We start from the raw sequence: 222,047 nt of genomic DNA on the forward strand, positions 1-222,047 counted from the left end.
TGACGATGAGACCCTGGCAAAAGTACAGCAGATGGCCAACGAGGTCATCGTCGAGGTCGCGTGCGAGAACCCCAACTCGGCCAAGGTCTATGTGTCGATGCTGGAGTACCTGAACGACTACGCCCAGTGGCGCGACGCCTCGGCCCCGTTCAACCTGGGCCGGACGCCGAATGGCCCGGACGTGCAGAAGATCAAGGACTGCATGTAAGGCTTAACGCCTTCCGGTGAGAGATGGAGAGCCCCCGCGATGAGCGGGGGCTTTTTGCATGGGGGGCTGCGGTGAGTGTATCGGGGCTTTGTAGCCGCTTTCGTGGCCGGCCCGATGCCGTGCCTTGCAATTCGCCCGCCGAGTGAAGATCATGTCTAATCGGGCATGGCAGAGCGGAACCGGAACCAGTGGAAAACGCCAAGACACGGGCAAATAATGACGGGTCGATCTTTCGGCTTGGACAGAACTGTTGGCGCACGGCCCAGGCCGATAGGATCGCCCTTATCGTGGATGCGGCGGATTACTTCCGTGCCTTGCGCAAGGTTTTCCTCGCGGCGCGGCGCGAGTTGCTGCTCATCGGGTGGGATTTCGATTTCGAGATCGAAATGCTGCCGGGGGAAAGCGACGATGACGGTCTGGCGCCCGACGGGTTTCCGAACCAGCTTGGGGCGTTTCTCGAGGCGGTCGTGGATCGCTCACTGGATCTTCACGTCTACCTTCTGAAATGGAATGGCGCGGTTTTGGTGGCCCCCGGGCGGGTGGTGCCATCGGTTGCCCTCAGCGTCTTCGGAAGCGATCGTATTCACTTTGCGCTCGACGGGCACCACCCGTTCGGGGCCTGCCATCACCAGAAGATCGTCGTTGCCGATGACAGCATCGCCTTTTGCGGAGGCATCGACGCGACCGAGGACCGTTGGGACACGTCCGAGCATCTGCCGGACGATCCGCGCCGGGTGCGCAAGGATGGATCCCCGTCCGAGCCGTGGCATGACGCAACCTCTGCCCTCACCGGCCCGGTGGCGACCGCGCTGGCCGAGCTGTCGCGCCAACGCTGGCACCGCGCAACTGACGAGATGCTGGAGCGGCCGGAAGGCGCCGAGGCCGACATCTGGCCTGACGGTCTGGAGGTCGATGCCCGGGAGGTTGAGGTCGCCATTTCGCGGACCGAGCCGCCCTATGACGGCGAGGCGCTGATCAACGAGATCGAGCAGCTATATCTCACCGGGATCGAGGCGGCGACTAAGGCGATCTACATCGAGTCCCAGTACTTTGCCTGCGAGTCGATATTCGCCGCGCTCAGGAAGCGCCTGAGCGAGCCGGACGGCCCCGAGATCGTCGTGATCAACCCGAAATTCGCCGAGTCGCAGTTGGAAGATGACGCGATGCATGTGCTGCGCGGCCGGATGATAGAGGAGTTGCGCGACGCTGATCATCAGGACCGGTTTCGCATGTATTACCCCGTGACCACCGAGGGGCAGCCGATCTATGTCCATGCCAAGGTCATGATCGTCGATGCCGCCGTTTTGCGCCTTGGGTCCAGCAATCTCAACGATCGCTCGATGGGGTTCGATACCGAATGTGACGTGACGATCGAAGGGCCCGAGGATCTTATCGACGGGTTCCGCACGCGGCTCGTCTCCGAGCATCTCGGTGTCTCGCCTGAAATCCTCAAAAACACCTTGCAGGATGAAGGCTCGTTGATCGCGGCGATCGAAAAGCTGAACGCATCCGAAGGGCGCGGACTGCGCGAAATCGAAGGCCGGTCCGAGGGCACCGTGGGCGGCTTCCTTGCCGATACCCGTCTGCTGGATCCTCGTTATCGACCTGGCGAGGCATCGACGGCGGGTGAAGGCCTGCGCCCCCGGCATCTGGCCGTGGTCGCGGGTGTTGCTGTGCTGGCCTCTATGGGATGGATGGCGTGGCGGAAATGGAGTGGACGCAACTGACACGCAGATCGAGCGCCACGGTGATGGCCCTTGCAGATGCGCGATGTCGTAGGGCCATTGCCAACCGCGACGCGCGGGCCGTCATAGAGAGAGCATTGGCCACGCACATGGAACTGCTCAACGGTTGGTGGTCAGTCTGCTTCTCGCGCGCTCTTTGACTGCTTCGGATGATGCCGCGTGCCCCGCAGGTCCTGCAGGACACCGTAGAAGGCCGGCAGTACCACGAGGACCAGAACCGTGGCGGTCAAGAGGCCGAAAACGACGGCAATGACCAGCGGCTTCAGCGTCTGCGCCTGGGTCGAGGTTTCCAGCAACAGCGGAGCCATGCCCATGATGGTGGTCGAGACCGATACGAAGATGGGGCGAAAGCGGGCGCGGACGGCTTGCCCGGCGGCGTCAGCGGCTGACAGCCCGTCGGCGCGGCGGGCATTGATCGCACCGACGAGCAGGATCGCGTTGTTCACCACGATCCCGGCCAGCGACGCCGCCCCGACCAGCGATGGCATCGAGATGTTATAGCCCATCAGCGCATGGCCCCAGATCACACCGAGAAAGGCGAGCGGAATGGTCAGCATGACGATGAGCGGCTCGATATAGCTGCGGAACTGGAAGCTGAGCACGAGGTAGATGCCAACCAGTCCGATCAGGAACCCGCGGGCGATCGAGGCGATGGTTTCCGCCGAATTGGCGGCCTGCCCGTCGATCTGGAAGCCGAGGCCCGGGGTCGCGGTGACCAGATTACGCAGGAAGCTATCAGCCAGCCGCGCGGTGATCGCATCGGCATTGCCAGTCCGCCCGTCTACATCTGCCGAGACGGTCAGCGTGCGCAGCCCGTTGCGCCGCGCGATACTGCCCCAACCACGGGCCTCTGTGATCGTGGCGACACTGGACAGCGGCACCGTCCCACCGGAGGGAATGGCGATTTCGAAGGCGGTCAGGTCGGCGCGGGTGTCACGGTCGGCATCGCCCAGCCCGACCTCCAGATCCCAGGCCAGGTCGCCACGCCGGATTTCGGACAGTTGCGTGCCAAGAAAGGCGGCGCGCAGTTGCCCTGCGACATCGCCGGCCGTCAACCCCAGGGCCTCGGCCCCGGGCGCAAGGTTCAGGCGCAGCTCGGGTGCGCCTGGCCGCAGATCCAGGATCGCATTGCGAACGCCAGCGTAGCTTTCCAGCTCTGCCAAGGTCGCGCGACCCGCAGATGCCAGCGTTGTAAGGTCGGGATGGGTCAGGCGCAACTCCACTGCGATACCCTGCGGGCCGATGCCCGGCTCTGTCAGGATCAGGGATTCGACGCCGGGCAGCGCTCCGATCTCGTTGCGCCAGAGGGTGGCGATCTCATCGAGCGTGCTGGCGCGTGTCGCGGCCCCCAGCAGATCGACCGCGACCGTCGCGACATGGGCGCCGGACTCGCCTGCCGAAAGGTTGCGGCCCATGCGCGTGATCCGGCGGATCACCAGCGGCTGGGCGCCGGGCTGATCAGGCGTCAGGCGGGCATCGACGCGGTCAAGCGCGGTCTCGACCTGTGCGACGGCGTCGGTTGTCCGCGATAGCGGTGTCCCCGGAGGCAGAAGCAAACGCGCCTCCAGCACGTCTCCGTCAATCTCGGGCATTGCCTCGCGCTTGACCACGCCGCCCCCCATCGCACCGACGGTCAGGACAAGCGCGCCGATGGCCAACCCTGCAACCAGCCAGCGCCAGCGGATCGCGGCATCTGCCAAACGGCCAACCCCTTTTTCGCGCAGGGCGTCGAACCCCGCATCAAAGCGGATGCGAAAGCGCGAAGGCGCGCTTTCCTTCAGCCCGCCCTTCAGATGATGCGGCAGGATCAGGAAGGCCTCGATCAGCGAGGCCGCCAAAGCGGCCAGAAGGACGACCGGCAGAACCTCCAGCACGGCGCCAAGCTCTCCGGCAAGGAAGGCAAGCGGCAGAAAGACCGCCACCGTGGTCAGGAAGGAGGAGATGACACCGGGGGCCACCGCCGCGACGCCGGCGGACACGGTTTCGACTGTGGCGCTTTTGGCCGCGTGCACGGCAATTGAATCCGCGATCACGATGGAATCGTCCATCACGATCCCGATCGCCATCAATAATGCCACCAGCGTCATCATGTTCAGGCTGAGGCCGGTCAGCGTCATCCACGCGAAGGCACCGGCAAAGGCGACAGGAAGGCCCATGGCGGCCCAGATCGCAAAGCCGGGTCGAAAGAACAGGCTCATCACCGCGACCACCAGCACGAGGCCGATCACCCCGTTCTGCACCAGCATCAAGAGCCGGTCGCGAATGATTGAGGTGACATCCTGTACCACCTCGACCGAAATCGTTTCCGGCAGGTGCGCGGTCTCCTTGTCCACCAGTGCCGTGACGCCGTCCAGAACCCGCAGCGCATCCGCATCCAGGGCCTTGGCCACATCGATCAGGATCGCCGGTGTGCCGTTGACGAATGCCCGGTCATGGGGCGGCTCGAACCGTTCTTCGATCTCGGCGACGTCACCCAGTAGCAGGGTTGCGCCATTGGGCAGCACCAGCACCGGGATCGCGGCGAGGCTGCTGGCCGTGTCACGCTCGGCAATGAAGCGCAGGGTCAGGTCCGCCCCGCTGCCCTCCAAGGAGCCCGCGGGAAGATCAACATTCTGCGCGGCGACCGCGGCGGCCAATGCGGCCGGGGTCAGCCCGTGGCTGTCCAGAACGGCGCGCGTGGCCGTGATGCTGAACGTGCGAATACCCAGCCCGCTGCGCGCGGCGGTCGCGACGCCGGGCAGGGCGGTCAGGCGATCGGATAGCGCATCGGCATAGTGATCCAGTTCGGGCAGCGGCAGATCGCCGGAAATGGCAACGGACGTGACCGGGTCGGTGCGGTGCAGTTCGCGCACGATCGCGGGCTCGGCGCGGTCGGGAAAACTGTCGATCGCCGAAACCTCGGTGCGCAGCGAATTGACGAAACGCAGCCCTTCATTGCCCGGGGCCATGGTGGCCACGGCGCGGGCGTGGCCGGTTTGCGCGGTGCAGGTGAATGTCTCCAACCCCTCGACGCCCTGCACCCCGTCCCAGAGCGGGGCGCAGATCGCCCCTTCCACATCCTCGGCCGAGGCTCCGCGATAGGGCACGGTGACCTCGGCCTCGACCGCACGGAAATCGGGGAATGTCTCGCGCAGCAGGCCGGGCGCGGCAAAGACACCGGCCGCAAGAAACAGCAGAAGCAGCAGGTTTGCCGCCGTCGGGTGGGCGGTGAACCACCGGATCATTCGGTGATCTCGACGGGCGTCAGCGCGAGGCCCGGGATGGCAGGGACTATATCATCCAACACCACACGGTCGCCGGGCGCGAGGCCGTTAGTCAGGACAACGCGGCCGTCCTGGGCAAAGGCCGGAGTGACGGGGCGCAGCTCCAGCAAATTGCCTGGACCCACCAGACGCACCATCCCGGCATGGAGCGCGGATTCGGGGATGACGATGGCATCCGCCAATGGCGCGCCGGACAGGGTGAGTTGCACCTGCATGTTGGGCACCAGCGGCAGGCGGCGGGGGGGATCTGCCCCGGCATAGGGATCGTCGACCGTCACCACGACGGGCACGGTGCGGGCGCGCGCATCAAGCCTGCCCTCGATCCGGGTGACGCGGGCGGGCCATTCCTGCGCGGGGTCCGACAAGGGGCTGAGCGTGACCTCGATCCGTGTCGCCGGCACATCGCGCATCATGTCCGCAAGGGTTATGCCGCCCGGCTCATCGCCGATCAGCCGGCGAAAGGTGTTGATCGGCAGATGCACGACAACCTCGGCGGCCGCGATGCCGTCAGCGCGGATCAGCACCTGTCCGGGGGTGACGATTTGAAATCGTTCGGTGGCGACCTCGGTCACGCGCAGATCGAAAGGGGTCGCAAGCGTTGTGCGATTCAATGACCGGCGCGCACGGTCCAGCGCGGCTTGTGTGCGCGCAGTCTGCGCCTTGATCCGCGCTTCGCGGGACGGAATGAGGGCCAGCGCATTCTCCAACTCGGCCACCGTGCGGCGGGATTGCAGCGCGGCGCGCTCGGCCTCGTCGGCGCGGGCTTGCGACACGGTGCCTTGGTCGGCCAGAGCACGGGTTCGGGCGAAATCGCCCTCGGTCAGGGATAGCCTTTCACGCTCCAGATCCAGAATGCGGGCGGTGTTGGCGGCCTCGGCGGCCAACTGCGCGCCCTCGGCGGCGAGGGCGCCCAGATCCGCCTCGGCCTGCGCCAGCGTGAGTTCATAATCCGCAGGGTCAATGCGCAGCACCTCAGTGCCCTCGGGCATCAGGCGCCCTGCTTCCAGACCGGGATGCTGCCAGATCACCTCGCCTTGAACCTCGGCCACTGCAACCCAGGCATCGGCGGCACGCAGGTTGCCCCAGGCCGTCGCGGTGGGTCGGATCACTTCGGGTGTGACGGTCATGACTCGAACGGGATGGGCGGGGCTGCCGCCCTCGATCTGCGCAGGGCCGGGGGCCGATGCGACCATCCAGACCGCCGCGGCGATACCAAGCGCGATGGGAGGCAGGGCAAGAAGCGGGGCAAATCGCATGTCGGCTCAGCCCCGTGCCGAGCGCATGCGGGCCGGCGAGTTGCTGCGCGCGACCAGCGCGCGCGAATACCCGGTTGGGGCGGCGTTGGCGGACATGACGGACATCCCCTTGGTTGCGTATCTGCGAGTCGGAACCTGCGTTGCAGTCCGGGGCAATATAAGTTAGCAAGTTATAACTAACAATAGGGGCTTCCAATGGCCGGTCGTCAAAGCGCAGAGGATCGCAAAGCGCAGATCGTTGCCGAAATGCTGCGACTGGCGGACGAGATCGGGCCGGATCGGTTGAGCACGACGGATTTGGCCCGGGCCGTAGGGCTCAGCCAGCCTGCGATCTTTCGCCATTTTCCGACCAAGGGCGCGCTTTGGCTGGCTGTGGCCGAGGATATCGCGAAGAGACTGCAAGACGCCTGGGCCGCCGCCGATGCCAGTGCCAGCGCGCCACCTGAGCGGCTGAAAGCGCTGATCAAGGCGCAACTGACCGCGATCACGGAGACCCCGGCCTTGCCCTCGATTCTCTTTTCGCGCGAATTGCAGGTGGACAACCCGGCACTGCGCGATGTGTTTCGCGGGCTTCTTGCCAAGTTTCAGGCGTATCTTGTCGCCGCGATCCGGAATCAGCAAGCGGCTGGTGTCATATCTTTGCAAGTTGCGGCCGAGGATGTGGCGGCGCTGCTAGCATCACTGGTACAAGGCGTGGCGATCCGGTGGACGCTGGGTGAGCGCGGATTTCCCCTGGTGCAGGAAGGTCTTCGGCTATTCGACGTGCAGTTGGCACTTCTGCAACCGCAGAAGGACGTTTCCGGCGAATAGGCGGCGTCCGATCGGTGCATCCGCCCTTCACGGGGATTAACGCGACATCACTCGGTCACATCCTCGATCCACGTTTTCGAGGCCACCGCGCGCGGCAATCCCAGCGGGCCGATGGCGAGCATCGCAACCTGCATCAAGGCCGCGGCCTCAATCCCCTCGTCCTTCGCGCGGCGGGTATGCGAATGCACGGCACCCTCCGATCCGGCCCCGACGGCAAGCGCCAATTTGACGAGCCGTCTTTCGCGGGCTGTCAGCGGACCGCAGTCGGCGGTTGCCTTGCCGAGGGCGGAATAGGCTTTCCAGATATCGGGATGCTTTTCAGCGAGGTCGCCGGCGGCGCCGGGCATGGATTTGGTCATATGTCGCTCCTTCAGGTTGATGAATCGTCGATAAGGGGGTTGGGCTTGGCGAAACTCTCCAGATCCGCCTGATCGCCTATCGTGATCTGCGTGCCGTTCACGGTGACGCCGTAGGGCTGGAGGCCCTTGAAGGCACGGCTGAGGTTTTCGGGCGTCATGCCCAGAACCGAGGCAAGCCGGCGCTTTTCGAATTCGAGTCTGAACGTTGTGTCGCCGTCAACGCGTCTTTGCTGGCGCAGCAGGTAGTTTGCCAGACGCTCAAGCGAGGTTCTGAGCTTGAGATCCTTCTGCGCCTTGATGACCGAGCGATAGCATTGGGCAAGCTCCGTCACGATCGAGCGCGCAAAACTACTGTCGAGATCGAAAATCGCCCGCACGTTCTGGCTGGGAATGAGCGCGATCCGGCTTTTCTCCAGCGTTCGGGCCGACATGAGGTAGGCCGCGTCATTGATCGTCGCGGCAAGGATGAAGGTCGAGACGGGCCGCACGGTGGCCATGCTGGTCTCTCGGCCGTTCCACTCGGAAAAGAGATCCACCGACCCTGACAGCACGATATGCAGAAAGTCGCTCGGCTCGCCCTCGACGATCAGATCAACCTGCGCGGGAAAGGTCTGGACATAGGCGACGCGCATGAGCGAGGCAAAATGCTCCTCCGTCATTTGCGAAAAAGTGTCGAGTTTTCGAATATCGCGGAACTCCGAATCGGGCATGTCGTTCTCTCCGCTTCTGTTTGGGGTGCGAATTTTGGCTTGATAAATATCAAACTATGAATTGACGTGTGCGGCTCTGGAATTGATACATCACCTCCGCCGCACTGACAAATTTCTTTAAGTAATTTATTTCGCTGCGCTTTTCCCTGTTTAATGATCTAGATCAATTCGGCTTTGCGATCGATGCCGCAGGTCTGACGCCAATCTCCTCCTTCGGGGGAGCGTCACTCTTGCCGGAGACCCAGCCATGCAAACCGAAGCCACAGCCTCCCGCGCGGATCAAACCCGCGCCTTGAGCTTGAGCACGATCGCGTTCACCGCCTGTTTCGCGGTCTGGACGATCTTTTCAATTATTGGTGTCGCTATCAAGTCAGAGTTGGGCTTGACCGAAGCGCAGTTCGGCCTCCTGGTTGCAACGCCGATCCTGACTGGCTCCGTCACCCGCCTCTTCTTGGGTGTGTGGACCGAGAAATACGGAGGGCGGCTGGTTTTCGCAGCGCAGATGCTGCTAACGGCGCTGGCCACCTGGGCGCTGACACTGGCGGACACCTATGTCATGTACCTCGTTGCAGCACTTGGCATCGGCCTTGCTGGCGGCTCGTTCATCATCGGCGTGGCCTATGTCAGCCGCTGGTATGATGCAGGCCATCAAGGGACGGCGCTGGGCATCTTCGGCGCGGGCAACGTCGGTGCGGCGGTGACCAAGTTCGTCGCCCCCTTCGTTATGGTCGCCTATGGCTGGCACGGTGTGGCCTATGTCTGGGCGGCAGGTCTGGCCGTCATCGGCGTCTTGTTCTTCCTTTTCGCCAAGGACGACCCCGAGCTGGTCGAGCGCCGCAAGACCGGCACCAAGGCGCCCTCGCTGGCCGAGCAGTTCGCCCCGCTGAAGAACCTGCAGGTCTGGCGTTTCTCGCTCTACTACTTCTTCGTCTTCGGCGCCTTTGTCGCGCTGGCGCTCTGGATGCCCCACTACCTGATCGACGTCTATGGCGTCGACGTGAAGACGGCGGGCATGGCGGCGGCCTCGTTCAGCCTTTCGGCCTCGCTTTTCCGGGCCTATGGCGGCCATCTGAGCGACAAGTTCGGCGCGCGTCAGGTCATGTACTGGACCTTCGGATTTGCGATGGTTCTGCTGTTCATGCTGTCCTATCCACCCACCGATTACGTCATCCAGGGCAAGTCAGGCGCGATTGCCTTCTCGACCTCGATGGGATTCTGGCCGTTCATCGCCGTCCTTTTCGCGCTGGGCTTCTTCATGAGCCTCGGCAAGGCGGCGGTGTTCAAGCACATCCCGGTCTATTACCCCAAGCATGTCGGCGCAGTCGGCGGCCTGGTGGGCATGATCGGCGGTCTTGGCGGCTTCATCCTGCCGATCATCTTCGGCGCCGCGCTTGACCTGACCGGCATCTACACCTCATGCTTCGCGATCCTCTTTGCCATCGTCGCCGTTTCGCTGACATGGATGCACCTGTCGATCCGCAAGATGGAGCGCGCGGCCCATGGCGAGGCGCTGGACAAGCTGCCGGCGCTGCCCGAGATGCAGGAAATCCATAACCCCGAAACAACGGCCATGCCGCGCGTTCTGGAAGACTGGCGGCCCGAGGATGACACGTTCTGGGCCGACAAGGGACGCGCCGTGGCGCGGCGCAACCTCTGGATCTCGATCCCCGCGCTGCTTCTGGCATTCTCGGTCTGGATGGTGTGGTCCATGGTCGTGGCCAAGCTGCCCGCGATCGGGTTCAATTTCTCGACCGGACAGCTTTTCTGGCTGGCGGCCCTGCCGGGCCTCTCGGGCGCGACCTTGCGCATCTTCTACAGCTTCATGGTCCCGATCTTCGGCGGCCGGCTCTGGACCACGCTGTCGACGGCGTCACTGCTGCTGCCGGCGATGGGTATCGGCTATGCGGTGCAGAACCCCGATACGCCCTACCTGATCTTCCTGACGCTGGCGCTGCTCTGCGGCTTCGGTGGCGGCAACTTTGCCTCGTCCATGGCCAATATCGCCTATTTCTTCCCCAAGGCGGAAAAGGGTAACGCCCTGGCCCTCAACGCAGGTCTTGGCAATCTGGGCGTGTCGGTCATGCAGTTCCTCGTGCCGATCGTCATCACCGCCGGTGTCTTCGGTGCGATGGGCGGCGAGCCTGTGCAACTGACCGATGGTGGCCAGCTCTGGCTGCAGAACGCGGGCTTTGTCTGGGTGCCCTTCATCATGCTTGCCACGGCCGCGGCCTGGCTGGGAATGAACGACATCGCCGATGCCAAGGCCAGCTTCCGCGAGCAGGCCATCATCTTCAGCCGCAAGCAGAACTGGCTGATGTGCATCCTCTATACCGGCACCTTCGGCAGCTTCATCGGCTACTCGGCTGGCTTCCCGCTGCTGACGCGGATCGCCTTCCCCGATGTGAACGCGCTGCAATACGTGTTCCTCGGGCCGCTTGTCGGGGCGCTCAGTCGCGCTGCGACGGGCTGGGTCTCGGACAAGTGGGGCGGCGGGCGCGTGACCTTCTGGGTCTTCGGCGGGATGATCGTCGCGGTCTTCGGTGTCATCGCCTCGCTGGGTGCGGGCAGCTTCCTGGGCTTCTTCGTGGCCTTCATGGCGCTGTTCTTCCTGACCGGCGTGGGCAATGCGTCCACCTTCCAGATGATCCCGGCGATCATGGGCAAGGAAATCCGCCGCCTGATGCCGCATCTGGATGCCGCCGCAAGCCGCAAGCAGGGCGAGCGGGAAAGTGCCGCGATCATCGCCTTCACCAGCGCGATCGCCGCCTACGGCGCCTTCTTCATCCCGAAGGCCTACGGCACCTCGATCGCGATGACCGGCTCGCCAGTCGGCGCGCTCTGGGGCTTCCTGATCTTCTACGTGGTCTGCCTCGTGATCACCTGGGCCGTCTATACGCGCCCCGGTGGCCTGCTGCACGACATCGAAAAAGGCCGTGGCGCGGCGGGATCCGCCGCCCAGCCCGCACAATGACATCTTTGACTTCGCGGGCGGCGCAGGTCGCCGCCCCCGGCATCAACATCGAAAGGACAGCAAGATGAGCCATCTGCTCGACAGACTGAACTTCTTCCAGAGCAAGGAACTGGAGCAATTCTCGGATGGCTGGGGCCAGACCACCAGCGAGAGCCGCGACTGGGAGGATACCTACCGGAACCGCTGGCGGCACGACAAGGTCGTCCGCTCGACCCACGGGGTGAACTGCACCGGGTCCTGCTCGTGGAAGATTTACGTCAAATCCGGCATCGTCACTTGGGAGACGCAGCAGACTGACTATCCGCGCACCCGCGCCGGCCTGCCCAATCACGAGCCGCGCGGCTGCGCGCGGGGCGCCTCCTACAGCTGGTATCTCTACTCGGCCAACCGCGTGAAGAACCCGCTGATCCGCGGCAGCCTGATGCGCGCCTGGCGCAAGATGCGCGAGACGATGACGCCCGTGGCGGCTTGGGCGGCGATCCAGAACGATCCCAAGCTGCGCGAGTCGTACGTCAAGACGCGCGGCAAGGGCGGTTTTGTCCGCGCCACATGGGATGAGGCGACCGAGATCGTCGGCGCGGCGAACGCCCACACCGCCAAGGTCCACGGTCCTGACCGGGTCTTCGGCTTTTCGCCGATCCCGGCGATGTCGATGGTCAGCTATGCCGCAGGATCGCGCTATCTCAGCCTTTTGGGCGGCACCTGCATGTCCTTCTATGACTGGTATTGCGACCTGCCGCCGGCCTCGCCGCAGACCTGGGGCGAGCAGACCGACGTGCCGGAATCGGCGGATTGGTACAATGCGGGCTTCTTGATGCTCTGGGGCTCGAACGTGCCGCAGACCCGCACGCCGGATGCGCATTTCTATACCGAGGTCCGCTATCGCGGCACCAAATCCGCCGTGGTCAGCCCGGACTATTCCGAGGCCGCCAAGTTCGGTGATATCTGGCTGAACCCGCAGGCGGGCACCGATGCCGCGCTGGCTATAGCCATGGGCCATGTCATCCTGCGCGAGTATCACCTTGACCGGCAGGCCGAGTATTTCGAGGACTACGCCCGCAAATACACCGACATGCCGATGCTTGTCCGTCTCGACGAAAAGGACGGGCGCCTTGTCCCCGGCCGGATGCTGCGTGCCGACGATTTCGACGACAAGCTGGGCGAGGCCAACAATCCCGATTGGAAAACCGTCGCCTATGACACGGCCACCGGCAAGATCGTGGCACCCAACGGCTCCATCGGATTCCGCTGGGGCGAAGAGGGCAAATGGAACCTCGAGCAGCAGGCCAAGGGCGCCGAGGCACAACTGCGCCTGAGCCAGATCCTCGAAGAGGATCACGATGAGGTGGTCGGGGTCGATTTCCCCTATTTCGGCGGCGCCGCAACCGGCGATTTCGTCAAATGCGATCACCCCGAGGTGCTGACCCGCAACATCCCCGCGCAGCGCGTCACGCTGGCCGATGGCACCGAGGCGCTGGTCGCGACCGTCTTTGACCTCTTCTGCGCCAATTACGGTCTCGATCGGGGGCTGGGCGGTGACTGGGTGTCCAAGGACTTCAACGACGACAGCCCCTATACCCCCGCCTGGGCGGAAAAGATCACCGGTGTCGAGCGCGAGAAGATCATCGCGGTGGCCCGCGAGTTCGCATCCAACGCCGAAAAGACCGAAGGCAAATCGATGGTCATCCTCGGGGCCGGTGTGAACCACTGGTATCACATGGACATGAACTATCGGGGCATCATCAACATGCTGGTGATGTGCGGCTGCATCGGCAAGGAGGGCGGCGGCTGGTCGCATTACGTGGGCCAGGAAAAGCTGCGCCCGCAGACCGGTTGGCAGCCTCTGGCCTTCGCGCTGGACTGGAACCGCCCGCCGCGGCACATGAACTCGACCTCCGCTTGGTATGCCCACACCGATCAGTGGCGCTACGAGACGCTGCGCGCGGGCGAGATCCTGTCGCCCACCGCGCCCAAAGGCGATTGGGACATCAGCCTGATCGACTACAACATCCGGGCCGAGCGCATGGGCTGGCTGCCCTCTGCGCCGCAGCTGAAAACCAACCCGCTGGAGGTGTCGAAAGCGGCCAAGAAAGCTGGCAAGGAGATCAAGGACTACGTTGCCGAGCAACTTAAATCCGGTGATCTGCAGATGTCCTGCGAAGACCCGGACGCGCCGGAAAACTGGCCGCGCAACCTCTTTGTCTGGCGCTCGAACCTCTTGGGCTCGTCCGGCAAGGGGCATGAGTATTTCCTCAAGCATCTCTTGGGCACCGATCACGGCGTGATGGGCAAGGACTTGGGTGAGGAAGGCGGCCAGATGCCGAAGGAGGCCGTCTGGCATGACGAGGCGCCGAAGGGCAAGCTTGACCTTCTGGTGACCATCGACTTCCGCATGTCGACGACTTGCGTCTATTCAGACATCGTGCTGCCGACGGCCAGCTGGTATGAAAAGGACGATCTGAACACGTCCGACATGCACCCGTTCATCCACCCGCTGCAGGCGGCGGTGGACCCGGCCTATGAAAGCCGCTCGGACTGGGAGATCTTCAAGACGATCGCCAGGAAATTCAGCGAGGTGGCGCCCGAGGTGCTGGGCGTCGAGACGGATATTGTCCAGCTACCGCTGCTGCACGACACGCCCGGCGAACTGGCGCAGGCCCATGTGAAGGATTGGAAAAAGGGCGAGTGCGAGCTGATCCCCGGCAAGACCGCGCCGAATTACATCGCGGTAGAGCGGGATTATCCCAACCTCTACAAGAAGTTCACGTCGGTCGGCCCCCTGCTGGAGAAGCTGGGCAATGGCGGCAAGGGCATCACCTGGGATACCAAGGTCGAGGTCGGGCATCTGCGCGATCTGAACGGCGAGGTTCTGGACGAGGGCGTGTCGAAAGGCCAGCCCAAGCTGAACACCGCCATCGACGCGGCCGAGATGATCCTGATGCTGGCACCCGAGACCAATGGCGAAGTGGCGGTGAAGGCCTGGGAAGAGCTGGAGAAACCCACCGGCCGTCACCACGCACATCTGGCCGAAGGCGCGCATCACACCAAGATCCGGTTCCGCGATATCGCGGCCCAGCCACGCAAGATCATCTCGTCGCCCACATGGTCGGGCATTGAGAGCGAGGAGGTCTGCTATAACGCGGGCTATACCAACGTTCACGAGCTGATCCCATGGCGGACCCTGACGGGCCGGCAGCAACTCTATCAGGATCACCTTTGGATGCGGGCCTTTGGCGAGGGTTTCGTCAGCTATCGCCCGCCGGTGGACCTCAAGACCATCACCAAGGCCGTCAACAACGACGCGGCCGAGGGCAGCCCGCACGTCGTGCTGAACTTCATCACGCCCCACCAGAAATGGGGTATCCACAGCACCTATACCGACAACCTCTTGATGCTGACGCTGAACAGGGGCGGGCCGGTGGTCTGGATGTCCGAGGTGGACGCGCAGAAGGCCGGGCTGGTCGATAACGACTGGATTGAGGCCTATAACATCAACGGCGCGCTGACCGCGCGGGTGGTGGTGAGCCAGCGGATCAAGCAAGGCACGCTGTTCATGTATCACGCGCAGGAAAAGATCGTGAATACGCCCGGCTCTGAGAAGACCGGCAATCGCGGCGGCATCCACAACTCGGTCACGCGCACCACGCTGAAACCCACGCATATGATCGGCGGCTATGCGCAGCTGTCCTACGGCTTCAACTACTACGGAACCGTGGGCAGCAACCGCGACGAATTCGTGATCGTGCGCAAGATGAAGAAGATCGACTGGCTGGATACCCCCGCAGCCCAGTCCTCAACCGATAAAGTGGAGGCAGCAGAATGAGAGTTCGCGCACAAATCGGCAAGGTTCTGAACCTCGACAAATGCATCGGGTGCCACACCTGCTCAGTCACCTGCAAGAACGTGTGGACGAGCCGCGACGGCGTGGAATACGCCTGGTTCAACAACGTCGAGAGCAAACCCGGCACCGGCTATCCGACCGACTGGGAAAACCAGGCGCGCTGGAATGGCGGCTGGTCCCGCTCGGCCAGCGGTAAGCTGCACCCCAAGCAGGGCAGCAAGTGGCGGATCCTGGCGAATATCTTTGCCAACCCGTCCATGCCCGAGATCGACGACTATTACGAGCCGTTCGATTTCGACTATGACCATCTGAAATCCGCGCCCGACATGAATGCCTTTCCCAGCGCGCGCCCCCGATCCAGGATCACCGGCGAACGGATGGAAAAGATCGAGAAGGGCCCGAACTGGGAGGAGATCCTGGGCGGCGAATTCTCCAAGCGCTCGCAGGATTACAACTTCGAGAACGTGCAGAAGGAGATCTATGGAGAGTATGAAAATACCTTCATGATGTACCTGCCGCGCCTCTGCGAGCATTGCCTCAACCCCACCTGTTCCGCATCCTGCCCGTCGGGCGCGATCTACAAGCGCGAAGAGGACGGCATCGTCCTGATCGACCAGGAGAAATGCCGGGGCTGGCGGATGTGCATCTCGGGCTGCCCCTACAAGAAGGTCTATTACAACTGGGAAACCGGCAAATCCGAGAAATGCACCTTCTGCTATCCGCGCATCGAATCCGGCCAGCCCACGGTCTGCTCGGAAACCTGCGTCGGCCGTATCCGCTATCTGGGGGTCATCCTCTATGACGCGGACAAGATCGAGGCAGCGGCCAGTGCCGAGCGCGAGACGGATCTTTACGGCGCACAGCTTGACGTCTTCCTTGATCCGAACGATCCCGAAGTGATCGCCGCAGCGCGCCGCGACGGTGTGCCGGACGACTGGATCGAGGCGGCCAAGGTCAGCCCCGTCTGGAAGATGGCGATGGACTGGAAGGTCGCCTTCCCGCTGCATCCCGAATACCGGACGCTGCCGATGGTGTGGTATATCCCGCCGCTTTCGCCGATCCAGAATGCGGCGCAGGCCGGCCAGATCGCGATGAGCGACCAGATGCCCGACGTGCGCAGCCTGCGCATTCCGGTCAAATACCTCGCCAACATGCTGACCGCAGGCGACGAGGAGCCGATCGTGCACGCGCTGGAGCGGATGTCGGCCATGCGTCTCTACATGCGGGCGCTCAGCGTTGACGGCGTGCGCGACGAGGCGATTGCCGCCCGCGTCGGCATGTCGGGCCGCGTGATCGAGGACATGTACAAGATCATGGCCATCGCCGATTACGAGGATCGTTTCGCGATCCCCACGGCACACCGCGAACAGAACGAGGCGGGCGCCGATATTCGCGGCGGCTGCGGATTCACCGATGGCAATGGCTGCTCTTCCGGCAGCGCCGGCAAGACCACCTTGTTCGGCGGCAAGAAGAAATCCTTTGCCCTACCTACGGAGACATTCTGATGATGGACCGCACACTCAAGGCGCTGTCGCTGATCCTCAGCTATCCGACAGCCGAACATCAGGGCGCCATGCCCGAGATCGCGGGCGTTCTGGCCTCTGATCCCCGCCTCGGGTCTGCCGTGCAGGCAGAGCTTGACGCGCTGGCACGCCGATTGGCGCAGGGCGATCTTTTTGATCTGCAAGAGGGCTACGTCATGCTCTTTGACCGGTCGCGCACCCTGTCGCTAAACCTCTTCGAGCATGTTCACGGCGAAAGCCGTGACCGGGGCGGCGCGATGGTCAGCCTGCTCGAGACCTATCGCGAAAGCGGTTTTGAGCCCGCGACGACGGAGTTGCCGGATCACCTGCCCGTGCTCCTGGAATTCCTCGCCTCGCGGCCTTCGGCCGAGGCGCAGGAGATCCTGGCGGATGCCGCCCATATCCTCGACGCGCTCAGCACCCGGCTGGCCCGCCGCGAAAGCGGGTATGGAGCGGTGTTCGCTGCGCTCTTGCAGCTTTCGGGCGAGCAGGCCGATGCTGAGGCGGTGGCCGACATGCTGGCACAGCCCGACGACGATCCAAGCGATCTGGAAGCCCTCGATGCCGTCTGGGAGGAAACCGAAGTCACTTTCGGCCCCGATCCCAACGGCGGCTGCCCGCAGGTCCGTGACATGCTGGCATCGATGGACAGACCGACCACCCCCGCACCCGGTGCCTCGCGGCACCCGCATGCAGCCGAATAGGAGCGCAGATCATGTTTGGCAATTTCGATATCAATTTCCTGATCTTCGGCATCCTTCCCTATGCCGTGCTGGCCGTGGCGCTGATCGGCACCATCGCAAGGTATGAGCGCGACCCGTTCACGTGGAAGACCTCGTCGAGCCAGCTTTTGCGCCGCAAGCAGCTCATATGGGGGTCCATCCTGTTCCACGCGGGCATCATCGTGCTGTTCTTCGGCCACCTGATCGGGCTCTTCACCCCGGTCTGGGTGCTGGATGCGCTGATGATCCCCTATGCGGCCAAGCAGTGGCTGGCGGTGATCCTTGGCGGCGTGGCTGGGCTTTCAACTTTCGTCGGGGCCACGATGCTGCTGCATCGGCGCCTGTTCGACACGCGGATCCGGGTCAATTCCAGCTTTGCTGATATTGGCATCCTGGTGCTGCTCTGGCTTCAGGTCGTGGTGGGGCTGGGAACCATCATCATCACGCTCGAGCATATGGACGGCGTGGAAATGGTGCGCTTCATGACCTGGTCGCAAAGCGTCATGAGCCTTGAGCTGAACGCATGGACCGAAGTGATCAATGTCCATTGGCTCTTCAAGCTGCATATCTTCCTCGGCATGGTGATCCTGGTCCTGTTTCCATTCACCCGGCTGGTGCATATGCTGTCGGTGCCGATCCGCTACGTGACGCTGCGCCCGGGTTATCAGATGGTCCGCTCGCGTCGTCGCCGCCCTCTTGAGGAATCCCGCCGCGACTATGACGCCCGTCAGGCCAAGCGCGGCCCCTCGACCACCACCCCGGCGGAGTGACTGCGATGAACGTGGCCCTTTTTCCCGACGTCGTCGTCAACGGCGAAACCATTCCCTCGGCGGCAATCGCCGCCGAGGCCCAGAACCACGCGGCCCCCAAGGACAAGCCGGGCATCGCCTGGCGCAAGGCCGCGCAGGCCCTCGCCATCCGGGCGCTGCTCTTGCAAGAGGCGCAGCGCCGCGCGCTGGAGGCCGACCCCGAGGAATTGGCGCCGGGTCGGGTCGAGACCGAAGACGAGGCCCGCATCCGCGCCCTGCTGGACGAGGCGCTGGCCATCGACCCCGTGACCGAGGATGCAGTGCGCGCCGAGTGGGCCAAGGACCCCTCGCGCTACCGTTCCGCCCCGCTTTGGGATGTCTCGCATATCCTGTGTGCCTGCGATCCGCGCGACGAGGCCGCGCGCGACATGGCCGAGGCCCGCGCCAAAGTCATGCTGAAGCGGCTGGATGGCGACGCCAAGGCTTTTGCCCAGGCCGCGCGCGAGAGCGATTGCGACTCCAAGGCCTCCGGCGGGCAACTGGGCCAACTTGGCCCCGGCGACACGGTGCCCGAATTCGAGGCCGCGCTGCGCACCCTCGATGAGGGCGGCCTGACGCCCGCGCCGGTCCTGTCGCGCCACGGCTGGCACATCATACGCCTGAACGCCACGGCGCCGGGTCAGGTCCTTCCCTATGAGACGGTGCGGCCCAAGATCGCGCAGGCGCTTGAAAAAGCGGCCTGGGCGCGCGCCTCGAGAGAGTTCATCGAGGGGCTTGCAGAGGGGGCGGACATCAAGGGCGCCAGCCTCGCGCCGATCTGACCCGCGCGAAAGGGCATTCCATGAAACAGTCAGAGCCGATGCGGCGCCAGGGCGGTTTGTCACCGGCAGACCAGGCGCTGCTGCGCAGGCCGCTCGATTTCATCAGTGAAGATCACCTGCGCGAGCGGCAAATCTGCGCGGTGATTGACGAGCTTGCCGGAAGCGCGCGCGTTGACAGGCGGGCCGCCCTGACCGTGCTGCGCTTCGTCAACGAAGAGCTGAACATGCATATGCGCGACGAGGCTGAGGACCTCTTTCCCATCCTCTCGCGGCGCTGCAAGTCGGAGGATGAGATCGAGAAGACGATCTCTCGCATCCGGCATGATCTGGACGCGGCCACGCGCCTGCTTCCCAAGGTCCGGGCCACGCTCTGCCGATGCCTTGATACCGGGACTGATCTGGCGCCCAAGGATCGCGAGACGCTCTCGCAATTCGCGAGCCATGTGCGCGATCACCTCGTGGCCGAGAACGCGATCCTTCTGCCGATTGCCCGCGCGCGCCTGACGCCGGCCGATCTGAGGAAACTGTCGCAGCATATGCGTCAGCGGCGGGGGCTGCTTGGCGGTGCGGAGGATATTGATGCTGAATGACATTCTGTTGCGCAACCGCGACTGGGCGGCGCGGCGTCACGCCGAGGAGCCTGACTATTTCACCCGCCTCGCGGCCCAGCAGGCGCCCGAGTTCTTCTGGATCGGCTGCTCGGACAGCCGGGTGCCGGCAAACGTAGTCGCGGGGCTGGATCCGGGCGAGGTCTTCGTGCATCGCAATGTGGCCAATATCGTGCATTCCTCGGACATGAACCTGCTGTCGGCCCTCGAGTTCGCCGTCGATGCCCTGCGCGTGAGCGAGATCATCGTCTGCGGCCATTACGGCTGTGGCGGCGTCAGGGCCGCGACCGAGGATCTGCCCCACGGCTTGGCCGATCACTGGCTGGAGCCGATCCGCCGCCTCGCGCGCAGCTATGCGGTCGATCTGGGCCGAGAGCCCGATCTGGAGGCGCGGCGCGACAGGCTGGCCGAGCTGAACGTGGTCGAGGGTGTCCGGCGCGTCTGCGAATCCCCGATCCTGCAACGAGCATGGGGCCGCCGCGCCAATATCCGCGTGCACGGCCTGATCTACGGATTGAAGGACGGGCGCCTGCGCGATCTCGATTGCAGCACCGGGCCGGGCCATTTCAACCAGGAGACCGCAGAATGACCATCCACAAGGCGATCCTACCAACCGGGTGTGGCTGCGACGGACATGACATGCGCCGCCCCCTGATCAGCATCGACGAGGCGCTCAGCCGAATTGCCGCGCATGTCGCGCCGGTGGCGGGAACCGAGGCTGTTCCGCTGAGCGGGGCCGCGGGCCGCATCCTGGCGCAGCCGGTCCGGTCGCACGCGATGGTGCCCGCGTTCGACAATGCGGCGATGGATGGCTACGCGGTCATGCAATCTGCCCTGACCGGGGGCGGGCCTTGGGCGCTGCAGGTGGTCGCGCGTGTGCCGGCGGGGCAGGCGGCGACCGGAAACATCACCGGTGGATCGGCCGCCCGCATCTTTACCGGGGCCCCGATCCCCGACGGCGCGGACGCGGTCGTGATGCAGGAGGAGGTGACGCGCGACGCGGATGTCATTCATCTGCAGCGTCGCCCCGTGCCCGGCATGAATATCCGCCGCGCCGGAAGCGACATGGCCGCCGGCGCGACCGTCCTGAACCACGGTGCCCGTCTTGGCCCACGGGAAATTGCCGCCTGTGCGGCGGCGGGCGCCAGCACGGTTCATGTTCGCCAGCGGCTGCGCGTCGCGCTTCTGGTCACGGGCGACGAGGTACGCTCGGTCGGCGGGGCGCGCGGCGCGGCGCAGATATGGGACGTCAATACGCCCATGCTGAGTGCCGCGCTGAGCGCTGCGCATCTGGACCCCGTGGCCATCACGCATGGCGCCGACAGCCGCGCGGCCCTCGCGCGGCAGCTTGGCGATCTGGCGGGGCAGGCCGATCTGGTCATTACGACGGGCGGCATTTCCGTGGGCGAAGAGGATCACGTCAAGCCCGCCCTTGCCGATTTGGGCTCAAGCACGGTGTTCAGCGGTGTTGCGATCAAGCCCGGCAAGCCGGTCTCGTTTGGGCGGATCGGATCGGCCTTTTGGCTTGGCTTGCCGGGCAATCCCCTCTCGGCCTTTGTCACATGGCAGGTGTTTGGTGCAGCGCTGATTCGGGGCCTGACGGGCGAGACCGGTCATGACGCGTCCCGGCGCCACGTCGTGACCGGAGCCGCAATTCACCGCAAGCCCGGCCGCTGCGAGCTGCGCCCTGCCACCCTTGCCGGGTTCGATGCCCAGGGCCGCGAGACTGTTGACTTTGACGATGCGACCCATTCGGGGCGCGTCGGCCTCTTGCCGCAGGCGGACGGGCTGATATTCCTGCCTTCCGAGGCTGACCACCTGCCCGCCGGGGCGCTTGTCGAATTTCAACCCTTCTGCCAGATCTGAGGAGCAGGATCATGATGCTAGCCTACACGATGGCGCCGGGACGCGGTGATACGGACCTGATCCTCGAGCGATTGGCCAATGACCTCGCCGCGCAGGGCGTGCGGTGCTGCGGCACCGTCCAAATCAACACCGAGCGCTGTTATTCAGGTCCTTGCGATATGGATATACGGGTCTTGCCGGATGGCCCCATCCTGCGCATCAGTCAGGATCTTGGCCCCTCGGCGCGCGGATGCCGCCTGGACCCCGCCGCGCTGGAAACGGCGGTGGGGCTGGTCGGGGCGCGGCTGTCATCCGGGGCTGATCTGCTGATCATCAACAAGTTTGGCAAGCAAGAGGCCGACGGCCGCGGCTTTCGCGAGGTGATCGCGCAGGCGGTCGAACTGGACGTGCCCGTTCTTGTCGGCCTCAATGAGCTTAACCGCGCGGGGTTCGAGGCCTTCGCCGCGGGGATGGCCGTCCAGCTTCCTCCCGAGGGGGCGGCGCTGAGCGCATGGGCGCGAACCGCGACTGCGGCCGAGATTGCCTGACCTCAGCCGTGTCGCTCGCCCGCTGATCCGCGTTCAGTCGCTGCCGGTCACCGTCAGCCCCAACAGCCGCCAGGTCTGCATCCCGCCGCGGTAGTAGAAGATGCGGTCGGCGGGATACCCTTCCTCGATCATGTTGCGGATCGCGGTGGGCGACTGGCCGCACCACAGCCCGTTGCAGAAGAGGGCGACGGGCTTGGCCTCCTGACAGTCCCAGCCATCGAAATCCGGCTCGCAGCCCAGCCGTGCCAACTCGTCCACGATGTAGGTGTAGGGGATGTTGATTGCGCCGGGGATCGTTCCGCCGTCAAACCAGTCACGGGTGCGGCTATCGACCACGACAGCCTCAGGGTCCTGCAGCAGCTCCAGGAGTTCCAGCTCGCCAATTGTCTCTACGCCCTCGGCCGCGCTTTGCGGCTGAATGCAGAATTCAGGGCAGGGACGCGAGGTCAGCGCCCATTCGCCGCTGATTTCATGCGCGGTATCCTGAATGCGCTCGATCGTGACGGGGCCGGTATCGGTCTGCACGGTAACCGACGGCATGGACTTCGTTATGCCCACCGGGCTTTGCGCCGCCGCGGCGCCTCCGGCCAAACTCATGGCAATGGCTAAAAAGACGACTCTCATGACTCTATCCTCCCAGATGATCGGTCCTGTTCGGAGTCTAAACGCGTTTGGCGCCGTGATCAAAACGCGTGTCAGTGTCAGTCGCCTGCATCCGCTTCCAGCGTCAGGGGAACCGGCTTGGTGCGCAGATCGTCGATGCGCAGCGCGTGCTCGGGCTTGGACAGGCGATTGCGGACCACCCAGTGCAGACGCTCTTCGGCGCGGGTGATGGCCACATAGGCAAGACGCTTCCACAGGGGCTGGCCCGCCTCGCTGCGGCCCATCCGGGCGGCGGCATAGAGGTCAGGGGCAAAGACCTGCACGTCCTTCCACTGGCTGCCCTGCGCCTTGTGGATCGTGACCGCCGCGCCGTGCAGGAAGGTCGCGCCCATATTGGCGGCGAAGGGAATGAACGGCTCTTCCTCGTCCGGCTTCTCGATCTTGACGATGCTGGCGGCGCTCAGCTGCGGATCCTCGGCGCCTATGACATGGAGGCGCGAGAAACCGGGGCGGCGGCCCGGCCCGAGGTAAATCACCTGCGCGCCCTTGATCAGGCCGCGCGCCTCCAGATCGAGGCGCTTCTTGCGGTGCTTGAGCGGCAGTTCGATCCCGTCGCAGATGAGGGGCTCGCCTTCAAGCAGCGCGTCGAGCGGTGCGTCATGGACATTTCGGAAGGCATTGATCAGGCGGATGCGCGTGGCGTTGCGCCAGACCAAAACCGGGCTGCGCGCCATCAGGTCGACCTCGACGCGCTGCGCCCATTGCACACGGTCGTCGCGCTTGGCAGCCTCCTTGATCATCCGCTCGAAATCGTGGAACTCGAGCGCGGGGTCGGCCAGTGCGTGGGCCAGATCGAGAATGGGATTGTCGGCATCTTGCCGGTGGATGCGGTGCAGTTCCAGTTTGGACTTTTCCGGTAGCGCCTCAAACACCATGCCGCCGGTGCTGTTGACGGGCGCCAGCTGCGCGGGGTCGCCAAACAGCAGCAGCGTGGGGAAAATCTCTTTGAGGTCGTCCATCTGGCGCGTGTCCAGCATCGACGCCTCGTCGATGAAGCCGATATCCAACGGCTCCTCGCGGCGCTTCCAGCCAGTGATGAAGTCGCTGCCCTTGAGGCCCGCGGCGGCCAGCGCGCCGGGGATCGACTTGTTGGTCTGATAGAAGGCAAAGGCGCGGTCCAGCGCGGTCTCGGACATCTCCTCGACTTCGGGGCGCTCGCCATTGCCAGCCAGCCATTCGGCGATCTTTTCGTATTCCGGGTCGTAGACGGGCGTATAGAGAATGCGGTGGATCGTCGTCGCGGGCACGCCGCGCATCCGCAGCACGGAGGCCGCCTTGTTCGTGGGGGCAAGGATAGCCAGCGTGCGGCGGTCCTTGCGTTTCTTGCCCTCGTAATCGCCCGAAACGATATCGACGCCCGCCTCCTCCAGCGCATGATAGAGCGCGGCCAGAAGCAGCGTCTTGCCCGATCCGGCCTTGCCGATCACGGCCATCACGCTGTCCTTGCCCTCACGCGGGGGCGTGGTGGTGCCGTTGTCCAGGTCGACACCGGCAGCGCGCAGCGCCTCGGCGATGCGGTCATGCGCCTCGGCCTGGTCGGCGGAATAGGTGACGGTGGTCTGGGGCAATTCTGTCATGCGCGCGACCCTATAGCGGCGGCGCGGCAGGGGCCAGCGAAAGGGGCGCCGGATGGACGCCCCTCATGCCGTTTCAGATCGTCTGGTCATACTCCCCGACCGACGGCTCGGTGCGGATGACGGCGTCGATATCGGCGAAAATGGCGCGCATCTCGGCCTCGCTCTCGCTGCTTTCGCAGACGACCACCAGATTGGGCGTGTTGGACGAGGCGCGCACAAGGCCCCAGCTTCCGTTATCCAGGATGACCCGCGCGCCGTTCACCGTGACGACCTGCGCGATCTTGCGCCCGGCCAGCGGCATCCCCGCCTCATGATGTGCGACCAGTTTCGCAACCAGGCGATCCAGCACGTCGTATTTTTCCAGATCGCTGCAATAGGGCGACATGGTGGGCGTCGACCATGTGACGGGCAGGGCGCGGCGCAGGTTGGCCATGGACTTATCCGCATTGCGGTCCATCAGCTTGCAGATCTCGACCGCAACGCGCAGGCCGCAATCGTACCCGCGCCCGACAGGCTCGGCGAGGAAGTAATGGCCCGATTTCTCGAACCCGGCGAGCGCGCCAATTTCCTTGACGCGGCGCTTCATGTGGCTGTGGCCAGTCTTCCAGTAATCCGCCTTGGCGCCATGGGCCAGGAGTTCGGGGTCCGAGGCGAAAAGCCCGGTGGATTTCACGTCCGCCACAAAGGTGCTGCCCGGATAAAGCCGTGCAAAATCGCGGGCCATGATGACGCCCATCTTGTCGGCGAAAATCTCTTCGCCCTCGTTGTCCACGACGCCGCAGCGATCGCCATCCCCATCGAACCCCAGCGCGAAATCGGCGCCGGAGGCACGCACCGTATCGGCCATGTCGTGCAGCATCTCCATCGCCTCGGGGTTCGGGTTGTAGTGGGGGAATGTGTAGTCGAGCTCGTTATGCGACGGCACGACCTCGACCCCCATGCGCGCGAAGATCTCGGGCGCAAAGGCCGACGCGGTGCCGTTGCCCGTGGCGCAGACCACCTTGAGCGGGCGTGTCATGCGGAAATCGCCGACGAGGTCATCAAGATAGGCCTCGCGCACGCCCTCCACGAACTCGTAGCTGCCTCCGGGGCGCGCCTTTCCGCGCCCTTCCAGTACGATGGATTTCAATTCGGACATCTCATCGGGGCCGTGGGTGAGGGGCCGCTCAAAGCCCATTTTAACGCCCGTCCAGCCATTCGGGTTGTGCGAGGCCGTCACCATCGCGACGGCGGGCGCATCCAGATGGAACTGCGCGAAATAGGCCATCGGACTCAGCGCCGGGCCGATATCCAGCACCTTGATTCCGGCCTGCATCAGACCCAGCATCAGCGCGTTCTTGATGCCGAGCGAATAGTCGCGATAGTCGTTGCCGACGGCGATCACAGGCTCGATCCCGCGCGCGATCATCTGGGTGCCAAGGCCAAGGCCCAGGGCGGTGATGCCGGGCAGGTTGATTTCCTCGGGATATTTCCAGCGGGCATCGTATTCACGAAAGCCCGTGGGCGTGATCATGGCATCGCGCAGGAATTCCCACGTGTTCGGCGTGACGGTCTGGGCGGGCGTTTTCACGGGTGCGATACTCTCTTTGGCTTGGGCGCATGCGCGGCGGGGTTGCGCGATGCGTCAGATGACAGAAGCGCGCGACAATTTCAAATCAGGATGACACCTGTTCACGCAGGATCGACGCCGTCAGCGAGATCATCAGGTAGATGCCCGCAAAGACCAGGAATGCCAGGATCGTGTTCTCGAAGGCGCGCGGATATGAGGCATCCTGCGACGCGACGGGCCGCACGCTGACGGTGAGGTAGCGCACCTGCTTGTTGGCCTCGCTCGCGCTCATCCGCTGCGCTTCCAGCGCACCTTGCAGCACCATGTCGGCGGTCAGCAGATCGGCCTGCGCCATCTGGATGTCGGCTGTCTGCGAGGCGAGCGACGCGTTCTCTTCGGTCGCGTCGGTCAGGCGGGCGCGCTGCTTGTTCAATTCGGTTTGCAAGACCTTGATCTCGCTGGTCAGCGCCTCGACACGCGCCTCGTTGGGGCGCGCATTATTCAACTGCGTGTTCAGTGCCAGCTGTTTTTCCTGCAGCTGCAATTCGACATTGCCAATCAGCTGGCGAATATTGGCGATCTCGCCCTCGGGGTCGAGGACGGTGCCTTCCTGCATCGCGACCAGCTGGCGCTGCGCCTCGCGGCGGTCCTCCTTGGCCTGCTCGAGGCTCTCGGTCGAGGACTCGAGCGCGTCCTCGCGTTTGCGCTTGGACAGATCGTCGACACGCTCTTCGGCATAGGCGATCAGCTTCTCCGAGAACTCGGCGCTGACCTCGGGATCGGCGGTAGAGACCTCCATGCGCAGCACGCCTTCGGTCGGATCGTAGCCGATCTTCATGTATTTCTTGTAGAGCTTGTAGGCCTCTTCATTGCTCGCATCGGCGTCGAGCCGCTGAATGGGGTCGATCCAAGGCTGGCTGAAATGCTCGCGAAAGCCGACATCGCGATCGAGGCGCAGCATCGCGTCCTTGGACAGAAGGTAGGATTGCGTCGCGATGGCATCCTGCCCCGTGGCGAACTGGCTGGGCAGTTTGAACCCGCCCATACTACCGCCCCCGCCGCCGTCATTCGACAGGATCAGAAATTCGGACTTGGTCGAATACATGGGCGTCGCGACGCCGTAATAGTAATAACCCGCCAACAGGGTCGGCAGGAACACGAAGGCGGCCAGCCGCGTGAAAAGTAGCAGCAGCTTGCGCCGGCGCCGCTTGCCGATATCGCGCTGGATCCGGCTGATTTCCTCGCTGCGCCGCTCGGCAGGACTGAGGTGTGTCGAGGGCAGTGTTGTCTGATGCGGCATCGTCTGGGGCAGCTGAACGCGCTGCGCCTCGACCTCGCGGGTCTTGGCGGGCACCAGATCGCCGATATCGCCCTCATTCTGATCATTGGCTACCAGCTCCAGGATGCTGGAGCGCTGGAAGGGGTCGATCCCCCGCTCGCGCAGAAGGCGCACGGCATCGAAATCCGAGGTCGGGGCAAGGCCGTGCTTTTGTGCAACGCGCCGCGCCATGCGCAGCTGCCGGCCGGTCAGACCCTCGCGGCGGATCTCGTCTATGCTGGTGGCGCTGCCCATCTCGCGCGCGCTGGAGACCTCGCCCGAGCGGGGCGCATCCTCGGGCGCCGAGTGACCGGAGGCCACATCGTCATGCGGCGCCTCGGACGATTGCCCGGATGCATCGTGTGCCCCGCCCTCCTCGGAGAGGGGCGTGCGTCGGATGCGGAATTTTCTAGCCTTGGGTTTCGTAGTCATAAAGCTGCTTGGCCTCTTCCAAGGTGTCGAACATATGTAGCTGGCCGCCCATCAGGACGGCCGCGGATGCTGCGAATTTCTCCAGCACGGCGGGCTGGTGCGACACGATTACGACGGTGGTAGTCGCCAGCCGCTCGCGCAGTATCTCGCCCGCTTTCTTGTTGAACTCGACATCGGTCGAACTGGGCATGCCTTCGTCGATCAGGTAGATGTCAAAGTCCAGCGCCAGCATCAGGGCAAAGCTGAAACGCGATTTCATCCCGGCGCTGTAAGTGCCCAGCGGTTGGTCGAAATATTCGCCCAGATTGCACATCCAGCGGCAGAACGCCTCGACATAATCGGGATCGAGGCCATAGAGCCGCGCGATATAGCGGCTGTTCTCCATCGCGGAAATCTTGGAGATCACCCCGCCCATGAACCCCAAGGGGAAGCTGATGCGGCAGCCACGGCGGATCTCGCCCTCGTCAGGCTTCTCAAGGCCGGCCATCATATTGATCACGGTCGTCTTGCCGGTGCCGTTCGGCGCCAGAATACCCATGGAACGGCCCAATTCGACGCGAAAGCTGACCTTTTCCAGGATCACCTTGCGCTGGCTGCCGGTCCAGAAGGACTTGCTGACATTGTCGAACTCGAGCATGGAGGCTCCGAAAAACTGCTAGGGTCGCCCTCTTGTAATGGGGCTGTGCCGGGAAAGGCCGGTTCGACCCTATCCCGATTTGCGTCTTGGCTATCGGTTTATACAGGTATTCAAGGCAGAATTATGCCCAAACGGTAAAAATGTCCTCTTCGGAATAAGCTTTTTATGCGCGATTGGAAACAATTCGGTGCAGCCACGCGGCAATCTGGCGCGGCTGGTGGATTTTGGGCCCGCGCCATATTATTTGCGGGCGATGAGCGCACTTGTCAGCCAGATCGCCAGATGCCGCCTCTGCGCCGAGCGCTTTGCCGCGACGGCCACGCGCCATGCCCCGCGTCCCGTGCCGTGGTTCGACCCCGGCGCGCGCATGCTGATCGCGGGGCAGGCGCCGGGGGCACGGGTGCATGCCTCGGGCGTGCCCTTCGATGACGCGTCGGGCGACCGGCTGCGCGAGTGGCTGGGGCTGAACCGGGATGTCTTCTATGACCGTTCCCGCGTGGCGATCGTCCCGATGGCGTTCTGCTTTCCGGGCTATGACGCGCGCGGCTCTGATCTGCCGCCGCCGCCCATTTGCCGCGAGACGTGGCACGATACGGTGATGGAGGCGCTGGCGCCGATCCGGCTGCGGGTGGTGGTCGGCGCCCATGCGCAGCACTATCATCTGGGCACGCGCGGCAGCGTTACGCAGACGGTAGCCGATTGGCGCGCCCGCGCGCCCGGGACATTCGCGTTGCCTCACCCGTCATGGCGCAATACGGGGTGGCTCAGGAAAAATCCGTGGTTCGAGGACGAGGTTCTGCCCGCCCTGCGCGCCCGTGTAGCAGAGGTGATGACAGATGACTGAGACCGCACTGGACCGCGCCCATGCCGCGATGGAGGCGGCGCCCGAGGGGGGCGCCCCGCGCCTTGCCTTCTACCACTGCCTCGCCGACACGCAGCTGTTCGTCCTGCTGACCGAAGAGCCGGAGGGTGATCACGTCACCCCGCAGACCTTCGATCTGGAGGGCACCGGCTATGCGCTGGCCTTCGATACCGAGGAGCGACTGGCCGGGTTTGCCGGGGGCGCTGCGCCCTATGCGATGCTGCCGGGGCGCACACTGGCCAAGATGTTGTCGGATGCCGGGGCGGGGCTGGGCCTCAACCTCGATGCCGGGCCCTCGTCCATCCTCTTGCCGCCTGAGGCGCTGGGCTGGCTGGCCGAGACGCTGGGGCAGGGCGGCGGCGCCGAGGCGAACGCGCGTCCCGAAGCCGTCACCGCGCCCGAAGGTGTGCCGCAGGCCTTGCTGAGCGCGCTGGATGCCAAACTGGCCCGCGCCGAGGGGCTGGCCAGCCATGCCTGCCTTGCCGGTGCGCGTTATGCAGGTGGCGCCACGGGCCATGTGCTGATGTTCATTGGCGCAGCACCGGGCGCCGAGGGCGCGCTGACGCGGGCGGTTTCCGAGGCGCTGACATTTTCGGGGATCGAGGCGGGCGCGCTGGATGTCGGCTTTGCCACAGCCGAAAGCGCGTTGGCGGTGCGGCTGGAAAAGGTCGGCCTGCGCTTCGATCTGCCCCGCGCCTCTGCGCCGCTGGAACGGTCCGCTCCGGGGTCCGACCCGTCACGCCCACCCCGGCTGAAATAGCGGCCTAGTAGCCCAGTTTCGGGTCCACCAGATGCAAGAACGGTTCGCCCGCCTCGCCGCGCCGGACATTCTCGGCGATGACTTGGCTGGCCGTTTCGTCCCGCGTTTCGGAGGCGATATGCGGCGTCACGGTGACCGACGGATGCGCCCAGTAGGGATGCTCGGGCGGCAGCGGCTCCACCCGGAATACGTCTAGCGTGGCATGAGAGACACGCCCCGCATCCAGCGCCTCCAGCAGGGCCTGATCGTCGATCAGCGGGCCGCGTCCCGGATTGATGATGACCGCCCCGCGCGGCAATAGCGCAAGGCGCTGCTCGTTCAGCAGGTTTTCCGTCTCGGGCGTTTTCGGCAGAAGCAGGACAAGGATCTCGGCGGTGCTGAGCGCCTTGCGCAGGCCGCCCTCGCCATCAAGGCATCGGATGCCGTCGATGTTTTTTGGCGAACGGCTCCACCCGGTGACGTCAAAGCCCAGGTAAGCCAACGCATCGGCGCAGGCGCGCCCCAGCTCGCCAAGGCCCAGAATGGTGACACCGCGCTGCTCGGCCAGCGGGGGGATGTCCTTGCGCCACTCGCCGTCCTGCCCAAGGATATGCGTGTCCATGCCCAGGTGATGGCGCAGCACATGGCCCGTCACCCACTCGACCATTCCGCGCGTGAGGCCATGATCGACCATTCGGGCCAATGGCATGTGCAGCGTCGGGTTGCCGATGATATTCTCGACCCCGGCCCAGAGGTTCAGCGCCGCCTTGCAGTTGGTGTAGGGCGTGAAATCCTGCACCGGCCCGTTCGGGGCGACGACGATGTAATCCACCAACTCGGGCGCGATGTCGCGCGACAGGTTGAAATCGGTGATGCCTGCATCCGCCAGCGCCTTGCGCAGCGGTCCCTCATATTGTGGCCAGCGTTCTTCCCGCGCGGCAAAGAGGATCTGGATGGTCATGTGGTGCTACCTCGGCTTGTGGACATGCGCGCTTTGGACCATGCCGAAGCCCAGCATGAGGATCAACATCGCAGATCCCCCATAGCTGACCAGCGGCAACGGCACCCCCACAACCGGCGCCAGCCCCATGACCATCGACATGTTGACCGCGAAGAAGAGGAAGAACGTCGCCGCGATGCCCAAGGTCAGCAGGGATGAGAACCGGTCGCGGTTCGTGACCGCCGTGCTGATGCAGAACATGATGATGAGCGCGTAAAGACCCAGCAGCGAGATCGCCCCGACAAAGCCGAATTCCTCGGCCAGCGTGGTAAAGATGAAGTCGGTATGTTTCTCGGGCAGGAAGTTCAGCCGCGACTGTGTCCCCTGCATGAAGCCGCGCCCCGTCCAGCCACCCGAGCCGAGCGCGATCTTGGACTGGGTGATGTGATATCCCGCGCCGAGGGGGTCCTGGCTGGGATCCAGAAAAGTGTCGATCCGGCGAAACTGGTAATCGGCCAGCAATTGCCAATCGGTGCCCCGGCTTTTGAAAACGGCGGTGACAAGGCCGATCCCGGCGGCGATGACCCCGGCGAAATAGGCCCAATGCACGCCCGCCAGAAACATCATGCCCGCGCCCGCCGTGATCAGCAGAATCGACGTGCCAAGATCGGGCTGTTTCAGCACCAGATAGACCGGGATCAGGATCAGCACGACGGGCAGGATCACCCAGAGGGGGCGTGACGTCTTGTTCAGGGGCAACCAGTCGTAATAGGCGGCCAGCAGCATAACCAGCGTGATCTTCATCAGCTCGGAGGGTTGCAGCCGCATGAAGCCCAAATCGATCCAGCGCTGCGCGCCCATGCCGATTGTGCCGAAGAACTCGACCGCCACCAGCAGCGCCAGCGACACCGCATAGGCCAGCCCCGCGATGTTGCGCCAGAACCAGATCGGCACCATGGCGGCGATCAGCATGGCGGCAAAGCCAAGGCCGAACCTTTTCATCTGCGGATCCATCCAAGGGGTCCGCGCGCCCCCGGCAACGGAATAGAGCATCAAAAAGCCGACGCAGGCCACCGCCGCCAGCAGCACGGCCAGCGGCCAGTTGACATAGAGGATCTTGCGCAGGCCCGTCGGGACGCTCTTGACCGAGTATTCAAGGTAGCTCATGCGCGGTCGCTCGACTTTGGCCCGTGATGCGGACGGGCATTGCGAAGCTGTTCCTGCTGCGTCTCGATGCGGCCCCGGTCGGCTGCGGGATAGGCCTCGAGCGGCGGATCGCCATTGTAGAGCGCCTGCAGCGTGATGTCGCGGGCGATGGGCGCGGCCACGGCCGAGCCGCCGCCGCCATGCTCGACCACGACGCAGACCGCGACCTTGGGATTGTCGAATGGCGCGAAGTCCACGAAGAGTGCGTGATCGCGCCGTTCCCACGGCAGATCCTCGTTGCGGACCACGCCTTGCGCGCGTTCGGCTGCGGTAATGTTGCGGACCTGGCTGGTGCCGGTCTTGCCGGCCATGCGCATCCCCTCGGCCACGATGCGGCTACGGTAAGCGGTGCCGCGCTTGTTGTTGGACACGTCATACATCGCACGGCGCACGTTGCGCAGGTTGTTCTCGTTGATGCCCATGTCATCGCCATGGCCGGTCGGCGTTTCGACACCGCCCACGGATTTGATGAGGCGCGGCGTCACGGCGCGCCCGGTGGCCAGCCGCGCGGTCATCACCGCCAGTTGCAGCGGCGATGTCAGCACAAACCCCTGCCCGATGGACGAGTTGACGCTATCGCCGATCACCCATTCGGCGCCGCGCGACGACCGCTTCCATTCCTTGGTCGGGATCAGCCCCTCGGCCACGCTGGTCATCGGCAGATCATGCGCCACGCCAAGGCCGAGGCGGCGCGCCATCGCGCTGATCTTCTCGATGCCGGTGCGCAGGGCCATCTCGTAGAAATAGACGTCGCAGCTTTCGCGCAGGGCGCTAGCGAGGTCCATGTTGCCATGGCCCGCGCGCTTCCAGCAGTGAAACCGGCGCCCGCTGACCTCGAGATGGCCGGGGCAATAGACCGTATCCTCGGCGGTGGCGTTGCCATCCTCCAGCGCGGCGAGGGCCGTGACCATCTTGAAGGTCGAACCGGGCGGATAGATGCCCTGCACGGCCTTGTTGGGCAGGGGGCGATACTTGTTTTCCAGCAGCGCGTTGTAATCGCTGACGGAAATGCCGCGCACGAAAAGGTTGCTGTCAAAGCCGGGGGTCGAGACGGTGGCGAGGATATCACCGCTCTCGCAATCCATGACCACGGCGGCGGCGCTTTCGCCCGCGAGGCGCGCGTGGATGTAGGATTGCAGGTTGCTGTCGGTGGTGATCTGCACGTCGCGGCCCGGCTCGCCCTCGCGGCGGTCCAGCTCGCGCATAACGCGGCCGGCGGCGTTCTGCTCGATCCGCTTGGTTCCGGCCTTGCCGCGCAAGAGGTCCTCCTGCATCGCCTCGAGCCCGACTTTGCCGATCTGGAACCGCGGGATCAGCAACAGTTGGTCCGGCGCCTCGATCTTGCCAAGGTCATAATCGCTGACCGGGCCGACATAGCCCAGCACATGGGCGTATTCCTGCTCCATCGGATAGCGGCGCGACAGGCCCACTTCGGGGCGCACGCCGGGCAGGGCGGGGGCGTTGACGGCAACGCGGCTCAGCTCTTCCCAGCTGATGCGGTCGGCGATGGTGACGGGATGCACGCGCGAGCGGCGCATCTCCTCACGGGCGCGCTCCAGCTCTTCGGGGTCGAGATGGATCAGACGGCCCAGCCGCGCGATTGTATCCTCGACATCGCCCGCCTCCTCGCGCTCCAGCATGATGCGGTAGCTGGGCACGTTTTCCGCCACGACAATGCCGTTGCGGTCGAAGATCTGGCCGCGCGCCGGGGGAATCAGGCGGATCTTGATGCGGTTTTCCTCGGCCAGCAGGCGGAACTGATCCGCCTGATCGACCTGCAGATGCCGCATCCGCCACGCCAGAAGGCCCAGGAACCCGGCCTGTCCCGCGCCCAGAATCAGGCCCCGGCGCGTGATGCGCCGCTGACTGACTGCCGTGTCGCGCGTCTGACGTTTCATATGCGCCCCCTTCCGCCTTCGCTGGGCCTTGCCTTGCGCACCCCAAGAAGGAATGACGAGACCATGACCACCAAGGGATAACATAGCACCGTCATCGCCATTTGCATCAGGCTGAGACCCAATGGTGCCTGCGGAACCAGCAAAATGGCAAGGCTCAGCCGATAGAGCAGCGTGATCCCCAGCGCCGTGATCCCGACCATCAGCCATTCGGGGCCAAACCCCATGTCCCGCAGTCCGGGCGCGCGCGCCTTCAGAGTCTCGCAGCCCAGCACCACCAGCGCGGCCCAAAGGCCGGGCGGGCGTTGAAACATCAGGTCTGTCAGCAAGACGATCAAGGCGATCAATAGCGGTGGCACGAATTGCGGGCGGCGCAGCACCCAGGCAAAGGCCAGCGCGGTGATGATGTCAGGGCCGGCCCATCCGGCGGGCACGGTGCTGAGGGGCAGCACGCGCCAGAAGATGACCAACGCGCAAAGCGCGGTGAAAAGGGCGCGCATCGCCCAGATATGTGCGCGCGCATTCTCAGCCATCGGGGCCCGCCACAGGTGCGCCCGCGATCGGCGAGGCGGGCAAGGCTTCGGGCGCGCTCGGCGGCACATCCGGCGCGATCAGATCGCCGGTGTCGTCGATCCGCGTGCCGCCGTGATCGCGCAGCACCCGCAAGAACTCCAGCCGCTCGTAATCGGCGGCCAGACGCAGGCGCAGGCGTCCGCCCGGATCCTGCGCGACGCGGCCAACCAGCAAACCGGCGGGAAAGACGCCACCATCGCCCGAGGAGATCACGCGGTCGCCGGGGCGCACGCTGGCTGCATCCTCCAGAAAGTCGATGGGCGGCGCGACGGTATTATCTCCCAAAATCAGCGCACGCTGCCCCGAGGGCTGCACCGTGACGGGGATGCGGCTGGACGTGTCGGTCAGCAGGATCACGCGCGACGAATTCTCGCCCACGCCGGAAATGCGCCCGACAAGGCCAAGGCCATCCATCGCGGCCCATCCATCGACGATCCCGTCGCGCGCCCCCACGTTCAGCAGCACAGATTGCCGAAAGGGTGAGCCGCTATCGGCGGTGACGACGCCGGTGACATAGGTCAGGCGCGGGTCCAGCCGCACGTTGTTCAGGTCCAGAAGGCGGGCGTTCTCCTGCTCCAGCTGCAGCGCCGCCTCTTTCCACGCCTGCATTTGTTGCAACTCGCGCCGCAGCTCCTGATTCTGGCTGTAGATGCGCTGGTAGCTTTGGAAATCGCGAAAGAGGTTCACGGTGCCGGTGACCGGCGCCATCGCCCAGTCCAGATTGGGAACGACCTTGTCGATGACCGCCGCACGAAACCGCTCGACCCGCGGACTGTCGATCCGCCACAGCAGGAAAAGACCCAGCAGGCACACGATCAGGACGCCCAGAAGCAGCCGCTTGAGCGGGCCGGCATAATCGTCGGAGTTTTTGCGATCCTTGGCCAAAAAGGGGTCCCTGAGGTGAGAGGGGCCGCGCCCCGGCCCCTAGGCTATAGCGCGCCGTGCCGCCTCGCAATCTTGCGGGCGGCTGGGCGGCGCGGGCGCGTCAGCTGTCGTAATCTATCGCGTGACGCAGCTGTTTTTCGAATTCCAGCGCCTTGCCGGTTCCAAGAGCCACGCAGTTCAGGCTCTCATCCGCGATGCTGACCGCAAGGCCGGTCTGCTCGCGCAGGGCAAGATCCAGATCGCCCAGCAGCGCGCCGCCCCCGGTCAGCATGACGCCCCGGTCGACGATATCCGCCGCCAGATCGGGCGGCGTGGCTTCGAGCGCGGTCATCACCGCCTCGCAGATTTGTTGCACAGGCTCGGACAGCGCCTCGGCCACCTGGGCCTGGCTGATTTCGGTCTCCTTGGGCACGCCGTTCAGCAGGTCACGGCCCCGGATGCGCATCGTCTCACCGCGCCCGTCATCGGGCATGCGGGCGGTGCCGATCGAGGTCTTGATCCGCTCGGCCGTGGCGTCGCCGATCAGCAGGTTCTGCTGACGGCGAAGGTAGTTGATGATCGCCTCATCCATCCGGTCACCGCCGACGCGGACCGAGCGGGCATAGACGATGTCGCCAAGGCTGAGAACCGCGACCTCGGTGGTGCCGCCGCCGATATCGACCACCATGTTGCCGGTGGGATCGGTGATGGGCATGCCCGCGCCGATGGCCGCCGCGATAGGCTCGGCGATCAGACCGGCGCGGCGTGCGCCGGCGCTCAGCACCGACTGGCGGATCGCACGTTTTTCAACCGGCGTCGCGCCATGGGGCACGCAGACGATGATCTTGGGCTTGGAGAAGGTTGTGCGCTTGTGCACCTTGCGGATGAAATGCTTGATCATCGCCTCGGCGGTGTCGAAATCCGCAATGACGCCTTCGCGCATGGGGCGGATCGCCTCGATGCTGCCGGGCGTGCGGCCCAGCATCAGTTTGGCATCCTCGCCCACGGCCAGCACCTTCCGCACGCCATCCTTGACGTGATAGGCAACCACCGACGGCTCGGACAGGATGATGCCGCGGCCCTTGACGTAGACCAGCGTATTCGCCGTGCCGAGGTCGATGGCCATGTCCGAGGTGAACATCCCCGGAATTCTGCTCAGTATGGACATGAGAGGCGGTGTCCTGTCTTTGGGTGCAAACACAAAAGGGCGACTCTGGGCCGCTGATATCTGGCCCTTATAGAGAGGCGCAGGGCGCGATTAAAGGGGCTGTTTCGTGCCTTTCAGCGTCAATTCGCCGGTATCATTGGTGCCGTGCCGGGTTGAGCGGGGCATTGTGCCGCGCTATCCCTGAAAGGGGCGACGTGACCAAGGGAGGCCGCCGGTGTTTATCGTTGTCGGACTGGTGCTTGCCTTCGTGCTGATCGTGATATTCTCGAATGCGCGCACCCGCAACTGCCGCTGGCGCGAGGACAGGACGCGCGACCGGGACGGCCAGCGTTATTTTCGCTGTCTGCAATGCGGCCATGAGACCTATACAGAAACCGGCAAGCCGCCCAAGATCTGCCTGGCCGACACGCCCGGACCCTAAACGCGCAGGAGGACCCAGATGATAGAGCCACAAGATGCCGATTCGCGCCGCGACGCCGCGCCCGTGATCTGCTATCCGAACGAGACGCTGCCCGTGCCTGACCTTGCGCTTTACAAGGCCGCCCGCGCAGGTGCCGTCAAGACCGGCGAGGTTCTGGTCCCTCCGCGCGAGGCCATGGCGTTCCGCGTCGGGGCCGGTCAGTTCTTTCGCATCACTTCGGTGGACGGGCCGCAGGTGGGCGATCTAAACCTCTGGAATGCTGGCGATCTGACCGAGCGGTTCTATTCCGGCAAGACGCGCGCGCTGCATGGCACCCATATCACGCGGGGCGAGCGCATGTGGTCCAGCTTGCCCTATCTGCGCCCGATGGCGACGATCCTCAGCGATACGCTGGAATGGTATGGCATCGACCGCTTTGGCGGCTCTGTGCATGACGTGATCGGCACGCGCTGCGATCCCTATACGCATAATCTGCTGGCGGGCGGGCAGTATCACCATTGTTGCCATTCCAACCTGACACGCGCCTTGGCGGATGAGACGGGGCTCAGCCTGATGGACGCCGAGCGCCATGTGCATGACGTGCTCAATGTCTTCATGTGCACCGGATTTACCCGCGATACGGGGCAGTATTTCATGAAGGCCAGCCCCGTGCGCCCCGGCGACCATCTGGAGTTCTTTGCCGAGATCGATCTGATCGGTGCGCTCAGCGCCTGTCCTGGTGGCGATTGCTCGGCCCAGCATTCCAGCGACCGCGCCGCGTGCTACCCCTTGCTGGTCGAGACCTTTGCGCCCGCGCCCGGCGCGTTGGAGGGCTGGAGCGCGCCGTGCTTGAGCGGATACGACCGCAGCCACGGGCGCGGGCCGGTAGCGGGGCGCGCCGGATGATCAGTTATGCGCCCGGTTGCGATGTCGGCCCGCTGGAGGAATGGCCGCTGGACAATCCGGCCAGCGCGTACGTCATCCTGCGGGGCGCGCCGCGCACCTTCGGGCGGCTGGATGCGGGAGGGCCGGGGCATGTCACCCGCTTTGGCATCTGGCGGTGCACGTCCGGCGCCTTTCAATGCACCGAGCAGGGCGACGAGTTGATCACGGTCCTGTCCGGGCGCTGTCGGTTGACGGACCACGGCACCGGCGAGGTGCATGCGCTGCGCACGGGCGACAGCCTGTTCCTGCGTGATGGAAGCCACGTAACATGGGACGTGACCGAGGAAGTGACCAAGGTCTTTTTCGGGCACAAGCCGGGCGGGTACTGAACCCGCCTTATCAGGCAAGCGCACGATACGCGGGCAAGTCCGGCGGCCAGATCAGCGGCTTGCGGTTCTTGATCTGCCGCTTGATCAACCGGCGCCACCGGGTTCCACGGGCAGGGCAGGGCCGCGCCAGAACGTCCGAGGTGATCCGCATGCCCGGCCGCGCCTGCAACGCGTGGATATCGGCCATTGCCTGCGGGCCCAAGGCGAGTATGGCTTGTTCTCCAAGCCGCACGCTTTTCGCAGGGCAGGCCTTTGGCAAAGATCACTTTATGCCGTCAAAAAGCAGGTGGTAGTATTGCACGTCCACCGCCTCGCCCCACTGCCGGATGCCGCCGAGGGCCGTCAGCTTCTTGGCGGGCACGAAAATCTCGGGCTGGCCGAATATCCGCTCGGCAATGGGTGAGGCGATGCAGATGCGATGCTGTGGGGTACCCGCAAGGGGCGGGCCGGTAGCCCCGTGCCCCTTGCGCCCGCACCGATGCAGGCGCCTTTGCCGACGTTGAGGTTCATAAAGGTCGCGCGATCGCCGACGATGAGAATATTCTCGGCACCGCCCAGCTTGAATGCGCCATCGGTGGAAAACTCATCCCCCATTGTGATGGTGTTCGGTCCCATGGATGAGCCGGTGAAGGATCCTATGCGAAAGCCGTCTCTCGCATCCAGAATGAGGCCATCGGTGCTTTTGGCATTGATCTTGACATCAGAGAGGTCCGCGTCATTGGCGATAGTGAGGGTCGGGGGCAGGCCGGCATCGAACTTGATATCGAAGCCGTTGAACTTGGCGCTGTTGATCCGCAGCTCAAACTCGACAGAAGTGTCACTGGCCGAGGGGAAATCGACAGTATCCGCGACCGAAGGGGCGAGGACATAGATTTCCCCGTCCGAGACCTGAAACCGCCCGCCCGCCCGAATTTCGCCGGGGCCGAGCGTGGCGACATTCACGTCCACAATTGTATAGGATGGCATCTGATTCCCCGCGCGCGGGGGTGTTGATGCGAGGCGATACGGCAGCGAGTTATGAACCGGGTTTTAACCGATCAATTTGCTGGATTTTTTGTTGCTGTCCGTCGGAATTGGCGCGCTATGTCCGGACAGTGTCGACAACGAATTCCAGCGCGAGCCTCAGGCCCTCGGGCGACGATGTCACCTCCAGATCCGTGTTCAACTCGGCGGTGATGACCTGCGCGATCAGGGTGCCGAGGCCGCCCTCATCGGGGTTCGTCTCGGGCGGAAGGCCGACGCCCGTGTCGCTGCAGGAAACCCGCATGGTGCCGGGTGCAATGCCCGGCTCGGCACGGACGGTAATTCTGCCTCTCTTGCCGTTCGGGAAGGCGTGCTTGAAGGAGTTGGCGACGAATTCGTTGACCAGCGTACCAACGGCCACTGCCTGACCCGCCGGCGCCTGACATACGCTAGCCTCCAGATTCAGGGTCACGCCAACCGGTGCCATCGCACCCAGATGCCCGACCAGCTCGGTCAGGTAGGCCTGTAGATCCACGATCGAGCCGTTGTCGTTCAGGTAAAGCTGCCGATGCAGTTGCGAGACCGCCTCGATCCGCGACCGCACGGTGCGCAGTGCGCGGCGTGCCTCGCTGCCAACCGCGCGGCGCTCCTGGATCGAGACCAGCGAGGAGAGCGATTGCAGCGAATTCTTGACGCGGTGATCGACCTCCTGCCGCAGCAGCTTGTTCCCGTTCAGCGCGCGCCGCATGTCAAGCTGTGCCATCACTTGCCGGGCCAGAACGCGCAAGGTATCGCGCTGCAGCGGGGTCAGTTCGCGCGGCTGGTAATCCAGTACGCAGAGCGTTCCCAGCGGCAACCCATCATCTGATTTCAGTAGGGCACCCGCGTAGAATCGCAGGCCCGGAGTGCCGGTGCAGAGCGGATTGTCGACCATGCGCGGATCGCTCAGCGTGTCGGGGATCTCGACGAAATCGTCCTCGAGGATGACATGACTACAGATCGAGGTGGCAAGGGGCGTCTCGCGCACGCCAAGGCCCACCTCGGCCTTGAACCATTGCCGATCGGCGTCGATCAGGTTGACTACCGAAATGGCCGTGCCGCAAATTTGCGAGGCAAGCTGCGCGATGTCGTCGAAATCGGCCTCTCGGTCGGTGTCCAGAATTTCGTAGCTCTGCAAAAGCTCAAGCCGTTTGTCCTGCTGAGGGTGCTTGAGAGCTTCCAATTCGCCATCCTGTCTTGGGGCCGCCGCCGTGCAATCAGCGCTTATTGTTCAGGTTTCTACGGAATCGTCAATTCCCGTTTACCTTTTACCCCATTCGGAAGGGCAAACGAGAAAGGCCCCGGATATCTCCGGGGCCTTTTCAGTTCTGTGATCCGGCGACGCCTAGTGTGCGTGGCCCTTGTCCCAGTCTTCCCGCTGGGGAAGCTGCTCGAACGTATGCTCGGGCGGCGGGCTGGGCAGGGTCCATTCCAGCGTGTCGGCATATTCGTTCCAGGGATTCTTCTCGGTCGCCTTCTTGCCCTTGAACAGCGCATAAAGGATCACGACGAAGAAGAACACGAAGCTGGCGAAGCTGAGGAATGCACCGATCGAGGACCAGTAATTCCAGGTCGCGAATGCCTCAGGGTAGTCGATATAGCGGCGGGGCATACCCTGACGGCCCAGGAAGTGCTGCGGGAAGAACGTGAGGTTCGCACCGATGAACATCGCGTAGAAGTGCAGCTGACCGGCCCATTCGGGATACATGCGGCCCGTCATCTTGGGGAAGTAGAAGTAGATACCCGCGAAGATGGCAAAGACGGCGCCAAGGCTCATCACGTAGTGGAAATGCGCGACGACATAATAGGTGTCGTGATACGCGCGGTCGATCCCGGCCTGGCTGAGCACGATGCCCGTCACGCCGCCCACGGTGAAGAGGAAGAGGAAGCCGAACGCCCAGAGCATCGGGGTCTTGAACTCGATCGAGCCGCCCCACATCGTCGCGATCCAGCTGAACACCTTGACCCCTGTCGGGACCGCGATGACCATCGTCGCCAGCATGAAGTAGGACTGCTGCGTCAGCGACATGCCCACCGTGTACATGTGGTGCGCCCAGACGACAAAGCCCAGCGCGCCAATGGCGATCAGCGCCCAGACCATCGGCAGGTAGCCGAAGATCGGTTTGCGCGAGAAGGTCGCGATGACGTGGCTGATGATGCCGAAACCGGGCAGGATGATGATGTAGACTTCCGGATGGCCAAAGAACCACAGGATATGCTGGTAGAGGATCGGATCGCCGCCACCTGCGGGGTCAAAGAAGGTCGTCCCGAAGTTACGGTCCGTCAGCAGCATCGTGATCGCACCCGCCAGCACCGGCAGCGACAGCAGGATCAACCACGCGGTGACGAAGATGGACCAGGCGAACAGCGGCACCTTGAAGAGGGTCATGCCCGGCGCGCGCATGTTCAGGAATGTCGTGATCATGTTGATCGCGCCCAGGATCGAGCTGGCGCCCGACACGTGCACGGCAAAGATCGCGAGGTCCATCGAGATGCCCGGCGAGTTGGTCGAGAGCGGTGGATAGAGAACCCAGCCGACACCAGCGCCCAGCTCCCCGCCCAGGCCGCCCGGTGTGAGCAGCGAGGCGACACCCAGCGCGGTCCCGGCCACGTACATCCAGTAGCTGAGGTTGTTCATCCGCGGGAACGCCATGTCGGGCGCCCCGATCTGCAGCGGCATCAGGTAGTTGCCGAAGCCGCCGAAAAGGGCGGGAATCACCACGAAGAACATCATCAGGACGCCGTGATACGTGATCATCACGTTCCACAGATGCCCGTCCGGGGTACATGTGGCGGCAGAATCGGCAATGAAGCGCGCGCCTTCGAGGCACATGTACTGAACGCCGGGCTCCATGAGTTCGAGGCGCATATAGACGGTGAAAAGAACCGAGAGCAGGCCGACAATCGCCGACGTGATCAGGTAAAGGATACCGATATCCTTGTGGTTCGTGGACATGAACCACCGGGTGAAGAACCCTCGTTCGTCGTGGTGGTCTTGGCCATGAATGGCTGCATCTGCCATTGGGTGCCTCCTGCTGGTATGAGTCCGGACGCACTTTTACTGCCGTGCGCACGCGGTGTGCTGAAGGCTGTTTTAATCCGCCGGGCCGCGCCCGGCAACGCTGTAGTGGGCCGTTTGGCAAATAAAATTGTCGCACCCCCCTTAGCGTTTCGCGGCCCGTTCGCCCGACGTTGGCCCCCGACGCCGCGAAAAAATATCTGGCTGACCGGAACCGGATCGCGATGCGCCGTGTTGTGCACTCAAGCGACGCAAGACCCCGGCATGACGCAGGGAAGCGTTGTCTGAAAAGAACATAGGAGATTGAAATGACAAACTTTCGTAAACTGAGCACCGCCGCCGCCGCACTTGCCCTGACCACCGCAATGTCGACCGGCGCATTTGCCGCAAGCCACGGTGACCACGACATGACGTGTGGTGAGTACAATGCCATGAGCGCGGACGATCAGCTGTCGGCACGTTCGGAAATGGGCCGCGAAGGCGCGCGCGATGCGGCAACGGGCGAAGATTCCACGGAAGCTGGCGTCGCCACCGAGCAGGCAAACGATGATGGCACCCAGAACGACGATGCTGGCCGCGAAGGCGCGCGCGATGAGGCAATGGGCGATGACGAAGCCTATGCCGCATCGATCGTCGAGCACTGCAAAGGCGGCGATGACCTGATGGTCAAGGACGCCATGCACCCGACCGCCAAAGCCGAATAACGCTGCCTGCTCGCGCAACCGCCGGTCCCGTCCCTTCTGAACGGCGGCTTGCACGACAAAGCGTTGAGGCCCGCAACCCCCCAAAGGTTGCGGGCCGTTCTGTTTTCAAACGGATGCCTTGCTGGCTGAGCCGGTAGACGCCCGATCAGCCTTGGAAAACATCGTCAAAACGGCGTCGAAGTGCGACGTCGACATCCTCCATCGTGACCGGCAGGCCCAGATCGACGAGGCTCGTAACTCCGTGCTGGGCGATGCCACAAGGCACGATGCCGCTGAAATGCTCGAGGTCCGGCTCGACATTGATCGAGATGCCGTGAAAGCTGACCCACTTGCGCAGGCGCACGCCGATCGCGGCAATCTTCTCTTCGGGAGGGGCGCCATCCGGTCCCAACGGTTTGTCCTGCCGGGAGACCCAGACACCGACACGGCCCTCGCGCAATTCGCCGGTCACGTTGAATTCGTCCAGCACCGCGATCACCCACGCCTCGAGCTGGCGGACAAAGGCGCGTACGTCGCGCCCCCGCTTGCCGACATCGAGCATGACATAGACCACCCGTTGACCGGGGCCGTGATAGGTATACTGCCCGCCGCGCCGCGCGTCATGCACCGGGAATCGCGTGGGATCGATCAGATCCTCGGGGCGGGCGGAGGTGCCGGAGGTGTAAAGGGGCGGGTGTTCCAGCAGCCAGACCAGCTCGGGCGCCGTGCCGCCGGCGATCCCCGCCACACGAGCCTCCATCTCGGCCAGGGCCTCGTCATAGCCGGTCAGGCCGGGCGATATTTTCCATTCCACCATGAGGCGGTTGATACACCGCCCCTGACCGCAGGAAAAGCGCGCGTTGCACGTGATCCAGACAGATTTGTCATCAACAGAATTTGTTCTTCACAAAGCGATCCAGAGTCGCTAAACGCCGTGGCACACCATGACAGTGCGGTCGTGGCGGAATGGTAGACGCGCAGCGTTGAGGTCGCTGTGGGGTAAAACCCGTGGAAGTTCGAGTCTTCTCGACCGCACCAAATCACCCCCTTGAGGGGCCTGTTTTTCAAGTATATCAGGCACTTTGCGCCCATCCCGAGACACAAACCGGGACACATATGGGATACTTGCGATGGTGGTGATGATGAAGCTCAAATACGTTGATGACCTGCCCGGAGGCCGCAAGCGGTTCAGGCGGCGATTCAAAAAGGCCGTTGCTGAGGTCTTGGGCGAAGGATTTTTTCAGGTGCCCATGAAGGCCCGTGAAGGTGCCGCATTGGTCGCCGAACAGGAAGCCCTCCTAGCCGAATACGAGAAGATCGCCGCGAAGGCTATGCGCAAGGCAGCGGGGCAGGGCACGCTCTCTCCGCTTGAGCATTGGCGTGAAGCCGTTGCTGAGGTCACCGCGATGAGGGACGCGATAGTTGGCGACCTGAGCGATGATGATAGGCAAGAAGTCTTGGCGGATGACCTGCATCGCCGGGGCGCTGGCCCAATCTTGGTTAAGGCCGTGATGACGCCAGATGCCGAGGAACCCCCTGTCACCATGTTGGACGCCAAGCGCATGTATGAGCAGGAGAAGCTCGGAGCGAACCCCGGTCGCAACCAGAGGAACCGCTTGGAAAGGGTCTGCAAGCGCATAGAGGCTGCACTCGGGCCACTCGGCAAGCTGCCGATAGCGGGCCTTCGGTCTGCTCACGGGCGTAAGCTGAGAGACCATATGCAGACTGTCCCGGCGCTGGGCAAGAAGGGCAAGCTGTTAGCCCCTCGGACCATCCGAAGGGAACTCGACATGATCTCGACCATGACGAACTTGGCAATCAAGGAGTTCGATCTCGAAAAGGTCGCCAAGAACCCGTTTGAGGGTCTTACCGTAGACGCTCCGGACAAGGCCCCGGAAAGCGAATGGGAACTTCGCGACCCTCTTCCGGAACCCGTCCTAGCCACCATGAGGGTCCGCATGACCGGGAAGCTGCGGCGTCCTGAGCTTGGTCTTATCTGGCGCATCTTGGAGGGGACCGGATGCCGAGGCGCTGAGGTGGTCGGCCTTCGCGTCGAAGACGTGTTCATAGACCACCCGTATCCTCACATTTGGGTCAGGTGGCATGAAGACCGAAGCGTGAAGACCAAGACCAGCATCCGGGCGGTGCCCCTTGTGGGTGATGCCTTGGAGGCCATGAGGGAAGCCATGAAGCTACCCCGAGAGGGTTCCCACATGTTGTTCGCGCGATATGCCCGGGAGGCTGGCCCAGACGCTGTCTCTCAGGCTCTCATGAAGCACCTGCGGGCCGTGACCACCAACCCCCGCCATGTCGTCTACTCCCTGCGCCACAACATGAAGGACCGCTTGGTAACTGCGGGCGTCGATCAGCGCGATGAAAATCGCATCCTTGGTCATTCTCTCGGTGGCGTTGGGGACCGCGTATATGGAGGCGAGGAGGCTAGGTTGAGGGTGGCCTATGAAGCTATGCAGAAGGCTTGCGCTGTGGCCTCGTAGTTTCTCCTCAGTGGCACCGGGGTCATCCCTCATGGCCCGCAGACGTTCCACCTTGCGGAGGTCGTCTAGGGTTGCCGTGCGGTGGACCGGCTTGGGTTCCGGCTTGGGTTTCCCGAGGGCCAGCACGTCAGCGATGCTATCGCACCGGGCAAATTCGCATGGCTATGCGATTTTGGTCTTGGCGATCTTCATGTAGTTGTTCGCTGCTCGGTCCTTGAAAGAGCAGTTCGCCTCGACCCACGGCATGAACTCACCGTGGGCCAGCTTTTTTTCACCGCGATCAGTCCCTCGCCAATCTCGGCAGCGATTTCCTTGGCGGTGCGCCCCAGCCGCTGCACCTCAAGCGATCTGGTCAGGCCTCAGCATCCGCCCTTTGGGTTGCTCTTCCGGCGTCCCGCTATCGCGCCTCTCGGCGACCTCACGCCATGCCGCGACCATCAGGCAGGGGCCGGCGCCTCCATACCTTCGAGCCAGAGCGCGCGGTTGCGATAGCCGCCCCGGATGAGCCGACCCTGTTCGGCGATTTCAGGGTAATCGTCCGCCCAGTCGCGGTAGCGGTCATTGGTGACGATCGGCGCGTTGTAATCGCGCGCGACGGTCAGGAGGTAGCTATCGGCAATCGTCCCCTTGGGCACGACTAGCACACGATCCTCGGGCAGGCCGAGGCTCTTGGCCATGACGTAGTCGTCCTGATATTTGCCCGTCAGCAAGTAGCCCACGTTGGCGTCGAAGATGACGGCGGGGGTGTGACGTTGGACCCTGAGATGGGCGATCACCTCGCGCAGCGTCTCGATCTGCGGGCTGTTGTCCTTCCAGTGCATGACGTTCGACCCGTCGATCAGAATCCAGTTCGGTTTGTGCCTCTTGCGGGTAAAGGCCGCGCGCAGCCACAGTATCAGCGCCGCGACGGCACAGGGGCCAGCCAGCAGTAGGAGATCGCCATACTCGGGCAGCAGAAGCGCCACGGCGACGCCCGCGAGAGACAGGACCAAGATCAGGGCTGGAATAACCATGAGAGTGTTTACCGCGGTTGGCCCGGGGCGTGAAGCGGGTGAAGTGAGGCTATGCGAAATTTCCCAGCGGGGCTACTCACTGGACTGTATATTTCGTTCAAGGCTCAGATCGTCGTCTGGCTGATCGTCTCGCCACAGCTTCTTCATGCCTTCCATCCAGCCAGACGTTGTCTCTGTATGAAACGCCCCGGTTTCGTCGGAGACCTACAGCTTCATTTCACGCGACCATATCGAGCACGTCGCGCTGTGCATAGAAGTTCTCTTCTGCCTCGACTGGCGGGAAATTTCCGATGGGTCCAAGCAGCCGGCGATTGTTAACCAATCGACCCACCCGCCGACGAAGCGCGGTTCTGAGGGCGCTGAGGTGGGCAGGTCAGGGTTGTGTAGATTTGTAATCGCGTTCTCTTCTTCGCCATTGGCGTTGATCCATCCGGACATGGTGATGTTTCCTTGTGTTGTCTGGTGATTAGTTGATGGGGGTGTCAGCGTCGGCTGGACAGCCGCCGAAGTCTGCGTGGTTGATGATGCGGTCGAGACCCTCGGCCATGAGGGCAGCCAGAACCTCGGACCGAGAGATTTCCTTGCCGGTGGCCATGAGGTGCCGCGCTTGGAGCATCTCGATGATGGCCATCTGGTCGATGCGGATTTGGATAGATGCCCAGCGCGGGCGGTCAGCCCAAGGCCAGTGTCGCGGCGCTTTCGTCTGTCGCCGGATTGCGTCCAAAGTCGAGGCTTCCTCTGCGGCCATGAGTTCGATGGTCGGGACAACCGTGAAGAGCCTCTTGCGGAGGTGGCGGGTCCAGCGGGCGCGGTTGCGCTCCCCCAAGGCGGTGGCCTTAGTCTTGGCGGGGCGGGTGTATAGCTTGGTCATTGGGATTTCCTCCGAGTTTGTTTTGGCTGCGGCGCTGCAAGGAAGGCCGTTTTAAGGGGTGTTGGGATGAAGCAGAGGGTGTCCCCTCGGTAGACCTTTAACAGGCCCTCAAACTGGGGGTTTTCAGCACGCAGAACGGCTGCCAGCTTCCAGACTATAGGGCCATCGCCGGTGATCTCATGGCCAAGCGAAGACCTCGCCCTGGGTTTTGTCCGATACTCGTTCTTGCTGCGGTAGACCCGGACTGCGTCGAGGTCGATGCGGATGGTGTTGGTGGTCATGGTGTCTGCCTTTCGGGCATGAAAAAGCCCCCGCCGGTGAACCGACAGGGGCGCGTTAAGGTGATCTCTGGGGGTGGGCGGTCAGGGACGCGGCGGGATGCCTTCCGGCTCCTCTCCCTCGCGAACCGCCTTGATGTATCGCCGGATGGAAAGGCCGAAGAACTTCTGGGTGTAGGCGTTAGCGGCCTTGGCGATGTTCATCCGGTTGTCCGCTCGGGGCGGCGTCATGTGCAACTTGCGGTCGGTCAGGATATTTCTGAGACCGGCATCATTCGGGATGAACCCCAGAATGTGCTTCATCACCCCAAGGCGTTCTTGCGGGGCTGGCGTGTAGATCATCTCGGTCAGGCGGTGGGCACGGTCATAGTGTCGCCAAGAGCGTGTCCTGTTCTCGTCGCTACGGCTTCCCCTTGAGGCGTTCCTTGAGGTGCAGCGTTGGCATTCGGGGGAGCAATATCTCTGGTTGGACCGGTTGGGAATGAAGGCGGCATTGCATCCGGGGCAGTCTGCGGCGCTATCCTCGGGCATGACAATTGGATCGACGGCGTCGAACATAACGGATTCCTTTCGATGGTGATGGGGTGCTGCGAAGGCTGGAGGTCGTGACCGTCGAAGACGGACCTCCTCATTAGAGGTGCAGGTGAAGGCTGGCCTGACGCTCACCTGAGGAACTCAGGGTCGCTATCAGGGGCGCGTTCATGTGCAGCGTTCACACGGTGACTTTGTCCTTGGAGACCCAAGGAGGAGATGAAGACTGAACATGCCCGCTAAGTTGACTTAGGGGCTTGGTCTTCGCCGCGACCAGCGGCAATGGGTCTTCACCTGTGAGAGGCGATCTCAGGGGCAACCAGCCTAGCTGGGGCAATCTGAGGGTTCACCTTTAAGGTTCGGCTTCTTGTTCGCGAAGGCGAAGCCGTAGCACCTAGAGGGATACATTACATGTGCGGAGGGCGGATTACTGGGCAATGATGTGTGAAGTTACGAAAACCACTGTCACCACCCCCCCGAAGGCGTGCGCCAAAAAGAACCCGCCTCGGCAACCCGAAGGTCACCGAGGCGGGCACCAAGGAGAGAACCATGAAGTCAACATCATCTGTTGCGATGGAATACGCCCGTCATCGTCTAGCCAGCGTCGGCAGCGCCCGTTACAGACTGCCGGTTGTGACCGCTCAGGGTTTCTTACATCTAGTATGGGGGTAAATGTTCTTTATTTGTTCTAGTTCGCATCTGCCTGCCGCGAGATGCGATATACCGACTGTCTACTTATGCCCAGCCGTCTGGCGATTTCTGCTGGCCCTACGCCTTCGTCGCGGAGCTTGGTCACCTTCTCCGCATCAATGCTGGGAGGGCGTCCCTTGTAAGGGCTGGCCGCGCCTTTCGCCTTGGCTGCGGCGATACCCTCCCGTTGACGTTCCTTCCTGATCTCTGTTTCGAACTCCCCAAACGCCGACAACATCGTGAAGAAAAGCCGTCCCTCAGGCGATGCGGTGTTGATGGGCTGTTCGAGGGCAGTCAGGTCGGCTCCCATCTCTTCGATTTGGCTGGCGATGGTCAGCAAGTCTTGCGTGGAGCGGGCCAGACGGTCCAGCCGTGTGATGACCACGCAATCCCCTTTGCGAAGGCCGCGCAGAAGATGCGCCAATTGTTCCCGTCCTTCGCGCTTCGTCCCGCTGGCTTTCTCGGCATACAGGTGCCGCTTGGCCACGCCTGCGTTTTCCAACGCTGCGGTCTGAACCTCAAGAGATTGGCCCGCAGAGGACACCCTCGCGTAACCGACAAGGGCACCTCCACGGGCTTCAACGGTTTGCTTCAAGGTCACTAGGTTAGCTGTGGCTTCGGTCATTGCGGGTTCTCCGAGGTGTAACGAAAACGTGTCTACATTTTCGTTACTGTCATTTATACCTACGGTCAACCCTAATGTGACGCCATCAGCCTCTCTGCGCCATGTAACGTCAGCGTATACCCTTGTGAGCGCTTGAGGGTTGGTGTGCGTTCAAGCGAATATTTGACATTGGCTCCCCCACGGGGGAATGCGCGTGTTGTCTTATCTATCTCTGGGCCTTAGATTTTTGTGGTGAAATGAAATGAGGTTCACCGACAAGCGCGCTCAACAAGGCCACGGAGGTTGCAACCCATAGATGATTTGCGCAATCCTGCCCGGAACAACTCGCAGGGAAGTCAAAAAACACAATGAGCACTGCAGAAATTGAGTCGCTGGGGTCGCTCGTCTGGTCCATCTCAGAACTCCTCCGCGGCGACTTCAAGAAGTCCGAGTATGGCAACGTGATCGGGCCCTTCGTCGCACAGCGCCGTCTAGATCGCGTCCTAGAGGAGACCAAGCTAGCAATCCTCGATATGGCCCGGAGGCTGCCCGGGGATATGAGCAACAAGCGCCACCTTGACGTTGTTGAAGAGGAGGTCGGCACGTGAATCGGTATCTCATCAAGATCAACGGTGAAAAGCGGTGCCCCCAGCAGATTAGCCGCCCTGCAGGCAGTACCGATTGGGAAGGCGGTGAAGTATTGCTAGAAGCCAATTCTCCCGTTCTTGCGCGGCCCGGCTCCCGCCAAGAGGCACCAACCATTAGCGAGGGCGATGAGCTTTGGATATGGACCCATGAAGACGAAAACTTTGGCAAAGGATGGGGGCTGACGGCCAAAGCAAAAGCAGGAAGGTCGCAAATCTCCGAAGGCGAAGTTGCGCTGCAACTTAATAACGTGGAGCGCCTAGACCGACCATTCGGTTTTAAGGTCCTCGGCACCGAACCAACGGGTAGCCGATTGATCGACTACCTCCGGACCTATCGTCATCATCTCGTCTTTCTTATTGAAGACGACGACTACCCAGATTTCGTGGCGCTCGCTGAACGGCACGGCACTTTTCCCGCAGAATTTAAGCAGCCGTACGAAACAGAGTGGGGCAAATACATCAAAGAGAACAAAAGGGAAATTTTACAAGACCTTTCCGACCGCCGCTTGAGCTTCCAAAAGGCGCGACCGGGACAGGGACAGTTCCGAGCTGCGCTTTTCGAAGCGTATGGCGGACGATGTGCCTTGACCCGCTGTTCAGTTCCACAGGCCTTAGAGGCAGCGCACGTTCTTCCTCACAATGGTAATTCGGTTCGAGATCAGACCGACAACGGTCTACTTTTGCGCCGCGATCTGCATGCCATGTTTGATGACATGCTCTGGAGCATTGATCCAAAAACCAGCAAGGTCTGCCTGTCTCGCCAGTTAAATGACAAGTCTTACGCTGGGATGGATGGTTTACTAGTCAACCACCACGTTGCCCAAGAACCGTTGCGAGTTCACTTCATTCAATTTCAGAACACAAACAAGGATTTCTGATCAGGTAAATACCGCTGTCGGGTTGTCTAAGGAGAGGCGGCATCCAATGCTTCCGTTATGCCCTTGATCTTGAGGCTAGACCGCTGTCCTTCGTTCTTTCCTTTTAAACGAGGCTTTGCAACTGTGAGGCAATGACTGCGGCAGCGATGCTACTACGCAGAACCTTGCGCACAAAAAAAGCACTGGAGAAAGCCTATGTTCAAGCGTTTCACCTTAGGCTTCTATAGAGCCTACGCAGAGCCTCAAACGCTGGATTTTGCCATACCGGACGACGGTTGCATCGGACTGAACGTTATTGTCGGCCAGAACAACTCGGGCAAGTCAACTGCCCTGACTGTAATGAAAGAACTTTTTCACCAATCACAAGACTTTATACATGACAGCATGTCGCGCGTGGGGGACCATGCACCAATCGTCAAGCTTGATGTTCACTTTGATCAAGGCGACGAAAGTGTGTTTTGCGAAGAAAGAACTGCGGGCTTTTTCGTTAAAATTATCGAAGGAAAGGACGCCGCACAATCCGAAAACCGCAGGAATCAATTGCGTAGTCGAGTTCAGTTTTTACCGTCTCGGCGCTCTTGGTCGGACCGGTTCAATCGGGCCGCCAAGCAAAGCAAACAACAGATGGAAGATCAGCTCTTCAACCTTCAGCGAAATCAGGAAGCACAACTAGGCCTAATCTTGTCGACAATTATCCGAGATGGTCAAAAGCCTGAGTTTGATAAAATACTCATCCGAGTGATGCCTGACGTCGTTGATTGGGGTGTCAATAGATTTTTGGACCAAGACTATATTGAATACAAAAGCCCATCAGGGAACGTGCACGCACTGAGCCTTCTTGGTGAAGGTTTTTCAAGTGTATTCCGCATGACTTATACGCTCTTTTCGTCGAAGCCCGGCGATGTAGTGATTTTAGATGAGCCAGAACTCTCCCTTCATCCAGAAGCTCAGAAATCACTTTACAAGTTGCTTAGCGAACTTGCTGAAGATCGTCAGATAATCATCGCTACCCACTCGCCTTACATGGTCAACTGGGAGCATCTCAGTCGCGGCGCGCGTTTATTCCGAGTGGGAATAGGAACGGATGGAAGCGCCACAGTGACTAGTCTTTCCGATGCCGCGATCAAAGATGTTATGCCTGCTGTCGAAGGTGATATTCGCAACCGTAAGAACTTTGATGTTCTAGCGAAAGAGGTCTTCTTCCGCAGTCGCGTAGTTTTCTGTGAGGGTCAGGAAGACGTGCTTTTTATTGAGAATTACCTCAGAGCCGAGAACCGTGAACCTTTACCTCTATTCGGATACGGCTCGGGCGGTGACCGTTGGATTGCCAAATGGCTTGTGCTAGCAACAGATCTGGGAATTCGCGCTGCTGCCATTTACGATGGAAACGTGGTAGACGAAGCCGAGCGCGTCGCTGAACTCTTTAAGAGTAATCCTGATGTAAAGACTTGGATAATTCCGGCGAATGATATTCGTGATAAATGTCGCGGTGAAGCTCTTGAGCACGGCATATTCAATACAAAAGGAGAAATAAACGCAGAGTTCCGACCGGCTTTCAACGCAATGCTGGATGATGTTGAGAAATGGTTGAAAGCCTAGTTAGAACGCGACGTCACTGCAATGCTTTGCTCCCCCTAGCCGCTGATACGTTAGTAAACTGACACAACGAATAGACGTTTGCTCAGCATCACCGGCCTGAACTGGATCAAGTCAATGCTGGCTTAACCTTCTCTTCGCTGTCGTTTATGATGCGATAGACGATCGATTTCAAGACCAGCCTTCTGATCGAGTGTGGATGTGCGAGCGTAACCGACAAGCATGAGCATTCCTCCAATTTAGCCTTAAAGACTTAGCCAGAAATCATTCCCAATATGTCAATACAATTCCTATGGGAAGCACTCTTGGGCGCGCGAAGGGTTCCCGCACACCCAAGGTCTAGTAGGAATTCAGGACCTTTTATATCAAAGCATGGCCAATCCCGAATGGCCGCGATGCACCTAGAAGGCAGCAGTCGACTTCGGTGGGTCCATCCTTTCGTCTGGATGGCGTGTAAGTTCCATCAAAGTGTGTTGGCACTTATCGGCTTCCTCAATGCTGTCCACGGCAGAAGCAACGGCTTCGAGCGCCGTTCGTAAACCCTCTTCGGCGGCATGTGTTGCGCGTATCAAGTTGTCCATAAGGTTGTAGAGTGCGTTGTTCTTGGCATCGCATCCAAGATTCACCGTAAACTCCTCCTCGACCGCTTCGGACGACGCAAATGTTTTTATTCTGGCTGCCAATTCTGTGGCAACGTCAACGAGCTTGTTGCGGTTGACTGGCATATAAGTTTCGGTATCGAGCATGCTTTCCTCTTGTTTTCTGGGTTTAGTAGACTGGGTTAGATCTGGGGCAGACTCTCGATGAGTGACGCCTCCATCAATCACAATACTGGCCCCCATCAGCGGGGGCGTGATTATCTATAAATCTTTGGCTGCCAGATCTTTTCGATGAAACTGAAGGGCTTCTCCGCGCGAGATCGCTCTCATGCCGATACTGGGGCGATCTGGCACCATCCGGCAATCCTGTCAAAGACTTCTGCAGCGAGGGAACTGGTCCATTATTTCCGCAGCGCTGTTCACGCTTCAGCAGGAAAAGCGGTCACTTCACGAAAGCTCCAAACTGAACTATCCGCACCAAGTACCGCAGGTTCGGACCAATCTGCGACCATCCATCCCACCAGATTCTTCGAATCTAACTCGATCAAGGACAGGTCTGAGTCGGAAGCATAATATCTTGCGAGTTTCCTGCAGTCCTCATCGCTTGAGTGATCACCGTCGGGGTGGGATTTCAAGATCGCCATTCTAACAGGCGTACTCATTATATGTCTCACCTCGCGCATGAGCCTAAGAAGCAAGCGGCTTCCTCGGTGCTCAGGTGATACAAATCCTCTCTCCAACACAACGATTCCGGTGCATTCCAAATTGAAATCAGCTTGCCCGAGTCTTGTATCGATGAGTTTCAGATTGTCGGCGATGACGTCAAACGCCTCCGCAGCATGGCCTGAACGTGAATCAAAGACATCGAACGTAGCGTCATACCCTTCGGTGCCGGGCAGATAGCCGGGGTCGCAAACGAAACCGTTCAATTCTGCTACGATCTTGCCGTTACCGACAGCGTTATTGTGGGCGTCATGCTCTGTGCAGCGTACGGTGAACTCCAGCACCCAATTGAACTCAACATTCTTGGAAACTGTTGATTGGATTGTGTAATGGGTGTTTCGCTCTTCCTGCACTCCGACTTCCTCGTTCTTACGCTTTTCTTGCTTATTATCCCAGCCTACGCTCGCTTCAAGAGAAAAGCATGTTGCTCGCGAGAAAGCGTCCAAAAGTATCAAGAACCGGAGACTGTCGTTCCAATAGATGCGCGAACCGCAGGCAATTCCAGGCATCGGGGTCTTACGGTGAAATGATAGAGTCCCTCCATCGACCAGCGGGCGCGAACATATCACATGCGAAAAAGCTAAACATCAGTTGTTTGCCTTCAACGTGAATCTCAGTTCATCCAGATTCAACCAAGGTCGTCTCGCATGAACCATTCGATGGCAGTTGGCACATAACAACGCTAAATCAGAGATCTTAGTTTTTTCGTCTGGCTTCAATTCGGAAACCGGCTTTGTATGATGACATTCAATGAAACCATCGCCACGCTCCCCATAAACCTCCGCGAAATCAAAGCCGCATGCTTCACAAGCGAGCAGGCCATTTTTGGTTAGGACTTTGGCCTTCTTCCTTTTTACAATTGAGGTATCACGCTCTCTAGTGCGATGGACTCTGGTAACCAGTTTGCCTTCTGCCGCTTCGGTATCTTCTTCATCGAAACCATCCGCCGTGGTTAGCAAGCCCTCCTTCTCATTTAGCAATGCGAGAATGGTATCTGCCGCCTTGGTAAGTCGCTCCGGGTCTTTTGCAAATTCATTCCACACCTCAGCGTCCGCTTTGCCCCCGGATTTCAGACCTAATTTCCCTTGGCTCCGATACCGCTCATCGAAGGGCCGAAAGTTCATCATCTTCATGTAAACGCCGTTAGCGTTTCGGTAGTTATCATCACCGATAACGCCCAGCTTGCGGCCTAGTTGGCTCAGCGTTTCGCTCAGGTCGTGGATTTCCTTGGAGGTTTTACCGGGCGGGTTTCCTTCAAAATCGACATACAAACGCAGCGCAAGGATCAATTCGTCTCGGGTCCAAGTTGGGTTGCGAGATTGACCGCCGACGACCTCGAAGCCAAGCTTACGAAGAGGCTTAGCCACCTGCTGCTCACCACCGCTGAAGTCGCTGAATTTGAACGGATGAAGGCCTTCTCCGCTGTAGCCATGAGCCACCCCGAAGATGGCCTTTGAAGGGAGCTTCGTGCCTTCATACAAAATGTGGTAGCTCTTTGCTGGCCCAAATCCGTATTCGGCAAGAAATCGTTCTTCCCCCAGTTGTTTGAATTCGTGAATTGCCTGCATAACGCCTTCGCGCGTTACATCGGAAAAGCCCATTCTCGTCCCCTTCAAAAAAACTGGTGTTCATCCGCGGCAAACTTAAACGTGCCACAGCGATTGGGCGGGCCGCCTCATCGGTAAGTGAAGTCCCTCCCGGTCTCGATGATACCGATGGTTTTGAGAAATGGTATAGGCCTAAATAGAAAGACCCATCACGTCGGTGACACCCCAAGTCATGCACGCAGTCGGTGCCAAGTCGTCAAGCTCACAGAACTCAATGTTCTCGATCTGCTCGGGTTTGAGTTCCCCTAACTCAACACGAAACTCCGCTTCGTCCAGAGGATCTATCCAAATCGGTGTATCTGCCAAAAATTCATTTTTATTCCCGTCTGCGTCATAAAGGCCAACTGAAACTCGTATCCACGTAGTCACATGGTGGGATGTCTTGTTCTCAAGATCACCGGCCCAGCTTACAGTGCGCTCATCCCACTGTGGTCCAGCGAGACCAGTTGCATGGTCATTGTTGTAGAGGCGCTTTTGGAAATTTCTTACGCATGTTGACTTCACGGCTTCGGCGGAAAGAAGTTCACTTTTTGAATATGACAGACAGTTTTCGACACCCCTAAGGGTGCCTTTATTCACCATCTCGTTCATTACCCTCTGTACTGGGGTAATGCCGAATACCAAGGCTGCTACAAGACAAGCTAGGCCCCCAATCAAATAATTCTTAAACAAGATAGTCTCCGCCGATCACCTTCACTTCACTGTGAAATCTTTTACCCGCTCGTCGAGCCTATGTCATGCCGCTTTCGGTTGCGGCGCATGTATTTTGTAAGCAGTGGGACCCCTGACGTTCTTCGGCCCGCCGTTGGCATCAATGTCTCCATACATCCGAGGCTTTCTTGAAAGGGTTTCCTTGGCCGTGCATCGGAGGCGCTAGACTTCACGGAGTTTCTGTGAGACACAAATGGAGTACGTTTTGGGACACATGGGCGCAAAGCATATCTGATTACCCCTTGAAAAACAGAGGCGTAGCGCTTTCTGGGTTGGCCGGGCTAGTCTTCTCGACCGCACCAATGGTGAAGCATGGCAGAGTGTTTTGCGCCGCAAGATACCGCTTCATCCTTCCTCTCACGAATACGATCCGCGGCGGACGCTTGCATTTTCTAACACCACGGAGCGGGCTCTGCGCGCGTTTTTTCATAAAAACGCCCCCGCCCTGCCACGGGGGCACGTCATTCGCTAATCCTTGGCCGCAAAGCGATTGCGAGGGCTTCATCATGCGCATGTCCGTCATCATCTCGGCTCTCGTGGCGGTCCTTGTCGGCTTTGGCGGATCGGTCGCGATCATCCTGTCGGCGGCAGACGCGCTGGGCGCGACCGAGGGGCAGAAGGCGACGTGGATTACCGTGCTCTGCCTGTCGATGATGGCGACAAGCGGGTATCTCAGCATCCGGCACCGACTGCCGATTGTCACCGCGTGGTCCACCCCCGGTGCGGCCGTACTTGCGGGGGTGACCGCCACGTCAATGGAGGTGGCCACCGGAGCCTTCATCATCGCCGCGCTCATGCTGATCGCGACCGGCCTCGTCCCGGCGCTGGAGCGGGCGGTGGCGCGTATCCCCGGCGAGGTTGCGTCAGCGATGCTGGCGGGGGTTCTTTTTAGCTTCGTGGCGCAGGCGGGGTTGGCGATACCGGGGGCCGAAGGCTTGGTCCTGCCTCTGCTCGCGCTCTTTTTCATCGTGCGGGCGTTTTCTCCGATCTGGGCGGTGCTCGCCGTGCTGACGCTGGGCGTGCCGCTTGCCATCGGCCTTGGCATGGCGCAGCCGGTATGGCAGGGTGGTTTGCCGCCGATGGCGCTCATTTGGCCTGAATGGGATGCGGGCGCGGTGCTGGGCGTGGCCATCCCGCTCTACCTTGTTACGATGGCCTCGCAGAACCTGCCGGGCTTTGCCGTCTTGCGCGCCTCGGGCTATCCGGTGCCGGGCCGGTCGATCCTGACGGTGACGGGCATCGCCTCGCTGGTCTCGGCGCACTTCGGTGCGCACAGCACCAACCTTGCTGCAATCACCGCGTCGATCTGCACAGGGCCTGACGCGCATCCCGATCCGGGAAAACGCTGGCTGACCGGCCCAGTCTATGCGGCGGGCTATGCTGTTATCGCCGTCGTTGCGATGCCGCTGGTCCTACTTTTCGCCAGCTTTCCGCCCGCCCTGATTGTCGTCGTCGCAGGGGTGGCGCTCTTGGGGCCGTTCATCGGATCGCTCAGTGGCGCGCTGGCCTCGGGCCGCCATGCCGCGCCCGCCGCGGTGACATTCGTCACGACCGCCTCTGGCCTCACCCTAATGGGCATCGGCGCCGCCTTCTGGGGCCTTGTCGCGGGCCTTGCCCTTGTTGCCGTCGAGGCCGCGCGGGACCGGTTGCGCCGGGGCTAGGCCAGCCGAAGACTCTGCTTGCGCGCGACGCCGCACGCCCATAGAAAGCGCTTGATTTTGACCGCCGCGGACGCCTCCGCGGCCCGAATGCAATGGATAAGGACGAACAATGCAGGTCACCGAGACCCAGAACGAAGGCCTCAAGCGCGCCTATACGATGCTCCTCACCGCTCAGGAGCTGGACGCTAAGGTCATGGACAAGCTGAAAGAAGCGCAGCCCGACGTCGAGATGAAGGGCTTTCGCAAGGGCAAGGTGCCGCTGGCCCTGCTCAAGAAGAACTTTGGCCAGCGCGTGATGGGCGAGGCCATGCAAGAGGCCGTTGACGACGCCATGAAGGCGCATTTCGCCGAAAAGGGCGTGCGCCCCGCCGCCGAGCCGGCGATGAAGATGACCAACGAGGATTGGAAAGAGGGCGACGACGTCGAGGTCGAAATGTCCTACGAGGCGCTGCCCGAGATCCCCGAGCTGGACCTGAGCAAGATCAAGCTGGAGCGTCTGAAGGTTGTCCCCGACGATGCCGCTGTTGACGACGCGCTGAAGAACCTCGCGTCGAACGCGCAGGATTTCGAGGACCGCAAGAAAGGCGCCAAGGCTAAGGATGGCGACCAGATCACGATGGATTTCGTCGGCAAGGTCGACGGCGAAGCCTTCGAGGGCGGCTCGGCCGAGGATTATCCTCTGGTCCTGGGCAGCAACAGCTTCATCCCCGGTTTCGAAGAGCAGCTGGTCGGCGTCAAGGCCGATGAGGAAAAGGACGTCACTGTCAATTTCCCCGAGGATTACCAGGCCGAGCATCTGGCCGGCAAAGAGGCCGTCTTCAGCTGCACGATCAAGGCCGTGAAGGCCCCCAAGGATGCCGAGATCGACGACGAGCTGGCCAAGAAATTCGGGTCCGAGGATCTGGATGCGCTCAAGGGCCAGATCCGTGAGCGCCTTGAGGCGGAGTATGGCAGCGCCGCCCGCGCGGTGATGAAGCGCGCGATGCTGGACGAGCTGGACAAGATGGTCAGCTTTGATCTGCCCCCTTCGATGGTCGAGCAGGAAGCCAAGCAGATTGCGCATCAGCTGTGGCATGACGACAACCCTGACGTGAAGGGCCACGACCACCCCGAGATCGAGACCACGGACGAGCACAACAAGCTGGCCGAGCGCCGCGTGCGTCTGGGCCTCCTGCTGGCCGAGCTGGGCCAGCGCGCCGAGATCCAGGTGACCGATCAGGAAATGACGCAGGCCATCATGGAGCAGGCCCGTCAGTATCCGGGCCAGGAGCGTCAATTCTTCGAGTTCATCCAGCAGAACCAGCAGATGCAGCAGCAGATGCGCGCGCCGATCTTCGAAGACAAGGTCATCGACTACGTTGCCGAGCAGGCCAAAGTGACCGAGAAAGAGGTTACGAAAGCCGAGCTGGAGAAAGAGATCGAGAAGCTGGACGACGAAGCTTAAGCGCTTTCAGTCTTTTCCGACTTGAAAAGGGCGGGTCGATTGGCCCGCCCCTTACCGGATGTGTTGAAACGCCCATACGACGCACCCAGTGCATTGTTGCTTTCACCTAAAAATGCCCTCGCAAATTTCTGCGAGGGCATTTTGGTTTCGTATGCCGGTCCGCAGGGCAAAGTCGCTGATGGAAGCATCAGTTGGAGCGGTATCTCATGAGGGTTCTGTCAGAGCGGGCTAACAAAAGCCGAATGAATGGACTATATATCAGGCAGGCAATTGAGAGGCGTTGGTTCGTGTCACATCCATTGAACTCTGCAATTGAAATGGCGATCAAAGCCGCCGACAGGTCGGACGAATTCAAGAACCTTCCGGGGGCTGGAAAGCCGCTGGAGTTTCTCTCCAACCCCAAAGATGCGGTGATTGATCGTCTCATGAATGAGAACCAGGCCAAGCCGTTGGCTGTGCATCTGAAAAGCAAAGTCACAGAGCTCCGGCAGGCGCTGCGATCTGAAACAGATGAAGCTGTTCGCAAATCGTTGATGAAAGAGATCGCTGACCAGCAGCTGAGGTTGGACCTCGAACTGGAAGCCTTGCGCAAATACGGCTGAGTCTGACACGCCAACGTCACTTTCGCTGACTGCGGCTTTGCCTAAGGAGGCTCCGCACACAGCGCGCCACCCTCATCACATCCGGTAAGGGGCTTGGCCCGATTGCAAGCCCCTTACCGGATGTGTTGAAGATCGCACTCGATGAGGTTGTCGCGTGCCAGTGGATCGGGCCGCTATACGGTCGGCAAAAATTTTTTTTCGCAACCTCATGCCGCGGGTCGTGATAATCTGATCTTGCGGAAGCTCTCCGCAGGAGAATTCCTTATATGACCTCTACCCTCACGATGGAGAACCCGGTCTTTGCAGCTTACGCCGCTGCGGCCGCGATCATGATATTCAAGCTCATGGGTCAGGGGTGGATGACCGTGGCGCTGATGGTGAAAACCGATGCGGGCCTTCTCAATCCCGAAGATCTTCGTGCCACGGTTGCCAACCGGAACCCCCGGCCCGAGCAGATGGACCTGAACGAGAATGTCGAGCGCTCGCGCCGCATGCAGCGGAACGACCTCGAGAGCATTCCGGCCTTCCTGGCCGCTGGACTTGTCTTCGTCACCACGCAGCCGCCCCTCTGGGTGGCGGTGTTTCTTTTTGCCACCTTCGTGCTGTCGCGTCTCGCACACACCTATGCGTACGCAACAGCACAGAACCATGAGATAAGGGCCGCCTTCTTCTCGGTGGGCTCAGCCGTGGTGATTGTCATGGCTCTGTGGGTGTTGGTCGCAGCGGTGGTCTGACAGTCAAATCGTCCACCGTCTGCTCGGCTGATGTTTGGAAGAGGCGGCCCTCTCGCAGAAATCTGCGAGGGCATGACGTGGTCTCGACCCTTTTATGGAGAGGTTTCGCCTGGCTCATCAACACATCTGGTAAGGGGCTTGGCCCGATTGGCCCGCCCTTTTTTATTCATCCACCCAGGTTGCCCGGCCAATCGTTGCGCTTTTATCAGTCCCGCACGCCCGAAAACCGCACCTGCCAGCCTTCGCGCTGCTCATCGGTGATCTTGGCAAATGCCACATCCGGCACGGTAAACGCGTGCCCCGGCTCCAGCACGCCCAGCGCGGCAGGCACATCGTCGGGCCAGCTGTCATCCTCGGTCTGCATTGCCTTCAGCATGTCGGCGGCGGCATCCGGCACGAAGGGTGCGCTCAGCACGCCGTAAAGGCGCACGAGGTTCAGCGCGAGGCGGATCTGCGCGGCCGCCTTGTCGGGATCGGTCTTGAACGTGGTCCAGGGCGCGACCGATTGCAGATACTCGTTGCCGGCCACCCAGATCCCGCGCAGCTCGGCGGCGGATTTGCGGACTTCCATCGCCTCCATGTGCTGCTCATAGGCGCGCACGCGGGTGGTGATGTTCTGGATCAGCGCCTCTTCCTCGGGGCCAAACGCGCCTGCCTCCGGCACCGTCTCGCCGAATTTCGAGCGGCAGAACTTGGTCACGCGGCTGACGAAATTGCCTAGGACGTCGGCCAGATCCTTGTTCACGGAAGCCTGGAAATTCTCCCACGTGAATTCCGCGTCGCTCGATTCGGGCGCATGGCTCAGCAGCCACCAGCGCCAGTAATCGGGCGGCAGGATGTCCAGCGCCTGATCCATGAAGACGCCGCGGCCCTGGGACGTGCTGAACTGCCCGCCATCGTAGTTGAGGTAGTTGAACGACTTGATGTAATCGACCAGCTTCCACGGCTCGCCGCTGCCCAGAATGGTGGCCGGAAAGCTGAGCGTGTGAAAGGGCACGTTGTCCTTGCCCATGAACTGGGTATAACGCACGTCATCGGCGCCCTTGTCGGTGCGCCACCACCGCTCCCACGCGTCATCACTCAGGCCATGCGCCTCGGCCCATTCCCCGGCGCAGGCGATATATTCGATGGGTGCGTCGAACCACACGTAGAAGACCTTGCCTTCCATGCCGGGCCAATCCTTGTCGCCGCGCTTGACCGGGATGCCCCAATCCAGATCGCGGGTGATGCCCCGGTCCTGAAGGCCGTCGCCATCGTTCAGCCATTTGCGCGCGATGGAGGTGGTTAGAATTGGCCAGTCGGTCTTCTCGTCGATCCAGGCATTCAGCTGTTCGCGCATACCGGACTGCATGAGATACAGATGCTTGGTCTCGCGCACTTCCAGATCGGTCGAGCCCGAAATGGCGCTGCGCGGATCGATCAGATCGGTAGGGTCCAGCTGCTTGGTGCAATTCTCGCACTGGTCGCCGCGTGCCTTGTCATAGCCGCAGTTGGGACAGGTGCCCTCGATATAGCGGTCAGGCAGGAAACGGCCATCGGCCTTGGAGTAAACCTGGCTTTCCGTCACTTCGCGGATCAGACCCTGATCGGCGAGTCGGCCCGCGAAATGCTGGGTCAGGGCATGGTTCTGCTTGCTGGAGGAGCGCCCGAAATGATCAAAGCTGAGGCGAAAGCCCTTGGCGATCTCGGCCTGCACGCCGTGCATCTCGGCGCAGTATTGTGCCACGGGTTTGCCGGCCTTCTTGGCCGCCAGCTCGGCGGGGGTGCCGTGCTCATCCGTCGCGCAGAGGAACATCACTTCATGGCCGCGCCCACGCAGGTAGCGTGCATAAAGGTCGGCGGGCAACTGGCTGCCCACAAGATTACCCAGATGCTTGATCCCGTTGATATAGGGAATTGCCGATGTGATCAGATGCCGTGCCATGCCGTGCCCCTCTTGGTGTCGTGGGGCCCGCTTTAGCCCAGTGGCGCGGGCTTTGCCAGAGGATCGGGCCCATCAGCCCTTGTCGCGAAAGCGCTGCGTCAGGCGGCCCACGATGAACGATGTCCGCGGGCTCCACACATAGCGCGTGCGCGCGGACTTGGTGGGACGCACCCGCATCCGCGTCAGTCCAAAAATGATCAGCACCCCATGTGCCACTGCGATCATGATGAACATGGCCGAGGGGCCAAAGCCCTCGATCAGCTTGGAGGCCACCAGTGGCGCCGCGATGGCGCCAAGCGCGTAGAAGAACATCAGCGCCGCCGACAGCTCCACCCGCTGGTCCGAGGTGGCAAAGTCATTCGCATGGGCGGCCGACACCGAATAGATCGGGAAGGACGTCAGTCCAAAGAAGAAGGCCGTCAGCATCACTCCATTGGCCGAGAGCGCCCCCAGCCACGCGGTCACGATGCAGCAGATCACTGCGGCGATGGAGAGGCCGATCAACACGTGGCGCCTGTCATACTTGTCCGCCAGCCATCCCACCGGAACCTGCGCCAGCGCCCCGCCCAGAACGAAGGCGGCCAGAAACCAGGCGATCTGCTCGACCGCGAGGCCCACCTGCTGGCCATAAAGCGGGCCAACCATGCGGAAGGTCGCGCTGCTGAGCGCTGCGGTGACCACGCCCGCCGCCGCGAGGGGCGAGCAGGCGATAGCCAGCATGGGCCGCAGGCGCGGCGCGCTGGGCGTCTCGGGCTGCTCGGCGCGGGTCAGCGTGATGGGCAGAAGGGCCGCGCAGCAAATCAGCGCGAGGATGTTGTAGGAGACGTAGGAGGCCGGTTCGAGCACCGAGATCAGCATCTGCGCCACCAAAGATGCGCCCATGTCTGCCACCCGGTAGACACCCATCGCGCGCCCGCGCGTCTCGTTCGTGACCTTGGCCTGCAGCCATGCCTCGAGCACCGTGTAGCAGCCCGCAACGCAAAGCCCCATCGCCACCCGCATCAGCGCCCAGGCATAGGCGTCGATCACCATCATATGCGCGATCAGCGACATCGCCCCGGTGGCGGTAAAGGCGGCAAAGGCGCGGCTGTGCCCGACGCTGCCCATCAGACGCGGCGCCCACCAGCAGCCGATGAAGAATCCCAGAAAATGCGCCGAGCCCAGAAGACCGATTTCAGCCGTGCTGAAGCTGAGAGCAAGGCCGCTGAGCGCATCGAGGGGGCCGACACCCCCCGAGGAGAGCTGCATCAGGACGACCGACAGGAACAGCGCCGCAAAAGAGATGATCATGCGCATGGTGCTGTGTGTCCCGCTTGGATGTGCCTCAGGCTGCCGGCGAGATTGCACAGCAACAGGGCGAATGCCAAGCCCACCCCGTTCTTCTTGCCCCAAATATCCCCGCCGGAGGGGTATCCTGCAGCCATGCGGATTCGACCAGTTGGTGTCAGGACGTCTCAGGCTTTTAAACCTGCTTTAATTCCAGTGTGTTACGATTCCCAGCAGGCACCATCTGGGGCCGTAAATGGTTGTTACCTAGTGTTGACGGGAGGGTAGATATTATGCGCGTTGGGAACAAGTTGAAAGCTTTGGCAGTGAAGAGTGCTCCGCCGGGGAAGCACGGTGACGGGAATGGGCTTTGGCTGCTGAAGCGCGAAGACGGCGGGGGCCAGTGGAGCTTTCGCTACAGTCTTTGGGGGCGTCGGAAGGAAATGGGCCTGGGGTCGCTCAAGGAGGTCACGCTTCGTGACGCGCGTGACGCAGCCGAAGACGCGCGCCGCGACCTGCGGGAGGGGCTCGATCCCAAGAAACAACGAAGAATTCGCCTCGGACAAATCCGCCGGGTCAGTGATACGCTCGAAGCTGTCGCGGAAGACGCCTATGAGTCGCACAGGAAGACGTTGAAGCGCGATGACGGCCGCTGGTTCAGTCCGCTCCGAGTGCATGTGCTGCCTAAACTCGGAGAGAGGCCGATCGATCAGATCGATCAGCACGACATCCGCGATGCGCTCGCGCCACTTTGGCATTCGAAGAACGAAACTGCCCGCAAGGCGCTGTCTCGCCTCAAAACCGTCTTCGTTCATGCGCTGGCACTTGGCCTCGACGTCAAACTTCAAACTCTTGAGAACGCGAAAGTGCTCCTTGGCCGTGCCGAGGTCAGCTGTAGCCATATCGAAGCGATGCCTTGGGCGGACGTGCCAGAGTTTTATGGCACGCTCGGCGAGAGCCAAGCCGAATTGGCATTGCGTCTTCTGATCCTGACTGGCGTCCGAAGCGGGTCTGTCCTAAATTTCGACTTCGATCAAATCGAGAGCGGTGACTGGGTGATCCCCTCAGATCACCTTAAAGGCCGAAAGTCACAGAAGAAGACGTTCACTGTCCCCCTGTCACCCGAAGCTCTTAACGTCCTCGACCTTGTCCGCAAGCATCAGTCCAGCGCCCATGCTTTTTCGAACAGCCGCGGTGGCCGCATCGACAAAATGGCGATGAGGAAACTACTGGTCGAGCGTGGTCTCGCGGCGCGGCCGCACGGGTTCCGGTCATCGCTTCGGACATGGCTCGCGGAGGCGACGGACTGTCCAAATGACGTCGCCGAAGCCATGCTTGCACATGAGACCGGATCTGATGTCGAGCGCGCCTACAAGAGAACCGATTTTCTTGAGAAACGTCGTTCCTGGACCGATCTTTGGTCTAACTTCGTTACGGGGATCGAGGCCAATATCGCCAAGGCGGCCTGACGAGGACTGATCAGGAAGAGTGCAGAGCGGTCCTCCAGCATTAGGGCTCTCCAAACAAGGAGAGCCCTAATGCATTCCAGGTTCTTGAAATTTCCTTTGGCCCACCGCAGCACATGGATTTTCGAAAAATGAAACCTGACCTGCTGGCGACCACCTTTTCAGATTTTCGGGTCACGTTTCCTGAAATTCTCCAGAAAATAATCTCAGCCGAGCCGACTCCCCCCAGATTCTCATGAAATCATCCATCTTTCAGGAAAATTTCCAAGAAATCGGCCTGTGACGACCAACGCCTCCTAATGTGAGGGGCTTCAGCCGCCTTTTTCGTCCATACGCTGCTCCACAAGGCGTCTGATCATCTCCGGTCTCGTCGGCAGATCGTCTTCCGCGCGCCGCAGCGCATCTATCCGCTCGATCATTTTGACGGGCATACGCACAAGAACAGCTTGGGTATCTGTTTTCTCGTCATTTTTCTTAGATATCATGATATTCATCCTTGACGTAGATATATAGATATCGTAATATATAAGCAAGCCAAGGTCGGGCGGCAACCCAACCTTGGCTCTAAATCACAAACCGATCTGAGAAGGAGATCAATTCATGACCTACCAAGCCAATAACACAACCGCCGGGACCACAGAAGAGCCGCAAGACTTCGTCCACAGCCCGGTCTCCCGCGACTTTTCTCGGCTCCTGATCGCGCTTCGCGCGGCTGTCGAGGCCGAGATTGATACCCTCAAATGCGACGTGTTCGATGAGGAGTTCAAAGATCGGGCCTCGCGCGCCGAAAACGCGTGGATGGATGTCATCAATATTGCGCAGAAAATCCTGAGGAATGATGCGATGCGGGCCGAAGATGATGAGCTTCGTCATGTTGCCGCCCACATCAGCATCTCGACATATCTTGAGCATTCCGAAGATTGCCAGGCGTATCAAACACTTGTTCGCGACTATTCTCCGATCTTTCCCTGCAGTGCTGACACCGCGGTCGGAAGGCGCAGCGAACAGATGATCGCGATTGCGCGGGAATGGTTCAAAACACTCGATTGGGCGGTTCTGGGCAGGGATCCGCGGGCTGAGATGCAGGCCGCCGCAATGTGACGGCCACTCGCGCGGTCTAAGGGTCGCTCCTGGCCGCGCGCCGTCATCCTCTGTCTTCATCCATTCAATGGGAGGCCATCATGCCGTTCCAACCCGAATTTCCCGGATTCTGTTCGATTGCGCGCTCAGCACCCACGCTTTCGAATGCTCTCGAGGCTTATCCCCATGTGTCGTCAAGAACGATCAGTCGATATGCCAAGCGCATCGGCCGCGCCGGTGAGCACCTCGTTGATAGTATACTCACTCGATATGGCGATCACATTCTCGCCGCGCCAGAGGATGAACCCTTCGACCGGCTCGTCAGGCGCGGTGATCGGCATGTCACGATCCAGGTCAAGACCTCGGCGCGCGCTGTCGACGGGTTCTATAAATTCTCGATGAAGCGCGGCTATAGCGGATCGCCCAAGGGCATCCGATCATATGGAGCAGGCGACTACGACATTGCCGCGCTCGTCGCTTTGCCGGAGAACGTCGTCTTCTTTTCAGCGGACCGGCGGGAGTCGTATCGCATAAGTCTCGACCAGATTGCAGGTCTGCGCGCGCATCCACGGGCGAGCTACCTTTGCGCGCTTGAAGAGATCGGGCTTCTCGAGCCCGGCATGTCTGAAGGCGCGCCCCCTGAGCCGGGATTATCAGCCTTCTGAGCAGGTCGACCGGCGCCTCGCCTCTCGGGGCGGCGCCGCATCAGCTGCCTTCACTCGAAATCCCATCGGATCCGGTTTCCGGACCCGCCGTCCCCCTATTCCTGAAAGACACCTAATGACCCAATCAAACACCGAACCTAAGTGGCAACCGCTTGCCCAGCAGGCTCTGGAGCGCCTGCGCAGCCTGCCGGGCGGACCACGGCAGACCGAGGAGGATGATCCGTTCACCGAGCACGCTCTCCTGCTCGATGAAGAGCCGTTGCCGGAGGCGAAAGCCAAGCGGCGGGTCATCGCGAAGACCAGTCAAACGGATCAGGCTGGCAAATCCAAAAAGCGCATTCCGAAGCCGCGGCCGCACCCGCGAACGCAGCCGCGTGATCTCACCCTGCTTTTCCGCCTCTGTGCGACGTTTGGAACGCAATCCGACGTCGACAAGCTGCTGAACGCCGGCGCGCTGACATTGATCGAGGTCGGCGATGCGTCGATGAGTGCAATTCTCGAGCTCTTCGAGACTGCGCTTTTCGACCGAGAGGTGACGTTCGGGTCAGATACATACCTGCCGAAAGGCGCTCCAGGATCGACCCTCGTCGCACTCACATTGACGGAGCCGGAATATCGCAGAGACACCCGCGACCAGAGAAGCAAGATCATTGCTGCGCTGGAGTCACCACATCCAGTTCTTTTGCTCGCACCAAGCTTTGACCAGGTGCCGAGAGACATTCTGAACTGCCTGCCGCCCCCGCAGCGCCTTGCACCTGCCTCGCGGGATATTCTCTTGGCACTCACAAGACAGGTCTATTCACCATCCGCCTCCGAGGCGCGAAAGGTTCAACAGATGCTGCCCGATCCGGCGTCTGATCTCTCATGGCCGCGCCTGGCAGCCGCCTTGCGCGAACGGACTGCCGCATCATTCGCGGCGAAGCTGGTCTCTTTGACCACCCAAGATTCAAGAGACGGCCCGACTCTCGCAGACATCGAGGGCTTTGGGGCCGCGGAAGACGCGGCACAGCAAATGGTGTCCGACCTCCAGGACTGGCGTGCTGGTGATCTTGCGTGGTCCGAGGTTCAAAGATCCGTTCTGTTCCACGGCGCTCCAGGCACCGGCAAATCTTTCTTGGCTTCGGCTATGGGAAACAGCGCAGGCGTTTCGATGGTCCGCGGGAGCTTCGCCGCGTGGCAGGCCGCTGGCCATCTCGGAGACATGCTGAAGGCGATGCGCGAGACTTTCCAGAATGCGGTGCAAGCGCGACCCTCGATCCTGGTCATCGACGAAGTCGACGCGCTCGGCGATCGCGCAAGCCCGGAAAAGCATAATGCGAACTACACCCATCAAGTCATCAATGGCTTTCTTGAACTCATGGATGGTTTGAAAAATCTTGAGGGGCTCATGGTCGTCGGCACCTGTAACTTCCCTGATCGGATCGACGCTGCGGCGATGAGGCCCGGCCGGTTCGACCTCAAGGTCGAAGTGCCCTTGCCCGGTGCAGCGGCCATCCGCAGGATGCTCCGGGACGGGCTGCCCGAAGCCATTGTCGCGCCGGATCTCGAGCATCTGGTCTCTGCTGCCGCAGGCCGAAGCGCCGCCGAGATCGACGGTGCGCTCCGCGCCGCGCGCACCCGCGCGAGGTCGCAAGACCGAGCCCTTCAGGTAAGCGATCTGCTCACCCAGTTCGGCGCAGAAGCCCGCAATTCGGCGCTGGAATACCGGATCGCGATCCACGAATGTGGGCACGCCATCGTGCATCAGTTTCTGGGTATGGGGCGCGCCAACCGCGTCGCGCTGACGACGACTGGTGGCGGGACATGGGTCAGTTCCCCTCGCACCGAAGGCCTCATCGCAGATTGTGAGAACCAGCTGATCCACTTGCTTGCAGGCCGCGCGGCTGAGCGTGTTGTGCTCGGCGCTCCCACCGCCGGTGCAGGTGGCAGCGAAACATCGGATCTTGCCCAAGCGACCCGGAAGGCCGCGGAGATCGATACGAAGCTCGGGCTTGGCGCCGAAGGCCTTGCGTGGACCGATCTTGATCACAGCCTTTATCTGCATGATCCCGAGAATGCTGCAAGAGTTCGAGACCGCCTCGAGTCGGCCGAAGCGCGGGCGATCTCGATCCTGTCGGCGCATGAGGCCCTATTGAAAAATATGGGGAATGCATTGTTCAAGGCCAGGATGCTGGAAGGCGAAGCGCTTGAATACTGGATGCGAAAAATCGAAGCCGCCAACGACGGCAAGGGAGCTGGCCAAAAGCGACGAATGAGCGGGCCCGCGTTCATGCCGGATAATCCGACCTCAGGTTACCCATCCGGCTCCGGGCCGTGAGGATCATCAAACCGCGCCCCGGCGACCTGAAATGCGGTTGCCGGGACGCGAATTTGTGGATGGTAGCACCGGAAATCCGGGCCGTTACCAACGCGGCCTTCAGTATGCCCCACGTTCGGAGAGCCAAGCGCGTAGGGCGAGTTCGGACCAGCCGACACGCCGGGAGGACAGCTTCACGGTTTGTGGAAAATCACCCGCATACATGAGCCGATAGAGGCTCGATTTGCTGAGACCTGTGATCGCTTCGACTTCGCGGCGGTTATAGATTCTGTTCTCAATCGTCATATGAAATCCTTCCTTGAAATGACTAATGAGAACTTAACCGATGAAGGTTTCGGCAAGGTTTAACGATAAGTCACGCATCCGCGGGCGATTCACCGGAGGCTTGCCTCGAGGTCGATTCCGACGAAGTTCTGTTTTCACCCGCAATGGATGCAACGACTGACTGCAGTGTCTCGGCTCGCGTTCGCTGCTCCTCCGCATTGCGCTTCAGGCCCGTTATCGACACCTTTGCTGCCCGCAGACGTTCCTCAAGCTGCGCGATGCGCTCGGCTTGGGTTTCGGCATCCGTTTCCATTTGTTTGATCACGTCCAGCCGCTCGCACGAGAGCGCCTCGGCTTCGTCGCGATTCCGTTCAAGTAGCGTTCTGTCAGCCTCGAAACTGCGCGTCGCTTCAGACATCGCCACCGTCCACACGTAGTCGTGGAGGTGTGAAAGTTCGTCGGTAACTTCGTCCGGTGCGCGGAGAAGCGCCTCGTTTTCTGCACGCATTTCGGACATCAGACGTGTCGCGGTGGTGTAAGAGCCAACCCCCGCGCGGTCACAGATCGTCTTCGCGCTGATTTTGGCCCCCTCTTTTTCGAGGAGCGACTTCGTTTCTGCAAAAAGTTTTTTGGTAAGTAACTGCTGCGCCATTCTTTTTCTCCCAGCATTGTTCCGTGACATGAGATACTGAAGCGCGATTAAAGCCGGGTTTAAAATACGGTTACCGTAATGATTACGGTATCTGTTACGGTAATCATTACGGTGGCGCCCTGTCCGGACGTGCTCCGATGCTCGCCTGGCGTCAGAGGTGCGAAGGATGGCGGGTGGCTGAACCGAGCGCGTCAGCCGGACACAGCTGGACGGTCGAGACGGGCTACTTTGATCATACGGCGCACCCGGATCTCGCTTTGCGTCATCTACGGTTTCAGACGACCGCGCAAATCGAACGCATCGGGCATAAAGGACTTGGGCGAATGCAAAATGAACTGGAATATGTGGCCTTGATCAAACTGATCGAACACACTTATCACAATGATGCCGAAGCCATCAGCCGTTTTCTTGAGCGACCTCACGTGCTTCTGAACGGGCGCTCTCCAAGGGATGTCATGGACAGCGGCAGCACAGGCGCTAATGAAGTGCGGATCTTGTTGGAGCGCGCCAATGCAGGCATTGCAATCTAACCAATTTTGCACCTCACCATCGGTTTGGCCCTATCAAGAAAAGTTGCAGATTGACGTTACGGCTTCTTCGCATGATGGTGGGAACGAACGCAGAACAGCCAGGGCGATGAAATGCCAAAGAATATCCTGATTTTTTCGGATGGAACTGGCCAAGAAGGCGGCCTGCGGCCAGACCAGCGTCTATCGAACATCTACAAAATGTATCGAGCGATGCGTCCCGGACCGTCGTCACCAATCGATCCATGCGATCAGGTCTGTTTCTATGACGCCGGTCTAGGAGCAGGCGAGGTCGGTGGGCTAACGCTTCGACGCATCAGAAACAACCTCTCGGCCGCGGTTGGCACGGGCATTGATGAGAATGTCATCGATTGCTACGAGAAGATCATCTCATATTACGAACCCGGCGACCGGATCCTGCTGTTCGGGTTTTCTCGTGGGGCATACACTGTCAGGGCGGTCGCGAATGTAATGAACCTTTGCGGCATTCCAGCACGAATGCCCGATGGATCACTCGTGCCCCGCCATGGGCCACGCCTTAGAAAAATAGCGAGCGATGCGGTCAACTACGTTTACAACCACGGCAATGGGTATTCGCGTGGCCGGGAGCCGTATTACAGTCGACGTGAGGAACTCGGCCGTCGGTTTAGGCGCAAGTATTCCAGCTTTGTGCCTGACGCTGACGAGGACGTGCAAGGCAACGTGCAACCGACATTCATCGGCGTTTTCGATACGGTCGCGGCATTGGGCAACGGTCAAGTCACTCTCGCTGCCGGGATTGCTGTCACCATACTCTTGGCACTGTTCGTCGCTGCTTTGTGGTTTGGCTGGTCTTGGTATCTGTGGGGTCCGCTCCTCGCTCTCTTGGGGCTTATCGGGTTCTGGTATGGCAGGTTGAAGTGGTCTCAGTGGAAATACTTCTCTCCCAATGAGAAAAAGCCTTTGAGGCTGAGTAGGATATCGGACTGGCCGTCCATCTGGAAATACGGCCATTACGCGAAATGGAACCTGAAAAATTACGATAAATGGCTCGACTCCGACGTAGGTTTCGCTCGTCACGCGCTTGCGATCGATGAGCACCGGAAGAATTTTCCACGTGTGAAATGGGCTATGCCAGCCGAGGCCAAAAAAACCGTAGGGCGAAAACCGGAATGGTTGAAACAGGTCTGGTTTGCGGGATGTCACAGCGATGTTGGTGGAAGCTACCCCGAGCCGGAATTGAGGCTCAGCGACATCGCGTTGCAATGGATACTGGAAGAGCTGAAGGAATGCGTGCCGGAGGTAAAAATCAACTCGGAGAAGCTTTTCGTCATGCCTGATCCTACCGGCATGCAGCATGAAGAAACGCTCATGTTTTCATTCGGCCCTTTAAAAAGGCGCTGGCCATCGGAACCGAGGGATGTAGGCACGCTTTTTCCGCTACATCCAACTGTGATCGAACGCCTGAAGGCCGGGCCGGTTTCGCATTTGGGAGAGATGCAGCCATATCGGCCCGAGCAGCTTCGGAACCATCCCGATACCAAAGGTTACTATTGACGATATCCGCTAGGGCGTTTCGTTGTTGGCTCAACTGAAAGAGCTTCAAAAAGCCGGCCACATCTTCGCCGTGCTATTCTTTCAAAAAGTGATTCCACTGGGCTGCATTAACCCTTGAACCTCTAGTTACTAGAGGAACTAGATCGCGTGATGTGGGTTGAACACTCCAAGCGCAATGCGATCCATATCGAGGACATCATGCTGACAAGACGACATTTCATTCAGACGAGCGCGGCGCTTTTCTCGGCGCCCATATCTTCTCCACTTTTGGCCGACACTTGGCCGACCGAAGCGCAGAAAGCTGCGTGGGATGCCGAGGTTACACCCCCCGGCTACGACGCGGCCACGTCAAATCCATGGGGCTTGCATCCAAGATTTCTTCCGCAGCGAGTTGAAGCCAACGATGGGCTCGTTCCTGGCGATATACATGTCGATGCGGTGGCGAGATATATTTACCATATCGAACAAGGGGGGACGGCGATGCGTTATGGCGTCGCAATCGCGCGTGGCAAGCTATACGAGCCCGGCACCTACACGATCAAACGGAAGGTCGAGTGGCCTCATTGGCAGCCGACCCAGAATATGATCGATCGTGACCCGGAGCTATATGCTGACGTCGCCGATGGCATGGAACCTGGGCCGAAAAATGCCTTGGGATCGCGCGCTCTTTATCTCTATGTCGGGGACCGGGATACGTATCTGCGCATCCACGGCACGCCTCACGCAAGAAGCATTGGCGGCCGCGCAAGTTCCGGCTGCGTGCGTATGGTCATGGCGCATATCAACGATCTTTATCCTAATGTCGAAATCGGCTCGACGGCGCACCTCTATTCAGCTGACGACAGTGTCAGAACGAAAACGTAACCGGACTGGTGAGTTGAACCCACGTAAAGTGTTTGTTCAATTCCGAGTGATAGACCTCAGGTGCCCGTCGTCGCGCAGATCGGATTGCCTTGGGGGCTGCGAAGCGGCACCAAGGTCGTCTCGACCGGCCCGCGATGCTCATACCAGAAGCAGTTGTCTTCCGGCTTGAGGCGCGCAGTTGCGATATTCTGATCCGGGTCCGCCATGGCAATGACGTTTTCGGGGATGTCTCCAATCCGATCGTCCTCTTCGCTGATTTCGTTGGGTTGCACGGCGCAGCCGGCCACGAAGAAAAAGGTGGCCGCGACCAACATGTTTCGGGGTTCGATCATCGTCAGCATAAAAGGTTCCTTCCACTTTTATCGACGGCCGTTCCACCATGTCCAATCGTAGAAGCATGAAGGTTCTGACCAATGTTTTACTATTCGAAATTGATTGGAGTTACCAACCAACTTTGCTCTTGAAGCTCTAGCTACTGTAGGCTCTATCAGTGCCTGAACCACCCGAATCCCGAGGTCTGTTCATGCCATCCGATATCCATCGCCCCGATCACGCAAGCGACGCGACGCAGCCCCCGAGCGATTGTTGCGGAGGCTGTGGAGCCGACGGCAATGTCGCGATTTCCGCTCCCGCATCCTCCGGGGGCCGTAGCTTTCAGGTGTCCGGCCTTGATTGTGCCGAAGAGGTCGCGATCCTCAACAAGGTCATCGGTCCTGAAATCGGCGGGGCGGAACATCTGGCCTTCGATGTCATCAACGGGCGGATGACCATTCTGGATAGTGCCAGAAATGTTTCCGACGATAAGATCGCCGAGCTGGTTGCCAGCACTGGAATGACAGCCAAGCCTTGGGATTCCGAAAATGCATCTCAGGACCAGGCTGCGCATCTTGCCCGGCAAAAGCTTTTCACCGCGCTCAGCGGTAGTTTCTGGGCCGCCGGTTTTGTCTGGCACTTGGTGGAAACCGGCCTCGGCGGTGCCTTGGGTATCTTTTCCGGTCACGGAATGACCTCCATGCCAGTGCCCGAGGCAGGGCTCTTTGCGCTAGCAATCCTCTTCGGGGTATGGCTGGTCGCGCCCAAGGCATGGTCGTCGGCGCGGCGGCTGTCGCCAGACATGAACCTTCTGATGGTGGTCGCCGTCGCTGGCGCCCTTGGCCTTGGCGAGTTCTTCGAAGCCGCGACGGTCGCATTCTTCTTTTCGCTCTCGCTCTTTCTGGAAAGCTGGAGCGTCGGGCGCGCGCGCAATGCAGTGTCTGCGTTGTTGGATCTCGCGCCGCCGACTGCGCGGGTGATCTACAACGACGGCACAGAGGCAGACGTGCCGGCGGCCCAAGTGGCCGTGGGCGACCATTTCGTGGTGCGCGGCGGCGACCGCATTCCGCTTGACGGGGAGGTCACTGACGGCGCGGGCGCGGTCGATCAGGCACCGATCACGGGTGAAAGCGCACTGGTGCCCAAGGAGGCCGGAGACGAGGTTTACGCGGGCACGATCAACGGCGAGGGCACGCTATCCGTTCGGGCGACCAAGGCAGCCTCGGACACAGTGTTGGCCAAGATCATCCGAATGGTCGGTGACGCCCACGCGCGCCGCGCTCCGGTGGAGCAATGGGTGGCGAAATTCGCGCGCATCTACACACCTATCGTAATGCTTTTGGCCATCGCGATCGCAGTCCTTCCACCTCTCGTTCTGGGCGGCGCTTGGGATTACTGGTTCTACAATGCACTCGTGCTTCTCGTTATCGCCTGCCCCTGTGCGCTTGTGATCTCGACCCCGGTGTCCATCGTGGCGTCGCTGACCTCCTCGGCACGCTCCGGTGTTCTCATCAAAGGCGGTGCCTATGTCGAGGCTCCGAGCCGCACCACCGCGCTTGCGATGGACAAGACCGGCACAATCACCATGGGCGAGCCCGAAGTTGCCGCGGTGCATCCATTAGGTGGGGCGTCGGCCAAGGATCTCGTAGCCAGGGCCTCGGGCCTCGAGGCACGCTCGTCTCATCCGCTGGCGCGCGCCATTCTCGCACGAGCCGAGGTCGATGGCATCACGGTATCGGCCGCCGAGGATACCCGCACGGTTCCGGGCCGAGGCTTGGAAGGACGGGCAAACGGTCGGTCCATCTGGCTCGGCTCGGACCGTTTTGCCGAAGAGAAAGGATTTGGAGACTCAATTCCGAAAGATCTGCGTGAGCGGATCGAAGGCGCCGGCAACACGCTCGTTGCCGTGGGTGACGAGGGCGGTGTCACCGGCATCCTGGAGCTGCGCGATCGCGTCCGCCCCGAAGCTAAGAACGTCGTAGCGCAGCTTCATGCGCAGGGCGTGCGGACGATCGTCATGTTGACTGGAGACAACGAGCGCACGGCGCGCGCGGTCGCCGCCGAGGTCGGCATCGACGAGGTGCGCGCCGAGCTTCTCCCCGAAGACAAGGTGAAAGCCATCGAGGAGCTGGTCGAAACCCATGATATGGTCGCGATGATCGGCGACGGCGTGAACGATGCTCCAGCCATGGCGCGGGCGCATTACGCTATCGCGATGGGCGCAGTCGGCTCGGATGCTGCCATCGAGACGGCGGATATCGCTCTCATGACCGACGATATCGGCAAGGTGCCATGGCTCATCGGGCACTCTCGCAGGACCATGTCAGTCATCCGTCAAAATATTGCGATCTCCCTTGCTACGAAAGCTGCGTTCGTGGTCGCGACCGCCTTCGGTATGGCGTCGATGTGGGGCGCCATCGCAGCTGATGTCGGCGTATCGCTGCTGGTCGTCGCGAATGCCCTACGGCTTCTGAATGCGGGCGAGCGCAATTCGCCTCCGGCCGGTGGGGCGCCTGTGGGCGAGCAGTTAACCAAGGGTGCATTGGCGCATGGGCATTGAGCCCATCCGTCAAGCCAGCTAGAGTGAACCCTGATATAGACCTCGTCATAAAGGGGCATCGAGCAGTGAAGACCTACAAATGTGCACGCCGAACCGTTCTCTTGGGCGGTTTGGCGGCATTTCTCTCTGGCTGTGCGGGCGGCAGCAAGTTCCGCAGCTACAATGGGCCTGCGGTGACGCGTGTCCGGCTCTACAAGGGACAGAGGCTCCTCGTTCTCGACGGCGCCAGTTCGGTTCTGCGGACCTATCCGGTCGGCCTTGGGTTCGCGCCCGAGGGCCACAAGCAGTTCGAGGGTGATGGGCGCACGCCTGAAGGCTCATATCTGGTCGACCGGCGCAATCCGGAAAGCAGTTTTCACCTTTCGATCGGCATTTCTTACCCAAACGAGGCCGACATCGCCTTCGCAGAGGTTCAAGAAAAGTCTCCCGGAGGCGACATCTTCATCCATGGCGGACCTCGGCGCGGTATTGATCCTACGAACGTGCAAGACTGGACGGCGGGATGCATCGCGCTCACCGACCGTCAGATCGAAGATGTCTATGCAATGGTCAGAGACGGAACTCCTATCGACATCTACGCATGACAGCGTGACCCGGGCCCCCTCCTGACGGCTTTTTCGCCGATCAGCGCGAGAGCCCAGCTTGACGCGATGAGAGCGAGCAGCGCCCAGTCCCCGAGGCGACCGTAGGGTGTGGGCGGGCGGGCCGCTGGCAGGCCCGCGTCGAGAATACCCGTCTCTCCGGTGTCGAGGCGGGCCAGCACCTCTCCGCTGGCGTCAATAATCGCGGAAATGCCTGTATTCGCTGCGCGAACGATGGGCAGGCCCTCTTCGACAGCACGCATCCGCGCAGATGCCAAGTGCTGTTCGGGTCCGATGCTGGTGCCGAACCAGGCATCGTTTGTCGCGTTGAAGATCCAGTCGGGCCGAAAGAGGTCATCGACAACATGCCCCGGAAAGATAATTTCGTAGCAGATCGCCACACCAACCAATGGCGCGACCGGCAATGCCAGCGTGCGCGGTCCTGGTCCGGGCGTAAAATCCCCCATCCCCTGCGTCAGCCGCTCGATCGGCAGCCAACCGCGAAGCGGCACATATTCACCGAAAGGCACCAGATGGTGTTTCGCGTATCCGTCCAGGATTTTGGCGGTATCATCAAGCGCCTGGACAGTATTGAAATAAAATGTGCCGTCCTCGGTCGACACCCTGTCCGGAACGCCGGTCAACAATGCTGTGCCTTCGGGCAGCGCGTCCGCGATCCGCGCGCGCGCCTCGGCATCCTCGTCGAGAAATCCGGGAAAGGCGGTCTCCGGCCAGAGCAGCACATCGACATTGCCGGGCCGGGACGACATCTCGAGATAGCGCGCGAGGGTCGCTTCCCGGTTTTCGGGCGCCCATTTCTCCTTTTGCGGAACGTTGCCCTGCACTAAGCGCAGGTCGATGCCGGGCGGGGGCGGCACTTCCGTCTGAAAGCGCAGCGCGCCTGCGCCCCAAATAACCGCTAGACAGGCAAGGGCCCCGAGGAAGATAGCCCCTCTCTGCTTGCCCACTGCTATAAAGGCCGCGCCCGGCAGCGCGCTGACGAAGATGATCAGGAAGCTTAGCCCATAGCTGCCAACCCATGCGGCGGGCTGGCGTAGAGCAGCGTAATCTACAACCGCATATCCGGCGAGATTCCACGGAAGGCCAGTAAGAATATGGCCGCGCAGCCATTCGGCCAGCGTCCAGGAGGTCGCGAGCAGAAGGCAGGCAATGACACCGGTCAAGACCTTGCGCCGCGAGACCGCGGCAAAGAGAGACGCTGCGATGGCCGGGAAGATTGCCAAACCCGCCGACAGGCCCGCGACGGCAGGGATGGCAAGCGCGCCAAAACGATCAGCTTCCACATAGAAACTCTCGGAAATCCATGAAATCCCGAAGCCAAACTGTCCAAGCCCAAACGCCCAGCCGATAAGTAAGGCATGCCCGACGGAAACCTTGGCCAAAATTACAAAGAGCGCGGAATAAGCGACGGGAACCAGAGCCAGTATCGAGAAGGGCGGAAAGGTCAGCACAGTCAGCGCCCCGGCAACAAAGGCAAGTGCCATGCGCGCCAAAAGATGACGGCCTTGCGCAATGCGGTCGCGCCGTTCGGTCACGGCTTGATGGAGCGCCGCGCGCTGATCCAAGGCGCTAGGAGCATCAAGCCTACGCCGCAGACGATGAACACATCAGCCAAATTGAAAGCGGGCCAGTGCGCAGTTCCAACGTAAAAATCCAGAAAATCGGTCACCGCTCGATAGCGGACGCGATCAACGATATTGCCCAAAGCGCCCCCGAGGATTGAACCGAAAGCGACCGCCTCAATGCGGGTAGAGGTTCGCGTCAGCATGATTGCAAGCCAGACGCAGAATGCGAAGGCCAACAGAACGAGGCTCCACCAAGGCACACCGGCGAGAAGCCCGAAAGTCACACCGTCATTGCGCCCGAAGACGAGGTTGAAGCCGGGAAACACCGGCAGTCCGGCACTCAGCAGGGTGGCATTCTCGACAACGATCGCCTTGGTCAACTGATCCGCCGCAAGTGAGGTCAGCGCGACGATCACGCCAAGAAGCAAGGTCTTATTTCCATATTCCATGACCTTACCCCAGCCAGACATCGAGGAAGAGCATGAGAACCAGACCGATCGCGAGGCCGAGCGTTGCCTTGTTCTGATGGCCGCTGCGGTGCGTTTCGGGAATGATCTCGTGACTGATGACATATAGCATCGCACCAGCCGCGAAGGCCAAACCCCACGGCAAGAGAGGCTCCGAGAGCGTGATGATCCCGGCACCCAGGAGCCCGCCGATCGGCTCGACCATACCGGTCAGGGCGGCAATGCCCCAGGCGCGCACCTTTGGATAACCCTCGCCCAGCAGGGAGACCGCCACGGCCAGACCCTCGGGCGCGTTCTGAAGCCCAATTCCGATGGCAAGCGGCAGGCCGCCTTCCATGCCGCCCGAGCCGAAGCCGACGCCGACAGCCAGTCCTTCGGGGAAATTGTGGATCGTGATCGCGATGATGAACAGCCAGACCCGCCGCAGGGCGGCCGAGTCCGGTCCTTCGCGCCCTGTCTTGAAATGCTCGTGCGGCAGTTTTTCGTTCATCAGAGCGACGGCGCCCATGCCAAGCAGGATCGAGATGCACACGATCAAGGCGGGCATTGCGCCGCTCTCGAACATCGGCTCGGCTGCGTCCAGTGCCGGGATGATGAGCGAAAAGAACGAGGCGGCGAGCATGACACCAGCTGCAAAACCCAGCGACATGTCGCGCGTGGCCCGCGAGGGAATGCGTCCGAAGAGGACAGGAATCGCCCCCACCGCAGTAAGTGATCCGGCGGCGAGGCTTCCCAGGAAGCCAAGCATTATGGGTGAAAGCGTTTCCATTCGAGGGCCAGATTATCCTTCGGCGTAGGTGGAAAAGACTTCGGTCGATCCATCTTCTCGGATGAGAAAGACCTCATATGCTTCGCGGTCGTCTTCCGGTCCCATGCCGGGCGAGCCATAGGGCATCCCCGGCACCGCGAGCCCGACCGCATCGGGGCGCTCTTCGAGCAATCGGCGGATGTCGGCGGCCGGAACATGTCCTTCGATGACGTAGCCTTCCACAAATGCGGTATGGCAGGAGATCATGCGCTGCGGCACACCGTTATCCAGCTTCAAGCGCACTAAGGTGCCGGCAAACATGTCCTCACCAGTTGCCGTGAATCCATTCTCCTCCAGATGCTTCATCCACGATAGGCAGCAGCCGCATCCATTGGTTTTTTGAACATTGATTGCGGTGCCCTCGGCAAGCGCCTGCGCTGCCGGAGAAAGAGCGAGGAGCAAAGTAAGGACCTTGGTCAAGGGTTTCATGTGTCAGAGCCTTTCGGTTGCTGTCAGAACAGTATCAGGGTCAAGTTTCCTTGCCAGAAGAGCGCGTGCGGCCAAGAGGCGAGCCAAGGTGACTGTGTCTTCCAGTTCACTCTCGGACGCCTCGGCAAGCCGTTCGTCAGCAAGAGGATCGGTCGGGCGGCCATCTACCAAGACCTCGTAGTGCAAGTTGGGCCCAGTCGCGGTGCCTGTGGCTCCCACGCGGCCGATAAGATCGCCAGCGGCCACGCGCTGTCCCCGCGAGAGACCGTCCGGCACTGCGCTGAGATGGGCGTAGCGGGTCATCGTGTCGGAGCCGTGAGATATCTCAACGACGCGGCCATAACCTCCACGCCGCCCGATGAAACTGATCCGTCCGGGTGCCGTTGCCTTTACCGGCGTGCCTTGCGCCGCCGCGAAATCGACGCCGGTATGCATTCGAACATTTCCATAGACCGGATGGGTTCGGCGGCCAAAAACCGAGCTCAGGCGCGCGCCATCCACCGGCTGCGCGAAAATACGAAGCAACTCGCCGCCGACATAGATCGTGGCTTGGCCGCTTCCATCTTCTGGCCAGACCACCTCATAGAGTGAGCCGCCCATATCAAGCGCAGCAAAGGCCAAGTCCGGCTCTGCAATCCGTTCACCGCCGACGCGCGCCTCGCGCCACATCAGACGGAGTATTTCTCCACCTGACATCTCGCGACGAAAATCAACCGTCCCGCCCAACATCTGCGCCAGATCAACGGCGAAACGGGCTGGAATACCTGCTTCTGCCAGCGCATTGAACAGAGAGCTTTTAATGACGGCTTCGCCGGCGAGCGTCACGATGTCCGGATCAGGAGTGACGACCTGCGTGGCCAATTCTTCACCAAAGGTCACCTCGATCCGCACGCCGTCCTCGACTTCGAGAGACACTTTACGCGGACGACCATTTGCCTCGGAGATGACAGTGATTGAGTGCCCGGGTCGAAGGCGCCGCAGATCATATTCCGTCCCAAGCGCAAGAGCGATCTCCGCGCGGTCGGGCGACGCGAGACCGGCCTCGGACAGAACCACATCCAGAGTTTCCCCGGGTGCGATGGCGCGCGACCAGTTTACGGCGGAAGGCTCGAACTCAGGCAGGCCCGCCTCTGGCGCGCTGACCGTCAGCAGCGGAAGAGATCTGGATTCCGGCGCCCGTTCTTTGCGCGTGGCCGTGGGGCGTATGAACTTGGCGTCCATGCTTCGGGGAGCTTTGGGAGACTCGGGTATCCAGGCGCTGGCGGCAGCCAACGCATCCGGTGCTGGCTCCTTCGGCGAAGCCGAATAAAAGAAGAGTGCCGCACCGGAAAGTGTGCTCGCAGTCGCCAAGCCTACAGCTACGTTTCTGATCCTCATGTCGAGCCCTCCGTCTCAAAGTCCAGTGCGCGCCGAATCTTTGGGAGCGCGAATTTCCGTGGCTCGTGATAGTCGATGTTGGTGACGAACTGCCCCTCCGCATCGAACAGAAAAACGCTGGCCGTGTGGTTCATCGTGTAATCGCCACCCTCGGCCGGCACTTTTTCATAGCTTGCGCGGAAGCCGCCGACAGCGCGCGCGAGCTCTCTTTCGGGTCCAGTCCAGCCCCTGATCGCCGGATGGAAATTGCTCACGTAGTCCGCCAGGGCCTCGACTGTGTCGCGCTCGGGATCAACCGTGATGAACACCACGTTCAGGCGATCGGCTTCTTCTCCCAACTCGTCCAGCCAGCCGGAAATGTCTGAAAGCGTCGTCGGGCAGACATCCGGACAATAGGTGAAGCCGAAGAAAACCATGCTCGGACGACCAATGAGTGCATCGGGGTCCACATTGTTGCTTTCATGATCGATGAGGTCGAACTCCATGGACGATAATGCCAAGGGCCGCTTCCCCGCCTGTTCGGGCGCGCCCGGCCCGTCTACCCGCCACCAACCAGTGAAGAGTGTCATGGCGATCGCTCCGGCGCCGATTGCACCATATCCCAAGATTTTTCTTCGTTTCATCAGCCTTCGGGTCCGCGCGATGCTACGCTCAGGATCGGGACATCGGCAGTTATCTCGCTGCCATCGCCGAAAAGCAGTTTTAGCGTAAATGTCTGCCCCTCCGTCATCGGCTCATTCAGACGCATCAGCATCGCGTGGAGGCCACCCGGTTCAAGCGACACGCTCTCGCCCGGGGCGATCGTGATTTCGCCTGCCGGGCTCATGGAACTGACGCCCTCGGCATTGGTCTTGGTTTCATGGATCTCGGGCTTCATGGCGAGCGGTGTTTCGAGGCCGGTCAGTGTGACGGGCTCGTCGCCGGTATTACGGATCGTCATGTAAGCCGCTCCGGGACGGTTCGTTCCGATGGATGCACGAGACCATGCGTTCTCAATGACGATATCCTCGGGTCCGGCCAGTGCGGGCGCCGAAAGCCCTCCAAGGGTCAGAAACGTCGACAGCGCTCCGGTCAAAATTATCTTTTTCATCGCTCTGGTCCTTATTTCATTCAGCTTTGAGTGGCGGCGACTTCCACAGCCACGAGACTGCGGAGTTCTGCCTCTCCAAACGGATCAAGGGGCTTGCCATTGACGAAGAATGTCGGCGTCTGGCGAATTCCCACCGTTTCGACGTCGGCGCGATCCTGATTGAGGATTGCCACGACATCGGGCGCCCGCATCTGGTCGCGCGCAGCGCTGGCGTCGAGACCTGCCGAAGCGGCTATCTGGAGAACAAGGCCAGGCTCTGGCGCGCCGTGTGACGCCCATTTCGGTTGCTCTCGCATGAGAGCTTCCAGCACCGGCTCGAATACGCTCTGCATACGCGCTGCCTCCAACACGCGGATCGCTTCTTCGGAGGCTTCGCCATGGAACGGCGTGTAACGGATCACGGTGCGAACGCTCCCGTCGTGCTCGGCCATGATTTCCTTGACCACTGGATAGAAGGCCCGGCAGGCCTCGCAGGCGGGATCGAAAAACTCGACGATGGTAACGGGCGCGTCTGGTGGCCCAAGAATGGGAGAATAGGCCCGGATCAGTGCATCGGCTTTTTCTGGTGCCAAAGCCTCTCCCTCGGCCACTGGGCCCGGGCGGGTCGCATACCATGTCGCACCGCCAAAGCCGGCAACGCCGAGGGCGAAAATGGACAAGATCAGTCCGCGTCGTTTCATGCTCGTGTCTCCTTGAGTGAGATGGCCGATAGCGCGCCGATCGTGGCGAACGCGACGAAGGCCATAAGCGGGATTGGAATGCCAAAGATCAGCTGGTTGTCATCCGTGCAGGAGGGTCCGGCTGCGGTGCATGGCTGGATGCGCTCCGGGATCACGCCTGCGTAAAGGCCCATGTGCCAAAGCGCGACAGCGCCGCCGCCAAGCGCTAGGGCGATACCGTATCGGCCCACGCGGGCATCCCCCCACCACAGGCCAAGCCCGAGGATGATCACCAGCGGAAACATGAAGGCACGCTGAAACCAGCATAGAACACACGGTGCCTGCCCCAGCACCTCACCGATGAATAGCACGGCAAGCGAGGCGGCAAGCGCGATGATCCACGCAAGCCCCAAGGCTATTTCTGCAGAGGGTCGGGCCATGACAGTCAGATCCTCTCTCGCAGATCCGCCAAGATCTCCTCAGCGCGGGTGCCATAGGGCCACGACTCGGCAAAACCGGCTTCGGGATCGAAGAAGAACAGGTGCGACGTGTGACCCATAGTGTAGCCTCCGGGGGCTGCGGCTTCTTCGATCCGTTCGTAAAAGATCGGAAACGTCTCGGATGTCTTGGCGATCTGACGGGGCGTTCCGGTAAGCCCGATGATGTTCGAGTTGAATAGCGGCACGAATTGGGACAGCGTCATGGGCGTATCGCGTTCGGGATCGATGGTAATGAAGATCGGTTGCACCTTCGCCGCTTCGTCCCCCAAGCCGTCCATCACTGCCGCGACCTCCGACAGTGTCGTCGGACAGACATCGGGGCAGTTGGTGAACCCAAAAAAGACCAGCATCCATTGCCCGGCAAAGTCGTCCTGCGTGCGGAGCATGCCTTGATGATCGGTCAACTCGAACTCGGCCGAAAAAGGCGGATCGGACTCAATGCCCGCAAGGTCGCCACGCTTATCCGCCCCGACCATCAGCCACGCGACAACAAAGGCCGCAATTCCGGTAAAAACCCAGAGAATTCTTCTAACCGTTTTGAGAGACAACCTAGTTCGCCTGCTTTTGATTCTTGTCTGTCATGGGCTCTACATCCTCTAGCTACTGGAGGTTCAAGCGCAAAGCGCTTGCTCCGGTCAATGTCACGTCCATGTGAATGCGGCCCTTGCCGGGACCGGCGACCAAACCTACATCAACTGTATCTTTTTAGGAGGTGAACATGCTGACGATCGGCAGCTTGGCGAAGAGAACCGGGACGAAGGTTCAGACCATCCGCTATTACGAGCAGATTGGCCTAATGCCGGAGCCGGGCCGGACCGAAGGTGGACAGAGGCGCTATGGCGAGGCTGAACTGGATCGGCTGTCATTTGTCCGGCATGCGCGGCAACTCGGCTTTTCGCTGGACGCGATCCGCGAGCTGCTCGATCTCAGCGACCATCCCAACCGCTCTTGCGAGGAGGCCGACGCGATCGCGCGCCGCCAACTCAAGCAGGTAGAGCAACGCATGGCCCGCTTGAAGGCCCTTCGCACGGAACTCAAGCGAATGGTTCAGGAGTGTAGTGGCGGGCAAACCGCGGACTGCCGGGTGCTTGAGGTGCTGCGCGATCATTCCGAATGCTTGACCGCACATGACGAGATCGGCGCCTGAAATGCCCGCCACCTTGGCCTATCCGCTGGCCGCCCTTGCGGAAATTGCCGGATGCTTCGCCATCTGGAGCTGGTGGCGTCTTGGTGCATCTTCGGCATGGCTCATCCCGGGGATTGTCGCGCTCGTGGCATTTGGATGGCTTTTGGCGCAGGTCGAAACGGTGGCAGCGGGTCGCGCTTTCGCCGCCTATGGCGGGGTCTATATCGCAGCGTCAGTTCTCTGGATGTGGCTTGCAGAGGGCCATAGACCTGACAAATGGGATGTTCTCGGGACTGCTATCTGTTTGCTGGGCGCAGCGTTGATCCTCGCGGCTCCTCGGAACACCTGAGTGTTCCGGCCATGACGGGCCGACATACTTGTCAGGAACCCGGATACATCCGGGGTGTTTCAGTCACGTAGCATTTGAGCATGGAAGCCAACATGAGCATCGGAAAAGACGTGGTTGAGAGGCGAACGCTCTGGATAGTTCTGGGTCTGAATATCTTTCTTGCCGCGAGCTTTTTCGTAACCGGCGCTGTGGGCGACTCTAGCGCCCTTGTCGCCAATGGGCTCGACAATCTTTCCGACAGTTTTGTCTATGTGATAAGTCTTTTCGCCCTGTCCCGGTCGGCAAGATGGAAACGCGGTGCCGCGAACATTTCAGGCGCATTGTTGATCTTGTTCGCGCTGGGCATTCTCTACGATGCGTGGCGCCGGTATGTTGGAGGCTCGGACCCACTGGGCATCATGATGGTTATAATGGCCCTGATCGCGGCTGCAGTAAACGCGGTTTGCGTCTGGTTGCTTGCCCGGCTCAAGGATCCGGACGTCAACATACGCGCAGCGAACACATTTAGCTGGAATGACTTTGCAGCCAATCTCGGGATCATTGTCGCGGGGGGACTCGTCGCTTGGCTTGGGGTAAATTGGCCTGATCTTGTCGTGGGAGTGATCGTCGCCATGATCGCGGCATGGGGCGGGGTCGGAATCTTGCGCGACGCACATGAGGAACATCACGAAGCCTCTCATGGTAACGAACAGGGTCGAGATTGAACGAACGGGGCAGCGTTGCTGGATCTCACGAAGACGACGAAGAAGTCCCTGCTGCAAACCCGCGACAGTGCAACCTGCCTGTGATATCTTGCTTTTTGTGATCAACAATGGCGAGGGATTTAGAGATGAAACCATATGGATTGCGAACCTTGGCAATTGGAGCCCTCATCGGCTTTGCGGCCGTCGCAGCTTCGGCTCAACAACAACGAGGGGACTGGTGGGGGCATGGCTCAATGGGGCCAGGGCACATGCGTTCCGGCCAGAGCGGCGGCTGGGGCATGGGCAGCATGGGTCCGGGGCAACAGCAGCGGATGCAGAGACATTGGACCTACATGAATGAAGGCGTGCCGACGGCTTACCGAGGCGCGAGGAGCAGCGTCCGCGCGACGCCTGAAGTTGTCTCCGAAGGGCGAAAGCTATACATGGATAACTGTGCGAGTTGCCATGGGTCCGATGGGCTCGGCGATGGTGATGCGGGCCGCTCACTTGAACCATCGCCGGCCATTCTTCGGTCGTTCGTTCAGATGCCTATGTCAGGAGACGAGTATCTGCTCTGGGCGATTTCCGAGGGTGGAGAGCGCTTCGAAACCGCGATGCCCGCCTTCAAAGAGAGTCTCAGCGAAGACGACATCTGGAAAATCATCGCATACATGCGGGCGGGATTTCCGTAACCTTGTTTAAGGCGAGCAGTCGACCGTCAATTGCGCCATCCCCCTTGAATCTACAGTAACTGTAGACACTACGTTGCTTCTCGAACGATTCGAGGAGACATGAAATGGGTGAAGTTGACCCGCTGCTTTTCGCCACGCGCCTACTGGACTACACTTCGCCCGATGTCACACGCCTCATCTTGCGTCGTGGCTGGCAGGGCCTTTCCCGGAACGAGAGAATTGGAGCGGCATATGAATTTGTCCGCAATGAGATCGCGTTTGGTTACAATCATGCGGATGATATTCCTTCCTCAAGAGTGCTGGCCGACGGCTATGGCCAATGCAACACGAAGGGCACTCTTCTCATGGCCCTCTTGCGTGGCCTTGGCATCGGTTGTCGGCTGCACGGCTTCACCATTCACAAAGAGCTTCAGCGCGGTATCGTGCCCGAGTCGGTTTTCCGGTTGGCACCGCGCGAGATCTTGCATTCATGGATTGAGGTGGAAACGCAAGGCGGTTGGATCAGCCTTGAAGGCTTCATTCTCAACGCACCCTTCCTGGCGGCACTTCAGCGCGCGTTCAGCGCTTCGGACGAATTATGCGGCTTCGGTGTTGGAACGACCAGCCTGAGTGCGCCGCCGGTCGCATGGACGGGCAAGGACACCTACATCCAAAGGACCGGCATAATCCGCGACCTCGGGACATATCATAGGCCCGATGAATTCTACGCGAACCATCGCCAGGAGCTTGGTGTTCTGCGCACTTGGCTTTACCGCCATGTCATCCGCCACCGGATGAACCAGCGTGTGCGCGCGATCCGGCGTGGCAAGATGCCAGGTATTATCGGCGCCGCCCTACCGAACCACCGACATGAGGAACCGCACCATGCCGCATGACCACGGTCACGCTCATATCGATCCCACATCCGGCGACCGGCGCGTATCCGTTGCCATCTGGGCCAACGCTATTCTGACCGTTGCGCAGATTGTCGGCGGCATCCTCTCGGGGAGCCTCGCGCTCATTGCGGATGCGCTGCATAACTTTTCCGACATGGCGTCGCTTGTCATCGCCTTCGTGGCGAGAAAGATTGCGCGACGACCGGCGGACTCGCGCATGACCTTCGGCTATGGCCGCATCGAGATCGTCGCTGCGCTGATTAACTATACCACGCTGATATTGATCGGGTTCTACCTGATCTACGAAGGCGGCATGCGCATGATTGATCCGCCCGAAGTGCAAGGCTGGACAGTCGTGATCCTGGGCGGTGTTGCGCTCGTTGTAGATACCCTCACTGCAGTGCTGACCTATTCGATGCAGAAAGGCAGCGTGAATATCCGCGCCCTCTTTTTGCATAACCTGTCAGATGCGCTTGCATCGGTAGCAGTCATCGTCGGCGGCTCGCTGATCATCCTATACGATATGCGATGGGTGGACCCTGCGATCACCATCGGCATCGCGCTCTACATTCTCTATCTTGCCCTTACCGAAATCGGTGGCCCAGTCCGCACCCTGATGCTGGGCAGCCCCCCGGATATCGATAGCCACGCCGTCATCAAGGCGATCCGCGGTGTCGAAGGCGTCGCGGACGTTCATCACGTGCATCTTTGGCAGATGCAGGAACATGAGGCGGCGCTAGACTGCCACGTCGTCGTCAGGTCCGACGCGTGGTCCCATATCGAAGCACTCAAGAGCCGCATCAAAACAGTGCTCGAGGAGCAATATGATATTGGCCATTCAAGCCTGGAATTTGAGCATGAAGACCGTGCCCATAAGAACGCCGATCTCTACGGCCACGAACAGTCCGATTAGGTAGAAGGACCAGCGCCGATTAAAACACGACCGTGCACAGCACACACTCCCTCCCGGCTTGAAAAGTTCACGAGAAGACTAGGGCTCTCTGGAGCGCAGGCCTCGGTCGTTTCTTGGGATGCGTCGCTGCGTCACGATTTGCAGCTGTAAAAGCCGCGATATCCAGCGGACAACCCAGCATCCAACTCGAGTAGGAGCGTCGCGTCGACCGGCGTTTCAGCGACATTCTCAAGGCTGCTTGAGCCATCTGCAGCGTTCAACTGCATCGTTGCACCGTCAGTCATAAAGGTTTGACCTTCCGCGTCGGCATCCAGACGCACCAGATCACCACTCAACTTGACCAGCGCTACACGGGCGCCATCCACGTTGCCAATGGCCAGCGAGGCCGGGCTTTTCGTCGTGTAATTGAAGGTGCAGGCCGCGCCGTCAGGGAACAACTGCTTGATTTCTTCATCCTTGAGAAACTCCGCATCGACCCTAGCCACCTTTGCGGTGGAAAGTGCTTCTTCCAGGCTGACAATCTGCGTCGGCGAATCGCCGCTCTCGTCGGTGGTCACGCCTGAGGCCTCGATATCGTTGATGAGGTAGCGCATCTCGGCGATTTCCTTGTCTTGCGCGAAGATGATCCCGTCGGCGAGCTTGCGCACGCGAGTATCCTCGATGTTAGCCCGACCCGAGGTCATGATGGCGATGGAATGGTGCGGGATCATCGCGCGCATGTAGCTGGTGTCACCCACGGTCGTCTGGCTGCGCACCAACCACAAGGAACCTGCGACAGCGACTGTCGCACCGATAAAGATGGCGGCGTTGATCGCCTTGCTGGAATACATCGCGAGCATGAAGGACAGCATGATGATCGCCATTACGCCCCCCATCAGGATCGCCATGTAGGCGCGCGTCTCGGACCAGAAGATATGCGTCCACAGAAACGTGTTGAGATACATCAGGATGAACATCACGACTGTTGATGTCGCGATCATGGCGGCAAATCTCCAGTAGGGCATGGCTTTTCCCCTTTTGCATAAGGATGCTCGAAACCTCGGTTTCGGCCTTTTGAATGAGGATAATTCGGCCTTTTGAATGAGGATAAAACCATGCTCCAGCGCTGGAGGGTTCCGAAAAAAAAGAATTTCCTCGCATTCTCAGGGTCGCCGCTTGTCGTGCGTCGTGACCAGGAAGATCGTTGACGCCGAGCAGCTGATCAGGAGAAAACCATTCAGCGCCTCGACACCCGCGAGAAAGCGCAGGTGCCCGGTAGGGTAGATGTCCCCGAGCCCGAGTGAGGTGTAATTGACCACCGAGAAATAGAAGACATCCATAAAGGAAGTGACGTTGCCGGCTTTGAAGCCGCCTACTCCCATTTGTTCGCCAAGGGCAAACCCAAGTGCATAGAGGCCAGCTTCGGCGACATGGGCCATGGCGAGCACGTAGAGAGCCACTAGAAGCCCTCGCATGCCTGTGACGTTCCTGCGCTCGGTCAGTCGCATGACAAAGGACATCGCGTGCGCATGCACCACCCCGCAAAGGCCGAAGAGCAAAACGGCCAATCCCGCCGCTATCACCATTTCCATCTGCTCCTCGGGCTGCACGCAAACCAAACAAGGCCACCAACATCTGAGTTGCAGGCCTTTACTCTGTAAAACCTCGAGCGACGGATAACCGCACGGCAATGCACGATACCATTTGCGCCACGCGGTCGAGGCGAAGAGCTGTTGTTCGTCATCCTAGATCTTTCCTGCACTAGGCGATGCGGGGCGCAGAGCCGAGCACCTTTCAAGTGGCGAGGTCGATGATTGAACTTTGAGGAGCGGCGGAAAGTTTCGCCCCATCTCTTGACCTTCCAGCGCAGGAGCACCCCATCTCGCAGGGAAAGAAAAGTAGATGCACAAAGGAGATGACCATGAAACAATTTAAGGTTCCCGGCATGAGCTGCGGCCATTGCACCTCGACCATCGAGAAAGCGATCAAGGCAGCCGACCCTGCTGCACGAATGAGTTGCGACACGGGATCGCGGATGATCGAAGTCGAAAGCGTTCTGGACGCTCCAGCGCTCCTCGGGGTGATCCAAGGCGCGGGATATGATGTTCAAGTGATGGCGGGTGCCTGACCAACATTTTCGAATTACCACAGAACGCCTTGGCAAGTGGCTAGAGCTTCGCGGTGTCTCCGTTTTTGGTGAGGTTGCGCAACCTCACAAACCGCTCGCCTCAGTATCTTTGGCACTTCTCCGGGCTTGCGCGTTTTGCTTCTCCTGCGGCCATGTTGATTTGATGAACGCCAAGATGTTTCTGATCTGATCATCTGTCAGGTCATCGCCAACCCCCGGCATCCCGCTGGCAAAGTCGACGCCCTGTCGGGCAAGTGTTTCCGCGCCACCCCATTTCGTATAGTCGAAAAGGGTTGCGTCAGAGTGATGCCAAGTATGACCCGTTTCATCGTGGGGCGGCGCCGGGAAAACATCGTCTGTTCCAGGTGACTGCCAGTCGGGCTGGCCTTCTAGCTCAGCACCGTGACAATCCGCGCAATAACCCTGGTAGAGATCCGAACCTTCAGTCAAATCGAATTTTGCCGGAGGTGGCATCCTCGCCTGTTCGCCAAGCGTCAGAAACCAGATAAGCAAAATGGCTGAGATGAGACCGATAGGGCAGCCTAGCATCCATCTTTTTCTAGCGACTTTGTCCATGTTTTCGCCAAAAGCTCCTAGCATAAGAAGCACATCCCAAGCGGCCCGCCCGAAAGGCTGAGTTCACGCTTTGGATCAAAAAACCCCATTTTCTCGCTGTAATTCGCGCACATAACGGGTGATTAGTTTGACTTCGGCGTCGGTCACACCGCCAACCGGGGCCATATTTCCGAATTGCCAGTGATGCGCGCGCACACCGTTCTTGGCCGCCATGACAAACGCCATATCCGAATGGTGGCTGGGCTCATAAATCTTGTGAACGAGAGGGGGCGCGATGCCGTTCTGCCCGGCGGCGTTGGTCCCGTGGCACTCGGCACATTTTGCCTCATAGGCCCGCTTGCCGATCTGCGCATCCGCCGTCAATTTAGCTGGCACAGTCACATCGGCGATTAGCGCGCCCTGTCCGATGTCGTTGCTGTCCGAGGGCGCCATGGAGCGCCCCGCTGTCTGCGGCGCTTGCGGCATCACCCCCCAGTAGGTGGCCGCCGCGCCGATAGCCAAAAGCGCCAAAAGTGATAATCGTTTGGTGTTCATGGATCCTCAAGATTCCTTGTCTTGCGGCTAGATCGCGCTTGTCGATCTACCGTGCAGGGGGCCTCTTCAGGCAAGACCGACTCGCCCGAGGGGGCGTCCCCTCGGGCCTGTCCCGCTAGTGACCCGAAAACTCGATGTCGCCGACCATTCCGCCTTCAAGGTGCCCGGGCACGTTGCAGGCAAAGCCCATCTCAGTAGCTTCTGTGAAAGTCCACACGAGTTCGGCGCTCTGCCCTGGATCAAGGAGTGCGGCATTCGGATCATTGTGCATCATGCCGCCTTGCATCATCTTGGCATGATCGAGCTTGTTCATCGTCATCATCCCCGATGTCATCATCTTCTGCATCTCGGACTTATGCCCTCCCCAGGTCTCCTTGGTGCCCAGATTGAACTCATGGACGAGCTTGCCATCGTTGCGCACCACGAACTTTATCGTCTCACCTTCAGAGACGCTGATGGTTGCGGGCTCGTATTTCATCTCGGACATGCTGACCTCGATAATGCGATCGACCTTTGCCGGATCGCCCGCCTCGCCGATGGAGGAGCCATGCCCCGGACTCGCCACAGCGGAGCCTGCAAAAAGAATAAGACCCGTAACGGCCCCTATGGATCTGAAAAATGTCATCGCGCTTCCTTGGTTGGATACTGAATACGAAGTGGGCAACCACCGCCTTTGAAAGCCGTGTCCGCCTCAGTTTGACAAAGAAAAGGATTCCTGCGCGGGAGGGTCAAGCGCACATCGCGGGCTTTATTGTAACGAAGTGTAAGCTTGCAGTTTCAGCGGATATGACAGATTTTTTTGGAGGATCTTTAGAAGCGGACAAGTCTGGATAAGATGGCACAGCTGCGCAGATTTTTGGGGGGATGGCTTCTTGCCTTGGCCGTGATGGTTTCGGCGATCACTCCCCATATGGCGGCTGCGAACGAGACCCCTCGCTCCTCGCAAGCGACTAAGATGGCCGATGATGGACGGGCTCATGCCGTTTGTCTCCCGGACAGTATGGATCACCACCAGTCGGACGGCTGTGCAGCCATGATGGCGCATTGTGCAACAGTGCTGCCGCAACCCTCCGCAATACCTCGGCTGATGGCGCTTCAGCTCCCGACTTATTACGCCTTCGGCACTGCAGGGTGGGACGTTCTCGCATTCTTTGGTGACACGCCTCCTCCACGAGGGTGAGGTCACCCAATATTTCTGCCTGAATAGGGCGAGACGATCCGCAGCAGCACTTCGCGTGTCTCTCCTGTTCGTGGCAATGCGCGCGCATTTCAGCGCTATTCCCAAAACAATTCCGAAAGGACCGGAGATGAAACCCATCCCCCTTTTCAAAACGGCCATTCTAGCCGCGGCCCTCGCCCTGTCCGGCGGCATGACGATGGCAGGCACCTACAATGTCAGCGTCGACAAGATCCGCATCGACACCGGAACGTTCAAGAAGACCGGCATTGGCTATAACCGCAGCCAGACCCCGACCGTCCTGCGCTTCAAGGAAGGCGAGCAGGTCACGATCAACGTCAAGAACAACCTGCGCGAAAGCACCTCGATCCACTGGCACGGCCTGATCCTACCCTTCCACCAGGACGGTGTTCCGGGCATCAGCTATAACGGGATCAAACCGGGCGAGACGTTCACCTACCAGTTCCCGATCGAACAGGCTGGCACCTACTGGTTCCACAGTCACTCCGGTTTTCAGGAGCCCGACGGAGCATATGGCGCCATCGTAATCGAGCCGAAGGGCGGCGAGACGGTCCGCGCCGACCGCGACTACGTGGTGCAGCTGACGGATAAACATCCCCATAGCGGCGATCGCATTTTCCGCAATCTCAAGATGTCTGCCGATTACTACAACCGCTCTCAGCGCACGCTCGAGGACTTGGTGCGCGATTCCCGCGAGGATGGCTTCAAGCAGGCTCTTCAAAATCGGGCGATGTGGGGCAAGATGCGCATGATGCCCACGGATATCGAAGATGTCCAAGGCTTCGAGCCGCTCATCAACGGTATGAGCACGGAACAGAACTGGACCGGCCTGTTCAAGCCCGGCGAGAAGGTGCGCCTGCGCCTCATCAACTCCTCCGCCATGACCTATTTCGATGTCCGCATTCCGGGACTGAAGATGACAGTCGTTCAGGCTGACGGCAACGACGTCAAGCCGGTGACGGTGGACGAGCTGCGTATCTCGGTGGCAGAAACCTATGACGTGATCGTCCAGCCCCGCGAGGCCAAGGCTTACGGCATCATCGCTGAGTCGATGGGCCGGACCGCCATGGTGCGCGGGTCGCTCTCGCCCAAGCAAGGCTATGCCGGGCTCATCCCGCGCATGCGTCCGCAACCACTGCTGACCATGGCCGATATGGGCGGCATGATGGACGGCATGTCGATGGACATGGGTGGCATGGATCATAGCGGCATGACGATGTCCTCGCAGGGCACGACGATGCCGGAGGGTATCGACCATAGTCAGATGGATATGTCGGGCAGCATGGAGGGCATGGATCACAGCAAGATGGACATGTCCGACGACATGGAGGGCATGGACCATAGCAATATGGATATGTCCGGTGGCACGCAGGCCATGGACCACAGCAAGATGGATATGTCCGGTAGCACGCAGACCATGGACCATAGCCAGATGGCGATGCCGGGCATGAACCACAGTGCCCGTGACAGCAGGGTCGGCGAGTTCTACGCGCCGGGCAGCGGCCTGATCCCCAGTGCGGCGAATGGTGGCAAGTTCCTGTCCTACAACGACCTGAAGGCGGCCAGACCGCTCTACCGGGATCGCCCGGCGACCCGCACGATCGAGCTGCGCCTGACCGGCAACATGGAGCGCTACATCTGGTCGATCAACGGCAAGAAGTTGGAGGACGCCGACCCGATCCGCCTGAAATACGGCGAACGCGTGCGCTTCAAGTTCGTCAACGAGACGATGATGAGCCACCCGATGCACCTGCACGGTATGTGGACGATCCTCGATACCGGCAAGGGCAAATGGGATCCGATCAAGCACACGGTCAGCATCGCACCAGGCACCACCGTCTACACCGAGACCGAGGTCGACGCGACCGGCCAATGGGCGTTCCACTGCCACCTGTCCTATCACGCCGAGGCGGGCATGTTCCGCAAGGTGATCGTTGAAGGCGGTCCGTCATGAGCGGCCCTATCAGGAAAGGAATCAATCCTATGAAACCTATCTATCTGACCTCATTTGCCGCAGCGCTCACCGCCCTTCTCGGCGCACCGGCAGCGGCCGAGAAGCCCATCTGGGGGTTTCAGGCCGAGCAACTCGAATATCGCTTCAACGATGGCGAGGATGCCGTGGTGTGGGATTTCGACGCACTTGCCGGCACCGATGAGTTGCGCTTCGTCTGGCGCAGCGAGGGCGAGCTGGGAGAGTCCTCGGGCGAGTTCGAGGGGCTGGAGAATCAGCTCCGCCTGCAGATGCCTATTTCGGACTTCTTCGACTCGGTCGTCGGCATCCAGGCAAGCACACCCGACGGCGGTCCGGATCGCTACAACGCCGTATTCGGCGTCAAGGGTCTTGCCCCGCAATGGTTCGAGGTCGATGCCGATCTCTATGTCTCGGATCACCCGTTTTTTCGGGCTGAGGCCGAGTATGAGGCGCTTCTGACAAACCGGCTGATCCTGGTGCCCAGCGTCGAGATGACCTTGCCCTTCAAGGACGACACGGCGGCCAATCAGGGCGCCTGGGGCCCGACAGTCGAGATCGGGGCACGCATCAGCTATGATCTGATCGATCGCGCGGTATCGCCCTATGTCGGCATCAATTACGAGCGGGCCTTTGGCGACACATCGGACATGCTGCGCGCAGCGGGCGAGGACAAGGATGCCTTCTCGGTCGTCGTGGGCACGCGGATCATGTTTTAGGCAAGATTGAGCACGCCCCTCGCAAGACACTTGCGGGGGGCCATTCCTATTCGAAACAGCAAGTCAGACGCTGTTCTCCCGCGGCAGGATCAGCGTCGCCCTCAGGCCGCCTGCGGACCGATTTTCCAGGATGACGTCACCGCCATGCGCCCGCGCGATCGTCCGGGCAATCGACAGACCCAGACCGGTGCCGCCAGTATTGCGTGACCGTGACTGCTCCAGCCGGAAATAGGGCTCGAACACGCGCTCAAGCTCTGCCTCGGGAACGCCGGGGCCCTCGTCCAATACCTCGATGGCAAGGCTGCCATCATTCGCCCGCACTGTCACGAAAGCGCCACCGCCGTAGCGTTCCGCGTTCTCGACAAGGTTCCGCAGGGCGCGGCGGATTGCGTTGGGTCGCATTCGGATCTGGAGAGCCGGCACATCACGCATCTCGAAACCGCCCGCCATGTCCTGCCGCAGCTTCTCGAGAAACGTGCCTACATCCAGCGTCTGCACCTCTTCCGACATGGCCATGCCGCGCGCGAAAGCTAGGGTTTGCTCGACCATCTCCTGCATCTCTTCGATCGAGGAAACCATGCTGTCGCGAATGTCGTCCTCATCCACCAGTTCCGCATGCACACGCAGCGCCGTCAGAGGCGAGCGCAGGTCGTGCCCTAAGGCCGCAAGCACCCTAGTGCGATCCGCGATATGGCGTGTCAGCCGATCCTGCATCTCGTTAAAGGCCACTGTCAGGTCGCGCACTTCGCGCGGGCCTGTTGCGGGCAAGGCACCGGGCGCTTCACCTTTGCCAAAGCGCTCAGCTGCCGAGGCCACGCGCCGCAAAGGCCCCGTGAGACGGCTCAGAAGGAACCAGATCGCGGCAATCAACAGAAACGCGGCGGTGATCCCGAAGCTCAGTGTCGAGATGACGGGCCATTGTAACGGAGGGCGATTGAACCGGGTATCGACATTCAGCCAGCGGCCATCTTCGAGCCCGACCGACACGGTCATCTCCAGTGTCGACAATGCGCCTTGCATCATCTGCAGATGCATCGTGCTGGCGTCCGCATTGATATGCGACATGGGTGTCAGACTGCCCTCGGCCTCGTGCAGTTCCACTCGGATGGGGCGATCGTCGTCCGGGCCGAGAAGCGCGCGCATCCGCGCCTCGACGCTGCCGCCATCCTCATGATCGAGATGATCGACCTCGGGCTGCTCCGTTATGCTGAACCGCACAAGAGGCGAGTCTGCGGCGCGCAAGATGGACGCTTGCAAATCCGTCGGCGCCTCCTCGATCAGGCGCGCGACATTCGCCGCCCGGCCGGCGGCTTCGGATCCGAGCGCGGCGCGCACAGCGAGGCCACGCTCATCGACGAAAAGCCATAGGCTGATGGCTTGGGCCAGCAAAAGCGCGCCGATGATCAGCAGCACAAGCTGCCCCCGCAAGCTGCCAAGGAACCGGCGCGTCATGTTGCGTCCTCGACATCTGCCGACAGGCAGTATCCCCCGCCCCGAACCGTCGTGATCAGCTTCGGGCGCATCGGATCCTTTTCGACCCTGCGGCGCAGCCGGCTGACCTGATTGTCGATTGTCCGGTCAAAGAGACCCGCCGTGCGGCCTGCAGTGAGATCCAGCAGTTCGTCCCGCGTCAGCACAAGGCGCGGCCGTTCCAGAAGAACGGTCAGCAGCTTGAATTCCGACACTGAGAGCTGCGCCTCCGCACCGTCCTCATCGACCAGAACCCGCGTATCCGTGTTCAATGTCTGGTGTCCGAAACTGATTCGTCGGCCCGCAAGGGAGCCGGCGAACATCTCGGGTCGGCCCGCGCGTCGGAGAATCGCCTTGATCCGCGCCAATAGCTCGCGCGGATTGAACGGCTTGGCCAAGTAATCATCCGCGCCCACTTCAAGGCCAACGATGCGGTCCATCTCCTCGCCAAGTGCGGTAAGCATGAGGATCGGGATCGTGCCGCTTGACGAGAGGCGACGACAGATCGAAAGCCCGTCCTCGCCCGGCATCATCACGTCCAGCACGATCAGGTCGAACCGGCTCTTGGCGAGCGCGGCATCCATCTCGGATGCATTCTCGGCCTTGGTCACGCGCATCCCGTTCTTGATGAGATAGCGCGACACCGCGTTCCGGATCTCGAGGCTGTCGTCGACGACAAGGATATGATGCGCATCTGCCATGGGAGGACGTTACCGAATTTTGTATCGGAATGTATCCGCCAAACGCCTGAAAAATGTAACGAAAGGTATCGTGGTTCGGCGTCGTGACATGGTGATACAAACCCGCCTCTCAGCCCCGTTGAAGCCACCCTCGCAATGCTCAAGTAGAAGTCATCGACAACGAGAGCAGAAGGAAGCCTCAACATGAAACGTAGCACCATCCAGATTTTCGCCCTGATCGGCGCCATCTCCGCAGGCGGCGCGGCTTATGCCAACCAAGGCCATATGAGCGGCCATCACCAGCTGCCTGAAAACACATCCGTCCAGAACAACGGCTCGTTCAGCACCGGCGACGTCCAGCACCTTGACCGCTACAGCGATGGCACTCTGATGGCGAAGCCGGGAGAAGACACTCACGCTGATACCGTTCACGCCCGCAATACAAAGACCAACGCTGATGGTATCGACGGCCCGCTGCCGCCCGAAGCCGGCGCTGACCGCTGAAACCCGTCGACTGACCACCGATCTGCAAGGCACCTGCGTGGCGCCCGCGGATCGGAACAGACCGCGCCCTGAAATGTTGCCCTCAAGCGCAGTGATGAATGCAGGGACGGCATCGCGTCCTCATCATCGCGCTTTCGCTATATGTTTTCGAAACCTCAAGAACGGAGATCACCATGTCTACTCACCCTCTTTTCATCCTCGCTTTAGCCGCATCGACAGCCGTAGGATCGGCGGCGCTGGCCCAAACGGACCACGGCCATGGCACCAAGTCGTCGACCGATGCAGCCACGAGCCAAAAAAGCCCTGCTGGCATGATGGGGAACATGCATTCTGGCAAAGGCATGATGGGCGGCATGATGGCCGACATGATGAAGATGGCCGACAAGGACGGTGACGGCGCCGTCAGCGCTGATGAGATGCGCGACATGATGCAGACCAGGCTGTCCGAAAACGACGCGGACGGCGATGGAAGCCTGTCCCCAGCCGAATTCGAAGCGATGCACATCAAGATGATGCAGCAACACCTGACCGAGCGGTTCGCGCAACTAGACACCGATGGCAACGGCGCCCTCAGCAGCGATGAGATGGCCGCACATGCCGAGATGATGTCCAAGATGCACTCTGGCGCAGGTGGTATGGGCCACGGATCACACAAGAAACAGGACTGAAGCGGTTAGACCCGAGGTCTGGATGATCGGCGAGGGCCCCACGCATGCTCGGAGAATTATCGTCGCGGCAACGCACCACGGTCGTGGTTGTCCTTCTCGGCTTCGGCGCCGCCGTGGCGATCCTTTTTGGTCCTTGGGAGCTGCCGATCGATGAGTTGAACGGGGCGCGAATAGAAACCTGGCTCAGGGCTGCCGGTTTCTGGGGCCCGCTTCTGATCGTGCTTCTCATGACTGCCGCGATCGTCGCCTCGCCGATCCCCAGCGCGCCCATCGCCTTGGCGGCGGGCGCGGCATATGGCCATACGGCGGGCACCGTCTACGTCGTCATCGGCGCCGAGCTCGGGGCGCTCATCGCTTTCGCGCTCGCGCGGTTTCTGGGTCGCGACATCATGGTGAAGTGGTTCGGCGAGAAGGTGGATCTTGGCTGGCTCGGCTCGCAGAACGCATTGACCGGGGCAGTGCTGGCCAGTCGCCTCATGCCTTTCGTCTCGTTCGATCTGGTCAGTTACGCGGCCGGGCTTAGCGGATTGCATTTCTGGCGTTTCGCGCTGGCTACCTTGGCCGGGATCATCCCGGCCAGTTTTTTTCTGGCGCATTTCGGCATGGAGGCCGTGAGTGGCAAGCCAGGCTCTGCCACGTGGATCGCGATCGGCCTTGGTATCGTGACGCTCATCCCATTGGTTGCCATCGCCGTGCGAGAGCGGGGCAAATGACAAGAACAAATGAAATTTAAGGAAATTGATGTGACCTCGGAGTATCAGAAAAACAGCATATCCCTCGCAGGCGCTATCGCGATGGGCACAGGCGTCATGATCGGCGCCGGGATCTTCGCACTGACCGGTCAGATCGCCGAGCTTGCCGGACCTCTCTTTCCGTTGTCGTTCATCGTTGGCGCCATTGTCACAGCGTTCAGCGCTTACAGCTATATCAAGGTGTCGAACGCTTACCCCTCGGCGGGCGGCATCGCGATGATCCTGCAAAAAGCCTACGGGCCGACGACCATAGCCGCAGGCGCGGCCCTGCTGATGGCCTTGTCCATGGTCATCAACGAGAGCCTCGTAGCGCGAACCTTTGCAACCTATTTACTACGTGGCCTCGGTATGGATCAGTCCTCGTGGCTGGTGCCCGCGCTTGGCGTTAGCCTCATAGTCTTTGCCTACCTGATCAACGCTGCTGGCAACAAATCCGTCGGGCTGTTTTCCATCGTGATGGCCGTCATCAAGGTGGGTGGCATCGCGCTCTTCGGGGCGGCAGCACTCTGGGCGGGCGGCATTTCATTCGAGGCCGCCTCTGATCAGCAATCGACACAGGCGACTGGCTTCGTCGCTTCCGTCGCGCTGTCCATCCTGGCGTTCAAGGGCTTTACCACCATCACCAATAGCGGGGCCGAGGTCACCAGCCCTCATCGCAATGTCGGACGGGCGATCATCGCATCCATTGGCATCTGCGTGATCGTCTATCTACTGGTCGCCTTCGCCGTCGGATCCAGCCTGAGCCTGGAGGAGATCGTGGCCGCCAAGGACTATGCGCTGGCCGAAGCTGCCGGGCCAACGCTAGGGCAGACAGGCTTCTACCTGACTGTCCTTCTGGCCATTGTCGCCACCTCGTCGGGCCTGATCGCCAGCATCTTCGCGGTCTCGCGCATGCTGGCCATGCTGACCGACATGAAGCTGATCCCTCATAGCCATTTCGGCATGACGGGCAAAATCCGAGATCACACGCTGGTCTACACGGTCGTCATCGCGGGCGTGCTGACGGTCTTTTTCGATCTCAGCCGGATCGCATCTCTCGGCGTGTTCTTCTACCTCGTAATGGACATGATCATCCATTGGGGTGTGTTTCGTCATCTGAAGGAAGACATCGGGGCCAAGGGGTGGGTCATGCTTTGCGCCATCGCCCTTGATGTCGTCGTTCTCGCGGCATTTACCGGGATGAAATGGCAAAGTGATCCGCTCATCGTTTTCATATCGCTGGGGCTCATGGCGGCTGTCTTTGTCTTCGAGTGGCTATTCCTGCGCAAAAGGAGCCAAAACGACGCTGAGCCTCACTCAGACATGCAGAAATAAGCGATGCGCACGCGTTCTGGATCATGACTTGACCCTCCCCCCGCTGGAACGCCCATCTTCTGAACTGCAAAGCAATCGGAGCACGTCATGACAAAAAATCATCCACACCACCATGACGGCAGCGTCGGACACAACGTGCCGGAGGGTGCAAAGTCCGCACAGGATCCTGTTTGTGGCATGACGGTTGCCGTCACTGAAGAGACCCGCCACGAGGATTTCGGCTCGGAGCGATTTCACTTCTGCTCCGAAGGCTGCCAAGCGACATTCCAGAGCGACCCATGGTATTACGCTTCTGGCCGCAGCAGGGAAGCCGCTGTCGCGGCGACCCCCGGAACGCAATACACATGCCCGATGCATCCCGAAGTCATCCGCGATGAGCCTGGCGCGTGCCCGATCTGTGGCATGGCGCTTGAGCCGCTTCTGCCCACGGATGAACCCAGCGAGGAACTGGTCGATTTCACGCGGCGCATGTGGATCAGCGCGGTGGCGGCGGTGCCGCTGGTGATCCTGACTATGGGCGAGCTTGTCGGCCTGCCGGTCAGGGACTGGCTGGGTCACCAACTGGCCATCTATATCGAGTTCGTTCTGGCGACGCCTATCGTGCTCTGGGCCGCGGCGCCATTTTTCCGCAGAGGCTGGGAGTCGATCCGCAATGTTTCGCCCAACATGTGGACGTTGATCGCGCTCGGTGTCGGCGCGGCATATCTCTACTCACTTTTCGCGACCTTTCTGCCGGGCGTTTTTCCCGCCGAATACAGGATGGGTGAAAGCGTCGGCACGTATTACGAGGCCGCGGTTGTCATCATCACGCTGATTTTCGTAGGTCAGGTGCTGGAGTTGCGAGCGCGCGAGAAAACAGGTGACGCAATCAAGGCGCTGCTCGATCTGGCGCCGAAGACAGCCCGGCGCATCCTTCCAAATGGCGATGAATATGAGGCCCCCCTCGAAAACATCCGTGAAGACGATCTTCTGCGCGTTCGGCCTGGTGACAGCGTCCCGGTGGATGCGGAGGTCGTCGAGGGACATTCAAGCATCGATGAAAGCATGATCACCGGCGAACCGCTGCCCGTAGAGAAACGGGAGGGTGATCGCGTGACCGGGGGCACGATTAACAAGAACGGCACATTGGCGATCCGGGCCACCCAGGTCGGCGCAGACACGATGTTGGCCCAGATCGTCGAGATGGTCGCCGGTGCGCGCCGCTCCCGGGCGCCGATCCAGGGCATGGCCGACAGGGTTTCGTCGATCTTCGTCCCGACCGTCGTGGCCATTGCGCTGACCTCTTTCGCTGTCTGGCTCTGGATCGGTCCAGATCCAGCATTGGCTTTCGCCATTGCCTCTGCGGTTTCCGTGCTAATCATCGCTTGCCCCTGTGCCTTGGGCCTTGCCACGCCGATCTCGATCACGACTGCCGCCGGGCGCGGGGCGCAAGCCGGCGTTTTGATCAAGGATGCCGAAGCGTTGGAGCGCATGGCGCGGGTCGACACGCTGATCGTGGATAAGACAGGAACGCTAACCGAAGGACGCCCCAAGCTTACCGATGTCGTGGCCATGGCTGATATCATTGACGAGACCCTTCTTGGGCTGGCCGCCGCGCTGGAGCGTGGATCGGAGCATCCCTTGGCCGAAGCAATCGTTGAGGGCGCCCGGACCCGCGATATCGTCATTGAGAAGGCGTCGGATTTCGAGTCTGTGACCGGGAAGGGTGTGCAAGGACTGGTCGGAGGTAGACAAGTTGCCCTTGGCAACCCGGCGATGATGACCGAGTTGGGCATCGATACGCAAGAAGCCGACAAGGCCGCCGATGAGTTACGCGCTCAAGGCAAGACCGCGATGTATGTTGCGCTGGACGGCGCACTCGCCGGGCTGGTGGCTGTTGCCGATCCTATCAAGGAAACCACCGCCAGCGCGATCCGCGAGCTTCACGCGGTCGGCCTTCGGGTCATCATGGCGACAGGCGACAATCAGCGCACCGCAGAAGCCGTCGCCGGGCAACTGGGCATCGACGAAGTTCGCGCTGGCGTTCTGCCCGAGGACAAGAAAGCGCTGGTGGAAGAGTTGCGCGCAAAAGGCGCCTCCATTGCCATGGCAGGCGACGGGGTCAACGACGCTCCGGCCCTCGCAGCCGCCGATGTGGGCATCGCAATGGGCACAGGTGCGGATGTTGCTGTAGAAAGCGCCGGCATCACGCTCCTGAGCGGCGACCTTGTCGGTATTGTCAGGGCACGCAAGCTGGCCAAGGCTACGCTTCGGAACATCAAGCAGAACCTTTTCTTTGCATTCATCTACAACGGGGCTGGAGTGCCGATTGCCGCCGGCATCCTCTATCCCTTCACAGGCATTTTGCTTTCACCCATGATCGCAGCCGCCGCCATGAGCCTGTCGTCGGTTTCAGTCATTACGAATGCACTTAGATTGAGGCGGCAGAAGCTCTGATGACATGGCTGAGCACAGATCATCACGGTTTGCCCTTCGCTTGCGTTCACGCGCTTCTTACTTGACCTGCGTATGATTAATCGTAACTCAAGGGTATGGTAGCTTCATTCCGCAATTGCAGGCCGAGACTGGTCGTCCGACTGGCACATACCGTGCTCATGGGCGTCATGCTCTTGGCGATTGCGATGCTGCCCGCCGCAGCGAATGACATGATCTGCCTGCCCGGCAATCAGATGGAAGCCCAGCACGAGGTCGCTATGTCGGCCGATCATCATCCCGTTGATTGCATGACGAGTGCCAAGCAAATGGACGACAGCGATCAGTTCGATCACATGTCAATGGACGCGACAGAGCCTGGTGGCGCGCCAGATGCGTCCATGCATTGCATGCCAGCGATCGGAACTGCGCTCACCTCGGTAGAGATGGCGGCGCCCGTCCTCGTAGGCACCTTGGTGGAAAGTGGCGGCTGGCCGATCGAAGCCTCCACGCTGCCCTCACGCGCATCTTCTACTCAAGACCGCCCTCCTCAAGCCCTCTGATCACTCTTTAGCTGTGCAAGCTCAGGAGGGCTTGCGCGCGATTTTGATCGAATTAGGCGGCACCCCAACGGGTGATCGCATCAGAGGCAAACATGCGTGGACGTTATTCGGCTTTGGCCGCACTTGCCCTCGTCGCGGGCGCGGCGGGCGGTATCTATCTTGAAAGACTGCACCTGAATCCGTCTGATGAGGCGGGCGCGGGTGGAGAAGAGGCTCTTTATTGGGTCGCACCCATGGATCCGAACTTCCGTCAACCCGGCCCCGGCAAATCGCCTATGGGGATGGATCTGATCCCGGTCTATGCCGGTCAGGAAGCCGCGGGCGATCCCGCCGAGGTGATGCTCTCGGGCGCCGAAATCAATGCGATCGGCGTGCGCACCGCCTTTGCCCGGCGCGAGAACGTGGCACGCAAGGTCGAGACCGTCGGATTTGTCGAGTATGACGAGCATCTGACCAGTCACGTCCATACCCGTGTCGAGGGTTGGATTGAGGTCATGAACGTGCGCGCCATCGGGGATCCGGTGACCAAAGGCGACGTTCTCTTCGAAATGTTCTCGCCCGTCATCGGCTCGTCCAGCAGCGATCTGATCCGCGCGCTCGAGGCCGGAAACTCGCGCATCATCGATGCAGCGCGCAACGCGCTTCGCAGTCAGGGCATGTCTGACCGGCAGATCACCCAGATCGAGGAAAGCCGCACCCTGGCCCGTAATATCGAGGTCCTTGCGCCACAGGACGGTGTCGTGATCTCGCTCGAGGCCGCCGAGGGGATGTATCTGCAGCCTGGCACGCGCGCGGTATCGCTAAGCGATCCCAGCGCCGTCTGGCTAATCGTAGATGTGTTCGAGCGCGATATCGCGCGACTGAACGAGGATATGCGCGCCGCCGCCCGATTCGAGCATCTGCCCACACGCGCCTTTGAAGGCCAGATCGACTACATCTATCCCGAACTCGACCCCGAAACCCGCACCCTGCCTGTTCGACTGAAATTCGACAATTCCGACGGCGCGCTGCGCCCCGGCATGTTCAGCAAGATCAGCCTGATGCCCAGCGACGACCGGATGGCCCTGACAGTGCCGTCCGAGGCGATTATCCGCACCGGCTCGGCCGAGCGCGTGGTCTTGAAAACGGGTGACGGCACCTTCAAGCCGCGCCTCGTGACAACCGGTCTGCGCGACGCCTTCGGCGAGGGCGGGCGCACCGAGGTTATGCAAGGTCTTGCACCCGGCGAAGAAGTCGTCGCCTCGGCGCAGTTCCTGATCGACAGCGAAAGCGCGCTGAACGCAGGCATGATGCGCATGGCCCCGACCGAGGCGGCGCCCGCCCCCGGCACGGGCACGCTCGTCGCGCTCGATGCCGAGGCACGCGTGGCCACGATCCGCCACGGCGCGCTCGAGGCGCTGGACTGGCCCACGATGACCACCGACTTCACCCTGCGCGCTGATGTCCCGTTGGACGGGCTGGAAGTGGGGCAGGAGGTCGCGTTTCGCGCGGTGCGCGGCGCGGATGGCCTCTTGGGGCTGACCATGCTTGGCACCGATGACGGTGTTGCGGCGACCGGCACGGGCCGGGTCACGGCAGTAACACCGGATGGCAAGTTGGCGCTGTCGCACGACCCCATTCCGGCCCTCGGTTGGCCGGCGATGGAGATGGACATGCCGGTCGCGGGTTTCGATCCGGGTTCGGTGCCCATCGACGCGCCTGTGGAGTTCGATCTGTCGAAGGGCGCGGACGGTCTCTTCACCATCGTCGCGGTGCGCGCCGAGGGGATGGACGAGGAAATGGATATGTCCCACTCCGAAATAAAGGGCGCCATGGAGGTGCCGCCCATCACCGTCACCGGCACCATCGACGCCGTCGATGCGGGCGCGCGTAAGGCGACCATCAGCCATGGCCCCATTAGCGAGATCGGCATGCCCGGAATGACGATGGACTTTGGCTTGGCCAAGACGCTGGACACGAGCAGCCTGGTCACCGGTCAGGACATGATCCTAACCTTCGCGCGGCCGGACGGCATGACGATGGTGCTGGATAAGGCCGAACCCGTCATTCCACCAATGGAGGTGAGCGGCACGATCAATTCAGTCGACGCCGTGACGGGCCAGGCCAACATCACGCACGGACCGATGACCGAGATCGGAATGCCGGGGATGACCATGGATTTCGCGATTGATCCTTCGGTCAATGCCGCAACGCTCCCCACGGGCGAGGATGTTACCCTGGAGCTGCGCCGCAACCCTGACTTCTCAATGACCCTCGTGGGCATCACAGAGGGGGCAGGCGAATGATCCGCGCCATCATTAAGGCGTCCATCGCCAACCGCGTCATCATCCTCGCGCTGGCGATCATGATGGGCGTCGTAGGCGTGTGGGCCATCCGCTCGACTCCGGTGGACGCCATTCCCGATCTGTCGGACGTGCAGGTGATCGTGCGCACGCCCTATGCGGGCCAGGCGCCGCAGGTGGTCGAGGACCAGATCACCTATCCCATCGCCACTGCCATGCTGGCCGTTCCGGGCGCCCGCGACGTGCGCGGCTTTTCCTTTTTCGGCGACAGCTACGTCTATGTCGTCTTCGAGGATGGCACAGACCTTTACTGGGCGCGCAGCCGCGTTTTGGAGTATCTCGCGCAGATCACGTCGAACCTGCCTGAGGGGGCCTCGCCCGAGCTGGGCCCCGATGCCACCGGCGTCGGCTGGATCTATCAGTATGCGCTGATTGACCGAACCGGGGGGCATGACCTCTCGGAGCTGCGCAGCCTGCAGGACTGGTTCCTGAAATACGAACTGCAGACCGTCGAGGGCGTCTCCGAGGTCGCCACGATCGGCGGCATGGTCAAGCAATACCAAGTCGTCGTCGATCCGGACAAGCTGCGTGCCTATGACGTGACGCTGGGCCAGATCAGGTCCGCCATAGAGAACGCCAACCGCGAAACCGGTGGCAGCGTGATCGAAATGGGCGAGGCCGAGTTCATGGTCCGCTCGACGGGCTATGTCGACGAGCTGGCCGATATCGCCAAGGCCCCGCTGATGGTCAATGATCGGGGCGCGGCCCTGACGATTGGCGACATCGCCGATATTCGCCTTGGACCTGAGATGCGCCGCGGCGTAGGCGAGCTGAATGGCGAGGGCGACGCCGTGGGCGGTGTGGTGATCCTGCGCTGGGGCGGCAACGCGCTCAGCACGATCAAGGCGGTCGAGGCGCGGATGGAGGAACTGCGCAGCAGCCTGCCCGAGGGCGTCGAGATCGTCACGACCTACAACCGCGCAGGCGTGATTGAGCGGGCAATCGAAAACCTACAAAAGAAGCTGACCGAGGAATTCATCGTCGTCATCCTCGTCTGCGCAGCGTTCCTGCTGCACATCCGCTCGTCCCTGGTGATCCTCGTCTCGCTGCCCCTTGGTATCGCGGCGGCCTTCATCGTGATGAAGTTTCAAGGGGTGAATGCCAACATCATGTCGCTGGGCGGCATCGCCATCGCCATTGGCGCCATGGTGGACGCCGCCATCGTGATGATTGAGGCGATGCACCGACGGCTTGAGAAGGAGAAGATCACACCCGAGAACAGGTGGCGTATCGTCAGCGAGTGCGCCTCAGAAGTGGGGCCAGCTCTCTTTTATTCGCTGGCCATCATCACGGTCAGTTTTCTGCCGGTCTTCGTGCTCGAGAGCCAGGAAGGGCGCCTCTTCAAGCCGCTCGCATTTACCAAGACCTATGCGATGGCCGCCGCCGCGATCCTGTCGATCACGCTGGTGCCCGTATTGATGGGCTATTTCGTGCGCGGGCGCATCATCCCCGAGCGCAAGAACCCGCTGAACCGGCTGATCATCTGGATTTACCGACCCTTCCTTGACGCGGCCGTCGCGTGGCCTTGGGCCACGACCCTTCTGGCGGGCCTTTTGGTCGCGTCCATGTGGTGGCCGCTGCAAAGGATCGGGACCGAGTTCATGCCCGAGCTGAACGAGGGCGATTTCCTCTACATGCCGACGCTCTATCCGGGCGTCTCCATCGGCAAGGCTCGTGAGGTGCTCCAACAGAGCGACCGGATGATCGCCACCATTCCCGAAGTCGAGACTGTCCACGGCAAGCTGGGCCGCGCTGACACGGCCACCGATCCTGCGCCGCTGACGATGATCGAGACGACGATCCAGCTGAAGCCCGAAGCCGAATGGCGCGAGGGCATGACGATGGACCGCATTCGCGATGCACTGGACCGCGCGGTGCAAATTCCCGGCGTCACAAACGTCTGGATCCAACCCATCAAGAACCGCATCGACATGCTGGCGACCGGCATCAAGACACCCGTCGGCGTCAAGATATCCGGTGCGGACCTGAAAGTAATCGAGCAGATCGGGATCGAGGTCGAGCGCGTGGTCGGCGGCATCAAAGGCACCGCCTCGGCCTATGCCGAGCGTCCCATCGGCGGGCGCTTCATCGAGATCAACCCCGACCGAGACGCGGCCGCGCGCTACGGGATGAGTGTGCGGGATGTGCAGGACATCGTGCAGACCGCTATCGGCGGCATGCAGGTGTCGGAATCCGTCGAGGGCCTTGAGCGCTATCCCATCAACCTACGCTACCCACAGGACTGGCGCAGCAGCCCCGAGGCGCTGCGCGATCTGCCCGTCGTCACGCCGCAGGGCGCGCATATCCCGCTGGGCACCCTGACCGAGATCAGCATCGAAGACGGCCCCGGCATGATCCGCTCGGAAAACGCGCGGCGCACCGGCTTTGTTTTTGTCGATATAGCGGGGCGCGATCTGGGAGGTTACGTTCAGGAGGCACGCGCGTTGGTGGCCGAAGAGGTCACCCTGCCGCCGGGCTATTCGATCACATGGTCAGGCCAGTATGAATATATCGAGCGGATGCAGGAGCGGCTGAAACTTGTTGGCCCGGCCACCCTGCTGATCATCACGCTGATGCTGTTCATGGCCTTCAACCGGGTGATCGAGGTGGGCATCATCCTCGCCGCGCTGCCCGTCGCTTTGGCGGGCGGCGTCTGGTTCCTTTGGTATCTCAGCTTCGACATCTCTGTGGCCGTATTGGTCGGCTTCATCGCGCTGGCGGGCGTAGCTGTCGAGACGGCGATCGTGATGCTGCTCTACCTCAACCTCGCTTGGGAGAAGCGGAGAGGCGAGGCTTCGCAGGAGCGGCGCGAGATGACACCGCTGGACGTCGAGGAGGTTGTCTTCGAGGGGGCGTTATTGCGCGTGCGGCCCAAGGTGATGACCGTTGCGACCATCTTCGCTGGACTGATCCCGATTATGTATGGCACTGGCACAGGCTCGGAGATCATGCAGCGCATCGCCGCCCCGATGGTGGGCGGCATGGCTACCGCAACCCTCCTCACCCTCTTCGTCATTCCGTCGATCTTCGTGATCTGGAAACGGCTGGCCCTGAAACGGGTCAACCGCGAATTGCTGACACCGGCCACGCCGGATGCAGCGCAAACCCCGGCCGAATGAAGGCCGGACCCTTCCCTGACCTGAAAGGATATCCCATGAAACCTCTTCTCCTCACGATCGCCCTTGGCATGTTAACTGGCCCTGCTATCGCCCAGACCAGCAGCGAAATGGACCACACTAAAATGGATCATTCGGAGATGAACATGAGCGCAGAACAAATGAGGGGCGCTGTCCACACCACGGCTACGCTGAACTCCCTGAGCGATGGCATGGCCAATGTCAGCCATGAGCCGATCCCCGAAATCGGCTGGCCCGCTATGACTATGGATCTGCCTGTGACAGAGGACGCTCAAATGATGGGCGACATCGCTGAGGGCGATACAGTGACCCTCATGCTGATCAAGGGCGCCGATGGCATGTATGCAATCGGCGGCATGATGCCTGAGTAGTCCAGCGGGTAACCCGCAGATAGGGCGGGAAGAGGCTTCTTCCCGCTCAGATTGCCAATTCGGAAACCGATTGGGGGAACGAACCCCGCATCTGATCCGGGCTCTTCGATGAGGGGGATGACGCGTGCGAAATACCCCAACGTCCGAACCTCCACAGGGCGCGATGGAGCGCGCCTGCGGGCCATGTGGATTGCATGCTTACCCGTTCTGGTCTTAAGAAAATTTCGCTCCCGTCAGAGGCAGCGCTCCGTCGGATCCTCACCGCCAACGATTGGCGGTCCTTCGGCGGAGCACAGGAATTCTACGCTTCTCGCTTCGCCGAAGAATTTCCCGGTCATCTACATTTGTGATGCGTGCAAAAATCTTGGCTTCTGCGCCTAATGGCTGCCGGTGCTCGCTAGCAAAGCACCGGCAGCCCAGCCTTCAGCTGGCGTCCTTGAACTCGGCGTATTCGCCGCGCACCTGAACAGTGACGGTGGCCTCCGAGCTGTCGCGGTTGCGCCAGAACCAACCGTGTTCGCCGTCGAACTCGGCGACAAGTTCGCCTTCGTCTCCGGTGGAGCCGCGGCCCTTGTCATAGGTCACCGACTGCCCACCACCATGGCCATGCATGTCGAAGTTCACGCGACCGCCTTCGACGAGCATTCGGTATTCCACCTTCTGGCCTTCTTCCATAACGAGTTTCCACTCTGCTGAGTCGCCGGGGGCAAGCGTAAAGCTTGTTTCATCGCGCCAGCCTTCGACCTCTTGCGCATATGCGCTGCCGACAAAAATCCCGAAGATGTCACCCATCAAGCTGGACTGATCCTCTGTGCCGAGCTCCAACAGCCTGTCGGCTTCGGCCTCTTCTGCCAGCTGGACCTTGATCTCGCCCATCTCCGCCAACCCGAGCACACCACCGATCCCGGTCGGATCGATGTTGTATTCGGCTGGAAGCACCACTGTGATCAAGATTGCGGCCGCGCTGGCGGCGGCGATCGCGGTAGACCGGAGCAGTTGCGTGGAGCTCGGCAGCTCTTCAAGACTTGGTTTTTCTGCGTTGAACATTTGGGTCTCCTATTTCTCAGGTGGCTACGAAATAGCCGGTGATCTGAAGGCCCATGAGGATGAACCCCATGGACATCATGACGACGTTGGCGGTGTAGGCCTGGCGGAAGAAATTCGGGGATTTCCGCCAGTAGCCCATGACGATGAGGATGACGCCAAGTGCCATTAGTTGGCCCAGCTCGACTCCCACATTGAACGCCAGAAGATTGGCCAGCAGCCCTTCCGACGCGATATCGTAGTCGAGGATCTTGGTAGCCAGGCCCGTTCCGTGGAAAAAACCGAAGATCAGTGTCGCGGCCTTAGTGTTGGGCTGGACCCCGAACCAGCGTTGGTATGCACCCAGATTGTCGAGGGCCTTGTAGACGACCGAGAGGCCGATGATCGCATCGACGATGTAGGCGTTGATGCCCCAGCCAAACCAGACACCCGCCAACATTGTCGTTGAATGGCCGACAGCGAAGATGCTGACGTAGATGCCGACATCTTTCATCTTGTAGAGAAAGAAGACGACACCCAGCAGGAACAGGATGTGATCGTAGCCGGTAACCATATGTTTGGCCCCGAGATACATGAAGGGAATGATGTTCACCCCCCAGATCTCCTGGATATAGCCCGCATCCCCGGGCGTGACGTTATGGGCAAGCGCATGGCCCGTGCTTAGAAAGAGCAATGAGAGTGTGATGGCGGACAGGACCACGATCCGGCGCATACCTGGATCGGTCCAGCCCAGATGGACTGTTTTCATGGATTGAACTCCGCGAATGGTTGGAATGATCGATGGCGCCCGAGAGGCGCGGGCGATCACACGCGCGGTGGTCGTTCGATCAGGTCCATTCTCAGAGGATGAGCGAAGGCCGAACTCAGCCGCCATGCTGCCTTGTAGATATCCAGCGGTTGACCGGCAGGATCGTGGGCAAGCACCAGTGCCTGACTGTGATCATGATCGACGCTGTCATGGCTGTGTCCGTGCATGGCCCAAGCAAGGTCTTCCTCGAGTCCGTGCGAATGCCCATGCTCTGCAATCGTTTCCGAGTGCTCCTGGAGCACATCCAGCACCGTGGGGACATGGGACGTCGTGGGCATGATTGACCAGACAAGAACGGCCACGCAGAGAAGCGTCGCGAAGGCGGCTTTTCCGAGTCTACGTGAAGCTGTCATCAAGCCTGCCTGTCCGCTCTATTTGTTTGCAGCGCCGTCACTGCGCTATCTTGTTCTATCCCCCCTGGGAGGATACGACACTAGTATGTCAGACACACACACTCATGCAAGTCATCCTGCGCTCATTGCCCGGCTGAAACGTGCCGACGGTCACCTTCGCTCGGTTATCGCGATGTTGGAGGATGGCAAACCCTGCCTCGACGTCGCCCAGCAGCTTCAGGCTGTCGAGAAGGCCGTGACGAATGCCAAGCGCGTGCTGATACATGAGCATATTGACCACTGCCTCAATATCGACGGATCAGAGACCGATCGTGCTGAACTCAAGGCGATCACCCGCTATCTGTGAGCGCACCATGCTGGCCATTCTCGCTGATCGAACCTACCGGCATCTTTTCCTGGCGCAGGTCGTGGCGCTCCTTGGCACCGGCCTTGCGACGATGGCGCTTGGCCTCTTGGCTTTTGATCTTGCGGGAGACCGGGCCGCGCTCGTGCTCGGCACCGTCTTCACGATCAAGATGGTGGCTTATGTCGGCATCGCACCGATCGCAGGCGCATTTGCCGACCGCCTTCCGCGCCGCGCCATGCTGGTCACCCTGGATCTGATCCGGGCGGCGGTGGCACTGGCGCTGCCCTTCGTCACCGAAATCTGGCAGGTCTATGTTCTGATCTTCCTGCTGCAGTCGGCCTCTGCCGCCTTCACGCCCACATTTCAGGCAACGATCCCCGATGTCCTGCCGGACGAGGCGCGCTATACCCGTGCGCTCTCACTGTCGCGCCTGGCCTATGATCTGGAGAATATCGTCTCGCCCGCCCTGGCCGCGATGCTGCTAGCGGTGATGAGTTACAACACGCTGTTTCTCGGCACTGTCGCGGGCTTTGTTGCTTCTGCACTGCTGGTGCTGTCGGTCATCCTGCCCAGTCCCAAGGCGACGAAGCCGCGCGGGATCTATGACCGGACCACCCGGGGCATCCGCATCTACCTCGCCACTCCGCGGCTGCGCGGACTGCTGGGCCTGAATCTGGCTGTCGCTTCCGCAGGCGCGATGGTTCTCGTCAACTCCGTGGTTCTCGTGCGAGGGCAACTGGGGCTCGATGATACCGCCCTGGCCTGGACCATGTTCGCCTTCGGGGCAGGAAGCATGATTTCGGCGCTTGCCCTGCCGCGCTTGCTCGACAGGTTGCCTGACAGACCGATGATGGTGGCCGGCGCATGGCTCATGGTCGCCGCGCTGCTGGGGATCGCAGGCGTCATCCTGGTCTTCGGGTTGAGCTGGCCGCTTCTGCTGTTTGTCTGGCTGCTGATCGGCTTGGGCAACTCGGCCGTGCTGACGCCCTCAGGCCGCCTCCTACGCCGCTCTGCACACCCGGAGGACCGCCCCGCGATCTTCGCCGCGCAATTTGCGCTGTCCCATGCTTGCTGGCTGCTGACCTATCCGCTGTCCGGCTGGTTGATGACCGCGTTCGGAACGTTGCCCGCGCTCTTGGTGCTGGCCGGTCTGGCGGCGATCGGCATCGGGGCGGCACTTCGGTTCTGGCCCGCCAAAGCGCTGGATAGTCTGCCTCATGAGCACCCGGACCTGCCGCCTGATCATCCGCATCTTGAGGGGCAAGTCGGCAAGGTTCACCGGCACGAAATCATCATCGACGATCTGCATCGCCATTGGCCCATGCGCGGCTGACATGCTGTCACTCTTTGGCCTGTTTTCAGCGGCCTTCCTCGCTGCCACTCTGATCCCCGCCCAGTCCGAGGCTGTGCTGGCAGGTCTACTTTGGACTGGCAGCCATCCCGTCTGGCTGGTGATTTTGGTGGCCACAGCCGGGAATGTTCTCGGCTCTGTAGTCAATTGGATTTTCGGGCGATACCTCGCTCACTTTGCTGATCGGCGCTGGCTCCCGGTGTCTCCAAAGCAGATTGAGCGCGCCTCCGGTTGGTATCGAAAATGGGGGTTCTGGAGTCTGCTGGGCAGCTGGTTGCCCATCGTCGGAGACCCGTTGACCCTGGCCGCGGGCCTGCTGAAAGAGCCATTCTGGCGCTTCGTGCTCATCGTGACTTTCGCGAAAGGCGGGCGCTACATCGTGCTGGCGATGGTCACTCTCAACTACGTGTAAAACGCGGACCGGACAGCCTCGCACCCGCTTTTGAAAAAACGCTTTCGTGACATCGCGGAAAACGTTGGGAGAGGTGTTTTCGACCCTCTGCTGACCTTGGTGACAAATTAAATTGTTGGAACGCAGCATCCCGAACCCGCCGTTGCTCCCAATTGGGGGCGGGCTGCATGCGCCTTCATATTTTACTACAAAGATAACAGTGGTGTCGTTATATTTTGTAAGAGTTGAGGCGCAGGCCAAAGTTATCGTAAAGAAAAGAGATACTTAATTATGGATAAAGTCGACCTGAGTGGCGCCAATGACAAGCTGAACCAACTTAGAGAAAGTGGCGTTGAGTCTGCCACCAATCTACCGTTCGAACTACTTAATAGACGCACCAACAAGACCACAAAGCTGGCTGCAAACTCTGGTGCGAAAGAGCCAATGGACGGCGCCAACCGCTGGTTCGACTATGAGTTTTCAGAACCCGTTTTCTTGTGTGAAATTGTCATTGTTATGGAGAACTATACCTCCTACGACACTTTCGAAGTAAAATGGGAAATGGCACAAGGTGGTGAAATAAGACAGGAAATCTCAAGGGATTCTGACACTACATACCGCTGCAACGTTAATCAGTTGATTAGGTCAGTTTCATTCCGGCCGCCGAAGAAATGGTGGACAGCAGCTAAATTGAATTCCGTCTCTCTAATAGGCTTCCAGTCTGGTGAATTAGAAGAGTTTGTTCGTCTTGTTACACGTCTAGACCGGTTCAAATCAGACATTGTTAAGGATAGTGAACGCGCTATCAAAAGTGCGGAAGAAGCAAACGCCAAACTCGATACCTTGCGCCAAGAACGCGATGAGCTGAACGGTAAAATAACCGAAGCTAAAGGGACTGTTACAGACCTGAACAATCAGATTGGCCGCCTGACAGAGGAACGAAATGGACTGGTTGCAGACGTCAAAAAACGCGAAGAAACCGCTGTCACTCTGGAAGAACAAGCGGAGGCGATCAAAGAGCATATCGCGGAACGAAATGCTGAGCGTTCAGGGCTTGCCACTGAGATTGCCGAGCAGAAACAGGAACTACGATTACTTCAAGATGACATCAACATGTTCCCAACAGAGATAAGCGGGTTCGTCTCGCAAGCTTCTCAAAATACTAAGACGTATTGGCAGCTGTCTTGGATTCCAATAATTCTTCTGGTCATCATGGCCGGGCTGCTAGTCTTCAATGCAGCAAACCTCACTACCGTAATCGACGAATATGAGAACGCGAGGATATTCTCGATCCTTGTAACGCGTATCCCCTACATCGTGATAGCCACTGCAATTATCGGTGCGGCTTATAAACTAGCAGCGTTGTTAGTTGGAGAGATAATGAGAATCAACCAGCAGCGCCTCAACCTGTCCAAGGTCAGCATTATTGCAACGGACGTCTCTAAGGCATCCGAGGAAGGGCTAGAAGACCTACCCGACGAGGAAATCTATGCGCTCCGCACACGCCTCAAGATGGATATGCTGCGCGACCATATGAAGGAATACCTTTCCAAAGATTTCGTTGCATCGTTACCACGAGAGCGCCGCGACGTTAAGCCCAAGGCAGACGAAGGGACCATCGAAGTAGAGGGAGAGAATGAAGCCGATCACTCAAAACCGTAGTGCGAGAAAGCTGTCACCGTCATTGCGTTGAGATGGCAGAGCCGCTTGGCGCCCCCTCCAATTTATGCATAAGGAGTCGAATGGTCGAAGGTCAGCTCTTCAAGGTGAAAAGCAGGAATAGCGCAGCCGCAGAGGAAGTCCGCTCTCCGCCCTTTTACCCGATGAGCTCGGTTGGGTGATAGCTGCCCAACATGGGTGATTACCCTGCGTCAGATCCAAACCGCTCTTCCAATCTTCCACAGTCCCGAACAGGGCTCACCGCAGAGACACGGGTTATGGCTTCTATCCGATCCAGAGATAGATTGCGGCCACTGCTCTTGAGACCATATGACCGTTGCGTTCGAGTAGTTTGGTGGCCGAGGGCGCTGGCGATCATCTCGGAATCGAACCGGTCTGAGTTCTTCATGTCGGCGGCCACCGCATGCCGGAACACGTAAGGTGTCAGGTTATGCCGAAGGCTGGGGAACGCCAGTTTGCCCAATCGGGTCACAAGTTTCCCAAGGCTGACCGAAACCCGGCGATGCCTTTCCGACGCCGGCAGCGGAATTCCATTGGCGTCCTTGCCCGGGCTCGACACGGTCAGGTGCAGATTGCCTTTATCTCGAAGCGTTTCTCGAAGCCATCTTGCCTCAGGCGCCTCGCATGCGATCTCAATCTCACGGACCGATTGCCCCTTGGCTGGCAAAGCCTCATGAAGCTGTGTCATGCACTTTGCACCTTTTATCAGGAAGATCAGCCGGTCCGCACCTTCCACTTCAATAAGACGAATATCGACGCCGTAATCCTCCGAAAACTCTGCCGGCCGCGCACCAGTGAGCATCATGGTCGCCAAGATCGCCTGCCGCGTGATGTCCAGATGTCGGTCCCTTGCGATTGAAGAGGTCCACAAGTGGCTGCGCCAATCATAATTGGGAAAAGCGTCACGCTTCCGGCGTTCGTGATGGCCGAGCGCCGATAAAGTTGACTGAGCCGACCGATCCCGCCGGCGCCTGGTGTCTGGCGCGGTCTTGTCCTCTCGTTTTCGGGTGCGGGCTTGGTCATGGAACGGATCTGGAGGCACTTCGATCAAAAAGTGAACCGCGGACGCCAACTGAGCTCTCTCCACCCCAGAGAGCGGCCGGACTGCGTCCTTCATCTGCTGTTTGACCGAGGGGAACAGATGAGGACGCAGACTGCCTAGACACTCTTTCTGCTCTTCTGCGCTCTCGATCCGGTTCAAGGTCTCCCGCCAATAAATTGGCATCAGTTCCAGAACGTCGCGGGCGGCAAGGCGAACCAGCGCAGAGCGATCGGCTTGCCTGGCGTTGGAGGTGGCCCAATCGTCAACTTCAAGGCGCGAGAGGAAGACCTTGAAGGGATCCCCTCTGGGATGGGCGCGCGCGAGAGCAGCAGCCCGGCGCTCGTATTTTTGCCAGGTTCCGCTTTCAATCAGATCTTCGATGCTGAACGCGGCATTCGAATGGGACGCAAGTTTGAAGGCATGGATGCTCATTTGAATGGAGATGGGGGCATCCTCATGACCGGATGGACTACCTTTGCAGTTCATTGGAATGAGGTCGTCCGCATGGGACGGGTGGCGGTCAGAAAGCGTCATGGAAATGGTCTCATTTTTGAAAAATTGCGTTGAAAACTTCAGTATCCCGTTCGAGTGATGGCAGAACCAGCTTCTGGCGGTTGCGAACCTCGATTGTCGACCGGGGGGTGTAGTGATCACCCCGAGTTTGAGGGTGAGTATTGCTACGTCTAATGACCGAGAGATGTGCGCTGAACCTCCAAGAGGCATAATATTCGCCTCTCTCCATCCGCCCCCACGCAGGGCAGAACGCTGACGCACAGGACGGCAACACGAAGGTCCAGCCGGCCAATCAATCGAAGAGCGGAGCCGGTTCCCGGTTGGGCCGTCAGGTCGAAGGCACGGCGCTGGAATAAGGGGTGCAATCCGGTCAACCGACCTCGGTAGCGCCACACTGCGTCGCCGGCAGGTGTTGGGTCCGCCTTGCGATTGATGGTGATGTTTAACCGACGATTGTAACCATCCAAGATGAGATCGCAGGTCCAGCAAGTCTGCCTCTGCGACGGCACCGCCTCGAAGACACCTGCGTATGTCGATCTTTGCAATCCCGCGAGCGAGAGACGTGCGATTTGGTCCTTTGTGTTATCCCGATCTTTCTGCCCAAGATTGGTGTAGTCTGTGTTTCGCATCGCTTCACTCTCCTTCAGGTTCAGGGAAGGTGAGCGGCAAGAATTTAAGCAGCGTAAACGCGTTTTTTTCCGGGGCCGGCTTCAAACAATGCTGCGTCCGAACAGTAAAAGGCTAACAGATCTATCGACCACTCACGCCTCCTGTGACTGTTGGCGGCTGTTGCAATGTTATCTGGCCAGCCGCTTCGGGTCCGGTGGCGTTCAAGTTCCAGCCGCAATCTCTCGTTGCCTGAAGATGCGTTGGCGGCACTCCCCCGGTGCACCGAGGCCGAACAACACGTCGACCTTAGGCTAGGACCTCTGGACCTTTGCAAAGTCAGAAGATAGTCTTTGAGATGCTACCACAGTCGGCGTCCACAAGCTCTCACACGAAACCTGAGCTGTGTCGTGCCCTGAAAAAATTGGCCATTTTGTTGGTGGATCGGTTGGTAGATGCAAGTAACGCATTTTCCCGTAACCATCTGCTCCAGCCAAAGAAAATCTCGTTGACAATATCCCCGCCGGAGGCTCCTCCAGAGGCCGCAGGCGGCCCAACCGGCATTTCAGACCGGTGCCGGGTCCATGCGCCAACGCCCCGGTGCGCCCGACAGATGCCATGTGGCGGGCGGCGCGGTGCGCGCGCGGGCGCGGGTCAGGCTCCATCCCGGCGCGCCGGGGCTATGCGCGGGGGCCATGTGCCAGCGCGTCTCGATGCCCGGTGCGCCGCCGGTGCCGGGGGTCAGGATCAGGCCAAGGGGCGCGCCGGTGCCCATCTGCCGCGCCAGGCCCGCGCCCGCCTCGGCCGCCAGATGCAGGCGCCGCACCGGCGTCAGGCCCGGCGGGCCCGGCAGATCGGCCACCACCAGCGGGGCCGCGCCGCTGCGCAGCGCCTCCTCCAGCGTCCAGAGGGTGTCGGCGGGCCGCTCGGGTGCGATCCAGATGAACCGCTCGGGGCCGGTAAAGGCGGCCATGCCGTCGGGGTTCAGCGCGCCCGCCTGCCACGGGGGCGCGATCCACAGCACCGGCCCTTGGCTGGCTGCGGCGATCAGCATGGCCAGCATGTGCCGCGCTGGCCCGCATGCCTCGTGCAGGCGGGCCAGCGGCAGGGCGATATCGCCCAGAACGGGCAGGGCCGCGTGGCCTTTTCTGGTGTCGAGATTCGGAAGTACGGACATGCGTTCATGCTATTTTGTTCGCTAAATGTTCTCAACCTGCATTTTGCGCGTGACGCCGCGCGCTCAGACGTTACCCTGCGCGCGAAGTAACAAGGGACGACGCGCGATGAAGATGAATCCGCTTGGCCGCACCGGCCTGATGGTGAGCGAGCTTTGCCTCGGCTCGATGACCTGGGGCAGCCAGAATACCGAAGCCGAGGGCCATGCCCAGATAGACCGCGCGCTGGAGCGCGGGGTCAACTTCATCGACACTGCCGAGATGTATCCGACCAACCCCAAGATCGCCGAGACGCAAGGCCGCACCGAAGAGATCATCGGCACATGGCTGGCCCGGACGGGACGGCGCAAGGATATGATCCTTGCCAGCAAGGTGTCGGGCACCGGCCTGATGCATGTGCGCGACGGCGCGCCCATTTCGGCCGCGAGTATCCCCGAAGCGGTCGAAGGCTCGCTGAAACGCCTGCAGACCGACCACATCGACCTCTACCAGTTCCACTGGCCCAATCGCGGCAGCTACATGTTTCGCAAGAACTGGACCTATGACCCATCGACCCAGAATACCGCTGAGGTGCTGGACGACATGCATGCCACGCTTGAGGCAGTCGAGCGCGAGGTCGCGCGCGGCACGATCGGCCATTTCGGGCTCTCGAATGAGAGCGCATGGGGCGCCGCGCAGTTCCTGGCGCTGTCCGAGGCCAATGGTTGGCCCCGCGTCGCCAGCATCCAGAACGAATATTCGCTGCTTTGCCGCCTCTATGACACCGATCTGGCCGAGCTGAGCGTGCATGAGGATGTGGGCCTTCTGGCCTTCACGCCGCTGGCGGCGGGCCTCTTGTCGGGGAAATATCAGGGCGGTGCGGTGCCCAAAGGCTCGCGCAAGTCGATCACTGAGGATCTGGGCGGGCGCATCACGCCGCGCGTCTTCGAAGCGGTCGATGCTTATCTGGGCATCGCCAAGCGGCACGGGCTGGACCCGTCGCAAATGGCTCTGGCATGGACGTTGACGCGGCCTTTCATGACCTCTTGCATCTTTGGCGCGACCACCATGGAGCAGCTCGAGATCGCGCTGGGCGCGGGCGATCTGACCCTCAGCGATGAAGTGATGGAGGAGATCGACGCGGCCCACCGCGCCCATCCGATGCCGTTCTGAACGGCGGCGGGGCTATCCGGCGATCTCGCCCGCAAGGCCGCGCAGGAAGTCAGGCATATCGCGGTCCGACACGGCGGCCTCGCGCAGCAGGTGATCGAAGTGGCCGGTCAGCGCCTGAACCCGCTCGGTATCGCGGAAGGCCAAGTAATTGCGCCCGATATAGATCACCGCCAGAAGCGGGCCGAAAACCGTGACCGGCGCAGAGTAGACCCGCCGCGCATCGAAGAGCGACAGGCGCAACCGAGGATAAAGCGCCTCCGTCACATCGATCAGGCGGGCGATCTGGGCGCGCCGGACGGGCAGGGGCAGGCCCCGGTAATACCCCTCGCCGCGCGCAAAGCTCTGCATTTCATGCAGCGGCAGGGCCACCTCGTAATCCGATTGCGTCCCGCGCATCCAGTTCAGCCTATCCTCGGATGCGCCGATCACCTGATCGGTGCTGCGGCCCAGATGCGGCTCGTATTCCCATTCCAGCATTGCGCGCGTTTTCAGCATGTCGGGCAAGGCGGCGGGCACATGGCGGATCTTGTAGCCCGCCGCCTCCTTGTGCCACTCGAAGATCTGCGCATCGACCAGTGCGCGGGGCGCCTCGGTCAGCGACAGCGAGGTGGCAAGGATGTCCGCCGCCGTTTCGGGCCGGTCGGTCAACCCCAACAGCCAATCGGCTGAGATGCCCAGAACGCGGGCGCATTCTGCCACGACCTGCGCATTGGGCAGGCGCGCACCTGCCCCGGCCAAGAGCTGCGACACGGTCGAGCGATCGACGCCAATGGCGCGGGCCAGCGCGCTCTGGCTGAGACGGCGCATCGCCATCGCCTCGCCGAGGCGCGAGCGAAAGAGGGTGGCGCGGGCACGCTTGTCGGTTTTGACCATCATCGGTGATAATTATCACCAATGCAGTGAAATGTTAACTACAAACAGAATGGGCGCCGCACGGCGGCTGGGATATCCGGGTGCCAATCAACGCATTGAAATCACTTGGAGGATCTATGGAACGGCCCCGCCGCACTTTGGTCAAGGCGATCATCTGGAACATCAACGGTCTGATCGTGATGAGCCTCGTCGGCTATCTCATGACCGGATCGGCGGGCGCGGGCGGCGCAATGGCGGTGATCAACACTGCAATCGGCCTCACCCTCTATTTCCTCTACGAGCGGATCTGGTCACGCATCTCATGGGGGCGCATCGACGCGCGCGGCTGATCCGCTCTGGCACCGGGCCTGATTTGAGGGCATGAGGAGCCATGTCCGCATGGGTTATCCTCGCCATATCCGCCGCCGCGTTCCAGACGCTGCGCTTCGTGCTGCAAAAACATCTGAGCATGGGAACGCTGTCGGTGGGCGGCGCGACCTTTGCGCGCTTTGCCTATTCGATGCCTTTCGTGCTGGTGCTGGCCGCGGCGTATCTTTGGCAGATGGACGAAGCGCTGCCGCGCCTCGGGCCGCTTTTCTGGACCTACGCGCTGGCGGGCGGGCTGGCGCAGATCCTTGCCACATGGTGCATGGTCGCGCTTTTTGCTGCCCGCAACTTTGCCGTCGGGATCAGCTTCAAGAAAACCGAGACGGTGCAAACCGCGCTGATCGGGCTAGTCGTGCTGGGCGACCGAGTCAGCCCGTTGGGCATGGCGGCCATCCTCATCGGCCTTGTCGGCGTGATAATCCTCTCGGGCGGGGTAGGCGCGGACCGCTGGCGCATCTTCAACCGGGCGGCGGCGCTGGGGCTGATCGCGGGGGCGCTCTTTGCGGTGTCCGCCGTGGGCTATCGTGGCGCGACGCTGGAGGTCGCGTCAGACGATGCGCTGATGCGCGCGCTGATCACGCTGGCCGCGGTCACGACGTCGCAGGCGCTGGGCATGGCGCTCTGGCTGCGCTGGCGCGAGGCGGGCGAAATCGGGCGCGTCATCGCCGCGCGCCGCACGGCGGTCTGGATGGGGCTGACAGGGCTAGGCGGCAGCCTTTGCTGGTTCACCGCCTTCACGCTGCAAAATGCCGCCTATGTTTTCGCGGCTGGACAGGTCGAGGTGATCTTTTCGCTGATCGCCGCGCGCGTGTTCTTTGGCGAGCGGATCACGCCGCGCGAGGGCGTCGGCGTGGCGCTTGTCAGCTGTTCGGTGCTTGCAGTGGGCTTCTTCCGCTGAGGCGCAGAAAGAGGCTTTGTTCGTCATCGTTGCGAAAGAATGGCACCGACGCGGGGGGTGCGGGATCATGCGCGCGGGCCGCGACCTCGGCCAGAACGACCTCGGTGATGAACGGCAGGTCAAACCGGCGCGCCTCGGGCAGGGGGATCCATTGCAGGTGGCTCAGCTCGTCCGTGGCGGCGCTGAAATCATCCAGATCGCCGATGACATGCACAGCGTCGATCAGGAAGAACCTGGCATCGAATCGGCGGGGGCGGCCCGGCGGCGTGATCGCGCGAAAGACGAATTGCAGCGCGCCTGCGTCCGGCACATGGCCGCGCGCGGCAAAGCTGGCCCAGTCGTGGGGGATGGCGCCGGGCCAGGCGCGGGGCCGCCCGACGATCAGTCCCGCCTCTTCCCAAAGCTCGCGGATGGCGGCGGCGGCGAGGGCCGCGGCGCGGCCTGGCGCGCAGGCCTCATCCAACCGGTCCGAACAGAGCGCGGGCAAGGGCGCGACCAAAGGCACAGCCGCATCGCCCGGATCGACGGCGCCGCCCGGAAAGACGAATTTCGAAGGCATGAAGGTCGCCGCCGCGCCGCGCTGGCCCATCAGCACGCTGGGCGCAGGGCCGTCCTTGCGCAGAAGGATGACGGTGGCGGCATCGCGGACAGGCACTGGCTGCTCAGGCATAGGTGCCCTCCGGTTTGGGTCTCAGGCTCTCGAGCCGAAGCCGTGCATCTGGCGCGCCCATTGGAAGGCGACCACCGCGCCCTTGAGCCGCGGCAGCAGATACAGCGACAGGCCCACGCAGCCGATAGCGAAGATGGTAAAGAGCACAAGAGGCTCGGGCCGGAACTGGACAAATGCGATGTGCAGCGCCGGCGCCATGATATGGCCGACGATCAGGATGGTCAGGTAGGCGGGGCCGTCATCGGCGCGGTGCTGGGACAGATCCTCGCGGCAGACGGGGCAGGTGTCGCGCACCTTGAGATAGCTTTTCAGCAGCGGGCCCGAGCCGCAATTGGGGCACTTGCAGCGGAACCCCTTGCGCAATGCGGGCCAGAGCGCGCGCTCGTCCATCTGTGTGCTGTTGTCCGTCATATCACCCTCAAACCTGTGCATCCGCGCAATCTGCGTCAGGTTGGGTGAAATTGGAAGAGGCAAGGTCATGTCGGCGCGCCGTCGCGCCGATTTGCCGCGCCGCAGCGCGGCGCGGGCAGGTCAGGCGGCAGGCCGCGCACTGATGGTGACCGTGTTGCGTCCACGTGCCTTGGCGCGATAGAGCGCGCGGTCAGCCTCCTCCAGAAGCGTCTCCACATGCTCGCCCGCGGCCTTTTCATCCGGCTGCGCGCGGCCCATGGCGACACCGATGCTGACGGTGACATGAGCCGGTTGTGGCTGTCCGCGCAGCGTGATCCCCGCCTCGCCGATCCGGCGGCAGAGCCGGTCCGCGGCGCGGCGTGCCTCGGTGCCATCGGCGCCGGGCATGACGATCAGAAACTCCTCACCCCCGATGCGGGCCACCAGGTCGACCTCGCGCACGCTGCTGCCCAGAAGGTCGGCGACATGGCACAGCACGCGGTCGCCCGCCGCATGGCCCAGACGGTCGTTGATCTGCTTGAAATGGTCGAGATCGGCCAGCATCACCGCAAAGCCCGCGCCGCCATCCTCCTGCGCCATCGCCAGGCCCTTGAGGAACGGCATGGCAAAGCGGCGATTGTCGAGGCCGGTCAGCGGGTCGATCATGGCCGCGCGCAGGCTGTCATGCAGGCGCGCGCGCAGGTGATCGACCGCCTGCTTGCGCTGGATCTGGCGGCCAAGGCGCAGCGTCAGCTCGCCCAGATCGGCCTGTCCGACGATCACGTCGTTTGCGCCCATGTCCAGAAGGCTGGCTGCCTGTCCGCGTCCTTCGGTGTCGAGCAGGCAGATGATGCGTCCATGCCGCACCTCGGGCGAGGCGCGCAGCTCGGCCATCATCTCGAGGCCGGTCGCCTGGGAGGCATCGGGGATGATCAGCACGAAGACGTCTGCCGCGGGCGCGCCAAGTGTCGCGGTGACAGGCCCCCCCGCGGGCAGCGCGGTGATCTGGTGGCGGCAGGCGCTGCGCAGGCGGGTGCGCAGGGCCATCGCCTCGGCCATCTGCACGCCGATGATGGTGATCCGGCCCGGACGCAACAGGCCCCCCTGCGCCTCGCCGAACCCGGCGGCGCAGTCAGGCCCGGCATTCAGCCGCATATCCTGCAGCGCGTGGTGCTGGCGCAGCAGGCCGCGCAGCCGAGCCAGCATGATCCGCTCGTCGATGGGCTGGGTGATCACGTCATCGGCGCCCGCCTCCAGCGCGGCGATGCGGGCAGAGCCGGTATCCTCTGAGAGAAGCGCGACAATCGGCACGGGGGCCAGATCGGGCCGCGCCCGCAGTGTGCCGATGAGGTCCGCGCAACTCATGTCGCAAAGCGCGGCACCCAGGATGATGAGGTCGGGGCGCAGCTCGCGCGCCAACGCGACCGCCGCGCTGCCGGTCGATGCCTGATGCACCTCGAAATGCGCCGCCGAAAGTTTCACTTTCAGCACGATCCGGTTGGTCGCCACGGCGTCCACGATCAAAATTTTGCCTGACATGGGCGTGCGCCTTTCTGACTTGCCCTATTCTCACGCTCGACTATCCGTGCCAGAAGTTAAGAAAACCTTTCCGGGATTTTCATCATTATGAAGTATACGCGAGATTCCGCCGAAACGATTGCGCTCAAATGCCTTGGCTGGCTGATCGCAAATGACGAATTGATGCCTGTTTTCATGGGTGCAACGGGCGCTGGCGAGGATGATCTGCGCCAAGGGGCCTCAGATCCGGTCTTCCTCGGGGCGGTGCTGGATTTCTTAACCATGAATGACGAGTGGGTCATCGATTTCTGCCGCGATGCGGGACTGACCACCGAGGCCCCGATGCAGGCGCGCACCCTCTTGCCCGGTGGCCAGGTGGAGCATTGGACATGAGTCGCGCCCTGCCGATCGAAGGCATCGTCTTTGACAAGGACGGCACGCTCTTTGATTTTCACACCACCTGGGCCGACTGGACGCGCAATCTGCTGGTGCATCTGGCCGAGGCTCATGACGGGGATGCCCAGGCTCTGGCCGATGCCGTCCAGTTCGATCTGGAGGCTTGCCGGTTCCTGCCGACCAGCCCGCTGATCGGCGCGACCAACCGCGAGGGGGCCGAGACGCTGGCCGCCGTTCTGAGGGGTGTCGATGCGGACCAGATCGAAGAGCATATGCGCCTCAGCTCGGGCGAGGCGCCGCTGCAGCCCGCCGTGCCGCTGGTGCCGTTCCTGACGGATCTGGCCGCACGCGGCCTGAAGGTGGGCCTGGTCACGAATGACACCGATCACGGCGCGCGCACGCATCTGGGCACGGCGGGCGTGCTCGATCATTTCGATTTCGTCGCCGGATACGATTCCGGTCATGGGGCCAAGCCCGAGGCCGGCCCGCTTCTGGCCTTTGCACTTCAATCCGGCCTCGACCCGGCGCGTTGCGTCATGGTGGGCGACAGCACCCATGATCTGAGGGCCGGCCGCGCGGCGGGCATGTGGACGCTGGGCGTGCTGACCGGCATCGCGGACCGGGACGAGTTGACGCCCCTGTCGGATGCGGTCCTGCCCGATATCGGCCATATCCCCGTCTGGCTGGACAGGTGACGCGCCATCCGTCCTTCGGCCTTGCGCTGGCCGCGTTCGGCGCGCTGGTTCTGACGCCCGACGCGATGTTCCTGCGCCTGTCCGAGATGTCGGGCCCCCAGATGATGGGCTGGCGCGGGGTCTTCATGGGAACTTCGCTGATCCTTCTGTGGCTGCTTAGCAGCCGGCGGCCCATGGCCGATCTGGCCCTGCTGGGTACCGGCGCGGGCCTTGCCATCGTCGCCTGCCAGTTCGTCAATTCGGCGCTCTTTGCGCTAGGAATTGGGGCCGCGCCGGTGGCGATCATCCTTTTTGGCGTCGCGACCACGCCGATCTGGGCGGCCCTTCTGGCATGGGTGCTCTTGGGCGAGCGGACGGCGCGCGCCACATGGATCACCATCGCGGTCGTCGCCTTCGGCATAGGCATTGCCGTTCTGGGCGGCGAGGAGATGTCAGGGGCGCCGGGGGCTGTCCTTTTCGGCGCCTTCGCCGGGCTTGGCGTGGCGATGATGCTGGCGCTGAATTTCGTGGTGCTGCGGGCGCGGCCCGCGCTGCCAATCCCACTTCTGATCGGGCTAGGTGCGCTATGTGCCGGTGCGGCGGGCGTGACTGCCACCGGCCCTGCGCAGATGACGGAAGGCAACGTCTGGGCCATCGCCATCACCGGTTGCATCATCCTGCCGGTCTCGTTCCTGTCCCTCTCTTTCGCGTCGCGCCATACGGCGGCCGCGAATGTCAGCTTGCTATTGCTGCTGGAAACGGTGCTCGGGCCCGCATGGGTCTGGCTGGCGCTGGGCGAGGCGCTGACGCCCCGGATGCTGCTGGGCGGGACCATCGTGGTGGTGGCGATTGCCGTCTATCTGCTGCACGCGCGGCGCATTGCGCGGCGCGGCCCGGCAAAAACGACACCGGCTGCCGCAAAGTGAACATCGCTCTACTCTTGGCCGTGGTTCGGTAAACCCGGTACGGAGGAAATGGGAGGCGCCGGATGACCGAGGAACCAAAGCGCCGCCAGCGCAGCGGCGGGCGCGCCGGCAATGCTGGCCGCCGCGGCACCGCCGTGATCGAGCAGATGCCTTGGGCGCCCCCCATCAATATCGACCGCCCGACTGAGCCGCTGGATGATGCGGGCGTCTCCGCCATCCACAACGGCGCGATGCGCATCCTCGAGGAGATCGGGATCGAGATCCTGAATGCCGAGGCGCTGGAGGTCTTCCGCGCCTCGACTGGCTGCACGACATCGGGCACGAACTTGCGCATGGGCCGCGACTTCGTGATGGAGCAGATCGCCCTTGCGCCCGAGAGCTGGACGATCACCCCGCGCAACCCCGATCGTCAGATCACGATGGGCGGGCGGCACCTCAATTTCGGCAACGTGTCGTCCCCGCCCAGCTACTGGGACATGACGCTGGGCCGCAAGGTGACCGGCACGCGCGAGATGTGCGCCAACCTTCTGAAACTCAGCCAGTATTTCAACTGCATCCATTTCATCGGCGGCTACCCGGTCGAGCCGCAGGACATTCACGCCTCGGTCCGCCATCTCGACGTGCTCTATGACAAGCTGACGTTGACCGACAAGGTGGCGCATGCCTACTCCTTGGGGAAAGAGCGCGTCGAGGATGTGATGGAGATGGTGCGCATCGCGGGCGGGCTGAGCGATGCCGAATTCAATGCGACCCCGCGCATGTATACCAACATCAACTCCACCTCGCCGCTCAAACATGATGAGCCGATGCTGGACGGCTGGATGCGCCTTGCGCGGCGGGGGCAGGGACTGGTCGTGACGCCCTTCACGCTGGCGGGCGCGATGGCGCCGGTGACCATGGCGGGCGCGGTTGCGCAATCCCTGGCCGAGGCGCTGGTGGCGGTGGTCCTGGCCCAGCTGGTGCGCCCCGGCGCGCCCTGCGCGATCGGCACATTCACCTCAAACGTCAATATGAAATCCGGCGCGCCCGCCTTTGGGACCCCGGAATACATGCGCGCGACGCAGATGACCGGCCAGATGTGCCGCCTCTACAGGCTGCCGATGCGCGCCAGTGGTGTCTGCGCCGCCAATGTGCCCGACGCGCAGGCGACATGGGAGACGTCGAACAGCCTTTGGTCTGCCGTCCAGTCGGGGGCGCATATGGTCTATCACGCGGCGGGCTGGCTGGAGGGCGGTCTGATCGCCAGCCCCGAGAAATTCGTCATGGATTGCGAGATGCTGCAACAGATCCAGCGCTACATGGATCCGGTACTGACGGCGACCGGCCCGGACGAGATCGCAGTCGATGCCATCGCCGAGGTGGGCAATCAGGGCCATTTCTTCGGCATCCAGCACACGCAGGACCGGTATGAAGCCGCCTTCTATCAACCCTTCCTCAGCGATTGGCGCAACTACGAGGCATGGGAGGCGGCGGGCGGCGTCTGGACGCCCCAGCGGGCGCATCAAATCGTGCACGACATCCTGGCCAGCTTTGAGCCGCCGCCCATGGACGCCGCGATCCAGGATGAGCTGGCGGATTTCGTCGCCCGCCGCAAATCCGAGGGCGGTGCGCCTACGGATTTCTAGGACGGCGCCTGCAGCTGGCCGGGTCTTGAGTATTTTCTCCAAGATGAAGCCAAGGACTCCCGCAGCTTCATCTTGGTAAAAATACTCAGATACAGCGGTGGCAACTCAGCGTGGTCAGGCGTTCTTGTCCAACGTGGCGCGGCAGGCGCGGTCGACAGCGGCGTGAAGGAGCACCGTGAAGACCGCCAGCACGATCAGCGCGGCGAACATCAGGTCCGTCTTCGCGCGGCCATTGGCCAGCAGCATCAGGTAGCCAAGCCCCTTTGAGGCCCCGACCCATTCGCCGATGATCGCGCCGATGGGGGCGTAGACGGCCGCAAGGCGCAGGCCAGAGGCGAAGCCCGGCAGCGCCGCCGGGATGCGGATATGGCGCATGATCCGGGCGGGGCTGGCACCCATGAGGCGCGCCATGTCGATCCACGCCTGCGGGGTGCGCATCAGCGCATCGAAGAACGCGGATGTGACCGGGAAGTAGATAACCAGCAGCGTCATCACCACCTTCGAGCCGATGCCGTAGCCGAACCAGAGTGTGAGGATGGGGGCGAGGGCAAAAACCGGCACTGCTTGGCTGAAGATCAGCATGGGGCGCACGAGGCTGCGCGCGATGGGCGAGGCGGCAAGGCCGATCGCCGTCAGCCCGCCAAAGAGCGCGCCAAGCGCGAGGCCCGCCAGCACTTCGATGGCCGTGATCATCGTGTGATGCGCGATCAGCGCGCGGCTGTCCCAGAGCGTTTCCGCGACCAGCGTAGGGCCCGGCAGAATGAACCGGGGCACGCCCGTCGCGATGACCAGCGCCTGCCAGACGGCAAGCGCAACCAGCGCAGAGGCGGTGACGCTGACGAGGCGGCTCATGGCGCGCCTCGCAGCGCGGCCAGAAGGGCGCCCTGGGTTTCAAGGGTTTTCGCGTCGTCGACGGGCCGCGGCGGGGCGCCCGGCGGGGCGGGCCAAGTGCGCAGACCATCATCACCCAGCACGAGGATCGTCGTGCCCAGCCGCGCGGCCTCGGCCGGGTCGTGGGTGACCATCAGCACGGTGCGATCGCCCAGCAATTCGGCGGTCAGGTCCTGCATCTGAGCGCGGGTGCGCGCGTCGAGCGCCGAGAACGGCTCGTCCAGCAGGATCACCGGGCGGTCCTCCATCAATGTGCGGGCGAGCGCGGCGCGCTGGCGTTGCCCGCCTGAAAGCTGCGCGGGCCTTTTCTGCGCATGCTGCGTCAGGCCAACCTGCTCGATCAGGGCGGCGGCGCGCTCCGGCTGGGCCGCCTCGCCGCGCAGGCGCGCGCCGAGCATGATGTTCTGGGTGACGCTGAGCCAGGGCAAAAGCAGATCGCTTTGCGACATCAGGGCGACCCGCCCCGTCAGCGGCGCGCCGTCGCTTGTGGTCAGCGTGCCCAAGAGTTCAGCCTCGTCGGCGATGCCCGCGATCACGCGGAGCAGGGTTGATTTGCCGATACCCGAGGGGCCCAGCAGGCAGGTCCAGCCGCAGGGCGCCACACGTAGCGAGATGCGCGGCACGAGGGGCGCCCCGGCGACCGAGACCGAGCCCTCCAGAGAGATGCCCGGACAGGTCACGATGAAAACGCCATATCCCAAAAGCCGATTTCCAGCCGAGTGGCCGTGGCAAAGCGCTGCGAGAGTTGCTGCCATCGGGGGCTGTCCTCAGCCCTGCTGCCAAGGCGGTGCGTGATTGCCGTATCCAGCAGCGCGCCGACCTCATGGCACACCTGCTGGTTGCCCTCTCCGGCATACGTCTCGATCCACTCGGCATAGGGCGTATCGGCGCACGCGGCGGCAAGGCGGAGGCCAATCTCGCCATAGCCCAGAACGCAAGGGGCGAGCGCGGCCAGCAGGTCAAGGAAATCGCCCGAATGACCGGCGTCCAGCACATAGCGCGTATAGGCGATGTTCTGCGGCAGTTCCTCGGCGGCGAACAGCGTGGCCTCGTCCAATCCCTCGGCGGCGCAAGTCGCGACATGCAGCGCGATCTCCTCGTTCAGGAGTGCGTGTAGCGTGCGCGAGGCAAAGCGCATTTCGTCCACTGTGCCGGCCTTGTTGACCGCCAGCGCCCAGGCGCGCGAGAAATGAATGAGGAAGAGGTAATCCTGCACCAGATAGCGCAGATAGGCCGTGCGCGGCAGGCTGCCGTCGCCCAGTCCTTCGACAAAGGCATGACGGGTATAGGCGTGCCACGGCTCGGCTGCCGCATCGCGCCATGCGGTGAAGGTCGCTCCGTACATCAGCGCGCGCCGGGGTCGATCGCCAGTTCCGAGACGGGGCGGGTGCCCTCGATGAGGCCGGCCTCGCTGAGGAAACGCTCGAATTCGGTGTAGCGCGCGGTATCGACGGCGGCGGGGCGCAGGGCAAAGCGCGGCAGCGTGTCAGTCCAGGCGCGCGCGTTCAGCTCGTCATCCAGTTCCGTTGAGGTGGATTTGAATATCTCCCAGCTCTCTTCGGGGTGGTTGACGATATACTGCGTCGCCAGCTCTGTCGCGCGCATGAAGCGCGAGATGACATCGGCGTCCATCGTTTCGGGGTTGGCGACATAGATCAGCTCGTCATAGGGCGGCACGCCTTCCTCCTCGATGAAGAAGCATTTACCGGGGGCGCCTTCGATCTCCATCTGGTTCAGCTCGAAATTGCGGTAGGCGCCGATGACGGCATCGACTTGGCCGGACATGACCGAGGGGCCAAGCGACCAGTTGACGTTGATCATCTCGACATCGCTCAGGGCGATGTCATTCGCGCCCAGAATGGCCTTCATCAGCGCCTCTTCGACACCGGCGACGGAATAGCCGATCTTGGCGCCCTTGAGGTCCGCGATTTCCTCGATCGGTCCGTCCTCCAGCACCAGAAGGCAGTTGAGCGGGCTGGCAATCAGCGTGCCGACCCGGATCAGGGGCAGGCCCTCGGCCACCTGCATATGCAGTTGCGGCTGGTAGGACAAACCCAGATCGGCCTGGCCCGCCGCCACCATCTTGGGCGGTGAGGAGGCATCGGCAGGTGCCACCACCTCGACCGCGAGGCCGCCATCGGCGAAATATCCGCGCTCCTGCGCGATGATGATGGGACCGTGGTTGGGATTCACGAACCAGTCCAGCACCAGGGTCATCTGGTCCTGCGCGAGGGCGGGCGTGCTGGCGAGAAGGGCGGCGGCAAGGGCGAGGGGCTTCATCATGGCTCCGGGTCTTGTGCTCTCTGCGAGGGACGGCTGTGCGCTGCACGTGGCCGGATCCCCGCAAGAGAGCGGTGCAATTCATGGCCTGGCCGGCGAAGTGGGAGCACTTAAAATGCCTGCGCGTGGATGCACATGCCTGTCTCCGTTCCCTCCGCCGGTATTGACCGGATCAGGTTCGATGGGTCGGCAGCATCGCCTCTCAGCCCCGGCATTGCGGAGCACCCCAACGGATGCAAGTAGACTAGCGGCGGTGGAGACACGTTGCAAGCAGCGAAGACGGGCCCGTCTGCGCCATGGCGCCGATCGAATGGCTAGGGCAAATCACCCGTTCAGCTTGCCGGTCAAAGCCGCTACGCTGCCCGCGAACAGCCGGAGTGCCCCACGCATGATCACCGCCAGCCAGACCGCAACGACGCGCATCATCTATTCCCTCATCGGGGGCGCGGCGGGCCTCGCGACTTATGCGCTAGCCGAAATCGTGCCGGATGTGGTTGAAAACGCGCGGCTCGTCCTCTTTCTGATCGCCTTCGGGCTGGGGTTTCTGGGCGTCCTGCTGGGCCTGATGGGCCCGCTGCGGCTGCGCGTTGCCGCCGCCACGGCGCTGGGCATGGCCCTGCCGGCATCGCTGCTCTTGCTCTGGGCAAGCTTTCGGCACGACAACGCGGCCGATTTTCTGGAGGGCGGCTACGAGGTTTCCGCCTATATCTATCTTTTGTTCATCGCGGTGCCCTTCGCCATCGCGCAACTGCAGCAACATGGCGGGTGGCGGCACTACGGCCTGCTTTTCGATGCGGCATGGGAGTTGGTAGTGCGCATCGCCTCGGCGCTGCTCTTTGTCGCGGTGACCTGGACGGTGCTGATGCTGTCGGATCAACTTTTGGGGCTGGTCGGGCTGACCGTGATCGAGTGGCTGATCGACCTTGATCCTGTGCCCTACCTGATCAGCGGCGTTGCGCTGGGCCTCAGCCTCGCCATCGTCTACGAGCTGCGCGACTATGTCTCGCCCTTCCTGATCATCCAGTTGCTGCGGGTTCTGCTGCCTGCGCTCTTGGTGGTGCTGGCGGTCTTTATCCTCGCCCTGCCGGTGCGCGGGCTGAGCAGCCTTTTCGGGCAGCTCTCGGCAGCGGCGATCCTGCTCGGTGTGACGGGGGCGGGGGTGACGCTGATCACCACGGCCATTCACCGCGACGATCCGCTGTCGGTGCAGGGGCCGCTGATGCGCGGCGCGGCGCAGGCGCTGAGCGTGTTGCTGGTGGTTCCGGCGCTTCTGGCGCTCTGGGCCGTCTGGCTGCGGGTGGATCAATACGGGCTGACGCCTCACCGCATCGCCGCCCTCGTGGCGGCTGGTGTCGCCTCGATCTATTCGCTGGCCTATGCGGGCGCCGTCCTGCGCCGCCGCGGCTGGCGCACCCGTCAGCGGCACGTGAACCGCGCCATGGCCGTGTTTACGCTGGTCATCGCCGCCGCCTGGATGACGCCCCTTTTGAATGCCGAGCGTCTGGCGACCGCCAGCCAGCTGGCCCGTGCGGCAGAAGGCACACCGCCCGATACCTTGCCTCTGTGGGAACTGGCGCATGACTGGGGCAAGGCCGGCCAGCGCGGGCTGGCCATGTTGGAGACGCGCTCACAAGACGCGCCTGCGACGCTCGACCTGATCGAGAAGGCCCGCCGAAGCGAGACGAAATGGGCCTATGCCGAGGCGGGCGAGGCCGAGATTTCCATCTCGGGCCGCGTGCCCCTGCGCCCCGAGGGGGTCCGCCTGCCGCAAGGTGCGCTGGATTCATTGCCGTCCGAAGAGCGCCGCATGATCGAGACCGCCTGCAACCGGCGCGCGCCTGGCGATCATCCCGGCTGCGTGATGGTGCGGGGCACGTTCGAGCCGGATGACGGCGTGGATCACGTGATCGGCTTCTTCATGACCTCCGACACACATGTCCACATCACATCCTATGCGCTGCGCGGCGACGCACTCGAGCAGGGCGGCTTTCCGCGTGATCTGAAATCGGGGGCCTTTGCCACGGCATCGCCACAGATCATCACAGACATTCTCGAAGGCCGCTTTGCCATCATGCCTGCCGCGCGCAACGTGCTGGAAGTGGAGGGAATGCGCCTCTCGCCCTGAAAACCGGTCCGCGTTGGCATTTTGTTAACACACCGGATGCATAACCGAGGGCGGATGCAGCGGAGACTGACATGCACGGGCTTATCAATCGGGCCATCGAACGATTCGTGCGCGATACCCACGGGCGGGATGTCTGGGGGGCCGTGATGCGTACGGCCGGACTGGAATTCACCGAGTTCGAATCGATGCTGAGCTATGAGGCGGACGTGACACAGCGCGTTCTGGTCGCGCTGGCCGCGCAGCTGGACAGACCCTTGCCCGAAATCCTGGAGGATGTGGGAACCTATCTCGTCTCGCACCCCAAGCTTGAGCCCTTGCGCCGTCTTTTGCGCTTTGGCGGCCCGACCTTCACCGAATTTCTGCACTCGCTGGACGATCTGCCTGCGCGCGCCAAGCTGGCGGTGCCGGATCTGGACCTGCCCGAGCTTGAGCTGCGCGAATATGGGCAGGGTGTCTACGCCATCGACTGCTATAGTGGGCAGCTGGGCTTTGGCTATGTTATCGTCGGCTTGCTGCGTGCCCTTGCCGATGATTACGGCGCTCTTGCCCTGCTCGAGCATAAGGGACTGCGCGACGGCTGCGAAATCATCGAGGTTCGGCTTCTGGCGGCAGAGCATGCCCGCGGCCGAAGCTTTGATCTGGGCGCGAGGACAGCATGACGATGACCCAAGGACAGGCAGGCGATTGCGCCGCCGGGCAGGTCGCCACTGCAGAAGTCGCCGCAGGGGCCTCGCACGCCGCCATGATGGATGTTCTGTGCCCGATGCATGCCGTACTGGATGCGACGGGCCATGTCGTCCATGCCGGGCCGACCCTGTTCAAACTGTTCGAGGCGCGGCCCCTGATCGGCGTGCGATTTGCCGAACTTTTCGAGATCAAACGCCCGCGCGATGACGGCTCCATGGCGGCGCTGCTGGAGGCCGCGGGCAGCAAGATGCATCTGCGGATCCGGGGCGGACCCCGCACGGATCTCAAGGGCGTTCTTGTCCCGCTACCGGCGAGCGTCGGTCCCGAGGGGGGCGCCTTGGTCAATCTGTCCTTCGGGATTTCCGTGGTGGCGGCGGTGCGCGATTTCGGCCTGACGGGCAGTGATTTCGCGCCGACGGATCTCGCGGTCGAGATGCTCTACCTTGTCGAGGCCAAGAATGCCGCGATGGAGGCTTCGCGTACGCTGAACCTGCGGCTGCAGGGCGCGATGATCGCCGCTGAGGAGCAAGCCTATACCGATACGCTGACCGGTCTGCGTAACCGCCGGGCGCTGGATTATGTTCTGGGTCGGCTGGTCGACCTGGAGCAGGATTTCGCGCTGATCCACATGGATCTCGATTTCTTCAAGGCGGTGAACGACACCGGCGGTCATCCCGCCGGGGATCACGTCCTGCGCGAGGTTGCGCGTATCATGGTCGAGGAAACGCGCAGCGATGATACCGTCGCGCGGGTAGGCGGCGATGAATTCGTGCTGGCCCTCAAACGGCTGACCGATCCGGTCAAGGTGCATGATATCGCGGCCCGCGTGATCGCGCGTCTGCAAGAGCCGATCGCCTATGCCGGGCAGACCTATCATATCTCGGCTAGCGCGGGATCGGTCCTGTCGTGCCATTACGGTCGGGCCAACATCGCCCTTATGATGGAGCAAGCGGATAGCGCGCTCTATCAGGCCAAGGATCGTGGACGCGGCTGTCACGTGGCCTTCGCGGGCGAGACGGGCTGAGCGCCACAATCACGTCCTGCTTTTGCGGGCCGCAGACGCCGCTGGCGCGATCACTCCTCGGCGTGCTCTGCCAACTCGCGATCCGCCTCGGGCACGTTCAACGTGGACCAGGTGTCGTCTTTGGACGGGGCGGGCGGCGTCTCGCACTCGCGGCGATGCAGGTTGACCTTTGCCATGAAGTTGGCCGAGATCGGCGCCGTGACGAACAGAAAGGCCATGATCAGAATCTCGTGCAACACGCCCTCGCCGATCAGGTAGGAATGGATCATCGCCGCGAGCAGCAGCGCGCCGATGCCGACCGTGCCGACCTTGGTCGGAGCATGCAACCGCGTCATCGCATCGTTGAACTTGAGCAGCCCGATCGAGCCGACCAGGGAAAAAGTGGCCCCGACGAAAAGGCAGACCGCAACGGCGTAGGTGGCGACGATGTCCCAGGTCATTCGATGATATCCCCCCGCAGGATAAAGCGCGCATAGGCGACGGTGCTGACAAATCCCAGCATCGCGATGATCAGCGTCACTTCGAAATAGATGGCCGTGCCCTGCGCGATGCCCAGCAGCACCATGAGACCGATGGAATTGACCACCATCGTGTCCAGCGCAAGGATCCGGTCGCCGACCCCCGGCCCGATCATCAGCCGGATCATCGCCATGATTTGCGCCGAGGCGACGGCGCCGAAGGCGATCCAGACCGCCAGGTTCATGATATCGGTCGCCTGGGTCATGTGAAAATCTCCTTCAGGCGGCGCTCGTAACGGTGCTTGATGTCGTCGCGCACCGCGTCCGGGTCATCCGTGTGGAGCGCGTGGACCAGCAGGCTGTGGCCTTCGTCCGACAGATCGGCCGAAACGGTGCCGGGTGTCAGCGTAATGGTCCCCGCAAGGATTGTGATCGCCTCGGGCTGGCGCAGGTCCAAGGGCACGACGACCCATGCGGGGCGCAGTTTGGAGTTGGGCTTGGTCAGGACGATCCAGGCGACCTGGACGTTGGCGACCATGATATCCCAAAGCACGATGATGACATAGATCACCATGCGGCCCGGCCGAAATCCCTTGGGCGTTTCCGGCCACCAGGCCGAAGTGATCCACGGGATCAACACGCCCAGGATGATTCCGAAGACGATCATGCCTGGCGAGACTGTCTTTTGCAGCAACAGCCAGACCACCGTCAGCAGAACGGTCAGTAGGGGGTGAGGGAATAGCCAATAGAATGTGCGTTTCATGTCAATGTCCCTCCGCTCCGCCGCTCAGCTTGCCGGGGGTCTCCATGACCTCGGTGATGTAATCGCTCGCTTCGAACAGCTGCGCGGCGATGGACGTCGTGTAGTCGTAAGCCGGTCCGGCAAAGATCGTCAGCGCGATTAGCAAGGCCAGCAGCCCGCCGACCGAAACATAGGCTAAAATGCTGGGCGCGGGCGGCGCTTCGGCATCCTCAGGCAGGGGCGACGAGCTGGCCTTCCAGAAGACGGTGCTGCCAGCGCGGGAAAAGCCGACAAGGCCGATAAGGCTGGTACCGAGGATGATCGCCCATATCCAGACCACCAGAGGCGATGCGACCGCCGCATCCAGCACCAGAAGCTTGCCGACAAAGCCCGAAAGCGGCGGCAGGCCCACCATCGCGATGGCCGCGACAAAGAACATCCCGGCGATCAGCGGCGCGCCGGGCACCGGTGGCGCGGCCTTGAGCGCGAGATCCGCGCGACCGCTGCGCACCATGTCGGCGATGAGGAAGAGCGCCGCGGCGGCCAGCGTCGAGTGCACGATGTAATAGAGCGCGGCGGCGATCCCCTCGGGGGTGAATAGCGCGATGGACACCATCACCATCCCCATCGAGCCGATGACGGAATAGGCCACAAGCCGGTCCAGATGCCGCGCGGCCAGGATGCCGATCATACCGATGGCGATGGAAATCAGCGCGGCGGGCATCAGCCAGAGGCCCTGCAGTCCGGCCGTCACCTGAAGATCGGGCGGAAAGATCAGTGTGTAGACGCGGATGATGGCATAGGCGCCGACCTTGGTCATGATGGCAAAGAGCGCGGCGACCGGGCCGGGCGCTTCGGCATAGCTGGAGGGCAGCCAGAAATGCAGGGGCACGACCGCCGCCTTGACGGCAAAAACGAGAATCAAAAGCACTGCGGCCACGCGGATGCCCACGCTGTCGCCCGCGTCGATCAGCTGCACGCGTCCCGCAAGATCGGCCATGTTGAGTGTGCCCGTCTCGGCGTAGATCGCGCCGAGGGCAAAGAGAAAGAGGGTCGAGCCGAGCAGGTTGTAGAGCACGTACTGCACGCCCGCGCGCAGGCGCACGGCACCGCCCGAATGAATCATAAGGCCGTAGGAGGCGATCAGCAGAACCTCGAAAAAGACGAAGAGGTTGAAGAGGTCGCCCGTCAGGAAGGCGCCGATAATGCCCATCATCTGGAACTGGAAAAGCGCGTGGAAATGCCGCCCCCGCTCGTCCCATTTCGAGCCGATGGCGTAGAGCAGGACGAAAAAGCCGAGAAGGGCCGTCAGCAGCACCATGAAGGTCGACAGCCGGTCCGCAACCAGCACGATGCCGAAGGGTGCGGCCCAGTCGCCCAGTTGGTAGAGCGTGACGGTGCCGTCTGCGGCGATCCATGCTTGTCCCGCCGCGAGGCCGATCACCGCCAGCGCCCCGGCGGTCGACAGTACCCGCTGGATGCCAATGTGATAGCGCGCCGCCAGCACGATGAAGGGCGCGAGCAGTGCAGGGAGGATGATGGGCAAGATGATCCAGTGGGTCATGCCGCGCCCTCCTTCGATTCGGGCTCCGGCTCGGGGTCGTTCACGTGATCATCGTCCGCCCCCAGATAGGAGCCCAGTGCCATGACTACGACGACTGCCGTCATCCCGAAGGAAATCACGATCGCCGTCAGCACCAGCGCCTGTGGTAGCGGGTCGGTATAGCGCGTCGCATCCGTCAGGATGGGCGGCGCGCCAACTGTCAGGCGGCCCGACGCAAAGAGAAAGACGTTGACCGCATAGGTCAGCAGCGACACGCCCATGATCACCGGGAAGGTGCGCAGGCGCAGCACCAGGTAAAGACCGGCGCCGGTAAGGATGCCGATGGCGGAGGCGACGAGCAGTTCCATCCTACACCTCCTTCGCTGTTGCATCTGGGTCGCGCGACGGGTCGATATCCATCGCGTGTTCGCTATCCTCGGTATGGGCCCGGCGGGCGAGCCGCGAGAAACTCTCGAGCGACAGCATCACGGCGCCGACCACGGCCAGGAACACGCCAAGGTCAAAGAGCGCGGCGGTGGCCAGCTCGAATTTCTCGAAGGGCGGGATGCGGACATAGGTGAAATCCGAGGTCAGGAACGGCTTGCCAAAGAACCAGCTGCCGATGCCTGTGAGACCCGCGACCAGAACGCCGGTACCGATGACGCCGTGATAGGGATACCGCAGCCGCGCCGAGGCCCAGCCAAAGCCGCTGGCCATGTACTGCATCACCACCGCGATCGATACGATCAGGCCTGCGATGAACCCGCCGCCCGGCTCGTTATGGCCGCGAAGGAAGATGTAGAAGCCGACCATCAGCACCACGGGCATGGTCACGCGCGTCAGGACCACCATCATCAGCGGGTGGATGTCGCCTGCGCGTGGCTGATCCGGCTTGCGGTTCAGCAGCTTGGCGCGGGCGGGGCCGGACAGCAGCGCCTCGGTCAGCGCGTAGATGACCAGCGCGGCGATGCCCAGAACGATGATCTCGCCGAACGTGTCAAAGCCACGGAAATCGACGAGGATCACATTGACCACGTTCGTGCCGCCGCCGCCCTTGTAGGAATTGGCCAGGTGGAATTCCGAGATCGAGGCGGCAACCGGATCACGCAGCAGGTAATGCCACGACAGCGCCGTCGCGGCAAGGCCGCCCGCGATGGCAATGGCCGCGTCACGGGTGCGGCGCAGCACGGTCGATTCGATGGGCGTGCGATTGGGCAGAAAGTTAAGCGCCAGCAACAAGAGGATGATCGTCACCACCTCGACGGTAAACTGGGTGAGCGCCAGATCCGGCGCACTGAAATGCACGAAGGCGATGGACACCATCAGCCCGACGATACCGATCAGGATGAGCGACAGCAGACGATTGCGATGAAGGAACACGAGGCCCAGCGTCGCGGCAACCAGCATCATCCACCCGGCGACGGCAATCGTGTCGAGCGGGCTCATCTGATAGGCGGCTGGCCCGACGGTGCCGGTGGCCCAGGCATGCACCCCGGCGGCAATGACTGTCGTCGCCATGATGGCCGCATAGCGCGAGAAGGCGCCGTCATGCAGCGGCTGGATGATGGCGCGCGCGCCAAGGACGGCCCAGCGGATCAGGCCGTCGAAGATCGCCTTGGCCTCGGGGCGGGGGGCCGCATCCCAAAGGCGCAGCGCGGGATTGAAGATCACCAGCATGATCAGGCCGCCGACAACCGCCGCGATGGACATGTAAAGGGCGGGGACTAGCCCGTGCCAGATCTTGAAATAAGCCGTGGGGACCACTGCGGCCTGGCCCAGCACGGCGGACGTCACCAGCTTGACAAAAGGTTCGGCCACGAAGGGCGCGACGCCGATCACGACCACGGGGATCATCAGCAGCGCCGGCGGCAACCACATGCCCGCGCCCGGATCATGCGGCTTGGCCGGGTAGTCATCGCGCTTTGGGCCGAGGAACGTATGCCCGATCAGGCGGAAGCAATAGGCGGCGGAAAAGAGCGAGCCGACCACCGCCAGCGCAGGCACCAGCCAAGGCAAGCCGAAGAGGGTGGTGTGATAGGCTTCCTCCAGCATCATCTCCTTGCTGAGAAAGCCGTTCAGCAGTGGAATTCCCGCCATCGACAGCGCGGCCAGCGTGGCGATGATGAAGGTGATGGGCATGAGGTGCCGCAACCCGCCAAGGCGGCGGATGTCGCGCGTATGCGTCTCGTGATCAACGATACCCGCAGTCATGAAGAGCGCGGCCTTGAACGAGGCGTGGTTGAGGATGTGGAACACCGCCGCCATCGCCCCGAACGCCGTGCCCGTGCCCAAGAGCATCGTGACCAGACCTAGATGGCTGACGGTCGAAAAGGCCAGAAGCGCCTTCAGGTCATGCTTGAAGAGTGCGATGACGGCACCCAGCACCATCGTGATCAGGCCCGCTGTGGTCACGATCATGAACCATTCGGGCGTGCCCGACAGCACCGGCCACATGCGCGCCATCAGGAAAATGCCCGCCTTCACCATCGTGGCGGAATGCAGATAGGCGCTGACCGGCGTCGGCGCGGCCATTGCGTGCGGCAACCAGAAGTGAAACGGGAACTGCGCCGACTTGGTAAAGCAGCCCAGCAGGATCAGGATCAGCGCGGGCACATAGAGCGGCGAGGATTGGATCAGATCGCGCTGCTGCAGGATCACGCTCAGATCATAGCTGCCTACGATTTGCCCCAGGATCAGCATGCCCGCAATCATCGCAAGGCCGCCCATACCCGTTACCGCCAGCGCCATGCGCGCGCCTTGCCGGCCTTCGGGTAGGTGCTTCCAATAGCCGATCAGCAGAAAGGACGAGAGCGATGTCAGCTCCCAGAAGATCAGCAAAAGAAGAACGTTATCTGAAAGGACGATGCCCACCATCGCGCCCTGAAACAGCAGGAGATAGGTGAAAAACTCGCCCATATTGTCGTCGCGCGACAGGTAGTAGCGCGCATAGGCAATGATCAGAAGGCCGATCCCGAGGATGAGGCAGGCAAAGAAAAAGCCGAGCGGATCCAGCATGAGCGTCATGTTCAGCCCGATGGCTGGAAGCCAGTTAAATCCGGCCGTCACGACCTCTCCCGCCAGGACCGCCGGCGCATTCGTCAACAGCCCGATCAGGGCGGTCAGCGTCACCATCAGAGTCACGCCTGCGCAGGCTTGGCGGCCGGCGGAGTACATCAATCCGGGCAGCAGAGCCCCGAGAAACGGCAAGGCGACGACGAGAAAGAGGGACACGGACACTCCTGACTTGCTGGCCTTTGCGGCTCCGACCATGTGTGGTGAAATTTTCCCCTATTCTCAAGCAAAACCGACATGCCGCGGCGCGGAATCGACGCAATCCGCAGTGCAAAACCGCTTGATAGGAGGCCGGGTGAGCGGTGTTGCGGCGCCGTGTCGCATAAGGCGCTTGAGCGTGGGCTTGTCCACATACATCGTGTGCATACATGGCGCGTCAAAGCCGGTGAGCCACATATCGCGCACGATGACCAGCTTCATCGGGTCGTCGGGATCACGGGCGCGCTTGGCCAGATCATCGCGACGTTTCTTGTTACCGATGAACAACGTGGACAACCTGCGCCAACAAGATTCCGCTGAACGGGCACTAAACAAGCTGGCACGAACATATGCCACGCAAATGGAAGCGCTGAAACGCTATCGCACAGGCGGGCAGCAAAAAGTCACGGTGGAGCATGTGACGGTGAACAAGGGCGGGCAAGCCATTGTCGGGGCCGTAACGCATGGGGGGCGGGGTAGCCGTGGAAAGTGACGCCAACCCCATGCACAAGGCTCACAGCGCCCCAAGATGCCACGCCAAGGCCAAGACAACGGGTAAGCGTTGCATAGCCCCTGCGCGGCGCGGTTGGAAGGTGTGCCGGATGCATGGCGCGTGTGGCGGCGCACCAACTGGCCCAGCAAATGGAGCTTGGGTGCATGGTGGCAGGTCGCTTGCAGTCGAGCAAGATAGGCGCACGCTTATGGCGCTGGTTAAGCAGGCAAAGGAAGCGGCTGCCAAGCTAGCCAGACCTCCATGTCAAAAAACAGGGAACGGCAGTCTTTAATCTTTGCGGTGCGCCTTGACATAGGTGGCGTCGATCATCACCACCTTCTGCTCGGTGCTTTCGGAAGCGAGCCCCTGGAAGACAGCCGCGAATATAGTCTTCCCAGAGGTGCGATGCTATTGCTTACCGTCTGACAAAAGGAATGCACGGATGCCAATACCCTATCATTATCGACTGCGTCTTTTAGACTTCTGGAACGCGGTGCGAATGGGGCACCTAGGAATTCAAAGGCGACTTGCAGGGCACCTCAAGGATCAGCAGAAGTCTTGGGAACGTGGCTATACGAACGGCTATTTCTATCAGGGCCTCGAAGACCTCGGTATCACAGGCGCCAAGCCCACCGGCTTCCGGTTTCGACAGTATGAGGTTGATGACGTCCTTCGGGGTGCGGATGTTCTCGACATAGGAAGCAATGCTGGGTTCGTCGCGATCTATTGCGCGCGGCTTGCCAAGTCAGTAGTCGGCGTCGAATTGAACCCTTACCTTAATCGTATCGGTCGGGACGCGGCCGCCTACCTTGGCGTTGACAACCTATCAATCCTGGAAACGGACTTCGGATCCTATCAGACAGACCAGAAGTACGACGTTGTCCTGTCGCTATCGAACCACCACACTATCGATGGCAATCTGAATATGGGGTTCGAGCAGCACATCGCTCGGATTGCCGACCTTCTAAGGTCGGATGGCGTTATGCTGTTTGAAAGCCACAACGTCTTCGGACCGGGGACTGGCGGCGAAGGCGATGACGGAGATATGGATCAGAAGATAGCAATCCTTTCAAAGCACTTCACTATCGAACGCTACAGGATGGTTCACTGCTATCTGACCCACGGGAAGGGTGACATAGACAAGCTGTTTATCGTGGCGCGGAAGAGCTCCGACCCTAAAGCGATCGATTTCGATCTGAACGTCGCACGGGAATCATATTCTTGGACCCACCCACAATAACGAATCGAAATTCGGAGCGCTTGTTCGCGAGGCGACCAGATACAGCTATTCGGATTTCCCCTGCAAAAGCGCAAGCGCGCATCCACACTTCAGAAAATCTGACCAGACAAGGGGGCGGGGGGGTGGCGCAATCTCTGCCGCGTCCTGATCGGGACCGGGCGGGTTAGCAAATTTTACGCGCGGGCATTTCAGAGAAGAAAAGTTGAAAGCCGCTCTAAGCACTTCCCAAGCGTTTTTTCTATGTGGGGTATGTTGTGGGGTTGTCGTTTGAAGTCGTGATATTTGTCAATGATTTCAAAGGCAGCTGGCAGCCCGTAGGGGAATCGAACCCCTCTTTCCAGGTTGAAAACCTGGCGTCCTAACCGATAGACGAACGGGCCACTCGCTGCGTGAGGCGGTTCCTAAGGCAAAAGGCCGGGGGTGCGCAAGGGGGTTTGTGCATCAAATCGTTCTCCCGCGGCGAATTATTTTCGCGCGCCTCGGGAGGATCCGAAGGGTCAGGCGCGGGCGGCGTCCTCAAGGCGCAGTTGCGCTGATTGGCGGCCCTGCCAGACATTCAACTCCAGCCGTCCGGCCAGGTGAAAGCGCGCGCCGCCATGCCCCTCCAGCGCGGCACCCAGCGGACCGTCGAAGGCGCCGAAGGCGATCGCGTCCAGTTGCGGGCCAATGCCGTCGCCAAAGCGGATCTTCAGGTGCCGCTCGCCGACGCGCTTGGCGAAGGTGATCTGCATATCGGTAAAGACATGGCGCGGCGCGGCGGATCCCGCTCCGAACGGGCCGGCAGCCTCCAGTTGCGTGATCAGATCGGGCGTTGCGGCGCCGGGCATGAGCACGCCGTCAAGCGACAGATCAGCAGCGCCGCCCGTCCCGGCACCCTGCCGCGCCAGCAGCTCCGACAGGCGCGCCATGGCGGGCTCCAGTTGATCGCGCATCACCGTCAGGCCCGCGGCCATCTTGTGCCCTCCTCCCTTGACCAGCAGGCCCTCGCTTGCCAATCGCTGGATCGCGGCCCCCAGATCGACACCTGCGACGGAGCGGCCGGAGCCTTTGCCGACATCGCCGTCGAAGCCGACCACGATCGCCGGGCGGTTCGCAGCCTCCTTGAGGCGGCTGGCCACAATGCCGACAACGCCCGGATGCCAGCCTTCGCTTGCCGCCCAGACCAGCGGCGCATCAAGGCCGCGTGCCTCGGCCTGCGTCATCGCGGCGGCCTGCACTCCGGCCTCGATCTCGCGGCGCTCGGAGTTCAGCTGATCCAGCCGCTCGGCCATGGCCTGCGCCTCGTGCGGCACGTTGCAGGCCAAAAGGCGCGCGCCCAGATCGGCGCGGCCGACGCGGCCGCCGGCATTGACGCGCGGCCCCATCAGAAATCCCAGATGATAGGCGCTGGGCGCGCTGTCCATCCGCGCGACATCCGCCAGTGCGACAAGGCCCGGACGCTCGCGCCGCGCCATCACGCGCAGACCTTGCCGGACGAAGGCGCGGTTTACCCCGATCAGCGGGGCGACGTCGGCCACGGTCGCCAACGCCACAAGGTCCAGCATCGCCATCAGGTCCGGGCCCTTGCGCCCCGCCTCGCGCAACTGTCGCCCCACCTCGACCAGCATCAGGAACACGACAGCGGCGGCGCAAAGATGCGCCAGATCGCCGCTCTCGTCCTGCCGGTTGGGGTTCACGACGGCCAGCGCATCAGGCAGAGTCTCGCCGCCGAGGTGATGATCGAGGATGACCACATCGGCGCCCTTGGCAGCCGCCACCGGCCCGTGGCTGAGGGTGCCGCAATCGACGCAGACGATCAGGTCATGCGCGGCGGCCAGCTGTGCCATCGCCTCGTCATTGGGGCCATAGCCCTCGTCGATCCGGTCGGGGACGTAGAGCGTTGCCTCGCGCCCCATCTGGTGCAGCCAGTCGATCAGAAGTGCGGCGCTGGTACCGCCATCGACGTCGTAGTCGGCAAAGATCGCGATCCGCTCGCGCGACTCCACAGCCGCCAGAAACCGCCGCGCCGCCGCTTCCATGTCCAACAGGCTGCGCGGGTCGGGCAGCAGGTCGCGCAAGGAGGGGGCCAGATAAGCCTCGGCCGCCTCCGGCGCCACGCACCGCCGCGCCAGCACCATCGAGACGGCGCGCGGCAGGCCCGTGCCTTGGGCGATCGCCTCGGCGGCACGGTCCATCAGCGGCGTCGGGCCAACCCAGCGCCGCCCGGTCAGCGAGGCTTCGACATCCAGAAAGGCGGTCATGCGGCTCCCCCTTTCATTGTTCCAAAAATACTCAAGCCCAGTCCGCAAGACGCGCAGGCGTCAATCCGAAGACCGCAGCTCACTTCACCGGGTTGCGATAGAACATCCGCCGGACCGAGCCTGTTTTCGAGCGCATCAGCACCGTTTCCGTCTCGACATAGCCGGGACGGCGCTTGACGCCGCGCACCAGCGAGCCGTCGGTGACACCCGTGGCAGCAAAGATGACGTCCCCGGTCACCATGTCGTCGCGCGCATAGACACGATCAAGATCGGTAATCCCGGCCTTCGCCGCGCGGCCCCGCTCGTCATCGTTGCGGAACAAGAGCCGGCCCCAGATCTGGCCGCCCATGCATTTGAGCGCCGAGGCCGCCAATACGCCCTCGGGCGCACCGCCCGATCCCATATACATGTCGACGCCAGTAGCCTCGGCATCCGCGCAATGGATGACACCCGCGACATCGCCATCGGTGATCAGGAAAACGGCGGCGCCGGTGCCGCGCACCTCTTCGATCATTTCCTGATGGCGCGGACGCTCGAGGATGCAGACGGTGATTTCGGACGCCTTGCAGCCCTTGGCGGCGGCCAGCGCCTCGACCCGCTCGCGCGGGGACATGTCCAGCGACACGACATCCTTGGCATACCCCGGCCCGATCGCCAGCTTTTCCATATAGACGTCGGGTGCGTGCAAGAGGCTGCCACGCGGTGCCATCGAGATAACAGTGAGCGCGTTCGGCATCGCCTTGGCGGTCAGCGTCGTGCCTTCCAGCGGGTCGAGCGCGATGTCGACGCCGGGGCCATCGCCGCTGCCGACTTCCTCGCCGATATAGAGCATGGGCGCCTCATCGCGCTCGCCCTCGCCGATGACGACGACGCCTTTAATGGCCAGCTTGTTCAGTTGCTCGCGCATCGCGTTGACGGCCATCTGGTCGGCCGCCTTTTCATCGCCGCGCCCGATCATGTCGGCACAGGCCAGCGCGGCCGCCTCGGAAACGCGGGCCAGCCCGAGCGACAGCATGCGGTCGTTGAAATCTGCGGTGTCGGTCATGGCAAGGTCCTTTGCGGTATAAACGGCCCGGCGCGCGGGCGGGGCAGCAGTTCAGATATTCTCGATACGAAGTGCGATGGGATCTCCGGTGACGACGCCGAGACCGGGCATGGCATCGAGTGCGCGGGTCAACTCGGCCCGGCCCGTTTTGTGCGTGACGATCAGAACGGGTGCATCGGGACCAGCGTGGTCATACTGGCGCATCCGGTCAATGGAAATCCCGGCGTCGCCCAGTGCGGTCGCCACCTTGGCCAGCGCGCCGGGTTTGTCGACCAGCGACATCCGCAGGTAATAGGGTGCGGGTGTGCCAGCGGCGGCAGGTTGCGCGCGCTTCAGCGTCGCCGCGGGCTGACCGAAGGTGGGCAGGCGGACCCCGCGGGCGATATCCATCACGTCGCTCATCACGGCGCTGGCGGTGGGGCCCATGCCCGCGCCGGGGCCGCGCAGCACGACCTGCTCGACATTGTCGCCTTCCAGCACGACCATGTTCGTGCCGCCCTCCAGCGTGCCCAGCGGGCTGCCCGTGGGCACGAGGCAGGGCGTCATGCGCTGCTCAAGACCGCGTCCCGTCATCTGGGCCACGCCCAGCAGCTTGATGCGAAAGCCCATATCGGCGGCGTGGTGGATATCCTCGATGGTGATCGCGCCGATCCCCTCCATCTCGACCGCGCCGAAATCGACTTGGCAACCGAAGGCGATGGAGGCCAGCAGCGCCAGCTTGTGCGCCGCGTCGATGCCGCCCACGTCCAGCTGCGGATCGGCCTCGAGATAGCCCAGATCGGATGCTTCCTGAAACACGTCCTCATAGGCGAGGCCCGCCGACTGCATCCGGGTCAGGATGTAGTTGCAGGTGCCGTTCATCACGCCCATGACGCGGGTCATGTCATTGCCGGCAAGGCCTTCGGTCAGCGCCTTGACCACCGGGATGCCGCCCGCGACGGCGGCCTCGAAGCGGATGACGCGCCCCGCATCCTCGGCGGCCAGTGCCAGCGCGTGACCATGATGGGCCAAGAGGGCCTTGTTTGCCGTGACCACGTCCTTGCCTGCGGCAATGGCGGCCTCGACGGCGTCCTTCGCAGGGCCGTTGTCGCCGCCGACCAGCTCGACGAAGACGTCGATATCATCCCGCTGGGCGAGGACGACGGGATCGTCCTCCCACGCGTAATCCGACAGGCTCACACCGCGCTCTTTGCCCTTGGAGCGGGCCGAGACGGCGCTGATCGTGACGGGGCGACCTGCGCGCGCCTCCAGCAGCTTGGCCTTCTGACGGATGATCCGCACCACGCCCGTGCCGACAGTGCCCAATCCGGCGATACCGAGGCGCAGGGGGTCTGTCATGGCGATGTCTCCGGAATTTATGGTGTCTGCAGTCTGGTGGCTCTGACGCGCGATCTACAGGCAAAGAGGCAGGCGTGCAACGCGGGTTTTGCCTTGGGCATGGCGGGTGCGGCGTCTCGGGCTACTCTTGCACGCCGGCGCGCATCCGGCTGCGCGTGGCCGGGTCGACAACATCGCCGCGCAGTCGGTCCGCCCGGTTTTTCAACCCGGTGACGCGGGTCTCTATGGCGGGGGCCGTTTCGGGGGTGATGCGACTGGAGGTGAGCCGTGCGTCGAGCCCTTCCAGCGGCACAAGCTGCGGATAGGGCTGAGCCAGCGCGGCATCCGACGCGGCTGTGCCGACATCCGGAAAGGGCGTGCATCCCAGAAGGGCGGCAGGCCCCAGCGCGATCATCAGGGCAAGGGTGGGTCGGATCAGGGTCATGGGCGGTTCCATCGGGTCCCGTCCTTAATGCCATCCTTTGCCTTGGCGGGGCAAGCGCCGCGCGGCCGGATCGGCGGCGCGGCCGCTACGCGGGTCCCGAGGGGCGGCAATGCCCCCGAAGCACCGCCCTAGCTGTTCGACCAGTTGATCTGCGGCGCGAAGCGCGGGATCGCCATCACATGTGTCGAGACGTTGATATTGTCACCCACCCAGATGTCGAACAGGGGCGGATAGGAGGACAGGCTGTCGACGATGATCAACTCTTCGCCATCGCGCATGATCGGCAGTTTAGCGTGGTTGTTTTTGACCTCGTCAGTGGTCAACGCGCGCAAGAGAGCCGCGCCGCGCACGTGGCTCCACTTGACCGAGTATTCGTCTGCGTCGGCGTCGTATTTGATGACCGATACCCTCAGCGTATTGTCGCCCGTATCGTTCGCCATGGTGTCAAACACGGTCTTGGCGTTGTCCAGATAGGTGGGAGTGATCGACAGCATCTCGCGCGAAACCATATCCGCGACCGTGTAGCTCGCCTTGTCGCGCGCACTTTGATAGCGGTGCACTTCGAAAAATTCGTAGGTGGCCCCGACAGCCCAGATGAGGAGTGGTAGCGTGATGACCGCCTCGACCATAACGGATCCGCGTTCTTCACAACGAAAGCCCGAAAGCCGGGATTTTAAAGAATTGAGTGCCAATTTACAAAGGCTCCTGAACAAACGCCGACATTGAAATGATGGCAACCTGCCCGCTGCTGTCCTTCTTGAGCGAGCGTGCAAGGTGCCAAGTCGGGAAAAGCGGGTCATATTTGGCGCACACGCGAAGGAACATCAGTTGATTTTGCTGACCAGGCGTGAATTTCAGCACTGGCGCGCCTTCTTCCTCCTTGTCAGTGCACATGACTTCCCCGCCCAGAGTGGTGAGGTTGCGCATGTCCGAAGGCACCATTTCCAGCCGGATGGCGTTTTCGCAATCGTTGATTACGTAAGCCTCTCCGCAAATTCGCTTTTTGATCGCATCATGGGTTGGGTTGGTGCCTGTGCCCAGCCGGAGATCGCGGACGGCGATATCCAGTCCGCGCTCCACCATTGTTTGGCGCAGGGTAATCATACTGAGTTCCAAGGACATGGCCATGAGGGCCAGGTAGATTGGCACAATGATCACGAATTCGACCGTTGCATTGCCGTCCTCGCGGCGCAGCAGACCCGCGCAACGCTGCCGCAGGTGATGTAAGGCGCGGATCATTGTGTCAGCCGCAGGTTGACAAGGTTTGACGCGATCGAGCTGAACGCATCGTTGATGTTAATACCTTCGCCGCGGTAGTAATGGGCTTCAGAGGAGGCGCATTTCTGAAGAATCGTTTCGGCTGTTCCGCCCTTGCTGATTTCAAAGCCGATTGTGAATACGATGACACCCTCGTTCTTGGTCGAGGAGCATGAGTTCAGCATCCGCGTGTTCTTCCTCGATCCTGTTATCTCGTCGGCCAAGTAGTCATTGAAAGCAGACCAATCTCCGGTCACCATCCCGTAGAATTCGGGAGTGATCAGACCCCAGGCATCTTCCCATGTTAGGCGGTCTAGGCTAATAAAGGTTTGATCATTCTGGATGCCCGCGAACTCGCCGTTGGTGATCCAGAACCCATCGTCGATGTTGTAGTAGTTGTTAGCGTATTCCAGATAGTATGTGCTTTCGATGGTGCCTAGGTTCGAGTATACGCATTCCCATTTGTTTTTGCCGCATTTTCCGGGGTCAAGACTAGTCTCGTTCTTCTTATACGTGTGATACGCATATTCAAATTTTCGATCCTGAGTCTCGACCAGATAAAGATCCGAGTTCTGATTTCGCCAATGTCCGCCTTCGGAGAAATGGTAAGAGGACGTGTTTTGACCGTCGCCCATCATCACGATGACCTTGAGTGTTTCAGGCGCGTCATAGTCGGCAGGAATTGCTGACAGCGACGCATCAACTTCGCCAGCGGCGATCATATCGTCAGTGATTTGACGGAACGTCGGATCAAGAATGGCGGCGCCCCAATTCATGCCTTGGTCCCCTGACGTATTGCCGCTTGCCAAAAAAGAGTCGATCTTCGAGTGCAAGGCTGCTTTGTCGAACGAATACGGCAGTATTTCCATATAGTCCTGTGCGTAGCATGACCGGGAGTCGGATCCGCTGAAATCGTCAAACCCGCCGTAGACGGACGTGTAAACCATCTGGTTTACAGGCTTGCCGCTGGAAAACCCGGATTCACCAGTGGCCAAAGTGGCATGTGTGAAATCGTTGTCCTCAAAGACGAGGCACGTGGAATACTCGTGCCTTTCGTCGACAGCAAGTGCGCTGAAGGTCGCTTGCGATGGGGTGACCGACCAGCTGAAGGGAACTATTGAGATCACCGTCTCGCCGGTTGCGGAGCTTCCCAGTACAGTAGTCACGAAGCCTTTTGCCGCGCTCTTGAGGTTTGCGAGCTTGCTGTTGTTCTTCATGGAGCCGGATACATCCAGCACCAGAACCACCTCCAACTTGGGTATGCGGCGTTCGGCGCTCGAGGCAGCGGCGGCTTTGAGCGAATTGACTCCGACCAGTTTCATCAGGTGGGTATTCATCGTCATTTGGGCGCTTGCCGTGACCTTGCTGCGGTTCAGGGTCTGCATGAAATCGTCATCCCCACTCTCATTGAGATAAGACGCCATGTCCGCCTTGGCGAAGTAATCCTCGACAATGCCTTTGGGAGAAGTGTCAAAAGGGGCGCCGGCGGCTGCCAGAACGGCGGTATCGAGCGTGTTCTGCAGTTTGGTGCGCTGCATCTCGTGGCGCATCATGTCTATGGCAACGCCGCCCGCGATCAGCATCATCAAGAGGACGAACAGCGTGAAGGCCACGACCGCGCCATCCTCATCCTTGCGGAATCGGCGCGTCTGCTGCAGGGGCATGATGGACGCCAATACCCGGAACGTTCTGATCTTGGAAGTCATACGTGTCACAGTGTTACCTCGCGATACCGTCTTACCGTCGTTGCCGACTCGGATTTCATCAGAGAAGGTATGCCGTAGCACTGTGGCTGAATTACGGCCAAAAATCGTGAAAATCAGATATAGATTAGGTTTTTGGGCGACAATGGGGCGGAAGCTGGCCGAGTGTTTCCAACTTGACGCCAACGCGCCGTCATCGACCGCGAAGGCGACAGATCGTCTGTCCGGCGCGGCAGGCTTGGGTGGACAAAAAAAACCCATGCATTAACGATGCCTTTGCGAAATGCAATTTAGACAGGATGGGCGGGGTGCGCAGACACCCTCGGCGCATCCAGGGAGGACAGCGATGACAGCCGCGAAAGAACCGAGTTTCCGTGAATCAGTGGATCTGATGTTCAACCGTGCGGTTGCACTGATGGATCTTCCGCCGGGCCTCGAAGAAAAGATCCGGGTGTGCAATGCGACCTATACGGTGCGCTTTGGTGTGCGTTTGCGCGGGCAGATCCATACATTCACCGGCTATCGCAGCGTCCATTCCGAGCATATGGAGCCGGTCAAGGGCGGCATCCGTTTTGCCATGGGTGTGAACCAGGATGAGGTCGAGGCGCTGGCGGCGCTGATGACCTATAAATGCGCCTTGGTCGAGGCACCGTTCGGCGGCTCCAAGGGCGGTCTGCGGATTGATCCTCGCGAGTGGGACGAGCACGAGATGGAGCGCATCACGCGCCGGTTCGCCTATGAGCTGATCAAGCGCGACCTGATCCATCCCAGCCAGAACGTCCCGGCCCCCGACATGGGCACGGGCGAGCGCGAGATGGCCTGGATCGCGGACCAGTACAAGCGGATGCACACCACCGACATCAACGGCCGCGCCTGCGTCACCGGCAAGCCGATCAACGCGGGCGGCATTCAGGGCCGCACCGAGGCAACGGGGCGCGGTGTGCAGTACGCGCTGCAGGAGTTCTTTCGCCACCCCGAGGATATCAAGGCGGCGAACCTCTCGGGCAAGCTCGACGGCAAGCGCGTCATCGTGCAGGGCCTCGGCAATGTGGGCTACCATGCCGCCAAGTTCCTGTCCGAGGATGACGGCGCCATCATAACGGCGATCATCGAGCGCGACGGCGCGCTGATCAATGACAAGGGCCTGAACGTTCAGGATGTGCATAACTGGATCGGCAAGCACGGCGGCGTCAAAGGCTTCCCCGATGCCGAGCATGTGGCCGACGGCGCGAAAGTGCTGGAAAAAGAGTGCGACATCCTGATCCCGGCGGCGATGGAAGGCGTCATCAACATCTCGAACGCGGCGAACATCTCTGCTCCGCTGCTGATCGAGGCGGCGAATGGCCCCGTTACTGCAGGTGCCGATCAGATCCTGCGCGAAAAGGGCTGTGTCATCATCCCCGACATGTACGCGAACGCGGGTGGTGTGACCGTCTCCTATTTCGAGTGGGTCAAGAATCTCAGCCATATCCGCTTTGGCCGGATGGGCCGCCGGCAGGAGGAGTCGCGCCACCAGCTGGTCGTGGACGAGCTGGAGCGCCTGAGCAACGACAAACAGCTGGGTTGGACGCTCAGCCCCGATTTCAAACAGCGCTACCTGCGCGGCGCGGGCGAGCTTGAGCTGGTTCGCTCGGGTCTGGATGACACGATGCGTGCCGCCTACCAGTCGATGCGCGACGTCTGGCATGACCGAAAGGACGTGACGGACCTGCGCACGGCGGCGTATCTTGTCTCGATCAATAAGGTGGCGGCCAGCTACCGCGCGCTCGGCCTCTAGCGCCCAAGGCAGCTCGGCAAAGCTGGGCATTTCTACAGTTCGAAAGGTTCCGTTCCATGTCCCGCAAGATTATCCTCGCGCTATCTTTGCTTCTCAGTGCGCCTGCTATGGCGGGTGAGGGCGGCGCTGCGGGCTGCGCGGCCACGGCGGCCATCGTCGCGGATGCGGTAGAGATGCGGGCGGATGGCACCTCACAGGAGGCGGCAGCCAAGGCGTTGCAATCGGGCGATGTCGCGGAAAAGTACAAGGGCGCGGTCGCCCCCCTTGTCGGTTGGGTCTACACGCTGCCTCAGGACCAACTGACGGACGAGGCAGCCAGCGCCTATCGCGACGCCTGTCTTGCACAAATGGGCTGATCGGTCCGCGCGCGCTCGGTAAAAACCTGATTGACCGCGAAGCGCGCAACACCTTGGCTCGGCCCGCGACTCGGTCCATATTGCCAGGATGTCATTACCTCCCGGCTTTCTTGACGAGTTGCGCACGCGCACGTCCCTGACGCAGGTCGTCGGGCGCAAGGTGATGTGGGACAACCGCAAGTCCAATCCGGGCAAGGGCGACATGTGGGCGCCTTGCCCCTTCCACCAGGAGAAATCGGCCAGCTTTCACGTCGATGATCGCAAGGGCTTTTACTACTGCTTTGGCTGCCATGCCAAAGGCGATGCCATCAGCTTCGTGCGCGACACCGAGAATGTCGAGTTCATGGAGGCGATCCGCATCCTCGCTGCCGAGGCCGGGATGCAGATCCCCGAACGCGACCCGCAGGCGCAGGTCAAGGCCGATCGGCGCACGCAACTGGCCGAGGTCATGGACGGCGCGCAGCAGCATTTTCGCCTGATGCTCAAGACCGCCGCCGGCGCGGAGGCACGCGCCTATCTTGAACGCCGCGGGCTAGACGAGGCGACGCAGGAGAGGTTCGGCATCGGCTTCGCTCCGCAGGCGTGGCAGGGGCTGTGGGATCATCTGACCGGCAAGGGGATCGAAGCCGACCTCATCTTTGGATGCGGTCTGGCGCGCCCGTCACAAAAGGGCGGCACGCCTTATGACGTCTTTCGCGGACGCATCATGTTCCCCATCCATGATGCGCGCGGCTGCGTCATCGCCTTTGGCGGCCGGGCCATGGACCCCAATGACAACGCCAAGTACCTGAACTCGCCCGAAACGGAACTCTTCGATAAATCGCGCACACTCTATAACTACGGTCCGGCGCGCGAAGCTGCGGGCAAGGGGCAGCCCCTGATCGTTGCCGAAGGCTATATGGACGTCATCGCGTTGGCGCAGGCCGGCTTTGGTGCTGCCGTTGCGCCGCTGGGCACCGCCGTGACCGAGGCGCAGCTGGCACTGATGTGGCGCGCGGCGGATGAGCCGATCATGGCACTGGACGGCGACCGGGCCGGCCTGGCGGCTGCGCGCCGCGTGATCGACCTGGCATTGCCGCTGCTGCAGGCGGGCAAGAGCCTGCGCTTTGCGTTGATGCCGGAAGGGAAGGACCCCGACGATATGCTGCGGGCTCAGGGCGCGAGTGCGGTTCGGGCGCTTTTGGATACGGCGCAGCCGATGGTGCGTCTCTTGTGGCAGCGCGAGACGGAGGGCCGCGACTTCGACAGCCCCGAGCGGCGCGCGGCACTGGATAAATCCTTGCGCGCCGCAACAGACCTCATCGCGGATGCTTCGATACGGAGCCATTATGAGCGTGCGATCAAGGATCTCACCTGGGAGCTGTTTTCACCGCGCAAAGGGTCTGCTGCCAGGGGTCAGGCCGCGCGGGGCGGGCAGGGCAAGGGGCGCTGGGCCAAGCCCGACCTTTCGGCGCGCGCCACGACAAAATCCTCGCCCCTTGCGCGGTCGGACCCGCGCCAGCATGATCACATGCGCGAGGCCGTCATCTTGGCGTCGCTCATTTCGACCCCGGCCATCGTTGAGGAATTCGAGACCGAGCTCGAGCGGCTGGATTGCTTTGATCCTCAGCATGCGCAGGTCCGCGATCTGATCCTCACCCATGGCGGCGCGGGGACCGAGGCGCTGGCACATGCGATTGCCGGGGCTCTGGGGCAGGACACCCTTGAAAAACTTCTGGCACTTCCCCATGTCGCATTGGCACCGCCCGTCAGACATCCTGGCAACCTATCCCTTGCCCAGATGACCGTGGCCGAGGAATTGGCCAAGATCGCGGCGACGCGCGGCCTGCAGGCCGAGATCGTCGATGCCGCCGAGGACATGATGGGGGTGGCTGACGAGGCCGTGACATGGCGGTTGGGGCAGGCGGTTGAGGCGCGCAATCGCGCGGTCCGCAGTGAACACGAGGATCGGGCCGAATATGATCTGGCCGACAACGGGGCGCGCATAAATCGCGGTGAGCGCGAGCAATTTGACGCGCTGCTCGACAAGATTACTTTCTCGAAACCGCGCCGCTGAATGGATTTTGGTGAGGTTCGGGTAAGAAAAAAAAGGTAAACAGGTTGCGAATCACTTCTGCGCAGGGATGATTCGGACAACACCATGTGCCGAGCGAATCACGCGCCCGCCACTCAGGAGACTTACATGGCCGCCAAAGACACCGACGACCAGAAGCCGGACGATCAGGACGCCGAAATCTCGCTGGACATGAGTCAGGCGGCGATCAAGAAGATGATCTCGGAGGCGCGTGAAAAGGGTTTCATCACCTACGATCAGCTGAACAAGGTATTGCCGCCCGATCAGGTCAGCTCGGAGCAGATCGAGGACGTGATGTCGATGCTGTCCGAAATGGGCATCAATATCATCGAGAATGACGAGGCCGAGGACGAGGAGCAGCGCGGCACCGCCGTGGCAGAGGTGGGCCGTAAGGGCGAGATCACGCTGGGCTCGGGCACGGGCGAGAAGCTGGATCGGACGGACGATCCGGTGCGGATGTATCTGCGCGAGATGGGCAGTGTCGAATTGCTCAGCCGCGAGGGCGAGATTGCTATCGCCAAGCGCATCGAGGCCGGGCGCAACACGATGATCGCCGGCCTCTGCGAGAGTCCGCTGACCTTCCAGGCGATCACCATCTGGCGCGACGAGCTTGTCAGCGAGGACATCCTGCTGCGCGACGTGATCGACCTTGAGACGACCTTCGGCAACCAGCTGGAGGGCGAGGGCGACACCGTGGTCGAGGCCGCCAACGTGGCCAATGCGCCTTCTGCGTCCAAGGATGACAGTGACGAGCTGGATGCAGACGGCAACCCGATTGCCGCCGCCGATGACGACGACGATGACGAGGACGAGCAGGCCAACATGAGCCTTGCTGCGATGGAGGCCGCTCTCAAGCCCACGGTGCTCGAGACGCTGGACCGCATCGCTGATGATTATCTGAAACTGGCCGAGATGCAGGACAGCCGGATTTCGGCCACTCTGAACGAGGACGGCACGTTTTCGTCGAGCCAGGAAGAGACCTATCAGACCCTGCGCAGCGAGATCGTCGTGCTGGTCAACTCGCTCCATCTGCACAACAATCGCATCGAGGCGCTGATCGACCAGCTCTATGGCATCAACCAGCGGATCATGATGATCGACGGCGCGATGGTGAAGCTGGCCGATCAGGCCCGCATCAACCGCCGTGAATTCATCGACGAGTATCGTGGCCGCGAGCTGGACCCGACATGGCTGGACGACATGGCGCAGAAATCGGGCCGCGGCTGGCAGATGCTGATCGAGCGCTCGAATGACAAGGTGGCCGAGCTGCGCGCGGACATGGCGCAGGTCGGGCAATATGTCGGTCTGGATATCAGCGAATTCCGCCGCATCGTGGGGCAGGTTCAGAAGGGCGAGCAGGAAGCGCGGCTAGCCAAGAAGGAAATGGTCGAGGCGAACCTGCGTCTCGTGATTTCCATTGCCAAGAAATACACCAATCGCGGCCTGCAATTCCTGGATCTGATCCAGGAGGGCAATATCGGCCTGATGAAGGCCGTCGACAAGTTCGAGTATCGCCGCGGCTACAAGTTCTCGACCTACGCGACATGGTGGATCCGGCAGGCTATCACCCGCTCGATCGCCGATCAGGCGCGCACCATCCGTATCCCGGTGCACATGATCGAGACGATCAACAAGCTGGTGCGCACCGGCCGCCAGATGCTGCATGAAATCGGCCGCGAGCCGACGCCCGAAGAGTTGGCCGAAAAGCTGCAGATGCCGCTGGAAAAGGTCCGCAAGGTGATGAAGATCGCCAAGGAGCCGATCAGCCTCGAGACGCCCATCGGCGACGAGGAAGACAGCCAGCTGGGCGATTTCATTGAGGACAAGAACGCGGTTCTGCCCCTTGATTCAGCTATTCAGGACAACCTCAAGGAAACGACGACGCGGGTTCTGTCCTCGCTGACGCCGCGCGAAGAGCGGGTTCTTCGGATGCGCTTTGGTATCGGCATGAACACCGATCATACGCTTGAAGAAGTGGGACAGCAGTTCAGCGTCACGCGCGAGCGTATTCGCCAGATCGAGGCCAAGGCGCTGCGCAAGTTGAAGCATCCCAGCCGGTCCCGCAAACTGCGCTCGTTCCTGGATCAATAATCAGACGGTTATGTCCGAATGACGCGAAATGTAGATGTTTTTCGCGTCATTCTTAATTAGGGGTGAACTTTTCACCCTCTAAGACGTTGTTTTTCCAGATGGAAGGAGAACGTCATGAAACGCTTTGTCTTGATCGCCGCCCTTTGCGTGCCCGTCGCGGGACTTGCCACCACGTTTGACGGCGGCAGTGATGCTGTTTTGAACACGGTTGAAATTCGCGTCTCGGCAAGCGAATTGGCTAATTGCGAGGAAACACTGCGCGAGTTGCGGCAGCGACCGATCATTACGGATGACGGCTTCAAATTGCCATCCTTCATGCGAAATGACGATCTGCCCCGCACTGTCTGCGTGGTCGAAGCGTAATCGTGGACAAAGGCGCATCGTGTGATGCGCCTTTTTTGCATGCTCCCCCATCGAGGGGGATGCGTGGCCTGCCTCACATTAAAAAGCCGATGCGCCAGATGCGCATCGGCTTTTCTGCATGAGCTTGGTGCTCGATCAGCCGGTGGGCATGATCACCACCTCTTGCACATTTGCGCGCTCAGGCTGATCGATCGCGTAGACCACGGCATTGGCGATATCCTCTGGCTTCAGCTTGTCGGGCTTCGCCTCGTCAAAGAAGGGGGTGTCGACCATGCCCGGCGCGATGACGGTGCATCGCCCACCCCATTCGCGCATATCCGAAGCCATGTTGCCCGCCAGCCCGTGCACGAACCATTTAGACGCGCCATAGACCGAGCCAGAGATATGTACACGCCCGGCGACCGAGCCGGTCAGCACCAGATGGCCCTTGGATTTCTTGAGCGCCGCGTAAGAGGCCTTGAGCGTCAGCAGGACGCCCTTGACGTTGATGTCGACCAGCTTGCTCCACTCATCCGGATCGCCCTCCTCAATACCCGCCGTGTCAAGGCCGGTGCCGGCATTGGCGAAAACAGCATTGAGCTGGCCAAACTTTTTAATTGTCTGATCGACTGCGCCTTGCAGGGATGACAAATCGGTCACGTCGCCGGGCAGCGCGATGGCTTTGTCGCCAATCTCGGCCGCAAGGTCTTTCAGCTTGTCCTCGCTACGCGCAAAGAGGGCGACATTCCAGCCCGCCTTGGCCGCCTGCCGCGCTGTTTGCGCGCCGATACCTGACGACGCGCCGGTGATGAACAGAACCTTGTCTGCCATGTCGTGATCTCCTTATCTGATGATGTTGCTGCGCCAACGCATGGGGGTGCGCAAAAGGTCCATCTGCTGCATCTGGGGGTGCGATTTCGCCTCTACCCAAAACCTTGCGGCTGTCCTATAGTGCCTGTGGATAATTGGGCGACAGACCCAATCCCGAGAGGCAGAGATGAGAAGGGGACAGGCCAATGCGCTGCCCGTTTTGTGGAAATATTGAAACGCAGGTCAAGGATTCACGCCCGGCGGAGGAGCATGTCTCGATCCGTCGACGCCGGTTTTGTCCGGCCTGCGGCGGGCGTTTTACCACCTATGAGCGCGTGCAGTTGCGCGATCTGGTCGTCGTCAAGACGAATGGCCGCCGCGAGGATTTCGACCGTGACAAGCTTGAGCGGTCGATCCGCATTGCCCTGCAGAAACGCCCGGTCGAGCCGGAGCGGATCGAGCAGATGATCTCGGGCATCGTGCGCCGACTGGAAAGCATGGGCGATACGGATATCCCGTCGAAAACCGTGGGCGAGATCGTGATGGAAAGCCTCGCGCGCATCGACACGGTGGCTTATGTCCGCTTTGCCAGCGTCTACAAGAATTTTCAGGCGGCTGATGATTTCGACAAGTTCGTCAGCGAACTGCGCCCTGACGCCGTGACCGGAGCCGAGAAGCCCGACGCGTGAGCGCCGAGGCCGACATGCACCATATGCGCGCCGCGCTCGCCCTCGGGCGGCGCGGGCAGGGCCTGACATGGCCCAATCCCGCCGTGGGCTGCGTCATCGTGAAGGACGGCCGCGTCATCGGGCGCGGCTGGACCCAGCCGGGCGGTCGCCCCCATGCCGAGGCCCTTGCGCTGGCCCAGGCGGGCGCCGCGGCGCAGGGCGCCACCGCCTACGTCACGCTTGAGCCATGCGCGCATCACGGCCAGACACCGCCTTGCGCCGAGGCGCTGGTGGCCGCAGGCGCGGCCCGCGTCGTCATCGCCTGCGGCGATCCGGACCCGCGCGTTGCGGGGCGGGGTATCGCCATTCTGCGGAGCGCGGGCATCGCCGTTGAGACCGGCGTTATGGAGCGGGAAGCCACGCGCGATCTAGCCGGGTTCTTCAGCCGCGTCACCGCCGGACGGCCAGAGATCCTGCTGAAACTAGCGACATCGTTTGACGGGCGCATCGCGACGGCCAGCGGCCAGTCGCGCTGGATCACCGGCCCTGAGGCCCGGCGCATGGTACACGCCATGCGGGCGCGCCATGATGCGGTGATGATCGGTGCTGGTACTGCGCGCGCCGATGACCCGATGCTGACCGTGCGCGACATGGGCGCGCGGCGCCAGCCGGTGCGCGTGGTCGTCTCGCGTCGGCTGGATTTATCCTTGGACCCGCGGCTGGCGCGATCGGCGCGCGAGGTTCCTGTATGGCTGATTCATGGCCGCGAGGCGGACAGTGACACCATCGCCCGCTGGGAGGCTATTGGCGCGCGCCTCTTTGCCTGTCCCGCGAATGCGCGCGGCCTCGACATGCGCGCGGCGATGAAGGCGCTGGGCGAGGCTGGCCTGACGCGCGTCTTTTGCGAAGGGGGCGGCGCCTTGGCCGCCTCGCTGCTGGAGGCGGATCTGGTCGATCGGTTGGCCAGCTTTACCGCCGGGCTGGCGCTGGGCGGCGACGCCCGGGCCGGGGTCGCCGCGCTGGGGCTGGAGGCGCTGGAGGACGCGCCGCGCTTTGCCCTGGACGGGGTGCAGCGCATCGGCCCCGATGCGCTGACGCTATGGCGCCGCGCCTGAGGCAGGCGGCGCATCAGAGTATTTTCAGAACAGTGAAAGAGGCACGGTCGATGCGGGCTCCGGCCGCGCCTCTGTGTTAGATCGGGGCAAACCCCTTGGTCGCAGGGTTATACTGCTCCACCCGGCCCTCGCCGATATCCAGCCACACACCGTGCAGTGTCAGAGTGCCCTTCTTCATCGCCGACGTGACGAAGGGAAAGCTGGTCAGGTTTTCCAGCGAGACGAGAACCGCCTCCTTTTCAAGGGCGCGCAGGCGGTCGGCCTCATCCTCGATCCCGCTGACACGGGCATAGCCGCTGCGCAGGATGTCCATCCAGCGCCCCACGAAACTGGTGCGCTGTTCCAACTCTGGCGCGCGGCCCGAGCACATGTCATCGCAGCCCTTGATGCCGCCGCAGCTCGAATGCCCCATCACGATCACATGCGCGACCTTCAGTGCGCAGACCGCATATTCAACGGCGGCCGAGGTGCCGTGCTGGCCGCCATCGGTGGTATAGGGCGGCACGAGGTTGGCAATATTTCGGTGGATGAAGAATTCGCCCTGATCCGCGCCGAAGATCGACGTGACATGCACCCGGCTGTCGCAGCAGGAAATCAGCATGGCGCGCGGATGCTGGCCCTCCTGGGCCAAGGTGCGGTACCAGCTTTCGTTTTCGGTGTAAGAGGTCGCTTTCCAGCCGTGATAGCGCTGGATCAGATAGGGCGGCAGGGGGCGTGCGTGCTGCATTGGTTGGCCTTCAGCTTGGGACGTTACACTGGGATAAACCGAATTCGCGGCTAATTCGACAGACAATTTGCGCTGCCGGAAACCTTTTGGGAAGGAAAGGGGGTCAGGTTGGCAGCCATCCGGCCTGCTGTGGGGCAGGCGGGGCGAAGACACGAATTCGGGGTGAGACCGTGGAACAGATTACGATGTTGCAACAAAAAGAGGTGGTTCGGCTGAATGCGAGCCGCCTGGAAGAGCTTTACTCGCAACTGGGAGAGGCCGGTGCCGAGGACGTGGTGTGCCGCGCGCTCGAGGAGCTTGCCGTGCGCCTGTCCCATACCGAAAGATGCCACCGCGATGGCCGCCTGGCGGAAATGCGCAAAAGCGCGCGCAGCCTCGTGGCCATTGCCGATCAGATTGGCATGCAGGCGTTGTCGCGCGTGGCCGCCGATGTGACCCGCGCGCTTGATAGCGACGATCTGGTTGCCGTAGCGGCAACGCTGTCACGGCTATTACGCATAGGCGATTCCAGCTTGACCGAAGTGTGGGAGATGCAGGACCTGTCGATATGACCGCTTGCAGGCGCTGGCGCGTCGGCTAGGCTGCGCGGCAATAGGCCTTGCCTGAGTGGCGGGCTGTCAGCTTTGACAACAAAAGGTGCTCTCCAATGCCGTCTGCCCAATCTGATCCGCGCCGCCCCAGCTTCTGCACCGAGGCCGAGGGCGCGATTCCGCTCCACGTGATCGAGGCGGATGGGCTGGACGACTGGCTTGGCGCACAGGAGGAAATGGTGCAAACTTGGGTCTCGGCCGCCGGTTTCAAGGCGGGGCTGGGCGCCAGCCTGCTGGTGCCAGGCCGCGATGGTGCGCCGATCATGGCACTCGCGGGCTATGGCAGGCCGGATGCCCGCGCGCGCGGACGGTTCCATCTGGCCGCCTGCGCGGCAAGCCTGCCTGCCGGCACCTATCGGATCGAGGGGCTGGACCCCGCCCGCGCCGAGGAGGAAGCGCTGGGCTGGCTTCTGGCCGGATATGCGTTCGATCGCTATCACGAGCAGAAAGGCGCCACAGCGCGGCTGATCGCCCCCGAGGGGATTGATGCCGCGCGCATCCAAATGATCGCTGAGGGCGAGGTGCTGACCCGCGATCTGATCAACACCCCGGCCAATGACATGGGGCCAGAGGCGCTCGAGGCGGCCTGCGCCGATCTGGCGGGCCGGTTCGGTGCGGATGTCAGCGTGACACGCGGCGCGGATCTCTTGGCGCAGAACCTGCCGCTGATTCACGCGGTTGGGCGCGCCGCCGATCAGGCCCCGCGGCTGATTGACATGCACTGGGGTAGCAAAGGCCCGGCCCTGACGCTGGTCGGCAAGGGGGTCTGCTTTGACACGGGCGGTCTCAATCTCAAACCTGGCTCCGGCATGGGCCTGATGAAGAAGGACATGGGCGGCGCGGCCACCGTAATGGGCCTTGCGCATATGATCATGGCGCTTGATTTGCCGTTGCGCTTGCGCGTGCTGATCCCGGCGGTTGAAAACTCGGTCAGCGCGACTGCGATGCGCCCCGGAGATATCCTGACCGCTCGCAACGGCAAGACGATCGAGATCAACAATACCGATGCCGAAGGGCGCCTTGTCCTGGCGGATGCGCTGGCGCTGGGGGCCGAGGATGCGCCGGATCTGATGGTGTCCATGGCGACCCTGACCGGCGCCGCGCGCGTCGCGGTGGGCCCCGATCTCGCGCCATATTATGCGGACGACTGCGCCCTGGTCGCAGCGCTCGAAGGCGCGGCGGCCAAAGTGGCCGATCCCGTCTGGCGCATGCCGTTCCACGCCCCCTACGAGGCCATGATCGAGCCCGGCATCGCCGATCTCGACAATGCTCCCTCGGGCGGGTTTGCCGGGTCGATCACCGCTGCGCTCTTCCTGCGGCGCTTCGCGGGGGATACCCGCTATGCGCATTTCGACATCTATGGCTGGAACCCCACCGCCGCGCCCGCCCGCCCCAAGGGCGGCGTGGGGATGGGCGCGCGCGCATTGCTGGCGGCACTGCCAGAGGCGCTGGATCTGTGAGCGATCCGCGCCTGACGCCCGCCAATGCGCGCGTTGCAGCGACGGCGCTGCGCGGCCATGTCGAGGCTGCGCAGTTTACCGACGGCGCGGCGCGGCAGGTCGCCGTCCCGGTTGCAGATTTGTCGCTCGCGCCGGGCGGCAAGCGGACGCGCCAGTGGCTGCTGGGCGCCCCGGTTACCTGCTACGAAATCCATGAGGGTCACGCCTTCGTGCAGGGTGAGGACGGATATGTGGGCTACCTGCCCGAGGCCGCGCTGAGAAGCGCCGCCACCCCCACCCATTGGGTGAGCGCGCGCTCAACCCATCTCTACCGCGCCCCCGATCTCAAATCGCCCGAGCGGGCAGCGCTAAGCCATCTCTCCCGCGTCGTGGTCACGCGACCGGCCGAGAACTGGGCCGAAACGCCCTTGGGCCATATTCCGTTGCAGCATCTCAGCCCCCTGCCGATGGCGCTGCCAGATCCCGTAGCCGTGGCCGAGACGTACCTTGGCACGCCCTATCTCTGGGGCGGCAACTCGGCCTTCGGCATCGACTGCTCCGGGCTCGTGCAGGCGGGCTGCCGCGCCTGCGGCATCCCTTGCCCCGGCGACAGTGACTTGCAAGAGGCGGCGCTGGGCCAGAACATACCTGAGGACGCGCCGCTGCAGCGCGGTGATCTGCTGTTCTGGCGCGGGCATGTTGCCTGGGTAATGGACCCCGCGCATATCCTTCATGCCAATGCCCATTCGATGAGCGTTGCGGTGGAGCCCTTGGAGGCCGCCATTGCCCGCATCGCGGCGCAGGGCGGTGGCCCTGTGACGGCACGCAAGCGCCTCTAGGCCCGCGCCAGCCCCTTCATCTTGGCAAAAATACTCAAATACCCGGTCAGACCGGCGGCAGAACCTTGCCCGGATTCATGATCCCGTTCGGATCAAGCGCCGCCTTGATCGCGCGCATGGCCGCCAGCACGGTGGGGCTTTTGTAGCGCGCCATGCTGGGCTGCTTGCTGAGGCCGATCCCGTGCTCGGCCGAGAAACTGCCGCCAAGCGCCAGCGCCGCATCTTCGACGGCATTACCGATCTCGGTGCAGAGCGCGGCATCGGGGCGCGTAGGAAACACGCCGAGGTGCAGATTGCCATCGCCAAGGTGCGCAACCGACACGTCGCGCGCGCCGGGATCGAGGCGGTCGATGATGGCGGCCACTTCGTCCAGAAACTCTTGCATGCGGTCGACGGGCACGGCGATGTCGCGGTCGGCATAGGGCTCGTGAAGGGTGATGACCTCGGCGGCGGCCTCGCGCCTTGCCCACATCTCGCTGCGCTGCCCCTCGTTCTGGGCCACCACGGCATCAAGGGTCGCGCCCTCTTCAAAGAGTGCGCCCAGCACTTCCTCCAGATGCGCGGCAATGGGGATCTGCCCGCTGGCATCCGGCTCGGCGTCGCGCGGCGCAATGGCGCCGACCTCGACAAGGATGTTCACGTCATGAAGCTCGTCGAAAGGTTCGCGATGCGCGGGCGACAGTTCCAGATAGGTTTCCATATAGGCGCGCGGCATGTACTCGAAGGCCTGCACGGCCCCGCCTGTTTCCTGTTGCAGACGGTTCAAGAGGTCCAGCGCGTCCGACACGCGCGGCACCGCGACCATCGCAGTGGCATTGGCCAGCGGCGCAGGGTGCAGCTTGATGACGGCGGCGGTGATGATGCCCAGCGTACCCTCGGCCCCGATCAGCAGATGGCGCAGATCGTAGCCGGAATTATCCTTGTGCAGCTGGCGCATCAGATCGACGATATCGCCATTGGGCATGACCGCCTCGATCCCGAGGCAAAGATCGCGCGTGTTGCCGTAACGCAGCACGTTAGAGCCGCCCGCATTCGTGGACAGCGCCCCGCCGATCATGGCCGAGCCGCGCGCGCCGAAAAAGAGCGGAAAGATCAGCCCGTGCTCGGCCACCGCATCGTGGATCGAGCTGAGGATCGCGCCTGCCTCGACGATGGCGATGCGCCCCGAGGGCCGGATTTCGCGGATCTTGTTCATCCGGGCGACAGAGAGCAGCAGTGCGCCCTCGGCCTCGGTCGCATGGGTCAGCCCGGTATTGCCAGCCTGCGGCACGATAGGCGTGCCCGTCTCGTTCGCCAGCTTGACGATCTGCGATATCTCTTCGGTCGATCCGGGCCGCAGCACGGCCAGCGGCGTGCCGCGCTTGTGGCCCGACCAGTCGGCGTCGTAGCCGGCCATATCCGCCCCGGTCAGCACGTTGGCGGCGCCAATGATCTCGCGCAGTCTGTCCAGCATGTCTCAGAACGCCTTGAAGGTCAGGGTGGTCTCGGTCCGCTCGATATGCGGGATCTGCAGCAGGTTTTCATTGATGAATTTGCCTACATCCTCGCTGTCGGGGATGTAGAGCTTGAGCAGCAGATCGAACGGCCCAGAGGTCGAGTAAAGCTCGGAATGGACCTCGCGCAGGGCGATCTCCTCGGCCACCTTGTAGGAGGTGCCGGGCTTGCAGCGGATGTTCACGAAAACGCAGCGCATAGGGGTATCCTTCGTCGCTTGGGGTGGCTCAGAGGCTCATGTGCCGCGCGCGCGCGCCGCGCTCGATGGCGGCGGCATGCAACCGGTCGAGGTTCAGCTCGTAGCGGATTTCCTCCAGCAGACGCAGCTCGCTATCGCCCAGAACGCCATCGGCGGCGGCAACATCGCAGGCCAGCGCATAGGCCGTCTCGTAAAGGCGCTCGGGCAGGCTCTCGCGGATAAGGCCGAAAAGCGCGTCGAGGCCGTCCTCGTCGGAGAAGAGGTCGAACACGGTTTGCGCGACGATGTTGATGCGGTCCACGTCATAGGCGCCAAAGATCGGCAGGTTGTTTACCGCGCCCTCGATCTTGATCAGTTCGGCGGTGCGGATCTGCTCGTCCGAGGCGGAGACCGCGATCATGACGGCCACCAGGCAATCCTGGGCGCTCAGCGGGTGCGTCGCGGTGTCGTTCATCGAGTTTTCCTTTTCAATGACCGGAATTCTGCAAATCCGGGTGTTGCCGCGCAGATTATTGACGTTGGCGGTGCTCGGCAATAGGAAGCGGCGGACCTTTGCGCGCATCCGCGCACCGGCATGACCCTTGGAGAGACCCAATGTCCGATCTGCGCGACGCCGCGATGACCTCGAAAGCCTGGCCTTTTGAAGAAGCGCGCCGTTTGGTCAAACGGTACGAAAAGAAGGCGCCGGAAAAGGGCTATGTTCTTTTCGAGACGGGCTATGGTCCCTCGGGCCTGCCGCATATCGGCACGTTCGGCGAGGTGCTGCGCACCACGATGATCCGCCGCGCCTTCGAGGTGATCAGCGATATCCCGACCCGGCTGATCTGCTTTTCGGACGACCTGGATGGTATGCGCAAGGTGCCCGGCAATGTGCCCCAGCAAGAGATGCTGGCCGAGCATATGCATAAACCGCTGACCAGCGTGCCTGATCCCTTCGGCACGCATGAGAGTTTTGGACACCACAACAACGCGATGTTGCGCCGCTTTCTCGACACGTTCGGGTTCGAGTATGAATTCATCTCGGCGCGCGAATTCTATGCCTCGGGGCAGTTCGATGAGGTTCTCTGCCGTGCCGCCGAGCGGTATGACGACGTGATGAAGGTCATGATGAAATCGCTTCGCGAGGAGCGCCAGCAGACCTATTCGATCTTTCTGCCCATCCACCCCGAGACGGGGCGCGTCCAATATGTGCCGATGAAAAATGTGGATGCCGTCAATCACACAGTAACATTTGATGACGAGGATGGCCGGGAGTGGACGCTGCCGGTAACGGGCGGCAACGTGAAATTGCAGTGGAAGCCGGATTTCGGTGCCCGATGGGCTGCGCTGGATGTCGATTTCGAGATGTACGGCAAGGAGCACGCGACCAACACGGCGATTTACGACCGCATTTGCGAGATCCTCGGCGGTCGCAAGCCCGAGCATTTCACCTACGAGCTTTTTCTTGACGAGAATGGCCAGAAAATCTCGAAGTCTTCCGGCAACGGCATCTCGATCGACGAGTGGCTGACTTACGCCTCGACGGAATCGCTCAGCTACTTCATGTATGCCAAGCCGAAAACCGCCAAGCGCATGCATTTCGACGTGATCCCCAAGGCGGTGGACGAATATCACCAGCAGCTGCGCGCCTATCCCACGCAGGACGCGGCGCAGCAGGTCAATAACCCGGTCTTCCACATCCACCCCGAGGGTGTGCCAGAGAGCCGGATGGTCGTGCCGTTCTCCATGCTGCTCAACCTCGCGTCGGTCGCGGGCGCCGAGGAGAAAAGCCAGCTCTGGGGCTTTATCCAGCGTTATGCCTCCGAGGCGAGCGCCGAGACGAACCCCGACATGGACGCCGCCGTGGGCCATGCGCTGCGCTATTACGAGGACTTCGTGAAGCCTGCCAAGGTCTTTCGCGCGCCCACCGATCTGGAGCGCGAGGCGCTGGAGGATCTGCGCGATCAACTGGCCGCCTATGATGGCCCGCGCGATGATGAGGCGTTGCAATCCATCGTCTACGGCGTGGGCCGCGACCGGTTCGATCCACTGCGCGACTGGTTCAAGGCGCTCTATGAGGTGCTTCTCGGCGCGTCTCAGGGCCCGCGCTTCGGCGGATTCATCGCGCTTTACGGTGTGGATGAAACACGGCAGTTGATCGACGACGCGCTGGCTGGCAAGTTCGTCTGAAGCCGCTGCATTGCGCCATGTCAACGCGCGCAAGGGCCAAAGCGGTGCAGAATGAGGCAAAGGAGAACGCGATGAAACAGGCAGGGATTGCTGCAGGATTCGTGGCGCTGATCGCGCTTGCGGCCTGCATGGAAACGGCGTCGATGCCCGAAGCGGGCGAAGGACGCCAGCTATACGTCGAGAATTGCGCGCAATGCCACGGGCCGGTGGGCCGGGGTGATGGCCCATGGGCCAAGGGGATGACCCCTGCGCCCTCGGACCTGACGCAGCTTGCCGAGAACGGCGTCTTTCCCCGCACGCGGGTACTGTCGAGCATCGACGGCTATCACCGTGCACAGATGCCGGGCCAGCAGATGCCGGAATTCGGCGCGCTCTTGCAGGGTGAAACGGTGCCGGTCGATACAGGCGACGGCGTCATGACACCCACACCGCGCCCCTTGGCCGCGCTGCTGAGCTATCTGGAAAGCATTCAGGACGTCTGAGCCAGCCCTGCTTCGCACATCAACCTTTCGGCCTCCTCGGTCAGCAGGCGCTCTTCGCCCGCGCCGCTGACCGGCGTGCGCCCCGCCTCAAGGAAGAGCGGCGCTGCCAATGGCGTGACGCGCGGCAGGCGCATCAGGTCAATCCGGCCACCGATGCGCGCGATCATCTCTTCGATGCGGCCAAAATCGACAAGGCCGCGCATCGCCTCGGTTCGTGTGATGCGCAGCAGCAGGTGATCGGGGTCATATTTGACCAGCGTGTCATAGAGGATATCGGACGAAAATGTCGCCTGCCGCCCGGTCTTGCGTGCCTGCGGAAGGTTGCGCTGGATCAGCCCGGCAATGGTGGCCGAGGCGCGGAAGGTGCGTTTCATCACCGCATTGCCGGTCAGCCATTGATCCAAGCCCTCGCGCAGTGCCGCCCCGTCGAAAAGGGGCGCGGCATCGGTCAGCGGCTCCAGTCCCCAGATCAGCGTGGCATAATCGGTCGAGACAAAGCCGAGCGGATCGAGGCCCAGCTCCTCCATGCGTTTGGTGATAAGCAGGCCTAGTGTCTGCTGCGCGTTGCGCCCGGCAAAGCCATATATGCAGGCATGCTCGCGCCCCTCATGCGGGAAGCTTTCTATCAGAAGGCGGCCCGCTGTCGGCATCCGGCTCATGCGGCGCTGGAGGTGCAGCCAGTCGGCAGTGTGGCGGGGCAGGGCAGGCCAGTCCGGCTGCGCCAGCATGGCGATGACGCGCTGGCTGAGCTGCGTTGAGGTGGCAAATTTCGTGCCCGCAAAAGTCGCGATCTTGGGTTTTTTCCCGTCCGAGCGGCTGACTTCCAACGTCATCTCGCGCAGGGATTCATACCGCACGACCTGTCCGCCCATCAGGAAGGTATCGCCTGGGGTCAGCGTCGCGGCAAAGCCTTCCTCGATCTCGCCCAATGGCTTGCCGCCGCGATTGCGCTGCATGCGCACCTTCACGAGGTCGCTGTCCTGAATGGTGCCGATATTCATGCGGATGATCTGCGCCGAGCGTGGATCGCGCAACTGCCAGAGGCCCTCCCGCTGCACTAGACGCTGCCATTTGTCGTAGGCGCGCAGGGCATAACCGCCCGTCGCGCAGAAATCGAGACAGTCGTCGAATTCGGCGCGGGTTAGGGCCGCATAGGGACCGGCGGCGCGCACCTCGTCATAAAGCGCGTCCGCATCAAAGGGCCCCGAGCAGGCGGCGATCAGGATATGCTGGCAAAGCACATCGAGCGGGCCGGGCCCGCGCGGGTCGCCGTCCAGATCGCGCGCGCGGACGGCTTCCAATGCCGCGACACATTCGACCACCTCGAAACGGTTGGCGGGCACCAGAAGGGCCTTGGACGGCGCGTTATAGCGATGGTTCGCGCGCCCGATACGCTGGACCAGCCGCTTGACGTTCTTGGGCGCGCCGACCTGTATCACCAGATCCACATCGCCCCAGTCGATGCCGAGGTCCAGCGAGCCGGTGCAGACGATGGCCCTGAGGTCGCCGCGCTGCATCGCGCCCTCGACGCGCTGGCGCTGGCCCCGGTCGAGGCTGCCGTGGTGGATGCCGATGGCAAGGTTGCCGTCATTGGCCAGCCACAGGTTACGAAAGAAAATTTCAGCCTGCGCTCGGGTGTTGTGAAAGATGAGCGTGGTGTTATGCGCCTTGACCTGCTCCAGCACGGCCGGGATCGCATAGGCCGCGCCGCCGCCGGACCATGGGGGCGCTTCGGCGACTTCCAGCATTTCGATATCGGGCTCTGGGCCGGGGTCGGCCATGATGATCTCGCACGGGTCGGGATGACGGGCGAGGAAGCGCGCGATGGCGCCCGGATCCTCGACCGTGGCCGAGAGGCCCACCCGGCGCAGATTGGGGCAAAGCGCCTGCAAGCGGCTGAGCGCCAGCATCAGCTGATCGCCGCGTTTCGATTCAGCCAGTGCATGGATTTCGTCGACGACGACGCGCTGCAGGCCTTTAAAAATGCGCGGTGCATCTTCATAGGAAGTCAGCAGGGCAAGGCTCTCGGGGGTGGTCAGCAGGATATCGGGCGGATCGGCGCGCTGGCGACGCTTTTGCGTGTACGACGTGTCACCGGTGCGGTCCTCGATGCGGATGGGCAGGCCCATTTCCTCGACCGGCGTTGTCAGGTTGCGGCGGATGTCACTTGCCAGCGCCTTGAGCGGTGAGATGTAGAGCGTGTGCAGCCCCTCATGCCCGCCCTCTGACAGCTCCGCCAGCGTGGGCAGAAACCCGGCCAGCGTCTTGCCGCCGCCCGTGGGCGCGATCAGCAGCAGCGACGGATCGTGGCTACGCGCCAGCATCTCATGCTGGTGGGGATGCACCGACCAGCCGCGCGCGGTGAACCAGTCGGTGAATTTGGGGGGCAGAATGGTCATGCGGCCTATGTAGGGCGCGCCCCGGTTTTTCGCAGAGTTTCGCGAAAAATATCAGTTCACGATCTCGCTGTCTTCGACGAACATGTTGGCCCAGGCGCGGTCAATGAGTTCGGGGGTCATCTGGTAGGAGATGCCTTCGAATTCGCAAATCGAGATCATCTGGTCGATCAAGAAGACCGGCTGGTAGTTCGCATAGACATTGTCGATCTCGGGGTAGCGCTTTTTCAGCAGATGGACGAGGGCAGGCTCGCTGAGCGGCATCTGCTTCTTGCGGGCGACCATGGCGAAAATCTTGAGGAAGTCGGCCTGATTGGGGCCGTCGATCTTGATCTTGTAGAAGATACGGCGCAGCGCGGCCTGGTCGAAGATCTTGTTGGGGTGGAAGTTGGTCGAGAAGATCGCCAGCGTGTCGAAGGGCACCTCGAACTTTTCGCCTGACTGAAGCGCGAGGATATCCTTCGATTCCTCCAGCGGAACGATCCAGCGGTTGACCAGGTTCTGCGGTGGCTCGGCCTGGCGGCCAAGGTCGTCCACGATGAAGATGCCACCGGTCGATTTCAGCTGCAGCGACGCCTGATAGGTCCGCGCGGTCGGGTTGTAGACGAGGTCCAGCATGTCCAGCGTCAATTCACCGCCCGTGATGACGGTGGGCCGCTCGCAGCGCACATAGCGCGCATCGAAGGTGCGGCGGCGGCGCAGGCTATTGGGATCGTCGGCCTCGGCCTCGGCCTTGGAGTGGACGATGGGGTCATAGACGGTGATGACCTGACCGGCATATTCGATGGCCATCGGCACGAATATTTTGTCGCCCATCGCGTCACGTATACCGTTGGAGATACTGGATTTACCGTTGCCCGGAGGGCCATACATCAGGATCGAACGGCCCGCGCTGACGGCGGGGCCCAACTGATCCAGCAGGCTGGGCGGCAGGACCAGATGGCCCATCGCGCCGGTCAGCTGATCGCGGGTGATCTGGATGTTGCGGATCGACTGGCGCTTGACTTGCTCGGCATAGACGGCCAGCGGGACGGGCATAGGGCCGAAATATTCGGACTGGGCCAGCGCATCGAGCGCCCGCGCCTTGCCCGCATCGGTCAGCTGATAGCCCATCTCACTGCCAGAGGTCGCGCTCATCGTGCCGGTGGCCTCGATCAGCCGCTGCTCGCGCGCGAGGTCGACCAGCTCTTGCGTGACGGTGCGCGGCAGGCAGAGGGCGACCGCGATGTCGCTGACCAGATCGACATTCTTGCGAAAGATGGTCTTGAGCAGGATGTCCCGCATCATGACGATGCTCAGGCGCATATCCTCGATCGTGGTGGGCGGGGGCGGCGGCTGCACGCCCGGCTGCGGGGTCACTTGCATGTTCATCTGGGGACGGCCTCGGGATTTGCGGTCGGATTGGCAGGGATTTTGCCCGCAAATCTTGTGCAAATTATGGCCGCGGATGGGCGCCCGGGCGTCAGGCGCCGTTTAGCACGCCCTGCAACAGGTAGATCGCCAGCGCGCCGCCCAGCGACAGCCCCATGGGATACTTGCCTTCGCGGGTCCAACTGACCCAATGTGGGGCAAGGCGGCGCATGGGGCTGTGTTTGGCGATGCGGTGGATGACGTAGCCGAAAAAGCTTGTCGCGGCGAGGATCAGCAGCACCAGTTGCAGATCGCCGATGGCAATGAAGGGCGCGGCGGCGGCGGCGAATTTGGCATCGCCCGCCCCCAGTGCCCCGATCGCGTTCAGCGCGATCCCGGCCACCAGTACCACCACCAGATGCACCCAGCGCCACGCATAGACATCGAGGGGCAGCGCAATAAGGCCGATCACCAGGTAGACAGCGGCCAGCGTCATCACCGCTTTGTTCGGGATCTTCATGTGGCTCAGGTCGCTATAGGCCACCCAGATGCAGATCGGCAGCACGAAGGGCAGGAACCACGTCGCGGCGTAAGCGGTGATGAACATGGGCCTTTTCCCTCGCGGACCGGATCAGTTGATCACGTTGCCTTCCAGCGCACCAAGGCTGCGCGAGGCGGCCTCGAAATGCTGGGGATGGGTCTCAATGGCATCGCGGAGCAGGCCCTTGCCGGTCTCGACATCGCCCTGCTTGATCGCGGTCAGGCCCAGGGTATAGAGAAGCTCGGCCCGTTCGGTCTGGCTGACGGGCATCACGGGCACGGCATAGTTTCGCTGCGCCCCGCGTGCCAGAACAAGGTTGTTCTTGGCTGTGAAGAGCGAGGCATCCTGCCGGATCGCGTCGGAGAAGAGACGCTCGGCATCGGCGTAATCGCCGCGGCTCAGCTTGGAATAACCCCAGTTGTTCATGACATTGGCGGGCGTCGTCGTTAGACCCACGGCAATCTCGTAGAAACTGTCGGCCTTGGTCCAGTTCTTGTTGCTGTCGGCCACCATCGCCTCGAGGCGATAGCGTTTGAACGTCTCGTAGGTTGGCGGAATGGTGTTCAGCACCTCCTCTGCGCGATCCCATTCATTGTTGCGGATCAGCGCATCGGCCAGTTCGACCTTGTCCGCGTCGGTGGCCTCCTTGTGCTCGGTCACGTTTTTCCAGGCGGCGACGCCCTCGGTGCCGCGGCTGGCGCGCACAAGGCTCTGGGCAAGGCCGCGCTGAAGCTCGATCCGGTCCGGTTTTTCCGCCACGGTGCGCTGGAAATACGCCACGGCCTCATTCGCATCCGATGAGTTCAGCATCACATCGTTGAGATTGCTTTCGTCGATGACATTGACGCCCTGAAACTTGCGATCAACGTCTTCGGTCTTGGACTCGCCGCATCCGGACAGGAATACTGACCCTGCCGCGCAGAGCGATACTAGGATAGGGTGGCGCATTTTTGCGTCCTTTTACTGCCTTGCCTCGACTTGGTGTCACCCGCAACGCGTCCCCGTCCGCTATTGTATCGTGCGGATCAGGTAGTCGCTGCTTCCGCGGCGCACCAATTTGTAATCTTGCTCTTCGGCCTCAGCATAGACCGAATTATCCTGTTTTGCGAGGGCCAAGCGCAGATTGTCACGAATTGAGTCACTTTCGCCATTGTCCAGCGCATAGGCCCGCCGAAAGACCTGCTCGGCCTCGGCAATCTCGCCCTGTTCCATGAGGGTGACGCCCAGATTGTTCCACGCCTCGGGCGAGCGCTCGTCCTTTTCGACGGCCTCGCGGAGCAGCTCTTCGGCCTGCCCGACACGGCCAAGGCCGAGATACGCGCTGCCGAGGCCCAAGAGCACCTCGGAGGTCATGCCCTCATCGAGCGCGGCGCGCGAGAAGGATTTGATTGCCAGTTCATATTCGCCGGCGCTGATCAGGCGGTGGCCAACGGTGGTAGCATCGACGGCGGTGCCGGACCTGGCCACGCCGGGCGCAAAAGGGTTATCGCCCCCGCCCCTGTCAGAGCAGGCGGCGAGGGCAAGAAACATCGTCAAGATCGCAGAAATTCGCGTCATGGTATCCTGTGGACGGGGCGGGCCCTATTGCGACATCGCGTTCAATTCCATGATTCCCACGATGGAAGGCCCCACCAGAATGATGAGCAACGGCGGTACTGTAAGCATCATGGTCGCCAGTGTCATCTTTGTTGGCAGCTTGTTGGCCTTTTCTTCGGCGCGCATCACGCGCTTGTCCCGCATTTCGCCCGCATAGACGCGCAGGGCGTCGGCAATCGACGTGCCGAATGTCTGCGACTGGACCAGCACAGTGACGAAGCTGGAAATGTCCTGCACGCCGCAGCGCTCAGCCATCTCGTTGAGGACCGATGCCTTGTCGCGGCCTGCCTTGATCTGCTGGCTGACGATCAGATATTCCTCGGCGATGGCCGGAAAGGAGGCGCGGATCTCGTTCGCGACGCGGATGATCGACTGATCCAGCGACTGGCCCGCCTCGACGCAGACCAGCATCATGTCCAGACTGTCGGGAAAGCCGTCTGTGATCTCTTCCTGGCGCTGCTGCTGGCGCTTGGTCACCCAGTATTTGGGCGCCATGTAGCCAAGGCCGCCCGGGCCGAGGATGTAGAGGATGACCTGCGTCGTGCTCGTTTCGCCGCCGGCCTTGAAGAGAAAATAATAGATCATACCAAGGACAAGGCCGCCAACCCCGAGGGCGAATTGCGCAAAGTGAAAATAGCGCACGGCGTCGCGGTCGCGATAGCCGGCCTGCATCAGCTTCTTGCGCATGTCGCTCAGCTGTTTTTCGTCCTGCGGTTCGAGAAAGCCGGCGTATTTGTCCAGCTTTTCGTTCTTGGACCCGCGCAGCCGCTGCTGCTGGATACTGCCTGCGGCGCGGTTCTTCTGATCGCGCTTGAGCTTGTCGATCGGGTCTTCGGGTCGGTTCATGATCAGGATCAGCGTAATCGCGATCAAGAGAATCCCCAGCGTGCCCACGGCGATGATCGGGCCGAAAGGCCCCAGCGCGCCGGTCAGGATGTCATTGAGAAAGTCCATGGAATGATCCTTTTCAGACTTTGATGTTCACGAGGGCGCGCATGACAAAGAGGTTCACGGTCAGGAAGACGCCGACGATGAGGCATGCGGGAATGAAGAACGGGTGGTCCATGACATTGTCGTAGTAATTGGGCTCTAGGATCTGGATGCCGACCAATGCGAAGAGCGGAAAGCCCGACAGGAATTTGCCCGACCATTGCGCCTCGGCCGTGATCGCCTTGACGCGTCGGAACAGGCGGAACCGGGCGCGGATCACCTTGGCGAGGCCCGCGAGGATCTCGGCCAGGTTGCCGCCCGATTGCTGCTGAATCGTGACGGCCACGGCGAGAAAGCGCAGATCCTGCATTTCCAGCCGCTCGGCCATGTCCTTCAGCGCCTCGCCAACGTCGCGGCCATAAGCGGCCTCATCCGCGATGATGCCGAACTCGGTCGCCAGCGGATCGCCCACCTCGGTCGCAACGATGGAGATCGCCGAGGAGAACGGATGCCCCACCTTGAGCGAGCGCACCATGAGCTCGATCGCATCGGGAAGCTGCTCTTCCAGAAGAGACATGCGTTTCTTGGCCTTCATCGAAATCCACATGAAGATGCCGCCGACGCCCATGGCGATGGCTACGGCGGTGCGCACAGGCAGGGACGTGCCCGTGCCGACCGAAAGGCCGACAAAGGCCAGGACAGAGACAAGGGCCATGAGCATCATCAGCTGCTTGGGCGTAAAGGCGATGGCCGCCTTCTGCGCCTTGCTCGCCAGAATGGAATAGAGCGGGAAGCGGCGCGAGCGCAGATGCTGCTGCATCTCCTTGCGCAGCTTTTCCATCACCTCGTCGCGGCGGCCGCCCTTGTCCAGCATTTCCAGACGGCGGTTGACGCGATTGTTGAGGCTGATCGATTTGCCGAATACGGTCAGATAGATGCCTTCGACCAGCACGAGAACGCCGATAAAGATCAGACCGTAGATGATTGGCTCTGCACTGATGGTCATCTGGATTTACTCCGGTTTCACGGGTTCATAGATCGAGGCGGGCAGATCGTAGCCCCAGAGGCGGAACCGCTCGGAGAAGTTCGAGCGCACGCCGGTCGCGGTGAAATGGCCGATGATCTTGTTCTCGGGCGTGAGGCCGATCCGCTGAAAGCGGAACACCTCCTGCATCGAGATCACCTCGCCCTCCATGCCCGTCACCTCGGTGATCGAAGTCATGCGGCGGCTGCCGTCCTGCAGGCGGCTGGCCTGAACGATCAGATGCACAGCCGACGCGATCTGGCTGCGCACCGCCTTGAGCGGCATTTCGATACCCGCCATCGCCACCATGTTCTCAAGGCGGCTGATCCCGTCACGCGGGTTGTTCGCGTGGATCGTCGTCATCGAGCCGTCATGGCCGGTGTTCATGGCCTGAAGCATGTCGATGACTTCCTCGCCGCGCGTCTCGCCGACGATGATACGGTCGGGGCGCATCCGCAGCGCGTTCTTGAGGCAGTCGCGCGGGCTGACCTCGCCCTTGCCCTCGACGTTGGGCGGGCGTGATTCCATTCTGCCTACATGGATCTGCTGCAGTTGAAGTTCGGCCGTATCCTCGATCGTCAGGATGCGCTCGGCATTGTCGATGAAAGACGAGAGCGCGTTCAGAGTGGTCGTCTTGCCCGAGCCCGTTCCGCCCGAGACGATAATGTTGAGGCGGCAGGCCACGGCGGCTTGCAGATAGGCGGCCATCTCCTCGGAAAAGGCGCCGAAATTCACCAGATCGTCGATCCCCAGCTTGTCCTTTTTGAACTTACGAATGGACACGAGGCTGCCATCGACGGCCACAGGCGGCACCATCGCGTTGAAGCGGGAGCCATCGGCAAGGCGGGCGTCGACGTAAGGGTTCGATTCGTCCACGCGCCGACCCACGGCGCTGACGATCTTGTCGATGATCCGCAGGAGGTGCTTTTCATCCTTGAAGGTGACGTCCGAGAGCTCCAGCTTGCCGTCGCGCTCGATGAAGATCTGCTGCGGCCCGTTCACGAGGATATCGTTGACGGTGTCATCCTTTAGCAATGTCTCAAGCGGGCCGAGGCCGCGCACCTCGTCATAGAGCTCCTGCGTGAGCGTCATGCGGTCTTCGCGGTTCAGCACGATGCTACGCTCTTCCAGAACCTCGGCGGTGATCGCGCCGATCTCTTCGCGCAGGTCCTGCTCGGTCGCCTGGTCCAGCGCGCCGAGGTTCAGGTTGTCCAGAAGGGCGCGGTGCATGTCCAGCTTGATCTCGCCCAGGCGCTCCTTGCGCTTGCGCTCGCGGTCTTGCGGGCCGACATCCGCCTTGGCCGGGGCCGAAGGCCGGCGCAGGCTGGCTGCATTGGGCGCGGTCGCGCGCTGGCTGGTATCGGGCGCTGTTTTGGCGGCCGCGTCGGCGACAGCAGGCTTGACCGGGGTGGCCTGGCCGGGTGCGGGCTTCTTGTAACGTGAAAACATCTAATCGATACCTTTCTGCAGCACGCCTTACGCGGCTTCTGCGTCACTCTTGCTCAGCGCATGAAGCGAGGCCGCCAGTTTGGCGATCTCCTTGCGCAGGGGGTTCTTGGGGGCCGAGCTGGCCAGGGGCAGGCCATGGTCCGCCCCCTGGCTGACCGCCTTGCCGCCATCCGGCAGGTGCAGCTCGATCCCGATTTCGAGGCTTTCGGCCATCCGCTTGACCCGGCTCTTGCCGCTCATGTCGGTGAATTTTGGCGCACGGTTCATGCAGTAGCGCAGCCGCTCCAGCGGCAGATCCTCAGCCTTGAGCGCGCGCTTGAGCCGCAGCGTGTTCTGGGCCGAGCGCATGTCCATCTCGAGCGTCGCAAAATAGATCTGCGCGGCGCAGAGCACCGTTTCCGTCCATTGCACCAGCGTGGTGGGCATATCGACGATCACGTAGTCGAAGTGCCTGCGCGCCTGATCCAGAACGCGGGTCACGTCCTCTGGGGTGATGATGTCCAGCGGCAGCATCTCGGGCGGGGCGGTCAGCACCCAAAGGCGGTCCTGATAGCTGACCAGCGCCTGCTTGAAGATATCCTCGTCCATCGTCTCGGTGTCGGACCACATCTCGAAGACAGGCTCGCGGCGGGGCAGGTCGAGAAAGGTCGAGACCGAGCCGAATTGCAGCCCCAGATCCAGAATGCACACACGCGGCGCCTTGTCCTTGGACGCGCTTGCCAGCTCCCACGCGAGGTTTACGGCCAGTGTGGTCGCGCCGGTGCCGCCGGCAAGGCCATGCACGCCCAGCACTACGCCCTCGCCGCCCGTTGCGCGCGGCGCCGAGGTGACGCTGGCCATGGTTTCGGCGGGTTTGCGCAGCCTGTCGATGGCCGCCTGCAATTCGCCCTCGGGGAGGGGGTAGGGCACGAACTCGTCCGCGCCCTGGCGCAAGAGGCTATGCAAAGCGGCGGGGCTGACATCGTCGGCGATCAGGATCACCTTGATTTCCAGCTTCCCCGCCAGCGCGATGATGTCGCCTATCGTGCCCAGATCTTCTTCGTCATCCTCGTCTATGGCGATGGCGATGAATTCCAGTGACTGCGCCTCTAGCTGGCCCATGAAGGCCAGCGCCTCGGGAAAGCCCAGATCGCCCCACGCCTCGCCAACGGCCGTTTCCATGTCCTCGATCAGGAGGTCGAAATTGGTCACGTCACGGCTGATGGTGCACGCGACTAGCGGGCTTGCTTCGGGTGGATTGGTCGCACTGCTCATTGCGTTATCGTCCTATCTTGCGTGCCGCCCGCCGGGCCGACCTCCCGAAGGGGGCCGGCCTTGTGTGCGGAGGGGCACGATTGTCCGAATCCCGGCCTGCATGTGTGGCGCGGACCGGTTTTTCCTTGTGCCAAACTCACGGAAAATCTGGGCAACAATAGGGCCGCTTTATCGTAATTGTGCGTTCATACGCGCCGATCACGCCATCTTTGACGCTGACAAAGGACGCAGAGCATGGCGCCCGCGCACAAAAAGAACCCGCCGCGATGCGGCGGGTTTTGAGATGTCCCGGCAAGCCGGGCAGGGAGAAACCCGTATCTTCTGTCGCTACTCGGAGCCCAGAGAGGATTGTCCGGCCATGCTGATGTCGGGTGCGGGGACCGCACTGGAAATCGTTTCGCGGTAGATGACCTGGGCGTATTTGCCATCCAAAATCATCGGGTGCGACTTCACGAAGCCGGAAACCTCGGTCACGGTGCGCCGATTGCGCCGCTCGCGGCCCTGGGTGACGATCAGCGGCTGCGTCTCGCCGAAAGAGACGACGGCTTCAAGTCGTGAGCGGCTGATGCCGTGGCTTGTCAGGTAGTCGACGGCAGCGCGCGCGCGGCGCATGCCAAGATCCTTGTTGTATCCGTTGGGGCCGACCAGATCGGCATGCCCGTACACCTTGAAGCGCACTTCGGGGAATTGCCGGATCCAGGCGGCCTGCTTGCTCAGGGTGTCGCGCGCCGTGGCGTCAAGCTGAGCCGAATTGAAGGCAAAGTTGACCGTCGTCAGCACTTCTTTGGAGAACCGGTTGGACAGATTGTAGACATAGCCACGCTCGCCGGTCATCACTTGGATGTTTTGCATGTTGGCGTTGCCAAAATTGCCACCATCCACCGTTGCACCAGCCTCGTGGAAGTAGGATCGACGGGCGTTCGGATCGCCAGCGGCACACCCGGCCAAGGCCAGGATCGGTAGAATTAAAAGAGTGTTCCTCATGTTCCCCGCTCCCTGCATCAATCCATCACGTAGCCGTAAGAGCCACTGAAATCCTGTTTTGCCACTTCGCCGGCGCCGCCTGTTGTCGGGCGGGCATCACGGGCCACGCGGCCATTCAGGAACAGATCGGCCTCGGACGGCAGTTTGACCCGGTCGGTCGGCAGGGCCAGAGCCTCGCCGCGCGTCGGTGTGACCAGGTGTGCGGTCACGATAATGACCAGCTCGGTCTGCGAGCGCTCGTAATCGGCACTGCGGAAGAGCGCCCCGAGGACCGGAAGATCGCCCAGCCACGGGACCTGACCGTTATTGTCGCGGAAATCATCCTGCAGCAGGCCAGCGATGGCAAAGCTTTCGCCATCACGCAGCGCCACTGTCGTGGATGTCTCGCGCCGGCGGAAACCGGCAACGGAAAGAAGGCCGTTGGTAAAGCTGTTCGTACTGTCGATGGACGAAACTGCCGCTGCCATTTCCAAGTTGATGATTTGATCGTCCAGAACGCGCGGCACGAAATTCAGCTCGACGCCGAAGGGCTTGAACTCAATCGTGATCGCGCCGTCTTCCTGGCTGACCGGAATGGGATATTCTCCGCCAGCCAGAAACTTGGCTTCCTGACCTGAAAGAGCGGTCAGGTTCGGCTCGGCCAGGGTGCGTACGACGCCTTTTGTCTCCAGCGCCTGGAGCAGGATCCCGATCTGCGCCGACCCGGCGTTGAAGCCGAAGAAGGCCGCACCGTTATTCGTACCAAGGCTGTTGGAGCCCGGCGTGATGCCGCTGGGGGCCGCATTCGAGACCGCTCCGTTGGTGGCCACGCCCGCGCCCAGCCCCCCCGTCGACAGACCGTCGACGGACAGCGAGGTCGAGAGGCTCTTGGCGACGCTGCGCTGCATCTCGGCAAAGCGGACTTTCAGCATCACCTGCTGTTTGCCCGACACGCTCATCAGGTTCGAGACCCGCTCGGGCGCATAGCGTTCAGCCAGATCGAGTGCCCGCTGCAAGCGCGGTGTGCTGCTGACCGTTCCCGACAGAACGATACCGTCATTCGCGGTGCGCACCTCGATCTGTTCGTTCGGAAGGATCTGGCGCAGCCGCTCCTTGAACTCCGAGACGTCGGCGCTGACATTCACGTCAACATTGGCGATCAGCCGCCCGTTCTCGTCGAGCAGGGTCAGCGTCGTGCGCCCCGGCGATTTGCCCAGCACATAAATTGTGCGGTCCGAGAGGGTCGAGAAATCGGCAATTGCCGGATTCGCGATACTCAACTCGGCAAATGGCACATCGCTTTCAACCACGACCGCGCGGTTCATCGAAACGCTCAAATCTCTGCCTGTGCCCTTGCGCACGACCTGCAGACTCTCTGCATGGACGGGCGCCGGAGCACCGGAAATCGTCGCGGTCAGCCCCATCAGAGCCGCCGCAATAATATTCGTCATTTTCATGTGACCTGCCTTCCGATCACGCCTCGTTTTACGGGTCTTAACGCCCATGATTGCGGTCACTCTGCGTCACTTTTTTCTTTTTTTCAAGAATCAATGATACTTAGCTGATTTTTCTCTTAGCTGTTGTCAAAGTGGCGCACCATGCAAACGGGCGCCGCAAACGCGGCGCCCGAAATCATGCAAATGTTTTAAGGTGATTAGCGCTCAATTCGTGCAGGGAATCGGGGTCTCGATCACTTCACCGCCGCGGCGGGTCCGAATGGTGCAAATCTCGGCGCGCGGCGCGGCTTTGGGGGCAGGGGCCGCAGAAAGTCCCAGAAGCTGGCGCTGATCGACCTCGATCCGTTCGGCCACCACGTCGTCCTGAGTGCCCACAAGGCTGAGCGTCAGGCGGCCCGTCGCCTGGGCCTGTGCCAGTGCGGCGACCTGCTCGGGACGGACGACGACGGTGACGGTTTGTGCGATGCTTGCCTCTGTCATGTCGGAATTCGCCGACTGGTCGACAGCGATCAGTTGCACGGCCGTCTCGATCAGCTTGGTCACGTCACCCTCACTATCGCCTTCGGTGCGCACGTTGCCGCGGCCGATATTGCCCGTCCAGTAAACATCGACGCGGTCGCCAGGGCGCAAAAAGCCCGAGACGCCGCTCGTGCTATCGACCTTGATTGCAAAGGCGCGCATCCCGCGGCCCAGCTTGGCCGAAATCCCGGCATCCTGGCCGGGCGCTGTCACCTTGACGTTCAGGATAGCCTCGCCCTTCTCCATTGCGCGCAAGGCGGTGCGGGGTTCCGCATCACCCTTGGGAAAGAGCTCTTCTTCAGTGCGAAACACGCCCTCGGGCAGGGATGCCTCGGGAAAGGCGATCTTCTTGACATCCTTGGTCAGGACCCGCTCGCCGTATTCCAGGGTGCGGTTCGCGATATACACATCGACCGTCTTGATGGGGTCGGGCCGCGATTTGCGCTCCTGCTCCAACTGGGTCTGATATGCTTCGATGTAGCTTTTCGCCATGTAAACGGCAAAGCCGGCCAATGCGACACCGACAACGAGAACTAGTCCGAAAATAAGACGCATGGCGATTCCTTTCGATTATCTCCCGGATGGCGCGCAAAAAGGCGGCTCGTCTAGGAGGGTGAGTAATCAGACTCGGCTCATTGGCACGGGCTGGGGAGGCTTGCGGCTCTCGCCCCCCCCCCCTTAATCAGGTGCGACGCCGGCAACCTCCGTGGCCTCGATCCCGATGCCAATATCCGTTGATAAGGTCGTCACAGCAGTCCGTGCTGATGCAATAGCCGCGACGCCAAGGCCGACAACTGCAGCCGTCAGGACGACCCAATCTACAGTGACTGCACCACTTTCGTCACGGAGCCAGGATTTGATGAACTTTGACATAACGTACTCGCTCTTTTTGCTTGATATGAAGTTGCGAGTGCAACGCGTGCGCGAGCGATCGATTGCGGGCGACACCTCGCCTATACTCTTTGGGGCCAAAGAGCCGCAAATCGAAGACTTGCGGCTCCCTTAGCTAGGTGTATCAACACAGTTTCTTTACGGAACGACGGGGGCTGCAGGCTCTTCCGGTGCGCCAACGTCCGTGTCAGTCACGCCGGTCGCGATGTTGGTTGCCAACGTGCCGACCGAGGTACGGACGGTGCCGACGGCCACAACGCCCAGGCCAACCACGGCTGCGGTCAGAACGACCCAGTCAACGGTCACGGCGCCATCTTCGTCTGCACGGAAATTCTTGATGAAATTGATCATGTGTTGTCCCTCCAAAGGATCATAAGATTACTCAGGTTTCTCACCGCTTTGCTGGTCTGGGCCGCCTCTCTCTGTTGGCCCTCAGCGCCTCGGATGAATAGTTTTTGCCGGTCAATGAAGGCACAAATTGGGCGCGATTGGACCGATTTTGGCGCAACGCGTTTTTTATGACGGACGGATATGTAACGTTCTGAAAAATAATGATTTAAAAATTAAGAAAACCTTCATTTCGATGGTTTACCTTGCCTGGAATGACGCTTTGAAAGGCGGATTCGCAGCTTGGGACTGGTGCGAAAGGCGATTCTTTGCGATGATTTGCGCAAAATAGCGATAACGCAGACAGGCAAATTTCCCGTGCGACAGTTCCTTGCCCCCCTGATGGCAGCCCTGCTGCTGTGCCATGTCCCCATGGCACAGGCCGAGCCTGCGCCTTTTCCCGAATTTACATTCAAGATGGGCAAGCCGCCAAAGAAGGGCACGGCCAAGCGGATCACGGTCCAGATCGAGCCGGGAGACCAGCCGGCACCGGCCCCCAGCACCAAGCGCGGCGAGGATGCCGAAGCTGTGCCCGCGGTCCCGGCGGTGCGCGGCGCCAGCTATGGCTGGTTCTGGGACCGTGTGCCGCCCGGCTATGCCGATGCGGGCACCGTGCGCTTTGACGAGGCGCTGGGCGTGCTGGCCAAGCCGCCCGAAGGCATGCCCGCGCCGCGCTATCGTCTGCAGGACATGCAGGAGATCGCGATTGCCCAGGGGCAGAACATCCTGAAGGCGACGATCGGCACGGACGTGTCACCCGCGCTTGTTCTGGCGGTGATCGCGGTCGAGTCGGGCGGGCGCCGCACGGCAGTCAGCAACAAGGGCGCGCAAGGCCTGATGCAGCTGATCCCCGATACCGCCGCGCGGTTCGGCGTGACGGACAGCCTTTCGGAGGCCGAGAACATCCGGGGCGGCGTCGCATATCTCGATTGGCTGCTCAAGGAATTCAAGGGTGATCCCATCCTGGCGCTGGCCGGCTACAACGCGGGAGAGAATGCGGTCAAGGCCAACAAGGGCGTGCCGCCCTACGCCGAGACGCGCGACTATGTCCCAAAGGTCCTGGCCGCATATGACCTCGCACGCGGGCTGTGCAAGACGCGGCCCAACTTCATCTCGGATGGATGTGCCCTGAACATGGCGATGGCGAACTGAAAAGGGCGGCGCCGTCCGGCACCGCCCTGATTTCAGAGCGCCAAGAAAATTAGAATTTTCTTGGCAAAACTCCTCAAGGATTTTTGATTTCGCCTCAGACGAGCGTTGCCTCGGTCGCGGCGCGGATCTCGTCCTCGGTGACGCCTTCAGCACATTCGACGATGCGAAGGCCGCCCTCGACCACGTCGAGCACACCCAGATTGGTGATGATGCGGTCCACGACGCCCGTGCCGGTCAGGGGCAGCGAGCATTCCTTGAGCAATTTGCTGTCACCCGCCTTGTTGGTATGGTCCATCACGACGATGACCTTGCCAACGCCTGCGACCAGATCCATCGCGCCGCCCATGCCCTTGACGAGCTTGCCGGGGATCATCCAGTTGGCCAGATCGCCATTCTCGGCCACTTCCATCGCGCCCAGAATCGCGGCCGCGATCTTGCCGCCCCGGATCATGCCAAAGCTGGTGGCTGAATCGAAGTAGGAGGTGCGGTTCAACTCGGTGATGGTTTGCTTGCCGGCGTTGATGAGGTCGGGATCCTCTTCCCCCTCATAGGGAAAGGCGCCCATGCCCAGCATCCCGTTCTCGGATTGCAGAGTGATCTCCTTGTCGCCGACATAATTGGCGACCAGCGTCGGAATGCCGATACCGAGGTTCACATACATGCCGTCTTCCAGCTCCTGCGCAGCGCGCTCGGCCATTTGGTTGCGGTCCCAAGGCATCAGGCTTCCTCCCTCTTGCGTGTGGTGCGCTGCTCTATCCGTTTCTCGTGCTCGCCCTGAATGAGGCGGTGCACATAGATGCCGGGCAGGTGGATGTGATCGGGATCAAGGCTGCCGCGCGGGACGATCTCCTCGACCTCGGCGACGCAGACCTTGCCGCACATGGCAGCAGGCGGGTTGAAGTTGCGCGCGGTCTTGCGAAAGATCAGGTTGCCGGTGTCATCGGCCTTCCACGCCTTGACGACGGAAAGATCAGCCACGATACCACGTTCGAGAATATAGGTCTCGCCGTCGAAGTCCTTGTGTTCCTTGCCCTCAGCTACCTGCGTGCCGACGCCGGTTTTAGTGTAGAAGCCGGGAATGCCCGCGCCGCCGGCGCGCATGCGCTCGGCCAGGGTGCCTTGGGGATTGAATTCGATTTCCAGCTCGCCGGCCAGGTATTGGCGCATGAACTCGGCATTCTCGCCGACATACGAGCTCATCATCTTCTTGACCTGGCGCGTCTGCAGTAGGATGCCGATGCCGAAATCATCGACGCCCGCATTGTTGCTGGCAAAGGTCAGATCCTTTGCGCCATGTTCCTTGATCGCCTGAAGCAGCAATTCGGGAATGCCGCACAGGCCAAATCCGCCCGCGGCGATGGTCATGCCATCCTGCAGCAGCCCCTCCAGCGCCTCGGTCGCGTTCGCGTACACTTTTTTCATGAATACCCCCTTTTGAGCACGGTTCGTCCGGTTGTGGGCAGCAGCGCCAAAAGAGTCAATGCGTGCGGCAACGCCAGCCCTGTATCGTAAAGGGGTAGAGGGCGAGTCCGGCCCCGCAGGGCCGGATGCAATTCAGATGACGCGGACTTGAGTGCCCACCGGCGTGATCGCGAAAAGCTCTTCGATCTTCTGATTGTAGAGCCCGATGCAGCCAGACGATGACTTGCGTCCGATCTTGCGCGTGTCATGCGTGCCATGGATCAGATAGGCGGGCCAAGACAGGTACATGGCGTGCGTGCCCAGCGGATTGCCCGGTCCGGCCGGCATGAAATCGGGCAGGCTGGGGTCGCGCGCCTTCATGTTGGCGGTCGGTGTCCAGGTGGGGCCAACCTTCTTGCGCACGATCTTGGTATAGCCGGTGCGCGTCAACTCGTCGGTCATGGGCACGGATGTCGGATAGACGCGGTAATCGGTCCCGTCCGAGTTCCAGTAATGCAGCGCGCGCGAGCCGGTATCGCAGACGATGGCGCCGCTGCCCAGCGAATCAAAATGGTCCTGCCAGTTCTGGATCGCAAAGGCAGATGCGTTGCGGCGGGTGCCCTCAGCATCCTGCGCGCGCAGGATTCCGGGGGTGGCAAGGGTAGTTATTGCGGCGGCGCCGCCAATCAGTGCGGCGCGGCGGCTGAGACCTGAAGTCTTCATAGCTCTTATCCTTTCGATTTCGGTGGCAAAAAGGATGCCTTTGCAACCTTACATGGATATTAATGCCGCCAATCTCCAATAACAAAGATGTGTACCGGCTTTTCGACGCGATCCGGCGGTTGGCGCTACCCCTTGCTGGCGGCCTTGCTGGCCGTCTTGGGCGCTGCTTTCTTGGTGGTCGCCTTGGCGGCGGGCTTCTTGGCCGCGGCTTTCTTGGGGGCAGCTTTCTTCTTGGCGGGTGCCTTCTTGCCCTTGCCGGACTTGGCGGCTTTCTCGGCGATCAGTTCGACGGCCATGGCGACGGTGACATCCTCAGGCTCGGTGCCCTTGGGGATGGTCGCGTTGATCTTCTCCCATTTGATATAGGGTCCGTAGCGCCCTTCCATGACGTTCATCGCGCCACCGCTCTCGGGATGCTCGCCCAACTCCTTGAGGGGCTTGGCAGTCGCGCGGCCCGCGCCGCGACTGGCCAGCTTTTGCGCCAGCACCTCGACCGCGCGGTTCATGCCGATGGTAAAGACCTCATCGACTTCCTTGAGGTTCGCATAGAGCTTGCCATGCTTGACGAAGGGGCCATAGCGCCCGATGCCGGCCTCGATCATCTCGCCGTCCTCAGGATGCGGTCCCACTTCGCGCGGCAGGCTCAGCAGCGTCAGCGCCTTTTCAAGGTCCATCGCATCCGGCGTCCAGCCCTTGGGCAGGGAGGCGCGGGGAGGCTTCTTGTTTTCCTCGGTCGCCTCGCCGCGCTGGACATAGGGGCCGAACCGGCCTGAGCGCAGGGAGATCTCGTCGCCAGTGTCCTCGCCCAGCACGCGGTCGCCCGCCTCGGCGGCATCGCTGCCGATGGGGCGGGTATAGCGGCATTCAGGATAGTTGCCGCAGCCGACGAACCCGCCGGATTTCGACGTCTTGAGGTGCAGCTTGCCCTCACCGCAAAGCGGGCAGATACGCGGATCGCTGCCATCCTCGCGCGGCGGGTAGAGCGTGGGCGCCAGCGCATCGTCCAGCACATCGAGAACCTCGGAGATGCGCAGCTCGGACGTCTCTGCGATGGCGGCCGAGAAATCGCGCCAGAAGCGGGTCAGGATATCCTTCCAGTCGGCATCGCCGGCGCTGACATGGTCCAGATCCTGCTCGAGATCGGCAGTGAATTCATAGCCGACATATTTCTTGAAGAAATTGAGCAGGAAGATCGTGACGATGCGTCCCTTGTCCTCGGGGATCAGGCGGTTGCCGTCCTTGCGGACATATTCGCGGTCCTGAATCGTGGTGACGATGCTGGCATAGGTCGAGGGGCGGCCGATGCCCAGCTCTTCCATCCGCTTGACCAGCGTCGCCTCGGTGTAGCGCGGCGGCGGCTGCGTGTGCGACTGCAGGCCAAGAACGGCAGCATTCTCGGCAAGGATGGCGGCGTCATGGCGGACCATGCCCTTGGCGCTGTCCTCGACCACGCTGTCCGACTTGTCGGCCTTGGCGAACTGATCGCGTAGGCCCGACTTGCCGAAGGCGGCCTTGTCGCCCTCGGAGATCTGCGGCAGGCGGGCATCGTCCCCACCCTCGTCCACATCGTCGCGGCCTTCCTCGTAGACGCGGAGGAAGCCGTCAAAAAGCACGACCTGGCCCGTCGCGCGCAGGCCGACCTGGCCATCATCCGAGCCGATCTCTACCGTCGTACGCTCCAGCCGGGCACCGGCCATCTGGCAGGCCAGCGTTCGCTTCCAGATCAGATCGTAAAGGCGCGCCTGATCGCGATCGCTGATCTTCAGCGCGGCGGCGTCCTTGTCCATTTCGGTGGGGCGGATACATTCGTGCGCCTCTTGGGCGTTCTTGGCCTTGTTCTTGTAGATGCGCGGCTCGGCCGGCACATAATCCTTGCCGTAGCGGTCGGCGATGGCCTCGCGTGCGGCGGTCACGGCCTCGGGGGCCATGTCGATACCGTCGGTCCGCATGTAAGTGATATAGCCGGCCTCATAGAGGCGCTGCGCCGCGCTCATCGTCTGGCGCGCGCCCATGCCGAACTTGCGGCTGGCCTCCTGCTGCAGCGTCGATGTCATGAAGGGGGCCGAGGGATTCCGGCTGGCGGGCTTGGCCTCGACCGAGATGACTTTCAGCGCACGGGACGACACCGCCTGCACCGCCATCTCGGCCTGCGTGGCGTTTGCCAGATCGAACTTCTCCAGCTTTTTGCCCGCCAGCGTGGTCAGCCGCGCCTCGTATTCCTGGCCTCTCGGCGTGCTCAGCAGCGCCTTGACGGACCAGTATTCGCGGGGGTTGAATGCCTCGATCTCCATCTCGCGCTCGACGATGAGGCGCAGGCAGACCGATTGCACACGCCCCGCCGACTTCGCGCCGGGCAATTTGCGCCACAGAACCGGGCTGAGGTTGAAGCCTACGAGGTAGTCGAGCGCGCGGCGCGCCAAATAGGCCTCAACCAGCGGCGCATCGACCTGGCGGGGATTGGCCATCGCTTCGGTCACGGCGGCCTTGGTGATCGCGTTGAAGACAACGCGGCTGACGGGTGTATCCTTATTGATCGCCTTGCGCTTGCGCAGCGCCTCTTCCAGGTGCCAGCTGATCGCCTCACCCTCGCGGTCGGGGTCAGTCGCGAGGATCAGCGCGTTGTCATTGGCCAGCGCATCGGCGATCGCCTTGACGTGTTTGCGGCTGTCGGTGCCGATCTCCCATGTCATGTCAAAGCCGTTCTCGGGATCGACCGAGCCATCCTTGGGAGGCAGGTCGCGCACATGGCCGTAGGATGCCAGCACCGTGTAGTCAGGGCCGAGATACTTGTTGATGGTCTTGGCCTTGGCGGGAGATTCGACGACGACAACGGGCATGAAATTCCTTCTCACTCTCTCGTTTCGACTGCGGTCTGACGCTGTGATCAGTCGAAAAGCAGTGCATTATGTAGGCGCGGCAACACGGATCGCAAACGGCCGAATCCCGGAGTTTTCGCCAAAGGCAGGGCCGGGGGCGCTTATGGCGGCGCAACATGTGGCGGCGCAAGAGGGATTGTCAATGACGGGCAAAGCCCCGCCGGGGCGGGCGGTAAAGCCACACCGTTTGTCACCGGGGCAAGCGGGGTGTCATTCAGCCAGCGATAAAAGACCGCCCGCCTGCCGCCTGATGCGCCCGTCCAGTTCCAGGTCGATCAGCGCAGGGGCAACGCTGCGCACCGGTGCCTGCAGGTCACGGATCAACTGGTCCTCGGCCAAAGGGGAGGGACCGAGCCGATCCAGAATGCGCCTGTGCAGATCTGCCGTCTCACCTAGGCTGCGCTTTTCATCCGCTGCTGGCGGTATCATATCCAGAAGAGACGGGGCCGGTGCGGGCACGGCGACCGCAGGCAGCGCCTCGATGACGTCGGCAGCGCTGCGCACCAGGCGCGCGCCGTCGCGGATCAGCATGTTGCATCCCGCGGCGCGGGCATCGAAGGGGTGGCCCGGCACGGCCAGAACTTCGCGCCCTTGATCCAGCGCATTGCGTGCGGTGATAAGCGAGCCGGATTTGGCCGCTGCCTCGACGACGATGACGACGCCCGCAAGGCCGCTGATGATGCGGTTGCGGCGGGGAAAATGCCGCGCCTGGGGCACCGTGCCCATCGGCATCTCGGACAGACGCACACCGCAGCGCAGAATGTCATTGCCCAGTTGTGCGTTCTCGGCGGGGTAGAGCACGTCTACACCGCCTGCCATGACGGCGATCGTGCCGCCCTCGACCGTGGCGGAGTGCGCGGCGGTGTCGACACCGCGCGCAAGGCCCGAGACGACGACATAGCCCGCCTTCGACAGGTCCGTCGCCAGCGCGCGCGCCATCCGCGTACCAAGGGAGGACGCGTTGCGCGCGCCCACCATGGCGACCTTGGGCCGTGCCAGCGCGCCAAGATCGCCCATCGCCCAAAGGATCGGGGGGGGATCGGGAATATCGCGCAGCGCATCGGGATAAAGCGGATCGGTCACAAAGAGCAGCCGCGCCCCCGCCATCTGCGCGGCCCGCATTTCGGCCAGCACGACGCCTTCGGGGCAGACCGAGTAATCCTCAATCCCGGCGGCCCTGGCCACCTCGGGCAGCGCCTTCAGCGCAGCCTGGGCGGTGCCGTGTTCGGCCAGCAGCCGATAGAAGGTCGCGACCCCAACGCGCCGCGAGCGCAAGAGACGAAGCCACGACACCCGATCATCTTCCGTGGTGGGTGGGAGTGGGGGGTGAGTGGAAGGATGTGTTTCCTCGGACATCATGGCTCCGCCTGCTTGCAGAATCATGTGTAGCGCACGGCTGGTTAACAACGCGTAAACCAAAACTCCTTTAGCGGAGCGCGGTCGTCGCCACGGGGGCGCTCATGGCTTCATCTTGGCAAAAATACTCGATTCCCGCTCTGCGCATGCGCATAAGCCGGATTTGAAAGCTCAACTGCCCGAGCCGCCTACCGTCAATCCACCGATCATCACGGTCGGCTGCCCCACGCCCACAGGCACCCATTGGCCCGCCTTGCCGCAATTACCCATGCCCGGATCCAGCGCCATGTCATTGCCAAGCGCGCGGATCTGCTGCAGCGCCGTTGCGCCGTCGCCGATCAATGTCGCGCCCTTCACCGGGGCGCCCACCTGTCCGTTCTGCACGCGGTAGGCCTCGGTGCAGGAAAAGACGAACTTGCCGTTGGTGATGTCCACCTGGCCACCGCCGAAACCGACGGCATAGATCCCGTCCTTCAGATTCGCCACGATATCGCCAGGCGCGGCGTCGCCGCCCAGCATGTAGGTGTTGGTCATGCGTGGCATCGGTGCATGGGCATAGCTTTCGCGGCGGCCATTTCCGGTCGCCTCGACCCCCATCAGGCGCGCGTTCTGGCGGTCCTGCATGTAGCCGACCAGGATACCATCCTCGATCAGAACGTTGCGGCGCGAAGGCGTGCCTTCGTCGTCGATTGTAATACTGCCGCGCCGGTCCGGAATCGTCCCATCGTCCAGCACGGTCACGCCGGGGGCGGCAATGCGCTGGCCCATCAGCCCGGCAAAAGCCGAGGCGCCCTTGCGGTTGAAATCCCCTTCGAGGCCGTGGCCGATCGCTTCGTGCAGCAGGATGCCGGGCCATCCGGGGCCAAGGACGACGTCCATCACGCCCGCCGGGGCCGGAACCGCGCGCAGGTTGACCAGCGCGATGCGCAGCGCCTCGCGCGCCTTGCCCTGCCAATCTTCGGGCGCGATCAGCCCTTCGAGGCCAACGCGCCCTCCGCCCCCGGCGGTGCCTTGCTCGCGGCGGCCATTTTCTTCGACGATGACTGACACGTTGACGCGCGTCATGGGCCGCACGTCGCGCAGATGGGTGCCATCCGGGCGCAGGATTTCCACCTCCTGGCAGGAGGCAGCGATGACGGCGGTCACCTGAACCACGCGCGGGTCCAGATCTCGAGCGAAGGCGTCGATCTCGCGCAGGGTCTCGATCTTGACCGGAAAGGCGGCGCCCGCGATGGGATCGACATCCGTATAAAGGTGCCGGTTGGTCGCCTGCGGCGGGGCCGCCATCACGCCGCCGCCATCGCCCACGGCCAGCCGTGCCGTGTCGACCGCGCGGCCCAAAGCCGCCTCTGTGATGTCCGAGCCATGCGCATAGCCCACCGCGTCGCCGCGCACGGCGCGCAGGCCGAACCCCTCGCCTGCGTCGTAGCTGGCCGTCTTGATCCGGCCATCGTCAAAGACCAGCGCCTCGCTGCGGGCGCGCTCGAGAAAGAGCTCGCCATCGTCGGCGCCCTCGGTGGCGCGGGCCAGCTGGGCCAGCGCAGCGTCCTTGTCCAGATTGTCCTCGAACGGGCGAAAGGGGGTGCCGGTCATGTGATGTGTCCTGATTTCCTGAGTCCTTGGTGCCTATATGGCGCCGCATCCCCGGTATTTCGATGCCCGCGCCGTCAGCGGCGGCCATCCTTGTGCGATTGAGGCATTGGAGCGCGCAGTTTTTTGATCTAAATCAAACAAAGCGTCCGTTTGCCGCAACCGTCATTCTTGTCTCACGGCAAGATATATGTTTTTAACTGCTACAGATACAACGGGGCCGCGCCCCGGCAGGACGGCGTGCCGCCCGCGCAATGATATATCCGCTTCAACCGATCAAGGTGCCCTAATGCGATACATTTCCTCTTTGCTTGCCACGATGGCGGCAGTTTCCGCCCTTCCCGCGCTGGCGCAGGACAATCTTGAGATCGTGGGCAAGCCGACGCAGGGCGGGATGGGATTCCAGCCCGCCGCGACCGAGCTGGCAAGCGATCTGCAATGGCTGGACGGCATGGTGCTGATCATCATCACGGCGATCACCCTGTTGGTCACAGGTCTGATCATCTTCGCGATGATCCGCTACAATCGCAAGGTCAACCCGAACCCGGCCAAGTTCACCCATAACTCGCCGGTCGAGATCGCATGGACCGTGGTGCCGATCCTCATCCTGGTTTTCATCGGGGCTTTCTCGCTGCCGGTTCTGTTCAAGCAGCAGGAAATCCCCGAGGCGGATATCAACATCAAGGTGACCGGCTACCAGTGGTACTGGGGTTACGAGTATACCGATCACGATTTCGGCTTCCAAAGCTTCATGATCGGTGAGGGCAAGGTTCTCAACGACGAGGTCATCGCCGAGCTTCAGGAGGCAGGCTACACCGCCGACGAGTTCAAGCTGGCCACCGACACCGCCGTCGTCGTGCCGGTCGGCAAGACCGTTGTCATGCAGGTCACCGGCGCGGACGTGATCCACAGCTGGACCATCCCCGCCTTCGGCGTGAAGCAGGACGCCGTTCCCGGCCGCCTGGCGCAGCTGTGGTTCAAGGCCGAGCGTGAGGGCGTCTACTTTGGCCAGTGCAGCGAGCTGTGCGGCAAAGACCACGCCTACATGCCGATCACCGTCAAAGTCGTGAGCCAGGAGGCGTATGACGCCTGGCTGGAAGGCGCGATCGCCGAATATGCCAGCCTGCCCGCCCAGCCCGGCGATGCGCGGGACGCGTACAAGGTCGCCTCGGCGCAATAATACGGGCCGAAGGGCCGCAATTTCGCCCGTCCCGCGCAATCGGGGCGGGCGGCTGCCATCTGATTATAGCCAGCAGGGCCCGCATCCGCGCCGCCCGCGACCGGAGTTCGACATGAGCGACGCAAGCCTTGACGCCAGCACAGCCAAGACCCGATCCGCACAGCCGCAGGACGCCGGGTTTTCGGACTTCTTCGCGCTGCTGAAGCCGCGCGTCATGTCCCTGGTGGTGTTCACGGCGCTGGTCGGCCTTCTGGCCGCGCCGGTCGGGGTGAATCCTGTTGTCGGCTTTACCGCCATCCTCTTCATCGCCATCGGCGGGGGCGCGTCGGGCGCGCTGAACATGTGGTGGGATGCCGATATCGACCGCATCATGAAGCGCACCAAGGGCCGCCCCATCCCCGCAGGCCGCATCACAGAGAACGAAGCCTTCGGTTTCGGCGTCGCGCTGTCGGGGATCTCGGTCGTCATGCTGGGCCTCGCGACCAATTTCGTCGCGGCGGGGCTGCTGGCCTTCACCATCTTCTTCTACGTCGTGATCTACTCGATGTGGCTCAAGCGGTGGACGCCGCAGAACATCGTGATCGGAGGCGCCGCGGGGGCCTTCCCTCCGATGATCGGCTGGGCAGCCGCCACCGGCACTGTCACCATCGAATCGGTGCTGATGTTCGCGCTGATCTTCATGTGGACGCCGCCGCATTTCTGGGCGCTCGCGCTGTTCATGAAGTCCGACTATGACGAGGCGGGCGTGCCCATGCTGACCTCGACCCATGGCCGCCGCGTGACGCGCAATCACATTCTCGCCTACACGCTTCTGCTTGCCCCGGTCTCTTTCGGGCTGCTCTTCACCTCGATCGGCGGGCCTGCCTACCTTGTGGCCGCGGTCTTGCTCAATGCGCTCTTTCTGCGCGGTGCATGGCGGATCTGGCGCCGGGACGAGGATGCGGCCAAGGCCGATAACTACGCGGTTGAGAAGACGGTGTTCAAGCATTCGCTCTACTACCTCTTTGGCCTCTTCGTCGCGATCCTGATCGACGCGACCGTGCGCAGCACCGGCGTCATCGCAGTGGGCGGTCTGGGCGTCTGGGGTCTTTGATGGCGTTTTTCCGCAAGAATCACGAGATGCATACCCGCCGGTTCAGCCGCAATCTGGGGCTGGGCCTGGTGCTGGCAGCTTTTGTCACATTGGTTTTTGGCCTGACAATTGCCAAGGTAGGTCAGGATGAGTTTGCTATTCCTGAGACTGCAAAGGGGGTTGGCTATGGCGAATGAGGAAAACCCGCGGCCCAAGGGCACCAGAAAGACCGTGCTTCAACTGGTCGGCGTCGTGATCACGATGGGCGCGCTGGCTTGGGCGTCGGTGCCGTTCTACGACTGGTTCTGCCGCGTCACCGGCTTTGGCGGTGTGACCGGCGTCGCGCAGGGCGATTCCGATACCATTCTGGATCAGACGATCAAGGTCCGCTTTGACGGCAGCCTGTCGCGCGACATGCCGTGGGAATTCACCCCCATGCAGCGCGAGATGGAGATCCGCATCGGCGAGACCGGGCTAGCCTTCTATGAGGCCTATAATCCCACCGACAAACCCATTGCGGGGCAGGCGTCCTACAACGTCACGCCCTACGAGGCCGGCGGATTCTTTGAAAAGATCGAGTGCTTCTGCTTTACCGAGCAGGTGCTGCAACCCGGCGAGCGCGTCGAGATGCCCGTGACCTTCTTTGTCGATCCCGAGATAGTCGAGGACCGTGATGCGAAATACACACATACCATCACGCTGTCTTATACATTCTATCAGATCGACCTGCCCGAGCAGCAAGCCGCACTTGCGAATGATACTGAAACGGGTAGAACCGTGAACTAATGCGGCTGGACCTGCCCTTGGCCAAGGGTCCGGCCACCACACAACGATAAGCCCGTCCACGAGGGAAGCTGACATGGCACATGAAAAGAACCACGACTATCACATCCTGGCCCCGTCCGTCTGGCCCCTTCTGGGCGCTGTCGCGGCCTTCATCATGCTCTTCGGCGCGGTGCTCTGGATGTCCCCCTCGGTCGAGAACAACCAGCCGTGGATGTTCCTCGTCGGCTTCGTCGGCGTTCTTTACACCATGTATGGCTGGTGGTCCGAAACGGTGGCCGAAAACCAGGTCGGCGATCACACGCCCGTTGTGCGCATCGGCCTGCGCTACGGCTTCATCCTGTTCATCATGTCCGAGGTCATGTTCTTCGCCGCGTGGTTCTGGAGCTTCTTCAAGCATGCCCTGTACCCGATGGGCGAGTTTTCCCCGGCCATCGATGGCGTCTGGCCCCCCGCAGGCATCGAGACGTTCGATCCGTGGCACCTGCCGCTGATCAACACGCTGATCCTGCTCTGCTCGGGCGCGGCGGCAACTTGGGCACACCATGCGCTGGTCCATGAGAACAACCGTGAAGACATGAAGAAGGGCCTGCTTCTGGCCGTCGCTCTGGGCGTGCTCTTCACTTTCTTCCAAGCCTATGAATACAGCCACGCGGCGTTCGGTTTCTCGGGCAATATTTATGGCGCGAACTTCTTCATGGCCACAGGCTTTCACGGCGCGCATGTGATCATCGGAACCATCTTCCTGTTCATCTGCTACCTGCGCACGGTCAAGGGCCACTTCACCCCTGACAACCATGTCGGCTTCGAAGCGGCGGCCTGGTATTGGCATTTCGTCGATGTCGTCTGGCTGTTCCTCTTCGCGGCGATCTATATCTGGGGCCAGTAAGGCTCAGGCCCGCGCCCCGGACGCGTCCCCCGGGGCCATCGAAAGCAAGGCTGAAATGCGGGGGGTAAGCCTTCCGCATTTTTCGCTTGGTAAGGGAAATTTTCATGCGGCGGCTGCTGGTGCCATTGTTGATCGGTGTGATCGGGACGGGCATTCTCATCGGTCTCGGGACGTGGCAGGTGCAAAGGCTGGCCTGGAAAGAGGGCATCCTGGCCACCATCGACGCCCGCCTCGCCGCCGCGCCTGCCGATCTGCCGGCCGAGCCTGACGCGGAGGCGGACAAATACATGCCCGTCGCGGTGGAGGGCACGCTGATGCCGGCCGAGCTGCACGTGTTGGTCGGCGCCAAGGATCTGGGCGCGGGATACCGCTTGATCCAAGCCTTTGAAACCGGCGGGCGCCGCATCATGGTGGACCGCGGCCTTGTCCCGCTCGAGGCGAAGGACGCCCAGCGCGAGGGGGGCAGGGCGCGCCTCATCGGCAATCTGCACTGGCCCGAGGAAGTCGATAGCTACACCCCCGCGCCGGACGAGGGCCGCGGCATCTGGTTTGCCCGCGACGTGCCCGCCATGGCCAAGGCGCTAGGGACCGAGCCCGTATTGCTGGTCGTGCGCCGCCAGGAGGCCGGGCCGGGGGGCGAGATCACCGCATTGCCGGTGGACACCGCCGCGATTTCGAACAATCACCTGCAATATGCGATCACCTGGTTTTCCTTGGCCGCGATCTGGCTGATGATGACGGGGTATCTGATCTGGCGCGTGACGCGCCGGAGTGAGACAGAAGGCTAGGCCATGAAATACGTATCCACGCGGGGACAGGCCCCGATCTTGAGTTTCGAAGAAGCGATGCTGACGGGCCTTGCGCGCGATGGCGGGCTCTACCTGCCCGAGACGATCCCGCAGATGTCGCACGCGGATATCGCCGCGCTGGCAGGTCTCAGCTATGAGGAGGCGGCGTTTCGCGTGATGCGCCCCTTCATCGGCGATGCCTTCACCGATACCGAGTTTCAGGACATAATCGCGCGCGCCTATGCGGGCTTTGCCCATGCTGCGCGCGCGCCGCTGGTGCAACTGGCGCCGGGCCATCACCTGCTGGAGCTCTTCCACGGCCCCACGCTCGCGTTCAAGGATTTCGCGATGCAGTTGATTGGTCAGCTCTTCGAGGCGTCGCTGACGCGCAATGGCCGCCGCGTCTGCATCGTGGGCGCCACCAGCGGCGATACCGGCTCGGCGGCGATTGATGCGTTTCGCGGGCTGGAGGCGGTGGATGTCTTCATCCTCTACCCGCATGGCCGCGTCAGCGAGGTGCAGCGCCGCCAGATGAGCACGCCCTCCGAGCCCAATGTCCATGCCCTCGCGATGGAGGGGCATTTCGACGATTGCCAGGCCCGCGTGAAGGACATGTTCAACGATTTCGAGTTCCGCGATGCCGTCAGCCTTGCGGGCGTCAACTCGATCAACTGGGCGCGCGTGCTGGCGCAGGTGGTCTACTACTTCACGTCTGCCGTCTCGCTCGGTGCACCGCATCGCAAGGTCAGCTTTACCGTCCCCACGGGCAATTTCGGGGACATCTTTGCCGGCTACATTGCCAAGCGCATGGGCCTGCCCATCGACCGGCTGGTCGTGGCGACCAATCAGAACGATATCCTGCACCGCTGCCTCTCGGGCGGGGACTACACCCCCGATGGCGTCATCCCCTCGATCAGCCCGTCGATGGATATCCAGGTGTCGTCGAATTTCGAGCGCGCGCTGTTCGAGGCGTATGGCCGCGACGCAAACGCCACCGCGCAGCTGATGGACGAACTGAAGGCGGGCGGGTTCACCGTCAGCCAGGGCGCGCTCGAGGCGCTGCGCGAGACGTTCGATTCGGGGCGCTGCGACGAGGATCAGACGCGCGCAGCGATCAAGCGCACATGGGAGACGACCGGCGAATTGCTCTGCCCCCACAGCGCCATAGGCGTGCATGTGGCCGAAGAGCATTTGACCCCCGGCGTGCCCATGATCACGCTGGCCACCGCGCATCCCGCCAAATTTCCCGCGGCGGTCGAGGAGGCGAGCGGTCAGCACCCCCCCTTGCCCTCGCATATGGCGGACCTTTATGACCGTGAGGAACGGATCACCGAGGTATCAAACGACCTCGCCGCCATCGAATCCCTTATCAAAGAACGGACCGCGCATTGAGCGTCAATCTCACCACACTTCCTAACGGCTTTCGCATCGTGACCGAGAACATGCCGGGTCTGCAATCCGCGGCCATCGGCGTCTGGGTGCTGGCCGGCGCGCGCAACGAGTTGCCGCAACAGAACGGCATCGCGCATTTTCTGGAACACATGGCCTTCAAGGGCACCGGGCGGCGCAACGCACTGCAGATCGCCGAGGCGATCGAGGACGTGGGCGGCTATATCAACGCCTATACCAGCCGCGAAGTCACTGCTTATTACGCGCGCGTCCTCAAGGAGGATGTGCCCCTCGCGCTGGACGTGGTGGGCGATATCCTGCGCAATTCGGTGTTCGATGCGTCCGAGATCGAGACCGAGCGCGGCGTGATCCTGCAGGAGATCGGTCAGGCGCTGGACACGCCCGACGACATCATCTTCGACTGGTTGCAGGAAAAAGCATATCCGGATCATCCCCTTGGCCGCGCAATCCTCGGCCAGCACGAGGGCGTGGCGCGCTTTCAGCGCGACGACCTGACCGGGTTTGTCGATCAGCATTACAATCCCGGCCAGATGGTGCTGTCGGCGGCGGGCGCCGTCGATCACGACGCGCTGGTCAAGGCCGCCGAGGCGATGTTTGGCGACATGGCCGCCAAGGAGGTGCAGGTGGCGCCCCGCGCGCAGTTTCGCGGCGGCGAAAGCCGGACGGTCAAGGTGCTGGAGCAGGCGCATATGGCGCTGGCGTTCGAATCGCCCGACTACGGCGATCCCGCGATCCATGCGGCGCAGATCTATTCCACCGCTCTCGGGGGCAGCATGTCCTCGCGCCTTTTCCAGGAGATCCGGGAAAAGCGCGGCCTTTGCTACACGATCTACGCGCAGGCTGGCGCCTATGCGGATACGGGCATGATGACGATCTACGCTGGCACCTCCGGCGATCAGATGGCGGGCCTCGCCGAGATCACTATCGACGAAATGAAGCGCGCCGCCGAGGACATGCGCCCGGACGAGATCGAGCGTGCCCGCGCCCAGATGAAGGCGGGTCTGCTGATGGGGCTCGAGAGCCCCTCGAACCGGGCCGAGCGTCTTGCGCGCATGATCCAGATCTGGGGCCGTGTGCCCGGTGTCGAGGAGGTGGTCGAAAAGATCGACGCCGTGACGCTGGGGGACGTGCGCGCCATTGCCGAGCAGACGGCCGCACGCGCCCCCGCCGCGCTGGCGCTTTATGGTCCGGTCGAGGCTGCGCCGACGCTGGAGGCCCTGCAGACACGGCGCGCTGCGTGATGTTGCTGACGCGGCGCAGGATCCGGATCGAGACCGAGCGGATGAGCCTGCGTCAGCCGGTGATGACCGATTTTCGCGACTGGTCGCACCTGCGCAACGTCAGCGCCGATTTTCTCACCCCGTGGGAGCCGACCTGGGCCGCGGATCACCTCTCGCGCAAGGGGTTCACCAACCGCGTTTACTGGGCGCAGCGCAGCATCACAGGCGGCACGGCGCTGCCGCTCTTCCTGATCCGGCGCAGCGATGAGCGCCTTTTGGGTGCGATTACCCTCGACAATATCCGGCGCGGTCCCAGCCAGTCGGGCACGCTGGGCTATTGGATCGGTGAGGCCTATGCGCGGCAGGGCTACATGCGTGAGGCGATCCCGGCGATGGTTCATTACGCGTTCGACCGGCTGGACCTCAGCCGGATTGAGGCCGCATGCCTGCCCTCCAACGCCGCGTCGCGCGGGCTGCTGGAGAAATGCGGCTTCAAATATGAGGGCGTCGCGCAAAGCTATCTGCAGATTGCCGGGCGCTGGCGCACCCATGTCCTCTACGCCGCGCTGCGCCATGACCGGCGCGGGCGCAGTGACGCCGGACTTTGATGCGGGTTATTGCTACTTGCGCCACTGCGGGCCGGCGCTAGGCTCTGGCGCATGACAGATACAGCCTCGTTCATCGCCCGCCTGACTTTTGCATTGCCCGCCGCAGCGCTGCGCGAGGTCGCCCCGCATTACCTGGCGGAGCCGCGAGGGCGCTGGAACGGCCATGCCTGCGCGGTCGTCGCGCCCGCTACTGCCGAGGAGGCCGCCAGTGCCATCCGGCTGGCGGGCGAGGCGGGCGTGCCCGTGATTCCCTATGGCGGTGGCACGGGTCTTGTCGGGGGGCAGGTAGCGCAGGGTGGGGCCGCGCCGCTGCTGATCAGCCTCGAGCGGATGACGAGGGTCCGCGAGGTTTACCCGGACGAGAACGTGATGATCGTCGAGGCGGGCGCGATCCTGTCGGATGTGCATGACGCGGCTGCAGCGGTGGATCGCCTCTTTCCGCTCAGTATCGCAGCCAAGGGCAGTGCGCGGATCGGCGGGCTGCTGGCGACCAATGCGGGCGGCGTCAATGTGCTGCGCTACGGCAATGCGCGCGATCTTTGCCTCGGCCTTGAGGCGGTGATGCCATCGGGTGAGATCTGGCACGGGCTGAAGCGCCTGCGGAAGGACAATACCGGCTATGATTTGCGTAATTTGCTCATCGGCTCCGAAGGCACGCTGGGCCTGATCACGGCGGCGACGTTGAAACTTGCCCCGCGCCCGGCGGGCGAGGGGACGGCGCTGATGGTGGTGGACGGCCCCGCCGCCGCGCTGAAACTGTTGGCGATGGCGCGGGATCACATGGGCGAGGGCGTCAGCGCGTTCGAGCTGATGCACCGGCAGGGCCTCGATTTCCTGGCCGAGACGATGCCGCAGGTGCGGCAGCCCTGGGCCGAGCCGCCCGAGTGGTTCGTGCTGATCGATGTCGGGCTGGCGCGCGGGCTGGACCCGGCGGAGGCGCTGGAGGCGCTCTTTGGCGATGCGCTGGAGGCAGGGCTGGTCAGCGACGGGCTGATCGCGCAGTCCGAAGCGCAGCGAAGCGAGTTCTGGAACATCCGCGAATCTGTGCCCGAGGCCAACCGCCATGTCGGCGCCGTCAGCTCGCACGACGTGTCGCTGCCCTTGGGCGCAATCGCCGAATTTGTGGCGGTGGCGCCGGATGCGCTGGCCCGGATCGGCGCGTTTCGCATCAATTGCTTCGGCCATCTGGGCGACGGCAACCTGCATTACAACGTTTTTCCCATGCCGGGCCGCAGCCGCGCCGATCACGAGGATCAGCGCGACGCGATCAAGCGGGCGCTGCATGATCTGGTCGATGCGATGGGCGGATCGGTCAGCGCCGAGCATGGAATCGGGCGGCTCAAGGTCGACGATCTGGAGCTCTATGGTGATCCGGCCAAACTGGCTGCGATGCGCCGGATCAAGGCTGCGCTTGACCCTCAGGGTATCATGAATCCCGGCGCGGTGCTGCGCGGCTAAGCGCCGTCTGAGGCCTGACACCGCATGAAAAAAGCGAGCCTGAAGGCTCGCTTTCATATTTCCTGCAAGGGCTTGGCTTACTGCCAATTCACTTCGTTGAAGATCGCCTGCGCCTGCTTGGCATTGGCCGAGAAGGCCGAGGTCGGGGTGGTGCTGTCGGCTTTGAACTTGCCAAGACGCTCGGTCACCTCGTTCGATGGCACGCTCTCGACTGCCGGATACTCGTTGTTCTGGTTGGCGAAATGCTGCTGTGCGAAATCGCTGGTCAGGAATTTCAGCAGCGTTTTTGCCTCTTCCGGATTCGGCGCGGATTTTGCAATGGCAGCGGCGGTCAGGTTCACGTGCGCGCCGCGCCCGTCCTGATTGGGCCAGACCCAACCGATATTGTCCATGCCTGAGCTCAGACCTTCGACATCCTCCTCGAAGCCGCGCAGGAAGTAGTAATGGTTGGCGACCGCGATATCGCACTCGCCCGAGACAAGGCCGCGCAGCTGGTCGGTATCACCGCCCTGGGGCGCGCGCGCCATGTTCTCGACGACGCCCGCGGCCCATTCCTTGGCCGCCTCGGCGCCATCCGCCTCGATGATCGAGGCCAGCAGCGACTGGTTGTAGACGTTCGAGGAGGAGCGAATGCAAATCCGGCCCTTGTATTCTGGATCGGCCAGCGCCTCGTAGGTCTGCGGCGGAGTTTCGACGCGGTCCTTGGCGTAGAAAATGATGCGCGCGCGCTGGCTGACGCCGAACCACAGATCGTCCGGGTGGCGCAGATATTCGGGCACGGCGGAGTCGATCGCGTCCGATGCATAGGGCTGCAGGATGCCCGCCTCTTCGGCGCGCGACATACGGCCTGCATCGACGGTGATGAACACATCCGCCGGGCTGTTGTCGCCCTCGGCCTCAAGGCGCGCGATCAACTCATCGGCCTTGCCCTCGATGCGGTTGACGGTGATGCCCGTCTGCTTGGTAAACTCCTCGTAGAGGGCGTCGTCACTGTCATAGTGGCGCGAGGAATAGACATTGACCTCAGCAGCCATCGCGGTGCCCGCGAGGGCGATCAGCGACGTGGCAGCGGCAAGGCGCGCGGCGATTCTAGGTAGCATGCGGATGGTCCTTTTAAATCCGACGGTTTTGATAAGCTACCTCTCGCTATTCTGACAAAAAGAGTCAAGAGGGGATTAGCGCGCAGACCGGCTTGCACCGGCGGCAATTCGTCCTCATTCTGCCAGCCAGACCGTGGGGGCGGTCGTATCAAGGGAGGTCGCAATGACATTTGCCGTGCGCCAGGATGCGCTGGACATTCAGAATGAGATGCTCTGGGAGGCGCGCGAGCGGCCAGCGACTATCCACGCTATGCTGGCCGAAACGGCGCGCGCGTATCCGGAGCGGCCTGCCATCAGCTATCAGCTGACCGCAGGGCCGCGCGATCCGGCGCAAACCCTGAAATGGGCAGAATTCCATGCAGAAGTCTGCCGCGCGGCGAATCTCTTCCGCAGCCTCGGCGTGCGTGAGGGCGACGCGGTTGCGCTGATCCTGCCCAACAGCATCGAGACGGCGGCGGCCACGCTGGGCGCGATGATTGCGGGCATCGTGGCACCGATCAATCCGCTTCTGGAGCCGGAACAGATTGCCGCCCTCCTACGCGAGACGCAGGCGCGCGTCGTCGTGACGCTCAAGGCGTTTCCCAAGACCGATATCAGCGCCAAGACCGCCGAGGCCGTACGCCATGCGCCGAGGGTTGGCACAGTTCTGGAGGTGGACCTGAACCGCTACCTGCGCCCGCCGAAAAGCTGGCTGGTCCCGTTCCTGCGCCCGCGCGACACCGGCACGCACCGCGCCGATGTGCTGACCTATCACAAGGAGGTGGCGCGCCAGCCCAAGACACTGACCTTCGAGGATGGGGGCGAGGACCGCGTCGCCGCCTATTTCCACACCGGCGGCACCACCGGCATGCCCAAGATGGCGCAGCACCGCTATGACGGCATGGTCTATAACGGCTGGATCGGGCACCGCCTGCTCTTTGACGAGACAGACGTGCTGATGTGTCCGCTGCCGCTCTTCCACGTATTCGCCTGCCATGTCGTGATGATGTCCTCGCTGAAATCCGGCGCGCATCTGATTTTGCCGACACCTGCGGGCTATCGCGGGGATGGTGTGATCGGCAATTTCTGGAAGCTTTGCGAGCGCTGGGGCGTGACCTTTGTCATCACAGTGCCCACCGCCGTCGCGGCGCTGATGCAGCGCAAGGTGGATGCGGATCTGAGCCGAGTCAAGAATGCCTTCTCGGGCAGCGCGCCCATGCCGCTCGAGCTCTTCAAGCGGTTCGAGAGCGCGACGGGCATGACCGTGATCGAAGGCTATGGCCTGACCGAGGCGACATGCCTCGTCTCCTGCAACCCGCCCGCGGGGAAAAAGAAGGTCGGCTCAGTCGGTATCCCGTTCCCGCATACGGATGTGCGTATCATCCACGCGACGGATGATGGCCCGCTCAACTGCGGACCCGATGAGGTGGGCGAGATTTGCATCAACAGCCCCGGCGTCTATGTGGGCAACACCTACACCGATTCCGCGCGTAATCGCGATCTTTTCCATGGCGAGCATCTGCGCACCGGCGATCTGGGCCGGATCGACGAGGATGGCTATCTGTGGATCACCGGCCGCGCCAAGGATCTCATCATTCGCGGCGGCCACAATATCGACCCCGCCGATATCGAAGAGGCGCTGATGGGGCATCCTGACGTCGCAGGTGCGGGCGCGATCGGTCAGCCCGATGCCCATGCGGGCGAGTTACCTTGCGCCTATGTCGAACTGGTAGAGGGCGGCAGTGCGACGTCGGAGGAGCTGCTGGAGCATTGCCGCCAGCGCGTGCGCGAACGGGCCGCCGTGCCGAAACATATCGAGATACTGGACGAGTTGCCCAAGACTGCCGTCGGCAAGGTTTTCAAGCCGGACCTGCGCAAGCGTGCCATCACGCGCATCTATGATGCCGCCCTGTGCGAGGCTGGCAGTGACGCGCGCGTCGAGAAGGTCGTCGATGACAAGAAACGCGGCCTTGTCGCGCAGATTTCCGGCGATGGCAGCGACGAGCGTGTCGCCAGCGCGCTGGGCGAATTCACCCGGCCCTGGGAATGGGCCGACACCGCGCAAAGCGCCTCCAGCAAGGAGTCCTGACAATGACCAAGCCGACGTTCCGCATCGATCCCGATCCCGCCATGCAGCCCTCGGCCCTGACCGGCGCCGAAGCTTTTACGAGCGAGGATCACTCGGAAGGCAACCACACCCATTTCGAGACCCCGGATGAGAGCATATCCGTGGGCACGTGGGACTGCGCGCCCTGCCGCGAAGTGGTGGATGCTTGGCCGGTGCACGAGATGATGACCGTGGTTGAGGGGGCCGTGACCCTGACGCATGAGGACGGGCGCCGCGAAAGCTTTGGCCCCGGCGATACGTTCTACATCGCCAAGGGTCAGCACGTGGTCTGGGAGATCACAGAAAAGCTGCGCAAGATGTACATGATCGTCACCTGAGGCGGCCCCAAGGGTTTCTTCGAAAACCCTTGGGTAGATTTTTCATGGATAAATCTTGTCGCGCAGGGGTCAGCCGATATCCTTGTAGCTGACCTCGGGGGTGTCCTTGCCCGCCTTCTCGCGGCGCACGATCAGACGGCTCAGCGCGTGGACATAGGCCTTGGCCGAAGCGACGACGGTGTCGGTATCCGCCGATTGCCCTGTCACGATACGCCCACCTTCTTCCATGCGCACGCTGACCGTTGCCTGCGCGTCGGTGCCTTCGGTCACCGCATGCACTTGGTAAAGCTGCAGGCGCGCATCATGCGGAAAGAGGTTCTTGACCGCGTTGAAGCTGGCATCGACCGGCCCGTCGCCGGTGGCCTCCGTGCTGTGCGGGACGCCGTCGATCTCCATGGTCAGCGCCGCGCTTTGCGGGCCTTCTGTGCCGCAGACGACGCGCAGGGATTTAATGACAAGGCGGTTTTCATCCTCGGCGGCCTCGGTGGTGGCCAGCGCGATGAGATCCTCGTCATAGACCTCCTTCTTGCGGTCGGCCAATTCCTTGAACCGCACGAACACGTCGTTCAGCTGGTTTTCGGCCAACTCATAGCCCAGATCCTTCAGCTTCGAGCGCAGCGCGGCGCGGCCCGAATGCTTGCCCATGACGATATTCGTCTCGGCAAGGCCGACATCGGCGGGGCGCATGATCTCGAAGGTTTCGGCGTTTTTCAGCATCCCGTCCTGATGGATGCCGGATTCGTGCGCAAAGGCGTTCTTGCCCACGATCGCCTTGTTGAACTGCACGGCAAAGCCGCTGACCGTGGCGACGCGGCGCGAGATGTTCATGATCTTGGTCGTGTCGATGCCGGTCTGGAACGGCATGATATCGCCGCGCACCTTCATCGCCATGACGACCTCTTCCAGCGCCGTGTTGCCCGCACGCTCGCCCAGACCGTTGATCGTGCATTCGATCTGCCGCGCGCCGCCCTCAACGGCGGCAAGGGAATTGGCCGTCGCCATGCCCAGATCGTTGTGGCAATGCGTGGCAAAGATAATCTCATCGGCCCCCGGCACCTCGGCGATCAGGCGACGGATCAGGTCGGCGGATTCGACGGGGGCGGTGTACCCGACAGTATCGGGGATATTGACCGTGGTTGCGCCCGCCTTGATGGCAATCTCGACGGTGCGGCGCAGGTAATCCCATTCGGTCCGGGTCGCGTCCATCGGCGACCATTGCACGTTGTCGCAAAGGTTGCGCGCGTGGGTCACCGTCTCGTGGATGCGCTCGGCCATCTCGTCCTGGGTCAGGTTTGGGATGGCGCGGTGAAGGGGCGAGGTGCCGATGAAGGTATGGATGCGCGGCTGACGCGCATGGCGAACCGCCTCCCAGCAACGGTCGATATCCTTGAGGTTGGCGCGCGCGAGCCCACAGATCACTGCGTCCTTGCTGCGCTTGGCAATCTCGCTGACGGCGCGGAAATCGCCCTCGGAGGCAATGGGAAAGCCCGCCTCGATGATATCGACGCCCATCTCATCGAGCAGCTGCGCGATCTCCAGCTTCTCGGCATGGGTCATGGTTGCGCCGGGGCTTTGCTCGCCGTCGCGCAGCGTGGTGTCGAAGATGTAGACGCGGTCTTTGGTGCTATCTGTCATGGTTCTGTTCCGTCTCAAATGTGGTCTTTGGCGGCTGCAGGCGCGCCGCTGGTTCCGGTATTGGGCTCACCCATGGGCTCGATCAGCAGGACATGCGCCTCGGCCTCGGCGCGGGGGCGGTGCACCGTCCCCGCAGGCACGATCAGCATCTCGCCGGGGCCGAAGGTCACGTTGTCCGCGCCGTCGAAATCCATCACCACCTCGCCCGCGAGGACGAGAAAGAAATCATCCGTCTCCGCATGGCTGTGATAAGGAAACTCGCCCTGAAATTTGACGACCATCACGTCGTTGCCATTATAGCTGGCCACAATCTTGGGGTCCCAATGGGTGCCGATTTGCGCCAGCTTGGCGGCAAGATTGATCTTTTGCATGGTCTTCGGTCCTGATGCTAACCCGGGTGAAATTTCCGGCGCGCTATGGCACATCCCCTGAGCGCTCGCGCCGGACCGGCACGCTCAGAGGCGGCTTAGCAGCAGGCGCGCAGCAACCAGCACATGGCGGGGGCCATGTGCGAGGGACGTGATATGCTGCGTCATCGTCATGGGCGCCACGTTACGCAAAGCGCGCCGCGATGAAAAGGCGGTTTTTTGCGTGCGCGCCGTTGAAGGCGCGGGCGCGGCTTCTACCATCAGGTCCATGACACACAGATCCCTCATCATCGGCGCCTCGGGCGGTATCGGCAGCGCGATCACCGCGCGTCTCAAGGAAAACGGCAGCGACGTGACAACGCTTTCGCGCAGCGAGGATGGCCTCGACGTGACGGACGAGGCGAGTGTCGCGGAGTGCATGAAGAAGGCCGAGGGCGAGTTTCAGTTGATCTTCGTGGCCACCGGCGCACTTGAGATTGACGGCGCCGAGCCGGAAAAGGCGCTGAAGGACGTGAGCGCCAAGGCGATGGCGGATCAGTTCGCGGTCAATTGCATCGGGCCGTCGCTGGTGATGAAACATGCGCTGCCGATGTTGCCGCGCAAGGGGCCGTCCTGCTTTGCCGCGCTGTCGGCGCGGGTGGGGTCCATTGGCGACAACCAGATCGGCGGCTGGTATTCCTACCGCACAGTCAAGGCCGCGCTAAACCAGATGATCCACGGCGCCGCGATCGAGCTGAAGCGCACCCACCCCGAGGCGATCTGCGTTGCGCTGCACCCCGGCACCGTGGCCACGGATTTCACTGCCAAATACGCCGGCCGTCACAAGACGACCCCGCCGGGCGAGGCCGCGCATAACCTCTTGAGCGTGCTCGAAGGGCTGGGGCCTGACGACACTGGCCTCTTCTTTGATTGGCAGGGCGAGCGCGTCGAGTGGTAGCGCCGCGCCTGATCCTGGTGCTGGGCGACCAACTGAGCGAAGGTTTGTCCGCGCTGCGCGAGGCCGATAAGGCGCGCGATGTCGTCGTGATGGCCGAAGTGACGGACGAGACGGAGTATGTCCCGCACCACCCCAAGAAGATCGCGCTGGTCCTCTCGGCGATGCGCCATTTTGCGGACGCGCTTCGCGAGGATGGTTGGACGCTCGACTATTCCAAACTCGACGACAAGGATAACAGCGGCTCGATCCCCGGTGAGCTTCTACGCCGCGCTGATGCGCATAGCGCAGGCGAGGTGATTATGACCCGCCCCGGCGAATGGCGTTTGATTGAGGCGCTCGACGACATGCCGCTGACGGTGCGCCAGTTGCCCGACGACCGCTTCATCGCCTCGCTGGATGGTTTCAACGACTGGGCGGAGGGTCGCAAAGAACTCAGGATGGAGTATTTCTATCGCGAGATGCGGCGCAAGACGGGCCTGATGATGGACGGGGATGACCCCGCTGGCGGCAAGTGGAATTACGACCACGACAACCGCAAACCGGCCCAGCCTGATATGCTGCGCAGCGCGCCGATGCAGTTCACGCCCGACGAGATCACAGAGGAGGTGCTGGATCTGGTCGAGCACCGGTTCGACGAAAATTTTGGCGCGCTGCGCCCGTTTAACTTCGCCGTCACGCGCGGACAGGCCCTGCGCGCGCTGGATCATTTCGTGAAATACCTGCTGGAGGGGTTTGGCGATTATCAGGACGCGATGCTGACGGGCGAGCCGTTCCTCAATCACTCGCTCCTCTCGCCCTATATCAATCTCGGCCTGCTCGGGCCGCTTGAAGTGTGCCAGCGTGTAGAGCAGGCGTGGCAGGACGGCGACGTGCCGATCAACGCCGCCGAGGGGTATATCCGCCAGATCATCGGTTGGCGCGAATACATGCGCGGCATCTATTTTCGCGAGGGGCCGGATTACACCGCGCGCAACATCCTGCGGCACGACCGCAAGCTGCCGTGGACGTATTGGGGCGGCGACACAAAAATGGCCTGCATGAAGGCCGCTATCGGCCAGACGAGGGACGAGGGCTATGCCCACCACATCCAGCGCCTGATGGTGACGGGAAATTTCGCGCTTCTGGCCGGGATCGACCCCGCCGAGGTGCATGAATGGTACCTGTCGGTCTATGTCGACGCTTATGAATGGGTCGAGGCGCCAAATGTGATCGGGATGAGTCAATGGGCCGATGGCGGCATCATCGCGTCGAAACCTTACGTCAGTTCCGGCAATTACATCAACAAGATGTCGGATTACTGCGGCCGGTGCGCCTATTCGGTCAAGCAGAAGACGGGCGAGGGATCATGCCCCTTCAACACGCTCTACTGGCACTTCCTCAATCGGCACCGGCAGCGGTTCGAGGGCAATCACCGCATGGGCATGATTTTTCGCACTTGGGACAAGATGGATGCGGATCGCCGCGCCGAAGTGCTGGAGACAGCGGAGACTTTTCTGAAGCGGATGGATGCAGGCAAGGTGGTCTAGCGATCCAGCCAGGCCGCCGCACTTCGCCCCGCATGCAGGCCCGTGGCAAGGCAGGCGGTGATGAGGTAGCCGCCCGTCGGCGCCTCCCAATCCAGCATCTCTCCAGCGGCGAAGATGCCGGGGCGGTCCTTCAGCATGAGGCCCGAATTCAGCGCATCCCAGCGCAGCCCACCGGCCGTTGAAATCGCCTGATCCATCGGCAGCGGGCCTTGATGCGTGACCGGCAGGGCCTTGATGAGGGGCGCTACCTCATCGGGCAGGGGGCGTGCGAATTCCATCAGCAGCGCCTGCTTCTCCGGTGTCCATTTCAGCGCTTTGCGCAGGTGGTTCGCCATGCTCTGCTTGCCGCGCTTGCGGGCAAGGCGCTGGCGGATCTCCTCGACGGTCAGATCCGGCATGAGATCCAGAAACAGCGGCGCGCCGCTGCGCATGGCGCGCGAGACCTCGTAGATGCCGCCGCCCTCGATCCCGGCGCGGCTGATGACGATCTCGCCGCGCGAGGTCATGCTCTCGGCCCGCAGCGCGATCCCTTTGACGGGGTGTCCCATGTGCCGGTCCATATGGGCCGACCAATCCACGGCAATACCCATGTTCGCGGGCTGGAACGGCGCCACCTTGTCCAGCAGATACGCGGCCCATGCGCCGTCCGAGCCGAGCCGCGCCCAGCTGGCCCCGCCGCAGGCCAGCACGGTGGCGCGGGGCGTCAGGTGCCGCAGCCCCTCCGGCGTCTCGACCAGCACCGCGTCCCCATCCCAGCCCTGCCAGCGCCAGCGCCGCATGATCCGCACACCCATCCCGTCGAGCCGCGCGAGCCACGCGCGCAGAAGGGGCGAGGCTTTCATTGCGTCGGGAAAGACGCGGCCCGTGGTGCCGGTGAATAGCGGCTGGCCCAGCCCGCGCGCCCAATTCTGGACGGCCGCGGGACCGAAGGCGCGCAAGGTATCGCCAAGGGGGACGGCGCCCGAGCCATAGGCGGCTAAAAATGCCTCCGTCCCCTCGGCTTTCGTCAGGTTGAGGCCCGATTTTCCAGCCATCAGGAATTTGCGCGCGGGCGAGGGCTTGGCCTCGGCCACGATCACCGAATGGCCCGCACTGGCCAGCGCTTCGGCGGCCATCAGCCCGGCGGGGCCAGCGCCGATCACCAGCGCATCGGGTGCATTTTCAGATGTCATGCTCTTGCCTCCGCGCGGCGCTGCGCCACTCTCTTGGACCGTAGCCGCCACAGGAGCAAGCGATAGACGCCGCCACCCCCATATGCCCCATCTGCCAGCGCCCGATCCCGGCGGACGCCAAGCAGAGCCTGCATCACCTGACACCCAAGCTGAAGGGCGGCAAGGGCGGGCCTGTCGTGCTGGTGCATCAGATCTGTCATAACGAGATCCACGCGACCCTCAGTGAGGCCGAGCTGGCGCGCGAGTATAACACGCCCGAGGCGCTGCGCGCGCACCCCAGGCTGGCCAAATTCGTCGCATGGGTCCGCAAACGCCCGCCGACCTTTCACTCGAAAACGCCGAAGAAATTGCGCAAACGCAAGTGATCAGGCGCTTCTCACCGTGTCGATCATCAGCTGCACGTTCGCCGGGTCCGCATCGGGCGTGATGCCGTGCCCGAGGTTGAAGATATGCGGCCCGCCCCGCAGCGCCTCGACGATGGCTCGCGTCTCGTGCACCAGATCGTCGCCGCCGGTGACCATGTGGCGCGAAGCGAGGTTGCCCTGCACGCAGCCGCCGGGCTGCACATGCTCAGCCACCCATTCGGCACTGACGCTATCGTCCACCGCGACGCAATCGGCGCCGGTCGCGGCGTGAAAGCCGATGTATTTCTCGCCGGCCTGACGCGGGAAGGCGATGATCGGGATGCCGGGATGCCGCTTTTTCAGCTCCGCGATGATCTGCTTGGTGGGCTCCAGCGCGTAGCGATCGAAATCGGGACCTTTCAGCGACCCGGCCCAGCTGTCGAAGATCTTGACGACTTCGGCGCCCGCGTCGATCTGGGCCGAGAGGTACTCGATCGTCGCCTCGGTGATCCGGTCGATCAGCGCCTCGAAAACGGCCGGATGCGTGCCCTTCAGCTCATGCGCCGGGCCTTGGTCGGGGGTGCCTTTGCCCGCGATCATGTAGGTGGCGACGGTCCAGGGCGCGCCGGCAAAGCCGATCAGCGTCGTCTCTTTCGGCAGGGCCGAGGCAAGGTTGCGCACCGTCTGGTATATCGGCGACAGCGTCTCGTGAATCTCGTCCACCGGTCGCAGCTGCGCCAGTTCCGCCTCGCCGGTGATGGTCGACAGGCGCGGGCCTTCGCCGGTGACGAACCACAGATCCGCACCCAATGCCTGCGGCACCAAGAGGATATCGGCAAAGAGGATCGCCGCGTCAAAGCCATAGCGGCGGATCGGTTGCAGCGTCACCTCGGTGGCCAGATCGGGGTTGTAGCAGAGCGACAGGAAATCCCCTGCCTCTGCCCGCGTCGCCTTGTACTCGGGCAGGTAGCGGCCCGCTTGGCGCATCATCCAGATGGGCGGCGTGGGCAGGGTTTCGCCCGCGAGGCTTCGCAGGATCGTCTTGTCGGTCTTGGTCTCGGCCATGATGCGTCCTTTTCTTTGGGTCCGGGTCGTCGCCGCCGGGCGCGGCAATGTCAAGCATCCGCTCTCTTGCCCTGCGCCCCTTGCACAATTAAACCGCCCCCATGACATTGCAAATGCCCACACCCATGGCCCCGATGAAACTGGGCACGCGCGGCTCGCCGCTTGCCCTTGCGCAGGCCAACGAGACCCGCGCGCGCCTTGCTGCCGCGTTTGATCTGCCCTTCGAGGCGTTCGAGATCGTGGTGATCAAGACGACCGGCGACCGCATCATCGACCGCCCGCTGAAAGAGATCGGCGGCAAGGGGCTCTTTACCCGCGAGATTGAAGAGGCGCTGCTGTCTGGCGAGATCGACATCGCGGTCCACTCGATGAAGGACATGCCGACGCTCCAGCCCGATGGGCTTTTGCTGGATACCTACCTGCCGCGCGAGGATGTGCGCGACGGGTTCGTCTCGCCCGGCTATGCAACACTTGCGGATCTGCCCGAAGGGTCCAAGGTGGGCACGTCCTCGCTTCGGCGCCGCGCTCAGGTGCTGGTGGCCTATCCGCATCTGGAAGTGGTCGAGTTTCGCGGCAACGTGCAGACCCGTCTGAAAAAGCTTGAGGACGGCGTCGCGGCCTGCACTTTCCTTGCGATGGCTGGGCTGAACCGGCTGGAGCGCACGGATGTGGCGCAAAGCGCGCTGGATCCTTCGGTCATGCTTCCCGCCATCGCGCAGGGCGCCATCGGGATCGAGCGGCGCGCGGATGACAGCCGCGCGGCGGAAATGCTGAGCGCCATCCATCACGAGGAAACGGGCCAGCGCCTTGCCGCCGAGCGCGCGTTTCTGGCCGCACTTGATGGGTCCTGCGAGACGCCCATCGCCGGTCTGGCTGAGCTGGATGGCGACATGCTGCATCTGCGCGGCGAGGTGTTGCGCCCCGATGGCTCGCAGTCGATCAAGGATGCGCGAAGCGCGCCCATAGCGGACGGCGCTGATCTGGGCCGCGCGATGGCCGAGGATATGCTGCGCGAAGCGGGGCCGGGGTTCTTCGACTGGCGGCAGTAGCGCCTAGCGCGCAGGGCGCATGTCCTTGAGCGCCAGCAGCGCCGCACCCGCCAGCATCAGCGCGCCGCAGATCTTGTTCACAAGGCCAAAGCGTGCGCCCCGCAGCGCGCCCGCCGCTCGCGCGCCCAGCCAGCCCCAAAGCACGAGGATCGTGCCATCGACCACAAGATAGGTCGCGCCAAGGATCGCCAGCTGTGGCAGGACCGGCGCGGCGGGGTCGATGAATTGCGGGAAAAGCGCGCCGAAGAATACCACGGCAAAGGGGTTGGCCATCGAGGTCAGGAAGCCTTGGCGGTATAGGCGCACGGCGCTGTTCTGCGCAGGTCTCGCCTCCTGCGTGCCACCTTTCGACAGGATCAGTTGCAGTCCGATCCACGCGAGATAGGCAACGCCCAGCCACTTGATGAGAGCGAAGGCCGTGGCCGATGTGGCGATGATCGCGGCAAGGCCGAAGGCAGCGGCGGTCATCTGGATCGCGTTGGCGGAAAGATCGCCGAAAACGGTCCAAAGGCTGCGGCGGAGCCCGTGGCGGATGGCGTTCGAAATGATCAGAAGCTGGCTGGTATCGGGCGGCGTAGCAAAGAACACGGCAACGGCGGCGAGATAGAGCAGGTAGGTCTCAAGGCTCATGCTCTCCCCTTTCCGGGTTATTCCACCGCGCGGATCAGCTTGCGCTCCAGCACGCGCAGCACTTGCCGCAGATCCGCGCCGCGTTTCAGAATCTGGCCATCCATGCCTATCACCGCGTATTGTCCCTGCTTGCCGCGCAGTTTGGGGCGCTTTTCGATGCGGTAAAGCGGATGCTCGGCCGTGCGGCGAAAGACCGAGAAAACCGCCACGTCCCGTAAGCTGGAAATGCCATAATCGCGCCATTCGCCCGCCGCCACCATGCGTCCGTAAAGGGACAGGATCACGCCCAGCTCGGTGCGGTGAAAGGCGACCTGGTCAGGCGCGGCGAATGTCGGAGAGGGCGATTGGTAGCTCATAAGATCAGAGTTGCGCTGAAATCGCGCCAGATCAAGCCTTAAGCCCCTCTCATGCGAATTGGCCCTGACAGAACCAGCCAGAACTCAGCGCCGCGCCATGCGCGTAAAAGAGCCACAGCCGCGCGCCCCCCGCGGTGATCACCTGCCAATAATCGCGCACGCCGCTGCGCCATTCGGGATCGTCCAGCCACCATTCGGGCGCGATGCGCTCGGGGCCCGTTGCCTCGGCCAGCGCGTGAACCTGACCGCGCCAGCGAAATTTCGCAGGCGGACGGGGCACGTCCGGCGCGGTCACCAGCTCGGGACGCCAGAGAAGCAGGGGGCGCGGGCCCGGCGGCGGGGGCCAAGCGCCCTCGGGCGCGGGCTGTGACCAGGCGGCGGGCTGCACCGTGGCGCATTTTTCGGGGATATGGCTGCTGGCCGGATGCCGCCGCGTGATGGCATCGAGGCCCACGCGCGCGCCGATGCGCCCGATTAGATCTTCGAGCGCGGTGTCGCGGCCCGCTCTTTGTTGCGCGGCGCGGCCCGCATCCAGATGCCCGGCGGGGCGGGCTGCATAGATCGGCTCGACCTGCGTCGCCTCCAGCCGCAGGATGTCGATGCCATAGCCCGCGTCCAGATCGTCCAGCTTAATCGCCAGGAGGGGGGTGATGCGATCCGGCTGATCGGCAGGGCGGGCGAGGCCGATCTGCACCCAGCCCGCCGTGCCGTCACAGCGATAGGCCTCCAGCCGGATGGCGCGCGCGCCTTGCCCCTTGGCGCGCAGCATCTCGCACAGGCGCGGGATGAGGCGCCCCAGCGCTGCCTCGAGATCCTCGCGCAGCCCGATCGGGTCCGGCAGGCTTAGCCGCGTGGCGAAACGCGGCGGCGCGGCATGGGGCGAGACAGGCTCGGGCACGGCGCCCAAGGCCTGGTCCATGCGCATCAGCAGCCCCTTGCCAAAACGCCGCGCCAGCGGGCCGCGCGGCTGTCCGGTCAGATCCCCGATGCGGCGCAGGCCGAGGCGGGCGAGGGCCGCGGCGGTATCGCCATCGAGGCGCAGGGCGGTGACGGGCAGGGGGGCCAGCGCCTGCCGCGTCTGGCCGGGCGCGGCAATGCGGGGGGCGCTGCCTTGGGCGCTTGTGCCGGGGGCGGTGCCTCCTCGCTCCCAATGGCGGCGCTTGGCGGCGCGGGACCGGGTCGCGCGCGCCTCCTGGTCGATTGCATCGCCTGAGCGCTCGTGCACCACGCCGCGCCCCGCATAGCGCGCCAGCGCCCAGGCCGCGCCGGGGGTGTCGGCCAGACCGCATTCGGCATGGGTGCCTAGATCGGCTGCGTCTTGCGTGAGGGTTTCGATCAGCGCGGCCTCGCCGCCGAACAGATGCGTGCAGCCGGTCACGTCCAGCATCAGCGCATCGGGCGGTTGCGCGGCGACCCAGGGGCTGTAGCGCCCGGCCCACCGGGTCAGCGCATTCAGAAACGCGGCCTCGGCATGGGGGTTCTGCACCCGCGTGATCAGTCCCGCGCACATCGCATGCGCATCGCGCGCCGGCTGGCCCACGCGCAGCCCCGCCGCCGTCGCCAGTGGGCAAAGGGACGAGATGACCTGCATTTGCCCGGTCTCCTCCAGAACGGCAAAAGGCGCGCCGTGCAGATCGCCGAGGCGGCGCAGCAGGCGGTCGGCCCCGAGGCGGGGAAACCAGACAGAGAGGATTCGGCGAGCGGGCATGGCAGTAATTTGTTCGCTATTTGTTCCAGTGAATATAGCGAGGAAAAACCGGAGTCGAGTCGCACGATGTCGCCCCAACAGCTCCGAAGGTGCCGGGCAGGCGCGCGCCCGGGTCTGCCGATGCGCTCGATCAGCCGATCATCCGCACCAGATGCGCGTGATGCGCCCGCGCCCGTCGATATCGACGTTCAAACGCTCGGGATTGTAATCCATCGTCATCGCCATATCCGGTCCGACGATGCGCACCGGGCGCCCGGCTGCGCTGAAATCATAGGCCTTGTGATCCTTGCCGATCCGGTCGGAATAGGCCGACGCGCCGCAGCTGTCCGATGCGGCGGGGGTAAACACTGGCTGCGCGCCGCGCTGCCCTCCGCCGGGGGCGCCGCCACCGCAGGCGGCCAGCGCCAGCGCGGCAGGCAGGATGAGGGCGGTCGGGATGAGACGGCGGGGCATGGGCACACTCCTTGGGTTGCGCCGCCAGCGTCGCCCAGCCGCGCGCAGGTTTCAAGGCCCGCGATGCACCGGCGGAGTTTGCGGCATTGAAACGCCCGGCCATTTCCCTCAAACTCCGGCCAAATACGAATGACATAGCAAGGATCCCGATCATGCGCACCACAGCCGCCGTGGCCCTCGAGGCCGGAAAACCGATGGAAATCATGGAAGTGAACCTTGATGGCCCAAAAAAGGGCGAGGTCCTGGTGGAAATCAAGGCGACGGGCCTGTGCCACACCGATGACTTCACCCTTTCGGGCGCGGACCCCGAGGGCGCGTTCCCCGCGATCCTCGGCCATGAGGGCGCGGGCGTCGTCGTAGAGGTGGGCGAGGGCGTTACCTCGCTGGAAGTGGGTGATCACGTCATCCCGCTCTACACGCCCGAATGCCGCGAATGCGAATATTGCCTGAACCCCAAGACCAACCTCTGCCAGTCGATCCGCACGACGCAGGGGCAGGGCGTCATGCCCGACGGGACCTCGCGTTTCTCGATGCTCGATGGCACGCCAATCCTGCATTACATGGGCTGCTCGACCTTCTCGAACCATACCGTCCTGCCCGAGATCGCGCTGGCCAAGGTCCGCAAGGACGCGCCGTTCGACAAGATCTGCTATATCGGCTGCGGCGTGACCACCGGCATCGGAGCGGTCATCAACACTGCCAAGGTCGAGATCGGCAGCCGGGCCATCGTCTTTGGCCTTGGCGGGATCGGCCTGAACGTGATCCAGGGTCTGCGCATGGCGGGCGCCAGCCAGATCGTCGGCGTCGATATCGACCCGCAGAAGGTCGAGATGGCCAAGCATTTCGGCATGACCGATTTCGTCAATCCGAACGAGGTGAAGGGTGATCTGGTCGGCCATCTGGTCGAGCTGACCAAGGGCGGCGGCGACTATACCTTCGATGCCACCGGCAATGTCGGCGTGATGCGCACAGCGCTCGAGGCCGCGCACAAAGGCTGGGGCGAGAGCGTCATCATCGGCGTGGCCCCTGCGGGCGCGGAAATCGCCACGCGCCCCTTCCAGCTGGTCACGGGTCGCACCTGGAAAGGCACGGCCTTTGGTGGGGCACGGGGCCGCACGGATGTGCCGAAAATCGTCGACTGGTACATGGAAGGCAAGATCGAGATCGACCCGATGATCACCCACATCCTCAAGCTGGAAGAGATCAACAAGGGCTTCGAGATGATGCACGCGGGTGAGAGCATCCGCAGCGTGGTGGTGTATTGACCTGCTGAAATCGCTCGACAAAATGACAAGGGCGGCCTGACCGGGCCGCCCTTTTGCGTTAGTCAACACCCCATCGCACAGCCCTTGTGCGCGGCAAATCCCTTGTGCCGAGCGCCGAAAGGCATAGTTTCCCGCCAACGCATAATCTGACAAGGAGCCGCTAGATGGCCGACGATACCTACACCCCGCCACGCGTCTGGACATGGGATGCCGAGAGCGGCGGCAAGTTCGCCAGCACAAACCGCCCGATCGCGGGCGCGACGCACGACAAAGACCTGCCCGTGGGCAAGCATCCGTTCCAGCTTTACTCACTGGCCACACCCAATGGCGTCAAGGTGACGGTGATGTTCGAGGAGCTGCTCGAGGCCGGCCATGATGCGCAATACGACGCCTGGCTGATCGATATCGGCGACGGTGACCAGTTCGGCAGCGGCTTTGTCGAGATCAATCCGAACTCCAAGATCCCGGCACTGCTCGACCGCTCGCGCGAGACGCCGGTGCGCGTCTTCGAGAGTGGTTCGATCCTGCTGCATCTGGCCGAGAAATACGGCGCCTTTCTGCCTGCCTCGGGCGCCACGCGGACCGAGGTGCTCAACTGGCTATTCTGGCAGATGGGCAGCGCGCCCTATCTGGGCGGCGGCTTTGGCCATTTCTACGCCTACGCGCCCGAGAAATACGAATACCCGATCAACCGTTTCGCGATGGAGACCAAGCGCCAGCTGGACGTGCTGGACCGCCAACTGGCCGAGCGTGAGCATATCGCGGGCGACGCCTACAGCATCGCTGACATGGCGATCTGGCCCTGGTATGGCCAGCTGGCGCTGGGGCGCACCTATGGCGATGCGGGCACGTTTCTGGACGTCGAAAGCTATGAGCATGTTCAGCGCTGGGCCAAGTCGATCGACGCAAGGGCGGCCGTTCAGCGGGGCCGCAAGGTCAACCGCAATTTCGGCGAGCCCGAGATGCAGCTGCACGAGCGCCACGATGCCAGCGATTTCGATACGCAAACGCAGGACAAGATCGGCAAGGCGGACTGAGCGTCAGCCGTCGGCGCGGGCCAGTGTGACGCCCGCGCCGCGCTTGCGCACCGGCACGTCCGCGCGCGCCTTCCAATTGTATTTGGTATCGTCGCGAACATGGTCCCAATGCAAAATGCCGCCCGTGCGCCACGGGTCCAGCACGATGCCCTTGCGCCAGTCGCCGCCACGCGGGATCACGACCGCCGTGGAATGCTCCAGCAGAAAGGGGTTCTCGGCATTGGCGACCAGACCGGTGAATTGCAGCGTGGCAAAGCGCGCGGCGGTCATGCGGGTCTGGATGTCGCGCGCCCAGTGATAACACAGACCGCGCTCCTTGATCCCCAGATTGACCTTGGTGTTATGGATCAGCGGGGGATCGACGATTTCGTATTCCCGCGCCAGATCAGCCGATGTGGCATAGGCGAGCCGCGCAGCGCGCGTCGCCTCGGCAGGATCAACATCAGGTCCCAGTGCCAGGATCGCCTCGGCCAACCCCTCGGCGCTGTTTTGCGTTCCGACGCGCGCGTCAGGTGTGCTGCATGCGGCCAGCAGTCCGGTCGCGCCCAGTCCTGCGATCATTGCCCGTCTCGTTGTCATCATCGCCTCGCCCTGATGCCTCGGCGCAAAAGTAACCGCGCGCCGCCGCCATTTCCAGCCCCACTCTGTTCGGAGTGCCAGCCTGGCGGCACTGCGGCATTTGCCCTAGTGCTATTCACCGGTATCTGTGTCACGCTGCGGCGCAGCACTTGATTGTGGAGGCGGCGATGACCGGTACGGTAATTACGGTGGCCCAGCAAAAGGGCGGCAGCGGCAAAACCACCCTGACGGCGAATCTGGCGGTGGATCTGGCGGCGCGCGGGCACAAGGTCGCGCTGATCGACACGGACCCGCAGGGCAGCCTTGGCCGATGGTTCATGGCGCGCCGCGAGCTGATGGACGATCCGGGGATGGAATTTTCCACCTCCTCGGCCTGGGGTGTGGATTATGAGGCGGGCAAACTGGCGGATGCCTATGATTTCGTTCTGGTAGATACCCCGCCCAAGGCCGATAGCGATCTGCGCCCTGCGCTGCGCAAGGCGGCGCTGGTACTGGTCCCGGTTGCGACCAGCCACGTCGATCTTTGGGCCACAGAAAGCGTGCTGGACCTTGCGCGCCGGGCGGGCACCTCGGCGATGCTGGTGCTGAACCGGACGCGGGCAGGCACCCGGCTGGGCGCCGAGATCGCCGAAGAGGCGGCCAAGGTCGATGCCGATCTGGCGCAGGGCACCCTGGCCAACCGCATCGCTTATGCCGAGACGCTGGGCCGCGGCCAGGGCGTGCAGGACGCGGCGCCCAAGGGGCCGGCTGCGCGCGAAGTCGCCGCCCTCGCCCAGGAAATCCTGGCCTCCCTGCGGGGATAGCCGGAAAGACCTGCGGACAAGGGAAGCGGTACGCCTTTCCCCATGCGTGCCAATAGGGCATGAAGGGCGCAAAGGAGTTCCCCTATGCCTGAAAGCACCCCTCTTCTGGCCGTCCTCATCGACGCCGACAACACCTCGCCCCGCTGGACCAAGGCGATTTTCGACGAGATCGCCGGTATAGGCGAGGCCTCGGTGCGCCGCTGCTATGGCGATTTTTCGTCGCAGCAGATGACCGGCTGGAACAAGGTGCAGGCCGAATTCGGCCTCGTGCCGCACCACCAGCCCGCCAATACCGTGGGCAAGAACGCGAGCGACATTGCGCTGGTCATCGACGCGATGGACCTGATGCATTCGGGCCGCTTCGACGGCTTTGTTCTTGTTTCCTCTGACAGCGATTTTACCCGGCTGGCATCCCGGATCCGCGAGCAGGGGCTGGACGTGTTCGGCATCGGCGCGAAAAAGACGCCCGAAGCGTTTCGCCAGGCGTGCAAGCGGTTCATCTATCTGGAAAACCTCGGCGGCGCGCCTGATGATGCGCCCAGCAAACCGACCGGGCAGAATATCAACGAGGCGCGCGATCTGCTGTTCAAGGCGATGGACAGCATCGATCAGGACAGCGACTGGTATGCGCTGGGCCGCCTCGGCCAACAGATCACCACGGCCAATCCCGATTTCGACACGCGCAGCTACGGCCACAAGAAGCTGAGCGATCTCATCGCGGCGATGAAGGTGCTGGAGACGCGCCGCGAAGGCAATCAGCTGATGGTGCGCCGCAGGGATTGAGGCGGGCGTCATTCTGGACAAGCGGCGCGCCCTGTGACACATCCTGCGCCACCCAAGGAGCGCCGCCCATGACTATCACCCGTTTCGCACCATCGCCCACCGGCTATATCCATGTCGGCAATCTGCGCACTGCGCTGATGAACTGGCTCATCGCGCGCAAGGCGGGCGGCACCTTCATCCTGCGCATCGACGATACCGATCCCGTGCGCTCGAAAGAGGAGTATGTCGACGGTCTGAAATACGACCTCGAATGGCTGGGCCTGACCTGGGACCGCATCGAGCGGCAGTCCGAGCGGCTGGACCGCTATCACGAGGCGGCGGGTAAACTGCGCGCGATGGACCGTTTCTACGAGGCGTTCGAGACCCCGACCGAGCTGGACCTCAAGCGCAAGAAGCAGCTGAACATGGGCCGCCCGCCGGTCTATGACCGCGCGGCGCTCAACCTGGACGAGGCCGAAAAGGACCGCCTGCGCGCCGAGCGTGGCCCCGGCGTCTGGCGTTTCAAGCTGGATCAGGAGCGGATCGAGTGGGCTGATGGCATCCTTGGCGATATCAGCATCGACGCCGCCTCGGTCAGCGATCCGGTTCTGATCCGCGGCGACGGGCAGGTGCTCTATACGCTGGCTTCTGTCGTGGACGATACCGAGATGGGCGTGACGGACATCGTGCGCGGCTCGGACCACGTCACCAACACGGCGACCCAGATCCAGATCATCGAGGCGCTGGGCGGGTACGTGCCGAACTTTGCCCATCACTCGCTTTTGACGGGTCCGCAGGGCGAATCGCTGTCGAAACGCCTCGGCACGCTCAGCTTGCGCGATCTGCGTGCGGCGGGCATCCAGCCGGCCGCGCTGCTCAGCCTGATGGCGCGTCTGGGCTCGGCTGATCCCGTGGAGCTGCGCACCGACATGGAAAGCTTGCTCGAGGGCTTCGACATCTCACGCTTTGGCTCCGCTCCGACGAAGTTTGACGTGAATGACCTCTACCCTCTGACCGCGCATTACCTGCAAGGGCTCGACTATGCCTCGGTCAAGGACCGCATTGCCAAGCTGGGCGTGCCGGAGGATATCGCGCCGCTTTTCTGGCAGGTGACGCGCGACAATATCACCACGCTGGGCGATCTGGATGCCTGGTGGGCGATGTTCCGCGACGGGGCCGAGCCGGCGATCGACGATGGGGATGCCGAGTTCATCGCCACGGCGATGACCCTGCTGCCCGAAGGTCCGCTGGACGAGACCAGCTGGGGCACCTGGACGACCGCCGTCAAGGAAGAGACCGGGCGCAAGGGCAAGGCCCTCTTCATGCCGCTGCGCAAGGCGCTGACGGGTCAGGCGCACGGGCCGGAAATGGCGCAGGTTCTGCCGCTCTTGCAGGTCATCCGCGCGCGCGGTTAGGCGCGGCAGATGCGTACGGGCAGCCGGGCAAGCGCCTCATCGACGACCTCCGCCTCGGCTTTGCCGAGGCGGCAGGCGC

General features: G+C 62.2%; 221 protein-coding genes, 2 tRNA genes, 1 pseudogene and 1 riboswitch (2 of these 225 running past the window's edge). Of the genes and pseudogenes, 104 read left to right on the forward strand and 120 right to left on the reverse strand.

Going from position 1 to position 222,047, the window contains the following annotated elements; all coding sequences use genetic code 11:
* Both dctP and ACEWPL_RS04155 read left to right on the forward strand, forming a co-directional pair.
* Positions 1-208, forward strand: partial view of a TRAP transporter substrate-binding protein DctP gene (gene dctP / locus ACEWPL_RS04150; protein WP_393933513.1) — the end only. The gene continues 872 nt to the left of window position 1, outside the view; the window shows 208 of its 1,080 coding nt (coding positions 873-1,080); its start codon lies off the left edge, out of view; it ends in the stop codon at positions 206-208.
* Between the two features lie 287 nt (positions 209-495).
* A complete protein-coding gene (locus tag ACEWPL_RS04155) occupies positions 496-1,935 on the forward strand; it encodes a phospholipase D-like domain-containing protein (RefSeq protein ID WP_393933515.1) in 1,440 nt (479 codons plus the stop codon).
* 131 nt (positions 1,936-2,066) lie between these two features.
* Here the strand turns inward: ACEWPL_RS04155 and ACEWPL_RS04160 are convergent, their stop codons facing one another.
* Entirely contained in the window at positions 2,067-5,177 is a 3,111-nt protein-coding gene (locus ACEWPL_RS04160) for an efflux RND transporter permease subunit (protein ID WP_393933517.1), read from the reverse strand.
* Positions 5,174-6,472: an efflux RND transporter periplasmic adaptor subunit gene (locus ACEWPL_RS04165; RefSeq protein WP_393933519.1), complete on the reverse strand. Its 1,299-nt coding sequence runs from the start codon at positions 6,470-6,472 to the stop codon at positions 5,174-5,176. Before ACEWPL_RS04165 ends, ACEWPL_RS04160 begins: the two co-directional genes overlap by 4 nt.
* A 195-nt stretch (positions 6,473-6,667) precedes the next feature.
* On the opposite strand from ACEWPL_RS04165, the gene ACEWPL_RS04170 reads away from it, so the two are divergent.
* On the forward strand, positions 6,668-7,282 hold the full coding sequence (locus tag ACEWPL_RS04170; RefSeq protein ID WP_393933521.1) for a TetR/AcrR family transcriptional regulator: 615 nt from the start codon (positions 6,668-6,670) through the stop codon (positions 7,280-7,282).
* Positions 7,283-7,329: 47 nt separating this feature from the next.
* On the opposite strand, the gene ACEWPL_RS04175 is transcribed toward ACEWPL_RS04170, so the two are convergent.
* A complete protein-coding gene (locus ACEWPL_RS04175; RefSeq protein ID WP_393933523.1) occupies positions 7,330-7,641 on the reverse strand; it encodes a carboxymuconolactone decarboxylase family protein in 312 nt (103 codons plus the stop codon).
* 11 nt (positions 7,642-7,652) lie between these two features.
* The gene (locus ACEWPL_RS04180) at positions 7,653-8,351 is read right to left on the reverse strand and encodes a cyclic nucleotide-binding domain-containing protein (protein ID WP_393933525.1); all 699 of its coding nucleotides are present in this window, start codon (positions 8,349-8,351) and stop codon (positions 7,653-7,655) included.
* A gap of 247 nt (positions 8,352-8,598) precedes the next feature.
* Here ACEWPL_RS04180 and ACEWPL_RS04185 point away from each other — a divergent pair, with 247 nt between their 5' ends.
* The 10 genes from ACEWPL_RS04185 (at position 8,599) to ACEWPL_RS04230 (ending at position 21,979) form a co-directional block, all read left to right on the forward strand.
* Positions 8,599-11,322 carry a nitrate/nitrite transporter gene (locus tag ACEWPL_RS04185; RefSeq protein ID WP_393933527.1) on the forward strand — a complete coding sequence of 908 codons (2,724 nt, stop codon included), beginning with the start codon at positions 8,599-8,601 and terminating at the stop codon, positions 11,320-11,322.
* Positions 11,323-11,386: 64 nt separating this feature from the next.
* The gene (locus tag ACEWPL_RS04190) at positions 11,387-15,145 is read left to right on the forward strand and encodes a nitrate reductase subunit alpha (protein WP_393933529.1); all 3,759 of its coding nucleotides are present in this window, start codon (positions 11,387-11,389) and stop codon (positions 15,143-15,145) included.
* Positions 15,142-16,668 carry a nitrate reductase subunit beta gene (gene narH / locus ACEWPL_RS04195; RefSeq protein WP_393933531.1) on the forward strand — a complete coding sequence of 509 codons (1,527 nt, stop codon included), beginning with the start codon at positions 15,142-15,144 and terminating at the stop codon, positions 16,666-16,668. The genes ACEWPL_RS04190 and narH overlap by 4 nt, the downstream gene beginning before the upstream one ends.
* A gap of 2 nt (positions 16,669-16,670) precedes the next feature.
* Positions 16,671-17,390, forward strand: a complete 720-nt coding sequence (gene narJ, locus ACEWPL_RS04200) for a nitrate reductase molybdenum cofactor assembly chaperone (protein ID WP_393934174.1) — start codon at positions 16,671-16,673, stop codon at positions 17,388-17,390.
* Positions 17,391-17,401: 11 nt separating this feature from the next.
* On the forward strand, positions 17,402-18,178 hold the full coding sequence (narI, locus tag ACEWPL_RS04205; protein ID WP_393933533.1) for a respiratory nitrate reductase subunit gamma: 777 nt from the start codon (positions 17,402-17,404) through the stop codon (positions 18,176-18,178).
* 5 nt (positions 18,179-18,183) lie between these two features.
* Entirely contained in the window at positions 18,184-18,978 is a 795-nt protein-coding gene (locus ACEWPL_RS04210; RefSeq protein WP_393933535.1) for a peptidylprolyl isomerase, read from the forward strand.
* Between the two features lie 20 nt (positions 18,979-18,998).
* Entirely contained in the window at positions 18,999-19,568 is a 570-nt protein-coding gene (locus tag ACEWPL_RS04215; protein ID WP_393933537.1) for a hemerythrin domain-containing protein, read from the forward strand.
* Complete coding sequence (locus ACEWPL_RS04220; protein WP_393933539.1) at positions 19,558-20,175, forward strand: carbonic anhydrase; 618 nt, start codon at positions 19,558-19,560, stop codon at positions 20,173-20,175. Before ACEWPL_RS04215 ends, ACEWPL_RS04220 begins: the two co-directional genes overlap by 11 nt.
* On the forward strand, positions 20,172-21,452 hold the full coding sequence (locus tag ACEWPL_RS04225) for a molybdopterin molybdotransferase MoeA (RefSeq protein ID WP_393933541.1): 1,281 nt from the start codon (positions 20,172-20,174) through the stop codon (positions 21,450-21,452). Before ACEWPL_RS04220 ends, ACEWPL_RS04225 begins: the two co-directional genes overlap by 4 nt.
* A gap of 11 nt (positions 21,453-21,463) precedes the next feature.
* Positions 21,464-21,979, forward strand: coding sequence for a DUF2478 domain-containing protein (locus ACEWPL_RS04230; protein WP_393933543.1), 516 nt, complete (start codon positions 21,464-21,466; stop codon positions 21,977-21,979).
* 33 nt (positions 21,980-22,012) lie between these two features.
* On the opposite strand, the gene ACEWPL_RS04235 is transcribed toward ACEWPL_RS04230, so the two are convergent.
* From ACEWPL_RS04235 to ACEWPL_RS04255, 5 genes are all read right to left on the reverse strand, one after another.
* A complete protein-coding gene (locus tag ACEWPL_RS04235) occupies positions 22,013-22,603 on the reverse strand; it encodes a rhodanese-like domain-containing protein (RefSeq protein ID WP_393933545.1) in 591 nt (196 codons plus the stop codon).
* A 77-nt stretch (positions 22,604-22,680) separates the two neighbouring features.
* Positions 22,681-24,219 carry an ATP-dependent DNA helicase gene (locus ACEWPL_RS04240; RefSeq protein WP_393933547.1) on the reverse strand — a complete coding sequence of 513 codons (1,539 nt, stop codon included), beginning with the start codon at positions 24,217-24,219 and terminating at the stop codon, positions 22,681-22,683.
* Positions 24,220-24,292: 73 nt separating this feature from the next.
* Entirely contained in the window at positions 24,293-25,732 is a 1,440-nt protein-coding gene (locus tag ACEWPL_RS04245) for a phosphomannomutase/phosphoglucomutase (protein ID WP_393934175.1), read from the reverse strand.
* A gap of 142 nt (positions 25,733-25,874) precedes the next feature.
* On the reverse strand, positions 25,875-27,518 hold the full coding sequence (locus ACEWPL_RS04250; protein ID WP_393933549.1) for a KpsE/RkpR family capsule polysaccharide export protein: 1,644 nt from the start codon (positions 27,516-27,518) through the stop codon (positions 25,875-25,877).
* Positions 27,496-28,155: an ABC transporter ATP-binding protein gene (locus tag ACEWPL_RS04255; RefSeq protein WP_393933551.1), complete on the reverse strand. Its 660-nt coding sequence runs from the start codon at positions 28,153-28,155 to the stop codon at positions 27,496-27,498. The genes ACEWPL_RS04250 and ACEWPL_RS04255 overlap by 23 nt, the downstream gene beginning before the upstream one ends.
* 253 nt (positions 28,156-28,408) lie before the next feature.
* Here ACEWPL_RS04255 and ACEWPL_RS04260 point away from each other — a divergent pair, with 253 nt between their 5' ends.
* Together ACEWPL_RS04260 and ACEWPL_RS04265 are read left to right on the forward strand one after the other, a co-directional pair.
* Positions 28,409-28,999, forward strand: coding sequence for a uracil-DNA glycosylase family protein (locus ACEWPL_RS04260; protein ID WP_393933553.1), 591 nt, complete (start codon positions 28,409-28,411; stop codon positions 28,997-28,999).
* A complete protein-coding gene (locus ACEWPL_RS04265; protein ID WP_393933555.1) occupies positions 28,992-29,777 on the forward strand; it encodes an SseB family protein in 786 nt (261 codons plus the stop codon). The genes ACEWPL_RS04260 and ACEWPL_RS04265 overlap by 8 nt, the downstream gene beginning before the upstream one ends.
* 4 nt (positions 29,778-29,781) lie before the next feature.
* On the opposite strand, the gene ACEWPL_RS04270 is transcribed toward ACEWPL_RS04265, so the two are convergent.
* From ACEWPL_RS04270 to ACEWPL_RS04295, 6 genes are all read right to left on the reverse strand, one after another.
* On the reverse strand, positions 29,782-30,717 hold the full coding sequence (locus ACEWPL_RS04270) for a 2-hydroxyacid dehydrogenase (protein WP_393933556.1): 936 nt from the start codon (positions 30,715-30,717) through the stop codon (positions 29,782-29,784).
* 6 nt (positions 30,718-30,723) lie between these two features.
* Positions 30,724-31,863, reverse strand: coding sequence for a rod shape-determining protein RodA (gene rodA, locus ACEWPL_RS04275; protein WP_393933558.1), 1,140 nt, complete (start codon positions 31,861-31,863; stop codon positions 30,724-30,726).
* Positions 31,860-33,800, reverse strand: coding sequence for a penicillin-binding protein 2 (gene mrdA / locus ACEWPL_RS04280; RefSeq protein ID WP_393933560.1), 1,941 nt, complete (start codon positions 33,798-33,800; stop codon positions 31,860-31,862). The genes rodA and mrdA overlap by 4 nt, the downstream gene beginning before the upstream one ends.
* A complete protein-coding gene (locus ACEWPL_RS04285; RefSeq protein WP_393933562.1) occupies positions 33,797-34,330 on the reverse strand; it encodes a rod shape-determining protein MreD in 534 nt (177 codons plus the stop codon). Before ACEWPL_RS04285 ends, mrdA begins: the two co-directional genes overlap by 4 nt.
* Positions 34,323-35,255: a rod shape-determining protein MreC gene (gene mreC, locus ACEWPL_RS04290; protein ID WP_393933564.1), complete on the reverse strand. Its 933-nt coding sequence runs from the start codon at positions 35,253-35,255 to the stop codon at positions 34,323-34,325. The genes ACEWPL_RS04285 and mreC overlap by 8 nt, the downstream gene beginning before the upstream one ends.
* Positions 35,256-35,355: 100 nt before the next feature.
* Complete coding sequence (locus ACEWPL_RS04295; RefSeq protein ID WP_393933566.1) at positions 35,356-36,402, reverse strand: rod shape-determining protein; 1,047 nt, start codon at positions 36,400-36,402, stop codon at positions 35,356-35,358.
* 214 nt (positions 36,403-36,616) lie between these two features.
* Here ACEWPL_RS04295 and ACEWPL_RS04300 point away from each other — a divergent pair, with 214 nt between their 5' ends.
* The 3 genes from ACEWPL_RS04300 to ACEWPL_RS04310 are packed head-to-tail and all read left to right on the forward strand — an operon-like array spanning position 36,617 to position 38,076.
* Positions 36,617-36,823, forward strand: a complete 207-nt coding sequence (locus ACEWPL_RS04300; RefSeq protein ID WP_393933568.1) for a hypothetical protein — start codon at positions 36,617-36,619, stop codon at positions 36,821-36,823.
* Between the two features lie 18 nt (positions 36,824-36,841).
* Positions 36,842-37,708, forward strand: coding sequence for an urea carboxylase-associated family protein (locus ACEWPL_RS04305; RefSeq protein ID WP_393933570.1), 867 nt, complete (start codon positions 36,842-36,844; stop codon positions 37,706-37,708).
* Positions 37,705-38,076, forward strand: a complete 372-nt coding sequence (locus ACEWPL_RS04310; protein WP_393933572.1) for a cupin domain-containing protein — start codon at positions 37,705-37,707, stop codon at positions 38,074-38,076. The genes ACEWPL_RS04305 and ACEWPL_RS04310 overlap by 4 nt, the downstream gene beginning before the upstream one ends.
* A gap of 10 nt (positions 38,077-38,086) precedes the next feature.
* Here the strand turns inward: ACEWPL_RS04310 and ACEWPL_RS04315 are convergent, their stop codons facing one another.
* The 5 genes from ACEWPL_RS04315 to ctaD all read right to left on the reverse strand — a co-directional run bounded on the left by ACEWPL_RS04315 (position 38,087) and on the right by ctaD (position 42,100).
* Positions 38,087-38,263, reverse strand: a complete 177-nt coding sequence (locus ACEWPL_RS04315; protein ID WP_393933574.1) for a hypothetical protein — start codon at positions 38,261-38,263, stop codon at positions 38,087-38,089.
* 75 nt (positions 38,264-38,338) lie between these two features.
* Positions 38,339-38,491 (reverse strand): Hint domain-containing protein, encoded by a 153-nt coding sequence (locus tag ACEWPL_RS04320; RefSeq protein WP_393934176.1) that lies wholly within the window; start codon positions 38,489-38,491, stop codon positions 38,339-38,341.
* On the reverse strand, positions 38,419-39,042 hold the full coding sequence (locus ACEWPL_RS04325; RefSeq protein WP_393933576.1) for a hypothetical protein: 624 nt from the start codon (positions 39,040-39,042) through the stop codon (positions 38,419-38,421). Before ACEWPL_RS04325 ends, ACEWPL_RS04320 begins: the two co-directional genes overlap by 73 nt.
* A 115-nt stretch (positions 39,043-39,157) precedes the next feature.
* A complete protein-coding gene (locus ACEWPL_RS04330) occupies positions 39,158-40,261 on the reverse strand; it encodes a sensor histidine kinase (protein WP_393933578.1) in 1,104 nt (367 codons plus the stop codon).
* 162 nt (positions 40,262-40,423) lie between these two features.
* Positions 40,424-42,100, reverse strand: coding sequence for a cytochrome c oxidase subunit I (gene ctaD / locus ACEWPL_RS04335; protein ID WP_393933580.1), 1,677 nt, complete (start codon positions 42,098-42,100; stop codon positions 40,424-40,426).
* 305 nt (positions 42,101-42,405) lie between these two features.
* Here ctaD and ACEWPL_RS04340 point away from each other — a divergent pair, with 305 nt between their 5' ends.
* Entirely contained in the window at positions 42,406-42,801 is a 396-nt protein-coding gene (locus ACEWPL_RS04340; protein WP_393933582.1) for a hypothetical protein, read from the forward strand.
* Between the two features lie 145 nt (positions 42,802-42,946).
* On the opposite strand, the gene lipB is transcribed toward ACEWPL_RS04340, so the two are convergent.
* Positions 42,947-43,597, reverse strand: a complete 651-nt coding sequence (lipB, locus tag ACEWPL_RS04345) for a lipoyl(octanoyl) transferase LipB (RefSeq protein WP_393933584.1) — start codon at positions 43,595-43,597, stop codon at positions 42,947-42,949.
* A 135-nt stretch (positions 43,598-43,732) separates the two neighbouring features.
* Here lipB and ACEWPL_RS04350 point away from each other — a divergent pair.
* Together ACEWPL_RS04350 and ACEWPL_RS04355 are read left to right on the forward strand one after the other, a co-directional pair.
* A tRNA-Leu gene (locus ACEWPL_RS04350) sits at positions 43,733-43,818 on the forward strand.
* 92 nt (positions 43,819-43,910) lie between these two features.
* Positions 43,911-45,275 carry a tyrosine-type recombinase/integrase gene (locus ACEWPL_RS04355; RefSeq protein ID WP_393933586.1) on the forward strand — a complete coding sequence of 455 codons (1,365 nt, stop codon included), beginning with the start codon at positions 43,911-43,913 and terminating at the stop codon, positions 45,273-45,275.
* Between the two features lie 437 nt (positions 45,276-45,712).
* On the opposite strand, the gene ACEWPL_RS04360 is transcribed toward ACEWPL_RS04355, so the two are convergent.
* From ACEWPL_RS04360 to ACEWPL_RS04380, 5 genes are all read right to left on the reverse strand, one after another.
* Positions 45,713-46,288, reverse strand: coding sequence for an NYN domain-containing protein (locus tag ACEWPL_RS04360; protein ID WP_393933588.1), 576 nt, complete (start codon positions 46,286-46,288; stop codon positions 45,713-45,715).
* A gap of 466 nt (positions 46,289-46,754) precedes the next feature.
* A complete protein-coding gene (locus ACEWPL_RS04365; RefSeq protein ID WP_393933590.1) occupies positions 46,755-47,159 on the reverse strand; it encodes a hypothetical protein in 405 nt (134 codons plus the stop codon).
* Positions 47,156-47,440, reverse strand: a complete 285-nt coding sequence (locus tag ACEWPL_RS04370) for a hypothetical protein (RefSeq protein ID WP_393933592.1) — start codon at positions 47,438-47,440, stop codon at positions 47,156-47,158. The genes ACEWPL_RS04365 and ACEWPL_RS04370 overlap by 4 nt, the downstream gene beginning before the upstream one ends.
* Positions 47,441-47,521: 81 nt before the next feature.
* Positions 47,522-47,995: a recombination protein NinG gene (locus tag ACEWPL_RS04375; protein WP_393933594.1), complete on the reverse strand. Its 474-nt coding sequence runs from the start codon at positions 47,993-47,995 to the stop codon at positions 47,522-47,524.
* Positions 47,996-48,656: 661 nt separating this feature from the next.
* Positions 48,657-49,283: a recombinase family protein gene (locus tag ACEWPL_RS04380; protein WP_393933596.1), complete on the reverse strand. Its 627-nt coding sequence runs from the start codon at positions 49,281-49,283 to the stop codon at positions 48,657-48,659.
* A gap of 347 nt (positions 49,284-49,630) precedes the next feature.
* Between ACEWPL_RS04380 and ACEWPL_RS04385 the strand changes: the two genes are divergently transcribed.
* The 3 genes from ACEWPL_RS04385 (at position 49,631) to ACEWPL_RS04395 (ending at position 52,386) form a co-directional block, all read left to right on the forward strand.
* On the forward strand, positions 49,631-49,870 hold the full coding sequence (locus ACEWPL_RS04385) for a type I restriction-modification system subunit M N-terminal domain-containing protein (RefSeq protein WP_393933598.1): 240 nt from the start codon (positions 49,631-49,633) through the stop codon (positions 49,868-49,870).
* Positions 49,867-50,787 carry an HNH endonuclease gene (locus ACEWPL_RS04390; RefSeq protein WP_393933600.1) on the forward strand — a complete coding sequence of 307 codons (921 nt, stop codon included), beginning with the start codon at positions 49,867-49,869 and terminating at the stop codon, positions 50,785-50,787. The genes ACEWPL_RS04385 and ACEWPL_RS04390 overlap by 4 nt, the downstream gene beginning before the upstream one ends.
* 195 nt (positions 50,788-50,982) lie before the next feature.
* Entirely contained in the window at positions 50,983-52,386 is a 1,404-nt protein-coding gene (locus ACEWPL_RS04395) for an ATP-dependent nuclease (protein WP_393933602.1), read from the forward strand.
* A 398-nt stretch (positions 52,387-52,784) separates the two neighbouring features.
* Here the strand turns inward: ACEWPL_RS04395 and ACEWPL_RS04400 are convergent, their stop codons facing one another.
* The 4 genes from ACEWPL_RS04400 to ACEWPL_RS04415 all read right to left on the reverse strand — a co-directional run bounded on the left by ACEWPL_RS04400 (position 52,785) and on the right by ACEWPL_RS04415 (position 55,984).
* Positions 52,785-53,129, reverse strand: coding sequence for a hypothetical protein (locus ACEWPL_RS04400; RefSeq protein ID WP_393933604.1), 345 nt, complete (start codon positions 53,127-53,129; stop codon positions 52,785-52,787).
* Between the two features lie 272 nt (positions 53,130-53,401).
* Positions 53,402-54,214, reverse strand: a complete 813-nt coding sequence (locus tag ACEWPL_RS04405) for a hypothetical protein (protein ID WP_393933606.1) — start codon at positions 54,212-54,214, stop codon at positions 53,402-53,404.
* A 78-nt stretch (positions 54,215-54,292) separates the two neighbouring features.
* Positions 54,293-55,306, reverse strand: coding sequence for an HNH endonuclease (locus ACEWPL_RS04410; RefSeq protein ID WP_393933608.1), 1,014 nt, complete (start codon positions 55,304-55,306; stop codon positions 54,293-54,295).
* A gap of 138 nt (positions 55,307-55,444) precedes the next feature.
* Positions 55,445-55,984 carry a hypothetical protein gene (locus ACEWPL_RS04415; protein ID WP_393933610.1) on the reverse strand — a complete coding sequence of 180 codons (540 nt, stop codon included), beginning with the start codon at positions 55,982-55,984 and terminating at the stop codon, positions 55,445-55,447.
* 545 nt (positions 55,985-56,529) lie between these two features.
* On the opposite strand from ACEWPL_RS04415, the gene ACEWPL_RS04420 reads away from it, so the two are divergent.
* The 4 genes from ACEWPL_RS04420 (at position 56,530) to ACEWPL_RS04435 (ending at position 60,464) form a co-directional block, all read left to right on the forward strand.
* The gene (locus tag ACEWPL_RS04420) at positions 56,530-57,684 is read left to right on the forward strand and encodes a benzoate/H(+) symporter BenE family transporter (RefSeq protein WP_393933612.1); all 1,155 of its coding nucleotides are present in this window, start codon (positions 56,530-56,532) and stop codon (positions 57,682-57,684) included.
* A gap of 109 nt (positions 57,685-57,793) precedes the next feature.
* Positions 57,794-59,128, forward strand: coding sequence for a trigger factor (tig, locus tag ACEWPL_RS04425; protein ID WP_393933614.1), 1,335 nt, complete (start codon positions 57,794-57,796; stop codon positions 59,126-59,128).
* Positions 59,129-59,415: 287 nt separating this feature from the next.
* Positions 59,416-59,730, forward strand: a complete 315-nt coding sequence (locus ACEWPL_RS04430) for a DnaJ family domain-containing protein (RefSeq protein WP_393933616.1) — start codon at positions 59,416-59,418, stop codon at positions 59,728-59,730.
* 266 nt (positions 59,731-59,996) lie between these two features.
* A complete protein-coding gene (locus ACEWPL_RS04435) occupies positions 59,997-60,464 on the forward strand; it encodes an MAPEG family protein (RefSeq protein ID WP_393933618.1) in 468 nt (155 codons plus the stop codon).
* A 205-nt stretch (positions 60,465-60,669) separates the two neighbouring features.
* Here ACEWPL_RS04435 and metG read toward each other — a convergent pair whose 3' ends face one another.
* Together metG and ACEWPL_RS04445 are read right to left on the reverse strand one after the other, a co-directional pair.
* A complete protein-coding gene (metG, locus tag ACEWPL_RS04440) occupies positions 60,670-62,388 on the reverse strand; it encodes a methionine--tRNA ligase (protein ID WP_393933620.1) in 1,719 nt (572 codons plus the stop codon).
* A gap of 72 nt (positions 62,389-62,460) precedes the next feature.
* Positions 62,461-63,684, reverse strand: a complete 1,224-nt coding sequence (locus ACEWPL_RS04445; RefSeq protein WP_393933622.1) for an MFS transporter — start codon at positions 63,682-63,684, stop codon at positions 62,461-62,463.
* 263 nt (positions 63,685-63,947) lie between these two features.
* On the opposite strand from ACEWPL_RS04445, the gene ACEWPL_RS04450 reads away from it, so the two are divergent.
* Positions 63,948-65,123: a tyrosine-type recombinase/integrase gene (locus tag ACEWPL_RS04450; RefSeq protein ID WP_076530750.1), complete on the forward strand. Its 1,176-nt coding sequence runs from the start codon at positions 63,948-63,950 to the stop codon at positions 65,121-65,123.
* A 308-nt stretch (positions 65,124-65,431) separates the two neighbouring features.
* Here ACEWPL_RS04450 and ACEWPL_RS04455 read toward each other — a convergent pair whose 3' ends face one another.
* A complete protein-coding gene (locus ACEWPL_RS04455) occupies positions 65,432-65,605 on the reverse strand; it encodes a ribbon-helix-helix protein, CopG family (RefSeq protein ID WP_076530752.1) in 174 nt (57 codons plus the stop codon).
* Between the two features lie 115 nt (positions 65,606-65,720).
* Between ACEWPL_RS04455 and ACEWPL_RS04460 the strand changes: the two genes are divergently transcribed.
* From ACEWPL_RS04460 to ACEWPL_RS04470, 3 genes are all read left to right on the forward strand, one after another.
* Positions 65,721-66,221, forward strand: coding sequence for a hypothetical protein (locus tag ACEWPL_RS04460; protein ID WP_076530754.1), 501 nt, complete (start codon positions 65,721-65,723; stop codon positions 66,219-66,221).
* 80 nt (positions 66,222-66,301) lie between these two features.
* Complete coding sequence (locus ACEWPL_RS04465; RefSeq protein WP_393933626.1) at positions 66,302-66,865, forward strand: hypothetical protein; 564 nt, start codon at positions 66,302-66,304, stop codon at positions 66,863-66,865.
* A 115-nt stretch (positions 66,866-66,980) separates the two neighbouring features.
* On the forward strand, positions 66,981-69,182 hold the full coding sequence (locus ACEWPL_RS04470) for an AAA family ATPase (protein WP_076530758.1): 2,202 nt from the start codon (positions 66,981-66,983) through the stop codon (positions 69,180-69,182).
* A gap of 99 nt (positions 69,183-69,281) precedes the next feature.
* On the opposite strand, the gene ACEWPL_RS04475 is transcribed toward ACEWPL_RS04470, so the two are convergent.
* Positions 69,282-69,467: a helix-turn-helix transcriptional regulator gene (locus ACEWPL_RS04475; protein ID WP_076530760.1), complete on the reverse strand. Its 186-nt coding sequence runs from the start codon at positions 69,465-69,467 to the stop codon at positions 69,282-69,284.
* Positions 69,468-69,537: 70 nt separating this feature from the next.
* Positions 69,538-70,098: a DNA-binding protein gene (locus ACEWPL_RS04480; protein ID WP_076530762.1), complete on the reverse strand. Its 561-nt coding sequence runs from the start codon at positions 70,096-70,098 to the stop codon at positions 69,538-69,540.
* Between the two features lie 173 nt (positions 70,099-70,271).
* Here ACEWPL_RS04480 and ACEWPL_RS04485 point away from each other — a divergent pair, with 173 nt between their 5' ends.
* From ACEWPL_RS04485 to ACEWPL_RS04495, 3 genes are all read left to right on the forward strand, one after another.
* Complete coding sequence (locus ACEWPL_RS04485; protein ID WP_170846558.1) at positions 70,272-70,628, forward strand: MbcA/ParS/Xre antitoxin family protein; 357 nt, start codon at positions 70,272-70,274, stop codon at positions 70,626-70,628.
* Between the two features lie 111 nt (positions 70,629-70,739).
* Positions 70,740-72,161 carry a phospholipase effector Tle1 domain-containing protein gene (locus ACEWPL_RS04490; RefSeq protein ID WP_393933629.1) on the forward strand — a complete coding sequence of 474 codons (1,422 nt, stop codon included), beginning with the start codon at positions 70,740-70,742 and terminating at the stop codon, positions 72,159-72,161.
* A gap of 198 nt (positions 72,162-72,359) precedes the next feature.
* Entirely contained in the window at positions 72,360-73,025 is a 666-nt protein-coding gene (locus tag ACEWPL_RS04495; protein ID WP_076533314.1) for a L,D-transpeptidase, read from the forward strand.
* A gap of 56 nt (positions 73,026-73,081) precedes the next feature.
* Here the strand turns inward: ACEWPL_RS04495 and ACEWPL_RS04500 are convergent, their stop codons facing one another.
* A complete protein-coding gene (locus tag ACEWPL_RS04500; protein WP_244512536.1) occupies positions 73,082-73,366 on the reverse strand; it encodes a hypothetical protein in 285 nt (94 codons plus the stop codon).
* Positions 73,367-73,512: 146 nt separating this feature from the next.
* Positions 73,513-74,025, reverse strand: a complete 513-nt coding sequence (locus ACEWPL_RS19515; protein WP_476454015.1) for a hypothetical protein — start codon at positions 74,023-74,025, stop codon at positions 73,513-73,515.
* A gap of 12 nt (positions 74,026-74,037) precedes the next feature.
* On the opposite strand from ACEWPL_RS19515, the gene ACEWPL_RS04505 reads away from it, so the two are divergent.
* Complete coding sequence (locus ACEWPL_RS04505; RefSeq protein WP_476454016.1) at positions 74,038-75,897, forward strand: heavy metal translocating P-type ATPase; 1,860 nt, start codon at positions 74,038-74,040, stop codon at positions 75,895-75,897.
* A gap of 101 nt (positions 75,898-75,998) precedes the next feature.
* Positions 75,999-76,481 (forward strand): L,D-transpeptidase family protein, encoded by a 483-nt coding sequence (locus tag ACEWPL_RS04510; protein WP_393934177.1) that lies wholly within the window; start codon positions 75,999-76,001, stop codon positions 76,479-76,481.
* Here ACEWPL_RS04510 and lnt read toward each other — a convergent pair.
* From lnt to ACEWPL_RS04560, 10 genes are read right to left on the reverse strand one after another with little or no spacing between them, the layout of a single operon-like run.
* A complete protein-coding gene (lnt, locus tag ACEWPL_RS04515; RefSeq protein ID WP_393933632.1) occupies positions 76,472-78,064 on the reverse strand; it encodes an apolipoprotein N-acyltransferase in 1,593 nt (530 codons plus the stop codon). The genes ACEWPL_RS04510 and lnt overlap by 10 nt on opposite strands.
* Complete coding sequence (gene lspA, locus ACEWPL_RS04520) at positions 78,031-78,534, reverse strand: signal peptidase II (RefSeq protein WP_076530774.1); 504 nt, start codon at positions 78,532-78,534, stop codon at positions 78,031-78,033. Before lspA ends, lnt begins: the two co-directional genes overlap by 34 nt.
* The gene (locus ACEWPL_RS04525) at positions 78,518-79,300 is read right to left on the reverse strand and encodes a ZIP family metal transporter (protein ID WP_076530776.1); all 783 of its coding nucleotides are present in this window, start codon (positions 79,298-79,300) and stop codon (positions 78,518-78,520) included. Before ACEWPL_RS04525 ends, lspA begins: the two co-directional genes overlap by 17 nt.
* Positions 79,301-79,312: 12 nt before the next feature.
* Positions 79,313-79,768, reverse strand: coding sequence for a DUF411 domain-containing protein (locus ACEWPL_RS04530; protein WP_076530778.1), 456 nt, complete (start codon positions 79,766-79,768; stop codon positions 79,313-79,315).
* Between the two features lie 3 nt (positions 79,769-79,771).
* Positions 79,772-81,145, reverse strand: coding sequence for a M23 family metallopeptidase (locus ACEWPL_RS04535; RefSeq protein WP_076530780.1), 1,374 nt, complete (start codon positions 81,143-81,145; stop codon positions 79,772-79,774).
* A complete protein-coding gene (locus tag ACEWPL_RS04540) occupies positions 81,142-81,768 on the reverse strand; it encodes an SCO family protein (RefSeq protein ID WP_076530782.1) in 627 nt (208 codons plus the stop codon). Before ACEWPL_RS04540 ends, ACEWPL_RS04535 begins: the two co-directional genes overlap by 4 nt.
* Positions 81,768-82,235 carry a copper chaperone PCu(A)C gene (locus ACEWPL_RS04545; protein WP_076530783.1) on the reverse strand — a complete coding sequence of 156 codons (468 nt, stop codon included), beginning with the start codon at positions 82,233-82,235 and terminating at the stop codon, positions 81,768-81,770. Before ACEWPL_RS04545 ends, ACEWPL_RS04540 begins: the two co-directional genes overlap by 1 nt.
* A gap of 20 nt (positions 82,236-82,255) precedes the next feature.
* Positions 82,256-82,915, reverse strand: a complete 660-nt coding sequence (locus tag ACEWPL_RS04550; RefSeq protein ID WP_076530785.1) for a DsbA family protein — start codon at positions 82,913-82,915, stop codon at positions 82,256-82,258.
* A complete protein-coding gene (locus tag ACEWPL_RS04555; RefSeq protein ID WP_076530787.1) occupies positions 82,912-83,334 on the reverse strand; it encodes a disulfide bond formation protein B in 423 nt (140 codons plus the stop codon). The genes ACEWPL_RS04550 and ACEWPL_RS04555 overlap by 4 nt, the downstream gene beginning before the upstream one ends.
* 5 nt (positions 83,335-83,339) lie before the next feature.
* Positions 83,340-83,942 (reverse strand): SCO family protein, encoded by a 603-nt coding sequence (locus ACEWPL_RS04560; RefSeq protein ID WP_244512535.1) that lies wholly within the window; start codon positions 83,940-83,942, stop codon positions 83,340-83,342.
* 170 nt (positions 83,943-84,112) lie between these two features.
* Here ACEWPL_RS04560 and ACEWPL_RS04565 point away from each other — a divergent pair, with 170 nt between their 5' ends.
* The 6 genes from ACEWPL_RS04565 (at position 84,113) to ACEWPL_RS04590 (ending at position 88,032) form a co-directional block, all read left to right on the forward strand.
* Positions 84,113-84,541, forward strand: a complete 429-nt coding sequence (locus tag ACEWPL_RS04565) for a MerR family transcriptional regulator (RefSeq protein ID WP_076530791.1) — start codon at positions 84,113-84,115, stop codon at positions 84,539-84,541.
* A 1-nt stretch (position 84,542) separates the two neighbouring features.
* The gene (locus ACEWPL_RS04570; protein WP_076530792.1) at positions 84,543-84,869 is read left to right on the forward strand and encodes a YnfA family protein; all 327 of its coding nucleotides are present in this window, start codon (positions 84,543-84,545) and stop codon (positions 84,867-84,869) included.
* 92 nt (positions 84,870-84,961) lie between these two features.
* A complete protein-coding gene (locus ACEWPL_RS04575; protein ID WP_076530794.1) occupies positions 84,962-85,573 on the forward strand; it encodes a cation efflux transmembrane domain-containing protein in 612 nt (203 codons plus the stop codon).
* Positions 85,574-85,698: 125 nt separating this feature from the next.
* Positions 85,699-86,244, forward strand: coding sequence for a c-type cytochrome (locus ACEWPL_RS04580; RefSeq protein ID WP_170846557.1), 546 nt, complete (start codon positions 85,699-85,701; stop codon positions 86,242-86,244).
* 104 nt (positions 86,245-86,348) lie between these two features.
* Positions 86,349-87,119, forward strand: a complete 771-nt coding sequence (locus tag ACEWPL_RS04585; RefSeq protein ID WP_076530797.1) for a transglutaminase-like domain-containing protein — start codon at positions 86,349-86,351, stop codon at positions 87,117-87,119.
* Complete coding sequence (locus ACEWPL_RS04590; protein ID WP_076530799.1) at positions 87,109-88,032, forward strand: cation diffusion facilitator family transporter; 924 nt, start codon at positions 87,109-87,111, stop codon at positions 88,030-88,032. Before ACEWPL_RS04585 ends, ACEWPL_RS04590 begins: the two co-directional genes overlap by 11 nt.
* A gap of 131 nt (positions 88,033-88,163) precedes the next feature.
* Here the strand turns inward: ACEWPL_RS04590 and ACEWPL_RS04595 are convergent, their stop codons facing one another.
* Both ACEWPL_RS04595 and ACEWPL_RS04600 read right to left on the reverse strand, forming a co-directional pair.
* Positions 88,164-89,036, reverse strand: a complete 873-nt coding sequence (locus ACEWPL_RS04595; protein WP_076530801.1) for a DUF305 domain-containing protein — start codon at positions 89,034-89,036, stop codon at positions 88,164-88,166.
* Between the two features lie 138 nt (positions 89,037-89,174).
* Positions 89,175-89,603 (reverse strand): potassium channel family protein, encoded by a 429-nt coding sequence (locus tag ACEWPL_RS04600; protein WP_244512534.1) that lies wholly within the window; start codon positions 89,601-89,603, stop codon positions 89,175-89,177.
* A 329-nt stretch (positions 89,604-89,932) separates the two neighbouring features.
* Between ACEWPL_RS04600 and ACEWPL_RS04605 the strand changes: the two genes are divergently transcribed.
* Complete coding sequence (locus ACEWPL_RS04605; RefSeq protein ID WP_076530803.1) at positions 89,933-90,139, forward strand: heavy-metal-associated domain-containing protein; 207 nt, start codon at positions 89,933-89,935, stop codon at positions 90,137-90,139.
* Between the two features lie 84 nt (positions 90,140-90,223).
* Here ACEWPL_RS04605 and ACEWPL_RS04610 read toward each other — a convergent pair whose 3' ends face one another.
* From ACEWPL_RS04610 to ACEWPL_RS04620, 3 genes are all read right to left on the reverse strand, one after another.
* Positions 90,224-90,715, reverse strand: coding sequence for a c-type cytochrome (locus ACEWPL_RS04610; RefSeq protein WP_393933640.1), 492 nt, complete (start codon positions 90,713-90,715; stop codon positions 90,224-90,226).
* A gap of 75 nt (positions 90,716-90,790) precedes the next feature.
* Positions 90,791-91,249 carry a c-type cytochrome gene (locus ACEWPL_RS04615; RefSeq protein ID WP_393933642.1) on the reverse strand — a complete coding sequence of 153 codons (459 nt, stop codon included), beginning with the start codon at positions 91,247-91,249 and terminating at the stop codon, positions 90,791-90,793.
* 115 nt (positions 91,250-91,364) lie between these two features.
* Positions 91,365-91,874, reverse strand: a complete 510-nt coding sequence (locus ACEWPL_RS04620) for a cupredoxin domain-containing protein (protein WP_076530809.1) — start codon at positions 91,872-91,874, stop codon at positions 91,365-91,367.
* A gap of 682 nt (positions 91,875-92,556) precedes the next feature.
* Between ACEWPL_RS04620 and ACEWPL_RS04625 the strand changes: the two genes are divergently transcribed.
* Positions 92,557-94,401, forward strand: coding sequence for a copper resistance system multicopper oxidase (locus tag ACEWPL_RS04625; protein WP_076530810.1), 1,845 nt, complete (start codon positions 92,557-92,559; stop codon positions 94,399-94,401).
* Between the two features lie 29 nt (positions 94,402-94,430).
* Complete coding sequence (locus tag ACEWPL_RS04630; RefSeq protein ID WP_076530812.1) at positions 94,431-95,135, forward strand: copper resistance protein B; 705 nt, start codon at positions 94,431-94,433, stop codon at positions 95,133-95,135.
* Positions 95,136-95,198: 63 nt separating this feature from the next.
* Here the strand turns inward: ACEWPL_RS04630 and ACEWPL_RS04635 are convergent, their stop codons facing one another.
* Positions 95,199-96,587, reverse strand: a complete 1,389-nt coding sequence (locus ACEWPL_RS04635) for an ATP-binding protein (RefSeq protein WP_076530813.1) — start codon at positions 96,585-96,587, stop codon at positions 95,199-95,201.
* Positions 96,584-97,306: a response regulator gene (locus ACEWPL_RS04640; RefSeq protein ID WP_076530815.1), complete on the reverse strand. Its 723-nt coding sequence runs from the start codon at positions 97,304-97,306 to the stop codon at positions 96,584-96,586. Before ACEWPL_RS04640 ends, ACEWPL_RS04635 begins: the two co-directional genes overlap by 4 nt.
* 183 nt (positions 97,307-97,489) lie before the next feature.
* Here ACEWPL_RS04640 and ACEWPL_RS04645 point away from each other — a divergent pair, with 183 nt between their 5' ends.
* From ACEWPL_RS04645 to ACEWPL_RS04685, 9 genes are all read left to right on the forward strand, one after another.
* Complete coding sequence (locus ACEWPL_RS04645) at positions 97,490-97,789, forward strand: hypothetical protein (RefSeq protein WP_076530817.1); 300 nt, start codon at positions 97,490-97,492, stop codon at positions 97,787-97,789.
* A gap of 98 nt (positions 97,790-97,887) precedes the next feature.
* The gene (locus ACEWPL_RS04650) at positions 97,888-98,457 is read left to right on the forward strand and encodes an EF-hand domain-containing protein (protein ID WP_092746209.1); all 570 of its coding nucleotides are present in this window, start codon (positions 97,888-97,890) and stop codon (positions 98,455-98,457) included.
* 44 nt (positions 98,458-98,501) lie between these two features.
* Complete coding sequence (locus ACEWPL_RS04655; RefSeq protein ID WP_393933646.1) at positions 98,502-99,170, forward strand: TVP38/TMEM64 family protein; 669 nt, start codon at positions 98,502-98,504, stop codon at positions 99,168-99,170.
* Positions 99,171-99,179: 9 nt separating this feature from the next.
* Positions 99,180-100,523 (forward strand): APC family permease, encoded by a 1,344-nt coding sequence (locus ACEWPL_RS04660; RefSeq protein WP_083686958.1) that lies wholly within the window; start codon positions 99,180-99,182, stop codon positions 100,521-100,523.
* Positions 100,524-100,610: 87 nt separating this feature from the next.
* A complete protein-coding gene (locus ACEWPL_RS04665; protein WP_076530820.1) occupies positions 100,611-102,959 on the forward strand; it encodes a heavy metal translocating P-type ATPase in 2,349 nt (782 codons plus the stop codon).
* 167 nt (positions 102,960-103,126) lie between these two features.
* Entirely contained in the window at positions 103,127-103,498 is a 372-nt protein-coding gene (locus ACEWPL_RS04670; RefSeq protein WP_393933649.1) for a hypothetical protein, read from the forward strand.
* A 92-nt stretch (positions 103,499-103,590) separates the two neighbouring features.
* On the forward strand, positions 103,591-105,783 hold the full coding sequence (locus ACEWPL_RS04675; RefSeq protein WP_076530822.1) for an efflux RND transporter periplasmic adaptor subunit: 2,193 nt from the start codon (positions 103,591-103,593) through the stop codon (positions 105,781-105,783).
* Complete coding sequence (locus ACEWPL_RS04680) at positions 105,780-108,959, forward strand: efflux RND transporter permease subunit (protein ID WP_076530824.1); 3,180 nt, start codon at positions 105,780-105,782, stop codon at positions 108,957-108,959. Before ACEWPL_RS04675 ends, ACEWPL_RS04680 begins: the two co-directional genes overlap by 4 nt.
* A 35-nt stretch (positions 108,960-108,994) precedes the next feature.
* Positions 108,995-109,348 carry a copper-binding protein gene (locus ACEWPL_RS04685; protein WP_076530825.1) on the forward strand — a complete coding sequence of 118 codons (354 nt, stop codon included), beginning with the start codon at positions 108,995-108,997 and terminating at the stop codon, positions 109,346-109,348.
* A 423-nt stretch (positions 109,349-109,771) separates the two neighbouring features.
* On the opposite strand, the gene ACEWPL_RS04690 is transcribed toward ACEWPL_RS04685, so the two are convergent.
* From ACEWPL_RS04690 to ACEWPL_RS04700, 3 genes are read right to left on the reverse strand one after another with little or no spacing between them, the layout of a single operon-like run.
* Positions 109,772-110,395 carry a transmembrane anchor protein gene (locus ACEWPL_RS04690; protein WP_076530827.1) on the reverse strand — a complete coding sequence of 208 codons (624 nt, stop codon included), beginning with the start codon at positions 110,393-110,395 and terminating at the stop codon, positions 109,772-109,774.
* Between the two features lie 16 nt (positions 110,396-110,411).
* Complete coding sequence (locus ACEWPL_RS04695; protein ID WP_076530828.1) at positions 110,412-111,140, reverse strand: HupE/UreJ family protein; 729 nt, start codon at positions 111,138-111,140, stop codon at positions 110,412-110,414.
* 56 nt (positions 111,141-111,196) lie between these two features.
* Complete coding sequence (locus ACEWPL_RS04700; RefSeq protein ID WP_083686959.1) at positions 111,197-111,553, reverse strand: hypothetical protein; 357 nt, start codon at positions 111,551-111,553, stop codon at positions 111,197-111,199.
* A gap of 85 nt (positions 111,554-111,638) precedes the next feature.
* Here ACEWPL_RS04700 and ACEWPL_RS04705 point away from each other — a divergent pair, with 85 nt between their 5' ends.
* The 4 genes from ACEWPL_RS04705 (at position 111,639) to ACEWPL_RS04720 (ending at position 115,303) form a co-directional block, all read left to right on the forward strand.
* Positions 111,639-111,899 carry a metal-sensing transcriptional repressor gene (locus tag ACEWPL_RS04705; protein WP_076530830.1) on the forward strand — a complete coding sequence of 87 codons (261 nt, stop codon included), beginning with the start codon at positions 111,639-111,641 and terminating at the stop codon, positions 111,897-111,899.
* Positions 111,900-111,906: 7 nt separating this feature from the next.
* Positions 111,907-113,232: an MFS transporter gene (locus ACEWPL_RS04710; protein WP_076530831.1), complete on the forward strand. Its 1,326-nt coding sequence runs from the start codon at positions 111,907-111,909 to the stop codon at positions 113,230-113,232.
* 1 nt (position 113,233) lies between these two features.
* Positions 113,234-113,662: a YqaA family protein gene (locus ACEWPL_RS04715; protein ID WP_076530833.1), complete on the forward strand. Its 429-nt coding sequence runs from the start codon at positions 113,234-113,236 to the stop codon at positions 113,660-113,662.
* A gap of 270 nt (positions 113,663-113,932) precedes the next feature.
* On the forward strand, positions 113,933-115,303 hold the full coding sequence (locus ACEWPL_RS04720; protein ID WP_076530834.1) for a hypothetical protein: 1,371 nt from the start codon (positions 113,933-113,935) through the stop codon (positions 115,301-115,303).
* A 199-nt stretch (positions 115,304-115,502) separates the two neighbouring features.
* On the opposite strand, the gene ACEWPL_RS04725 is transcribed toward ACEWPL_RS04720, so the two are convergent.
* A complete protein-coding gene (locus ACEWPL_RS04725; RefSeq protein WP_076530836.1) occupies positions 115,503-116,897 on the reverse strand; it encodes a site-specific integrase in 1,395 nt (464 codons plus the stop codon).
* A gap of 1,150 nt (positions 116,898-118,047) precedes the next feature.
* Entirely contained in the window at positions 118,048-118,659 is a 612-nt protein-coding gene (locus ACEWPL_RS04730) for an ImuA family protein (protein WP_393933655.1), read from the reverse strand.
* A gap of 106 nt (positions 118,660-118,765) precedes the next feature.
* Here ACEWPL_RS04730 and ACEWPL_RS04735 point away from each other — a divergent pair, with 106 nt between their 5' ends.
* Positions 118,766-119,809, forward strand: a complete 1,044-nt coding sequence (locus ACEWPL_RS04735; RefSeq protein ID WP_393933657.1) for an aldo/keto reductase — start codon at positions 118,766-118,768, stop codon at positions 119,807-119,809.
* A gap of 12 nt (positions 119,810-119,821) precedes the next feature.
* On the opposite strand, the gene ACEWPL_RS04740 is transcribed toward ACEWPL_RS04735, so the two are convergent.
* On the reverse strand, positions 119,822-120,685 hold the full coding sequence (locus ACEWPL_RS04740) for a helix-turn-helix domain-containing protein (RefSeq protein WP_393933659.1): 864 nt from the start codon (positions 120,683-120,685) through the stop codon (positions 119,822-119,824).
* 113 nt (positions 120,686-120,798) lie between these two features.
* Between ACEWPL_RS04740 and ACEWPL_RS04745 the strand changes: the two genes are divergently transcribed.
* On the forward strand, positions 120,799-121,011 hold the full coding sequence (locus ACEWPL_RS04745; RefSeq protein ID WP_393933660.1) for a DUF2061 domain-containing protein: 213 nt from the start codon (positions 120,799-120,801) through the stop codon (positions 121,009-121,011).
* Between the two features lie 41 nt (positions 121,012-121,052).
* Positions 121,053-121,946, forward strand: a complete 894-nt coding sequence (locus tag ACEWPL_RS04750) for an EamA family transporter (RefSeq protein WP_393933662.1) — start codon at positions 121,053-121,055, stop codon at positions 121,944-121,946.
* Here ACEWPL_RS04750 and ACEWPL_RS04755 read toward each other — a convergent pair.
* The 3 genes from ACEWPL_RS04755 to ACEWPL_RS04765 form a co-directional block, all read right to left on the reverse strand.
* On the reverse strand, positions 121,909-122,616 hold the full coding sequence (locus ACEWPL_RS04755) for an NUDIX hydrolase (protein WP_393933664.1): 708 nt from the start codon (positions 122,614-122,616) through the stop codon (positions 121,909-121,911). The two genes, ACEWPL_RS04750 and ACEWPL_RS04755, sit on opposite strands and share 38 nt — an antisense overlap.
* Before the next feature lie 21 nt (positions 122,617-122,637).
* Positions 122,638-123,027: a DUF983 domain-containing protein gene (locus ACEWPL_RS04760; RefSeq protein WP_393934178.1), complete on the reverse strand. Its 390-nt coding sequence runs from the start codon at positions 123,025-123,027 to the stop codon at positions 122,638-122,640.
* A 120-nt stretch (positions 123,028-123,147) separates the two neighbouring features.
* Positions 123,148-124,545: a diguanylate cyclase gene (locus ACEWPL_RS04765; protein ID WP_393933666.1), complete on the reverse strand. Its 1,398-nt coding sequence runs from the start codon at positions 124,543-124,545 to the stop codon at positions 123,148-123,150.
* An 87-nt stretch (positions 124,546-124,632) separates the two neighbouring features.
* Between ACEWPL_RS04765 and ACEWPL_RS04770 the strand changes: the two genes are divergently transcribed.
* The 4 genes from ACEWPL_RS04770 to ACEWPL_RS04785 all read left to right on the forward strand — a co-directional run bounded on the left by ACEWPL_RS04770 (position 124,633) and on the right by ACEWPL_RS04785 (position 128,145).
* On the forward strand, positions 124,633-124,917 hold the full coding sequence (locus ACEWPL_RS04770; protein WP_393933668.1) for a DUF3572 domain-containing protein: 285 nt from the start codon (positions 124,633-124,635) through the stop codon (positions 124,915-124,917).
* Positions 124,914-125,615: an HAD family hydrolase gene (locus tag ACEWPL_RS04775; RefSeq protein ID WP_393933670.1), complete on the forward strand. Its 702-nt coding sequence runs from the start codon at positions 124,914-124,916 to the stop codon at positions 125,613-125,615. The genes ACEWPL_RS04770 and ACEWPL_RS04775 overlap by 4 nt, the downstream gene beginning before the upstream one ends.
* Entirely contained in the window at positions 125,612-126,520 is a 909-nt protein-coding gene (locus tag ACEWPL_RS04780) for a DMT family transporter (RefSeq protein ID WP_393933672.1), read from the forward strand. Before ACEWPL_RS04775 ends, ACEWPL_RS04780 begins: the two co-directional genes overlap by 4 nt.
* Positions 126,521-126,582: 62 nt before the next feature.
* Complete coding sequence (locus ACEWPL_RS04785; protein WP_393933674.1) at positions 126,583-128,145, forward strand: trimethylamine methyltransferase family protein; 1,563 nt, start codon at positions 126,583-126,585, stop codon at positions 128,143-128,145.
* 114 nt (positions 128,146-128,259) lie between these two features.
* Here the strand turns inward: ACEWPL_RS04785 and ACEWPL_RS04790 are convergent, their stop codons facing one another.
* Genes ACEWPL_RS04790 through ACEWPL_RS04805 form a run of 4 tightly spaced genes read right to left on the reverse strand, consistent with a single transcriptional unit; the run spans position 128,260 to position 131,316 of the window.
* On the reverse strand, positions 128,260-128,997 hold the full coding sequence (locus ACEWPL_RS04790; protein WP_393933676.1) for an ABC transporter permease: 738 nt from the start codon (positions 128,995-128,997) through the stop codon (positions 128,260-128,262).
* The gene (locus ACEWPL_RS04795) at positions 128,994-129,719 is read right to left on the reverse strand and encodes an ABC transporter ATP-binding protein (protein WP_393934179.1); all 726 of its coding nucleotides are present in this window, start codon (positions 129,717-129,719) and stop codon (positions 128,994-128,996) included. The genes ACEWPL_RS04790 and ACEWPL_RS04795 overlap by 4 nt, the downstream gene beginning before the upstream one ends.
* Entirely contained in the window at positions 129,713-130,384 is a 672-nt protein-coding gene (locus ACEWPL_RS04800) for a TenA family protein (protein WP_393934180.1), read from the reverse strand. The genes ACEWPL_RS04795 and ACEWPL_RS04800 overlap by 7 nt, the downstream gene beginning before the upstream one ends.
* A complete protein-coding gene (locus ACEWPL_RS04805) occupies positions 130,381-131,316 on the reverse strand; it encodes an ABC transporter substrate-binding protein (RefSeq protein ID WP_393934181.1) in 936 nt (311 codons plus the stop codon). The genes ACEWPL_RS04800 and ACEWPL_RS04805 overlap by 4 nt, the downstream gene beginning before the upstream one ends.
* A 132-nt stretch (positions 131,317-131,448) precedes the next feature.
* Positions 131,449-131,555: riboswitch (TPP riboswitch) on the reverse strand.
* Positions 131,556-131,704: 149 nt separating this feature from the next.
* On the opposite strand from ACEWPL_RS04805, the gene ACEWPL_RS04810 reads away from it, so the two are divergent.
* The 3 genes from ACEWPL_RS04810 to ACEWPL_RS04820 all read left to right on the forward strand — a co-directional run bounded on the left by ACEWPL_RS04810 (position 131,705) and on the right by ACEWPL_RS04820 (position 135,152).
* Entirely contained in the window at positions 131,705-133,441 is a 1,737-nt protein-coding gene (locus ACEWPL_RS04810) for a hypothetical protein (RefSeq protein WP_393933678.1), read from the forward strand.
* 71 nt (positions 133,442-133,512) lie between these two features.
* The gene (locus ACEWPL_RS04815) at positions 133,513-134,100 is read left to right on the forward strand and encodes a heme NO-binding domain-containing protein (protein WP_393933680.1); all 588 of its coding nucleotides are present in this window, start codon (positions 133,513-133,515) and stop codon (positions 134,098-134,100) included.
* On the forward strand, positions 134,097-135,152 hold the full coding sequence (locus ACEWPL_RS04820) for a diguanylate cyclase domain-containing protein (protein ID WP_393933682.1): 1,056 nt from the start codon (positions 134,097-134,099) through the stop codon (positions 135,150-135,152). The genes ACEWPL_RS04815 and ACEWPL_RS04820 overlap by 4 nt, the downstream gene beginning before the upstream one ends.
* A 50-nt stretch (positions 135,153-135,202) precedes the next feature.
* Here the strand turns inward: ACEWPL_RS04820 and mnhG are convergent, their stop codons facing one another.
* The 8 genes and pseudogenes from mnhG to ACEWPL_RS04860 form a co-directional block, all read right to left on the reverse strand.
* Positions 135,203-135,592, reverse strand: a complete 390-nt coding sequence (gene mnhG / locus ACEWPL_RS04825) for a monovalent cation/H(+) antiporter subunit G (protein WP_393933684.1) — start codon at positions 135,590-135,592, stop codon at positions 135,203-135,205.
* A complete protein-coding gene (locus ACEWPL_RS04830; protein WP_393933686.1) occupies positions 135,589-135,876 on the reverse strand; it encodes a K+/H+ antiporter subunit F in 288 nt (95 codons plus the stop codon). The genes mnhG and ACEWPL_RS04830 overlap by 4 nt, the downstream gene beginning before the upstream one ends.
* A complete protein-coding gene (locus ACEWPL_RS04835; protein WP_393933688.1) occupies positions 135,873-136,373 on the reverse strand; it encodes a Na+/H+ antiporter subunit E in 501 nt (166 codons plus the stop codon). The genes ACEWPL_RS04830 and ACEWPL_RS04835 overlap by 4 nt, the downstream gene beginning before the upstream one ends.
* 1 nt (position 136,374) lies before the next feature.
* Positions 136,375-137,916 (reverse strand): monovalent cation/H+ antiporter subunit D, encoded by a 1,542-nt coding sequence (locus ACEWPL_RS04840; protein ID WP_393933690.1) that lies wholly within the window; start codon positions 137,914-137,916, stop codon positions 136,375-136,377.
* A complete protein-coding gene (locus ACEWPL_RS04845; RefSeq protein WP_393933692.1) occupies positions 137,913-138,263 on the reverse strand; it encodes a Na+/H+ antiporter subunit C in 351 nt (116 codons plus the stop codon). Before ACEWPL_RS04845 ends, ACEWPL_RS04840 begins: the two co-directional genes overlap by 4 nt.
* 1 nt (position 138,264) lies before the next feature.
* A complete protein-coding gene (locus ACEWPL_RS04850; protein WP_393933694.1) occupies positions 138,265-141,126 on the reverse strand; it encodes a monovalent cation/H+ antiporter subunit A in 2,862 nt (953 codons plus the stop codon).
* Positions 141,127-141,189: 63 nt separating this feature from the next.
* A complete protein-coding gene (locus tag ACEWPL_RS19520; protein WP_476454017.1) occupies positions 141,190-141,453 on the reverse strand; it encodes a type I restriction enzyme subunit R domain-containing protein in 264 nt (87 codons plus the stop codon).
* A gap of 502 nt (positions 141,454-141,955) precedes the next feature.
* Positions 141,956-142,042, reverse strand: a pseudogene (locus ACEWPL_RS04860) (IS5/IS1182 family transposase); the annotation flags it as partial.
* A gap of 58 nt (positions 142,043-142,100) precedes the next feature.
* Here ACEWPL_RS04860 and ACEWPL_RS04865 point away from each other — a divergent pair.
* Positions 142,101-142,898, forward strand: coding sequence for a class I SAM-dependent methyltransferase (locus tag ACEWPL_RS04865; RefSeq protein ID WP_393933696.1), 798 nt, complete (start codon positions 142,101-142,103; stop codon positions 142,896-142,898).
* A gap of 305 nt (positions 142,899-143,203) precedes the next feature.
* On the opposite strand, the gene ACEWPL_RS04870 is transcribed toward ACEWPL_RS04865, so the two are convergent.
* From ACEWPL_RS04870 to ACEWPL_RS04905, 8 genes are all read right to left on the reverse strand, one after another.
* Positions 143,204-143,278: transfer RNA gene (locus tag ACEWPL_RS04870), tRNA-Glu, on the reverse strand.
* A 117-nt stretch (positions 143,279-143,395) separates the two neighbouring features.
* A complete protein-coding gene (gene recJ / locus ACEWPL_RS04875) occupies positions 143,396-145,138 on the reverse strand; it encodes a single-stranded-DNA-specific exonuclease RecJ (RefSeq protein ID WP_393933698.1) in 1,743 nt (580 codons plus the stop codon).
* A gap of 79 nt (positions 145,139-145,217) precedes the next feature.
* Positions 145,218-146,183: a class II fructose-bisphosphatase gene (gene glpX / locus ACEWPL_RS04880; protein WP_393933700.1), complete on the reverse strand. Its 966-nt coding sequence runs from the start codon at positions 146,181-146,183 to the stop codon at positions 145,218-145,220.
* 51 nt (positions 146,184-146,234) lie between these two features.
* A complete protein-coding gene (locus ACEWPL_RS04885; protein ID WP_393933702.1) occupies positions 146,235-147,521 on the reverse strand; it encodes a homoserine dehydrogenase in 1,287 nt (428 codons plus the stop codon).
* A gap of 121 nt (positions 147,522-147,642) precedes the next feature.
* On the reverse strand, positions 147,643-147,945 hold the full coding sequence (locus tag ACEWPL_RS04890) for a hypothetical protein (protein WP_393933704.1): 303 nt from the start codon (positions 147,943-147,945) through the stop codon (positions 147,643-147,645).
* A gap of 128 nt (positions 147,946-148,073) precedes the next feature.
* On the reverse strand, positions 148,074-148,574 hold the full coding sequence (locus ACEWPL_RS04895) for a TadE/TadG family type IV pilus assembly protein (RefSeq protein ID WP_393933706.1): 501 nt from the start codon (positions 148,572-148,574) through the stop codon (positions 148,074-148,076).
* A gap of 64 nt (positions 148,575-148,638) precedes the next feature.
* Complete coding sequence (locus ACEWPL_RS04900; RefSeq protein ID WP_393933708.1) at positions 148,639-149,184, reverse strand: TadE/TadG family type IV pilus assembly protein; 546 nt, start codon at positions 149,182-149,184, stop codon at positions 148,639-148,641.
* The gene (locus ACEWPL_RS04905) at positions 149,181-151,166 is read right to left on the reverse strand and encodes a TadE/TadG family type IV pilus assembly protein (RefSeq protein WP_393933710.1); all 1,986 of its coding nucleotides are present in this window, start codon (positions 151,164-151,166) and stop codon (positions 149,181-149,183) included. The genes ACEWPL_RS04900 and ACEWPL_RS04905 overlap by 4 nt, the downstream gene beginning before the upstream one ends.
* 85 nt (positions 151,167-151,251) lie before the next feature.
* Here ACEWPL_RS04905 and ACEWPL_RS04910 point away from each other — a divergent pair, with 85 nt between their 5' ends.
* From ACEWPL_RS04910 to ACEWPL_RS04930, 5 genes are all read left to right on the forward strand, one after another.
* Entirely contained in the window at positions 151,252-152,682 is a 1,431-nt protein-coding gene (locus tag ACEWPL_RS04910) for a Glu/Leu/Phe/Val family dehydrogenase (protein WP_393933712.1), read from the forward strand.
* Positions 152,683-152,738: 56 nt separating this feature from the next.
* Positions 152,739-153,038, forward strand: coding sequence for a hypothetical protein (locus tag ACEWPL_RS04915; RefSeq protein ID WP_393933714.1), 300 nt, complete (start codon positions 152,739-152,741; stop codon positions 153,036-153,038).
* Positions 153,039-153,126: 88 nt separating this feature from the next.
* A complete protein-coding gene (gene dnaG / locus ACEWPL_RS04920; RefSeq protein WP_393933716.1) occupies positions 153,127-155,094 on the forward strand; it encodes a DNA primase in 1,968 nt (655 codons plus the stop codon).
* Positions 155,095-155,220: 126 nt separating this feature from the next.
* A complete protein-coding gene (rpoD, locus tag ACEWPL_RS04925) occupies positions 155,221-157,203 on the forward strand; it encodes an RNA polymerase sigma factor RpoD (protein WP_393933718.1) in 1,983 nt (660 codons plus the stop codon).
* Positions 157,204-157,317: 114 nt separating this feature from the next.
* Entirely contained in the window at positions 157,318-157,566 is a 249-nt protein-coding gene (locus ACEWPL_RS04930) for a hypothetical protein (RefSeq protein WP_393933720.1), read from the forward strand.
* 135 nt (positions 157,567-157,701) lie between these two features.
* On the opposite strand, the gene ACEWPL_RS04935 is transcribed toward ACEWPL_RS04930, so the two are convergent.
* A complete protein-coding gene (locus tag ACEWPL_RS04935) occupies positions 157,702-158,376 on the reverse strand; it encodes an SDR family oxidoreductase (RefSeq protein WP_393933722.1) in 675 nt (224 codons plus the stop codon).
* A 185-nt stretch (positions 158,377-158,561) separates the two neighbouring features.
* Between ACEWPL_RS04935 and nrdR the strand changes: the two genes are divergently transcribed.
* Entirely contained in the window at positions 158,562-159,044 is a 483-nt protein-coding gene (gene nrdR, locus ACEWPL_RS04940; protein WP_393933724.1) for a transcriptional regulator NrdR, read from the forward strand.
* A gap of 14 nt (positions 159,045-159,058) precedes the next feature.
* Positions 159,059-160,138, forward strand: coding sequence for a bifunctional diaminohydroxyphosphoribosylaminopyrimidine deaminase/5-amino-6-(5-phosphoribosylamino)uracil reductase RibD (gene ribD, locus ACEWPL_RS04945; protein WP_393934182.1), 1,080 nt, complete (start codon positions 159,059-159,061; stop codon positions 160,136-160,138).
* 76 nt (positions 160,139-160,214) lie between these two features.
* On the opposite strand, the gene ACEWPL_RS04950 is transcribed toward ribD, so the two are convergent.
* Positions 160,215-160,865, reverse strand: a complete 651-nt coding sequence (locus ACEWPL_RS04950; protein WP_393933726.1) for a carbonic anhydrase — start codon at positions 160,863-160,865, stop codon at positions 160,215-160,217.
* 185 nt (positions 160,866-161,050) lie between these two features.
* Here ACEWPL_RS04950 and ACEWPL_RS04955 point away from each other — a divergent pair, with 185 nt between their 5' ends.
* The 3 genes from ACEWPL_RS04955 to ACEWPL_RS04965 all read left to right on the forward strand — a co-directional run bounded on the left by ACEWPL_RS04955 (position 161,051) and on the right by ACEWPL_RS04965 (position 163,733).
* Positions 161,051-161,416 (forward strand): hypothetical protein, encoded by a 366-nt coding sequence (locus ACEWPL_RS04955; RefSeq protein WP_393934183.1) that lies wholly within the window; start codon positions 161,051-161,053, stop codon positions 161,414-161,416.
* 95 nt (positions 161,417-161,511) lie between these two features.
* Positions 161,512-162,915 carry a leucyl aminopeptidase family protein gene (locus ACEWPL_RS04960; protein WP_393933728.1) on the forward strand — a complete coding sequence of 468 codons (1,404 nt, stop codon included), beginning with the start codon at positions 161,512-161,514 and terminating at the stop codon, positions 162,913-162,915.
* Entirely contained in the window at positions 162,912-163,733 is an 822-nt protein-coding gene (locus ACEWPL_RS04965; RefSeq protein WP_393933730.1) for a C40 family peptidase, read from the forward strand. The genes ACEWPL_RS04960 and ACEWPL_RS04965 overlap by 4 nt, the downstream gene beginning before the upstream one ends.
* A gap of 46 nt (positions 163,734-163,779) precedes the next feature.
* Here the strand turns inward: ACEWPL_RS04965 and ACEWPL_RS04970 are convergent, their stop codons facing one another.
* From ACEWPL_RS04970 to ACEWPL_RS04980, 3 genes are read right to left on the reverse strand one after another with little or no spacing between them, the layout of a single operon-like run.
* Entirely contained in the window at positions 163,780-165,186 is a 1,407-nt protein-coding gene (locus ACEWPL_RS04970; RefSeq protein WP_393933732.1) for an FAD-binding oxidoreductase, read from the reverse strand.
* A 3-nt stretch (positions 165,187-165,189) separates the two neighbouring features.
* Positions 165,190-165,426, reverse strand: a complete 237-nt coding sequence (locus ACEWPL_RS04975; protein ID WP_393933733.1) for an Lrp/AsnC ligand binding domain-containing protein — start codon at positions 165,424-165,426, stop codon at positions 165,190-165,192.
* A gap of 28 nt (positions 165,427-165,454) precedes the next feature.
* Complete coding sequence (locus ACEWPL_RS04980; RefSeq protein ID WP_393933734.1) at positions 165,455-165,880, reverse strand: tellurite resistance TerB family protein; 426 nt, start codon at positions 165,878-165,880, stop codon at positions 165,455-165,457.
* Positions 165,881-166,020: 140 nt separating this feature from the next.
* Between ACEWPL_RS04980 and ACEWPL_RS04985 the strand changes: the two genes are divergently transcribed.
* Both ACEWPL_RS04985 and ACEWPL_RS04990 read left to right on the forward strand, forming a co-directional pair.
* Positions 166,021-167,595, forward strand: coding sequence for a lysine--tRNA ligase (locus tag ACEWPL_RS04985; protein ID WP_393933736.1), 1,575 nt, complete (start codon positions 166,021-166,023; stop codon positions 167,593-167,595).
* 71 nt (positions 167,596-167,666) lie between these two features.
* Positions 167,667-168,077, forward strand: coding sequence for a c-type cytochrome (locus ACEWPL_RS04990; protein WP_393933738.1), 411 nt, complete (start codon positions 167,667-167,669; stop codon positions 168,075-168,077).
* Here the strand turns inward: ACEWPL_RS04990 and ACEWPL_RS04995 are convergent.
* From ACEWPL_RS04995 to ACEWPL_RS05060, 14 genes are all read right to left on the reverse strand, one after another.
* Positions 168,065-170,476, reverse strand: coding sequence for a ligase-associated DNA damage response DEXH box helicase (locus ACEWPL_RS04995; RefSeq protein WP_393933740.1), 2,412 nt, complete (start codon positions 170,474-170,476; stop codon positions 168,065-168,067). The genes ACEWPL_RS04990 and ACEWPL_RS04995 overlap by 13 nt on opposite strands.
* A gap of 51 nt (positions 170,477-170,527) precedes the next feature.
* Entirely contained in the window at positions 170,528-171,844 is a 1,317-nt protein-coding gene (locus tag ACEWPL_RS05000) for an ATPase (protein ID WP_393933742.1), read from the reverse strand.
* Positions 171,845-171,935: 91 nt separating this feature from the next.
* A complete protein-coding gene (locus tag ACEWPL_RS05005; protein WP_393933744.1) occupies positions 171,936-172,430 on the reverse strand; it encodes a prepilin peptidase in 495 nt (164 codons plus the stop codon).
* A gap of 24 nt (positions 172,431-172,454) precedes the next feature.
* Positions 172,455-173,312, reverse strand: coding sequence for a tetratricopeptide repeat protein (locus ACEWPL_RS05010; protein ID WP_393933746.1), 858 nt, complete (start codon positions 173,310-173,312; stop codon positions 172,455-172,457).
* 60 nt (positions 173,313-173,372) lie between these two features.
* A complete protein-coding gene (locus ACEWPL_RS05015; protein ID WP_393933748.1) occupies positions 173,373-173,921 on the reverse strand; it encodes a tetratricopeptide repeat protein in 549 nt (182 codons plus the stop codon).
* 24 nt (positions 173,922-173,945) lie between these two features.
* Entirely contained in the window at positions 173,946-174,914 is a 969-nt protein-coding gene (locus ACEWPL_RS05020) for a type II secretion system F family protein (protein ID WP_393933750.1), read from the reverse strand.
* Between the two features lie 13 nt (positions 174,915-174,927).
* Positions 174,928-175,896, reverse strand: coding sequence for a type II secretion system F family protein (locus tag ACEWPL_RS05025; protein ID WP_393933752.1), 969 nt, complete (start codon positions 175,894-175,896; stop codon positions 174,928-174,930).
* A 6-nt stretch (positions 175,897-175,902) separates the two neighbouring features.
* Entirely contained in the window at positions 175,903-177,363 is a 1,461-nt protein-coding gene (locus ACEWPL_RS05030) for a TadA family conjugal transfer-associated ATPase (protein ID WP_393933754.1), read from the reverse strand.
* 27 nt (positions 177,364-177,390) lie between these two features.
* On the reverse strand, positions 177,391-178,617 hold the full coding sequence (locus ACEWPL_RS05035; RefSeq protein WP_393933756.1) for a CpaE/TadZ family protein: 1,227 nt from the start codon (positions 178,615-178,617) through the stop codon (positions 177,391-177,393).
* Between the two features lie 327 nt (positions 178,618-178,944).
* Positions 178,945-179,601 carry an OmpA family protein gene (locus ACEWPL_RS05040; protein ID WP_393933758.1) on the reverse strand — a complete coding sequence of 219 codons (657 nt, stop codon included), beginning with the start codon at positions 179,599-179,601 and terminating at the stop codon, positions 178,945-178,947.
* 17 nt (positions 179,602-179,618) lie between these two features.
* Positions 179,619-181,037 carry a type II and III secretion system protein family protein gene (locus ACEWPL_RS05045; RefSeq protein ID WP_393933760.1) on the reverse strand — a complete coding sequence of 473 codons (1,419 nt, stop codon included), beginning with the start codon at positions 181,035-181,037 and terminating at the stop codon, positions 179,619-179,621.
* A gap of 204 nt (positions 181,038-181,241) precedes the next feature.
* Positions 181,242-182,111, reverse strand: a complete 870-nt coding sequence (cpaB, locus tag ACEWPL_RS05050) for a Flp pilus assembly protein CpaB (protein WP_393933762.1) — start codon at positions 182,109-182,111, stop codon at positions 181,242-181,244.
* Positions 182,112-182,234: 123 nt separating this feature from the next.
* Positions 182,235-182,429: a Flp family type IVb pilin gene (locus tag ACEWPL_RS05055; RefSeq protein WP_393933764.1), complete on the reverse strand. Its 195-nt coding sequence runs from the start codon at positions 182,427-182,429 to the stop codon at positions 182,235-182,237.
* Between the two features lie 156 nt (positions 182,430-182,585).
* Complete coding sequence (locus ACEWPL_RS05060; protein WP_393933766.1) at positions 182,586-182,798, reverse strand: hypothetical protein; 213 nt, start codon at positions 182,796-182,798, stop codon at positions 182,586-182,588.
* Between the two features lie 378 nt (positions 182,799-183,176).
* Here ACEWPL_RS05060 and ACEWPL_RS05065 point away from each other — a divergent pair, with 378 nt between their 5' ends.
* Entirely contained in the window at positions 183,177-183,986 is an 810-nt protein-coding gene (locus ACEWPL_RS05065) for a lytic transglycosylase domain-containing protein (protein ID WP_393934184.1), read from the forward strand.
* A gap of 94 nt (positions 183,987-184,080) precedes the next feature.
* On the opposite strand, the gene ACEWPL_RS05070 is transcribed toward ACEWPL_RS05065, so the two are convergent.
* From ACEWPL_RS05070 to tldD, 6 genes are all read right to left on the reverse strand, one after another.
* Complete coding sequence (locus tag ACEWPL_RS05070; protein WP_393933768.1) at positions 184,081-184,704, reverse strand: 3-oxoacid CoA-transferase subunit B; 624 nt, start codon at positions 184,702-184,704, stop codon at positions 184,081-184,083.
* Positions 184,704-185,408, reverse strand: coding sequence for a CoA transferase subunit A (locus tag ACEWPL_RS05075; RefSeq protein WP_393933770.1), 705 nt, complete (start codon positions 185,406-185,408; stop codon positions 184,704-184,706). Before ACEWPL_RS05075 ends, ACEWPL_RS05070 begins: the two co-directional genes overlap by 1 nt.
* Before the next feature lie 132 nt (positions 185,409-185,540).
* Positions 185,541-186,110, reverse strand: coding sequence for a L,D-transpeptidase (locus tag ACEWPL_RS05080; RefSeq protein WP_393933772.1), 570 nt, complete (start codon positions 186,108-186,110; stop codon positions 185,541-185,543).
* 125 nt (positions 186,111-186,235) lie between these two features.
* Positions 186,236-188,947: a type I DNA topoisomerase gene (topA, locus tag ACEWPL_RS05085; protein WP_393933774.1), complete on the reverse strand. Its 2,712-nt coding sequence runs from the start codon at positions 188,945-188,947 to the stop codon at positions 186,236-186,238.
* A 249-nt stretch (positions 188,948-189,196) separates the two neighbouring features.
* A complete protein-coding gene (gene dprA / locus ACEWPL_RS05090; protein WP_393934185.1) occupies positions 189,197-190,342 on the reverse strand; it encodes a DNA-processing protein DprA in 1,146 nt (381 codons plus the stop codon).
* A 171-nt stretch (positions 190,343-190,513) separates the two neighbouring features.
* On the reverse strand, positions 190,514-191,935 hold the full coding sequence (gene tldD / locus ACEWPL_RS05095) for a metalloprotease TldD (protein ID WP_393933776.1): 1,422 nt from the start codon (positions 191,933-191,935) through the stop codon (positions 190,514-190,516).
* 286 nt (positions 191,936-192,221) lie between these two features.
* Here tldD and coxB point away from each other — a divergent pair, with 286 nt between their 5' ends.
* The 10 genes from coxB to ACEWPL_RS05145 all read left to right on the forward strand — a co-directional run bounded on the left by coxB (position 192,222) and on the right by ACEWPL_RS05145 (position 201,340).
* On the forward strand, positions 192,222-193,112 hold the full coding sequence (gene coxB, locus ACEWPL_RS05100) for a cytochrome c oxidase subunit II (RefSeq protein ID WP_393933778.1): 891 nt from the start codon (positions 192,222-192,224) through the stop codon (positions 193,110-193,112).
* A gap of 112 nt (positions 193,113-193,224) precedes the next feature.
* On the forward strand, positions 193,225-194,205 hold the full coding sequence (gene cyoE, locus ACEWPL_RS05105) for a heme o synthase (protein WP_393933780.1): 981 nt from the start codon (positions 193,225-193,227) through the stop codon (positions 194,203-194,205).
* The gene (locus ACEWPL_RS05110) at positions 194,205-194,381 is read left to right on the forward strand and encodes a hypothetical protein (protein ID WP_393933782.1); all 177 of its coding nucleotides are present in this window, start codon (positions 194,205-194,207) and stop codon (positions 194,379-194,381) included. The genes cyoE and ACEWPL_RS05110 overlap by 1 nt, the downstream gene beginning before the upstream one ends.
* The gene (locus ACEWPL_RS05115) at positions 194,371-194,970 is read left to right on the forward strand and encodes a cytochrome c oxidase assembly protein (RefSeq protein ID WP_393933784.1); all 600 of its coding nucleotides are present in this window, start codon (positions 194,371-194,373) and stop codon (positions 194,968-194,970) included. The genes ACEWPL_RS05110 and ACEWPL_RS05115 overlap by 11 nt, the downstream gene beginning before the upstream one ends.
* 73 nt (positions 194,971-195,043) lie before the next feature.
* Positions 195,044-195,856, forward strand: a complete 813-nt coding sequence (locus ACEWPL_RS05120; protein ID WP_393933786.1) for a cytochrome c oxidase subunit 3 — start codon at positions 195,044-195,046, stop codon at positions 195,854-195,856.
* Positions 195,857-195,960: 104 nt separating this feature from the next.
* Complete coding sequence (locus ACEWPL_RS05125; protein ID WP_393933788.1) at positions 195,961-196,644, forward strand: SURF1 family protein; 684 nt, start codon at positions 195,961-195,963, stop codon at positions 196,642-196,644.
* 3 nt (positions 196,645-196,647) lie between these two features.
* The gene (gene thrC, locus ACEWPL_RS05130; protein ID WP_393933790.1) at positions 196,648-198,036 is read left to right on the forward strand and encodes a threonine synthase; all 1,389 of its coding nucleotides are present in this window, start codon (positions 196,648-196,650) and stop codon (positions 198,034-198,036) included.
* Positions 198,033-199,295 (forward strand): M16 family metallopeptidase, encoded by a 1,263-nt coding sequence (locus ACEWPL_RS05135; protein WP_393933792.1) that lies wholly within the window; start codon positions 198,033-198,035, stop codon positions 199,293-199,295. Before thrC ends, ACEWPL_RS05135 begins: the two co-directional genes overlap by 4 nt.
* Positions 199,295-199,882, forward strand: a complete 588-nt coding sequence (locus ACEWPL_RS05140) for a GNAT family N-acetyltransferase (RefSeq protein ID WP_393934186.1) — start codon at positions 199,295-199,297, stop codon at positions 199,880-199,882. The genes ACEWPL_RS05135 and ACEWPL_RS05140 overlap by 1 nt, the downstream gene beginning before the upstream one ends.
* Before the next feature lie 51 nt (positions 199,883-199,933).
* Positions 199,934-201,340 (forward strand): FAD-binding oxidoreductase, encoded by a 1,407-nt coding sequence (locus ACEWPL_RS05145; protein ID WP_393933794.1) that lies wholly within the window; start codon positions 199,934-199,936, stop codon positions 201,338-201,340.
* A gap of 77 nt (positions 201,341-201,417) precedes the next feature.
* Here ACEWPL_RS05145 and ACEWPL_RS05150 read toward each other — a convergent pair whose 3' ends face one another.
* Positions 201,418-202,440, reverse strand: coding sequence for an extracellular solute-binding protein (locus ACEWPL_RS05150; protein WP_393933796.1), 1,023 nt, complete (start codon positions 202,438-202,440; stop codon positions 201,418-201,420).
* 163 nt (positions 202,441-202,603) lie between these two features.
* On the opposite strand from ACEWPL_RS05150, the gene ACEWPL_RS05155 reads away from it, so the two are divergent.
* Positions 202,604-204,508, forward strand: a complete 1,905-nt coding sequence (locus ACEWPL_RS05155; RefSeq protein WP_393933798.1) for an acyl-CoA synthetase — start codon at positions 202,604-202,606, stop codon at positions 204,506-204,508.
* 2 nt (positions 204,509-204,510) lie between these two features.
* Positions 204,511-204,864, forward strand: a complete 354-nt coding sequence (locus ACEWPL_RS05160) for a cupin domain-containing protein (RefSeq protein ID WP_393933800.1) — start codon at positions 204,511-204,513, stop codon at positions 204,862-204,864.
* Between the two features lie 69 nt (positions 204,865-204,933).
* Here the strand turns inward: ACEWPL_RS05160 and ACEWPL_RS05165 are convergent, their stop codons facing one another.
* From ACEWPL_RS05165 to ACEWPL_RS05175, 3 genes are all read right to left on the reverse strand, one after another.
* Positions 204,934-206,499, reverse strand: coding sequence for a 2-isopropylmalate synthase (locus ACEWPL_RS05165; RefSeq protein WP_393933802.1), 1,566 nt, complete (start codon positions 206,497-206,499; stop codon positions 204,934-204,936).
* Between the two features lie 14 nt (positions 206,500-206,513).
* Entirely contained in the window at positions 206,514-206,870 is a 357-nt protein-coding gene (locus ACEWPL_RS05170; protein ID WP_393933804.1) for a cupin domain-containing protein, read from the reverse strand.
* Between the two features lie 84 nt (positions 206,871-206,954).
* Complete coding sequence (locus tag ACEWPL_RS05175; protein ID WP_393933806.1) at positions 206,955-207,137, reverse strand: hypothetical protein; 183 nt, start codon at positions 207,135-207,137, stop codon at positions 206,955-206,957.
* Here ACEWPL_RS05175 and ACEWPL_RS05180 point away from each other — a divergent pair.
* Together ACEWPL_RS05180 and ACEWPL_RS05185 are read left to right on the forward strand one after the other, a co-directional pair.
* Positions 207,136-207,804, forward strand: coding sequence for an SDR family oxidoreductase (locus ACEWPL_RS05180; protein ID WP_393933808.1), 669 nt, complete (start codon positions 207,136-207,138; stop codon positions 207,802-207,804). The genes ACEWPL_RS05175 and ACEWPL_RS05180 overlap by 2 nt on opposite strands.
* A complete protein-coding gene (locus ACEWPL_RS05185) occupies positions 207,798-209,330 on the forward strand; it encodes a cryptochrome/photolyase family protein (RefSeq protein WP_393933810.1) in 1,533 nt (510 codons plus the stop codon). Before ACEWPL_RS05180 ends, ACEWPL_RS05185 begins: the two co-directional genes overlap by 7 nt.
* On the opposite strand, the gene ACEWPL_RS05190 is transcribed toward ACEWPL_RS05185, so the two are convergent.
* Complete coding sequence (locus ACEWPL_RS05190) at positions 209,327-210,502, reverse strand: TIGR03862 family flavoprotein (RefSeq protein ID WP_393933813.1); 1,176 nt, start codon at positions 210,500-210,502, stop codon at positions 209,327-209,329. The genes ACEWPL_RS05185 and ACEWPL_RS05190 overlap by 4 nt on opposite strands.
* Before the next feature lie 62 nt (positions 210,503-210,564).
* On the opposite strand from ACEWPL_RS05190, the gene ACEWPL_RS05195 reads away from it, so the two are divergent.
* On the forward strand, positions 210,565-210,867 hold the full coding sequence (locus ACEWPL_RS05195; RefSeq protein ID WP_393934187.1) for an HNH endonuclease: 303 nt from the start codon (positions 210,565-210,567) through the stop codon (positions 210,865-210,867).
* On the opposite strand, the gene hemE is transcribed toward ACEWPL_RS05195, so the two are convergent.
* Positions 210,868-211,911 carry a uroporphyrinogen decarboxylase gene (gene hemE / locus ACEWPL_RS05200; RefSeq protein ID WP_393933815.1) on the reverse strand — a complete coding sequence of 348 codons (1,044 nt, stop codon included), beginning with the start codon at positions 211,909-211,911 and terminating at the stop codon, positions 210,868-210,870. It abuts the gene before it with no gap.
* Positions 211,912-212,012: 101 nt separating this feature from the next.
* On the opposite strand from hemE, the gene hemC reads away from it, so the two are divergent.
* Positions 212,013-212,960 carry a hydroxymethylbilane synthase gene (hemC, locus tag ACEWPL_RS05205; protein WP_393933817.1) on the forward strand — a complete coding sequence of 316 codons (948 nt, stop codon included), beginning with the start codon at positions 212,013-212,015 and terminating at the stop codon, positions 212,958-212,960.
* A 3-nt stretch (positions 212,961-212,963) separates the two neighbouring features.
* Here hemC and ACEWPL_RS05210 read toward each other — a convergent pair whose 3' ends face one another.
* The 4 genes from ACEWPL_RS05210 to ACEWPL_RS05225 form a co-directional block, all read right to left on the reverse strand.
* Positions 212,964-213,590 carry a LysE family translocator gene (locus tag ACEWPL_RS05210; RefSeq protein ID WP_393933819.1) on the reverse strand — a complete coding sequence of 209 codons (627 nt, stop codon included), beginning with the start codon at positions 213,588-213,590 and terminating at the stop codon, positions 212,964-212,966.
* Positions 213,591-213,607: 17 nt separating this feature from the next.
* Positions 213,608-213,946: a DUF2794 domain-containing protein gene (locus ACEWPL_RS05215; RefSeq protein WP_393933822.1), complete on the reverse strand. Its 339-nt coding sequence runs from the start codon at positions 213,944-213,946 to the stop codon at positions 213,608-213,610.
* Between the two features lie 49 nt (positions 213,947-213,995).
* Positions 213,996-215,654 (reverse strand): Y-family DNA polymerase, encoded by a 1,659-nt coding sequence (locus ACEWPL_RS05220; protein ID WP_393933824.1) that lies wholly within the window; start codon positions 215,652-215,654, stop codon positions 213,996-213,998.
* A 138-nt stretch (positions 215,655-215,792) separates the two neighbouring features.
* On the reverse strand, positions 215,793-216,107 hold the full coding sequence (locus tag ACEWPL_RS05225) for an I78 family peptidase inhibitor (RefSeq protein WP_393933827.1): 315 nt from the start codon (positions 216,105-216,107) through the stop codon (positions 215,793-215,795).
* A 152-nt stretch (positions 216,108-216,259) separates the two neighbouring features.
* Here ACEWPL_RS05225 and ACEWPL_RS05230 point away from each other — a divergent pair, with 152 nt between their 5' ends.
* On the forward strand, positions 216,260-217,372 hold the full coding sequence (locus tag ACEWPL_RS05230; protein WP_393933829.1) for an S-(hydroxymethyl)glutathione dehydrogenase/class III alcohol dehydrogenase: 1,113 nt from the start codon (positions 216,260-216,262) through the stop codon (positions 217,370-217,372).
* A 164-nt stretch (positions 217,373-217,536) separates the two neighbouring features.
* Positions 217,537-218,409, forward strand: a complete 873-nt coding sequence (yghU, locus tag ACEWPL_RS05235; protein ID WP_393933831.1) for a glutathione-dependent disulfide-bond oxidoreductase — start codon at positions 217,537-217,539, stop codon at positions 218,407-218,409.
* Positions 218,410-218,412: 3 nt separating this feature from the next.
* On the opposite strand, the gene ACEWPL_RS05240 is transcribed toward yghU, so the two are convergent.
* A complete protein-coding gene (locus ACEWPL_RS05240) occupies positions 218,413-218,970 on the reverse strand; it encodes a hypothetical protein (RefSeq protein WP_393933834.1) in 558 nt (185 codons plus the stop codon).
* Between the two features lie 185 nt (positions 218,971-219,155).
* Between ACEWPL_RS05240 and parA the strand changes: the two genes are divergently transcribed.
* The 3 genes from parA to gltX all read left to right on the forward strand — a co-directional run bounded on the left by parA (position 219,156) and on the right by gltX (position 221,968).
* Positions 219,156-219,791, forward strand: coding sequence for a ParA family partition ATPase (gene parA / locus ACEWPL_RS05245; RefSeq protein ID WP_393933836.1), 636 nt, complete (start codon positions 219,156-219,158; stop codon positions 219,789-219,791).
* 84 nt (positions 219,792-219,875) lie between these two features.
* Positions 219,876-220,574, forward strand: a complete 699-nt coding sequence (locus ACEWPL_RS05250) for an NYN domain-containing protein (protein WP_393933838.1) — start codon at positions 219,876-219,878, stop codon at positions 220,572-220,574.
* A gap of 68 nt (positions 220,575-220,642) precedes the next feature.
* The gene (gltX, locus tag ACEWPL_RS05255) at positions 220,643-221,968 is read left to right on the forward strand and encodes a glutamate--tRNA ligase (protein ID WP_393933840.1); all 1,326 of its coding nucleotides are present in this window, start codon (positions 220,643-220,645) and stop codon (positions 221,966-221,968) included.
* Here the strand turns inward: gltX and ACEWPL_RS05260 are convergent.
* Positions 221,965-222,047, reverse strand: the final stretch of a protein-coding gene (locus tag ACEWPL_RS05260; RefSeq protein ID WP_393933842.1) for a gamma-glutamylcyclotransferase family protein. Its footprint extends 493 nt past the window's final position; the window shows 83 of its 576 coding nt (coding positions 494-576); its start codon lies beyond the right edge, outside the window; the stop codon is at positions 221,965-221,967. The genes gltX and ACEWPL_RS05260 overlap by 4 nt on opposite strands.

The organism is Roseovarius roseus, from assembly GCF_043355935.2.
GTDB lineage: Bacteria > Pseudomonadota > Alphaproteobacteria > Rhodobacterales > Rhodobacteraceae > Roseovarius > Roseovarius roseus.

Bases quoted from the DNA above. Each gene is read 5' to 3' on its own strand.
- ACEWPL_RS04160 (WP_393933517.1), bottom strand. From the start codon at position 5,177: ATGATCCGGTGGTTCACCGCCCACCCGACGGCGGCAAACCTGCTGCTT.
- ACEWPL_RS04165 (WP_393933519.1), bottom strand. From the start codon at position 6,472: ATGCGATTTGCCCCGCTTCTTGCCCTGCCTCCCATCGCGCTTGGTATC.
- ACEWPL_RS04170 (WP_393933521.1), top strand. From the start codon at position 6,668: ATGGCCGGTCGTCAAAGCGCAGAGGATCGCAAAGCGCAGATCGTTGCC.
- ACEWPL_RS04175 (WP_393933523.1), bottom strand. From the start codon at position 7,641: ATGACCAAATCCATGCCCGGCGCCGCCGGCGACCTCGCTGAAAAGCAT.
- ACEWPL_RS04180 (WP_393933525.1), bottom strand. From the start codon at position 8,351: ATGCCCGATTCGGAGTTCCGCGATATTCGAAAACTCGACACTTTTTCG.
- ACEWPL_RS04185 (WP_393933527.1), top strand. From the start codon at position 8,599: ATGCAAACCGAAGCCACAGCCTCCCGCGCGGATCAAACCCGCGCCTTG.
- ACEWPL_RS04190 (WP_393933529.1), top strand. From the start codon at position 11,387: ATGAGCCATCTGCTCGACAGACTGAACTTCTTCCAGAGCAAGGAACTG.
- narH (WP_393933531.1), top strand. From the start codon at position 15,142: ATGAGAGTTCGCGCACAAATCGGCAAGGTTCTGAACCTCGACAAATGC.
- narJ (WP_393934174.1), top strand. From the start codon at position 16,671: ATGGACCGCACACTCAAGGCGCTGTCGCTGATCCTCAGCTATCCGACA.
- narI (WP_393933533.1), top strand. From the start codon at position 17,402: ATGTTTGGCAATTTCGATATCAATTTCCTGATCTTCGGCATCCTTCCC.
- ACEWPL_RS04210 (WP_393933535.1), top strand. From the start codon at position 18,184: ATGAACGTGGCCCTTTTTCCCGACGTCGTCGTCAACGGCGAAACCATT.
- ACEWPL_RS04215 (WP_393933537.1), top strand. From the start codon at position 18,999: ATGAAACAGTCAGAGCCGATGCGGCGCCAGGGCGGTTTGTCACCGGCA.
- ACEWPL_RS04220 (WP_393933539.1), top strand. From the start codon at position 19,558: ATGCTGAATGACATTCTGTTGCGCAACCGCGACTGGGCGGCGCGGCGT.
- ACEWPL_RS04225 (WP_393933541.1), top strand. From the start codon at position 20,172: ATGACCATCCACAAGGCGATCCTACCAACCGGGTGTGGCTGCGACGGA.
- ACEWPL_RS04230 (WP_393933543.1), top strand. From the start codon at position 21,464: ATGATGCTAGCCTACACGATGGCGCCGGGACGCGGTGATACGGACCTG.
- ACEWPL_RS04235 (WP_393933545.1), bottom strand. From the start codon at position 22,603: ATGAGAGTCGTCTTTTTAGCCATTGCCATGAGTTTGGCCGGAGGCGCC.
- ACEWPL_RS04240 (WP_393933547.1), bottom strand. From the start codon at position 24,219: ATGACAGAATTGCCCCAGACCACCGTCACCTATTCCGCCGACCAGGCC.
- ACEWPL_RS04245 (WP_393934175.1), bottom strand. From the start codon at position 25,732: ATGATCACGCCCACGGGCTTTCGTGAATACGATGCCCGCTGGAAATAT.
- ACEWPL_RS04250 (WP_393933549.1), bottom strand. From the start codon at position 27,518: ATGACTACGAAACCCAAGGCTAGAAAATTCCGCATCCGACGCACGCCC.
- ACEWPL_RS04255 (WP_393933551.1), bottom strand. From the start codon at position 28,155: ATGCTCGAGTTCGACAATGTCAGCAAGTCCTTCTGGACCGGCAGCCAG.
- ACEWPL_RS04260 (WP_393933553.1), top strand. From the start codon at position 28,409: ATGAGCGCACTTGTCAGCCAGATCGCCAGATGCCGCCTCTGCGCCGAG.
- ACEWPL_RS04265 (WP_393933555.1), top strand. From the start codon at position 28,992: ATGACTGAGACCGCACTGGACCGCGCCCATGCCGCGATGGAGGCGGCG.
- ACEWPL_RS04270 (WP_393933556.1), bottom strand. From the start codon at position 30,717: ATGACCATCCAGATCCTCTTTGCCGCGCGGGAAGAACGCTGGCCACAA.
- rodA (WP_393933558.1), bottom strand. From the start codon at position 31,863: ATGAGCTACCTTGAATACTCGGTCAAGAGCGTCCCGACGGGCCTGCGC.
- mrdA (WP_393933560.1), bottom strand. From the start codon at position 33,800: ATGAAACGTCAGACGCGCGACACGGCAGTCAGTCAGCGGCGCATCACG.
- ACEWPL_RS04285 (WP_393933562.1), bottom strand. From the start codon at position 34,330: ATGGCTGAGAATGCGCGCGCACATATCTGGGCGATGCGCGCCCTTTTC.
- ACEWPL_RS04295 (WP_393933566.1), bottom strand. From the start codon at position 36,402: ATGTCCATACTGAGCAGAATTCCGGGGATGTTCACCTCGGACATGGCC.
- ACEWPL_RS04305 (WP_393933570.1), top strand. From the start codon at position 36,842: ATGATAGAGCCACAAGATGCCGATTCGCGCCGCGACGCCGCGCCCGTG.
- ACEWPL_RS04310 (WP_393933572.1), top strand. From the start codon at position 37,705: ATGATCAGTTATGCGCCCGGTTGCGATGTCGGCCCGCTGGAGGAATGG.
- ACEWPL_RS04315 (WP_393933574.1), bottom strand. From the start codon at position 38,263: ATGGCCGATATCCACGCGTTGCAGGCGCGGCCGGGCATGCGGATCACC.
- ACEWPL_RS04325 (WP_393933576.1), bottom strand. From the start codon at position 39,042: ATGCCATCCTATACAATTGTGGACGTGAATGTCGCCACGCTCGGCCCC.
- ctaD (WP_393933580.1), bottom strand. From the start codon at position 42,100: ATGGCAGATGCAGCCATTCATGGCCAAGACCACCACGACGAACGAGGG.
- ACEWPL_RS04340 (WP_393933582.1), top strand. From the start codon at position 42,406: ATGACAAACTTTCGTAAACTGAGCACCGCCGCCGCCGCACTTGCCCTG.
- lipB (WP_393933584.1), bottom strand. From the start codon at position 43,597: ATGGTGGAATGGAAAATATCGCCCGGCCTGACCGGCTATGACGAGGCC.
- ACEWPL_RS04355 (WP_393933586.1), top strand. From the start codon at position 43,911: ATGGTGGTGATGATGAAGCTCAAATACGTTGATGACCTGCCCGGAGGC.
- ACEWPL_RS04360 (WP_393933588.1), bottom strand. From the start codon at position 46,288: ATGGTTATTCCAGCCCTGATCTTGGTCCTGTCTCTCGCGGGCGTCGCC.
- ACEWPL_RS04365 (WP_393933590.1), bottom strand. From the start codon at position 47,159: ATGACCAAGCTATACACCCGCCCCGCCAAGACTAAGGCCACCGCCTTG.
- ACEWPL_RS04370 (WP_393933592.1), bottom strand. From the start codon at position 47,440: ATGACCACCAACACCATCCGCATCGACCTCGACGCAGTCCGGGTCTAC.
- ACEWPL_RS04375 (WP_393933594.1), bottom strand. From the start codon at position 47,995: ATGTTCGACGCCGTCGATCCAATTGTCATGCCCGAGGATAGCGCCGCA.
- ACEWPL_RS04380 (WP_393933596.1), bottom strand. From the start codon at position 49,283: ATGACCGAAGCCACAGCTAACCTAGTGACCTTGAAGCAAACCGTTGAA.
- ACEWPL_RS04385 (WP_393933598.1), top strand. From the start codon at position 49,631: ATGAGCACTGCAGAAATTGAGTCGCTGGGGTCGCTCGTCTGGTCCATC.
- ACEWPL_RS04395 (WP_393933602.1), top strand. From the start codon at position 50,983: ATGTTCAAGCGTTTCACCTTAGGCTTCTATAGAGCCTACGCAGAGCCT.
- ACEWPL_RS04400 (WP_393933604.1), bottom strand. From the start codon at position 53,129: ATGCTCGATACCGAAACTTATATGCCAGTCAACCGCAACAAGCTCGTT.
- ACEWPL_RS04405 (WP_393933606.1), bottom strand. From the start codon at position 54,214: ATGCCTGGAATTGCCTGCGGTTCGCGCATCTATTGGAACGACAGTCTC.
- ACEWPL_RS04410 (WP_393933608.1), bottom strand. From the start codon at position 55,306: ATGGGCTTTTCCGATGTAACGCGCGAAGGCGTTATGCAGGCAATTCAC.
- ACEWPL_RS04420 (WP_393933612.1), top strand. From the start codon at position 56,530: ATGCGCATGTCCGTCATCATCTCGGCTCTCGTGGCGGTCCTTGTCGGC.
- tig (WP_393933614.1), top strand. From the start codon at position 57,794: ATGCAGGTCACCGAGACCCAGAACGAAGGCCTCAAGCGCGCCTATACG.
- ACEWPL_RS04435 (WP_393933618.1), top strand. From the start codon at position 59,997: ATGACCTCTACCCTCACGATGGAGAACCCGGTCTTTGCAGCTTACGCC.
- metG (WP_393933620.1), bottom strand. From the start codon at position 62,388: ATGGCACGGCATCTGATCACATCGGCAATTCCCTATATCAACGGGATC.
- ACEWPL_RS04445 (WP_393933622.1), bottom strand. From the start codon at position 63,684: ATGCGCATGATCATCTCTTTTGCGGCGCTGTTCCTGTCGGTCGTCCTG.
- ACEWPL_RS04450 (WP_076530750.1), top strand. From the start codon at position 63,948: ATGCGCGTTGGGAACAAGTTGAAAGCTTTGGCAGTGAAGAGTGCTCCG.
- ACEWPL_RS04455 (WP_076530752.1), bottom strand. From the start codon at position 65,605: ATGATATCTAAGAAAAATGACGAGAAAACAGATACCCAAGCTGTTCTT.
- ACEWPL_RS04460 (WP_076530754.1), top strand. From the start codon at position 65,721: ATGACCTACCAAGCCAATAACACAACCGCCGGGACCACAGAAGAGCCG.
- ACEWPL_RS04465 (WP_393933626.1), top strand. From the start codon at position 66,302: ATGCCGTTCCAACCCGAATTTCCCGGATTCTGTTCGATTGCGCGCTCA.
- ACEWPL_RS04470 (WP_076530758.1), top strand. From the start codon at position 66,981: ATGACCCAATCAAACACCGAACCTAAGTGGCAACCGCTTGCCCAGCAG.
- ACEWPL_RS04475 (WP_076530760.1), bottom strand. From the start codon at position 69,467: ATGACGATTGAGAACAGAATCTATAACCGCCGCGAAGTCGAAGCGATC.
- ACEWPL_RS04480 (WP_076530762.1), bottom strand. From the start codon at position 70,098: ATGGCGCAGCAGTTACTTACCAAAAAACTTTTTGCAGAAACGAAGTCG.
- ACEWPL_RS04490 (WP_393933629.1), top strand. From the start codon at position 70,740: ATGCCAAAGAATATCCTGATTTTTTCGGATGGAACTGGCCAAGAAGGC.
- ACEWPL_RS04495 (WP_076533314.1), top strand. From the start codon at position 72,360: ATGCTGACAAGACGACATTTCATTCAGACGAGCGCGGCGCTTTTCTCG.
- ACEWPL_RS04500 (WP_244512536.1), bottom strand. From the start codon at position 73,366: ATGCTGACGATGATCGAACCCCGAAACATGTTGGTCGCGGCCACCTTT.
- ACEWPL_RS04505 (WP_476454016.1), top strand. From the start codon at position 74,038: ATGCCAGTGCCCGAGGCAGGGCTCTTTGCGCTAGCAATCCTCTTCGGG.
- lspA (WP_076530774.1), bottom strand. From the start codon at position 78,534: ATGTCTGGCTGGGGTAAGGTCATGGAATATGGAAATAAGACCTTGCTT.
- ACEWPL_RS04525 (WP_076530776.1), bottom strand. From the start codon at position 79,300: ATGGAAACGCTTTCACCCATAATGCTTGGCTTCCTGGGAAGCCTCGCC.
- ACEWPL_RS04530 (WP_076530778.1), bottom strand. From the start codon at position 79,768: ATGAAACCCTTGACCAAGGTCCTTACTTTGCTCCTCGCTCTTTCTCCG.
- ACEWPL_RS04535 (WP_076530780.1), bottom strand. From the start codon at position 81,145: ATGAGGATCAGAAACGTAGCTGTAGGCTTGGCGACTGCGAGCACACTT.
- ACEWPL_RS04540 (WP_076530782.1), bottom strand. From the start codon at position 81,768: ATGAAACGAAGAAAAATCTTGGGATATGGTGCAATCGGCGCCGGAGCG.
- ACEWPL_RS04545 (WP_076530783.1), bottom strand. From the start codon at position 82,235: ATGAAAAAGATAATTTTGACCGGAGCGCTGTCGACGTTTCTGACCCTT.
- ACEWPL_RS04550 (WP_076530785.1), bottom strand. From the start codon at position 82,915: ATGAAACGACGCGGACTGATCTTGTCCATTTTCGCCCTCGGCGTTGCC.
- ACEWPL_RS04555 (WP_076530787.1), bottom strand. From the start codon at position 83,334: ATGGCCCGACCCTCTGCAGAAATAGCCTTGGGGCTTGCGTGGATCATC.
- ACEWPL_RS04565 (WP_076530791.1), top strand. From the start codon at position 84,113: ATGCTGACGATCGGCAGCTTGGCGAAGAGAACCGGGACGAAGGTTCAG.
- ACEWPL_RS04570 (WP_076530792.1), top strand. From the start codon at position 84,543: ATGCCCGCCACCTTGGCCTATCCGCTGGCCGCCCTTGCGGAAATTGCC.
- ACEWPL_RS04575 (WP_076530794.1), top strand. From the start codon at position 84,962: ATGAGCATCGGAAAAGACGTGGTTGAGAGGCGAACGCTCTGGATAGTT.
- ACEWPL_RS04580 (WP_170846557.1), top strand. From the start codon at position 85,699: ATGAAACCATATGGATTGCGAACCTTGGCAATTGGAGCCCTCATCGGC.
- ACEWPL_RS04585 (WP_076530797.1), top strand. From the start codon at position 86,349: ATGGGTGAAGTTGACCCGCTGCTTTTCGCCACGCGCCTACTGGACTAC.
- ACEWPL_RS04590 (WP_076530799.1), top strand. From the start codon at position 87,109: ATGCCGCATGACCACGGTCACGCTCATATCGATCCCACATCCGGCGAC.
- ACEWPL_RS04595 (WP_076530801.1), bottom strand. From the start codon at position 89,036: ATGCCCTACTGGAGATTTGCCGCCATGATCGCGACATCAACAGTCGTG.
- ACEWPL_RS04600 (WP_244512534.1), bottom strand. From the start codon at position 89,603: ATGGAAATGGTGATAGCGGCGGGATTGGCCGTTTTGCTCTTCGGCCTT.
- ACEWPL_RS04605 (WP_076530803.1), top strand. From the start codon at position 89,933: ATGAAACAATTTAAGGTTCCCGGCATGAGCTGCGGCCATTGCACCTCG.
- ACEWPL_RS04610 (WP_393933640.1), bottom strand. From the start codon at position 90,715: ATGGACAAAGTCGCTAGAAAAAGATGGATGCTAGGCTGCCCTATCGGT.
- ACEWPL_RS04615 (WP_393933642.1), bottom strand. From the start codon at position 91,249: ATGAACACCAAACGATTATCACTTTTGGCGCTTTTGGCTATCGGCGCG.
- ACEWPL_RS04620 (WP_076530809.1), bottom strand. From the start codon at position 91,874: ATGACATTTTTCAGATCCATAGGGGCCGTTACGGGTCTTATTCTTTTT.
- ACEWPL_RS04625 (WP_076530810.1), top strand. From the start codon at position 92,557: ATGAAACCCATCCCCCTTTTCAAAACGGCCATTCTAGCCGCGGCCCTC.
- ACEWPL_RS04630 (WP_076530812.1), top strand. From the start codon at position 94,431: ATGAAACCTATCTATCTGACCTCATTTGCCGCAGCGCTCACCGCCCTT.
- ACEWPL_RS04635 (WP_076530813.1), bottom strand. From the start codon at position 96,587: ATGACGCGCCGGTTCCTTGGCAGCTTGCGGGGGCAGCTTGTGCTGCTG.
- ACEWPL_RS04640 (WP_076530815.1), bottom strand. From the start codon at position 97,306: ATGGCAGATGCGCATCATATCCTTGTCGTCGACGACAGCCTCGAGATC.
- ACEWPL_RS04645 (WP_076530817.1), top strand. From the start codon at position 97,490: ATGAAACGTAGCACCATCCAGATTTTCGCCCTGATCGGCGCCATCTCC.
- ACEWPL_RS04650 (WP_092746209.1), top strand. From the start codon at position 97,888: ATGCAGGGACGGCATCGCGTCCTCATCATCGCGCTTTCGCTATATGTT.
- ACEWPL_RS04655 (WP_393933646.1), top strand. From the start codon at position 98,502: ATGCTCGGAGAATTATCGTCGCGGCAACGCACCACGGTCGTGGTTGTC.
- ACEWPL_RS04660 (WP_083686958.1), top strand. From the start codon at position 99,180: ATGAAATTTAAGGAAATTGATGTGACCTCGGAGTATCAGAAAAACAGC.
- ACEWPL_RS04665 (WP_076530820.1), top strand. From the start codon at position 100,611: ATGACAAAAAATCATCCACACCACCATGACGGCAGCGTCGGACACAAC.
- ACEWPL_RS04670 (WP_393933649.1), top strand. From the start codon at position 103,127: ATGCTCTTGGCGATTGCGATGCTGCCCGCCGCAGCGAATGACATGATC.
- ACEWPL_RS04675 (WP_076530822.1), top strand. From the start codon at position 103,591: ATGCGTGGACGTTATTCGGCTTTGGCCGCACTTGCCCTCGTCGCGGGC.
- ACEWPL_RS04680 (WP_076530824.1), top strand. From the start codon at position 105,780: ATGATCCGCGCCATCATTAAGGCGTCCATCGCCAACCGCGTCATCATC.
- ACEWPL_RS04685 (WP_076530825.1), top strand. From the start codon at position 108,995: ATGAAACCTCTTCTCCTCACGATCGCCCTTGGCATGTTAACTGGCCCT.
- ACEWPL_RS04690 (WP_076530827.1), bottom strand. From the start codon at position 110,395: ATGTTCAACGCAGAAAAACCAAGTCTTGAAGAGCTGCCGAGCTCCACG.
- ACEWPL_RS04695 (WP_076530828.1), bottom strand. From the start codon at position 111,140: ATGAAAACAGTCCATCTGGGCTGGACCGATCCAGGTATGCGCCGGATC.
- ACEWPL_RS04700 (WP_083686959.1), bottom strand. From the start codon at position 111,553: ATGACAGCTTCACGTAGACTCGGAAAAGCCGCCTTCGCGACGCTTCTC.
- ACEWPL_RS04705 (WP_076530830.1), top strand. From the start codon at position 111,639: ATGTCAGACACACACACTCATGCAAGTCATCCTGCGCTCATTGCCCGG.
- ACEWPL_RS04710 (WP_076530831.1), top strand. From the start codon at position 111,907: ATGCTGGCCATTCTCGCTGATCGAACCTACCGGCATCTTTTCCTGGCG.
- ACEWPL_RS04715 (WP_076530833.1), top strand. From the start codon at position 113,234: ATGCTGTCACTCTTTGGCCTGTTTTCAGCGGCCTTCCTCGCTGCCACT.
- ACEWPL_RS04720 (WP_076530834.1), top strand. From the start codon at position 113,933: ATGGATAAAGTCGACCTGAGTGGCGCCAATGACAAGCTGAACCAACTT.
- ACEWPL_RS04725 (WP_076530836.1), bottom strand. From the start codon at position 116,897: ATGACGCTTTCTGACCGCCACCCGTCCCATGCGGACGACCTCATTCCA.
- ACEWPL_RS04730 (WP_393933655.1), bottom strand. From the start codon at position 118,659: ATGTCCGTACTTCCGAATCTCGACACCAGAAAAGGCCACGCGGCCCTG.
- ACEWPL_RS04735 (WP_393933657.1), top strand. From the start codon at position 118,766: ATGAAGATGAATCCGCTTGGCCGCACCGGCCTGATGGTGAGCGAGCTT.
- ACEWPL_RS04740 (WP_393933659.1), bottom strand. From the start codon at position 120,685: ATGATGGTCAAAACCGACAAGCGTGCCCGCGCCACCCTCTTTCGCTCG.
- ACEWPL_RS04745 (WP_393933660.1), top strand. From the start codon at position 120,799: ATGGAACGGCCCCGCCGCACTTTGGTCAAGGCGATCATCTGGAACATC.
- ACEWPL_RS04750 (WP_393933662.1), top strand. From the start codon at position 121,053: ATGTCCGCATGGGTTATCCTCGCCATATCCGCCGCCGCGTTCCAGACG.
- ACEWPL_RS04755 (WP_393933664.1), bottom strand. From the start codon at position 122,616: ATGCCTGAGCAGCCAGTGCCTGTCCGCGATGCCGCCACCGTCATCCTT.
- ACEWPL_RS04760 (WP_393934178.1), bottom strand. From the start codon at position 123,027: ATGACGGACAACAGCACACAGATGGACGAGCGCGCGCTCTGGCCCGCA.
- ACEWPL_RS04765 (WP_393933666.1), bottom strand. From the start codon at position 124,545: ATGTCAGGCAAAATTTTGATCGTGGACGCCGTGGCGACCAACCGGATC.
- ACEWPL_RS04770 (WP_393933668.1), top strand. From the start codon at position 124,633: ATGAAGTATACGCGAGATTCCGCCGAAACGATTGCGCTCAAATGCCTT.
- ACEWPL_RS04775 (WP_393933670.1), top strand. From the start codon at position 124,914: ATGAGTCGCGCCCTGCCGATCGAAGGCATCGTCTTTGACAAGGACGGC.
- ACEWPL_RS04785 (WP_393933674.1), top strand. From the start codon at position 126,583: ATGACCGAGGAACCAAAGCGCCGCCAGCGCAGCGGCGGGCGCGCCGGC.
- ACEWPL_RS04790 (WP_393933676.1), bottom strand. From the start codon at position 128,997: ATGAGCCGCCTCGTCAGCGTCACCGCCTCTGCGCTGGTTGCGCTTGCC.
- ACEWPL_RS04805 (WP_393934181.1), bottom strand. From the start codon at position 131,316: ATGAAGCCCCTCGCCCTTGCCGCCGCCCTTCTCGCCAGCACGCCCGCC.
- ACEWPL_RS04810 (WP_393933678.1), top strand. From the start codon at position 131,705: ATGATCACCGCCAGCCAGACCGCAACGACGCGCATCATCTATTCCCTC.
- ACEWPL_RS04815 (WP_393933680.1), top strand. From the start codon at position 133,513: ATGCACGGGCTTATCAATCGGGCCATCGAACGATTCGTGCGCGATACC.
- ACEWPL_RS04820 (WP_393933682.1), top strand. From the start codon at position 134,097: ATGACGATGACCCAAGGACAGGCAGGCGATTGCGCCGCCGGGCAGGTC.
- mnhG (WP_393933684.1), bottom strand. From the start codon at position 135,592: ATGACCTGGGACATCGTCGCCACCTACGCCGTTGCGGTCTGCCTTTTC.
- ACEWPL_RS04830 (WP_393933686.1), bottom strand. From the start codon at position 135,876: ATGACCCAGGCGACCGATATCATGAACCTGGCGGTCTGGATCGCCTTC.
- ACEWPL_RS04835 (WP_393933688.1), bottom strand. From the start codon at position 136,373: ATGAAACGCACATTCTATTGGCTATTCCCTCACCCCCTACTGACCGTT.
- ACEWPL_RS04840 (WP_393933690.1), bottom strand. From the start codon at position 137,916: ATGACCCACTGGATCATCTTGCCCATCATCCTCCCTGCACTGCTCGCG.
- ACEWPL_RS04845 (WP_393933692.1), bottom strand. From the start codon at position 138,263: ATGGAACTGCTCGTCGCCTCCGCCATCGGCATCCTTACCGGCGCCGGT.
- ACEWPL_RS04865 (WP_393933696.1), top strand. From the start codon at position 142,101: ATGCCAATACCCTATCATTATCGACTGCGTCTTTTAGACTTCTGGAAC.
- recJ (WP_393933698.1), bottom strand. From the start codon at position 145,138: ATGACCGCCTTTCTGGATGTCGAAGCCTCGCTGACCGGGCGGCGCTGG.
- glpX (WP_393933700.1), bottom strand. From the start codon at position 146,183: ATGACCGACACCGCAGATTTCAACGACCGCATGCTGTCGCTCGGGCTG.
- ACEWPL_RS04885 (WP_393933702.1), bottom strand. From the start codon at position 147,521: ATGACAGACCCCCTGCGCCTCGGTATCGCCGGATTGGGCACTGTCGGC.
- ACEWPL_RS04890 (WP_393933704.1), bottom strand. From the start codon at position 147,945: ATGACCCTGATCCGACCCACCCTTGCCCTGATGATCGCGCTGGGGCCT.
- ACEWPL_RS04895 (WP_393933706.1), bottom strand. From the start codon at position 148,574: ATGGTCGAGGCGGTCATCACGCTACCACTCCTCATCTGGGCTGTCGGG.
- ACEWPL_RS04900 (WP_393933708.1), bottom strand. From the start codon at position 149,184: ATGATCCGCGCCTTACATCACCTGCGGCAGCGTTGCGCGGGTCTGCTG.
- ACEWPL_RS04905 (WP_393933710.1), bottom strand. From the start codon at position 151,166: ATGGGTTTTTTTTGTCCACCCAAGCCTGCCGCGCCGGACAGACGATCT.
- ACEWPL_RS04910 (WP_393933712.1), top strand. From the start codon at position 151,252: ATGACAGCCGCGAAAGAACCGAGTTTCCGTGAATCAGTGGATCTGATG.
- ACEWPL_RS04915 (WP_393933714.1), top strand. From the start codon at position 152,739: ATGTCCCGCAAGATTATCCTCGCGCTATCTTTGCTTCTCAGTGCGCCT.
- dnaG (WP_393933716.1), top strand. From the start codon at position 153,127: ATGTCATTACCTCCCGGCTTTCTTGACGAGTTGCGCACGCGCACGTCC.
- rpoD (WP_393933718.1), top strand. From the start codon at position 155,221: ATGGCCGCCAAAGACACCGACGACCAGAAGCCGGACGATCAGGACGCC.
- ACEWPL_RS04930 (WP_393933720.1), top strand. From the start codon at position 157,318: ATGAAACGCTTTGTCTTGATCGCCGCCCTTTGCGTGCCCGTCGCGGGA.
- ACEWPL_RS04935 (WP_393933722.1), bottom strand. From the start codon at position 158,376: ATGGCAGACAAGGTTCTGTTCATCACCGGCGCGTCGTCAGGTATCGGC.
- nrdR (WP_393933724.1), top strand. From the start codon at position 158,562: ATGCGCTGCCCGTTTTGTGGAAATATTGAAACGCAGGTCAAGGATTCA.
- ribD (WP_393934182.1), top strand. From the start codon at position 159,059: ATGCACCATATGCGCGCCGCGCTCGCCCTCGGGCGGCGCGGGCAGGGC.
- ACEWPL_RS04950 (WP_393933726.1), bottom strand. From the start codon at position 160,865: ATGCAGCACGCACGCCCCCTGCCGCCCTATCTGATCCAGCGCTATCAC.
- ACEWPL_RS04955 (WP_393934183.1), top strand. From the start codon at position 161,051: ATGTTGCAACAAAAAGAGGTGGTTCGGCTGAATGCGAGCCGCCTGGAA.
- ACEWPL_RS04960 (WP_393933728.1), top strand. From the start codon at position 161,512: ATGCCGTCTGCCCAATCTGATCCGCGCCGCCCCAGCTTCTGCACCGAG.
- ACEWPL_RS04970 (WP_393933732.1), bottom strand. From the start codon at position 165,186: ATGCTGGACAGACTGCGCGAGATCATTGGCGCCGCCAACGTGCTGACC.
- ACEWPL_RS04975 (WP_393933733.1), bottom strand. From the start codon at position 165,426: ATGCGCTGCGTTTTCGTGAACATCCGCTGCAAGCCCGGCACCTCCTAC.
- ACEWPL_RS04980 (WP_393933734.1), bottom strand. From the start codon at position 165,880: ATGAACGACACCGCGACGCACCCGCTGAGCGCCCAGGATTGCCTGGTG.
- ACEWPL_RS04985 (WP_393933736.1), top strand. From the start codon at position 166,021: ATGTCCGATCTGCGCGACGCCGCGATGACCTCGAAAGCCTGGCCTTTT.
- ACEWPL_RS04990 (WP_393933738.1), top strand. From the start codon at position 167,667: ATGAAACAGGCAGGGATTGCTGCAGGATTCGTGGCGCTGATCGCGCTT.
- ACEWPL_RS04995 (WP_393933740.1), bottom strand. From the start codon at position 170,476: ATGACCATTCTGCCCCCCAAATTCACCGACTGGTTCACCGCGCGCGGC.
- ACEWPL_RS05000 (WP_393933742.1), bottom strand. From the start codon at position 171,844: ATGAACATGCAAGTGACCCCGCAGCCGGGCGTGCAGCCGCCGCCCCCG.
- ACEWPL_RS05005 (WP_393933744.1), bottom strand. From the start codon at position 172,430: ATGTTCATCACCGCTTACGCCGCGACGTGGTTCCTGCCCTTCGTGCTG.
- ACEWPL_RS05010 (WP_393933746.1), bottom strand. From the start codon at position 173,312: ATGCGCCACCCTATCCTAGTATCGCTCTGCGCGGCAGGGTCAGTATTC.
- ACEWPL_RS05015 (WP_393933748.1), bottom strand. From the start codon at position 173,921: ATGACGCGAATTTCTGCGATCTTGACGATGTTTCTTGCCCTCGCCGCC.
- ACEWPL_RS05020 (WP_393933750.1), bottom strand. From the start codon at position 174,914: ATGGACTTTCTCAATGACATCCTGACCGGCGCGCTGGGGCCTTTCGGC.
- ACEWPL_RS05025 (WP_393933752.1), bottom strand. From the start codon at position 175,896: ATGACCATCAGTGCAGAGCCAATCATCTACGGTCTGATCTTTATCGGC.
- ACEWPL_RS05030 (WP_393933754.1), bottom strand. From the start codon at position 177,363: ATGTTTTCACGTTACAAGAAGCCCGCACCCGGCCAGGCCACCCCGGTC.
- ACEWPL_RS05035 (WP_393933756.1), bottom strand. From the start codon at position 178,617: ATGAGCAGTGCGACCAATCCACCCGAAGCAAGCCCGCTAGTCGCGTGC.
- ACEWPL_RS05040 (WP_393933758.1), bottom strand. From the start codon at position 179,601: ATGAGGAACACTCTTTTAATTCTACCGATCCTGGCCTTGGCCGGGTGT.
- ACEWPL_RS05045 (WP_393933760.1), bottom strand. From the start codon at position 181,037: ATGAAAATGACGAATATTATTGCGGCGGCTCTGATGGGGCTGACCGCG.
- cpaB (WP_393933762.1), bottom strand. From the start codon at position 182,111: ATGCGTCTTATTTTCGGACTAGTTCTCGTTGTCGGTGTCGCATTGGCC.
- ACEWPL_RS05055 (WP_393933764.1), bottom strand. From the start codon at position 182,429: ATGTCAAAGTTCATCAAATCCTGGCTCCGTGACGAAAGTGGTGCAGTC.
- ACEWPL_RS05060 (WP_393933766.1), bottom strand. From the start codon at position 182,798: ATGATCAATTTCATCAAGAATTTCCGTGCAGACGAAGATGGCGCCGTG.
- ACEWPL_RS05065 (WP_393934184.1), top strand. From the start codon at position 183,177: ATGGCAGCCCTGCTGCTGTGCCATGTCCCCATGGCACAGGCCGAGCCT.
- ACEWPL_RS05070 (WP_393933768.1), bottom strand. From the start codon at position 184,704: ATGCCTTGGGACCGCAACCAAATGGCCGAGCGCGCTGCGCAGGAGCTG.
- ACEWPL_RS05075 (WP_393933770.1), bottom strand. From the start codon at position 185,408: ATGAAAAAAGTGTACGCGAACGCGACCGAGGCGCTGGAGGGGCTGCTG.
- ACEWPL_RS05080 (WP_393933772.1), bottom strand. From the start codon at position 186,110: ATGAAGACTTCAGGTCTCAGCCGCCGCGCCGCACTGATTGGCGGCGCC.
- topA (WP_393933774.1), bottom strand. From the start codon at position 188,947: ATGCCCGTTGTCGTCGTCGAATCTCCCGCCAAGGCCAAGACCATCAAC.
- dprA (WP_393934185.1), bottom strand. From the start codon at position 190,342: ATGTCCGAGGAAACACATCCTTCCACTCACCCCCCACTCCCACCCACC.
- tldD (WP_393933776.1), bottom strand. From the start codon at position 191,935: ATGACCGGCACCCCCTTTCGCCCGTTCGAGGACAATCTGGACAAGGAC.
- coxB (WP_393933778.1), top strand. From the start codon at position 192,222: ATGCGATACATTTCCTCTTTGCTTGCCACGATGGCGGCAGTTTCCGCC.
- cyoE (WP_393933780.1), top strand. From the start codon at position 193,225: ATGAGCGACGCAAGCCTTGACGCCAGCACAGCCAAGACCCGATCCGCA.
- ACEWPL_RS05110 (WP_393933782.1), top strand. From the start codon at position 194,205: ATGGCGTTTTTCCGCAAGAATCACGAGATGCATACCCGCCGGTTCAGC.
- ACEWPL_RS05115 (WP_393933784.1), top strand. From the start codon at position 194,371: ATGGCGAATGAGGAAAACCCGCGGCCCAAGGGCACCAGAAAGACCGTG.
- ACEWPL_RS05120 (WP_393933786.1), top strand. From the start codon at position 195,044: ATGGCACATGAAAAGAACCACGACTATCACATCCTGGCCCCGTCCGTC.
- ACEWPL_RS05125 (WP_393933788.1), top strand. From the start codon at position 195,961: ATGCGGCGGCTGCTGGTGCCATTGTTGATCGGTGTGATCGGGACGGGC.
- thrC (WP_393933790.1), top strand. From the start codon at position 196,648: ATGAAATACGTATCCACGCGGGGACAGGCCCCGATCTTGAGTTTCGAA.
- ACEWPL_RS05140 (WP_393934186.1), top strand. From the start codon at position 199,295: ATGTTGCTGACGCGGCGCAGGATCCGGATCGAGACCGAGCGGATGAGC.
- ACEWPL_RS05145 (WP_393933794.1), top strand. From the start codon at position 199,934: ATGACAGATACAGCCTCGTTCATCGCCCGCCTGACTTTTGCATTGCCC.
- ACEWPL_RS05150 (WP_393933796.1), bottom strand. From the start codon at position 202,440: ATGCTACCTAGAATCGCCGCGCGCCTTGCCGCTGCCACGTCGCTGATC.
- ACEWPL_RS05155 (WP_393933798.1), top strand. From the start codon at position 202,604: ATGACATTTGCCGTGCGCCAGGATGCGCTGGACATTCAGAATGAGATG.
- ACEWPL_RS05160 (WP_393933800.1), top strand. From the start codon at position 204,511: ATGACCAAGCCGACGTTCCGCATCGATCCCGATCCCGCCATGCAGCCC.
- ACEWPL_RS05165 (WP_393933802.1), bottom strand. From the start codon at position 206,499: ATGACAGATAGCACCAAAGACCGCGTCTACATCTTCGACACCACGCTG.
- ACEWPL_RS05170 (WP_393933804.1), bottom strand. From the start codon at position 206,870: ATGCAAAAGATCAATCTTGCCGCCAAGCTGGCGCAAATCGGCACCCAT.
- ACEWPL_RS05180 (WP_393933808.1), top strand. From the start codon at position 207,136: ATGACACACAGATCCCTCATCATCGGCGCCTCGGGCGGTATCGGCAGC.
- ACEWPL_RS05175 (WP_393933806.1), bottom strand. From the start codon at position 207,137: ATGGACCTGATGGTAGAAGCCGCGCCCGCGCCTTCAACGGCGCGCACG.
- ACEWPL_RS05190 (WP_393933813.1), bottom strand. From the start codon at position 210,502: ATGACATCTGAAAATGCACCCGATGCGCTGGTGATCGGCGCTGGCCCC.
- hemE (WP_393933815.1), bottom strand. From the start codon at position 211,911: ATGGCCGAGACCAAGACCGACAAGACGATCCTGCGAAGCCTCGCGGGC.
- hemC (WP_393933817.1), top strand. From the start codon at position 212,013: ATGACATTGCAAATGCCCACACCCATGGCCCCGATGAAACTGGGCACG.
- ACEWPL_RS05210 (WP_393933819.1), bottom strand. From the start codon at position 213,590: ATGAGCCTTGAGACCTACCTGCTCTATCTCGCCGCCGTTGCCGTGTTC.
- ACEWPL_RS05215 (WP_393933822.1), bottom strand. From the start codon at position 213,946: ATGAGCTACCAATCGCCCTCTCCGACATTCGCCGCGCCTGACCAGGTC.
- ACEWPL_RS05220 (WP_393933824.1), bottom strand. From the start codon at position 215,654: ATGCCCGCTCGCCGAATCCTCTCTGTCTGGTTTCCCCGCCTCGGGGCC.
- ACEWPL_RS05225 (WP_393933827.1), bottom strand. From the start codon at position 216,107: ATGCCCCGCCGTCTCATCCCGACCGCCCTCATCCTGCCTGCCGCGCTG.
- ACEWPL_RS05230 (WP_393933829.1), top strand. From the start codon at position 216,260: ATGCGCACCACAGCCGCCGTGGCCCTCGAGGCCGGAAAACCGATGGAA.
- yghU (WP_393933831.1), top strand. From the start codon at position 217,537: ATGGCCGACGATACCTACACCCCGCCACGCGTCTGGACATGGGATGCC.
- ACEWPL_RS05240 (WP_393933834.1), bottom strand. From the start codon at position 218,970: ATGATCGCAGGACTGGGCGCGACCGGACTGCTGGCCGCATGCAGCACA.
- parA (WP_393933836.1), top strand. From the start codon at position 219,156: ATGACCGGTACGGTAATTACGGTGGCCCAGCAAAAGGGCGGCAGCGGC.
- ACEWPL_RS05250 (WP_393933838.1), top strand. From the start codon at position 219,876: ATGCCTGAAAGCACCCCTCTTCTGGCCGTCCTCATCGACGCCGACAAC.
- gltX (WP_393933840.1), top strand. From the start codon at position 220,643: ATGACTATCACCCGTTTCGCACCATCGCCCACCGGCTATATCCATGTC.